Genomic DNA, 226918 nt, shown 5'->3' with positions numbered 1-226918 from the left:
GGTCTCGGCTGGGCCGTGCGCGCCCTCCCCTGGCTGCTCCTCGGCGGGCTGATCGTCGAGCTGCTCGCGCGCTCCCGCCGGGACAACCCTGTCTGGAAGCAGAGCGTTCGGCTCGGCGGCGGCTCACTCGTGGTCGCGGCCATCTCCCTGTGGCTCCGCCCCTGGACCAATATGCAGATGCTCGGGTACCGTCCCGCCGACTCCCGCGACGGCGTGCTCATGCATGTCGTCAACACCGGGCTCTTCCCCATGAGCGCCGGCGACCAGCGGCTCAGCAGCGGGCAGGACGCAGTGACCCAGGTGACGACCACGAACGCCTCGGGCCACTACATCATCAATCCGCTGCCCGCCCTGGAGTGGTGGCAGCAGGCGCTCGTGATCGTCGCGTGTCTCGTGCCGCTGCTGGCAGCGCTCTTGATCCGGCCCGCCACGGCCGGGGACACCCCGGAGGGGGACGAGGACACCCAGGACTCCCGCACGCGGCGTCGCGGGGTGATCCTTCTCGCCGTCATCGCGGCGCTGACCGCACTCGCCGTCGCGCTGGTCAATTCGCTGAGCACGCACGGGACCTTCGCCGCCACGGTGCAGAACAGCACCGACACCTCCGGCACCCGCACCTTCTTCACCTGCAAGCAGGCGGAGTCGAGCCTCGGTGCCGCTTCGACGTACGGGGCATACGCCCTGGCGGCGGGTGCGGCGCGGAGCGAGAGCGATTTCACCGGCCACTCCCGCACGGCCACGTATCTGATCACCCCCACGACGACGACGTCCATCGGCTGCGCGCGGGACACCCCGGCCGTCTCGGCCTCCTTCGCCGGCAATCAGTGTCTGTCGATCCCCGGCCTCAACGCGGGCCCGAACACCTTCTCCCTGGAAGCCTGGTTCCGGACCACCTCGACGAGCAACGGCAAGATCATCGGATTCGGCACCGCCACCAACAGCAGCGCCGACGCCAACAACGACCGCCACCTCTACCTGGACACCGCCGGCCGGATCGTCTTCGGGGTGTATCCCAACGCGGTGCGGACGCTGTCCACGGCGGCGGGCAAGAGCTACGCGGACGGCGCCTGGCACCACACGGTCGCGGTGCTCTCCTCGGCGGGCATGCGACTCTACGTGGACGGCGTGCTCGTCGGCTCGAACACCGCCGTCACCACCGGGGAGGCCTACAACGGGTACTGGAAGGTCGGCTGCGGCACGCTCGCCGGCTGGGCCAACGGCGACGGGACCGGCTACAACGGGCCGTCCTACTTCAACGGGTCGATCCAGTACGCCGCCGTCTACACCACCGCGCTGACCGCCGCCCAGGTCTCCAGCCACTACGACGCCGGCCGGTAGCCGCGCGGAGTCCTGCGTCCTGCACCGCTGCGCGCTCCCCGCGACGCCGCCCGCCCGTACCTCGGTGTGCAGTACGCCACCGGCGGAAAGCCTTGTCCTCGCCCACCGCCGGTGCCAGGGTGGAGGACATGAGCGACACTGCATCTGACGACCAGAACACCGCGACGATGAAGGCCGCCGGCCAGGACCGGTTCGGCGGCCCCGAGGAGATCCACGAGGTCATCCTTCCCCGTCCGGAGCCCGGGATCAGCGAGATCCTGGTACGCGTGCACGCCGCCGGCATCAACCCGACCGACTGGAAGCACCGGGCGGGCCAGTCCTGGTTCCCGGAGCCGTCGGTGCCGCTCGGCTGGGACGTCTCCGGCGTCGTCGAGGCGGTGGGACTCGGGTCGACGCTCTTCGAGCCCGGCGATGAGGTCTTCGGCATGCTGCCCTACCCGCACGGCGTCGGGTCCCACGCCGAATACGTCGTCGGCCCCACTCGCGCGTTCGTGCACAAGCCCGCGGCGATCGACCACGTCCAGGCGGGCGCGCTCCCCCTCGCCGCGCTCACGGCGTGGCAGGCGCTCGTCGACACCGCCGGCGTCGCGCCCGGTGACCGCGTGCTGATCCACGCCGCGGCCGGGGGCGTCGGGCACCTGGCCGTCCAGATCGCGAAGGCGCGTGGCGCGTACGTGATCGGCACGGCGAGCGCTCCCAAGCATGAGTTCCTGCGGGGGCTGGGCGCCGACGAGGTCATCGACTACCGGGAGACCGACTTCGCCGAGGCGGTCCGTGACGTGGACATCGTCCTGGACACGATCGGCGGCGACTACCAGCTCCGGTCGCTCCGCACCTTGCGGCCCGGAGGAATCCTCATCTCGACGCTGCCGCGACCCGCGAAAGGCCTGCGCGAGGAGGCCGAGCGTCTCGGCGTGCGCGTCAAGCTGATCCTGGTGGAGGCGGATCACGCAGGCATGCAGGCGATCGCCGATCTGGCGGCCGACGGCTCGCTGAAGGCCACGATCGCCGGCACCTTCCCTCTCGCGGAGGCCGCCAAGGCCCACGAGGCCGGAGAGACCGACCGCACCACGGGCAAACTGGTCATCGTCATGGACGAGGACACGGCCGCCGGGACCTGACCCGCTCGCTGCGGACCGCCCGCGGAGCCCGGCAGCGTGTCAGCCGAGCGCCCGCGGGTGTGCGGCCGCGTACACCTCACGCAAGGTGTCCGCGGTGACCAGGGTGTAGATCTGCGTGGTGGTGACGGACGCGTGGCCGAGGAGCTCCTGGACCACGCGGACATCCGCGCCGCCCTCAAGCAAGTGGGTGGCGAAGGAGTGCCGGAGCGTGTGGGGCGAGATGTCGCGCTCGATCCCGGCACGTTCCGCAGCGGCCTTCAGGATCGCCCAGGCACTCTGCCTGCTGATCCTGCTCCCCCGGACATTCAGGAACAGGGCGGGAGTTCCCTTGCCTTTCGCCGCGAGAACGGGCCGTCCGCGCACCAGGTACGCCTCGAGCGCACGGGCCGCATAACTGCCCAGCGGCACGACCCGCTCCTTCGAGCCTTTGCCGAAGAGCCGCACCAGAGCGGGTCCGTCCGATTCCTCACCCGCGAGCGCCAGATCATCCACATCCAGTCCGACGGCCTCGCTGATCCGGGCGCCGGTCGAGTACAGGAACTCCAGCAGAGCCGCATCCCGGAGACCTGCCGGAGTGTCGGTGACGGCGGCTTCGAGGATGCGCTCGACCTCCGAGAACGGGATCGCCTTCGGCAGCCGCTTGCCGGGCATGGGCGGGCGGACCTCATGGGCAGGATCGTTCACGGTGAGTCCCTCGAGAGCCCAGAATTTGTGCAAGCCCCGGACCGCGACGATGGTCCGCGCCGCCGACCGCACGCCGAGCGCCGTGCCGCCGTCCGCGCCGTCGTGCAGGGCCTGAGCGAAAGCGCTCACGTGGCCGCGCTCGATGTCCTGTGGCTCGCGGAACCCCTCGGCGGCCAGGAACCGGGCGTAGCGGTTGAGATCGCGCTCGTAGGACTGCAGCGTGTTGCGCGCCAGTCCCCGCTCCACGGAAAGGTGCTGGAGGTACTGCCGGATGGCGCGCTCGACGGCGGTCGGCGGCGTCACCGGCTTCGCGGCGGCCTCGGTGCTGCCCGCCGCGGTGCCCGCCGACGTCTCAGGGCCGGCGCTCGGGGCGCTCACCGGAAGTGGGGATGCGCGGTCCAGGACGCCTCGGCGGGGCGGAGACCGGCCTGACGCAGCGCCGCTCCCGTCAGCTCGCCTCCGCTCCGGGACACGGCGGCCTGCAGCGCCAGCACTCCGACGACGGTGGACACGTTGTGGATGTCCCCCGCCAGGATCGCGGAGACCGCCTCGTCCAGGGAGACCCAGGCGTATTCGAACTCGGATTCCTCATCCGTGCGCACGTGGCGGTCCGCCTCGGGCACCGGACTGAGACCGGTGGCCACGAACACCCGCAGGGCCTCCGAGGAGCCACCCGGGGAGTTGAAGAAGTCCACGAGCACGTGCCACTCGGCGGCGCGGAGGTCTGCTTCCTCGGCCAGTTCGCGGGCGGCGGCGTCGAGCGGCGGTTCGTCCTCGACGTCCAGCAGGCCCGCGGGCACCTCCCAGAGGTCCATGCCGACGGGGTGACGGTACTGCTTCAGGAGCAGAATCCGCCCCTTCTCGTCGACCGGGATGATCGCCACGGCTCCGGTGTGGTCGACGTAGTCGCGCACCATGGTCGGCCCGCCGTCGGTGAGGGAGAAAGTGTCCGAGACGACGTCCCAGATCCGGCCCGAGAACACCGTCTTCCGCTCCGCGAGGGGGCGGGTGTGGACGGCGTCGGCCAGCGGGGCACCAGGGGTTCCGTCGGGCTGTCCGTGCTGTTCAGCGCCGGGTGACTGGGTCATGCTTCTCCTTCGCTCACCGGGGACGGCGAGTGGCGCATCCCCACTATCGACAATAGCCTCGCCGAGGCCCGGCGTCGGTGATTGAGCGGCGGGAAGTCCTCAGCCGGGCCCAGCGGAAGCGCCCTGTGGCCGGCTCAGGCGGCGACGCTGCCCGCGGTCGTCGGTCGGGACGCCTGTGCGCTCCCCCGCGGGACGATCAGCAGAAGCGACGCCGCCGTGCACAGCACCGCGCCGATGGCGAGCGGCAGGTCCAGACCGTAGGCGGAGATGCCGATCGACGGCAGGACGAAGAGCACGACGGCGGCGACGGTCGCGGCTGGACTGACGCGGGTCCCGGCAGGTTCCGGCACCGGGCGCTCAAGCCGTGAGGTCCCGAGGGAGATCACCCAGACCACGGCGAAGACGGCCACCAGGAGGATCGGCCGGGTCAGCCACCAGGCGGTGGAACCCGGAGCCGGCATGGGCAGCGGCAGAAGAAGCTGGATCCCGGTGAGGACGACGATCGCCGTGACGTGCCACAGATAGATCGTCATGAGCCGGGAGCCGGCGGCGAACACCACGGCCTGCAGCCAGCGCTGGCGCATGAGAGCAGTGAGCGGCCGGCGCAGCAGGGTGAAGAGCGCGGCCTGGATGGGCGCCAGGATCGCGATCGGGGTGGTGGGCGGCCACTGATTGCTCAGCATGCTCGTGGAATACGAACCGAAGCCCACCAGGGCGCCGATGGCGAGGAATCCAAGGGCGACCACGCCGAGCAGCTGCCACCAGCTGAGACGGGAGAACCAGCCGTCCTTGAGGCAGAATCCGATCTGCTGAGCGAACAGCCACACGAAGGCGACATTGGGGATGCCGAACAGCTCGTCCCCGGTGCCGTAGCCGTTGAGGTCGATCTTGCCGAGGCCGAGCGCCCAGATGCCGACCACCAGGCGGATGATGTCGACCACCAGGGCGGCCGCGAGAAGCACGATCAGGGTGAGCCAGGGGGCACGCTCGTGCCAGCGGATCATCCACGGAGCCAGCGACTGCACCAGAAGATACGCCCCGAGGAACCAGAGGACAGAGCCGACGGGGACCTCCACCGCGCTCACGAGCGCCGGATCCAGACCGATCAGCTTGACCACCAGGAGTGCGGTGGCGAGGAAGCAGTAGAGCGGGAGCGCAGGGCGGGCCAGGCGGGCCAGGCGGGACCGGACGAAGCGGCCCGGGCTTTCGCCCCGGGCCTGCGCGGAGTCCCATCCCGTCCGTGCGGCGAATCCGCCGACCACGAAGAAGAGGGGCATGATCTCCGCGACCCAGGAGACCGGGGCCACCCACCGCGATCCCGTCACCGGGCTGTCGAGGAGCGGCGAGCCGTCCGGGTTGCGACCCACCCCCACCAGGACGAGGTGCACGAAGACGACCACCAGGACACAGGCCACCCGGGCGAGGTCCAGCGTGAGGTCACGCCCGGCGGGGATCGCGGGCCGGGCTGCGGGGGCGTGAGGCTGACTCATGGACTCAGCCTAATATTCCAGTCGCTGGATTAACAAGTGCCTCAGCCGGACATGACGAAGGGCGGGTGGCCCGGTCGGTCTGACCGGGCCACCCGCCCTTCATGCGGAAACCCTGCTGAGATGGGCGCCCTACTGGGCGGCGGTCTCCAGCGCGCCGGAGTGGACCAGAGCGGCCTGCACCAGACCCGCGAAGAGCGGGTGAGGGCGGGTCGGACGGGAGCTCAGCTCCGGGTGAGCCTGGGTGGCCACGTAGTACGGGTGGACGTCGCGCGGGAGCTCGACGAACTCCACGAGCTTGCCGTCGGGCGACGTGCCGGAGAACACCAGGCCGGCCTCCGCGATCTGCGGACGGAACTTGTTGTTCACCTCGTAGCGGTGACGGTGACGCTCCCCCACCTCGGTGGCGCCGTAGGTCTCCGCGACCACGGAGCCCTCGGTCAGCACGGCCGGGTAAAGGCCCAGGCGCATGGTGCCGCCGAGGTCGCCCTTGCCGTCCACGATGTCGATCTGCTCTTCCATCGTGGCGATGACCGGGTACTTGGAATCCGGCTCGAACTCCGAGGAGGACGCGCCTTCCAAGCCGACCACGTTGCGGGCGTACTCGATGACCATGCACTGCAGGCCCAGGCACAGGCCCAGAGCCGGCAGGCCGGACTCACGGGCGAACTTGAGCGCGCCGAGCTTGCCTTCCAGACCACGGATGCCGAAACCGCCCGGAACGCAGATGGCGTCCACGCCATCCAGCGCCGCCTTGGCGCCGGCCTCCGTCTCACAGGTGTCCGAGGGGACCCAGCGGATCTTGACCTTGGCGTTGTTGGCGAAGCCGCCGGCCCGCAGCGCCTCGGTCACGGACAAGTACGCGTCCGGCAGGTCGATGTACTTGCCCACCAGGGCGATCTCGACGTCGTGGCGCGGGTTGTGGACGGCTTCCAGCAGCTTGTCCCACTTGCTCCAGTCCACGTCCTTGAACGGCAGATCCAGGGCACGCACGATGTAGGAGTCCAGGCCCTGGGCGTGCAGGGTCTTGGGGATGTCGTAAATGCTCGGGGCGTCAGCCGCGTTCACGACGGCGTCGCTGTCCACATCGCACATGCGGCCGATCTTCTCGCGCATGGCCTCCGGCACCTCACGGTCGGAGCGGATCACGATCGCCTCGGGCTGGATGCCGATGGAGCGCAGAGCCGCCACGGAGTGCTGCGTCGGCTTGGTCTTCAGTTCCTGGGATGGGCCGATGTACGGGACCAGGGAGACGTGCAGGAAGAAGACGTTGCCTCGTCCGACGTCCTGGCGCACCTGACGGGCGGCCTCCAGGAACGGCTGGGATTCGATGTCACCGACGGTGCCGCCGATCTCGGTGATGATGACGTCAGGGACCTCATGCCCGGCCGACGGTTCGGCGGGCAGGCGCATACGGCGCTTGATCTCGTCCGTGATGTGCGGGATGACCTGCACCGTGTCACCGAGGTACTCGCCGCGGCGTTCCTTGGCGATGACGGTGGAGTACACCTGGCCGGTGGTCACGTTGGCGGAGCCGTCAAGATTCTCATCCAGGAAGCGCTCGTAGTGGCCGATGTCCAGATCGGTCTCGGCGCCGTCGTCCGTGACGAAGACTTCGCCGTGCTGGAACGGGTTCATCGTTCCAGGATCGACATTCAGATAGGGATCGAGCTTCTGCATGGTGACCGAAAGGCCACGAGCCCGGAGAAGGTGGCCCAGACTTGAAGCAGTCAGGCCCTTGCCGAGGGAGGAAGCCACGCCGCCGGTCACGAAGATCTGTTTGGTGATCTTGCCGGAGTCCTGGAAGCGGGAATTTACACGGGAATTGGATCGCTGCACCACGGAGTTCAAGCCTATCACCCTTTGTCTTTCTCAGGCCATGGTCGATGCTGTGAACTGCCGCGCATCGTCCAGAAGTTCCTGCGCGTGAGCACGCGCGGATTCGGATTCCTCCTGGCCCGCAAGCATGCGGGCCAGTTCCACCACACGGGCGTCATCGTCGAGCACTTCCACATCGCTCGAGGTGAAGCCGCTGTCCAGGCCGCCGTCGGCGCCCCGGACACTGTTCTTGATGACCCGCACATGCTGGTGAGCAAACGCGGCCACCTGGGGCAGATGCGTCACCACCAGCACCTGGACGTGACGGGCGAGCATCGCCAGCCTCCGTCCGATCTCGACGGCGGCACGGCCGCCCACCCCGGCATCCACCTCATCGAAGACGAAGGTGGGCACCGGGTCGACTTCCGCGAGCACCACTTCGATGGCCAGCATCACCCGGGAGAGCTCGCCGCCGGACGCGCCCTTGCCGACGGGCCGCGCCGGAGCCCCGGCGTGGGGCTGCAGAAGGATCGCGATCTGGTCCTGACCGTGGGGGCCCGGTTCGGGCGCCTCCTCGACCTGGACGTGCAGACGGGCGTCCTTCATGGCCAGCGCGGCGAGTTCCGCGCTGACGCGGTCCGCGAGCTCACCGGCGGCCCGGACGCGCAGCTCGTGGAGCTCGGCCGCCAGGCGCGCCAGTTCAGCGCGTCGGCTCTCCACCTGGGCCTGCAGCCCCTCGATGCGTTCGGTGTCGCCCTGGAGCTCCTCCAGCCGCACCCGGGACGTCTCGGCCCACTCCAGGACCTCGTCGATGCTGGGGGCGTACTTCCGCACCAGTTTGGACAGCTCGGCACGCCGCGCTTCCAGCGCCGCCAGATGCTCGGGCCCCTCGGTCTCCAGGCCGGCTGAGTAATGCGCGAGTTCGGAGGCGATGTCCTCCAGCACGACGGCGGACTCGGCGACACGTGACGCGAGGGCTTCCAGCGTGGCGTCGTGCTGGGACACCTGCTCGAGGGTCCGCTGTGCGGCGGTGAGCAGCTGCAGTGCGTCCCCGGTCTCGGAGTAGTCGTCACCGCTGAGGACGCCCTGCGCGGTTCCCGCCGCGATCCGCAGCTGCTCCACGTGGGCGAGCTTGACCGACTCGGCCTTGAGCCGTTCGTCCTCCCCCGGTTCGGGGGCGACGGCGTCGATCTCGGTGAGAGCGGCGTCCAGCGACTCCGCCTCCCGCAGCCGTTCCCGCTCCGCGGCCTGCAGTTCGGCGAGTTCCTTTTCGGCCGCCCGGTACGCGTGATAGCAGTCCTGGTACGCGGTGAGGGCCTTCCCGAGCGCCGGGCCGCCGAACTTGTCGAGTGCCTCGCGTTGCGCGGCGGAGCTCTTCAGCCGGATCTGGTCCGTCTGGCCGTGGATCACGAGCAGCCGCTCCCCCAATTCGGCGAGAGCTCCCACCGGGGCGGAGCGCCCGCCCAGGTAGGCACGCGACCGGCCTTCCATGCTGACGCTGCGCGCCAGCAGCAGCTCGGCGCCCTGGTCGCTGATCTCGACCTCGGCGCCGGCCTCCTCCGCCCGTTCCAGAGCAGCGTGACCTTCCGGCAGCAGAGCCGTGGCCTCGACACTGGCCGCCTTGGCGCCCACCCGCACCGCTCCGGCGTCGGCCCGGGCACCCAGCAGCAGCCCGACGGCGGTGACCACCATGGTCTTGCCGGCGCCGGTCTCGCCGGTCACCACGCTGAGCCCGGGGCCCAGCGGGAGCCTCGCCTCCGTGATGACACCGAGGTCCCTGATGCGGATTTCTTCAATCATGCTGTGCTTTCGTCTCGTCTCCCCTGCGCGGCCGGCCTCTCGGCGCGGTTCACAGGTGTTTCGGGCTGGGCACCGGGGTGCTGTTCTGTGGTTCGTCCTGTCCACCGGGGACGGGACGGTCGAAGACGGACTGATCGACCATCGGGACCTGTCCCGTGGGCGCCGAGTGGACCTGGTGCATGGGGCCGCGCCACCCACTGGTGGGCAGTTCGAACTTGCTCACCAGTCGTGCGGAGAACGGCGTCTGGTGCGTGCGGGCCAGACGGACGGGCGTGTCCGAACGGGTGACCTCGATCCGGGAACCGGGCGGCAGGTCGAGCGACCGCCGGCCGTCACACCAGATGACGCCATGGGCATCGGTGCGGGTGAGCACCTCGACCGCCAGACGCGACCGCGGCGACACCACGAGGGGCTTGGCGAAGAGCGCGTGGGCGCTGATGGGGACCATGAGGAGCGCCTCCACCTCGGGCCAGACCACCGGACCGCCCGCGGAGAACGCGTAGGCCGTGGACCCCGTGGGGGTCGCCATGACCACGCCATCACAGCCGAAGGAGGTCAGCGGACGCTCATCCACCTCCATGACGACTTCGAGCATCCGCTCGCGGTTGCCCTTCTCCAGCGACACCTCGTTCAGCGCCCAAGTGTGCCAGATGCGCTGGCCCTTGACCCAGACCTGCACGTCGATGGTCATCCGTTCCTCGACCACGTAGTCCTTGCGCGCGATCCACCGGACGGTGTCCTTGAGGTCCGCCCGCTCGCTCTCCGCCAGGAAGCCCACGTGGCCCAGGTTGACGCCGAGCAGCGGGATGTTGATCTCCCGCACCATCTCGGCGGCGCGCAGAATGGTGCCATCGCCGCCCAGGACCATGCCGAGCTCGATCCCGTCCAGATCGCAGTCCTGCCCCAGGATCTCCGTAGGGGTGTCGCGGTCCCCGAAGTAATCCTCCATGTCCTGACGCTCCGCAGGATTCATGACCGGGATCAGTCCGCTCGCCGTCAGCTCCAGGCACGCTTCGCGGGCAGCCTTCAGGGACTCTTCGCGCCCCGTGTGGGCGAAGACGAGGATCCGCCGGCTCATACCCGCTCCTAGTGTTTCGGCCCGGCCTGGTGCGCCGGCCAGATGGTCGTGAGGAGTTCCGCCACCGTGTACCCGGGCCTCGCCGGATCGGTGACATCACCTGGGACGATCTTAGGCACGTCGATTCCGGCAAGCACAGCATCCGTCCGGTCCGGGCGCGCCAGCCAGAGGAAGTACTCGTGGTTCCCGTCCTGGCCCGGCAGGGGGCTTTCGGCCAGTCCTCGGAGGACCAGCCCGGCATCGACGGCGCTCTGCGCCACCCGGCCCACCGCTTCGCGGCGCTGTTCCGTGCTGTTCACCACGCCCGTGCGGGACAGGCGCTCCCGGCCGACCTCGAACTGGGGCTTGACCATGAGGACCAGCTCGCCGCCCGGCGAGGTGCACGCGGCGAGGGGTTTCATGACGAGGGTCAGCGAGATGAAAGACAGGTCGGCGACGGTGAGGGCGGCTTCTCCCCCGATGTCGGCGGCCTGGAGGTACCGCACGTTCATGCCTTCGAAGACGTGCACCCGCGGATCCTGCCGCAGTTCGTCGACCAATTGGTCATGTCCGACGTCGACGGCGGCGACCTCCCGCGCGCCCGCCCGCAGGAGGACGTCCGTGAACCCGCCGGTCGAGGCGCCGGCGTCCAGACACCGCTTGCCGGCGGCCGAGACCGCCGGGAACGCGTCCAGGGCGCCCCGCAGTTTGTGACCCGCACGGGAGACGAATTCGGTGATGCCGCTCTCCGCGACCAGCAGCTCCGTCTCCTCCGTCACGCTCACCGAGGCTTTGCGGAGCAACTGCCCCGCGCTGCTGACGAGCCCCGCCGCGATGAGCCGCGCCGCCTCGGTGCGGGAGCGCGCGAGCCCACGGCGGGTGAGTTCCTGGTCGAGACGGGTCATCGCGGCTGGATCCCGGGCACCAGGGGGCCGTCCAGGAGCGAACTGAGCGCATCGTGGATGCGGTCCAGCCCGGCGGGGTGCTCCTCCAAGGGGGCGTCCTCCAGTTCTTCCAGGGTCGACAGCACCTGGGCCACGGCAGGGTCCTGCACAGGGCTCATCCCGTCATCGGCGTGCTCATCCACGGTGGTCTCCTCGGCATCCATCAGTCCCCATCGTAACGAGGACACGGTTCAGGGGGCGTGCCGCAGGGCCCTCACAGGCCCGGCGGCTCAGGGATTCCGCCAGACCACCTCGGGGGCCGTGGCGGTCTCGGTCTCGGGCACGGCGGACCACCAGGCGGCACAGGCGGCACGCCAGCCGTCCAGTGAGTCCTCCTCGGCGGTGACCACCACGCGGTCTCCCTCCACGACGGCGGACGCCTCGCCGACGCGCCAGACGCCGTCGTCGTGCGCCGTCTCGGGATACGGGCGGTACAGCGCGCCCAGCTCCGCGATCAGGTGGGTGGGACGCTCCAGGGTGAGCGCGTTCAGCGCGTCCCGCGCCGTGTTGACCCCGGTCAGCACCTGGATCGTGGCGAAGCCGGCGCGGTTGCCGCCGAGGATGTCCGTGTCGAGGCGATCGCCGACGACGGCGGGCCGCGAGGACGACAGCCGGGCGGCGGCCGCGTGGAACAGCGGGACCTCCGGCTTGCCCGCCACGACCGGCGTCACCCCCGTCGCGGCCTGCACGGCGGCGACGAGGGTTCCGTTCCCCGGAGCGATGCCACGGGCCTGCGGAATGGACAGGTCCGTGTTGGTCGCGACCCAGAGGATGCCCGTGGCGACAGCGTAAGAAGCCTCAGCGAGGTCCTTCCAGCCGAGCCCGGGGTCGAAGCCCTGGACCACGGCGTGAGGCTCGTCCGTGGCCTTCCAGACCGGTTCGAGCCCCGCGGCCGAAACCTCCGCGGCGAGCGCCGTGCTGCCCGTGATGAGAACCCGGGAGCCCGGCGCCAGCCGTTCCGCCAGAAGCCTCGCGGCCGCCTGCGGCGAGGTGACGATCTGCTCCGCCGTGGCCGGCGCCCCGAGCTCCCGCAGGTGTTCAGCGACCTGCTCCGGGGAGCGGGAGGCGTTGTTCGTCACGTAGGCCAGGCCCACCCCCCGGTCCGCGAGACCGGACAGCGCGTCCACGGCGCCCGGAATCGCGGTCGGTCCGGCGTAGACCACACCATCCAGATCCGAGAGGATCGCGTCGAAACGGTCGATCAGCACGGAGGAACTCGGCAGGGTCATGCTCAGCGGTCCTGGGACTCACCCTCGGAGCCGTTGTCCGGCTCCTCGACGGAGTCGTCGCCGGTCTCCGCGGGTGCGGGCTGCTCCACCAGGCCGTCGGCCTCGTCGACGAAGACCTCGGTCTCGTCGTCAGCGGCTGCGTCGTCGTCCTCGGAGCCGGTCTCCGGGGCGTCGTCAGAGTCCGCGTCGTTCTCGGAGTCCGCGTCGTCCTCCTCGGAGGAGGCGTGGCGGCGCTCCTCTTCCTCGTCGTCGCCCACCAGATCGAAGATCTCGGGCTCCGCGAACTGACCGACGCCGAGCGCCTCCTCTGCGACCAGTGCCTGGCGGGCCCAGCGTGCGGCCTCGTCCTCGCGGCCAGCGGCGACGAGAGCGTCGGCGTAGGCGCGGAACAGGCGCGGGCTGTAGGAGAAGGCCCGGTTGATGTCCAGCTGCGGGATCTCGAGCTCGGCCAGGGCGGCCGCGAAGTCGCCCTTGTCGGCCTGGGCGCCCGACGCGACGATCGCGAGCTCGACCTTGCCCGGAGCGTCAAGATCCTGGGCGTCCTCGCTGCGGGCCAGTTCCAGCGCCTTGTCCGGACGGCCGAGGCCACGCTCGGAGTCCGCCATGAGCGGAAGGTGCACATTGGAACCGGAGATGCGGCGGAAGGTGCGGAATTCGCTGAGCGCCTCGGCGTAGTGGCCGGCGGTGTACGCGGTGATGGCGACGGCTTCGCGGACGGACGCCAGACGGCCGGCGCGGCGGCTCGCGGCGAGCGCATGCTGGTAGGCCAGCTCGGCGTCCTCCTCCAGGTAGCGTCCGGCCATCACCAGGTGCTGGGCGACGAACGTGCCGTTGCGGCTTTCGAGGGAGCGGAGTTCACCGAGGGTGCCGCGGTCCAGCTCGCGCCCGGTGACATCCTCGTCGATCTCCGGGGAACGCTCGCGGTCCGGGCGGTTGGACGACCGCAGATCGGCAGGGTTGATCGAGCGGCCGTACGAGTCGCGCGGACCGTTGCCGGCGTCGTCGCGGCGCGAGAAGGAGCGGCGGTCGTCGTCACGGCGGTTCCCGCCGCGGTCCTCCCAGCGGCGCTCTCCCCCACGGTCGTCACGACGGCGGTCATCGCGGCGGTCATCACGGTCCCGGCCATAGCCCTCGCGCTGGGGACGGTCGCCGAAGGGCTTGCGGTCACCGTAGGGACGACGCTCGCCATCACGCTGGGGACGGTCACCATACGAGCGACGCTCACCATCACGCTGCGGACGATCACCGAAGGGCTTGCGGTCACCATAGGAGCGACGCTCACCGTCGCGCTGCGGACGGTCGCCGAAGGAGCGGCGCTCACCGAACGAACCACGGTCATCGCGACGCGGGCCATAGCCATCACGCTGCGGACGGTCACCATACGGACGACGCTCACCATCACGCTGCGGACGATCACCGAAGGGCTTGCGGTCACCATAGGAGCGACGCTCACCGTCGCGCTGCGGACGGTCGCCGAAGGAGCGGCGCTCACCGAACGAACCACGGTCATCGCGACGCGGGCCATAGCCATCGCGCTGCGGACGGTCACCATACGGACGACGCTCACCGTCACGCTGGGGGCGATCACCGAAGGGCTTGCGGTCACCGTACGGGCGACGCTCACCATCACGCTGGGGACGGTCGCCGAAGGAGCGGCGCTCGCCGCGGTCCTCCCAGCGGCGCTCGCCGTCGCGCTGCGGACGGTCACCATACGGGCGGCGCTCGCCGTCGCGCTGCGGACGGTCACCGTAGGGCTTACGGTCGCCGAAGCCACCGCGACGCTCGCCATCCCGCGAATTGCGGTCGCCGAAAGGCTTGCGGTTGCCCTGGGGGCCGAAATTCCGGCCGCTTCGCCGGCCGCCGTCGTGCTCTGCCATGGTGGATTCCTCCTTGTGCGAGCCGACCAGCGCCGCACGCAGTCGATCTCTTCGCTTCTGTGGTTTTTCCCCGGGACTCCGCCCGGCACAATCCCTTCCATTCTAGGCGACGGGAGGGCCGTGAGCCGCGCCACTCCGCGGATGCCCGACGCCGGACACACGACTGCCGGGGCACGCTCCGCAGCATGCCCCGGCAGTCTCTTCGGCACCCCGGGAGGGAACCGGCCGGTGTCGCGAGACGACGTCAGCGAGCCGCCTGGCCGAGCTCCTCGCCCGTGACCTCGGCGATCTCCTCGTCCTCCATGCGGACACTGAGCGGACGGCGGAACACCCGGGTGATGACCAGCAGGACCACGAAGCCCGCGCCGAGCCAGATGGCGCCGTACAGCCGCGCCTCGTCGGACAGGAAGTACCAGAGCACACCGGTCAGGATCATGCCGATCACCGGCAGGACCATGTTGCGGAGAATCGCCGCCGGGCCCTTCCGGTCCTTCTTGATGAACACGAAGTACACCACCACGGTGACGTTCACGAAGGTGAACGCGATCAGCGCGCCGAAGTTGATCATTGAGGCCACGAAGTCCAGGGACAGCGGGATCGCCATCAGCGACACGGCGCCGACGAACAGGATGGCGTTGAACGGCGTGTGCGTCTTCGGGTGGATGAAGGAGAAGAAGCGGGAGACCACGCCCTTGCCGTTGCGGCCCATCACGTAGATCATGCGGGACACGGAGGCGTGGGAGGAAAGGCTGGAGGCGACGGCGGCCGCGAACGATGCGGCGGTGAAGAGGATCTGGAAGAATTGACCGCCCACCTTCAGTGCCATCTGCGGCAGGAGAGACTCATCGGTGTTCTCGAAGCCTTCCACCGTGGGGAACGTCGCCTGGCTGAACCAGGCGGCGACGAAGAACACCAGGCCACCGATGAGCAGCGCGATCACGATCGCCCGGGGCACCGTGTTGGCATCCTTGGCCTCCTCGGAGTACATCGTGATGGCATCGAAGCCGATGAAGGAGAAGCACACCACGGTGGCGCCCGCGATCACGGAACTCGTGTCCACGCCGTCATGGAAGAACGGCTGCGTCGTGAACGGGGTGCCGGTGCCCGCGCCGTTCTGCAGGGCGTTCCACGCCAGCACCAGGAACACCACGATCAGGACGGTGGAGAACACCACCAGAAGTCCGTTGATACGGGACGTGCTCGTCATGCTCCAGAGGTTCAGCAGGGTGATCATCGCGACGTACAGCACCACCCAGATCCATTCCGGCACATCCGGGAAGATCGAGGTCAGGTACGTCCGGACGATCAGCGCGTTCACCAGGGGCAGGAGCAAGTAGTCCATGAGGGACGTCCAGCCGACCAGGAACCCGACGTTCGGGTGGATGGTCTCCGAGGTGTAGGTGAACGCGGAACCGGAGGACGGGAAGACCCGGGTCATGCGGCCATAGCTGATGGCCGTGAAGAGGAGGGCGATGAGGGCGACCAGATAGGCGGTCGGCACGACGCCGTTGGTCTCTTCGGACACGATCCCGAAGGTGTCGAAGACGGTGGTGAGCGTCATGTAGCCGACGCCGAGGCCGACGATTGACCAGAGGCCGAGCGTTCGCCGGAGGCGAGGAGTGTTCTGGGACATCTTGGGGAGACTTTCTTGTGGGGAGGCGGACGGCCCCTTGCGGGAGCCGCCCGGAGTGACCGGAAGGTTCGGCCGGACCGGCGGACCGGTCCGGGATTTCTGCCGGGAGAAGCTCCGGCCACGGGGCGAGATGTGTTCTACGCCACATCGAGACGATAGTCGCCCATCATCTCGAAGGGAAGAGTATTTATGAATGACGTTCAAAAATTTTTTGGAACTGTCACATGACCGAAACACTGGATGATCCGTCCAGCCACCGTCACTTCCGCCCACTGCGCGCCCGGCACGGCCTTCCTTAGGGTGTGTTCCAGACCTCACTCCACCCCGGATGATGCCTCGAGAGGACGGCTTTCATGACCGAACAGAGCGGATCCTTGCCGCTGGAGGGCCTGCTCGTGGCCGACTTCTCCCGCGTCCTGGCCGGCCCCCTGGCCACCATGACCCTCGCCGACCTGGGCGCCACCGTCATCAAGGTCGAACGCCCCGGCACCGGGGACGACACCCGCAGCTGGGGGCCGCCCTTCTCCGCCACCGGTTCCACCTACTTCGAAAGCGTGAACCGGAACAAGCAGTCCCTCTGCCTTGACCTGGGCGACGACGGCGACCTCCGGCTGGCTCGCGAGCTGGCCCGCCGCGCCGATGTCCTGGTGGAGAACTTCAAGCCGGGCGGCATGGCTCGGCTCGGCCTCGGATACGAAGGGCTTTCCGCGGAGAATCCCGGTCTCATCTACGCCTCCATCTCGGGATTCGGCAGTGCGGGCGGCGCAGGACTCATGGGCTACGACTTCGTCGTCCAGGCCCTGGGCGGCCTCATGAGCATCACGGGCGAACAGGACGGCCCGGCCATGAAAGCCGGCGTCGCGCTCGTGGATGTCCTGACCGCGAAAGACGCGACCCTGGGCATCCTGGCGGCTCTCACCGCACGGCACCGGGACGGCCGCGGTGCGCACCTCGAGGTGAACCTGCTCTCGAGCCTGCAAGGCGCGCTCGCCAATCAGGCCCAGGCGTATCTCGGTGCCGGGGTGGTCCCGCGGCGGATGGGGAACGATCACCCGTCCATCGCGCCTTACCAGCTCCTGAACTGCGCCGACGGTCCGCTCGCGGTGGCGTGCGGCAACGACGCGCAATTCGCCCGGCTCGCCTCTCTTCTCGGGCTCGACACCCTCGCCGAGGACGAACGGTTCAGCACCAACTCGGCCCGCGTGGCCCACCGGGAGGAACTGACCCGACACCTGGAAACCGCGCTGGCTTCGGACACCGCGGCGGCGTGGCAGCAGGCCTTCACCGCGGCGGGCATCCCCGCGGGCCGCGTGTCCGGGATCGACGAGGGGATCTCCTACGCCGAAGAACTGGGTCTGCACCCCACCATCGAGGTCCGGGACACGTCGGGCGCCACGGTGGGACGACAGGTCCGGCATCCGATCACCTGGACCCCGGCCTTCCCCGCCCCCGCCCAGGCTCCGCCGGCGCTGGGCGAGCATTCGGACCGGCTGCGGAAGTGGCTGGATTCCTGAGCAGGTTCAGGAAGTCTGGCGTCCGGAAGTCTGGCGTCAAGCGGCTCTGAGTGCGAGCCAGAGGTTCGCCGCCACGTCCGGGTCATCCAGTTCCGCCTGCAGGAGCCGCTGCGCGATCCCGATCCGATGGCGCAGCGAGTTCCGGTGGATGCCCAGCTCCCGCGCCGCCGGCTCCCACTGGCCGCGGTTCCGGAGGTAGCACTGGACCGTGGCGAGCAGATCGCCCCGCTCCTGGGCACGCAGCGTCTCGACCCATCCCGCGGCACGAGGGTCGAGCGGGCTCACCGGAGGCCGGGTCAGCGCGCCGGGTGGGGCCTGCGCCAGAACCTCGCGGAGAGCTTCGAGGCGTCCGGGCACCTGAGCCGGCGTGAGCGGCGCGCTCAGCACCGCCCGGACGACGACGCCGGCGCCCTCCCCCGGCGACCCGTCGGCCGGATGCCGCGCGGCGTCGTCGTCGACCAGGCAGATCTCCGCGCCGCCTTCCGTGCGGCGCAGCCGCAGCGCTCCCGCCTCGATCGACAGCCCGCCGTCCAGCGTCCCGAGCACGGCGGCCAGCTCGCGGTCCGACGCGCCCTCCGGGAGGCCGTCGAGGAGGAGCACGCGGATCCGGCCCGGGGGCAGGCCGACACCGATGTCTCCCGCCAGGAGCCGGGCGGCCTCGAGGTGGCCTCCGATGAGCAGGCGGGCCACCGCCGCGTGGAGCAGGCTCGTGCGGCGCACGGCCTCCTCGTCCTGCTGCGCCTTGAGCGAGAGCAGCACACAGACCGTCTGGATGACCTGACGGTCGGCGCGGGTCAGCGTGCGGCCAGCGCCGATGGCCAGCACGCCCGCGATCCGCTGGCCGACGAGGACGGGGTGCGCCACCACGTCGGCGCCGTGCACCTGGAAGGTGGCGGCCGACCGGAGTCCGCGCAGGTTCAGTCGCGCCGTCTCCTGCTTCAACTGCGGCAGGAGAGGCCGCGTGCTGTCGGGCCAGACGGTGGGCGGAGCCTCCTCCGCCGGAAGATACGCCGCCCAGCCCCCGAGGGCCTGCGCCAGCGCGCGGACCACGGACGCGAGGGCGTCCGGCCGGGCGGCGGCGCGTGCCAGAGCGGTCTGCGTGCCCAGGCTCGCCACCAGATCGGACTGGCCGAGGCGCGCCACGAGGTCCCAGTACGCACGGGAGACATCCATGAACGGCACGCCATCCGGGACGATCAGGAGCTCCACCTGGTGGTCGCGGCAGGCTTCGACGAGCGTCTCCGGAACGTCATTGAGACCCGCCCCGAGTCCCAGGCCGAGAGCGGACACCCCGTGGCGGGCGAGGCGTTCCACGTAGTCGCGCGTCCGGTGAGCCGGCCCGCGGAATGGGATGCCCGTGGTCAGCAGCAATTCCCCGCCTTCGAGATACGGCGTGGGATCGTCGAGTTCCGAGATGTGCACTCCGGAGACGGTGCGTGCCGCCGGCGGCCTGCCATCGAGGGTGGTCAGACGCGCGCCCAGAGTGGTCTGCACGTGGGCCAGGCTGATCATCGTGTCGCTTCCTTGCGCTCCGGGTGACGACTCCTCGGCGGAGTCTGGTCGTTTCAACCACAAGACACTGTAGCCGAGTCGATCCGACCAATGAACGCCGGGTGTGTGCTCAGTACCGTGGAGCCCATGACCGCCGTCACACCCCACGGAGAGACCATGAGCATCTACGACCTCGTCGACATCGACTCCCTCTACACCCCCGCGGAGCTGGCCTTCCGGGACACCGTCCGGGAGTTCGTGGACCGGCGCATCCGTCCCGGCATCGCACGCTGGTACGAGGATGCCGTGTTCCCGACGGAGATCATCCCGGAGATGGCCGAGCTGGGTCTGCTCGGCATGCACCTGAAGGGCTACGGCTGCCCTGGCCGGACCGCGGTCGAGTACGGCCTCGCCGCGCTGGAACTGGAAGCCGGAGACTCGGGGCTGCGCACGTTCGTGAGCGTCCAGGGCTCCCTCGCCATGAGCGCGATCCACAAGCACGGCACCGAGGAACAGAAGAACGAGTACCTCCCCCGCATGGCGGCCGGCGAGATCATCGGCTGTTTCGGGCTGACCGAACCGACCGCCGGCTCCGACCCGGGCAGCATGAAGACCTTTGCCCGCCGAGAGGGCGAGGAATGGGTGATCAACGGGTCCAAGCGCTGGATCGGGCTCGCCACCCTCGCACAGATCGCGATCATCTGGGCCATGACCGACGACGGCGTCCGGGGCTTCATCGTGCCCACCGACACCCCTGGGTTCACTGCCACCCCCATTCAGCCGAAGCTGTCCATGCGGGCCTCCGTCCAGTGCGACCTCGAGCTGAACGAGGTCCGGCTCCCCGCCACGGCGATCCTGCCCGGCGCCAAGGGCCTTCGGGGCCCGTTCGAATGCCTCAATGAGGCCCGGTACGGCATCGCCTGGGGTGCGATGGGCGCCGCCCGGGACAGCTACCTCACCGCGCTGGAGTACTCCCAGCAGCGTCTCCAGTTCGACCGCCCCCTGGCCGGCTATCAGCTGACGCAGGAGAAGCTCGTCAACATGGCGCTCGAGATCAACAAGGGCCTCCTTCTGGCCACCCAGCTGGGCCGCCTCAAGGATGCCGGCAAGCTGGCACCTCACCAGATCTCCGTGGGCAAGCTCAACAACTGCCGCGAAGCCATCGAGATCTGCCGCGAGGCCCGTACCATTCTCGGCGGCAATGGGATCACCCTCGACTACTCGCCGCTGCGCCACGCCAACAACTTGGAATCGGTCCGCACCTATGAAGGGACGGACGAGGTCCACACCCTGGTGCTCGGCAACCACATCACCGGCGTCCCGGCCTTCCGCTGAGCTGCGACGATTCCCGGAGGACTGAGATGAGCATCGACCTGCGACAGTACATCGACGGCGCCTGGATCGAGGGCCGTGGGGCCTCTGTGGAGAGCTGGAATCCGAGCCACCCGGACGAGCTGGTCGCCTCCGGCCGTCAGGCCACCGAAGATCAGGTCCACGACGCCGTCGCCGCGGCCCGCGCTGCGGCCCCGTCCTGGGCGCGCACTCCCGTCGCCGCACGTGGCGCCGTCCTGCTGCGCGCCGCCGTCGTGCTCGAGGACCAGGCCGACGCGTGGGGCGCGGAACTGGCCCGCGAAGAAGGCAAGACCTTCCCCGAGGGCAAGGGCGAGGTGCTCCGGGCCGCGCAGGTCTTCCGCTATCAGGCGGCCGAGGCGGAGCGCGAGGCCGGCACGGTCTTCCACTCCTCGAGGGCGGGTGAGCAGATCCTGGTCACCCGGAAACCGCTGGGCGTGGTGTCGATCGTGACGCCCTTCAACTTCCCGATCGCGATTCCAGCCTGGAAGATCGCTCCCGCGCTGATCCACGGCAACACCGTGGTGTGGAAGCCGGCCAGCACGGTGCCCTTGCTCGCCGTGCGGCTGGCAGAGGCTCTCGACCAGGCAGGGCTTCCCGCCGGGGTGCTCAACCTGGTCCTCGGCTCCGGAGCGCTCGGCGACATCCTGGTCGACCACCCCGACGTGGACGGCCTCAGCTTCACCGGTTCGACCGGGGTGGGCCGTGCCCTGGCAGGACGGGCCGCCGCCCGCGGGGTCCCTGTCCAGGCGGAGATGGGCGGCAAGAACGCCGCGATCGTCCTCGCAGACGCCGATCTGGACCTCGCACTGGAACAGGTCCTGCTCGGAGCCTTCCGCTCGAGCGGACAGAAGTGCACCGCGACCTCGCGGCTGATCGTCGAAGAATCCATCGCGGATGCCTTCCTGGAACGCCTCACCGCCCGGGTCGGCGCGCTGCGTCTCGGCGATCCGCTGAAGGACGACGTCGACCTCGGCCCGGTCATCACCGCTCAGGCCTGTGACTCCATCCAGCAGTCCGTCCGGCAGGCGATCGCCGACGGGGCCCGCCTCCTGGTGGGAGGGCCCGAAGCTCCGCTCCCCGCGGCTGGGCACTTCGTGGCGCCCACGGTCCTGGAACTCACCGGCGACGCGGGCGTGTGGCGGGAGGAGCTCTTCGGCCCCGTTCTCACCGTGCGACGGGCCGCTGATCCGACGGAGGCCTTCGCCTTGGCCGACGACTCGGAGTTCGGCCTTTCGGCTGCCTTGTTCACGCAGGACCTCACCTTGGCGCTGGAAGGATTGGAGACCCTCGACGTCGGCGTGCTCCATGTGAACTCCGAATCAGCCGGCGCCGACCCCCATGTGCCCTTCGGAGGGGCCAAGAAGAGCGGCTACGGACCGAAAGAACAGGGACAGGCCGCACGCGAGTTCTTCACTCACACCACCACGGTCTACCTGCGAGGTGGGCAAGCGCGCGCCTGAGCCGCATCAGGGAGCCTTCCTGCGCGGAAACGCTGCCAGCCCCCGGGGCGCCGCCGTTCTCACGGCGGTGCCCCTTCCCTTTCGGGGAGGGCTCTTTCAGCTAGGGTGGCGCCATGGAGATCAGGAAAGCCACCGACGACGACTGGCCCGCGATTTACGAGTTCTACCGCGACATCATGGCGGAAGGATTCACGTACGCCTTCCCCGCCGGACAGACGCTCGACGAGGCGCGCCCCTGGTGGATGGAGAGCGAACCTGGGCAGACGGTCGTCGCCGTTGAGGACGGGGCCGTCATCGGGTCAGCCAAGATGGGTCCCAACAGGCCGGGCCGAGGCAGCCACATCGCCACAGGATCCTTCCTGGTCAACCCTCGATATCGCAATCGTGGAACAGGCCGGCGCCTCGGCGAGTACGTCATCGAGTGGGCCCGTGCTGAGGGCTACCACGCCATCCAGTTCAACGCCGTTGTGGCCGCCAATCAGCCGGCCGTGCATCTGTGGCAGTCGCTCGGGTTCGAGATCGTCGGAACGGTCCCGGAGGCCTTCGACCACCCGGTGGACGGCCTGGTCGGCCTTCACGTGATGTACCGGCGCGTCTGAGGCCGGTCAGAGCCAGAGAAATAAACAAAATCGACGACGCTGGTCACGCGCCACAGTTGATCAAAGGCCCAGTCCCCTGCCTCGGGAGGGGGTCAGGCTTCAGGTCTAGAGGGCTGAGCGTTCCGATGGAGATGTGCGTGTGCCTTAAACACGAATAGCCCCGTGCTGGTTGGCTGGGGGCTGTGGTGTGGGTTTCGGCGTCATCCCTGGTGGTGGGGGCGTGAGCCGTGGTGGTGGCGCCGGCTGAGGACAGTCGCCATGTACGGGGTGGTTGGTCGCGGCCGGCCCCGTGCTCAGATGTTGGTGAGGGTGGCCGCTGCCGGGATGTGTGGTTAAACGCGAACAGCCCCCTGTGTGTGGGGGCTGTTGGGTTGTTAATGCAGTGATGGCCCGGGCGTCGTTGCCTGGGCCATCTCTGTGTGGTTGTGTCCGGCGGTGTCCTACTCTCCCACACCCTCGCGAGTGCAGTACCATCGGCGCTGTGGGTCTTAGCTTCCGGGTTCGGAATGGGACCGGGCGTTTCCCCCACGCTATGACCGCCGTAACTCTTTCAAACACCCCACCCGTGGTGGGGGTTGGTTTGTAAGGGTCACTGGATCGTTTCCGTGACACGCAACACCGATCCATTGCTTCCCCGTGTGGGGTGGTGGTGTTGCTGTATTTAGTTATGTCTGGTTCCCTCGGAACAAACTGGTGGGTTTGTTGTTTGGGGACCGCATGGTGGACGCGTAGCACAGTTTTTTCACTCCACACCCGTATGGGGTGTGGTGTGTGGTCAGGTTGTCGGCTTATTAGTACCGGTCAGCTTCACAGGTCGTTAGTCCCTGCTTCCACGTCCGGCCTATCAACCCAGTGGTCTGCTGGGAGCCTCTCGACCCCGAAGGGTCATGGAAATCTTATCTTGAAGCGGGCTTCCCGCTTAGATGCTTTCAGCGGTTATCCCATCCGAACGTAGCCAATCAGCGGTGCACTTGGCAGTACAACTGACACACCAGAGGTTCGTCCGTCCCGGTCCTCTCGTACTAAGGACAGCCCTTCTCAAATTTCCTGCGCGCGCAGCGGATAGGGACCGAACTGTCTCACGACGTTCTAAACCCAGCTCGCGTACCGCTTTAATGGGCGAACAGCCCAACCCTTGGGACCTACTCCAGCCCCAGGATGCGACGAGCCGACATCGAGGTGCCAAACCATGCCGTCGATATGGACTCTTGGGCAAGATCAGCCTGTTATCCCCGAGGTACCTTTTATCCGTTGAGCGACGGCCATTCCACAATGTACCGCCGGATCACTAGTCCCGACTTTCGTCCCTGCTCGAGATGTCTCTCTCACAGTCAAGCTCCCTTGTGCACTTACACTCGACACCTGATTGCCAACCAGGCTGAGGGAACCTTTGGGCGCCTCCGTTACTTTTTAGGAGGCAACCGCCCCAGTTAAACTACCCATCAGGCACTGTCCCTGACCCAGATCATGGGCCGAAGTTAGATGTCCAAAGTGACCAGAGTGGTATTTCAACGATGACTCCACGAACACTGGCGTGTCCGCTTCACAGTCTCCCACCTATCCTACACAAGCCACTCCGAACACCAATACCAAACTATAGTAAAGGTCTCGGGGTCTTTCCGTCCTGCTGCGCGTAACGAGCATCTTTACTCGTAGTGCAATTTCGCCGAGTTCATGGTTGAGACAGTAGGGAAGTCGTTACTCCATTCGTGCAGGTCGGAACTTACCCGACAAGGAATTTCGCTACCTTAGGATGGTTATAGTTACCACCGCCGTTTACTGGGGCTTAAATTCCCGGCTTCACACCAAAGGTGTTGACCGGTCCTCTTAACCTTCCAGCACCGGGCAGGAGTCAGTCCGTATACATCGTCTTGCGACTTCGCACGGACCTGTGTTTTTAGTAAACAGTCGCTTCCCCCTGGTCTCTGCGGCCCTTATCCGCTCCGAGGAGCAAGTCCTCTTCACAGTCCGGGCCCCCCTTCTCCCGAAGTTACGGGGGCATTTTGCCGAGTTCCTTAACCATGATTCTCTCGATCGCCTTAGTATTCTCTACCTGATCACCTGTGTCGGTTTCGGGTACGGGCGGCTGGAACCTCGCGTCGATGCTTTTCTCGGCAGCATAGGATCACTGAATCCCCCACAAGGTGGGGTCCCATCACGTCTCAGCCTTATATGCTCCCCGGATTTGCCTAGGGAACGGCCTACCTGCTTAGACCGGGACTACCATCGCCCGGCTCAGCTACCTTCCTGCGTCACACCTGTTAATACGCTTACCTCCCCCGATCAGTTCCCAGCCTCACCACACACCACTTGCCCGAAGGCTCCTGGAGGCGGATTGGGTGGTTAGTATCCCGGGCTCAGTATGGGCGGTTCTTCGCCGGTACGGGAATATCAACCCGTTGTCCATCGACTACGCCTGTCGGCCTCGCCTTAGGTCCCGACTCACCCAGGGCAGATTAGCTTGACCCTGGAACCCTTGATCATCCGGCGGACGGGTTTCTCACCCGTCTTTCGCTACTCATGCCTGCATTCTCACTCGTGTGGTCTCCACCACTGGTTTACACCGCGGCTTCACCGTCCACACGACGCTCCCCTACCACTCCAGACGACTGAACCACGAAGGCTTGTCTACTATCTGAAATCCACGACTTCGGCGGTGTACTTGAGCCCCGCTACATTGTCGGCGCGGAATCACTTGACCAGTGAGCTATTACGCACTCTTTCAAGGGTGGCTGCTTCTAAGCCAACCTCCTGGTTGTCTAAGCAACTCCACATCCTTTCCCACTTAGCACACGCTTAGGGGCCTTAGTCGGTGGTCTGGGCTGTTTCCCTCTCGACCATGAAGCTTATCCCCCACGGTCTCACTGCTGCGCTCTCACTTACCGGCATTCGGAGTTTGGCTGACGTCAGTAACCTTGTAGGGCCCATCGGCCATCCAGTAGCTCTACCTCCGGCAAGAAACACGCAACGCTGCACCTAAATGCATTTCGGGGAGAACCAGCTATCACGAAGTTTGATTGGCCTTTCACCCCTACCCACAGCTCATCCCCTCCATTTTCAACTGAAGTGGGTTCGGTCCTCCACGACGTCTTACCGTCGCTTCAACCTGGCCATGGGTAGATCACTTCGCTTCGGGTCTAGATCACGCCACTCAAACGCCCTATTCAGACTCGCTTTCGCTACGGCTTCCCCACACGGGTTAACCTCGCGACGTAACACTAACTCGCAGGCTCATTCTTCAAAAGGCACGCCATCACAGGTACAAGCCTGCTCTGACGGATTGTAGGCACACGGTTTCAGGTACTATTTCACTCCCCTCCCGGGGTACTTTTCACCTTTCCCTCACGGTACTGGTCCGCTATCGGTCATTAGGTAGTATTTAGGCTTATCAGGTGGTCCTGACAGATTCACACGGGATTTCTCGGGCCCCGTGCTACTCGGGTATCATCCCTCGAGCGGTGCATCAACGCGACAATTACGGGACTCTCACCCTCTATGGTCGACCATCCCAGGCCGTTCATCTACGCCAGCACATTCACACCCGACCAGGTCAGTGACCCTGGTACGGAACAACCCCACAACCCCGACCATGCAACGCCCACTGGCTATCACACATGGACCGGTTTAGCCTGATCCGCTTTCGCTCGCCACTACTCACGGAATCACATGTTGTTTTCTCTTCCTGCGGGTACTGAGATGTTTCACTTCCCCGCGTTCCCTCCACACAGCCTATGCGTTCAGCTGCGGGTGACTACCCATAACAGGCAGCCGGGTTTCCCCATTCGGACATCCTGGGATCAAAGTTCGGTTATCAACTCCCCCAGGCTTTTCGCAGATTCCCACGTCCTTCATCGGCTCCTAATGCCAAGGCATTCACCGTGCGCCCTTAAAAACTTGGCCACACAAAAACCAAGACAAACACCACAACCCACACAACCCCCCAAAAGAAGGGCCACCCAGGCCATGACGCTCGCCTTATAAGATGCTCGCGTCCACTATGCAGTTCTCAAACAACAACCCCACACCCCCATCCAACACACCCAACCGGGCACGCCTTCCAGAAGCAGGGCAACCAAACGAAACAACAACCACCACACACCCCCAAAGGAGACATGCGACGGGCCTGTTGCTTCAGGACCCAACAGTGTGTCAACAACCCCAGCACCACCACAACACCACACCCGTTCCAACCAACCGTCACCGGCCGGCGTACTAAAACGCAGCATCACAGCACCCGTGCAGGAACCGCACCCCCAGCCAACGGGCCCCCTTGTTTCACAGGAACCCACCAACCATCACGAGGATGTGTTTCTTCGATATTCCACCCATGAGCACCACACCCCAGGAACGAACGCCCTGGCAGGCGGGTTCTACACTCAACCACCACCACAACCCATGCAGGAAGCGGCCATGATCTCGTTTGCTCCTTAGAAAGGAGGTGATCCAGCCGCACCTTCCGGTACGGCTACCTTGTTACGACTTAGTCCCAATCGCCAGTCCCACCTTCGACAGCTCCCTCCCACAAGGGGTTAGGCCACCGGCTTCGGGTGTTACCAACTTTCGTGACTTGACGGGCGGTGTGTACAAGGCCCGGGAACGTATTCACCGCAGCGTTGCTGATCTGCGATTACTAGCGACTCCAACTTCATGGGGTCGAGTTGCAGACCCCAATCCGAACTGAGACCGGCTTTTTGGGATTAGCTCCACCTCACAGTATCGCAACCCTTTGTACCGGCCATTGTAGCATGCGTGAAGCCCAAGACATAAGGGGCATGATGATTTGACGTCGTCCCCACCTTCCTCCGAGTTGACCCCGGCAGTCTCCCATGAGTCCCCGCCATTACGCGCTGGCAACATGGAACGAGGGTTGCGCTCGTTGCGGGACTTAACCCAACATCTCACGACACGAGCTGACGACAACCATGCACCACCTGTGAACCAGCCCCGAAGGGAAACACCATCTCTGATGCGATCCAGTCCATGTCAAGCCTTGGTAAGGTTCTTCGCGTTGCATCGAATTAATCCGCATGCTCCGCCGCTTGTGCGGGCCCCCGTCAATTCCTTTGAGTTTTAGCCTTGCGGCCGTACTCCCCAGGCGGGGCACTTAATGCGTTAGCTACGGCGCGGAAAACGTGGAATGTCCCCCACACCTAGTGCCCAACGTTTACGGCATGGACTACCAGGGTATCTAATCCTGTTCGCTCCCCATGCTTTCGCTCCTCAGCGTCAGTTAATGCCCAGAGACCTGCCTTCGCCATCGGTGTTCCTCCTGATATCTGCGCATTTCACCGCTACACCAGGAATTCCAGTCTCCCCTACATCACTCAAGTCTGCCCGTACCCACTGCAGAACCAGGGTTGAGCCCTGGCCTTTCACAGCAGACGCGACAAACCGCCTACGAGCTCTTTACGCCCAATAATTCCGGATAACGCTTGCGCCCTACGTATTACCGCGGCTGCTGGCACGTAGTTAGCCGGCGCTTCTTCTGCAGGTACCGTCACTTTCGCTTCTTCCCTACTGAAAGAGGTTTACAACCCGAAGGCCGTCATCCCTCACGCGGCGTCGCTGCATCAGGCTTTCGCCCATTGTGCAATATTCCCCACTGCTGCCTCCCGTAGGAGTCTGGGCCGTGTCTCAGTCCCAGTGTGGCCGGTCACCCTCTCAGGCCGGCTACCCGTCGTCGCCTTGGTGAGCCATTACCTCACCAACAAGCTGATAGGCCGCGAGTCCATCCAAAACCACAAAAGCTTTCCACCACCAACCCATGCGGGCAATGGTCGTATCCGGTATTAGACCCAGTTTCCCAGGCTTATCCCAGAGTCAAGGGCAGGTTACTCACGTGTTACTCACCCGTTCGCCACTAATCCACCCAGCAAGCTAGGCTTCATCGTTCGACTTGCATGTGTTAAGCACGCCGCCAGCGTTCATCCTGAGCCAGGATCAAACTCTCCAAAAAGAAATTCAAAACCCAGCAAACACCAATCCACCACAGGGGCGGCAAGATCAGTGATTACCAAAAAACATTGGTATCAAAAAAACATGACACACTATTGAGTTCTCAAACAACAGACATCCAACCGTCTATCCCGGACACGAAGGTTCCAGGACGATGAGGAAGGTTGTTTGCCGCCTCCGGGCGGTTCCGGATCCTTCAGGACCCTTTCCGTCTCCGTCGCGGCGACCTGATCAACTATACGCAGGTTCCGGCGTCTGCGCAAATTCAGCACCCTGCGGTGCCTCACCACCTGGAACTTCCGCGGAATTCCGGGGTTTTCGTGGGGTTTCGGACCATGGATCGGACCATTCTCCGCAGCCGGCAATTCTGTGAACCCGGCCACATCGGGGCTTCGGCATCGCTCCCGAACGCTCCCGGTGGCCCCGGGAGGACTGGACTCGGCGTTCCTCCCGACAGATGCTGGAGTGGTCAGTGCCGGAAGAAGCCGGCCCCTCCCCCGGACCAGGAGTTCGCATGCGCATCGCACTCGCCCAGATCCACAGCGGCGCCGATCTCACCGGCAATCTCGAAGCGATCCGTGAGTTCACCGCCCGAGCGGCCGAGGCCGGAGCGCGTCTGATCGTGTTCCCGGAAGCGACGATGCGGGCGTTCGGCAATCCACTCCAGGACATCGCCCAGCCACTGGACGGTCCCTGGGCCCGCGAGGTGGAGGGAATCGCCCACCAGTTCGGCATCACCATCATCGCCGGCATGTTCACCCCGGGCGTCGAGCCCGCAGGCGACGCCCGCGCCAAGGTCCGCAACACCCTGCTGGTGACAGGGCCTGAAGTCTCGACCTCCTATACGAAGATCCACCTCTACGACGCCTTCGGCTTCGCGGAGTCGGACACGGTCGAGCCGGGTGACGTGGCCGTGACGTTCGAACTCGACGGCGTGACCTTCGGCCTGTCCACCTGCTACGACGTGCGGTTCCCTGCCTTGTTCACCGCGAACGCCCTGGCCGGCGCCACCGTGCAGATCGTCTGCGCCTCCTGGGGACCCGGCCCGGGGAAGGTCGAGCAGTGGGAACTCCTCACGCGCGCCCGCGCGCTCGACACCACGAGCTACCTGCTGGCCTGCGGCCAGGCGGATCCCGCGTCGGTCGGCGTGGAGAATCCGAAGGGGCTTCCCACCGGGGTGGGACACTCCGGCGTCGTGAATCCGTTCGGACAGGACGTGGCGCGCGCCGACGGCGCCGTGCAGCTGCTCTTCGCCGAGCTCGACCTCGACGTGGTCCGACGGGCCAGGGAGGTCCTTCCGGTGCTCGCCAATCGCGTCGAGGTCTGAGCCCCTCCGGAAACGACGACGGCCCGCCACTCCCCGGCCCACCGTGAAGGTGAGCCGCCCGGGGAGGGCGGGCCGTCGTCGTGCGTCTCGAAAGGGCGGAAGGTCAGGCGACCGTGACGCTCGCGAGGTTCTTCTTGCCGCGGCGCAGCAGCAGGTACTTGCCGTGCAGCAGATCCTCGGCCGGCACCACGAAGTCCACATCCGTCACCTTGACGTTGTTGACGTAGGCGCCACCCTCGGTGATGGTGCGGCGGGCATCGGACTTGGACTTCACCAGTTCGGTCGCGAGCAGGAGATCCACCACGGCCAGGCCGTCCGCCGGCACGGTCGCGGAGGCAAGCTCCGAGGACACCGCCAGGAGCGTCGCCTCGTCCAGCACCGACAGATCGCCGTTGCCGAACACCGCCGCGGACGCCGCGATGACCTTCTCGGTCGCCTCGACGCCATGCACCAGACCGGTGACCTCCCACGCCAGGCGGCGCTGCGCCTCACGGGCGAACGGGCGCTCGGCCACGGACACGGCCAGTTCCTCGATCTCCGGACGGCTCAGGAAGGTGAAGACCTTCAGGCGGTCGATCACATCGGCGTCGGCGGTGTTCAGCCAGAACTGGTAGAAGGTGTACGGCGAGCACATGTCGCCGTCCAGCCAGATGGCGTTGCCTTCGCTCTTGCCGAACTTGGTGCCGTCCGAGTTCGTGATCAGCGGGGTGCCCAGCGCGTGCACGCTGCGGCCCTCCACCTTGCGGATCAGCTCGGTGCCGCTGGTCAGGTTGCCCCACTGGTCGCTGCCGCCGGTCTGCAGGACGCAGCCGTAGGCGCGGTTCAGTTCGAGGTAGTCCATGCCCTGGAGGATCTGGTAGCTGAACTCGGTGTAGCTGATGCCCTCATCGGAGTTCAGGCGGCTCGCGACGATGTCCTTCTTGATCATCGTGCCCACGCGGAAGTGCTTGCCCACCTCGCGCAGGAAGTCGATCGCGGACAGCGGCGCGGTCCAGTCCAGATTGTTCACCAGGCGCGCGGAGCTCTCCCCCTCGAACGAGAGGAAGCGCGAGACCTGCGCCTGGAGCTTCTCCACCCACTCGGCCACGGTCTCCCGGGTGTTGAGCACCCGTTCGGCCGTCTGGCGCGGATCACCGATCAGACCCGTGGAACCACCGACCAGCGCCAGCGGCTTGTGGCCGGCCAGCTGGAGACGGCGCATCACCAGGAGCTGCACCAGGTTGCCGAGGTGCAGGGACGGCGCCGTGGGATCGAAGCCGCAATAGTAGGTCACAGGCTCGCCGGCGAGGAGTTTCTCCAGTTCCGCCTCATCCGTGGACACGTGGACCAGGCCACGCCACTTCAGCTCCTGCCAGACGTTGGCAAAGGCGGAATCGTTCTTCTGCTTGGCGAGGGCGGAGCCCTCGATGGTTTCGCTCAGCTGTGACACCCCTCCAAATTAGCATTTCCCACGGGTTCAGACCTTCTCGATGCCCTCGGGGATGCGCCCGGAGGCGATCAGGCGGAGTCGCTGGGTGGGGCGGGTCATGGCGACGTACAGATCGCCCACACGCCCGTCGGCCTCGTCCAGGAGTTCCTCGGGCTCGAGGATGACGACACCGTCGAATTCGAGGCCCTTCGCCTCCTGCGGACTGATCACCACGATGTCCTGGTCGTAGCTGCCGGACCCCGTGCCGACGCGGCCGCCGTACTCGGCGCGCAGGGCAGCCTCGGCCGCGGCGCGGTGGCGGGGGCCGCTGATGACGGCGAGCAGGCCGCCGTCGAGCATCTCGAGCTCTTCGGGGACGGCGCGCACCAGGTGGGGCACGACGTCGGACGCGGACACCCGGTCGATCTGCGGCGCCCAGCGGCCTTCGCGGACCGCCTTGGGGGCGGAGACGATCTGACCGGCGGCGTTCGCCATCCGGACCGCGGCCTCGGCGATCTGCGACGGGGTGCGGTAGTTGACCGTAAGTTCCTCGAGACGCCAGTGATCACCGAACTCGGGGGTCAGCGCCGAGGCCCAGGACAGCGCGCCCGCGGCGGAGCTGGTCTGGGCGATGTCACCCACGATCGTGAACGACTTGAGCGGGCAGCGACGGGCCAGCAGGCGCCACTGCATGTGCGAAAGCTCCTGCGCCTCGTCCACCACCACGTGGCCGTAGGCCCAGTTGCGGTCCCCGCGCGCACGGTCCGCGGCGCTCAGCCGGTGGTGCTGCTCGGCGTTCCGCTCGGCGAGTTCCTCGGCGGTGAACAGCGGGTCGATGCCCATGTGCTCCATGTTCCGCAGGGTCGCCTTGGCGTTCTCCACGTCGCGCTGACGTTCCTGCTCCGCGAGGGCGGCGTTGCGGCCGGCGTGGACATCGTAGTCGCCCAGGAGTTCGGCGGCCTCGTCCAGGAGCGGCACGTCCGCCTCCGTCCAGGGGGCGTCGGCCGGGCGGAGCAGGAGCTTGCGCTCCGCCTCGGTGAACCCCGGAGTGCAGGCCTTCAGGATGTCCGGACGGGAGAAGAGCTCGGACAGGAGCTTCTCCGGCGTCATCGGCATCCAGGCGAGGTTGAGCGCCACCCGGACGTCGTGGGACGACCGGACGTCCTCCGCCAGGTACGAACGGTCCGCGCTGTTGCCCGGGTTGGCGGCCAGGACCTTCTCGGTGAGCTGCTCCGTGAGCTCGCGCAGCAGGATCTTGACGAACGTCCCGCGCGCCTCGTTGTGCGGCTTGCCGGTCTGGCGGGCCTTCTCCCGGGCGCGGGAGACCTGCTTGGGGCTCAGGGTCAGGCGGTAGCCTTCCACCTCGAGCGTCCGCGGCGAACGGAAGGTGCGCTGACGCTGCGCCACCGCGTTGGCCACGACGATCGCCATGGCCAGACGCCCCTTGAGGGCCGCCACCTGCGGATCGGCTTCCGGGACGGCGTCGATGCCCGGCATGAGCTTGCCGAGGCTGGCCATGACCACGCCGGTCTCACCCAGGGAGGGCAGCACCCTCTCGATGTACTTCATGAAGGACGTGCTGGGGCCGACCAGCAGCACGCCCGCGGACTTCAGCCGCTCGCGGTGCGTGTACAGCAGGTAGGCGGCGCGGTGCAGGGCCACGGCCGTCTTTCCGGTGCCGGGACCGCCCTGGACCACGAGGGCCCCGGACATCGAGCTGCGGATGATGCGGTCCTGCTCGGCCTGGATGGTGCTGACGATGTCGGACATCTGTCCGGTGCGCTTCGAGTTCAGTGCGGCGAGCAGGGCGCCCTCACCCTGATGGCCGGTCTGCTCCCCCAGCATGCCGGGGTCCAGGACGTCGTCCTCCATGGCCTTGAGCTCGCGGCCGGACAGGATCAGATGACGACGGCGGCGCACACCCTGCCGGTCGAAGGCCGTGGCCTGGTAGAAATGGCCGGCCTCGGGGGCTCGCCAGTCGACCATGAGCCGCTGCAGGTCCTCCGTGGACAGGCCGATGCGCCCGATGTACTGGGCCTCCCCGCCATCCAGGTCCAGACGCCCGAACACGAGCCGGTCCTCGACCGCGTCCAACTGGGCCAGCCGGTCCTCATACAGCGCTGCGAACGCGTCCCGCTCGGACACGTTCTGCATGCTCCCCACGGGTCCGCCCCGGCGCACGCGGGCGAGCTGCCCGCGCTTCTCTTCGCGGAGTTCATCCAGCCGGTGGTACAGGCCGTGGACATAGTCCCGTTCACGCGCCAGCTCAGCCTCGAGCATCAAGCAACTCCTCTTCGCCAAGGTTCCCCGCCATTGTCGATAACGGACCGTCCATTCTACAGCCATTCGGGTGAACGGAAGGGAACGTCCCGGCGGACCGGCGGAGGCGGCTGGCCGAGGGCACCGGATGGGACCCGGCGCGCCCGTCGGAGCGTGCCGCGGGCAGCCCTCTGAGGTGCCCGGTCAGAGCACCCGGGTCAGACCTTCTGGAGCGCGTGCACGAGGTCCAGATCGATGCCGGCCGCGGCCAGTCGTTCCCGGCCCGGGAGGCCGTCGAGCTCCATGACGACGCCGATCCCCGTGACCTCCGCGCCGGCGCGGGAGAAGAGTTCATGCGCAGCGGCGAGCGTGCCGCCGGTGGCGAGGACGTCGTCGAGCAGGAGGACGCGGGTGCCGGGCGCGAGGTCGTCCCGGTGGATCTCCAGCGTGGCCGTGCCGTATTCGAGGGCGTACTCCTGCGCGTAGGTCTCGCGCGGGAGCTTGCCGGCCTTGCGCACGGCGACGACACCCTTGCCGGAGGCGTACGCGGCGGCCGCGGCGAGCAGGAAGCCACGGGCCTCCACGCCTGCCACCACGTCGAAACGGCCCGCGTACGGTTCGACCAGTGCGTCCACCACGGTGCGGAAGCCCTCACCATCGGCGAAGACCGGCGTCAGGTCCCGGAAGACGATCCCGGGCTCCGGGTAATCCGGGATGACGGCGCAGAGCCGGTCGAGAAGGGCGATGGCGGATTCATGGGCTGTTTCAGGCACGCCCTCCATTTTAGGCCCCGGCGCCCGGCCGTGCGGACCGGAGCCGGACGCGGAGCGGGTGTTCCGCGCCACGCTCAGCGCGGCTTCGCCGGGCGGTACACGGAGACGCTCGGCTCGCCGTCGAGCCAGAACCGCCACGGATACTCCAGGCTGCCGCCCGCCCCGGAGACCCCTACCCGCGGCCCCGAGAGCACCGTGCGCTGGTCCGGGCCCTCAGCCGCGAGCGCGCTGCGGGGCACCCGGAGGTCCAGCGGCGGCGCGAGCAGGTCCGCGCCCGTGTCCGCCGTCGTGAGGGCCAGACAGGTCGCCAGCCGGGCCGGGCCGCGGGCGAGTTCGCTCTCCTTGCGGGCGGCCGGCCTGCGGCTCCACGCGAGAGCCGTGCCCTCGACCACGACGCCGGCGCGCAGGAGGATCCCCGAGGCCCGGCCTTCCGGGCCGCACACCAGGTTGGCGCAGTAGTGCATCCCGTAGGTGAAGTAGCAGTAGAGATGCGCGGGCGGGCCGAACATGGCGGCGTTCCGCGCCGTCTTGCCGCGGAAGCTGTGCGCCCCCGGATCAGGGAACTCGGAGTCCCGCTCACCGCGGTACGCCTCCAGCTCGGTCAGCCGGATCGCGACTGTGCCGTCCGATGTGGTGTGGCTGATCACCGAGCCGAGCAGCCGGGGCGCCAGCTCCACGGGATCCCCGCTCAGCAGATCGCGGACCTCGTCGGGGGTCAGGAGGTCCTGGTCGCGTTCCTCGGCAGCCGTCTCCGTCATGGCCCCGACGCTAGCATCCGCCCCTGACACGGGCCGTGCCCCGTCCCTGCACTGCCGTGTCCGAAAACCGCCAGTGAACGTGTCCGGAAACTGCCAGAATTGAAGCCATGGACTTCTGGCAGCGCTATCGGGCGATCGACACGAGGGACGCCCGCTTCGACGGGCAGTTCTACACGGCCGTCAAGAGCACGGGCATCTACTGCCGTCCCTCCTGCCCGGCCCGCACTCCCAAACCGGAGAACGTCGAGTTCTTCGAGACGTCCGCCGCCGCGCACGAATCCGGCTACCGCGCCTGCAAGCGCTGCCTTCCCGAGGCCGTGCCGGGCACCCCGGCGTGGAACGTCCGCTCCGATATCGCCGCGCGGGCCATGCGCCTCATCAACGACGGGCTGGTGGACGACGGCGGCGTCCCCGCCCTGGCGGGCCGGCTCGGCTATTCGACGCGGCAGCTCGGCCGCATCCTGAGCCAGGAACTCGGCGCCGGCCCGCTGGCCCTGGCCCGCGCGGCCCGTGCGCAGACGGCCCGGCAGCTGCTCGTGTCCACGGGGATGAGCCTGGCTGATGTCGCCTTCGCCGCCGGCTTCAACAGCGTCCGGCAGTTCAACGAGACGATCTCCGCCGTGTTCGACAAGACGCCGGGTCAGCTCCGGGCCACCGCGAACGGTCGACGCGACGCGGTCGGCGCACCGGCGGGCACACTGACGCTGCGCCTGCCGTACCGGGAACCGTTCGATCCCGGGGTGTTCCGTTTCCTGGCGATCCGTGCGATCCCCGGGGTGGAGATCGCGGATGAGACGTCGTATGAGCGGGCCCTCGCCCTGCCGCACGGTGTGGCGCATTTCCGGGTGTCGGCCACCGGCCGGGGGTATCTGGAACTGCAGATCCACTCCGTGAACCTGAAGGACCTCCACCGGCTCATCGCCCGGGTCCGCAGGCTCTTCGACCTCGACGCGGACCCCCTGGCCATCGACGCGGCTCTTGCGGAGGACCCTCGCCTGGCGGCGTCCGTGGCGGAGGTCCCCGGGCTCCGGCTGCCGGGCGCTCTCGACCCGCAGGAAATGCTCGTGCGCGCCATGGTCGGTCAGCAGATCACCGTGTCCGCGGCCCGGACGGCCCTCGCGGGACTCTCCGTCTGCGGCGAGCGGTTCGAGACACCTGCGCCCGCGCCTGCCGCGACTGAGGCGAGCCCCCACCCGGAGGGCCGGATCACGCGGCTGTTCCCGGCGCCGTCGTCGCTCGCGGAGCATGTTCCGGACCTGCTGCGCGGACCCGCCCGCCGGACGGCATCGTTGCAGGCGGCTGCCGCGGCCATGGCCTCCGGGGACCTGGAGTTCGGCTTCGGCGACACCCCGGAGACGCTCGCGGCGTCGCTGCTGCCACAGGCGGGCATCGGGCCCTGGACGGTCGGGTATCTCTCCATGAGGATCCTCGGCGCGCCGGACATCTTCCTGACGGGGGATGCCGCGGTCCGCAACGGGATCCGCGCGCTCGGCGGAGACGCCGGGGACCCGACCTTCACCGCCGTCTCCCCCTGGCGTTCGTACGCCACCCTGCACCTCTGGCGCCTGGCGGCCCTGCCGCGCGCCACCACCACGTCAAAGCCCGCGAACCCCGAGAGGAAAGCACCGCATCATGGCTGACTACACCACCCTCACCACGCCCGACGGCCCCTTCACCGTCATCGGCCAGGACGGCGCGGTCCTCGCGTCGGGCTGGACCGCCGACCTCGACGAGCTGCTCCCCCAGGTGCACGCGAGCCTGCGGCCCGCGGAGCTCAACCAGACGGGCCACCTCGGCGCGCTGACGGATGCCGTGCTGGCGTATTACGACGGCGAGCTGACCGCGCCGATGACCGTGCCCGTGCACCAGAAGTCCGGTCCGTTCCGCGAACACGCCTGGGACGTGCTGCGGGAGGTCGCGGCGGGCAGCCCCCTGACCTATGCCGGCTACGCCCTGGCCGCGGGGAATCCCAAAGCCGTGCGGGCCGCTGCCAGCGCCTGCGCGTTCAATGCGGCGGCACTGTTCGTTCCATGCCACCGGATCGTCCGCACCGACGGATCACTGGGCGGCTTCCGCTGGGGTCTTCCGGTCAAGGAGAGCCTGCTGGCCCGCGAGGCCGCGGCGTCCTGACGAATGCGGGGTCAGATGATGTCCCCCGGTCACACCGGAAGGGACATCATCTGACCCCGCAACGCTACTTCGTGGCCGGGACGCCGGATGGCCAGGGCAGCAGCTCCGGCAGATCGACGTCGTCCGCGGCGGCAGAGGCGCGCAGGGACGACAGGCTCGGCTCCCGCCCTGCCAGCCACGCGGCGATGTCCGTGAGCATGCCGCTCACCACCACGCCGTCGCCCCCGTGACCGAGCGTCCGGGGCGGCAGACCGAGGGGCTGGAGCACGAGGTGCCGCCCTTCCGGGACACGGGCCGCGAGGAAGTCCAGCAGGTGCAGGCAGAAGGCCTTGGACCAGGTCTCGGGACCGTAGTCGAGGCCGAGATCGGTGCCGTGGATGGTGAGCTCACGCCAGAGCGCGAAGGCTCCGTCCCGCACCACACCGTCCCGGTAGCTGATGGGGACGTCCCACTGCTGCGGTTCCAGGCTCCCGAGGGCGTCCAGGGCGCGGGCCGTCGCGGCCTGGACGTCGTCCCGGTGCTCCTCGGCGGTGTGACCCGCGGCGAGCTCGATGCGCGCCGTGCGGCCTTCGTAGCCGCCGTCGTACAGATCGATCCGCTCACCGCGCTTCGCGTACTCGACCTGCCGCGCCATCGCCTCGCTGATGCCCATGAGGTGGGCCAGGACGTGGCCCCGGCTCCAGCCGGGAAGGACCGACGGCGCCTTCACGGCCTCATCGTCGAGGGAGGCCGCCAGCTTGTTCACCAGGTCCGCGGCGGACCGGAGATCGCGGAGCAGGGTGTCGTCGGCGGAAGCGTGGTCCGAGGACCCGGAAGTGATCTGGCTCATGCCGCCATCCTAGGCCAGGGACGGCCGTTTCAGTGAGTGCTCATGAACCGGAATCCGTGCCGGACGCGCGAGAGGCCGGGTTCCGCGGGCATGCGGAACCCGGCCTCTCAGGGCACGGCGGCGAGGGCTAGGCCACGAACGACCGCGCCACGCTCAGCTCGGCTTCAAGCGCCTCAAGCTGACGTGCGACGGCGGACGGCGCGGTGCCGCCCTGAGCGCTGCGGCTGGCGAGCGAACCCTCGGTCGAGAGCACGCTGCGGACCTCGGGGGTCAGCTGCGGGGAGATGGCCGCATACTCCTCATCCGTCAGGTCCCACAGCTCCACGCCGCGGCTCTCGGCCTGCTTGACGGCCGCGCCGGAGAGCTCGTGGGCCTCCCGGAACGGGACGCCCTGCCGGACCAGCCACTCGGCCACATCGGTGGCGAGCGCGAAGCCCTGCGGCGCGAGCGACTGCATGCGCTCGGTGTTGAACCCGAGCGTCGCGATCATGCCGGAGACGGCCGGGAGCAGGAGTTCCAGGGTGTCCGCCGCGTCGAAGACGGGTTCCTTGTCCTCCTGCAGATCCCGGTTGTACGCGAGGGGCAGGCCCTTGAGCGTGGCGAGCAGCCCGGTCAGATCGCCGATGAGGCGGCCGGCCTTGCCACGCGCCAGCTCGGCGACGTCGGGGTTCTTCTTCTGCGGCATGATCGACGAGCCCGTGGAGTAGGCGTCATCCAGCGTGACGAAGGAGAACTCCTTGGTGGCCCAGAGGATGACCTCCTCCGAGATGCGGGAGATGTCCACGCCGATCATGGCCGCGACCCAGGCGAACTCCGCGAAGACGTCACGGGAGGCCGTGCCGTCGATCGAGTTGTGCACCGCCGAGAAGAACCCGAGGTCCGCCGCGACGGCCTCAGGGTCCAGGCCCAGCGACGAACCCGCCAGGGCGCCGGAGCCGTACGGCGAGACGCCCGCACGCTTGTCCCAGTCCTGGAGCCGCTGCACATCGCGCAGGAGCGCCCAGGCGTGGGCCAGGAGGTGGTGGCTCAGGAGGACCGGCTGCGCGTGCTGCAGGTGCGTGCGGCCCGGCATGGCGACCTCGGGGTGAGCCTTGGACTGCGCCACGAGGGCGTCCACCACGTCCAGCACGCGCGCGGCGATGATCCGGGCGTGATCCCGCAGGAACATGCGTCCCAGGGTGGCGATCTGGTCGTTGCGGGACCGGCCGGCGCGGAGCTTTCCGCCCAGGTGGGTGCCGGCGCGCTCGAGCAGGCCGCGTTCCAGGGAGCCGTGCACGTCCTCGTCGCTCTCGGCCGCCACGTAGGCACCGCTCGCGACGTCCTCATCCAGCTGCGTGAGGGCGGCCAGCATGCCGTCCAGCTCGGCGTCGTCGAGCAGACCCGCCTTGTGGAGCACGCGGGCGTGCGCCTTGGAGCCGGCGATGTCGTACCGCGCCAGGCGCCAGTCGAAGTGCGTGGACTTGCTCAGCGCGGCGAGTGCGTCCGCCGGGGCGCCGGCGAAGCGCGCACCCCAGAGGGCGCCCTCGTTCGTGCCGTGGGTTTCGGAGCTCATGCTCAGGCTCCCGCGACCCGCTGGTCGCGCGTGGAGGCGACCTTGGAGGACATGCCCCAGAGCTCGATGAAGCCCTTGGCCTGGGACTGGTCGAAGGTGTCACCGGTGTCGTACGTGGCCAGCGAGAAGTCGTAGAGGCCGGTGTCCGAGCGACGGCCGTTCACGATGGCCTGGCCGCCGTGCAGGGTCATGCGGATGTCGCCGGAGACGTACTTCTGGGTGTCCTCGATGAAGGCGTCCAGGGAGCGCTTGAGCGGGGAGAACCACTGGCCGTCGTAGACCAGCTCGGACCAGCGCTGGCCGACCGTGGCCTTGAAGCGGGCCTGCTCGCGCTCGATGGTGACGTCCTCGAGGTGCTGGTGGGCCGTGATGAGCGCCATGGCGCCGGGGGCCTCGTAGATCTCGCGGGACTTGATGCCGACGAGGCGGTCCTCGACGACGTCGATGCGGCCGACGCCCTGGGCGCCGGCACGGCGGTTGAGCTCCTGGATGGCCTGCAGCGGGGTGACGGCCACGCCGTCGATCGCGACCGGGACACCCTGGTGGAAGGTCACGACGACCTCGTCCGGCGCCGGCGGGAACTCCGGGGTGGCGGTGTAGTCGTAGATGTCCTTGGTGGGGGCGTTCCAGATGTCCTCGAGGTAGCCGGTCTCCACGGCGCGGCCCCAGACATTCTGGTCGATCGAGTACGGGTTCTTCTTGGTGGTCTCGATCGGCAGGCCCTTCTCCTCGGCGAAGGCGATGGCCTTGTCACGGGTGAGGGCGAGGTCGCGGACCGGGGCGATGCACTTCAGGTCCGGGCCCAGGGTCTGGATGCCGACCTCGAAGCGAACCTGGTCGTTGCCCTTGCCGGTGCAGCCGTGGGCGACCGTGGTGGCGCCGAACTCACGGGCGGCCTTGACCAGGTGCTTGACGATCACGGGACGGGAGATCGCGGAGACCAGCGGGTAGTGGCCCTGGTAGAGGGCGTTCGCCTTCAGGGTGGGCATGGCGTACTCGTTGGCGAACTCGTCGCGCGCGTCGGCCACGTAGGCCTCCACGGCGCCGCAGCCGAGGGCGCGCTGGCGAATGGTCTCCAGGGACTCGCCGCCCTGCCCGACGTCGACCGCCACGGCGATCACTTCGGCGCCGGTGGCTTCGCCGATCCAGCCGATGGCCACAGACGTGTCAAGGCCGCCGGAGTAGGCCAGGACGATGCGCTCAGTCACGTGAGTATCTCCTTCAGGAAGTGGTTTATGTAAAACTATACATGACTATGAGTAAGTATTCATAGCCTTCTGGATCAATTCGGATTGCTGTCCGCCATGGCCAGGAACCGGGCGGCGAGCGCCTCCCCGCCCTGGGGGTCCCGGGCGACCAGGAGCACGGTGTCGTCCCCCGCGATGGTGCCCAGCACGGACGGCATCACGGAGTGATCGATCGCCAGCGCCAGGAAGTTCGCGGCCCCGGGCGGGGTCCGCAGCACCACGAGGTTGGCCGAGGCCTCCGCCGTGACCAGCAGCTCGCCGCAGAGCTTCTCGAGGCGGGCATCCAGGATCTCCTGCGCGACGGCGCTCGTCGGGCCACGGTCGCCGCCCTCGCCGGGGACGGCGTAGACGAGACCGCCATCGCTCCCCCGGACCCGGACCGCGCCGATCTCCACGAGATCCCGGGAGAGCGTCGCCTGCGTGACCTGCACGCCGTCGTCGGCCAGGAGAGCGGCCAGCTCGGCCTGCGAGCGCACGCTCTCACCCCGCAGGATCGCGCTGATGCGCGCCTGGCGGGCCGTCTTGGTGGCCGGGCTGGTGGCCCCGGCGCCGGCGGCGGTCATCAGTCCAGACCCGGGACCACGGCCAGGCCCGAACGGTGCATGAGCCAGGCCATCACGGCCTTCTGGGCGTGCAGACGGTTCTCGGCCTCGTCCCACACGACCGACTGCGGGCCGTCGATCACGTCAGCGGCGATCTCGTACCCGCGGTACGCGGGCAGGCAGTGCAGCACGATCGCGTCCGGCGCGGCCTGCGCCATGGCCTCCTCGGTGACCGAGTAGTCACGGAAGAGCGTCATGCGGGACTCCTTCTCGGCTTCCTGCCCCATGGACACCCAGGTGTCCGTGGCCACGACATCGGCGCCGGACAGGGCCTCGGCCGCGTCGCTCGTGACGAGGACGCTGCCGCCGGTCTGGGCGGCGCGCTCCTCACCGGCCGCGACGATCTCCGGAGCCGGCAGGTACCCCTCCGGGCCCGCGATGCGCACGTGCATGCCCGCGTTGACCGCGGCCAGCAGGTAGGAGTTCGCCATGTTGTTGGCGGCGTCGCCCAGGTAGGTCAGGGTGAGCCCGGCCAGCGTGCCCTTGTGCTCGCGGATGGTGAGCAGATCGGCCAGCAGCTGGCACGGGTGGTAGTCGTCGCAGAGCGCGTTGATGACGGGCACGCGGGAGTTCTCCGCCATCTCCACCAGGCCCTGGTGCGCGCCGGTCCGCCACACGATCGTGGAGACCATGCGCTCGAGCACGCGGGCGGTGTCGGCCACGGACTCCTTGTGGCCGATCTGCGCCTCCCCGGGGTTGATGATGAGGGGGCTGCCGCCGAGCTCGGACACGCCGGCGCTGAACGACACGCGGGTCCGGGTGGAGGTCTTGTCGAAGATGACCGCGACGGTCTTGCGCGCCCGGCCCTCACCGGCGTACACGGCCAGGGAGTCCGGCTCGGCCTTGAGCCGCACCGCGAGGTCCAGGACCTCCTGCAGTTCGGCGGGGCTGAGGTCGGTGTCTTTGAGGAAGTGACGTACGGAAGTCATGGGAACCTACTCTGCCGCCGAGGCGGCCTTGGCCGTGGACAGGATGCCGGGGAACGCCCCGAGGAAGGCGTCCGCCTGGGCATCGCTGAGGATGAGGGGCGGCGCCAGGCGCAGCGTGTGCGGGCCCGGCGCGTTGAGAATGAAACCGGCGTCGAGCGCCGCAGTCACGAAGGCGGGCGCGACGTCGGCGTCCAGGTCGATCCCGATCAGCAGGCCGCGCTGGCGGACTTCCGTCACGCCAGGCGCCGCGGCCAGGCCACGCGCCAGGCGCTCACCCGTCGCGCGGACCTGAGCCAGGATGCCCTGCTGCTCGATCACGTGCAGAGTGGCCAGGGCCGCCGCCGTCGCCACCGGATTGCCGCCGAAGGTCGTGCCGTGCTGGCCCGGGTTCAGCAGCGCGGAGACCTTCTCGCCGAACGTGACGAGCGCGCCGATGGGGAAACCGCCGCCGAGCCCCTTCGCCAGGGTCATGGCGTCCGGCAGCACGCCGCTCTCCTGGAAGGCGAACCACTGGCCCGTGCGCCCCACACCGGTCTGGACCTCGTCCAGGATGAGGAGTGCGCCGTGCTCGGTGCACAGTTCCCGGGCGAGCCGCAGGTACTCGGGATCGAGCGGACGCACGCCGGCCTCGCCCTGAATGGGCTCCAGGACCACGGCGGCGGTCTGACCGTCGACCGCCGCGCGGAGCGCTTCCTGATCGTTGAACGGAAGGTGCTCCACCCCGCCGGGCAATGGCTCGAACGGCTCGCGGTAGGCCTGCTTGGCGGTGAGGGCCAGGGCTCCCATGGTGCGGCCGTGAAAGGCTCCCTCGAGCGCGATGATCTTCCGACGCGGACCTTCCGGCCCGTCCGCGTTGCGGCGCGCCAGCTTGAACGCCGCCTCGTTGGCCTCGGTGCCGGAGTTGGAGAAGAACACCTTGGAACCCTCGGGGGCGCCCGCGAGCTCCAGGAGCTTCTCCGCGAGCGCGATCTGCGGCGGTGACGCGAAGAAGTTGGAGACGTGGCCGAGGGTGGCCAACTGGCTCGAGATCACCGAGGTGACGAACGGGTGGGCATGGCCCAGCGCGTTCACCGCGATCCCGCCCAGCAGGTCCAGGTACTCCTTGCCGTCGGCGTCCCAGACCACGGCGCCCGCCCCGCGGACCAGCACGCGCTGCGGCGTGCCGAAGACGTTGAGCAGGGCGCCGGAGTAGCGCGAGAGCCACTCGGCGCCGCTGGCCGTGCGGGCGTCGAGGAGGCCTTCCTCCTGCGCGGGGGTGATGTCAGCGTGCTTCGCCATGCGCGTCACAGCCCTTCCGTGGTGAGGTCGGCGTCCGCGTCGCGGACCACCTGGGTGCCGATGCCCGCCGTCGTGAAGACTTCGAGCAGCATGGAGTGCGGGAGGCGGCCGTCGACGATGTGGGACTGCGGCACTCCCCCGTCCACCGCCTTGAGGCAGGCCTCCATCTTGGGGATCATGCCGGACTGCAGGCTGGGCAGCATGGCCCGCAGCTGATCGGCGGTCAGGGACGAGATGAGCGAGTCCTTGTCCGGCCAGTTCGCGTACAGACCCTCGACGTCGGTCAGGATCACGAGCTTGCTGGCGCCCAGCGCTTCAGCCAGGGCCGCCGCGGCGGTGTCCGCGTTGACGTTCAGCACGTCCCCGGTCGGGGAGCCGTCCGGCCCGATCTCGGGGGCGACCGTCGAGATGACCGGGATCCGTCCGGCCTCCAGGAGGTCGTGGATGGCACGGGGGTTCACGCCCACCACTTCACCGACGAGGCCCAGGTCCACGGCCTCGCCGTCCACCTCGGTGCCCGTCCGGATGGCCTGCAGCAGACCGCCGTCCTCACCGGAAAGGCCCACCGCGTACGCGCCGTGGTTGTTGATGAGGCCCACCAGCTCGCGGCCCACCTGGCCCGTCAGGACCATGCGCACGACGTCCATGGCCTCGGGGGTGGTCACGCGCAGCCCGCCCTTGAACTCGCTCTCGATGCCCAGCCGGGCCAGCATGGAGTTGATCTGCGGACCGCCGCCGTGCACGACCACGGGTCGCACGCCCACGTGGTGCAGGAAGACGATGTCTTCCGCGAAAGCCCGTCGCAGTTCCTCGTTGATCATGGCGTTGCCGCCGTACTTGATCACCATGGTGTTCCCGGCGAAGCGCTGGATCCAGGGCAGGGCTTCGATGAGGGTCTCGGCCTTGGACTGAGCCTGGCTGAGATCCCTCGTCATGCTGGAGGTCATGTCTCTCCTAAGGCGTGGGTGGTGCGCTACTCAGCTGGAGTAGGCGCTGTTTTCATGCACGTAGTCGTGGGTGAGGTCGTTGGTCCAGATCGTGGCCTCGTCCTCGCCGGCGTTCAGGTCGATCTCCACGAGGACCTCGCGGTCCTCCAGGCTGACCAGGGATCGGTCCTCGCCGATCCCGCCGTTGCGGCAGATCTGCACCCCGTTGATGGCCACATTGAGCCGGTCCGGGTCGAAGACGGCGTCCGTGGTGCCCACGGCCGAGAGCACGCGGCCCCAGTTCGGGTCCTTGCCGAAGATCGCGGTCTTGAAGAGGTTCGAACGCGCGACGGCGCGGCTCACCGTCTCGGCGTCGAGCTCGCTGGCGGCGTTGAAGGTGCGGATGGCGATGTCGTGCGCGGCTCCCTCGGCGTCCCCGATGAGCTGGCGTGCCAGGTTCTTGCACACTTCTTGGAGGCCCTTGCCGAACTCCTCGCCGGCCGGGTAGGAGCCCGAGGCGCCGGAGGCGAGCAGCAGGACGGTGTCGTTGGTGGACATGCAGCCGTCCGAATCGGCGCGGTTGAAGCTCAGGCGCACCGCCTCCCGCAGTTCCGCGTCCAGGAGTTCCGGGCTGACGATCGCGTCCGTGGTGATGACCACGAGCATGGTGGCCAGGCCGGGGGCGAGCATGCCGGCCCCCTTGGCCATGCCGCCGATCGTGAAGCCGGTGCCGAGCGGATCGAACCCGATGTAGCTGGCTTCCTTGCTCACGGTGTCCGTGGTCATGATGGCCTCGGCCGCGGCGGACCCGGCGTCCGGTCCGGCGTTGTCCACGAGCAGTTCCAGACCCGGCAGGATCTTGTCCATGGGCAGCTGCTCGCCGATCAGCCCCGTGGAACAGACGGCGACGTCCCCGGCGGAGACGCCGAGCAGCGCGGCGAGCCGCTCCGCCGTCGTGTGCGTGTTCTGGAAACCCTGCGGACCGGTGCAGGCGTTCGCGCCACCCGAGTTCAGCACCACCGCGTCCACGCGCCCGTCCGCGAGGACCTGGCGCGACCAGTGCACGGGAGCCGCGGCCACCCTGTTCGAGGTGAACACCCCGGCGGCGTGCTTGGTCGGCCCGTCGTTGATGACCAGGGCCATGTCCGGCTTGCCGCTGGCTTTCAGGCCTGCGGTGATGCCTGCTGCACGGAAACCGAGGGGAAGGGTGACACTCACGGGGCGACTCCTAGCTGGGCGAGCCCCAGGGATTCGTCGAGACCCAGGGCGATGTTCATGGACTGCACGGCACCGCCTGCGGTGCCCTTGGTCAGGTTATCGATTGCCGCACTGACAATCACCCTTCCCGTGTGCGCGTCGTACGCCAGCTGGAGGACGGCGTGGTTGGAACCCTGCACGGACTTGGTGGTCGGCCACTGTCCTTCGGGCAGGAGGTGCACGAACGTCTCGTTCTCGTAGGCGTCCTGCCAGGCCGCACGCAGCTCCTCCGCACCGACGCCCGGCTTGACCCGCGCCGTCGCGGTCGTCAGGATGCCGCGGCTCATGGGGGCGAGCGTCGGCGTGAAGGAGACCGTCACGGGCTCCCCCGCAGCGTTGCCGAGTCCCTGTTCGATCTCCGGGGTGTGGCGGTGCCCGCCGCCCACGCCGTACGGCGACATGGAGCCCATGACCTCCGAACCGAGCAGGTTGACCTTGGCGGCCTTCCCGGCGCCCGACGTGCCGGAGGCGGAGACGATCACGACGTCCTGCGGTTCGAGCAGCCCGGCCGCGAAACCCGGAGTGAGGGCGAGGAGGGCCGACGTCGGGTAACAGCCCGGCACGGCGATGCGCTTGCTGCCGCGGAGCTTCTCCCGCTGGCCGGGGAGCTCGGGGAGGCCGTACGGCCAGGTGCCTGCATGCGGCGAGCCGTAGAACTTCTCCCACGCCGCGGCGTCTTCGAGTCGGTGGTCCGCGCCGGCGTCGATCACCAGGGTGCCTTCGGGCAGCTGCGCGGCGATCTCGGCGGACGCGCCGTGCGGCAGCGCGAGGAACACCACGTCATGCCCGGCCAGATTCTCCACGCTGGTCTCTTCCAGGATGCGGTCACCCAGCGTGTGGAGCTGCGGCTGAACGCTGCCCAGACGGGCCCAGGCGTTGCTGTGGGCGGTGATGGCGCCGATGGTCACTCCGGGGTGGGTGGCGAGCAGGCGCAGCACCTCTCCCCCTGCGTAACCACTGGCTCCGGAAACGGCGACGGATATGCTCATGCGCACACTCTACACCTCGAAGCAAGAATATGCATTGTCGTAAATATTTATGCATCGGCATGGCGCGGTGACCGGTCCGGAGCCACTGCATAAGATGTCCCTGACGGTAATCGAGAGGGACACGGGAGGCACAGACCATGCACGCCATCATCGCCCGGGAGACCGGCGGACCAGAGGTGCTCGAGTACGCCGAGACGGACGTCCCCGGGCCCGGCCCCGGCCAGCTCCGCTTCCGCGTGGCCGCCACCGGGGTCAACTTCATCGAGACCTACCAGCGGGAGGGCATCTACCCCCTGCCGTTCCCCTGGACCCCCGGAGCGGAGGCGTCCGGAGTGGTCGACGCCGTGGGCGAGGGCGTGACGGGCTTCGCGACCGGCGACCGGATCGCCACCGCCGAGGCCTCCGCCTGCTACGCGGAGTACGCGATCGTCGACGCGGACAAGGCCCTGCCCGTCCCGGACGGCCTGGACCTCGAGACCGCGGCGGCGCTTCCTCTGCAGGGCATGACCGCCCACTACCTGGCGACCTCCAGCTTCCCGGCCGGTGAGGGCACCACCGCCCTGGTGCACGCCGGGGCCGGCGGCGTCGGGCTGCTGCTCATCCAGCTCCTCAAGGCCCGCGGCGCACGGGTCATCACCACGGTGTCCACGCCGGAGAAGGCCGACCTCGCGCGCCTCGCAGGCGCCGATCTGGTGGTCGACTACTCGGACTTCGCCACCCAGGCGCGGCAGTTCACGGACGGCCGAGGCGTGGACGTGGTGTACGACGGCGTCGGCAAGGACACCTTCGACTCCTCCTTGCAGAGCCTCCGTATCCGCGGGACGCTCGTGCTCTTCGGCGCGGCCTCCGGTCCGGTCCCGCCCGTCGATCCCCAGCGGCTCAACCAGGGCGGCTCCCTGTTCCTCACCCGGCCGACCCTCGGACACCACCTGCTGGACGCCGAGGAACGGCGCCGGCGCTCGGGCGAGGTCTTCGGCGCGGCGGCCGACGGCGGTCTGTCGGTCCGCGTCGGCGCCCGGTACCCGCTCTCCCGCGCCGCCGACGCCCACCGTGATCTCGCCGCGCGGCGGACCACGGGCAAGGTGCTGCTGATCCCGGATGGCGACTGACCCGTCCGCGGCCCACGACGGGCCAGGATACGGCCTCCCGCGGACCGGACACCGGCGCCTTCAGCGGAACTTCATCATTGGTTCACTCACGACAGAAAGGATGCTGGCGTGACCGAGCATCCCGAATCCTCCCCGCACGCCCCTTCCGCCGCACCGGAGGCCCCCGGCCCCGAGCCGGCGGCGGAGGCCGGCGGCGCGCCGTCGTCGCCCACGGGGACCGTCTACGAACCCCAGATGCCGGGCGGACTTCTCGCGCCCCCGGAACGCACCCTGGTGGACATCTTCCTCGCCACGGTCGAGGCGTACCCCGAGGCCTCGGCCCTGGATGACGGGAAGAAGTCGCTCAGTTACGCCGAGCTGGCCGACGAGGTCCGCGCGTACGCCCGCAAGCTGCACCGCGCCGGACTCGGCGCCGGGGACAAGATCGGCATCCGGATCCCGTCCGGCACCAATGAGCTCTACATCGCCATCCTGGCCATCCTGCTGGTGGGCGCCGCCTACGTGCCGGTGGACGCCGACGACCCGGACGAACGCGCCCGCCTCGTGTTCAGCGAGGCCAAGGTCGCCGGCATCCTCAAGGCCAAGGGCGAGATCGTGGTGGACAAGAAGCGTCCCAAGCCCTTCCCGGCTCCCCGCATGCCGCTGCCCGAGGACGATTCCTGGGTCATCTTCACCTCCGGTTCCACCGGCACTCCCAAGGGCGTCGCCGTGCGGCACCGCAACTCGGCCGCCTTCGTGGACGCCGAGGCGCGGCTCTTCCTCCAGGGTGAGCCCCTCGGCACCGACGACCGCGTGCTCGCCGGACTCTCGGTCGCCTTCGACGCCTCCTGCGAGGAGATGTGGCTCGCCTGGCGCCACGGAGCCTGCCTGGTCCCCGCCCCGCGTGCCCTGGTCCGCACCGGCATGGACCTCGGCCCATGGCTCATCAACCACGGCATCACCGTGGTCTCCACCGTCCCGACGCTCGCCGCGCTCTGGCCCGCCGAGGCGCTGGAGAACGTCCGACTGCTGATCTTCGGCGGCGAAGCGTGCCCGCCCGAGCTGGCCGAGCGCCTCGCCGTGGACGAGCGCGAGGTCTGGAACACCTACGGGCCCACGGAGGCCACGGTCGTGGCCTGCGCCGCTCCCCTCGGCGGACCCGGCCCCGTGCGCATCGGTCTGCCCCTGGACGGCTGGGACCTCGCCGTCGTCGACGCGGCGGGCGTGCCCGTCGCGGAAGGCGAGACCGGCGAGCTGATCATCGGCGGCGTCGGCCTGGCACGCTATCTGGACCCCGCCAAGGACGCCGAGAAGTACGCGCCGATGCCCAGCCTCGGCTGGGAACGCGCCTACCGCTCCGGCGACCTGGTCCGGTACGAGGCCGCGGGCCTCATCTTCCAGGGCCGCGCGGACGAACAGGTCAAACTGGGCGGACGGCGCATCGAACTCGGTGAAGTCGACGCGGCGCTCCAGGCACTTCCGGACATCGCCGGCGCTGCTGCGGCCGTGCAGACGACGGCGGCCGGGAACCAGGTCCTGGTCGGTTACCTCGTGCCGGCCGGCGACGCCGAGCCGGACCTGGGCGCGCTGCGGGAACTGCTCGGCGCGACCCTGCCCGCTCCGCTCATCCCGCTCCTGACCACCACGGACAATCTGCCGACCAAGACGAGCGGCAAGGTGGACCGCAAGGCCCTGCCGTGGCCCCTGACCGGAGGCTCGGCCGACGCCGCGGACGCCGCCCCGCTGAACCTGCCGGAGGATGCCCAGTGGATCGTGGACACCTGGAGCGCCGTGCTCGGCGCCCCGGCCACGAGTCTCGACGCCGACTTCTTCGCTCACGGCGGCGGATCCCTCGCCGCCGCGCAGCTGGTCTCCGCCCTGCGCCGCCGCTACCCGACCGTCACCGTGGCGGACATCTACGCCAACCCCCGCGTCGGTGCCCTCGTGGAGGCCTGCCGCGCCTCCGTTCCGGACGGCGAGGCCGTCGTGGCGAAGGAACGCCTGGTCCGCCGGACCGCCCGGAAGACGCAGGTGTTCCAGACCCTCATGGGTGTGCCGCTGTTCATCCTCGTGGGCATGCGCTGGCTGACCTACCTCATGGCCGTCAACAATCTGCTCTCCGCCTGGGGTGTCCTCCACGCGGCGCCCACCGTCTCCTGGTGGTGGGTGCTGCTGTCCTGGGCCGTCTTCGTCAGCCCACTGGGCCGGATGGGCATCGCCGTGGTGGCGGCCCGGGTGCTCCTGCGTGGGATCGCCCCCGGCGTGTACCCCCGCTCCGGGCGCGTGCACCTCAAGCTGTGGCTCGCGGAACAGATCCAGGACGCCGCGAGCGCGGTCAGTCTGGCCAGCGCTCCGTGGGTCCCGTATTACGCCCGCGCACTGGGCGCCAAGCTGGGCCGCGACGTGATCCTCCATTCGGTGCCTCCCGTCACCGGTCTGCTGAGCGTCGGCCGCGGCGCCAACGTCGAGCCCGAAGTGGATCTCTCCGGCTGGTGGGTCGACGGCGACAAGGTCCACATCGGCTCCGTGTCGATCGGTCCCGGCGCCACCATCGGCGCGCGCAGCACGCTCATGCCCGGCGCGAAGGTGGGCGCCGACGCGATCGTCGAGCCCGGCTCCGCCGTCACCGGCAAGGTCAAGGCCGGCACCACCGTGGCCGGCTCCCCCGCCGGCCGGACCGGCAAGGCCAAGCCGGCCTGGCCGGAACGAGGGAACGCGAGCGAAGGGATCCGCGAATTCAGCTGGTTCACCGCCTTCGCCGCGGCCTCCGGCCTGCTGGCGTGCATCCCGTTCATCTCGGCCGCAGTGGCCGGACTCGTGGTCGTGGGCGCCCTGCACGGCGCGGCCTCCCTCTCCGAGTCCCTCGGCGCACTGGCGTGGTCCGTGCCGTTGGCCTCCGTGGTGTGGTTCCTCTGCAACGCGCTCCTGATCCTCGGGACCACCCGAGCCCTGGCGATCGGCCTCGTGGAAGGGCATCACCGGGTGCGCAGCCGGGTCGGCTGGCAGGTCTGGGCCACCGAGCGCGTCCTGGACATGGCCCGCGATCTCCTCTTCCCGATCTATGCCAGCCTCTTCACCCCGATCTGGCTCCGGTTGCTGGGCGCCACGATCGGGAAGAACGTGGAAGCCTCCACCGTCCTGCTGGTGCCGAGCATGACCACCGTGGGCGACGGCGCGTTCCTGGCCGACGACACGATGGTCGCCTCCTACGAGCTGGGCGGTGGCTGGCTCAAAGTCGCTCCCGCGAAGGTGGGCAAGCGGGCCTTCCTCGGCAACTCCGGGATGACGGCGGCCGGCCGCAGCGTGCCGAAGAACTCCCTCGTGGCGGTCCTCTCGGCCACTCCGCGCAAAGCCAAGTCAGGCAGCTCCTGGCTCGGCAGTCCCCCGGTCCGGCTGCGCCGCGTGGCACAGAGCACCGACGCGAGCCGAACCTTCGAACCGCCCACCCGGCTCAAGGTGGCACGCGCCCTCTGGGAGCTGTGCCGCGTCTTCCCGGTCCTCCTGACGGGCTACCTGGCAGTGGGCGTCATGGCCCTCCTCGACGCCATCGCCCGCGGCGCCGGCTACTGGCTGGCCGCGCTGCTGGGCGGTCTCGTGGTCCTGGCGGCCGGGGCGGTCGCGGCCGCGAGCGCCGTCGTCGCCAAATGGCTCCTGGTGGGGCGGATCCGCGAAGGCGAGCACCCGCTCTGGAGTTCGTTCATCTGGCGGAACGAAGTGGTGGACACCTTCATCGAGATGGCCGCCGCACCCTGGTTCGCGCGGGCCGCGGCGGGCACTCCCGCCCTGGTCTGGTGGCTCCGGGCGCTCGGCGCGAAGATCGGTCACGGCGTCTGGTGCGAGAGTTACTGGCTGCCGGAGGCGGACCTGGTGACCCTGGGCGACGGCTCGACGGTGAACCGCGGCTGCGTGGTGCAGACTCACCTCTTCCACGACCGCATCATGGCGATCGATACCGTAACGTTGGAGGCTGGTTCCACCATGGGGCCGCACGGCGTGATCCTGCCCCAGGCATCCCTGGGCAACGGGGCCACGGTCGGTCCCGCATCCCTCGTGATGCGGGGTGAAGCGGTCCCGGCCGGGAGTTACTGGATGGGCAATCCGGTCAGCCCCTGGCGCGGACCGTAGCAGTTCCCGCCCGTCCCCGTCCCCGACCCTGGATGACCCTCTCCCCCATGTCTGAGCACCACGGCAAGAAGCACTCGGCCTCCATGATCCCGGACCCGTACACCCCCGGGGACGGAAGCGCGGACTACAGCGTCCGGCACTACGACCTGGAGCTCGACTGCCGCCTGGCGAGCAACCGGCTGCAGGGCGTGGCGATCCTCCGGGGGCGCGCGAACGTGAAGCTCTCCCAGATCTCGCTGGATCTCGCCGGTCTCAAGCCGACCAAGATCCAGCTCAACGGCTCTCGCGTGGCGAAGTTCGCCCAGCGCGGGGAGAAGCTCGTCGTCAACGCCCCGCACAGCATCCCCAAGGGCGAGGACTTCCTCCTGGAGGTGCGTTACGAGGGCAATCCGCGGCCGCGCCGAGGCACCTGGGGCGAGGTCGGCTGGGAAGAGCTGCGCGACGGTGTGCTCGTCGCCGGGCAGCCGGACGGGGCGCCGTCGTGGTTCCCGTGCAATGACCACCCGAGCCAGAAGGCCTCCTACCGCTTCACCGTGACGACCGACGCCGGCTACCGCGTGGTGTGCAACGGCCGCCTCGTCGAGCGCCGCCGGAAGTCCAGCCGCGAGACCTGGGTGTTCGAGCAGAAGGAGCCGATGGCCACCTACCTGGCGACGCTCCAGATCGGGCGGTACACCACGTTCGACGTCGACGGCGCCGCCGGCGCTGTCCCGATCCACGTCGCGGTGCCGCCGTCGCTCCGCGGCCAGGCCGAGACGGGGCTGGCCCGGCAGCGCGACATGATGGACCTCTTCGAGGACCGCTTCGGCCCATACCCCTTCGGCGAGTACACCGTCGTGGTCACGGAGGACGAGCTGGAGATCCCCCTCGAGGCGCAGGCGCTGTCGATCATCGGGCGCAACCACCTCGCCACCGAGTGGGAGGCTCAGCGCCTCGTGGCCCACGAGCTGAGCCACCAGTGGTTCGGCAACTCCCTGACCGTTGGCAGCTGGAAGGACATCTGGCTGCACGAAGGGTTCGCCTGCTACGCCGAATGGCTGTGGAGCGAGGCCAGTGGCACGCTCAGCACTCAGTTGCGGGTGCTCGCGGCCTGGCGCAAACTCGCGGACCAGGCCCAGGATCTGGTGATCGGCGATCCCGGCCCCCGGGACATGTTCGATGACCGCGTCTACAAGCGGGGCGCCCTGGCCCTCCACGTGCTGCGGACGGCCATGGGCGACGAGCAGTTCTTCACCCTCCTGCGGGAGTGGACCCGCAAACTCCGCCATGCCACGGTCACGCCTCAGGAACTCTTCACCCTCGCGGATTCACTGGCGCCAGGACTCGACGCGGCCTCACTGCTCAAGCCATGGCTCTACGAAAAGCACCTTCCGCCGCTCCCGGCACCGCTGCCGTGAGCACGTGCGGAGGGAGCCCCTCCGCACGTGTTTTCAGCCGCACCACTCCGGGCGCGGCCAGCACCGGGATGCCGGGCGGGTCCTTCCTCAGACCGTGACCGTCACGCTTGGCCACGGCCTCCTTGGCGGCCCACAGCGCAGCCCGTTCGGCGTTCCTATCCCCGGGCTCCTGCGTCCGGAGCCAGTCCCGTTCCCGTCCGGTGAGGGCGACCTCGTCGAAGCCGTCGAAGATCTCCCGTTCCAGGGTCAGATCCAGACCGATGCGGAAGCCCGGCTTCACCCCCGTCACGACGACGACGGCGCCCCACTCCCCGGCGCGACTGGCGGACAGTGCCACGCCGGACAGGTTCTGTAGGGCTGAATTCTCTAGGGCCGAGCTCTGTGGGGCCGAGTTCTCCGGGTTTCCTTCCGCCAGCAGGTATCCCGGCCGGCCATGTCCCGCGGCCCGGCCGCAATCGGGGCATTCGTAGGCACTGACCAGTCGTCCCGGGCGGACGTCGAGGATCTCCCCCACGAGCTGTCGCTGCACCCGGCGCAAGGCGCCGAAACGTGCTTGCGCGGTGCCCGAGGTGAAGGCGCGGGCCCGGTCCTGTTCGGCGGCGTCGAGGGGCGGAAGGCCGCCGTCGCGCGCGGCATCATCGAGATTGCCCAGCCAGGTGAGAACGCGCATGGTTCCATTGTCCCCGGTGCGGCGGCGCGGCCTCCGCATCCCGTTCAACCGCCGTTCATCGGCCGCGTCTACGGTGACGCCATGAGCATCCTGAACCACTCGCTCACGGGGATCCAGCCGCCGCTCGGCTACTCCGTGCTGGACGATGACGACGACGATCCCGTCCTGCTGGACGCCCACGGCGTGCCGCTCGACACCTGGCGGGAGGGCTATCCGTACAGCGAGCGTCTGGACCGGCCGCGGTATGAGATGGAGAAGCGGCTCCTGCAGATCGAACTCCTGAAGCTGCAGAAGTGGGTCAAGGGGAACGGCCGCCGGCTGCTCCTGGTGTTCGAAGGCCGGGATGCCGCAGGCAAAGGCGGCACCATCAAGCGCTTCACGGAGCACCTGAATCCCCGCGGCGCCCGGGTGGTGGCGCTGGAGAAACCCAGCAGCACCGAACAGAGCCAGTGGTATTTCCAGCGCTATGTGAAGCACCTGCCGGCGGCCGGCGAGATGGTCCTCTTCGACCGCTCCTGGTACAACCGGGCCGGTGTCGAGCGGGTCATGGGATTCTGCACCGACGACCAGTACCAGGTGTTCCTGCGCCAGGTGCCGCTGTTCGAGGAACTCCTGGTCCAGGACGGCATCGATGTGGTGAAGTTCTGGTTCTCGGTGTCCCGCTCGGAGCAGCTGACGCGGTTCACCATCCGCCAGGTCGACCCGGTCCGTCAGTGGAAGCTCTCCCCCATGGATCTGGCGTCCCTCGACAAATGGGATTCCTACACGGAGGCCAAGGAGGCGATGTTCCTGGCGACCGACACCGACCACGCCCCGTGGACCGTCGTCAAGAGCAACGACAAGAAGCGCGCCCGCCTTGAGGCCATGCGCCACGTGCTGAACCTGTTCGACTACGACGGCAAGGACCCCGACCTCGCCACCGCCCCGGACCCGCTGATCGTGGGCCCGGCCTCGCGGATCTTCGAAGACGGAGAGCACCCGTCGTCCTAGGCCCGGGCCCCGCCCCGCCAGCATTCCGTGCCGGATGAGCATCGACTGCTCCGCAGATGTCGTTATGGACGGTCATAACGACATCTACGGAGCAGTCGATGGCTGGGGGCCGGGGCAGGAAGAACGCCACCCTAGACTGGCCGGATGAGTACGATCGACCCTTCCTGGCCCGTTTCCGAGTATGCGTTCCCGGGCCCTCTACGGGATCGGCTCGTGGCAGCCCTTCTCGACGGGACGAAGACGTCCACGTCCTCGCTGCTTCTCGAGTACTCCGCGAACGAGCCGTTGCCGCGCGCGGGCGACCGCGCCGTCGTCGTCGATTCAGCGGGCACGCCGGTCGCCGTGGAGACGGTGAATGCGGTGGAGGTGTGCCGTCTCGCTGCGGTGACCTTGGAGCATGTCCTGTCCGAGGGTGAGGGCTTCGAGTCAGTCGACGAGTGGCGAGCCGCCCATGAAGGGTTCTGGCACTCCGATGAGTTCCGCGATTCCATCGGGGACCCCGGATTCCACGTCACCGACGAGACTGAGGTCGTTTGTGTGCGGATGAGCATCCAAGTGCTTTAAACACATCGACTGCTCCGTACGATGCCGATTTCCCCGGATTTCCGGAGGTTTCGACTTCGCACGGAGCAGTCGATGGTGGTGCGGGGGCGTCAGCGCTGGACGGCTCCGAAGCGCTCCGCCGCGAGCGCGACCGCCGCCGCGCGGGCCTCGGAGGCCTCGTCGGCAGTCAGCGTGCGGTCGTCCGCACGGAACCGCAGGCCGAAGGCCAGCGACTTCTTGCCTTCCGGAATGCCGGTGCCGACGTACACGTCGAACAGCGCGACATCCTCCAGGAGCTCTCCGGCTCCTTCACGCAACGCGTCCTGAACGGCGGCGGCCGGCTGATCGCCGTCGACGATCAACGCCACGTCCTGCGTCGCCACCGGGAAGGTGGAGATCGCCTTCGCCACGACGACGTCAGCCGCCGCGTCGAAGAGGACATCAGCATCGATCTCGAACGCGACCGTACGGACCGGCAGGTCGAGCGACTTCACCAGTTTGGGGTGCAGCTCGCCCGCATAGCCGACGAGTTCGCCGGACCGCAGACGCAGCACAGCGGTGCGGCCGGGGTGGAATGCCTGGTGCGCGCCCTGCTCCACCGCGAGTTCGACGCCGAGGACATCGGCCACGAGCCGTGCGGCATCGACCGCGTCGGCCCAGTCCCAGGCACGCGGGGCATGGCCCGGCGCGGCGGGGCTGTCCTTGCCCGTGAAGACGCCGGCAAGATGCTGCGGCTGTGCAGGGATGCCCTGGTTCAGATCGTCCAGCACCTCGTCGGACGGCTTGGCGCCCAGCGGCGGGATGCCTGCGGAGCCCAGCTCCGCGCCCGGGAGGAACACCAGACCTGCCTCATACAGGGCCAGGTCACGGAAACCACGCGAGATGTTGCGCTTGGCAGTGTCGAGCAGACCCGGAAGAACGGAGGTCCGCAGCCAGCCGAATTCCTCGCTCAGCGGGTTGGCGAGCTTGACGGCAGGCACCGTCGCACCGGCCTCGGGCGTTCCGAACACGTCGTTGGACGCCTTCGTGACGAACGGGTACGCGAGAACCTCCACCAGACCGGAGTCGGCGAGGGCCTGCATCACGCGACGGCGCTGCTTCTGAACGCGGCTCAGGCCCCGTCCGGGAGGCGCCACCGGGAGGGTGGCAGGGATCTTGTCGTAGCCGACCAGGCGGGCGATCTCCTCGGAGAGGTCCTCCTTGGTCTCCAGATCATTGCGCCAGCTCGGAGCGGTGACGGTCCAGCCGCCCTCGGTTTCGGCCACGGTCGCGCCGAGATCCGTCAGGCTGTTCACGATCTGCTCGGGCGTGTACTCCACCCCGATCCGTGCGGAGACGAAACCGGACGGCAGGAAGATGTTCACCGTCTCCGGCGCGGTGCCCACGTCAGTGCCCGCATCGTCGGCGCTCCCACCAGCGAGTTCCACGAGGAGATCCACCACGCGCTGCGCGGCGATGGGTGCCAGGTACCAGTCGACACCGCGCTCGAACCGCTTGGAGGCTTCGCTCGGCAGCTTGTGGCGACGGCGGGCCCTCGCGATGGAGATCGTGTCGAAGTGAGCCGCCTCCACCAGGATGTCCTTGGTACTCGCGGACACTTCGGTGCGGGCACCGCCCATCACGCCGGCGATCCCGATCGCTCCGGAGTCGTCCGCGATGACCAGGTCCTCGGCGTCGAGCGCGCGGTCTTTCTCATCCAGGGTGACGATGCGCTCGCCCGGGAGGGCACGGCGCACCACGATGCTGCCCTCGAGGGTGTCGAGGTCATAGCAGTGGTTCGGCTGTCCGAGTTCCAGCATGACGTAGTTGGAGATGTCCACCGGCAGGCTGATGGACCGGATGCCGGCGAGCCGGAGCCGGGAGACCATCCACTGCGGGGTGGGACGGCTGGCGTCCACGCCGCGGACCACGCGGGCCACGAAGCGGTCGCAGCCCGGCACACCGTAGATCGGAGCATGGTCGGACAGCGTGACCGGGTAGCCCTCGCCCAACGAGGCCGGCACGGAGACTTGAGAAGCCGGATCGGTGAAGGCGGTGCCGGTGGCGTGGGCGTACTCACGGGCCACACCCCGGATGCTGAAGGCGTAGCTGCGGTCCGGGGTCACATTGATCTCGGCCGCCTCGTCTGTCAGACCGAACAGTTCGAGGGCGTCGGTGCCAAGCTCAGGGTCCAGGCCGAGAGTGGACAGCACGATGATCCCGTCGTGCTCATCCCCCAGCCCCAGCTCGCGCGCCGAGGCGATCATGCCGGCGGAGACGTGGCCGTAGGTCTTGCGCGGCGAGATGTGGAAGTCACCCGGCAGGACGGCGCCCGGGAGGGTCACCACCACCTTGTCACCCTCCACGAAGTTGTGGGCGCCGCAGACGATGCCCTGGATGCCGGTAGGCTCGATGCCCTTGCCTTCCAGCGTCTGCTCCTGGCCTTCCGGGACGACGCGGACCTGGCACCAGTTGATGGTCTTGCCGTTGCTCTGCGGTTCCTTGACGAGGGACAGGACCTGTCCCACCACGACGGGGCCGGAGATCGAATCGGCCGGACGGTGCACGTCCTCCTCTTCGAAGCCGACGCGGACCAGGTCCGCCATCAGGTCCTCAGAGGACGCGCCTGCAGGGAGCTCCGTGTACTCACGGAGCCAGGAAAGTGGAATGCGCACGCTTAGATCTCCATCCCGAAGTGCTCGCTGAAACGAATGTCGCCCTCGATCATGTCCCGCATGTCAGGAACTTCATTGCGGAACATGAGGGTGCGCTCGATGCCCATGCCGAACGCGAAACCGGAGTACACCTCCGGGTCGATCCCGGCCGCGCGGAGCACGTTCGGGTTGACCATGCCGCAGCCACCCCACTCGATCCACTGCGGGCCGCCCTTGGCGCCCGGGTGCCAGATGTCGAGTTCGGCGCTCGGCTCGGTGAAGGGGAAGTAGTTCGGACGGAGCCGGATCTTGGCCTCCGCGCCGAACATCTGCCGGGCGAAGTGCTCCAGCGTGCCGCGCAGGTCCGCCATGGACAGGCCCTTGTCCACGGCCAGGCCTTCGAACTGGTGGAACACGGGCGTGTGGGTGGCGTCGACCTCGTCAGTGCGGAAGACCTTGCCCGGGCACAGAACGTAGACCGGCAGTTCGCGTTCCAGCATGGAACGGACCTGGACCGGCGAGGTGTGGGTGCGCAGCAGCAGGTGAGCCTCCGGAGGCTCCACGAAGAAGGTGTCCTGCATCTCGCGGGCCGGGTGGTCCGGCTGGAAATTCAGGGCATCGAAGTTGAACCACTCGGACTCGAGTTCGGGGCCTTCCGCGATCTCCCAGCCCATGCCGACGAAGATGTCGCAGACCTGCTCCTGGAGCACGGAGAGCGGGTGGCGGGCGCCGGCACGGCGACGGCGCGGCGCGGCCGTGACGTCCACGGTCTCTTCGAGGAGGATCCGCGCGTCGTTCTCCTCCTCCAGCACCACGGTGCGGGCGGCGAGCGCCTTGTTCACCTGTCCGCGGGCGCCGCCGATGAGCTTGCCTGCGGCGCTCTTCTGGTCCTTGGGCAGATCGCGGATGGCCGCGTTCGCCTGACTCAGGGGTGATTTCTCACCGGTGTGCGCCAGCCGTGCGGTCTTGAGCTCCTCAAGATCGGCGGCCTCCTCAAAGGCTGCCAGGGCTTCTGCGACAGCGTTCTGGAGAGCGGCCTCATCCAACGGGCTGGGGGCCATGACTTCCTTAGTGGTCTCAGACATGTACCGTGTTTTCGGGTCGAAGGGGTGGTGATGGGCCAATCATGGCCCTGCACAAGTCTAGTACGCAGGCCGTCGTAGGCTGGGCCCATGTCTGGCATGTGGAAAACCCGGGCCGCCCTCAACTGGGTGAATCTGAGCACACTCCTCGGCCTCGCCGTGGCGCGGGCCGCACGCTGCGACGTCGACCGTGGTCCGGAAGGTCTGTGGCTGGCCCGCGACTACCCCTGGGCGTTCCCCGCCGGAGGCGCCTTCACCGTGGGATCCGTGATCCTCGCCCGGCCCGGCCTGTCAGTCGAGAGCAACCCACGCCTGCTCGCCCACGAGGCCCGGCACGCCTGGCAGTACGCCGCCTGTCTGGGTCTGCCTTTCCTGCCGCTCTACGGCCTCTGCGCCGCGTATTCCGTCTGGCGGACCGGAAGCCCGGCGCTGTCGAATCCCTTCGAACGGGACGCGGGCCTTGAGGCGGGTGGCTATATTGGGCCGCAGGACCAGGATCGGTTCTGATCACTCCCTGCGGGGACACGACGAGAGGAACGGCATGGAAACACCGACACGGACCATCTCCGTCACCGGGCATGCGAGCGCCCCGGCGGTGCCGGACATCGCGACGGCACACCTGAGCATCGAAACACTGGCCGGAACGGTGGAGGAGGCGTTCGCGCAGTCCGGGCGCACCATGGACGCCCTGCGGGACGCGCTGCACTCGTCGGGCGTCGAACCGCGCGACGTCGCCACCACCGACCGCTCGCTCCGCGCCGAGCGGAAATGGCGTGACGGGCGCGACGACGGCCTGCTGGGCTACATCGCCCGTGGCACGGTGCGCGTGACACTCCGCTCTCTGCCCGCCGCGGCGGGGATCCTGCAGAGCGCCATCGCGGCCGGAGGGGAAGAGGCCCGGCTCGAGGGGTTCTCCCTCGACGTCTCCGATCCCACCGCGGTCCGGTCGCAGGCGCGTGAGGCCGCCTGGCAGGACGCCCTCGCCCGGGCGTCCCAGCTCGCGGCTTCGTCGGGGGTCACCCTCGACCAGGTCCTCCGGATCGAGGAAGGCTCGGCCGGTGGCGGGCTTCCTCCCATCGCCTTCGCCCGGGTCGCCGCGGCACCGCAGGCGGACGGCGCCATTCAGGCGGGCGAGCAGGACGTCCAGGTGTCGCTCAGCGTCACGTGGTCCCTCGCCTGAGGATTCCGGGCGATGCCGCCCCTCGCTGAGCGCACCCCCTTGAACTCCGTTCGAACATATGTTCGAATACTTGCATGAGATGGGACGCACAGGCACTCCAGCCGGCACTGGTGGACACCGCCACTGCCCCGACGGCCGCCCCGCTGTTGCCGATGGCGGGCCTGCTGCGTTCCATCTCTACGCCCGAGTTCGCGGGGATCACCTTCCATGAGGTCACCGCGAAATCGGTGCTCAACAAGGTCCCGACTCAGTCGACCATGCCGTTCTCCTGGACCATCAACCCCTACCGGGGCTGCAGCCATGCGTGCGTGTACTGCTTCGCGAGGAAGAGCCACACCTACCTGGACTTCGACTCGGGCCTCGACTTCGATTCGCAGGTGGTGGTCAAGGTCAATGCGGCGGAGGTGCTGCGGGCCGAACTGGCCCGCCCGTCCTGGAAGCACGATCACGTGGCCCTCGGCACCAACACGGACCCGTACCAGCGGGCCGAGGGACGCTATCAGCTCATGCCGGGGATCATCGAAGCGCTGGCCGAATCCGGGACCCCGTTCTCGATCCTGACCAAGGGGACGCTCCTGTCCCGGGACATCCCCCTCCTCCGCGAAGCCGCACAGGCGGTGCCGATCGGGCTGGGGATCTCCCTGGCCATGATGAATGAGGAGCTGCAGGCCGCCATCGAACCGGGCACCCCCGGCCCGCGGGCCCGCCTGCGCCTGGTCTCCCGGCTGCGGGAGGCCGGGCTCCCCTGCGGCGTCATGGCCATGCCGATCCTGCCCTATCTGAGCGATTCGGATGATGATCTGGACGCGCTGTTCTCCTCACTCGCGGCGGCCGGGGCGACGGGTGTCACCGCCGGCGCGCTGTATCTGCGACCGGGCACCCGCGAGTGGTTCATGTCCTGGCTGGCCCGCGAACACCCCGCCTTGGTCGGGAAATACCGTCGCCTGTATGCCGGCCCCAAAGGGCAGGGCTCGTACGCCGATCCCGGCTACCGGAAATGGCTCGCACAGCGGGTGGCTTTCTTCAAGAGGAAGCACGGCTTCCCGACGTCGAACGGCTTTGCGCATTCCGAGCTGCAGCAGTCCGAAGGGCAGCAGTCCGCGCTGCACGAGGCTCCCCCTGGTTCGGGCCCTGCCGTGAAACGGGAGGTTCCCGCGGGGCTAGGGGCGGCCCGCAGCAGGGACGGCGCCGTCACGGAGTTCCACCCGGACCCGCGGGTCGAGGAGGCCCGCTATCCCGAAGGCAGCATGGCGTCCCTGAAGAACTGGACTCCGCCATCGCAGGTCAGGCCGTCACACCTCACGCCGTCACAAGCCGGGCCGTCACAGCCCAGCACGGACGGCACCGGCCAGGCCCCCACCGGCGTCACGTCGCGGTTCGCCGGTCCGCCGACGTGGCGCACCCGCTGGAACACCGCGGGGACCGGCACCCAGGAGATGCTCCCGGCCCCCGGCTCGGAAAGCGGTCACCGCCTCCCCGGACGGAGCCTGTCAGGAACCGTTCGCCCGGCGGAGGACGGCGTCCACGATCGGGAAGTCCGCCGGAATCCACGGCAGGGCGTGCAGGGCGCCCTCTTCTAGGGGGACCCAGCGCAACTCGTCGTGGTCCTCGAGCGCCTGCGGGGCGCCCTCACTCACCTCTGCGAGCCACACCCTCATGGTCGCCTTTTCGTTGAGCACCCAGCCGTGGTCGGCACCGGACAGGACTTCGGGTCCCAGCTCCACCGAAATACCGAGCTCTTCCCGGAGTTCGCGGTGCAGAGCCGCCTCCGGTTCCTCACCGGGTTCGACCTTTCCGCCGGGGAACTCCCAGAGCCCTGCCAGGCTTTCGGGGGCGCTGCGCCGGGCGCAGAGCAGCGAACGGGGCTGGGTGAGGGAATCCAGGACGGCGGCGCCGACCACGAGGCGAGGTGCGATAGTCATCGCGGACCAGTCTAGGCCTCTCCTTCGCGACACGTCGCGGCGCGCGGAGGCGGGAGGAAATAGCGCCCAGGGCTCTCGCGTTGCGACAATGGAAACATTGGTCCCGACGTCGTGATCACAGACCAGCCCACCCCTCAGTCAAGGACCCTCCGTGACCACCTCTCCCCCGGCCGGGACCATCGCGCGTCCTCGCCTCACCTCCGCCGCCCTCACCCGGGCGATCGTCGCCCTCGCCCTGGGCGGCTTCGCCATCGGCACCGTGGAATTCGCCATGATGGGCCTGCTCCGGGAAGTCGAGCATGGACTGCACCTGACCACGCCCCAGGCGGGAACGCTCATCTCGGCGTATGCCCTGGGCGTCTGCGTGGGCGCACCCCTCCTGGCCGCCTTCGGCGCTCGGCTTCCGCGCAAGCGCCTCGCCATCGGCCTGATGCTGTTCTACGCTCTCGCCAACGCTTCGAGCATGCTCGCGGACAGCTATGGCGCCATGGCCCTGTCACGCTTCATCTCCGGTCTGCCCCACGGCGCCTATTTCGGCATCGCGGCAGTGATCGCGGCGTCCCTCGTGCCCGCCACCAAGCGCGGCTGGGCCATCTCCATGGTGATGACGGGCCTGACCGTCGCGAACGTGATCGGCGTCCCCTTCGCGACGTGGCTCGGCCAGAACTTCGGATGGCAGCTGCTCTTCGCCCTCGTCTCGGTGATCGCCCTGCTCACGGCCGGCGCCATCGCGCTCTTCGTGCCGTTCGAAGCGAGCATCCCGGGCGCCAGCATCCGCCGGGAGCTCGGCGCCCTCAAGCGCGTCCAGGTGTGGATGGCACTGCTGATCGGCACCATCGGATTCGGCGGGTTCTTCGCCACGTACACGTACATCTCGCACACCATGACCGAGGTGAGCCATCTTCCGGAGAGCCTGATCCCCCTCGTGGTCGCCATCTACGGCCTGGGCATGGTCATCGGCACCATCGTGGGTGGCCGCCTCGCGGACAAGTCCGTGATGGGTTCCATCTACCGTGCGCTCATCGCGATCGCCATCGCGCTCGTCCTGTACACCCTGGCCGCCCCATGGGCGCCCGCTGCCTTGATCATGGTCTTCGTGGTCGGCGGCATCGGTTCGCTCCTCACCACTCCCCTGCAGACCCGTCTGCTGGACGCTTCCCCGGACGCTCCCAGCCTCGCGTCGTCGCTCAATCACGCCGCGCTCAACCTGGCGAACGCGGCCGGCGCCTTCCTGGGCGGTGTCGTGATCGCCCTGGGCTACGGCTACACGGCACCCGCCCTCGTGGGCGCGGTGCTCGCGCTGCTGGGCCTCGGCGTGGCGCTCACAAGCGGACGCCTGGAGCGCCGCTTCCCAGTCCAGTCCGTGCATCACGACATCGAGCACTGAGCACTGAGTTCTGAGCACTACGCTCCAGACACCCGACGCCGGACAAGCTCCCCCGGGCGATCCGGCTACGGAGACGGCGAAGGCCGGGCCATGAGGCCCGGCCTTCGCCGTCTCCGGAGTTCCCCGGCTCCCGTCAGACGGAGGCGCGGTAGATGTCCGGCTCGAGGTAGATCACCCGCGCCGTGGGGACGGCGCTGCGGATCCGGTTCTCGGCGTCGTCGATGGCCTGAGCGATCGCAGCGCCCGTGGCGCCTTCCGGGACGCTGAACTTGGCGGCCACCAGCAGTTCCTCCGGTCCGAGGTGCAAGGTCTTGAGGTGGATGATGCGGGTGCCGTCCTCCTGAATGGCGCGTTCGATCGCGGCGACGTCGTTCGCGGTGGCGGATTCGCCGATCAGCAGCGACTTCGTCTCGAGCGCGAGGACGATGGCGATGGCGACGAGCAGGAGACCGATCATGGCGGTGCCGAAGGCATCCCAGACACCATCACCGGTCACCAGGGTCATGGACACGCCGAAGAGGGCGAACACCAGACCGATGAGCGCGCCGAAGTCCTCCAGCAGGACCACGGGCAGCTCGGGCTGCTTGGCGTTGCGGACGAAGCGCACCCAGCCCTGACGGCCGCGGAGGTGGTTCGCTTCGTGGATCGCGGTGCGGAAGGAGAAGCCTTCGGCGATGATCGCGCCCACCAGGACGGCGAGCGGGACCCACCAGAACGGCCCCTCGATGCCGTGCGGATCGTGGAACTTCTCGTACGCCTCATAGAGGGCGAACAGACCACCCACACTGAACAGGACGATCGAGACGATGAACGCGTAGATGTACCGCTCACGCCCGTACCCGAAGGGATGTTCTGCATCGGCGGCGCGCTTAGCGCGTTTCCCGCCGAGCAGGAGCAGCAACTGGTTCCCGGAATCGGCCACGGAATGGATCGCCTCGGCCAGCATCGAACTGCTGAGAGTGAAGGCATACGCCACGAACTTCATCGCGGCAATGGCGAGATTCGCGGACAGAGCGGCCACCACGGCCTTGTTTCCGCCACTTGCGGACATGATTCCCCTTGAATGATCGGAGTGACAAATCATTCCAAGGCTAGTCGCACGCGACGGATCCCGGGGACGGAAGGGGATCTTTGACGCTCCGTGGCACCGAAGGATTCAGGCCGGAGCAGTGCTCAGCGGCGCTGTGCGCGGGCGCTGGCGTAGAGGCAGACGGTCGCGGCCGTGCCGAGATTCAGGCTTTCCGCCGAGCCGTAGACCGGAACGGCCACGCGGTGATCGCTCAGTGCGAGTTCCTCCGGGGCGAGGCCCTGAGCCTCATTGCCGAAGAACCAGGCGGTGGGTGACGCCAGGTCGTACGACGGCGCCTGCTCACCGTCCGGGGCAGCGGAACCGGACGCTCCGAGGCGGCGAGCCGCACTGGCGTCCTGGAGCTCGTCCAGATCGAGCGTGCCGTACCCGTCTGCTGCGAGGATCCCGATCCCCCGCTCCGCACAGCGCGCCGCGAGGTCCGCGACATCGACGCCGGTCACCACGGGGAGGTGGAAGAGTGAGCCGGCGGTGGAGCGCACGGCCTTGGGGTTGTAGATGTCGACGCTGGAGCCGGAGTAAATCACGGCGTCCGCACCCGCGGCGTCCGCGGCCCGCAGCACGGTGCCGGCATTGCCGGGATCCCGCACCTGGCACAGCACCGCGAGAAGGCGCGGGCCGGCGTCGAGCACTTCGTCCAGGGGGCGGTGCAGAAAGCGGCAGACGGCCACGATGCCCTGGGGATTGACGGTGTCGGCCATGGCGGCCAGCACCTCGTCCGTGGCGATCCTGGTCCGGACCCCTTCGGCGCCGGCGGCGAGTTCCGGGTAGCGGTCGAGACAGGCCTGGCTGGCGTACAGCTCGGTGACCAGCCCCTCCTCCCCCCGGGACAGGCGTTCGCGGTGGGCCACGAGGGCTTCACGCACGGACTGCGGTCCTTCGGCGAGGAACAGACCCTGCCGGGAACGCGCCGAGCGCCCCGCAAGCCGGGCCACGTCTCTCACCCGGTCGGCCCGGGGATTGGACATGATGGCGGCTTGGGGGCGCTCGGAAAAGCTCACGCTGAGAAGGACTTACTAGTTCTTCGGGGCGGAGGTGTCAGCCGGCAGGGCGTCCTTGGCGAGCTTCACCAGAGCGGCGAAGGTGGCGGCGTCGGACACGGCCAGCTCGGCGAGCATACGGCGGTCAACCTCGACCTCGGCGGCCTTGAGGCCCTGGATCAGACGGTTGTAGGTCAGGCCGTTGGCGCGGGACGCAGCGTTGATGCGCTGGATCCACAGGCGACGGAAGTCACCCTTGCGCTTGCGGCGGTCGCCGTAGCTGTAAACGAACGAGTGGAGCAGCTGCTCCTTGGCCTTACGGTACAGGCGGGACCGCTGGCCGCGGTAACCCTTGGCGCGCTCAAGAACAACCCGACGCTTCTTGTGGGCGTTGACCGCCCGCTTCACACGTGCCACGTGCGTACTCCTTCAATCATTGGCCCGCTCGGCTCGCCCTCTCGGGCGGCTCAGGGCCTTAAGTGGTTGGCCATCCGGCCGGGAAATGGAACTTAGAGGCCCAGCATCTTCTTGATGACCTTGGCATCGCCCTTGGCGACGATGCGGTCGCCGGCCAGGCGGCGGGTCAGGGTGCTGGGCTTGTGCTCCAGGTAGTGGCGGCGGTTGGCCTGCTGGCGCTTGAGCTTGCCGCTACCGGTCAGCTTGAAGCGCTTCTTGGCACCACTGTGGGTCTTCATCTTCGGCATGGGGACCGATCTCCTTACGTTGCCACAGGCCCTGGCGGGCCTGCGAATCACATTCCGGCATCCTGACGGACGCCGTTGGGCTTTCCGCCCTGAGTCCTCGTCATCGGAGGGCCGTCGGGCGAAGGACGGGTGTCTAGTTGGCCTTGCGGGCACCGGGCTTGGGAGTGCCCGGCTTCGGCATGGACGGCTTCGGCGCGGCGGCAGGCTTCGCAGCCGGCTTCGGCGCCGCAGCGGGCTTGGCAGCCGCAGGCTTGGCAGCCGGCTTCGGCTCCTCCACCGGGGCTTCCTTCACGGGAGCCTCTTCGACGACGACTTCCTCAGCCGGAGCCTCCTCGACGGGAGCTTCTTCGACCGGAGCCTCTTCGACGACGGCCTCGTCAGCTGCGACATCCTCAAGCGGTGCCTCCACCGCTGCGGACTCGCTGGCCTTCAGAGCCTCGGCGAGCTGCTCACCGAGGTTGTTGCTCAGCGGAGTGGCGTTGTCCGTGTCCACACGGTCCGACTCGGCCTGGGCCTTGGCTTCGTTCTGAGCCTTGGCCTCGGCACGCTGTGCGGCGCGACGGGCTTCGGCCTTCGCTTCGGCCTTGTTCTTGAGCGGACCGATCACCATGACCATGTTGCGGCCGTCGATGCGCGGGGTGGACTCGATGACGCCGACCTCGGCCACGTCTTCGGCGAAGCGCTGGAGAAGGCGGATGCCCATCTCGGGACGCTGCTGCTCACGGCCACGGAACTGGATCATGGCCTTGACCTTGTCACCGGCGCCGAGGAAGCGCAGTGCGTGACCGCGCTTGGTCTCGTAGTCGTGCTTGTCGATCTTCAGGCGGAACCGGATTTCCTTCAGGACCGTGTTGGTCTGGTTCTTCCGGGCCTCGCGTGCCTTCACTGCGGCTTCGTACTTGTACTTGCCGAAGTCCATCAGCTTGCAGACAGGCGGCTTGGCCTGAGGCGCAACCTCAACGAGATCAAGGTCTGCTTCTGCGGCCAGACGGAGGGCGTCCTCGATGCGGACGATACCCACCTGCTCACCGGCTGGGCCGACCAACCGCACCTCGGGGACGCGGATACGCTCATTGATACGTGGATCGCTAATGTGTAGCTCCTGTTGCTCGTTGCCTTGTTCCACTGGCAATGAGAAAGGCCTCCTCTTGCCAGTGCAAGCGGAGGCCTCAGGAAACTGAGTCGGACAAAGATCACAGCGCCGGAACATCACCTGAGTGATGGCCCTGCACAGGACTGCCGTCCTATTCTGACCCGGCGACCTTCAGTGTCCTGTTCCGGGGGCCTGAGCCCCTGGCCGAACGGCGGTCGACGCGGGTGGGAGAAATCTCCACTTGCAAACTAAGAGTAAATCTTACACGACTCCGGCACACGAATGCGAACGGCGCGCCCACACAGTGCTCGCGTCGGGTAACGACTCCCAGTTGGTCTGTGCCAAGCTTATCAAATGAGCACTTTTGAACACGAAGACCACGGCACCGCTGCGGGCGACCCCGCCGCCGGGCACACCCGCGACATCGCCGAAGTCCCCGCGGTCGAGGTCATCTCCACCGCGGCCGTCCACCTCATGAGCGCCGCCGCCGTGAAGCTCGGCCTCGCGGACGATCCGAACGCCGAGGACCTCAAGGACCTCGATGAGGCCCGCAAGCTGATCACCGCACTGGCGGGCTTCATCACGGCGGCCGCCCCCGAGATCGGCTCCCAGCACGCCGGCCCATTGCGTGACGGCCTGCGCACCCTGCAGCTCGCGTTCCGCGAAGCCTCCCTCATCAAGGATGAGCCCGGCAAGGGCCCCGGCGAGAAGTTCACCGGCCCCGTCAACTGACGCGGCACATCCATCACGACGACGGCGGGGCGCCACCTGGAGAAGGTGGCGCCCCGCCGTCGTCGTGTCCGGGAGCGGTGGAGGACAGAGTGCCTCTCGTTCAGACCGAGGCGAGCCGTCGGCGGACGACGCGGGCCACCGTCGCCACGACGACGAGGAGCACCCCGGCCACGCCGATCGCCACGAATCCCGACCATGGCCCGATGCGATCGATGAAGAGACCCGTCATCGGCGAACCCAGGGCGGTGCCGGCGGTGAGGAACGAGCCGTACCAGCCCATGGCCTCGCCGCGCCGGTCCTCGTCCACCAGATCGGCCACGTACTCCGAGGCGGAGGACAGCACCGGGGCGCAGAGCAGGCCGGGCAGGTTGGAGAGCAGCGCCAGGGACCAGGTGTCCTGCGCGAAGCCCATCGGGATGGTCAGCACGGCCATCGCCAGGAGCAGCAGCATGGGCGAGACCTTGCGCTTCATGGCCCCGTAGAGGATGCCGCCCACCATCGAGGACGCGCACCAGAAGAAGAACACGATCCCCAGCTCGGCCTCGTTGCCATGCTGGCGCAGGAGGCCGACGATCGACACGTCGGTGCCGCTCAGTACGAGCCCCGCGCCGGCGGCCGTCAGGAACACGGCCACGAGGGCGCCACTGATCCAGGAGAACGACTTCACCAGTCGGCGCCGCGCGTTCTCTCGCTCCGCCACGGCCGGCCCCGGAGGACGGGTGGCCACTTCCAGCAGTTCGCCCGCCGCGCCCTGAGGATTGCCGGCCGCGGTGTCGGCCACCGCGTGCTCGGCCGCTTCGCACTCCGCGGCGCGCTGCTCCTGCTCCTCGTCCGCCGTCGCCACTCCCTCGCGACGGGTGGGCGGGTTCATCCAGACCAGGAACAGGCCGGCAAGGGCCGTCAGCCAGCCGACCAGGGTCAGACCCCACACGGTGGACCAGGTGGTGGCCAGCACCGCGGCGGCGGCCGGGCCGATCATGAAGACGAGTTCCGTGGCGATCGAGTCGAGCGCATAGGCGGTGCGCATCCGCTCTCCGTGCACCAGGACACCCAGCGACTGACGGATCACGCTGAAGATCGGCAGGCTGAAGGCCCCGCCCACCAGGGCGAGCGGGAGGATCCATTCGTAGGACACATGCGGGATGACGGTCCAGATGACGGCTTCCGAGATGATCGACGGGATCAGGGCGACGCGGAGTCCCGCGACGTCCACCCGGCGGCCGCGCCATGGAGCCCCGACCGCGATGCCGATGGTGAACAGCGCCGCCGCGACCCCCGCCTCGGCGAAACCCTTCCCGAGGGTCAGCACGATGTGCAGGGTGAGCAGGATGCCCGACGCGGAATGCGGAATCCTCGCGATCATCCCCACGAGCAGCAGCCAGCGGACCTCCCGTTCAGCCAGGAGCTCCTTGTAGCGTGCGAAGTTCACGTCTCTGTTCCTTTGCGCGAGTCGTGATCACCCCGCGCTTCCCGGCACGGAGGATCAGGCTTGATGGAGGGTGACTTTGACCTCGATCGAATCAACACCCTCAGCAAGTGTTTCATTTCCCGCCCAGCTCTGCTGTAAAGCGGACACCACTGCACTGACCTGGGCCGATTCCAGTCCGGGCTTCAGCGCGAGGATCACGCACAGCTCCGGTCCGAGGCCGCCGCCGGGGACCTCTTCCCCGCGCGCGTCACGGGCGGCGACGCCGGAGCCCCGGCGCACCTGGATGTCCCCGACCTCCGGATGCCCCACGGCACTGGCGCGGAACGCCTCGGCGACATCAGGGTCCAGGTAGGACGGCATCCACGGCTTCTGCTGAGCCAGCGCCCACAGCGGGGCCCGGCGTACCACGAAGGTGAAGTCGCTGCCGGGGTCGAGCACGAGCAGCTGCGCCTTCTCCGACACCGCCGACAGCGCCGCGCGGGCGGCGTAGGCGGCCACGGGACGGGCCTCGGGGTGCCAGGCCTCGAGCGCGCGCACCGAACTGAAGACGGGCATGGCGATCCGACCGTCCGGGGCCTGCATGGTGACCATGGCCATGTCGGCCTGCTTGTCGGCGTGCAGGCCGTCGTGCCCTTCGCCCTCCTCGGCCAGCTGAGCCACGATCGGGATGAACACCCGGGAGGTCGCCAAGGCGTCGAGGACGCCGTCCTCTCCCCCCGTTCCGGCGCGCAGGGCGTTGAGCGCCGTCGTCAGACCGGGGTTCGCCTCGCCGTCGTCGTTCTCGAAGTTGTGGATGTGGGAGTCCTCACCGGCCAGCGAGCGGCCGGCCCAGGGGCGACCCGCGGAGTCGGTCGGACCGCCCGCCCCGGCGAGAGCCGCGGCGATGTGACCGGGAAGTTCGCGACGTTCCGTCATGCCGGCCTCAGCGGCGTCCGGCCACGTCGAGCGCTTCGGGCAGCGTGAAGGCGCCGGAGTACAGGGCTTTGCCGATGATCGCTCCTTCGACGCCGAGCGGGACCAGCGCACGCAGCGCCTCCAGATCGGCGAGGCTCGAGATGCCGCCCGAAGCGACGACCGGCTTCCCGGTCTTCTCCACCATCTGACGCAGAAGCTCGACGTTCGGGCCCTGGAGCGTGCCGTCCTTCGTCACATCCGTCACGACGTACCGTGCGCAGCCGGCGTCCTCCAGGCGGGCGAGCACCTCCCAGAGGTCACCGCCCTCCTTCGTCCAGCCGCGGCCGGCGAGCGTGGTGCCGCGGACATCCAGGCCGACGGCGATCCGGTCACCGAACCGCTCGATCGCACGGGCGGTCCATTCGGGGTTCTCCAGCGCCGCGGTCCCGAGGTTCACGCGGGCCACGCCGAGGTCGACCAGGGCGCGCTCCAGGCTGGCATCGTCCCGCAGACCTCCGGACAGCTCGACCTTCAGATCGAGCGAGGTCACCACTTCACGGAGGATCTCCGCGTTGTCGCCCCGGTCGAAAGCGGCGTCCAGGTCCACCAGATGCACCCATTCGGCGCCGTTCTGCTGCCAGTTGAGCGCGGCCTCGAGCGGCGTGCCGTAGCTGGTCTCACTGCCGGCCTCGCCCTGGACGAGCCGCACGGCCTGGCCGTCGACGACGTCGACGGCGGGCAGCAGCTCAAGGACGGGAAGCTGGGTCTGGGTCATGATCCCTCCGGGCGGCGCACGGGGCGCCTATTTCGAGTCAAGGGTGAACAGGTAAGCGGCGACCAAGGCCATGGCGGCCAGGACGAAGAACGCGATGCTGAGCCAGCGGGGCTTCTTCTGCTGGATGAAGGAGATCCCCCCACCGATCAGCAGGCCGCCCAGGCCCATGAGCAGAATGGACCACATCAGGAATCCGCACCCGCTTCCGGGGTCGCCACGGACCCCGTGGAGGAAGCGGCGCGACCCTTGCGCAGAGAGCCGACCCAATTGCGGAGCAGCCGTGCCCCGGCCTCCCCGGACTTCTCCGGGTGGAACTGGGTGGCGCTCAGCGGACCGTTCTCCACCGCGGCGATGAACGGAGCGCCGTGCTCGGACCAGGTGACCTTCGGCGGGGCCATGTGCGGCTGCGTGACGTCGAAGTCCCAGGTCTGCACACCGTAGGAGTGCACGAAGTAGAACCGCTCGTCCTCCACACCCTCGAACAGGAGGCTTCCTTCGGGGGCCTTGACGGTGTTCCAGCCCATGTGGGGCACCACGGAGGCCGGCAGCAGTTCCACCGTGCCGGGCCATTCGCCCATGCCCTCGGCTTCCACACCGTGCTCCACGCCCTTCTCGAAGAGCACCTGGAGACCGACGCAGATGGCCAGCACCGGACGTCCACCGGCCACGCGACGGCCGATCAGACGGATCGCATCGACGTCTTTGAGTTCCTTCATGACGGTCGCGAAAGCGCCGACGCCGGGGACGACCAGGCCGTCCGCGTTCAGGACGTCCTCGGGCCGGGCGCTCAGGGTCACCTGGGCGCCGGCGGCCTCGAGGGCGCGCACCGCGGACCGCACATTGCCGGAACCGTAGTCCAGCACGGTGACGGTCGGTTTCCCCTCCGGACTCTCCGGCTTCCGGCCGGTGTGGGCGTCGCGGACCGCGCCGTCCTCGAGGGACTGGGCGGGACCCGTCGTGTTCTCCTGCTCGCTCACAGTGCTCCCTTGGTGGACGGAATGCCCTCGACGCGGGGATCGGGTTCGATCGCCGCACGCAGGGCACGGGCGAAGGCCTTGAACTGGGCCTCGACGATGTGGTGGGGATCGCGGCCGCGCAGCACATCCATGTGGAGGCAGATCCCGGCGTGCAGCGTGATGGCCTCGAAGACGTGACGGGTCAGCGAGCCGGTGAAGTGCCCTCCGATCAGGTGGTACTCCTGACCGGCCGGCTCACCCTCGTGGACCAGGTACGGACGCCCGGAGACGTCGACGACGGCGCGCGCCAGCGCCTCATCAAGCGGCACGGTGGCGTCGCCGAAGCGACGGATGCCGGCCTTGTCGCCGAGCGCCTTCTTCAGCACCTCGCCGAACGTGATGGCCACGTCCTCCACGGTGTGGTGTGCGTCGATGTGGGTGTCACCGGTGGCCCGGACCGTCAGGTCGATCAGGGAGTGCTTGCACAGCGCATTGAGCATGTGGTCGTAGAACGGCACCGTGGTGCTGATCTCGGCGACACCGGTGCCGTCCAGATCGATGCTGACGAATACGCTCGACTCGCTCGTGCTGCGTTCCATGCTGGCGGTGCGGGGCGTGCTCGCTGCGCTCATGCGGGAGACTCCTTCTGATGACGTGCTGTGTGAATGTCGATGGTCTCCGGCCGTTCCGGACCCCGCGAGGGTCCGGCGATCCGGAGGGGCGGCCGCCCGGTCCACAGGTGGATCGCCCTTGGGCGGGATGCCGTTCAGGCGGAATGCCCGAGCAGCTCCCGGAGCCGGGTGAGGAATGCCGTGGTCTCCGCCTCCGTGCCGGCAGTGACCCGGAGATGCCCCGGGATCCCGACGTCGCGGATCAGCACTCCGGCGTCCAGGAGGCCCTGCCAGATGGCCGCGGGGTCCTCCATGCCGCCGAAGAAGACGTAGTTCGAGTCCGAGGACGCGGGCTTCAGACCCATCTCCCGGAGCTCCGTCACGATGCGATCGCGCTGGACCTTGATGTCCTCCACGTCCGCCATGAGCAGTTCCCGGTGAGACAAAGCGGCCAGGGCGGTGGCCTGCGTGATCGCCGAGAGGTGGTACGGGAGACGGACCAGTCGGAGGGCGTCGGTGATCTCAGGGGCGGCGGCCAGATAGCCCAGACGGGCGCCCGCCAGGGCGAAGGCCTTGCTCATCGTGCGGCTGACGATCAGACGCTCGCGGCCGGGCAGCAGCGTGAGGGCGCTCGGAGTCCCTTCATGCGCGAACTCGTGGTACGCCTCGTCGACGATCACGATGGTCCGGCTCGCCTCGCCCGCTTCATACACGGCTTCGACCACGTCGAGGCCGAGCTTGGTGCCGGTGGGATTGTTCGGAGAGCACAGGAAGACGACACTCGGGCCGAGTTCACGCACCTGCCGCGCAGCGGACTCCGCGGAGAGTTCGAAGTCGGCGTCGCGGACGCCCTTCACATATTCGGTGTCGGTGCCGCTGGCCAGCAGGGGGTACATGGAGTACGTCGGGGGAAAGCCGAGTGCGGTGCGGCCCGGTCCACCGAAGGCCTGGAGGATCTGCTGCAGCACTTCATTGGACCCGTTGGCGGCCCAGATGTTCTCGGCGGTGAGGCCGTGGCCCAGGTAGTCGGCCAGCGCGGTGCGAAGTTCCGTGAATTCCCGGTCCGGGTACCGGTTGAGGGTCGTGGCGGCGTGGGTCACGGCTTCCGTGATGGCCTGGACCACCGGAGCGGGAACGCCATGGGTGTTCTCATTGACGTTCAGAAGCACGGGGACGTCGATCTGGGGGGCACCGTAGGGGCTGATCCCCCGGAGATTGTCTCGCAGGGGAAGCTTCGCCAAGCGCTGCATTTGTTCGCTCACCCGTACAGTCTAGTTTGCCCGGCTCCCCCGCCTTGAATTGTTGCTCCACCCAGGCCGGCCCACGAACCGAACGGGGCACGCACGCTGGTGAGTGGCGGATCGCCAGGCGGGATCAGAGGGGCCGGGCCGACGTCGCGCCGACTCAATGGCGAGTTCGATCAGCGCCGACCTGGATCAGTGCCGGAGTTGATCAGTGCCGGACCGGATCAGCGCCGGACTGGATCAGCGCTGGTCCGAATCAACTCCGCTGTGGATCAGCGCAGTTTTGATCAGCGCAGTTTTGATCAGCACTGCCCCGAACAGCACTGGCCCGATCAGCACTGTTTTGATCAGCGCTGTTCTGATCAACGCTGTGCGGGAACGAAGAGGTCCTGCCCCGCAACGATCTCCGACGCCTTCAGATCGTTCAGGCGAGCGATCTCACCGACCACTTCACGGGTGTCCCGCCCGGGAGCGACCCGCTGAGCGATGGCCCAGACCGTGTCTCCGGGCTGAACGACCACGGTCTGAGACGAACCCACGGAGTGCGTGTCGCTCGCGATGGCCGGCGTGAGCAGCATGCCCAGCGCGACGGTGATGATCGCGGCGAGCAGGAGCGCGGCCGGCAGGCCGAAGAAGACGAACCGCCCGCGGCGGGTCAACCGCATCCGCGGAGCAGTCTGCGTTCCGGTGATCGCAACAGCCTGTGCTGACATTTCGATTCCTCGCTTCCATCACGCCGCTTGGCATCTACGTTCGATGGCAATACGCCGTACATCCAGCTCGGTTCGAACATGTATTCGAACCTTGTTACTACTATTTTTAGGACATAGCTACGAACGCTGTCAAGACTCGCTAGAACAAATGTTTGATTCGGGCATCCTCCTGGCCTAGCGTTGGACGCAGGAAGAGTTCCTTCGGTGAACAGCACACCAGGGGGCACTGACAAAAATTTCGAGCCGCCCGGACCAGGGGCTGGCGAGAGCGACCGGGAGGACCCGGCCTCCCCGGAGGTCGGGGAGGCCCCACACGAGATCCAGGGAGTGACAGATGGCCAGGAGTTCATCGAACGAAGCCGGCCCCGGCAGGGCGCCGGCCAATCGCGGCCTCACTCCCCGCCAGAAGAAGATCCTGGAGACCATCCAGCGCTCGGTCGAGGCCAAGGGGTACCCGCCGTCGATGCGGGAGATCGGGGACACGGTGGGGCTCGCGAGCCTCTCCAGCGTCACGCACCAGCTGAGCCAGCTGGAGCGCCTCGGTTACATCCGCCGCGACCCGAAGCGCCCCCGCGCCATGGAGATCCTCATCCCGCTGACGCTGGACTCCCGGGAGTCTCCCCGCGTGGCGTCGCTGCCCGAGCCCCGGTCGATCGTGGCGGAGCTCAGCACATCGTCGGACGCCGCCATGGTCCCCCTGGTCGGGCGCATCGCGGCCGGTGGCCCGATCCTGGCCGACCAGCAGGTGGAGGACGTCATGCCGCTCCCCCGCCAGCTCGTGGGCCACGGCGAACTCTTCATGCTCCAGGTGGCGGGCGATTCGATGATCGACGCGGCCATCTGCGACGGCGACTGGGTGGTGGTCAGGCGCCAGAACAACGCCGAGAACGGGGACATCGTCGCCGCTCTCCTCGACGACGAGGCGACCGTGAAGACGTTCCGCCAGCGTGACGGTCACACCTGGCTGCTCCCCCAGAACACGCGCTATGAGCCGATTCTCGGTGACCATGCCACCGTCATGGGCAAGGTCGTCTCGGTGCTGCGCTCACTCTGAGAAACCCCACCGGCCGGCGCGGCGCGCGCCGGAAGACGAACGACAGACGGCGAGGGCCTGAGCGGAGATCCGCTCAGGCCCTCGCCGTCTGTCGTGGTGGCCGCCCGGCTCAGCTCTTCGCCGCAGCGGGCTCCTCACGTCCGGACAGCCGTTGGAGCGCCGACAGCACCACCTGACGGTCGGTGGTCGGCCAGAACGGCGGCAACGTGGACCGGATGAACCCTCCATAGCGCTCCGTGGCGAGCCGGGAGTCCAGCACGGCGACGACGCCCTTGTCACCCGTGGAGCGGATGAGGCGCCCCGCGCCCTGGGCCATCTTGATCGCGGCGCTACTGGCCGAGATCGCCATGAACCCGTTGCCCCCGTTCTGGGCGACGGCGCGGGACCGAGCGGTGTTGAGCGGATCGTCGGGACGCGGGAACGGGATCCGGTCCATGATGACCAGTCGGCAGGAATCACCGGGCACGTCCACGCCCTGCCACAGGGTGAGCGTGCCGAAGAGACACGTGTCCCGGTCGTCGGAGAACTCCTGGATGAGGGAACTCATCGTCGCCTCCCCCTGGCAGAGGATCGGGACGTCGACCCGTTCGCGGACGTAGTCCGCCGCCTCCTCCGCGGCCCTCCGTGAGGAGAACAGGCCCAGGGCCCCACCGCCCGAGGCCTTGATGAGGTCCACCACCTCGTCCAGCGCCTCCGGCGAGATGCCGCGGCCCGGTTTGGGCAGATGACGCGCGACATACAGCATGCCCTGACGCGGGTAGTCGAACGGGGAGCCGACGTCGACGCCCACCCAGTCGGGGGCGCCCGGACCCTGCAGACCCACATCGCCGGCGGCCTGGTCGAACGCTGCGCCGATGGCGAGGGTCGCCGAGGTGAGGATCGCGGTGTGGCCGTCGAACAGTCCGTCGCGGAGCTTCATGGCCACGCTGAGAGGCGCCACGGTCACGGTGGCGGGCGCGTCGTCGTCGGCTGGGCGATATCCGGTGCCGGGCTCGAAGGTGCCGCTGCGGGTCACCCAGACGACCTCTTTCCGCTCAGCCGCCACGAGGAGACGTTCGCTGACTTCGAGGAGCTGCGTCAGGCGCGAGCGGGCCGCCTGCAGGGCGCCGTCGGCAGGCTGTCCCTGCTCGGGCTTCGAGTCGGACAGCGCCGCACGGCAGGCCTCACGCACGGCGTCGATGGCCCGGCCGAGCGGTTCCTCGGGTCCGCGTGGCAGCAGGCCGGTGGACAGCAGACCCAGTTCGGCTTCCAGAGCGCCGGCCGCCGCGTCGAGCGCTTCGACGGTGATGTGGGCGTGACGGCGGGCGGCCCGTGCCGCGGCGGTCACCATCGCCTCGGACAGCTGACCGGTGACCGCACTCGTGACACGGTCCTGCAATTCATGGGCCTCGTCCACGACCACGACGTCGTATTCGGGCAGCACGGCGACGCCTTCAAAAGCGTTGATGGCCAGCATGGCGTGGTTCGTGACGATGACATCCGACTCGGCGGCCGTGGCCCGGGCCCGCTCACTGAAGCACTCTTCGGACATCGGGCATTTCGCCGGGCCGAGGCATTCCAGCGCCGTGACGGACACCTGCCGCCAGGCCCGTTCGGAGACGCCCGGGGTCAGGTCGTCCCGGTCTCCGGTGTCGGTCTCCTGCGCCCATTCGCGCAGCCTCAGGATCTCGCGGCCGAGCTGGGTGCCCGGACCGTTGCCGAGGCTCGGACCGTTGTTCGAACTGAACAGCGCGCCATCGGCCCCCATGCCGAACAGCTGATCGTCCGACGCGTCCTCCTCCGGGAAGCCGCCGCCCACCTTGTGCAGGCACAGGTAATTCGATCGGCCCTTCACGAGGGCGGTCTTCACCGGACGAGGGAGCTCAGGGGTGACGGTCTCGAGCAGCCGGGGCAGATCCCGGCCCATGATCTGAGCCTGCAGCGCGAGCGTCGCCGTCGAGATGACGGCACGGTGCCCATTGCGCACCGCGTCGTCGATCACAGGCACGAGGTACCCGAGCGACTTGCCGGTGCCGGTGCCCGCCTGGACGAGCAGATGACGCTGCTCCTCCAGGGAGGCGGCGACCTGCCGCACCATCTCGTGCTGGCCGGGGCGGTTCTGGCCTCCGAGACTGCCGACGGCGGTGTCCAGGAGGGACAGCGCCCGCCGGATGGCGGGGCTGTCCCTCCTGGTCTCCTCCTCCGGCTCCTGCGTGGCCGCGGGCGTCTCACTCATGGATGACGAACTGCTCCAGTTCCGCTGCCAGGGATTCCCGGACGACGACGGTGACCCGCGTGCCCTCCCCGGTGTGCTCGAGGTTGAGGATCTCGGACTCCCCTTCGTGCAGCTTGTTCAGCAGGTCGCCGCGCTGGTACGGCACGAGCAGTTCCATCCGCACATCGGGACGCGGGATGGAACGGCTGATCTCCGCCAGCAGCTCCGGAATGCCGGCGCCGGTGCGGGCCGACACCTCCAGGCAGCGAGGCTCCCTCTGCTTCAGGCGTTCCACCACGAACGGATCCGCGGCATCCACCTTGTTCAGCAAGATGATCTCGGGGACCTTGCGCGCATCCACTTCGGTGAACACCTGACGGACCGCCGCGATCTGACCTTCCGGGTCGGGGTGCGAGGCGTCCACCACGTGCAGGATGAGATCCGAATCGGCCACTTCCTCCAGCGTGGAGCGGAACGCCTCCACGAGCTGCGTCGGCAGGGACCGCACGAAACCGACCGTGTCCGCCAGCGTGTAGGTGATGCCGTCCGGCGTCTGGGCACGGCGCACCGTGGGGTCCAGGGTGGCGAACAGCGCGTTCTCCACCAGCACCCCGGCGTCGGTGAGCCGGTTCAGGAGCGAGGACTTACCGGCGTTGGTGTAGCCGGCGATCGCCACCGAGGGGACTTCGTGACGCTTGCGGTTGGCACGCTTGGCCTCACGGGCAGGCTTCATGGCGTCGATCTCACGACGGAGCTTGGCCATGCGGTTGCGGATCTTCCGGCGGTCCAGCTCGATCTTCGTCTCACCGGGACCACGGGAGCCCATGCCGGCGCCCGCGCTGCCCACCTGGCCACCGGCCTGACGGGACATGGATTCACCCCAGCCACGCAGACGCGGCAGCAGGTACTCCAGCTGGGCCAGTTCGACCTGCGCCTTGCCCTCGCGGCTCTTCGCGTGCTGCGCGAAGATGTCCAGGATGAGGCCGGTGCGGTCGATGACCTTCACCTTGACGATGTCCTCCAAGGACCGCCGCTGCGAAGGCGCCAGCTCGGAGTCGACCACCACGGTGTCGGCGCCGGTGGCCATGACGATGTCACGGAGCTCCAGCGCCTTGCCGGAGCCGAGGAACGTCCCGGGGTCCGGCTTGAGGCGCTTCTGGACGAGTCCGTCCAGCACCTCGGAACCGGCGGTCTCGGCCAGTGCGGCGAGCTCCCGCAGGGAGTTCTCCGCATCGGCGAGGGTGCCTTCGGTCCACAGCCCGGCCAGGACCACACGCTCCAGACGGAGCTGCCGGTACTCGACCTCGGTGACGTCCTCGAGTTCGGTGGACAGGCCGGCCACGCGCCGGAGCGCGCGGCGTTCGGCCAGGTCCTGCTGCAAGCCGTCGAACTCGCTGTGTTCCCGGTCCAGCGTGGACAGGGCCTGGGCTTTGGAGCCCAGCACGGTAGCGCGGGGGGTGCCGGAGCCGGCCCCCGCTTCCGGTTCCACCGCGTCGGAATCGGTGGCGAGGATGCGGTCGATGACGGCCTGCATCTCCTCCGGGCTCAGTTCAGAACCAGAATGAGTCTGTTCAGTCATGGTCTCCCTCAAAGCGTTGAATCCCATGCTAGCCGGAGGCTCCGACAACACGGGCAAGTGGTGAAAGGAGGTGCGGAAAGGAAAAACACGTCTTCCGGGATCTCGAATGATCAGTCTGGAAGGAATTCCTGTACTACCGCACCGCTGGGGTCAGGGTCACGGGGTCGACCGGTGCCGCGCGTCGGCAGGCTTCACCTCGGGATCAGCATGAACAGCGGATCGATCAGGGAAGCGGCGCGCGGGTCCGGGACTCATTACAGGAAAGACAGCATTGCATCATTCTACCAGCTCCCGCGCCTGCCCACAGCCCACTAAGGTTGCACGCATGGAGTCCGCACACTACTTCAGCAGCGAGCCCGCAGGCGAGTTCATCCGCAAGCCGCTCAGCGTCGTTCTGGACGGCCGGGAGCGGTCCCTGCACACCTCCGCGGGCATCTTCAGCCCCGACGCCATCGACAAGGGAACCCGGATCCTCCTGGACGAAGTGCCCGCACCGGCTCCGGAGGGGTCATTCCTCGACATCGGCTGCGGCTGGGGACCCATCGCCCTGACCCTGGCGCTCAAGTCCCCGGACGCGCGCGTCACCGCCGTGGACGTCAACCAGCGCTGCATCGCACTGACCACCGAGAATGCGGCCACGCTGGGGCTGGGCAACCTGAGCGCCTCGCTCCCCCAGGACGTCGACCCGGACCTCGGTTTCGACCTCATCTGGTCCAACCCGCCCATCAGGATCGGCAAGGCGGAACTCCACGAGCTGCTGCAGCTCTGGCTCCCCCGGCTCAACCCGGGCGGCGAGGCGTTCCTGGTCGTCCAGAAGAACCTCGGTTCGGACTCGCTGCAGAAATGGCTCGCGGAGACGCTTCCCGCCGGGTTCGGCGTCTCACGGTTCTCGACCGCGAAGTCGTTCCGCGTCCTGCGGGTCGTCCGCGAAGGCTGACGCCCTCCGGCCGAGCAGGCTCCTCGCCGTACGACGACGCCGCCGGAGCCGCCCGCCGTCGTCGACGTCTGGCACGCGCGTCCCCGCTCAGCCGCGGCCCGGTTCTCAGGCCAGGCGGCCGCGTGCCACGATCGTCGCGGGACCACTGAGGACCACGTGCTCCCCGTCGGCAGCGGCCGGCAGGAACTCGACGCCGACCACGCCGCCGGGCACCTGAACGTCCCAGCGTGACGGTGCGCCCGCACCCGCCCAGTACCGGATCGCCGCGGCGGCCGCGCACGCGCCGGTGCCGCACGACTGGGTCTCCCCGACGCCGCGTTCGTGCACGCGCATGGTCACGTGGCCCTTGCCGTCCTGCACGAGCGGCTCCGCGGGCACCACGAACTCGACGTTCGTGCCATTCGGCGGGGTCGGGTGCACCGCGGGGATCTCGGTGAGCGGAAGCGCGGCGAGCTCATCCAGCCCAGCCAGTGCGAGGACGGTGTGGGGGTTGCCCATGGTGATCGACAGCGCCGGACGTTCGCCGTCCAGACCGCGCGTGGTGACGAGTGAATCGACGGCGCGCTCGGCGGCCTCCTCCGGGTGGATGAAAGCCCACGGCCCCATGTCCACCGCGTAACCCTCCGGGACCAGGGTGACGACCTTGACGCCGGCCCGCGTGCCGATCTTGAGGAGGGAGTTGTCATCGAGACGGGCGAGCCCGGAGTCGAGCAGGAAGTGCACGAAGGCACGGACGCCATTGCCGCACATCTCGGCGATGGAGCCGTCGTTGTTGCGGTAGTCCATGAACCACTCGGCATCCGGCTCGGAGGCGAGCAGCTCCTGGCCCTCGGGCAGAAGGCGGGAGGGGATGGCGCGGATGAGCCCGTCACCGCCGATGCCCTGGTGCCGGTCGCACAGCACGGCCACCTGCTCCGCCGTGAGAGGACGCAGGCCGTCGGGGTCCGCGATCAGCACGAAGTCATTGCCCGTGCCGTGGCCCTTGGCGAACTCCAGGCCGCTCAGTCCAGCGAGGACGACGGCGGCGGGAGCGGGAAGCGTCTCAGTCATGGTTCCAGCGTACAGATGTTCACCTAAGAGACAGAACCCGGGAACGCCTCCTCCACCCGGCGCAGAGCCTGGTCCACGAGGTCCGGTGCGGTCCAGTCCAGCCAGTGGATCCGGGGATCCGCCCGGAACCAGGTGAGCTGCCGGCGCGCGAACTTCCGCGTCGCCACGATCGTGTCCTCGACGGCTTCCGCCACGGTGAGGTCGCCGTCCTGGGCCGCCAGGAACTGCGCGTACCCGATCGCCCGGCACGCTGTCTTCCCCTGCCGCAGTCCGCGCGCGTCCAGCGCGCGGACCTCGTCCTGCAGCCCCTGCGCCACCATGCGGTGGACCCGGCGGGCCAGGCGCTCTTTGAGGACCTCGCGGTCTGCTACGAGGCCGAGCTGGAGCGTCGGCTGAACGTACTCCCGCGTCGGCATGAACGAACTGAAGGGCCGCCCCGTGAGCTGGTGCACCTCGAGGGCGCGGATGACCCGTCGTTCGTCCTGCAGACGCTCCGCGCTGACGGGATCGACCGCCCGGAGACGTTCGCGGAGGGGCGCCAGCCCGTGGGACGCCGCTTCGGCCTCCAGCGTGGCGCGCAGCTCAGGATCAGTGCCGGGGAACTCCAGGACGTCGAGAGCTGCGCGGACGTACAGCCCGGAGCCTCCGACCAGGATGGGCACCGCTCCACGGCCCCGGATGTCGTCGATCAGCGCCCGGGCCTGGCCCTGGAAATCACTGACACTGGCCTCCTCGACCACGTCCAGGATGTCCAGGAGGTGGTGGGGCACCCCTTCACGTTCCGCGACACTGAGTTTCGCCGTCCCGATGTCCATGCCCCGGTAGAACTGCAGGGCGTCCGCGTTGATGATCTCCCCGCCCAGCCGCTCAGCGAGACGCAGTCCCAGCTCGGACTTCCCCGTGCCGGTGGCCCCGACGACGGCGAGCAGCGGCATGGGACGGTCAGCCGCGGTCACGCCGTAGGCTTCCAGGCCGGGGACCCCTGCGCCGTCCGGCTCGCCGGCGTGCCGCGCACCTGAGAGGCCACCGACAGGATTCCTGCCGTCATCGGACAGGGGTGGGCAGCTTCGGCATGCCGAGGAGCACGCCCTTACCCGGCACCGTGCCGGCGGTCCCCGCGGACGGGACGCCACAGGAATCGGCCTGGGCGCGATCCCACGCGTCGCCGGAACGGGACCTCCGCAGCCGGTACTCGGAGGCGTCCTTCGGATCGGCGATGAGGTGGAACGGGGCGGTCTCGGTGATGGTCACGGTGACGAGGTCGCCGGGCCGGGGCGTCTCGGCGCCTTCAGGGACACTGAAGTGCACCAGCCGCTGATCCTTGGCACGTCCACTGAGGCGGTGCGTCTGGTCCGACTTCCGGCCGCTCTGAGCCGCGACGAGGATCTCCACTTCGCGGCCCACCTGCTTCGCGTTCTCCTCGGCGGCGATCCGGTCCTGGAGGGCGATCAGCCGCTCGTACCGCTCCTGGACCACGGCCTTGGGGAGCTGGCCTTCGAGTTCCGCGGCAGGCGTGCCGGGACGCTTGGAGTACTGGAAGGTGAAGGCGGTGGCGAAGCGGGACTTCTCCACGACGTCGAGGGTGGCCTGGAAGTCCTCCTCCGTCTCCCCGGGGAAGCCCACGATGATGTCGGTGGAGATGGCCGCGTCCGGCATCTGTTCCCGCACCTTGTCGAGGATGCCGAGGAAGCGGGTGGAACGGTACGAACGGCGCATGTCCTTGAGGACCTTGTCCGAACCGGACTGCAACGGCATGTGCAACTGCGGCATCACATTGGGGGTCTCGGCCATCGCGGCGATGACGTCATCCGTGAACGCCGCGGGATGCGGGCTCGTGAACCGGACGCGTTCGAGTCCTTCGATGTCGCCGCAAGCCCGCAGGAGCTTGCTGAACGCCTGGCGGTCGCCGAACTCCACCCCGTAGGAGTTCACGTTCTGACCGAGCAAGGTCACTTCGATGGCGCCGTCGTCCACGAGGGCCTGGATCTCCGCGAGGATCTCCCCCGGCCGGCGGTCCCGCTCCTTGCCGCGGAGCGAAGGCACGATGCAGAAGGTACAGGTGTTGTTGCAGCCGACGCTGATGGACACCCAGCCCGAGTAGACCGAGTCCCTCTTGGTCGGCAACGTGGAGGGGAAGACCTCCAGAGACTCCAGGATCTCCAGCTCGGCCTTGGCGTTGTGCCGCGCGCGTTCGAGCAGCGCGGGGAGCGCGCTCACATTGTGGGTGCCGAACACCGCATCCACCCAGGGGGCCTTCTGAAGAATCGTCTCGCGGTCCTTCTGGGCCAGACAGCCGCCGACGGCGATCTGCATCCCCGGATTCTTCTCCTTGACGGGACGCAGTTGCCCCAGGTGACCGTAGAGCTTGTTGTCGGCGTTCTCACGGACGGCACAGGTGTTGAAGACGATGACGTCGGCCAGCTCCTCGGTGGCGGGCACCAGCCCCGCGTCCTCCAGCAGGCCCGACATGCGCTCCGAGTCGTGGACGTTCATCTGGCAGCCGAACGTCCGGACCTGATAGGTCCGCGGAGCTGTGGCCTCGGGCACGTCGTGTCCGACGGCGGCAGGAACGGAGGCCGGAGTGCCGGCGGACGTCGAAGAAGGAATGCTCACACTCACCTTTCAAGGGTACCGGGACCGGAGCGGCCTCTTCCCACGGTCGGCAGCCGGGCAAGCAGTCGAACAGATGGCCCAACGAACGGACACCGTCGCAAAGGGCCCGGCGAAAAACCCCGGCCAAGGGGCCGTCTCCAGCGGAACTCGCTCAGGAGAGGCTGCTCACTCCCAGGAGTCGTCCTCGCGGTTCAGCTCCTCCGCGACGATGCCGAAGGCCACGCCCGGCGAGTGCCCCTTGCGCACCAGCATGGCCACGAGACGGCGGGTGTGTTTGTCCTTCTCGCTGCGGTCCAGCGACGCCCGGTCCACGCGCGCCAACTTCTTGGCCACCAGGTAGCGAGCCGATTCGCGCTCGTCAGCGGCGCTGAGCTGCTCCAGGGCAGCCTCGATGAGAACGTCCGACACGCCTTTCTCGCGGAGTTCGCGTCGCAGAGTGGACGAGCCGAGGTGCCGGTGCTCCGCCCGGCTGCGGACCCAGAGCTCGGCGAACTCGGCGTCGTTGATGAGGCGGAGTTCTTCGAAGCGGTCCAGCACCGCCCGCGCGGCCGCTTCGGGGACCTCGCGGTCCTTCAGCTTGGTGGCGAGCTGGTGACGGGTCCTCGGTCCAGCGCTCAGCTGCCGCAGGACGATGGCGCGAGCCACGGACTCCGGGTCGGCGTCGCGATCCAGTTCGGGTTCCGGCGGAACGGCACCCGTGGAATCGGACCGCTTGCGCCTCCGTGGAGGAACGACCTCAGAGCCGCCATCCGGATCACGCTCCGCGCCCCACTCCGCTCCATCCTCCGGAAACCGGCCTGAGACTGTCGATCCCCGGCGGTTCGCACGGGCTCCGGACCCCTCCCGGCCTTCCGGATTCTCCTCGCTCCACGGCAGCTCCTTGGGTGGGCCGGTGGGCTTGGAGAGGGCCGAAGCGGGCTGGAGCCCCGGCACAGACATGCCAGGGCTCCAGGGTTCAGCGCTCGTGTTATCGGCAGAGGGCTGCTCAGAACGCGTCAACTCAGTACCCGTCGACGGCCTTCAGCTTCGGGTTCTCTTCCTCTTCCTGCGCGACCTGGCCCACGCCGAGCTTCTCCTTGATGAGACGCTCGAGCTCGTCGGCGAGATCCGGGTTGTCCCGGAGGAACCGGCGGGAGTTCTCCATGCCCTGGCCGAGCTGGTCACCGTCATAGGTGTACCAGGAGCCGGACTTCTTGATGATGCCGTGCTCCACACCCATGTCGATGATGCCGCCCTCGCGGGAGATGCCCTGTCCGTAGATGATGTCGAACTCGGCGGTCTTGAAGGGCGGAGCCATCTTGTTCTTGACGATCTTGACCTTCGTCCGGTTGCCCACCGAATCCGCCCCCTCCTTGAGGGTCTGGATACGGCGCACGTCCATACGCACCGAGGCGTAGAACTTCAGAGCCTTACCACCGGTGGTCGTCTCCGGAGAGCCGAAGAAGACACCGATCTTCTCACGCAGCTGGTTGATGAAGATGGCGGTGGTCTTGGTCTGGTTCAGCCGACCGGTGATCTTACGGAGTGCCTGGCTCATCAGACGGGCCTGCAGACCCACGTGGCTGTCACCCATCTCACCTTCGATTTCCGCGCGCGGCACCAGGGCGGCCACGGAGTCGATGACGATGATGTCCAGAGCGCCCGAGGAGACCAGCATGTCCATGATCTCCAAGGCCTGCTCACCGGTGTCCGGCTGGGAGACCAGCAGGGCGTCCGTGTCCACGCCCAGCTTGGCCGCGTATTCCGGGTCCAGAGCGTGCTCGGCGTCGATGAAGGCGGCGAGTCCGCCATTGCGCTGCGCATTGGCGACGGCGTGCAGGGCGACCGTGGTCTTACCGGAGGATTCCGGACCATAGATCTCCACCACGCGTCCGCGCGGCAGGCCGCCGATGCCCAGAGCCACGTCCATGGCGATGGAGCCGGTGGGGATCACTTCGATGGGCGCACGGGTGTCATCCCCGAGCCGCATGATGGATCCCTTGCCGAATTGCTTGTCGATCTGGGCCAGTGCCGCTTCAAGAGCTTTGGCGCGGTCCGGTGTTGCTGCCGCCATGACGTACCCCTACCCCTAGGTTGTTTCGCGGACCCGTGCGGCCCGGCGAAGATGATGACGCGAATCGTCGGTTCCCGGGTGGGAACCTTCACTGATGAGCCTAGAAAGCAGGACTGACATTAATTCCTGCGACCTTGCTCATGTGGACAACTCGGCCGTCTTTTTCTCTGGATAACAGCCTAGCCCAATTCGAACAACTATTCGAATGATTTCTCGGCGTGTTGAAGGAACCTGCGGGAAAGTCCCCGCGGTTCAGGCCTTCTTGGAGGCCTTCGGATCCTTGCCCAGACGCCGGCTCTCCGGAACATCCTGAGCCTCGCAGACGGCGATCCAGATGGCCCTCAGATCGAGCCCGTCCCGCAGCGCCTGGTCCGGCGTCCGGCTGCCCAGCTCGCGCAGCGCGAGGTTCGTGGCCAGATGGCGCGCATACGCGGGACCGAACTCGTCATCCATCAACTGCCAGAACTGGGAACGTCGCATCGGACCAGCTTCTCATGCCCGGTCATCGCCATGGTCACAGAGCCGTGACGCATCGGGCGGCGCCGCACGCCAAACTAGAATGGAACCATGATTCCAGCCGAGAGCGCCGGCAGCGCCGCCAGCCCCGCCTCCGGCGACAGGCCCACAGCAGCGGAAGCCCCAGCGCCGGACACCCCCGAAGGCGCGCGTCTCGACGAGGCGATCCACGCCGTCGAGCATCAGCTCAGCCTCCTCTGGCGCCGCGGCCGCGCCGTGTCCCTCCGTCTGTCACGGCAGGTTCATCCGGACATGGACCCCTCCGCGTACGGGCTGCTCTCCATCCTCCGCAGACAGGGCCCCATCCGGCTGACCGAGCTGGCGGGTCTGATCGGAGTCGGCAAGCCCACGGTGAGCCGCCAGGTCACCTTCCTCATGCAGCTCGGGCTGGTCTCCAAGGACGCGGATCCGCTGGACGGCCGGGCTCAGTTGCTGCACCTCACCGAGCACGGCGAGGAGACCATGGCGCGCGTGCAGGACGCCCGGCGCGAGATCTTCCGCCAGCGCCTGGGCGAATGGGACACCCCCGCTCTGGACGCTCTGGCCGAGAACCTGGAACGGCTCAACACCATCTACGAGCGGGACGGCCTGTAGAACCGCAGCCGCCGGCGAACCGGGGAGGACCCGGCGAACTCGGAACGGCCAGCAGACAGGGAAGGGCCCCGGCACACGAGGTGCCGGGGCCCTTCCTTCTCATGTCAACCGCTCTCAGCGGCTCCCGACGAGCTCCAGCTCGTCCCCCAGGCCACGGCCGTAGCGCTGGGTGAAGTCCTGCGGGACGGTGTCCGGGACGGCGACGCCCTCGGCCACGGCCACGCGGTCACTGACTTCACGGAGCATGCTGGACAGCGGAACGTCCAATGCCGAGCAGATCGAGGAGAGCAGCTCAGAGGAGGCTTCCTTCTGGCCACGCTCGACCTCACTCAGATACCCGAGCGAAACCCGCGCACTGTGGGAGACCTCCCGCAGTGTGCGTCCCTGGCGCTGACGGACATCGCGGAGGACGTCACCGATCTCGTGACGTAGGATCACCATCTTGCGCTCCTTCGCTTCGTGCTGTGCCGGATCGAGTAGGCCCACATCCTTCCAGCGGACCACGCCGTTCACGGATACGGGCTGCTTGACCATGTGTATCGCTTGCTCCTTCGTTCAGGCCTCGGCCTGAATTTCATCCTATGACCATCACCCTTGTGATGGCGACACTAAAGTAACTCCCGGCTCTCAGCTTTTGTTCCCCGCAGGCTCTTTTCCAGGGAACTCACGGAGAGCGTCCAGCAAATGGCCGATCGCGCCGCGTAACGCCGCTTCACGGATCTGCTCCCGTCCACCCACGAAGTGGTGGGTGAACGCCCTGGTTCCCTGCCCGTCCGCGATGCCGATGAACACGGTGCCCACGGACTTGCCGTCGTGAGGCTCGGGGCCTGCCACACCCGTCGTGCTCACGGCCAGATCCGCTCCGCACGCACGGAGGGCCCCGGCGGCCATCTGCCGGGCCACGTCGGCGTCCACCGAACCCCGTTCGGCGAGCAGCGCACCGCTGACGCCCAGGACGTGCTCCTTGACCTCGTTGTGGTAGGACACGACTCCCCCGCGCAGGGTCGCCGAGGCGCCCGGCACGTCCGCGAGCCGTGCCGCGACGAGCCCCGCGGTCAGGGACTCGGCCGTGGCGACCGTGACGCCTCGCGAGATCGCGAGTTCCACGGCCTCCCGGACCGTCCCGGCGAAAGCGTCAGGCACGGGTGCCTCCCCGGATGAGCCGCGCCGACAGGAACACGTACTGCAGACCCGTCACGAGCGTGACCGCCACGGTGGCCAGCATCAGGACGAACGCCACCACGCCGAGCCACGGCCACTGCGCCGTGAACGGAAGGAGATAGAGGAAGAGGACCACCGTCTGCAGCACGGTCTTGATCTTGCCGCCGCTGGAGGCCGGGATGACCCCGTACCGGATGACCACCAGGCGCAGCAGGGTGATCCCCCACTCGCGCACCAGGATGATCACCGTGGCCCACCACGGGATCTCGCCGAGGATCGACAGGATCACGAAAGCCGCCCCGGTCAGGAGCTTGTCCGCGATCGGGTCGGCGATCTTCCCGAAGTCCGTGATCAGGCCCCGGGCGCGGGCGATGTCACCGTCCAGCTTGTCCGTGTACATCGCGACGGCGAACACCGCCAGGGCGGCCCAGCGCCACGGGCCGTGCGTGCTCGCGTCCGCGAGCAGGAACCAGGCGAAAAACGGGACCAATGCGATCCGCAGCATGGTCAGGATGTTGGGCAGGTTCCAGACCTGCGACGTCGGGGTTCCGCTCACGTACTCAGGCTACCGTCCGGTCAGCTGCCACGCGTCTTCGCCCTCGTCATCATCGTCGTCCCCGTAGTCACTCGCCTGGGTGCGCGCGTCGAGGTCCTGCTGGACCAGGTCGACACCGTAGTCACCCATCTGGTGATTGGCGTTGGCGTTGTCGGCGAGGGCCTCGGTGGTGGCGTCCGGCGCGGCCGGGACGTCGTCACCGCGGATCGTGGCGAGGACGGCGCCCAGATCATCCGGCTTGACCAGGACGTCACGAGCCTTGGACCCCTCGGACGGCCCGACGACGCCACGCGACTCCATGAGGTCCATCAGACGTCCGGCCTTGGCGAAGCCCACGCGGAGCTTGCGCTGCAGCATGGACGTCGAGCCGAACTGCGTGGTGACCACGAGTTCGGTGGCCTGCAGCAGGAGGTCCAGATCGTCCCCGATGTCGTCGTCGATCTGCTTCTTGGGCGCCTCGGCCGCCACGTCGTCACGGTAGGTGACCTGGAGCTGGCCCTTGACGTGCTCGACGACCTTGTGGATCTCAGACTCGCTGACCCACGCCCCCTGGACACGCATCGGCTTGGACGCGCCCATCGGCAGGAAGAGCGCGTCACCCTGGCCGATCAGCTTCTCGGCGCCCGGCTGGTCCAGGACCACGCGGGAGTCCGTGACGGACGATGTCGCGAACGCCATGCGGGACGGGACGTTGGCCTTGATCAGACCGGTCACCACGTCCACGGACGGCCGCTGGGTCGCGAGCACGAGGTGGATGCCGGCGGCACGGGCCAACTGGGTGATGCGGACGATCGAGTCCTCGACGTCGCGCGGCGCGACCATCATGAGGTCTGCGAGCTCGTCCACGATCACCAGGAGATACGGGTACGGCTTGATGATGCGCTTCGAATCCGGCGGCGGCACGACCTTGCCGGCCCGCACCGCCTTGTTGAAGTCGTCGATGTGCTTGTAGCCGTAGTTCGCCAGATCGTCGTACCGCGCGTCCATCTCCCGCACCACCCACTGGAGGGCCTCGGCGGCCTTCTTCGGATTGGTGATGATCGGAGTGATGAGGTGCGGCACGCCCTCGTACGCGGTGAGTTCCACGCGCTTCGGGTCGACCATGACCATGCGCACCTCGTCCGGCGTCGCGCGCATGAGGATCGAGGTGATCATGGAGTTCACGAACGACGACTTACCGGCGCCCGTGGCGCCGGCCACGAGCATGTGCGGCATCTTGGCCAGGTTGGCCACCACGAAGCCGCCCTCGACATCCTTGCCGACGCCCATCACCATGGGGTGGTCGGTGCGACGGGCGTTCTGACTGCGCAGGACATCGCCCAGGGACACGGTCTCGCGGTCCGTGTTCGGGATCTCGATGCCGATGGCGCTCTTGCCCGGGATGGGGCTCAGGATGCGGACATCCGAGCTCGCCACGGCGTAGGAGATGTTCTTGGACAGCGCGGTGACCCGCTCCACCTTGGTGCCGGGGGCCAGCTCGATCTCGTACCGCGTGACGGTCGGGCCACGGCTGAAGCCGGTCACGGAGGCGTCCACATTGAACTGCTGCAAGGTGTCCGTCAGCGCGGCGACGACGGCGTCATTGGCCTCCGTGCGCTCCTTCGGCACGCTGCCGGCCACGAGGGCGTCGGCATTGGGCAGCGTGTACGTCACGTCGCCGGCGAGCGAGAGCTGCTCGGTCCGCTGCGGGATCGGCGCCGGAATGGGCGGCTTCTGGGGCTCGACATTGAACACCGTGGTGGCGGCGACGGCGGGAAGGGCCTGGGTGGCCGTGTCGTCCTGGCTCGTGGGCTCGGTCTGCGCCTGGCGTTCCTTGATCTTCTCGCGCGCCAGCTCGGACTGGGTGGGCCGGCGGACGCCCGCGGGAACGGCCGGTGCGGCAGGGGCTGCGGCGCCGGACGCCCGCGCCGGGGCGGACGCCGGGCCAGCGGCGTCGTCGTCGATCACTGCGTGTTCGAAGGCCTCATCGCCCACGTACCCGTCCACGGCACGGTCTTCCGGTCCCTTGTCCCGGCCGAAGAGCTTGCGCTTCCTGGCCGGCTTCGCGGGCCGGTCGTGCTCGTAAAGGTAACTGCGGTCGTGGCCGTCAGCCGTGAGGGGGTCCTGCAGATCCATGCCCATGAGGTGCTCGTAGGCCTCGCGGATCCTGCGCGGAATGGCCGTGAACGGCGTCGCCGTCACGATCAGCACCGAGGTGAAGGCCAGGAACGAATACAGGGCGATCGGCAGGGCCGCGTGGACGGCTGCCAGCGGGGATCCCACCAGGAAGCCGACCATGCCGCCGGCTCGGCGGACGCCGTCGAAACCGTCGAACGGGCTCGGCTGGCCGCCGATCACGTGGGCGAGGCCCGATCCGGCGATGGTCATGATGATGAAGCCGATACCGATGCGGTTGTTGCCGCGGGTGTCCTCCGGATGGCGGAACAGCCGGACGCCGCAGACGGCGAGCATGAGCGGCAGCAGGTAGGTCATCCACCCGAAGGTGCCGTTGACCACGGAGGCGACCACGGTGGGCAGCCAGCCGCTCAGTCCCCACCACGCGAACGTGGCGATGAAGACCGCCAGCAGCAGATTGAAGAAGGCGGCGCCGTCACGTCGGGCCTCCGGATCGAGGCCGCTGACGTCCCGGCCGATGCGGCGCACCCCGGCGCCGACGGCGTGCGCCAGGCCGAGGTAGGCGCCCGCCAGGGCGCGGACGATCCACGGCTGTTCGGCGGCTCCGGCATTCTGGTGCCGGGCGGCCGCAGCCTTGGAAGCAGTGGTCCGGCCTGAGCCACCACGAGTGGTGGAGGTGCCGGTTTTGCTTTTCGTGGTGCCTTTTGGCGCGGAGGGGGTGCGGGTCGCCATAGTCCCACCCTAGCCCAGAAGCGCCGTAGAACCCCGGATTTCCGGGGTTCTACGGCGCTTCTGGAATCGGAGTCCGGAGGAATCAGGCCTCCAGGACCACCGGGATGATCATCGGCTTGCGACGGAGACGGCGGTTCACCCAGGTGCCGATCACGCGGCGCACCACCTGCTGGAGCTGATGAGTGGTGTGATCCTTGCGCTCGGCGACGGCCTCTTCGAGGGCGGCGTTGATCTTGGGGATGATCTCGTCGAAGACGGCATCCTCCTCGGCCACACCGCGGGCGTGGATCTCCGGCCCGGAGACCACCTTGCCAGTGCTACGGTTGATCACGGTGACGATCGAGATGAAGCCCTCGTCGCCGAGGATGCGACGGTCCTTCAGGTCCGCGTCGGTGATCTCACCGACACTGGAGCCGTCCACGTAGACGAAGCCGACCTCGACCTGACCGACGATGTTCGCCAGACCGTCATGCAGATCCACCACGGTGCCGTTGTCCGCCAGGATGATGTTCTCGCCCGGCACACCGGACTCCTCGGCGATCTTGCCGTTGGCGATCAGGTGCCGCGTCTCACCGTGCACGGGCATGGCGTTGAGCGGTTCGAGGATGTTGTAGCAGTAGAGGAGCTCACCGGCGGCGGCGTGACCCGAGACGTGGACCTTGGCGTTGCCCTTGTGGATCACGTCCGCGCCCAGCTTGAGCAGGCCGTTGATGATGCGGAAGACGGCGTTCTCGTTGCCCGGGATCAGGCTGGACGCGAGGATCACGGTGTCACCCGTGCCCACCTGGACGCGGTGGTCACCGTTCGCCATGCGGGACAGGGCGGCCATCGGCTCACCCTGCGAACCGGTGGACATGAGGACGACCTTCTCATCGGGAAGCTTGTCCACGTTCTTGAGGTCCACCAGGATGCCGTCCGGCACCTCAAGGTAGCCGAGCTTCGCGGCGATCTGCATGTTGCGCACCATGGAGCGGCCCACGAAGGCCACCTTGCGGCCGTGCTTCGCGGCGGCGTCCAGCACCTGCTGCACACGGTGCACGTGGGAGGAGAAGGACGCGACGATGATGCGCTTCTTGGCCTGGCCGAAGAGGCGGTCCAGGGTGGGGCCGATCTCCTTCTCCGCGGTGGTGAAACCGGGGACATCGGCGTTGGTGGAGTCGGACATGAAGAGGTCCACGCCCTCCTCGCCCAGGCGGGCGAAGTGACGGAGGTCGGTGATGCGGCCGTCCAGCGGAAGCTGGTCCATCTTGAAGTCACCGGTGTGCAGCACGGTGCCGCCCGCGGTGCGGATGAACACGGCCAGGGCGTCCGGGATCGAGTGGTTCACGGCGACGAATTCACAGTTGAACGGGCCGAACTGCTCGACCTGTCCCTCCTCCACGACCATGGTCTTGGGGCGGATGCGGTGCTCCACGAGCTTCGCCTCCACGAGGGCCAGCGTCAGCTGGGAGCCCACCAGGGGGATGTCGCGGCGCAGGCGCAGCAGGTACGGCACGGCGCCGATGTGGTCCTCGTGGCCATGCGTCAGGATGACGGCCAGGATGTCATCGACACGGTCCTCGATGTAGGAGAAGTCCGGGAGGATGAGGTCCACGCCGGGCTGCGTCTCCTCGGGGAAGAGCACGCCGCAGTCGACGATGAGGAGCTTGCCGGCGATCTCGAAGACCGCCATGTTGCGTCCCACCTCCCCGAGGCCACCCAGGGGAACGATGCGGAGCGTGTCCTTCGCCAGCTTGGGAGGCGTGGTGAGGTGGGAAAACGCGAGTTGGGTCATATCTGGCTACTTTCCGGCGGCAGCCGCAGGGGATCCTGGCTGTTTCAGCCCAGGACCCATGCGGCCTCCGCCAAGTCTTCACGGATGATGGCTTGCTCGGCGTCGCTCAGCTCCACGAGGGGCAGGCGGACACGCGAGTTGGGCAGGACGTTCTGCCACTGAAGAATCTGCTTGGCCGCCACGGCGCCCTGGGCGCGGGTCATGGTGGCACGGACCACGGGTTCGAGGTCGAAGTTGAGGGTGCGGGCGGTGGCCAGGTCCCCGGCGTTCACGGCGTCCACGAGAGCGCGGAACTTCGCCGTGGCGACATGGGTGGTCACGCCCACCAGGCCGACGGCCCCGAGGGCCATCCATTCCAGGGTGAGGCCGTCATCGCCCGAGTAGAACACCAGATCCGTCTCCCGCAGGACACGGGTGGCCTTGGCGAAGTCCGCCTTGGCGTCCTTGACGGCGACGATGTTGGGGTGCTCCGCCAGGCGGATCATCGTCTCCGGCGCGATCTCGATCGAGGAGCGGCCAGGGATGTCGTACAGCATGACGGGCAGGCCCGTGGAGTCCGCGACGGCTTCGAAATGCGCCTGCACTCCTGCCTGGCTCGGCTTGTTGTAGTACGGCGTCACGATCAGCAGACCGTCGACGCCGACTTCCTCAGCCCGGCGGGAGAGCTGGATCGAGTGGGCGGTGTCATTGGTGCCGGTGCCCGCGATGATCACGGCGCGGTCCCCCACGGCCTCCTTGACGGCGCGGAACATGCCCACGTTCTCGTCATCGGTCAGTGTGGAGGTCTCCCCCGTGGTGCCGGTGACGACGAGACCGTCGCAGCCGTTGTCCACGAGGTGCTCGGCCAGTTCCGCCGCTTTCCGGTAGTCGACCACTCCATCATCGGTGAACGGTGTGACCATCGCGGTCAGAAGAGTTCCGAGGTGGGGGGTGCGCGAACCAGAAACAGCCATGCATGAAGGTTATCGTGAATCCGTCATCCCTCTGCAACACGGTCCCGTATGGCGGGAATCCGGTGGCGTCCGGCGCGGTGTGCGCCGGCCTGGCGGCGCGGTCAGCCGCGGCGGAAGAGGCTCACCGCGTCACGCATGGCGGAACGGGCGCGACGGCGGTCCCCCGCGGCGTCGTACGCGCAGCTCAGCCGGAACCAGACGCGCCAGTCCTCCGGCGCCGCCTCGGCCTCCCGCTGGTACTTCACGAACTCGGCGTCGGCCGCCTCGCGGACGATCCGGCCGGCGGGCGTGCGGGGCAGATTGTCCGGCGGCAGTCCGCCTTCCTCCTCGAGCACCCGGGCCATCCGCTCGGTGCGTGCCCCGAACATCAGTTCCCGGATCAGCGCCCAGGCGCCCACCACCGGCAGCACGAGGTACGCCAGGCCCATCGCCTTCGCCACGGGCTGAGGATCCACCAGCAGCAGCACGGCCCGGTTGAACGTCACCACCAGGTAGAAGACCAGCAGCAGGGTGATGGCCCCCACCCAGATCTTGGTCTTGTACGCGGCCCAGAACTCCTTCATCTACAGCCCCAGATCCAGGTAGCCGTCGAGCCCATGGGTCAGACCCGGGTGGCCGGCGACCTCGCGCAGGCCCAGGAGCACGCCGGGCATGAAGGACGCGCGGTCGTAGGAATCGTGGCGGATGGTCAGCTGCTCGCCCGGGCCGCCCAGCAGAACCTCCTGGTGGGCCACCAGACCGCGGAGCCGGACACTGTGGACGTGGACCCCGTCAACGACGGCGCCCCGCGCGCCGAGCGGGTCGCTCTGCGTCGCGTCGGGGCTCGCCGGGACCCCTGCCGCCTCCCGCGCGGCGGCGATCAGTTCGGCGGTGCGCGCCGCGGTGCCGGACGGGGCGTCCACCTTGTCCGGGTGGTGCAGTTCGACGATCTCCACGGATTCGAAGTAGCGGGAGGCCTTGGCCGCGAAGGCGCTGGCCAGCACGGACCCGAGGGCGAAGTTCGGGGCGATCAGCACGCCGACCCCGGGACGCGTGGCGAGCAGTTCACGGAGCGACGCGAGCCGCTCCGGAGTCCAGCCGGTGGTGCCGACCACCGCGTGCAGGCCGTGCTCGACCGCGAAACGGACATTGCGCTCCGTGGAGTCCGGCACACTCAGGTCCACCACGTGGGTGGCGCCGGCGTCGAGGATGGTCTCGAGCCCGTCCTGGCGGCGCAGCGCGGCGACCAGCTCCAGGTCAGGAGCCGCCTCCACGGCCTTCACGGCCTCGCCGCCCATGCGCCCGCCCGCGCCGATCACTGCCACTCTAATGCTCATGGTTCAAGCGTATCGGTGCGCCGGGCACGCACTGAAAACGGGGACGTCCCCGTGGGACGAGGGGTCTTGGAGGCAGAGCCTCAGACGCCCACCCATTCGACGGTCCCGTCCGAGAAGAACTGCTCCTTCCAGATGGGCACCTCCGCCTTGACGCGCTCGACGATGTCCGAGCAGAGGGCGAACGCCTCCCGCCGGTGCGGGGTCGCGACCGCGCACACGAGCGCCGCGTCACCGATCGAGAGCGCACCGACACGGTGCGAGACCCAGAGCGTCGCCTCGCCGTGGGCGTCCCCCAGCTCCGCGACGATCCGGTCGAGGGCATCCTGGGCACTGGGGTGGGCCGAGTAGTTGAGACGGTCCACGGACCGGCCGCCGTCGTGGTCGCGGACCACGCCGCAGAAGGTCACGACGGCGCCGGCCCGGTCGTGCGACACGGCCTCCAGGGCCATGTCGGCGGAGATCGGCGCCGAGCTCAGTTCCGCGAACAGGACGCGGGCGTGCTGTTCGTTTGCCGTGGGCTGGGCGGTCTCAGTCGGCCGCGTGTTGTCAGTGGGCTGTGCGTTCTCAGTGGTCATGATGTTCTCCCTGGGCCTGGGCGCAGATGTGGCTGATGAGCGGGTCGAGGACCCCGAGGCCGTCCATGACGCCCTTCGGGGACCCCGGCAGGTTGACCACCAGGCAGTCACCGGACAGGCCGGCGTACCCCCGGCTCAGGGCGGCGAACGGGGTCTTGGCGAGGCCGACCGCGCGGATGGCCTCCATGAGACCGGGCACCTGGCGGTCCAGGAGGGGAAGGGTCTCTTCCGGGGTGAGGTCATCCGGGGTCAGGCCGGTGCCCCCGGTGGTGATCACGACGGCGGAGCCCACCTGCACGAGCGCGCGGAGAGCGGCGCCGACGGCCGCGCCGTCGGGCACCACGACAGGCTCCCCCACCTCGAAGCCGTGTTCCCGCAGCCAGTCCACCAGCACCGGGCCGGTCAGGTCTTCGGCGAGTCCTGCCGCGGCGCTCGTGGAGGCCACCACCACTCCTGCGCGGTTCTTCCTCAGTCCGTGGCTCATCGCGTCCAGTCCCCGCTCTTGCCGCCGCTCTTGGCGAGCACCTGGATGTCCGTGATGACCGCATGCTTGTCCACGGCCTTGATCATGTCGTAGACGCCGAGAGCCGCGACGCTCGCCGCCGTGAGGGCCTCCATCTCCACCCCGGTCACGCCGCGGGTCTTGACCAGCGCTTCGATGCGGACGGCGTCCTCCAGGAGCTCGAAGTCCACCGTGACCTTGGAGATCGGCAGCGGATGACACAGCGGCACGAGTTCCGGTGTCTTCTTCGCGGCCATGATACCGGCGACGCGGGCCACGGCGAGCGCGTCACCCTTGGGCAGACCGCCCTCCCCGAGGAGCCGCAGGACCTCGGGGGTGGTCCGGAGCACCGCCTGGGCCGTGGCCACGCGCGTCGTCTCCTCCTTGGCCGAGACATCGACCATGTGGGCGCTGCCGTCGGCCCGGACATGGGTCAGCTGAGGGCCGTCTCCGGCCTGGGGTTGCGTCATACGATCCATACTTCCACTTCGGCGCCGTCGTCGGCGCGCTCGAGGCCCACGGGGAGGTGGACCAGACAATCAGCCTGCGCCAGGGCGTGCAGGAGGTGCGATCCGGGGCCGCCTTCGAGACGGACCCGCCCGTCCCGCAGGACGCCCCGCCGCACCTGGTGCTTGGCCGCCGGGCTGTCCGCCGCGCCCTCGAGCACGGCCCGGACACTCGGGCGTGAACCCGCCAGGAGGGGCCGGAGGAACATCTCGAACGAGACGAGGGAACTCACGGGGTTGCCCGGGAATCCCAGGAACGGCACGGGCCCGCTCGCGATGGTCACGGATCCGAGGGCCTGGGGTCCGCCCGGCTGCAGAGCGACGGCGACGAAGTCCACGCCGTCCTCCAGGCCCTGCTTGACCACTTCGAAGGCCCCCTGGCTGATGCCGCCCGTGCTCACCACGAGGTCCACCCCGTCGAGCCGGGCGAGCGCAGCCCGCAGCCCGTCCGGGCTGTCCTCCTGCGCCTGCACCAGGCTCACTTTCGCGCCGGCGTCGTCGAGCGCGGCCGCGAGCATGGGACCGTTCGAGTCGTAGATCCGCCCCGGAGGAAGGGTCTCCCCCGGCTGGACGAGTTCGTCCCCGGTGCTGAGCACCGCCACCCGCAGAGCCTCGCGCACCGGGACGTCGACCAGGCCGAGTGCGGCCAGCAGCGCGATCTGCGGCGCGCCGAGCCGCACCCCGGCGTCCAGCACCATGGTCCCGCGGGCCACGTCACTCCCCCGGGCGCGGACGAACTGCCCCGCAGGCGCCTCCGGCAGGGCCACCTCCTCGCCGGTCGTCACGAAGCGCGAAGGCTCGGCGGCTTCCACGGGCACGACGGCGTCGGCCCAGGCCGGCATCATCGCGCCGGTCATGATCGGGGCGGCGGAGCGCGGGCCGGGTTCCGGCGCGAGCGCCGCTTCGGCGTGCCCCGCCGCAATGGTCGCCACGGCGGTCAGGCGCCCCGGCACGTCCGCGGACCGGATCGCGTACCCGTCCATCTGGGAGTTGTCGAACGGCGGAAGGTCCAGCGGCGCGGTCACCGGCCGTGCCAGCACCCGGCCACGGGCCTCCGCGAGCGGCACGGCGACGACCTCCCGGTCCAGGCGGTCCAGCGTCGGACGGAGCAGGTCCCGAACGGCCGCCGCGTGCTCGTCGACGCTCCGGCGGCCTCGGGAGGCGCGCGGAGCGGACGGCTCGGAATGCGAAGTCATGGCCCCATTGTGGCAGGCGTGACGGGTGCCGACGCGACTCGCGGGCCGGGGACGCGGACGAGAGTGCGCCCGTGGTCCGGCATCACCGCATGGTGACCGCGCCGTGGACGCCCCACCGTAGATGTCACGGATCATCCGATCCTGAAGGTGACCGTGTGCAGGCCGCTGGAGCCGTTCGGCGCAGGTGGAGCCACATCCGTGGACTGGGGCTGGCCGTCGCGGCCCGTCATCCGGACCGTGAACCGGTGTTCCCCTGCAGCGGGGGCGCCTCCGCTCAGGCCGGCGAGCGGCAGCGACCACTGCCGCCAGGAGTCCGTGCCGCCGTCGCCGCCCAGGCGCGCGGGCTGCCACGCGCCGTCGTCGAGCCGCACGTCCACGGAGGCCACGCCGACGCCCTGGGCCCAGGCCACTCCGCCGATGACGGCGTCCTGCCCGACCGTCGCGCCCCGGCGGGGCGTGTCGATGCGGCTGGATCGCTTGATGGGACCGTGATCGGACCAGCCGCGGGACGTCCAGTACGCCATGTCCTGGGCGAACGTGGTGACCTTGAGTTCGGTGACCCATTTGGTCGCGGAGACGTAGCCGTACAGGCCCGGCACCACGAGACGCACCGGGAATCCGTGCTCCGGCGGCAGGGGTTCCCCGTTCATGCCGATCGCCAGCAGAGCGCCGCGCGCATCGCTCAGGGCCTCCAGCGGAGTGCTCGCGGTGAAACCGTCCACACTCCGGGAGAGGACCATGTCGGCGCCCGGGCGGACCCCCGCCTGGGCGAGGAGTTCGCGCACGGGCCAGCCGAGCCAGCGGGCATTGCCCACGAGGTCACCGCCCACCTCGTTGGACACGCAGGCGAGGGTGACGTCGAGTTCGCGCAGGGGTTTCGCGAGCAGTTCGTCGAAGGTGAGGGTGATCTCGCGGTCCACCTGGCCCGTGACCTTGAGGGACCAGGTGGCCGGGTCCACGAAAGGCACCACCAGTGCGGTGTCGATCCGGTAGAACTCTCCGTTGGGTGTGGCCCACGGCGAGATGCCGGGCACCGGGAGATCCGCCGGGGCGGGCGGGGCCGGCTTCGCCGGGGCGGGGAGTTTCAGGGCGGCCCGCGCCGTCTGGTAACCGTTCCGGGCGCCGCGCGCCACGGCCGTGCCCGCCGCGAGGACGGCGATCCCCACGGCGCTCGCGCCGATCGCACCGAGGAAGCGCCGCCGGGTGCTCGAAGCCGCCGCGCCGGATCCCTCCGCGGGCCGCGTCTCATTCCCGGCCCACCCGGCGAGCCGCGTGATCAGCAGGGACAGCACGACGCCGGCCACCACCCCGGACAGCAGGCCCAGCAGCGCCGGCACGGCGCCGCCATCGGGCCTCACAGCGCCGGCCCAGGCCGCGACGACGCCGACCGCCGCCGCGAGGACGACACCGACGCGGCGGCGACGGAGTTCCAGGATCCCGGCCAGCGCCGCCAGCACCCCGGCGATCACGCGCATGAGGATGCCGAACACCGTCTTGTCCGAGGTCCCGAAGCTGGCGATCGCCCACTCCTTGACGGGTGCGGGAACGGCGTCGATCACCATGCCGCCCACCGCGTTCAAGGGGGTCAGCGAGGGGCTCAGCCAGGTGCTGAGGAACTCGCCCGCGAGCACTCCGGCTCCCACGGCGAGCAGACCGCACACGGCGGCCAGCACCGTCAGCCGCCATGCCTGGGGCTTGCCGTGCCGTGACGCCGCCATGGCTTCCTGGGAGGGCGAGGCACCGTTCATGGCTCCAGACTAGGCCGGTGACACCGATCAAGAGCCGGTGATCGGCAGTTATGACAAGACTGAAACATCCCGGGGCCGTCCGGCTGGCGTAGGGTGAAAGACATGGAGAACACCGCACACGATGCGGGCGTGCGCGTAGCCCTCGGCATGCCCGGGCTTCCCCCTGCCGTGCGGGAGGGCGACCCGTCGCCGATGCCCGATCACAGCGGACTCCTGGACCGCTTCGGGCGCCTCGCGACCGACCTCCGGGTCTCCCTGATCGACAAGTGCAACCTGCGCTGCACCTACTGCATGCCCGCCAACGGTCTCGACTGGATGGCCAAGGATCGCCTCATGACCCAGGACGAGATCCGCCGTCTGGTGCGTCTGGCCGTGGAGCGGCTGGGCGTCCGCGAGCTGCGCCTCACCGGTGGCGAGCCGCTCGTCCGCGCAGATCTGGTGGAGATCATAGCCGGGCTGCGAGCCGACCATCCGGACCTGCCCATCTCGATGACCACGAACGCCGTCGGGCTGGAGTCACGGGCTCAGGCCCTGCGGGACGCCGGGCTGAGCAGGATCAACGTCTCCCTCGACTCCATTCACCCCGAAACGTTCGCCACGCTGACCCGGCGCAACTTCCTGGACCAGGTGCTGCGTGGCGTCGAAGCCGCAGCCCGGGCCGGGCTGACGCCCCTGAAGCTCAACGCGGTCCTCATGCGTGGCCTCAACGACCACCAGGCGCCGGATCTGCTGGCGTGGGCGCTGGAACACGGCTACGAGCTGCGGTTCATCGAGCAGATGCCGCTGGACGCGGACCACATCTGGCAGCGCGAACAGCTCATCACCGCCGCGCAGACCCGGGAGATCATCGAGGAACGCTTCGAGCTCGGCCCCGATCCGCGGCAGCGCGACGGCGCCCCGGCGGAACGCTTCACGGTGCGGTCGCGGGAGACCGGCGAGGTGCTGGGCACAGTGGGCATCATCGCGTCCGTGACGGAGCCGTTCTGCTCCGATTGCCGGCGCACCCGCCTCACCGCCGAGGGCAAGGTCATGAGCTGCCTCTTCTCCCGCGAGGAGTTCGACCTCCTCGGGCCGCTCCGTTCCGGCGCGGATGACGCTGAACTGGTGCGCCGCTGGCAGGAGGCCATGTGGGTCAAGCCGAAGGCCCACGGCATGGGCCATGTGGGACTGGACGCCCCCGATTTCGTGCAGCCGGACCGCTCCATGAGCGCCATCGGCGGCTGAGTCACGCAGAGTCACCCAGGAGAACAGAACAGATGATCACGGTACGGTACTTCGCCGCGGCCAAGGCCGCCGCCGGGCTGGACGAGGAGCGCATCGACCCCGCTGCGTCCGCTCTCCCTGACGCCGACGGCGCAGCCCCCGCCGCGGCCCCGTTCACCCTGGGCACACTCCTGGAGACGTTGCTGCGGCTCGAGCGCCCCGGCACCGCCTCAGACGCCCCGGAACTCTCCCGGGTGCTCTCCCGGAGCTCGTTCCTCATCAACGGCGTGGCCGCGAAGGACCACGCCAAGCCCCTCTCCCCCGGCGACACGGTGGATGTCCTCCCACCCTTCGCCGGCGGCTGACCACCTCCCGACGCGCCGAAGCCGTCCGGAACAGCAGAAAACTGACGGAGGATCTGCGGCCGACGGCGTCAAGGGGCCCCATGCCCTGACCACGGCGGGAGCCGCGAACAGGGGCATGGGGATAGCCGTCAGAGCAGATCCTCCGTCAGTTTTTCGTTAAAGCCCGAACGTCTCCGACTCGTCGAAGGGTCCGACGACGGTGATGGTGCGAGGACGCCCGGCCATGTCCCGCGCCAGGTCCAGGACCTCGTCCGCGGTCACGGCGTCGATCCGCGCGAGCGTGTCATCGATGCTCTGGAACTCGCCGGACACCAGTTCCGCACGGCCCAGGCGGGACATCCGGGAGCCGGTGTCCTCGAGCGCCAGCACGATCCCGCCGGAGAGCTGGCCCTTGGCCTTGCTCAGTTCCGACTCCGTGATGCCGTGTTCCGCGAGCTTGTCCAGTTCGGCCTGGAGCAGGGTGATGACCTGCCCCACCTTGGCCGGGCTGCAGCCCGCGTACAGGCCGAAGTAGCCCGTGTCCGCGTAGCTCGACGAGAAGGAGTACGTGGAATACACCAGGCCCTTCTTCTCGCGGATCTCCTGGAACAGACGGGAGGACATGCCTCCGCCGAGCACGGAGTTCAGCACGCTCATCACGTAACGGCGGGAGTCGCCGGCCACCAGCCCCGGGCAGCCCAGGATGATGTTGGCCTGCTCCACCTGCCGCTTCACGACGGTGAGGCCCGGCTGTCCGGAGATCTCGGCCGGCACGGAGGACCTGCGGGGTTTCGGCGCGGTGCCCTGCGTCAGGGGCCAGCCGGCGGACCGGAGCGCCTCCTCCACGAGCGAGCACACGACGTCGTGGTCCAGCCCACCGGCGGCGGTGACCACCAGCTCCTGGGGACGGTAGTGCTGCTGGTAGTGCTCCCAGACGGAGTCCCGCGCCACGGCGCGGATGGCTTCGGGGGTGCCCCCGATCGGGCGGCCCAGCGGGTGCTCGCCGAGGACGGCGGAGACGAAGTGCTCGTGCGCCACATCGGTGGGATCGTCCGCGTCCATGGCGATCTCTTCGAGGATGACCTCGCGCTCCTGCTCCAGTTCCTCGGGGTCGAGGACGGCGCCGGTGATCATGTCCGCGATGACGTCGATCGCCATCGGCAGATCACGGTCGAGCACACGGGCGTAGTAGCAGGTGCTCTCTTTCGCGGTGGCCGCGTTGGACTCGCCGCCCACCTCGTCGAAGGCGGAGGCGATCTCCAGGGCGGTCCGGCGTCGGGTGCCCTTGAAGAGCAGATGCTCGAGGAAGTGGGTGGAGCCGTGCTGGCCGCCCACCTCGTCGCGGGAGCCCACGCCGACCCAGAAACCGATGGTCGCGGAGCGCTGACCCGGCATCGATTCGGTGAGGACACGGACGCCACCCGGAAGGATGGTCCGGCGGACTTCTGCCCCATCATGAGCGTGGAGCAGGACCGGACGGCCCTGCTCCACGCTCAGAGGCAGCTCAGTGGCTGCCACGTACTACTCGCCAGCCGGGGCTTCAGCCTCGTCCTCAACCACCGGGGAGAGGGAGAGCTTGCCACGGTCGTCGATCTTGGTGATCTCCACCTGGACCTTCTGGCCCACGGAGACGACGTCCTCGACGTTGTCCACACGCTTGCCACCGGCGAGCTTGCGCAGCTCGGTGACGTGCAGGAGGCCGTCCTTGCCCGGGGTCAGGGAGACGAACGCACCGAAGGTGGTGGTCTTGACCACGGTGCCCAGGTAGCGCTCACCGATCTCAGGGATCTGCGGGTTCGCGATGGCGTTGATCGCGGAACGGGCAGCCTCGGCGGACGGGCCGTTGGTGGCGCCGATGTAGACGGTGCCGTCGTCCTCGATGGAGATGTCCGCGCCGGTGTCCTCCTGGATCTGGTTGATCATCTTGCCCTTCGGGCCGATGACCTCGCCGATCTTGTCCACGGGGATCTTCACGGCGATGACGCGGGGGGCGAACTCGGAGAGCTCGTCCGGGGTGTCGATCGCGGCGTTGAGCACGTCGAGGATGTGGAGGCGGGCCTCACGGGCCTGCTTCAGCGCGGCGGCCAGCACGGAGGCGGGGATGCCGTCGAGCTTGGTGTCGAGCTGGATGGCCGTGACGAACTCGCGGGTACCGGCGACCTTGAAGTCCATGTCACCGAAGGCGTCCTCGGCGCCGAGGATGTCGGTCAGGGCCGCGTAGCGGGTCTGACCGTCGACCTCGTCGGACACCAGGCCCATGGCGATGCCGGCGACGGGGGCCTTCAGCGGCACACCGGCGTTCAGCAGGGACAGGGTGGAGGCGCAGACGGAACCCATCGACGTCGAGCCGTTGGAGCCGAGAGCCTCGGACACCTGACGGATCGCGTACGGGAACTCCTCGCGGCTCGGCAGCACCGGCACCAGGGCGCGCTCGGCGAGAGCACCATGGCCGATTTCGCGGCGCTTCGGGGAACCGACGCGGCCGGTTTCACCGGTGGAGTACGGCGGGAAGTTGTAGTTGTGCATGTAGCGCTTGGTCTTCTCCGGCGACAGGGAGTCGATCTGCTGCTCCATCTTGAGCATGTTCAGCGTGGTGACACCCATGATCTGGGTCTCGCCGCGCTCGAAGATGGCGGAACCGTGCACGCGGGGCAGGACCTCGACCTCGGCGGTGAGCTGACGGATGTCCGTCAGACCACGGCCGTCGATGCGGACCTGGTCCTTGAGGATGCGCTGGCGCACGACCTGCTTGGTGACGGAGCGGAAGGCGGCGGAAAGCTCCTTCTCGCGGCCCTCGAACTGCTCGGAGAGGGAAGCGACGACTTCGTCCTTGAGCGCGTCGGAGGCGGCGTCGCGCTCCTGCTTGTCCGCGATCTGGAAGACCTCGGCCAGGCGGCCGGCAGCAGCGGCCTCGACGGCGGCGAACACGTCGTCCTGGTAGTCCAGGAAGACGGGGAACTCGACCGTGGGCTTGGCGGCACGGGCGGCCAGATCGGCCTGAGCCTCGCACAGGGCCTTGATGAACGGCTTGGCGGCCTCGAGGCCCTCGGCCACGACCTCTTCGGTGGGGGCGGTGGCGCCCTGTTCCTTGATGAGGTTCCAGGAGTTGTCGGTGGCCTCGGCCTCGACCATCATGATCGCGACGTCGTCACCGGCGATGCGGCCGGCCACGACCATGTCGAACACGGCGTTCTCGAGCTGGGAGTGCTTCGGGAAGGCGACCCACTGGGTGCCCTGCTCGTCAGCGATCAGCGCGACGCGGACGCCGCCGATCGGGCCGGAGAACGGCAGACCGGAGAGCTGGGTGGACATGGAGGACGCGTTGATGGCGACCACGTCGTAGAGCTCGTCCGGGTTGATCGCCAGAACGGTGACGACGATCTGGACCTCGTTGCGCAGGCCCTTCACGAAGGCGGGGCGCAGCGGGCGGTCCATCAGGCGGCAGGCCAGGATGGCTTCCGTGGACGGACGGCCTTCGCGGCGGAAGAAGCTGCCGGGGATGCGGCCGGCGGCGTACATGCGCTCTTCCACATCGACGGTGAGCGGGAAGAAGTCGAAGCCCTCACGCGGGTGCTTGCCCGCGGTGGTGGCGGAGAGCAGGGCGGTGTCATCGTCGATGTACACCATGGCCGCACCTGCGGCCTGCTTGGCCAGACGGCCGGTTTCAAAGCGGATCACGCGCTGGCCGAACCGGCCGTTGTCGATGATCGCTTCGGAGAACTGGATCTCGGGACCCTCCAAGGGTCACCTCCGTTTCATGTGTGAAGACCGTCCGCTCCAGCCCAGGGGCGGCGTCGCCGTCCTGTACGTCACCCGGTCTTCGATCGAGACTCTCGGGCCCAGGGCTTCAGGGCCCGTCCCGCGAGTCACTACCGAGGACCGCGAATGCGCGGATCCGGAAGGTCTTCTGCTGATGTGCTTTTCTGTCGAACTCAGTTTTCGCCAGTGCCGCAGGAAGCGGCCCACTCGAGGAGCGGGCCGCTTCCGGACCAACTAGCGGCGCAGGCCGAGACGCTCGATGAGCGAACGGTAGCGGTTGATGTCGGTGTCGTGCAGGTAACGCAGCATGCGCTTGCGGCGACCGACCAGAGCCATGAGGCCACGGCGGGTGTGGTGGTCGTGCTTGTGGAACTTCAGGTGCTCCGTCAGGTCAGAGATGCGCTTGGACAGCACAGCGATCTGAACCTCGGGGGAACCGGTGTCACCCTCGTGGGTGGCGAATTCCTGGATGATCTGCGTCTTTACGGCGGCGTCAAGTGCCACAGTGAACTCCTATGAGTTGTGCCGTGCGGCCCGGACAGAAACTCACTGCCGGGTAGCCACCTGCCGCCGAAGCGGGCAGGCAACAGATTCGGCAACCACGGACTGCAGCCGAATCCACCTGTCATTCTATCGTCATCCGCCGCACCTTGTCGAAAGGCCCGGTGAAGCCGCCGGCTTGGCCGCTTGTCCGGAAGGGCCGCTCCCACCAGACTGTCCTCATGGAGCCCGCACGCGCCACCCTCACGGAACAGCTCACGGCCGGCAAGGCCGCCCGGTCCTCCCATCCGCGCCGGGAACTGGCTCGGCTCACCACGGACGGACGGGAGTCCCTGGAGATCCTGGACCGGCAGAACGCGACGCGCGTCCCGTCCCTGGTCCCGCTGCGCGAGGAGAGGATGGCCGCCTCGCCGTTCGCCTTCTACCGCGGCGCCGCCGCCGTCATGGCGGCGGACCTCGCCCGCGACCCGAACAGCGGGATCCTGGTGGCCTCCTGCGGCGACGCCCACCTCGCCAACTTCGGGTTCTACGCCTCTCCGGAACGGAGCCTGGTGTTCGATCTCAACGACTTCGACGAGGCGGGCTGGGCGCCGTGGGAGTGGGATCTGAAACGCCTGGTCACGAGCCTTGTCATCGCCGGCCGGGACAGCGGGCGCAGTGCCGAGGTCATCGAGAACGCGGTACTGGCCGCCGTCGACGGCTACCGTCTGGGACTGGATGCGGCGCTCCGGCTGAGCCCCGTGGAGCGGTACTACACGAACGTCGATGCCGATCAGACGCTGAGCAGACTGGCCGGACCATCGCGGAAGGCTCTCCAGGACGCGATCACGAAGGCGCGGAAACGGACCACCGGGCAGGCGGCCCGCAAACTGACCCGCAAGGGCGAGGACGGCCGCATCCGGTTCGTGGACGATCCCCCCGTCATGGAGCACGTGGAAGCGGCCCTGACCCGCGACCTCAACGCGCTCTTCAAGGCCTACCAGCGCAATGTCGCGATCGACATCGCATTCCTCGTCCAGCACTACACACTCGCGGACTTCGCGCGCCGCGTGGTGGGCGTGGGAAGTGTCGGCACGCAGTGCTTCGTGCTGGCGCTGCAGGACTCCGCCGACGACGTGCTCATCCTCCAGGCGAAGGAGGCCCGCCGGAGCGTGCTGGCGGAGTTCGGCGGCATCACCCAGCCGCGCCCCTTGCTGGACGGGGTCGCCGAACGCGGTGAAGGCGCCCGTGTGGTGGGACTTCAGAAGATCCTTCAGGCGTGCTCGGACCCGTTCCTGGGCCATCTGCAGGCGCCGGAAGGAGACTTCTACCTGCGCCAGTTCCGCGACATGAAGGGCGGGATCGACGTCTCGACCCTCGAGGACGGCTCGTTCCACGGCTATGCCCAGGCGTGCGCCCTGCTGCTGTCCCGAGCCCACTCCCAGTCGCCGGCCGCCACGCGGATCGCCGGGTACCTCGGCCGGGGCCGGAAGGTGGGGTCGGCCCTGCTGGACTGGTCGCTCGCCTACGAGGAGGTCAATGCCGCGGACCACCGGGCGTTCGTGGACCGCCTCCGGTCCGGCTCCCCCGAGGGCAGGACCGCGGCCCCCTGAGCTCCTGCCGGCCCGGCGCCCGACCGGGCCTTGCGCCGCGCGGACGGCTCTTGACGGTCAGGCCTGCGGCGCGCCGACGCCGAGGATCTCGCGCGTCTGCGCGACGTCGAGGCACATCTGCTCGACGAGCGCTTCGGGACCCCGGTACGCGACCATCCCGCGCAGATGGGAGACGAACTCCACCACGATGCACTGGCCGTACAGGTTGAAGTTCTCCACCGGCTCATCCGGGCGGCCGATCACGTGCGCCTCGACCTGGCGCTGCACGCCTTCGAACGTGGGATTCGAGCCCACGGAGATGGCGGCCGGCCACCGAGTGCCGGCCTCGTCGACCAGCCACCCCGCGTAGATGCCGTCCGCGGGGACGAAACCCGAGGAGTCGTGGGCCAGATTGGCCGTGGGGAATCCGAGTTCGCGGCCGCGGGCGGCGCCATGGACCACCTCCCCGCGCATGCGATGCGGGCGGCCGAGCACCTCGGCGGCCTGCTCGACGTTCCCCGCGGCGAGGGCCTCACGCACCCACGTCGAGGAGCAGCGGCGCGAGAGGCCGCCGTCGTCGTCGCTGCCGAACTCGTCGATGACCTCCACCTGGAAGCCGAGTTCGCCGCCGAGCTCCCGCATGGTGTCCACATCGCCGCTGTTGCCGGCGCCGAAGCGGGTGTCGTGGCCGATCACGGCGCCGGAGGCCCGCAGGCCGTCCACCAGGACGTCCTGCACGAACCCGCGCGCGCTCATGGAAGCCAGCTCCGGCGTGTAGTGCATGACCAGGACGGCGTCGACGCCTTCCGCGCCGAGCGCTTCGATCCGGTCCTGCAGACCCATGATCAGCTCGGGCGCGTGCTCGGGGCGGTGGACCTGGGCGGGATGCGGGTCGAAGGTCACGACGACGGCGCGTGCGCCACCCTCGCGGGCGGCCTCGACCAGGCGGCTCAGGACTCTGCGGTGGCCCCGGTGCACGCCGTCGAAGTTCCCGATCGTCACCACGGTGGGACCGTAAGCTTCCGGGACCTCCGAGAGGTCCCGCCAAATGTCAACCATGAGCCATCCCCTACAAGAGCGGTCTGCCGCGGCTAGCGGCCTGTCAAGAATACCGGGTGCGCGGGCCGTGCGAGTTCCGGGCCGTCAGGCGGCGGCAGGCCGTCGCTTGTACAGCCACCAGAGGCCGAGCAGCGGCAGCAGGAGCGGCACGAAACCGTAGCCCTTGCCGAAACCGGACCAGACGGTGTCCGCCGGGAAGGCCTGGGCGTCGAACACGCTCAGGGCGCCGACCACCAGGACACCGAGGAGCTCCAGGCTGACGGCGACCACCGAGACGCGGAAGGACGCGGTGCCGCGGCGCGCGAGCGAGACCGTCGCGACGATGTACACCACGGCCGCCAGCGCCGACAGGAGGTAGGCCAGCGGAGCGGTGTGGAACTTGGTGGCGATCTGGTACGCGGCGCGGGCGGTGGCCGCGAGGGCGAAGATGCCGTAGACGGCGATCAGCAGACGGCCCGGCCCGGTGTTCCGGGTGTTGCCCTGTTCCGGGCTCGTCTGTTCCGTGTTGCTGGGGGTGGTCATCACCGAGTTCTCCCTTTAGTACCAGATCTGGTTCATGCGAGCGGCCATCACGAGCGCCGTCACGCCCACCACCGCCATGACGAAATTGCTCCAGCGGGTCCGTTCCACCACGGACCAGTAGACGGCGCCCAGCGGCAGGACCAGGGCGGTGAGCATGTAGCCCCAGAACTCCCAGGCCTCGCCCCGGATGCTCTCCCCCAGGCTCACCCGGATGATGGAGCCGACCAGGTAGACCAGCAGTGCGAGCCACACGGCCCCCACGGAGAGGATGGTGACGTCGTTGGGCTTCTTGCCCAGGGCACCGGCGACGGCGCAGATCACCGTGGAGGCGATGCCCACGACGGCGATGATCCAGAAGTAGGCGTCCATCACCGCTCCCCCGCGGCCTGGCCGGCCGGCGCCGACGGGGCGTCCGGCGGGAAGACGAGCACGGGCTTGGCGTGACGGCCGGAGTCGGCCAGGAGCGCGACCAGGGTGCCGTCCGGCGCGAAGGCGGCCACGGGATGCTCGGCGGTGCCCGGCTGCGCCTCGTCCCGGTGGATGCGGCGTCCGTGGGACAGGTCTTCGGCCTCTTCGGCCCTGAGTTCCCGGACCGGCATCAGATCGCGGGCGGCCTGGGCCAGGTCGAGGACCTGGAAGTCCTCCGCGAGCTGCTCGAGCGTCCGGGCGGCGCCGAGCGTGAAAGGCCCGACTTCGTGGCGGCGGAGGACCGTGAGGTGGCCCCCGACGCCGAGCGCGGCGCCCAGGTCGCGGGCGAGGGCACGGATGTAGGTTCCCGAGGAACACTCGACGTCCACGTCCACGTCCACGACGGCGCCGTCGTGGCGGATGTCCAGGACGTCGAAGCGGCGGATGGTCACGGGACGTGCTGCCAGCGCCACGTCCTCACCGGCGCGCACGCGGGCGTAGGAGCGTTCGCCGTTGACCTTGATCGCACTGACACTGCTGGGCACCTGCTGGATGTCGCCAAGGAACGCCAGGACGGCGTCGCGGATCGACTGGTCATCCACGGAGGAGGCGTCCTGTTCGGCGGTGATCTCGCCTTCCGCGTCATCGGTCACGGTGGACTGACCCAGGCGGATGGTGGCGGTGTAGCGCTTGCCGGTGCCCACGATGTAGGTCAGCAGGCGGGTGGCCTTGTTGACGCCGACCACCAGGACGCCGGTGGCCATGGGATCCAGGGTGCCGGCATGACCCACCTTGCGGGTTCCCGCCAGCCGACGCATACGGGCCACGACATCGTGGCTCGTCCAACCCTGTGGTTTATCCACGATCACCAGTCCCGAAAGCACGCCTTCCAGTATAGGAGGTCGCGGGCGGCACTCTTCCCCCGGAGGGCCTGCACCCCACGAGGGACCGGGCTGTCACAGCCGGTTGCAGGGGCCGCCTCCCGCCCTCCACTCCGCACCGCTGAACACCGCGTCATGGGGAGGGGTCCCCATCGCCTTCCCGGCCTGGACCATGCCACAATTGCTCCAATGATTGCACTAAAAGGTGCGGTCTGACGCAGTAGCAAGGATCAGGGAACCATGTCACTCTTCACCACTCGCACGCGCAGCGCGGGCGCCGTCGCAGCCTTGGCCGCACTGGCCCTGGGCCTGAGCGCCTGCTCCATCACCGTGGACACCAAGAAGGACTCCGCGCCGGTCGCGAGCTCCTCGGACACCCCGTCGCAGGCGCCGGAGGAGACTCCGTCCAGCGAGCCGACCCCGTCGGACACCCCCTCGGAGTCGCCGTCGGAGACCAGCTCCGCCCCCGCCGCCGACCCCCAGGGTGGCCCGTCCGTGGAGCAGATGACCCCCGCGGGCACCAAGCTCAAGATCGGCCAGACCGGCAAGATCTTCGTCCAGACCGGCAAGCCGGGCAAGGACTACTACGACAAGCAGCTCTTCGACGTGAAGGTCACCAGCATCGAGAAGGGTTCGTTCGCGGATCTGTCCGGCCTCAAGAACTCGGACAAGTACAAGGGCTACGTGCCCTTCTACATCCACAGTGAGGTCACCCTCAAGCAGACGCTGAATCCGATCAAGACCTCCGTCTCCTGGACGCACACGTCCTTCAAGGGCACCCTCGACGGCGGCTCGCCCGCCGGTAGCCTGATCATCTTCGGCGGCTTCGACAAGTGCCCATACTCCAAGAGCTTCCGGGCCATCGGCGACACCCAGGTGGACTGCCAGATCGCACTCGCCCCGACGGGCACCGCGGTGACCGGAGTGTCCTACACGGGCAACTCCAGCAACTACCTCAGCTACGATCTGAACCCGTACCGCGACAAGCCCCTCGTCTGGACCAAGTAGAGTCCGCCGGACCCTCGTGAGGGTCCGGACGAGAGCACCTACGACTGAGGCCCACCGGGACATCCCGGTGGGCCTCAGTCGTACCCGCAGCCTCGCGGCGGGGTGATGAAACAGTGCCGTGCGACGGCGGGACGAGGATCAGTCCTCCTGGTCCTCGTCGCCCTTCTTGTACGGATCGGACCCGCCGGCGAAGACGGCCCCTTCGGCCAGAGCCGCCACTTCGGCGTCCCGTTCCTTGGCCTTCCGGATCAGCTCCTCGAGATTCGAGGCGTTCTCCGGGATCTCGTCGGCGACGAACTCCAGGGTGGGGGTCAGGCGGATGGTCAGATTGCGTCCGACCTCCCGGCGCAGGATCCCCTTGTTCTGGGCGAGGACCTCATCGGCTCCCGCCCGGGCCTCGGCGTCGCCGAGCACCGTGTAGTAGACGGTGGCGTGCTGGAGATCATTCGTGACGCGTGCGTCGGTCACGGTGATGTCGAGCGCCCGCTCGTCCTTGACGGCCTTCCTGAGCGCCTCGGCCACCAGGACCTTGATGCGCTGCGCCAGCCTGCCGGCGCGTGCTGGATCTGCCATGTTCTCCTCCTCAAACGTCGTGTGACGGTGAACGGAAGGCCGGGCCCACGGTCTCCCCTGGGCCCGGCCTTCCCGACACTCCTAGACGCGCGGCTTCTCGCGCATCTCGAAGGTCTCGATGATGTCGCCCTCGGTGAGGTCGTTGTACGAGCCGAGGCCGATACCGCACTCGAAGCCCTCACGGACCTCGGTGGCGTCGTCCTTGAAGCGCTTGAGCGAATCGATGGACAGGTTCTGCCCGATGACCTTGCCATCGCGCAGCACACGGGCCTTGGCGTTACGGCGGATGAGGCCGGAACGGACGATGGAGCCTGCGATGTTGCCGAACTTGGAGGAACGGAACACTTCGCGGACCTCGGCCGTGCCGAGCTGGACTTCCTCGTACTCGGGCTTGAGCATGCCCTTGAGCGCGAGTTCGATGTCGTCGATCGCCGCGTAGATGACCGAGTAGAAGCGCATGTCGACGCCTTCGCGCTCGGCCAGCTCGGCCACACGCTCGGCGGGCTTCACGTTGAAGCCGATGATGATCGCGCTGTCCACGGTCGCCAGGTTGACGTCGTTCTGCGTGATGGCACCCACACCGCGGTGGATGACGCGCAGCTGGACGTCGTCGCCCACGTCGATCTTGAGCAGGGCGTCCTCGAGGGCTTCCACGGCACCGGACACGTCACCCTTGAGGATGAGGTTGAGGGTGTCGATCTTGCCTTCGGCGACGGCCTGGTCGAAGTCTTCCAGGCTGATGCGCTTGCGGCGCTTCGCCAGGGCGGCATTGCGGTCGGCGGCTTCACGCTTCTCGGCGATCTGACGGGCGGTGCGCTCGTCAGAGGTCACGAAGAAGGTGTCACCGGCGCGCGGGACGTTGGACAGACCCAGCACCTGGACCGGACGCGACGGACCGGCCTCGGTGACGGACTCGCCGTCCTCGTCGAACATGGCGCGGACGCGGCCGTGAGCCGTGCCGGCCACGATCGTGTCACCGATGTGCAGGGTGCCCGACTGCACCAGAACGGTCGCCACGGAACCACGGCCACGGTCAAGGTTCGCTTCGATCGCGATACCGCGAGCGTCCTTGTCCGGGTTGGCACGGAGGTCCAGGGCGGCGTCGGCGGTCAGCAGGACGGCCTCGAGCAGCTCGTTGATGTTCAGGTTCTGACGCGCGGAGACGTCCACGAACATCGTGTCGCCGCCGTACTCTTCCGGAACCAGGCCGTACTCGGTCAGCTGACCACGGATCTTGTCCGGGTTCGCGCCTTCCTTGTCGATCTTGTTCACGGCCACCACGATCGGCACGTTGGCCGCCTGGGCGTGGTTGAGCGCTTCGACAGTCTGCGGCATGACGCCGTCATCGGCCGCGACCACGAGGATCGCGATGTCGGTGACCTTGGCGCCACGGGCACGCATGGCCGTGAAGGCCTCGTGACCCGGGGTGTCGATGAAGGTGACCTTGCGCTCGACGCCCTCGTGCTCGTGGGTGATCTGGTAGGCGCCGATGTGCTGGGTGATGCCACCGTGCTCGCCGGCCACGACGTCCGAGTTGCGGATCGCATCCAGCAGTCGGGTCTTACCGTGATCGACGTGGCCCATGACGGTGACGACCGGCGGGCGGGCCTCGAGCTCGTCGTCGCCTTCGGCCTCAAGCTCGGCCTCGAAGTCGATGTCGAAGCTGCTCAGCAGCTCGCGCTCCTCGTCCTCCGGGGACACGATCTGGAGCTTGTAGCCCAGCTCGGCGCCCAGGAGCTCGAAGGTCTCCTCATCCAGCGACTGCGTGGCCGTAGCCATCTCGCCGAGGTGGAACAGCACCGTGACGAGCGATGCGGGGTTCGCATCGATCTTCTCGGCGAAGTCCGTGATGGAGGAACCACGGCGCAGACGGACGATCGTCTGGCCGTCGCCGCGGGGCACGCTCACGCCGCCCAGCGACGGTGCGCTCATCTGCTCCAGTTCCTGGCGCTTGGCACGCTTCGACTTGCGCTGCTTGCCACGGCCTGCGCCGCCCTTGCCGAAGGCGCCCTGGGTGCCACCGCGGCCGCGGCCGCCCTTGCCGAAGCCACCGCCGGCAGGTGCGCCGCCACCGGTGCCGCCGCCGGGACGGCCGGGGCCGCCACCGGGACGTGCGCCCGGACGTGCTGCCGCACCGGGAGCGGGACGCTCGATGCGGCTGGGCATCATGCCCGGGGTGGGACGGGGCCCACCCGGACGCGGGGCGCCCGGACGGGGAGCACCGGGGCGCGGAGCACCCGGACGGGGGCCACCGGCGCCCGCGGCGGGACGAGGCCCACCGGCACCGGCTGCCGGGCGGGGACCGCCTGCGCCGGCCGCGGGACGGGGTCCACCCGGACGGGGCATGCCCTGGGAGCTGGCGAACGGGTTGTTGCCCGGACGGGGAGCACGCTCGCCGTCGCGCCCACGGGGCATGCCCTGGGAGCTGGCGAACGGGTTGTTGCCCGGACGGGGGCCACCGGCGCGGGCGCCGGACTGTCGCTGCTGGGAAGCAGGCTTAGCCGCACGGGCGGCGGCCACACGGGCCGCTTCCGCTTCAGCGGCCGCGCGGGAACCCGGCTTGGGTGCTCCACCCGGCTTCATGCCACCCGGGCGAGCGGCCGGAGCGGCAGCGGGCGCGGAGGACGCCGACGGGGCGGCAGGAGCCGCGGGAGTCTGGGGTGCGGGGGCGGAAGCCGCCGCAGGTGCTTTCGGGGCGGCCGGAGCGGCTGCCTTCGCTGCGGGTGCAGCGGACGGGGCGGGAGCGGATCCCCCACCCGGGAATGCGTCACGCAGTTTCTTCGCCACCGGGGGTTCGATGGTCGACGATGCGGAACGGACGAACTCTCCGAGGCTCTGCAGCTTTGCAAGCGCATCCTTGGAGGTGATACCGAGCTCCTTGGCGAGCTCGTGTACGCGGACCTTGGCCACATTTCTCCTGTCTCGGTCCGCGCATCAGCCTTGGCACGAACCGTCTAATACTTCTTCCTGCCCTGGGCCATGAAAAGCGGCCCGGGGCGCTGTGCAGCGCGCAACAGATTGGTCATGGTTACGCGCTCATCGCAGGGAACTCATCGGGTTTCCATCAGATTTCTGACCCGCTTTCGGATAGGACGGTCGTCCCCTGAGGCGTCTCCGCCCCGGTGGGGACACTGTGCGGTGCCAGCTTCTCCTCCAGGCCGTCGCTGACGACGGCGCTCCGGAAAGCACGCGCGAACGCACGCTTCCGCTGGGCGAGGGCAAGGCACTCAGTGGTGGGGTGCAGCCATGCACCCCGGCCGCCCACCCGGCGTCGTGCGTCCACCACCACGAGGTTTTCACCTGCGTCGGAGGTCACGGTCGCCAGCCGGATGAGCTGATCCTGGGTTTCCCGGCGGCGGCATCCGACACAGGTCCGCAGAGGTGCACTTGTCGGTGCTGCCACGTGCGCCTGCCTCGCTTGAAGTGCGTGCGCCACCCGAAGGGCGGACACGCAGATGCCATGCCGGGGAACCGGCGTTATCCATTCTACGCCTTCCGCAGGCCCCGCCGTGCGCGACGGCGCGTCGGAGCCCGCGGAGGCCTACTCGCCGGCCGCGTCGGAGACGATGTCGATCCGCCAGCCCGTGAGCTTGGCGGCCAGACGGGCGTTCTGCCCCTCCTTGCCGATGGCCAGCGAAAGCTGGTAATCCGGCACCACGACGCGGGCGGAACGGGTGGCCGGGTCGGCGATCGTGACGCTCGTGACGCTCGACGGCGACAGGGCGTTCGCGATGAACGTCTCCGGGGTGTCGGAGAAGTCGACGATGTCGATCTTCTCGTCGTTGAGCTCGGTCATGACGGCCCGCACGCGGGACCCCATTTCGCCGATGCAGGCGCCCTTGGCGTTGATGCCCGGGCGGTTGGCGCGCACGGCCATCTTGGTCCGGTGGCCGGCTTCACGGGCCAGCGCGACGATCTCCACGGAGCCGTCCGCGATCTCCGGGACCTCGAGTTCAAAGAGCTTGCGGACCAGACCCGGGTGGGTGCGGGACAGCGTGATGCTGGGGCCCTTCTGGCCGCGCTGCACGCTCACGACGAAGGCGCGGATGCGGTTGCCGTGGAGGTACTTCTCGCCGGGCACCTGCTCGGGCGGCGGCATGAGGGCCTCCACGGTGCCCAGGTTGACCTGGACCATGTGCGCGGAGTGGCCCTGCTGGATCTGACCGGCGACGAGTTCACCCTCGCGGCCCTTGAACTCGCCGAGGACGTTGTCATCCTCGACGTCCCGCAGACGCTGCAGGATGATCTGACGGGCGGTGCTCGCGGCGATGCGGCCGAAGCCGTCCGGGGTGTCGTCGAACTCGCCGACGACGTTGCCCTCGTCGTCGATCTCGCTCGCCCAGATGGTCACGTGACCACTCTTGCGGTCCAGTTCCGCCCGCGCCTGGTCGATGGCGCCAGGGGTCTTGTGATAGGCCACCAGCAGTGCCTGCTCGATGGTGGGGATGAGCTTGTCCAGGGGGATCTCGCGTTCCCGCTCCAGGAGTCGCAGCGCGCTCATGTCGATATCCATTTAGGCCTCCTCAGTTGCTTCGGGGTCCAATGCTTCGTCCAGCGCCGCATGGTCCAGATGTGTGAATTCGATCTCCACCTTGGCCTGGCGGATCGTGCTGAAGGCCACCGTGACCGGTGCGCCTTCCTTGGCTTTGACGCCCTTCTTCGCTTCCAGCTGCGGGACCAGGGTCACGCCGTCCTCGTGGACGTCGCGGATCCGGCCCGTGAGCGGCTCACCCTCGCTCAGCTTCACGCGCACCAGGCGACCGAGATTCCTGCGCCAGTGACGTGGCTGCGTGAGCGGGCGGGAGACGCCGGGCGAGGAGACCTCGAGCTCGTAGGCCTGCGGGCCGTCGAGTGGATCCGCATCCAGGGCGGCCGAAATGTCCGTGGAGACCTCCGCGATGCGATCGAGGCTCACTCCGCCCTGCTGGTCCTCGGGGAGGTCCACCAGCACCTGAACGGTGCGCTGGGCTCCGGCCCGGTGGATCTCCACTTCCTCGAGGAAGAGGCCCTGTGCGGCCACCACGGGTTCCAGGAGTCCGTGCAGCCGTGCTGCTTCGGAGTCCTGGCCGCCCTGGTCTGGCGTAGTCGAATGTCCGGCACCGCTCATGGTCCGCAAGGCCTCCCTGATTGAAGTTTTCAGACTATAGAGTATCGACTTTTTGGCTCCTGCGGCTTCCGAGGGCCGCATTCCCGCGCGATCGAGGCGGGCGGAAGCGGCCCCGGCGCCGGGATCCGCGTGGTCGTGGCAAGATCGTGGTGATGAAAAACGCGGGAAGGACGGGACGGACGGGCACGGTCCTCCGACGAGTGGGAGCCTCTGCCGTGGTGCTGGCCACAGTTCTGGGACTGAGCGCGGCCGTGGACCAGGTCCTCTCCCCCGCACCCGTCGACGCGGCGGTTCAGGCGCCGCAGGCCGTCTTCGCCGCGCACACTGCCGACCTCGCCGCACAGGCGCATCGGCTCGCCTCCACCACGGGTCCCACCGTGGCGTCGCTGGGCACGATCCTCGACCGGCAGAGCGCCGCCCTGATGCCACCCTCACCTTCGCCCGCCACGACGATGCCGCAGGTCTCACCGTCCTCGGGGCCCCTGACGCTCGCCCAGTTGCTGGAGGCCGTCCGCACGAGCGCGACGGCTCTGCTCGACCAGGCCCGGCGCGAACCCGACGGCGGTCTGGCCCGCCTCTACACCGCCGCGGCGGAAGGCCGGCTGGAGGCCCTGCGACCACTCCTGCCCTCGGGCGGCGCCACCGGCCCGGATCTCCTCACCTCCGGCACCGCCCCGCTCCCGGCGTCCTGCGCGTCCGGGACGCCCTCCCCTGCCGCCACCGACCCGGCCGGCCCGACGACGGCGGGCGCCACTGCGGCGACCGGCGCGGCGGGCGGTGGGCCGGCGTCGTCCGCGGCCACTCCGGCGACGGTGTCACCGCAAGCGGTCGCCGCCACCCAGGCGGTCCTGCGCGCACAGCGCCATCTGACGTACCTGTACCAGGTGGCCGAAGTCCGTCTGGAGCGCGGAGCCCGCACCGATGCCGACGGCTTCGAGGCGGCGGTCCGGAAGGGCGGTTCCGAGGCGGCCGCGTGGGTGCGGGCCGCCTGCGCCACCCCTTCGATCCCCGAAGCCGGTTACGAACTGCCGGCCACCTTCCTCAAGGAGCCGGCCGCGGGTCTGGGCGCGGTCGAGGACGAACTCCGGAACGCGGCCCTGGATCTGGTGGCGGCCTCCGAAGGGGACCTCCGGACCTGGGCGATGGCGCAGTACTTCGCGGCGGGGACGCGCGCCCGGCACTGGTCGCCGTCCGCCGGCGCCGGGCCGGCGCTGCCCGGCTTCCCGGAGGACATGACGCCCGTGCCGTCGGGGTCGCCGTCCGCCGGACAGCACTGATCCCTGACAGCGCTGATCCCAGCCGGCACCGGTCCCGGATCCCGCCGAGTCCAGAGCGTTCCGTTTTTCCTTATCAGGTGAGCAAAGGCTTACTTCAATAAGCCAAGCCTTCTCTCATTTAGTGAAGGCAAACATTGCTGGAATTGTTTTTCCGGGAGTGCTTTCCTGAAGACATGACGACAATGGAGATCAAAGCCGGAACCGGGAAGAAGAGCCCCCGGGGAAATCTGGCACAGCGCCTCAACTGGCTCCGCGCCGGTGTCCTCGGCGCCAATGACGGCATCGTCTCGGTGGCCGCGATCGTGGTGGGCGTCGCGGGCGCCACCACCCAACAGGGCCCTCTTCTGGCGGCCGGCGCGGCAGGCCTGATCGGCGGCGCGATCTCCATGGCCCTCGGCGAGTACGTCTCGGTCAGCAGCCAGAGCGACAGCCAGCGGGCCATCGTCCGCCAGAAGCGCAAAGCTCTGAGTGACGATCCCGCCGGAGAACTCGCCCGACTGAAACAGGGTTATGTCGATCAGGGGATTTCCCCGGCCACCGCGGCGCTCGTCGCGGAGGAATTGAGCGCCAAAGATGCTCTGGGCGCTCATCTGAAAAGCGAATTCAATATCGACGAGGAAGAAATCGTCAGCCCGTGGCATGCGGCACTCGCCTCGGCGCTGGCCTTCACCGCGGGGGCGATCCTGCCGCTGCTCGCGGTGCTGCTCCTACCCGCAGCGATCCGCATCCCCCTGACCTTCGGTGTCGTGCTCACCGCGCTGGCCGCCACCGGGGCCGTCGGCGCCTGGATCGGCGGGGCGAGCGTGTCCCGGGCCGCCGTGCGGGTGGTGATCGGCGGAGCACTCGCCCTGACCGCGACGTTCCTGGTGGGCAGCCTCCTGGGACAGTCCGGGGTCATCTGAATCCCGGCCGGGTGATCCAGGAGCGGGTCGGGTCCCCGTCCCGCTTCTGAGCGCGACGGCGGAGACCCCACAGCGACCGCTCGGCGGCATTCCGGCGGTCCCCGAGACGCCCGCACGACTAAGCTGGATCCGTGAGCTCCCCCGTGACGTTACCGCCCGGCCTGGTCCGGAGAATGACGCGGAGTGCCGACGGCGCCCGATGGATCGCCGCCCTGCCCCGTCTGATCGAGGAGTGCTTCGACGCCTGGGGACTCCGGCTGGACCTCTCCCCCGGCTTCCCGGTCCTGCACGGCTACAGCGGGATCGTCCTTCCCGTCCGCGGACCTGACGGCTCGGCCGTGCTCAAAGTGTCCCTGCCGGTCGAGGAGACCCTGTCGGAGGGGCCGTCCCTCCGCGTGTGGCAAGGACGAAGTGCGGTGCGTGTGCTGGAGGAGGAACCGGCCCGTTGCGCCCTGCTCCTCGAGCGGCTCGAACCCCACCGGACCCTCATCAGCATGGACCTCCACGACGCCGCCGAAGTCTGGGGCGGAATCGTCCGGGGTCTGAGTGTGCCCGTGGACGAGGTGGGCCGGATTCTCGGCGACACCCCCGCCCTTGCGGCGATCCCACGCCTCTCCGACATGGCGGAACGCTGGTGTGACGAGTTCCCGCAGAGCTGGCAGGAGGCGGGCGAGCCGTTCCCCCGCTGGCTCCTGGAAGCCGCACTGGAGGTGTGCCAGGTGCACGGCACGGTGGGACGCCGCGCATCCCGCGAGGTCCTGGTGCATCAGGACCTCCACTTCCTGAACATCCTGGCCCGGCCCGGCAGTCCGGACTCGGACGGCGCGGGTCGACTGGACACCACCGAGTGGGTGGCGATCGACCCGCAGGCCGTGCTGGGCGACGCCGAGTTCTCGCTCCCTCCCGTGCTGCGGAACCGCCTGGCCGAGTATCCCGTGGTGCGGCCCGCCGAGGGCGTGCTGCGCCGCCTCGAGGAGTACTGCGAACCCGCGGGGCTGGACCCGGAGCTGGCCCGCCAATGGAGTGTCGTGAGCTTCGTGGAGGACGCCCTGTGGTTCGCCACGAAGGGCGGCCACGAGGCGGAGCAGGAGCGGTCCCTCTGGCTGGCCTCCGCGCTGGCCGGGAAGGTCCTGGACGACACCATCGATCCTCAGCGGCTCCACGACCCCGGCCACGTGGACTAGCTCGCTCGAACCACGGCTCTCTAGCGGGTGTTGTCCTGCCAGACGTCGAACCCGAGTTTGACGATCAGCACCGCCACGACACCCAGGAACACCCAGCGGATGAAGGAGTTCCCGCGGGCGACGGCCATGCGCGCCCCGAGGTAGCCGCCCGCGGTGTTCGCCGCGCCGAGGAGCAGACCCACGCCCCAGAGCAGAGAGCCGTGCGGGAGGAAGAACAGCAGCGCCCCGGCGTTGGTGGCCATGTTGACGATCTTCGCCTTGGCACTGGCCTCGGTGAAGGCGTATCCCATGAGCGAGACGAGGGCGATCACCAGGAAGGACCCGGTGCCGGGACCGATCAGCCCGTCGTAGCAGCCGATCACGGCGCCGATCAGGCAGGCCAGGACATAGTGCTTGCGGCCCTGATGCCTCAGGACCGTCTCCCCGCCCACCGCAGGCCGGAACGCGGTGAACAGCAGCACGGCCACGAGGGCCACCACGATGATCGGTTTGAACGCCTTGCCCGGCAATTGCGTGGCGATCACCGCGCCGCCGAAACTGCCGGCCAGCGCGATCAGCGCCATGGGCACGGCCGTCCTCAGATCGGGATGGACGCGCCGGTAGAACGTGATGGAGCTCGTGGTGGTCCCGAAGATGGACCCGAGCTTGTTCGTGGCCAGCGCCTGCACCGGGGTGATCCCGGGCACCAGGAGCAGGGCGGGCAGCTGGATGAGACCACCGCCGCCCACCACCGCGTCGACCCAGCCGGCGCAGAAGCCGGCGAGGACGATCACGGCGAGCGTGCCGCCGTCGAGCAGTTCGAAACCGCTCAGCATGGCATGCCCGCCTGTGATCCCCTCATCCTGTCAGTGCGCGACGGCGGCGCGCACGGCGGCGACCGCCTCGGCCACCGGCACGTTCTGCGCTTCCCCGCTGCGGCGGTCCTTGAGCTCCACCACGCCGTCGGCCAGGCCCTTGCCGACTGCGAGGATCGTGGGGACGCCGAGCAGTTCGGCGTCGCCGAACTTCACACCGGGAGAGACCTTGGGACGGTCATCGTAGATGACGTCCAGGCCGGCGGCGGACAGCTCCTCCGCGAGCTGGGCGGCGGTGGAGAAGATCTCCTCGCCGCGGCCCACGGCCACCACGTGCACATCGGCCGGGGCGACATTGCGCGGCCAGATGAGTCCGCGGTCGTCGTGGTTGGACTCGGCCAGCGCCGCGACAGCACGGGTCACGCCGACGCCGTACGAACCCATCGTCACCACGACCTGCTTGCCGTTCTGGTCCAGGACCTTCAGGTCCAGCGCCTCGGCGTACTTGCGGCCGAGCTGGAAGATGTGGCCCATCTCGATGCCACGGGCCAGCTCCAGCGGACCGCTGCCGTCGGGGGCGAGGTCACCCTCGCGCACCTCGGTGGCCTCGATGACGCCGTCCCAGCCGAAGTCGCGTTCGGCGACCAGGCCGAAGACGTGTTTCCCGTCGACGTTCGCACCGGTGATCCAGCTGGAGCCGGGCACGACGCGGGGATCCACCAGGTACAGGACCTTGGCGGCGCCCTCGGAACCCAGCACGGGCTCCTCGGTGGTCAGGCCGGGGCCGATGTAGCCCTTGACCAGCGCGGTGTTCTTCTTGAGGTCCTCCTCGGACGCGGCCTCGAGGCCGATCTCCCCGCCCACGGGCAGGAACGCCCCGAGGTTCGCCTCGACACGCTTGAGGTCCACCGCACGGTCCCCGGGGACGCCGATGATCACGAGCTGACGCTCGCCCGTGGGCAGCGTGACGGCGAGAACCACGTTCTTGAGGGTGTCGGCGGCGGTCCAGGGACGGTCGGCACGCGGCTCGGTCCGGTTGGCCGCGTCCACGAGCGTGTCGATGGTGGGCGTGTCCGGGGTGTCGCGCACGACGGCGGCCGGCAGCGACGAGTAGTCGATGGGCTCGGGTGCCACGGTGGTCACGGCCTCGACGTTGGCGGCGTACCCGCCCGCCGAGCGCACGAAGGTGTCCTCACCGATCGCCGTGGGGTGCAGGAACTCCTCGCTCCGGGAACCTCCCATGGCGCCGGCGGTGGCCTTCACGGGGACCACTTCGAGGCCGAGGCGCTCGAAGATGCGCAGGTAGGCGCCACGGTGCGCCAGGTAGCTGGCGTCCAGGCCGGCGTCGTCCACATCGAAGGAGTAGGAGTCCTTCATGATGAACTCGCGGCCGCGCAGGAGGCCGGCCCGCGGGCGCGCCTCATCGCGGTACTTGTTCTGGATCTGGTAGATCGACAGGGGCAGGTCCTTGTACGAGGAGTACAGATCCTTCACCAGCAGGGTGAACATCTCCTCGTGGGTCGGAGCCAGGAGGTAGTCGGCGCCCTTGCGGTCCTGCAGGCGGAAGAGGCCCTCGCCGTACTCGGTCCAGCGATTGGTGACCTCGTAGGGCTCCCTGGGCAGCAGGGCCGGGAAGTGGACCTCTTGCGCACCGATGGCCGCCATCTCCTCGCGGATGATCTGCTCCACCTTGCGCAGCACGCTCAGACCGAGCGGCAGCCACGTGTAGATGCCTGGGGCGGCGCGCCGGATGTATCCGGCACGGACCAGGAGCTTGTGGCTGGCGACCTCGGCGTCCACCGGGTCTTCACGCAGGGTTCGCAGGAAGAGCGAGGAAAGGCGTGTGATCACTGAAATTCCGTTTCTGGCGCAATCGGGGCTGAAGCCCGTCCGGACAGGCCGGGGACAGGGCTGCGGTCCGGGATGACCGGACCGTACCCCGAGTTTATCCGGTGTGGGCCGTCACGCGGGCACGGGCCACCCACGGAACTCGAGGAGGCCGGGGACGGCGAAGGGCCCGGAGCGACCGCGCTCCGGGCCCTCACGGCGGATTCCCGAGGGTGTCCGCGGAAGGATCAGCCTTCCTTGCCCTCCAGGGCCACCAGAACACCGGCCAGGGCGAAGTACTTGTTGGAGCCGAGATCACGAACGGTCTTGATCCCGAGTTCCTTGGCCAGGAATTCACCCTTGGCGTCCGTGATGCCCGCCAGCGCGGACACGGGTGCGTCCAGGATCTCCTTCAGGCTCTTGTCCTCGAATTCCTTGTCCAGGCCCTTGCCGAGGTTGACGCTAACTGCCATGTTCCAGCTCCTTTACGTCGGTGACATGCCCTGTTGGCCACTGCGGACAGCGGCGACACATCTGAGCCGAACGTAGTTCACCCCGCTTCCCCGATCAAGGATCTTGACGGACCTTTTCGGTGAACTTACTTTTAATTCATCAGTCGATGAATTACCCGGGAGCCTCGGAAGGGGCCCCGGGAGGCGGGAGCAGCCATGTACGGGCCCCAGCACGTTCGCTCGACGCCGGCCGCCGCGGAAGCCGCCGTCGTCGTCAGGGGACTGCACGTCCGGCGGGGCCGTCTGCACGTGCTGAGGAACCTGGACTTCACGGTCGCCTCCGGCAGCATCACGGGGCTGCTGGGGCCCTCAGGCAGCGGCAAGACCACCCTCATGCGAGCGATCATGGGCCTGCAGCGTTTCGGATCCGGCACCGTGACCGTGCTGGGCTCGCCGGCCGGCGCCGCACCGCTCCGCCGGAAGCTCGGCTACATGACCCAGTCCCCCAGCGTCTACCGCGACCTGACGGTCCTGGACAATGTCCGCTACTTCGCCACCCTGCACGGAAAATCGGCCGCCGAGGCCCGCGACGCCGTCGAGGCCGTGGGGCTGACCGGCGAGTCCCGCCGCCTCACCGCGGACCTGTCCGGCGGGCAGTTCAACCGCGTCTCCCTGGCCTGTGCCCTGGTCGGAGACCCCGAACTCCTCATCATGGACGAGCCCACGGTCGGCCTGGACCCCGTGCTCCGCGCGGAGCTCTGGGCCCACTTCCGCCGCCTTGCAGAGGCCGGCACCACGCTGCTGGTGTCCAGCCACGTCATGGAGGAGGCGCGCCACTGCCAGGACCTCCTGCTGCTGCGGGACGGCAGGCTCCTGGCGCAGCTGACCCCCGAGGGGCTGGCGGCACGCGGCCACAACACGGATCTGGAACTGGCGTTCCTGGCCATGATCCAGGAGTCCGGCGCATCCGGACCGGGACAGGAAGAGGCGGCTTCATGAACCCCCGTCTGCTCGGCGCCACCACGGCGCGAGTGCTCACCCAGATCCGCCACGACCACCGCAGCGTGGCGATGATCCTCGTGGTGCCCTCATTCCTCCTGGCGGCGGTCTACTTCCTCTTCGAGAACGAGACGCTGCCGCCCGGGATGCCGCGCACCTTCGACCGGGTGGGACTGGTCATGCTGGCCATCTTCCCGTTCCTGATCATGTTCCTCATCACCTCGGTGACCATGCTGCGCGAGCGGACCAGCGGCACCCTCGAGCGGCTGCTGACCACTCCCCTGGGCAAGGCCGACCTCCTCTTCGGCTACGCTCTCGCGTTCTCCCTGCTCGCGGCCGTCCAGGCGCTCGTCACCCTGGCCGTCGCCTACTGGGTGTTCCAGCTGGACGTGCAGGGCAGCCCGGTGCTGGTGGGGCTGGTCTGCATCCTGAACTCGGTGCTGGGCGTGGCCCTCGGGCTCCTCTGCTCGGCGTTCGCCCGCACCGAGTTCCAGGCGGTGCAGTTCATGCCCGTCGTGGTGGTCCCCCAGATCCTGCTCTGCGGCCTGTTCGTGGCGCGGGACTCCATGAACTCCGTGCTGGAGGCCATCTCCAATGTGCTGCCCCTGAGCTATTCCGTGGAGGCGCTGCAGGATATCGGCCGCCATAGCGACCCCACGGAGACGCTCCGGAACGACCTCATCGCCCTGGCCGTGATCGCCTTCGGACTCCTCGTGCTCGCTTCCGCCACGCTGCGCCGGCGGACGGCGTGAACGGGCCCTCCCCGTCCGGCGCGCACGACGACGGCGACCCGGACCGCGCCGGCACGGAACCGCACGCGGCTCCCGGCCGCCGTCGTGGTCGCCGTGGCGGGCAGGCGGACAGCCGCGAGCGGATCCTGGCAGCGGCCCGCCGGCTGTTCGCCGACCACGGGTTCGAGGGCACGAGCCTTCGCCAGGTGGGCCGGGAAGCGGGCGTCGATCCGGCCATGGTCCACCACTTCTTCCAGGGCAAGGACGAGCTCTTCGCGCTCAGCGTCGAACTGCCGGCCGACCCCGCGGAGGTGCTCGCGGGGGTCACCTCCCTCGATCCCCGGCAGCGCTCCGAGGAGATCGTGCGCGCGGTCCTCCGGCTCTGGGAGAGCCCGGCCCAGCACAGCCTGGTGGCCTTCATCCGCGGGACCATCGGATCCCGCACCAAGACGGCCATGCTCCGGGAGATGGTCAGCCGGACGATCCTGTCGCGCATCACAGCCGGACTGCCGGGCACCCCTCAGGAGCTCGCCCTCCGCGGCGACCTGGTGGCGTCGCAGATGGTCGGGCTCATGCTGACCCGGTATGTCGTGCGGCTGGAACCCCTGGCGTCGGCGACTCCCGAGGAGGTGGTGCGGCAGGTCGCCCCGACCGTTCAGCGGTACCTCGAGGGCGGGACCGGCGAGTCCGCCGCCCAGGGCGCGAAGTGACCCCGTCCCGCCGTCTGGCCGCGGACAGTGCCTGAACGCGCGAACGGGCCGCGTCCACGGTGGACGCGGCCCGTTCGGAGTGCTGCGGCTTACTTGATCTGATCGGCGACCGCGTCGAGAGCGGCGACGGCCTTCTCGACGTCGGCTGCTCCCGCGCCACCGGCCAGGGAGACGCTGGTGATTGCCACTCCGTTCTTGACAGCCATCACGGTCAACTGCTTCATCTTGGTAGCGCCGCCCGGCAGGGACGTGGTGGTTTCGAACGCCACGGCGCCTGGGGTCTTTGCGGACGCGTCGACCTTTTCCGAGGTCGCTTCGGCCTTCTGGCCCGCAATCTCAATCGTCATGGTCTTGCATTTCTCCAGCTGGTCCTTGGTCTGGGCGATCTTGCCCTCGAGGACGGACGGGTCCGGCCCGGAGATCAGACTCACGGCCTGAGAAGGAATGCCATCGGCGCCCGTGGAGGTGCCAACGGCGGTGGAGGCGCCGTCGAGGCTCTGAAGCGCCGTCGCGATGTCCCCGTTGCCACACTCGGCCGGGGAGATCTTCGTCTTGGCGAGCAGTTCTTTGGACGCCTCAAGGGATTTCTTCAGGTCCGCAGAGGGGAGCACCTTCAGTTCCTTGCCATCGGCGCCCTTGGCGGCCTTGAGCACGCCCTCCAGCTCGGCCTCGCTGTACTTCTTCACGGCCGCGGGCGCGGCGGACTGCCCACCACCGCCGCCGTTGGTCCCACCGGACTGCTGGGCCGGGCCGGAACAGGCCGTGACGGCCAGCAGCGAGGCCGCGGAAAGAGCCAGGAGGGCCCGACGTGCGTTTTTCATGATGTTTTCCCCGATCAGAAAGCGATTCGATTGGTGAGACTGAACTCGTCTGTGATTATTCCATTCGATGCGGAAATCCGCGATGGGCAGTCCTCCCCATGACACGACTGCGACAGGCGGGACTCAGTCCACCAGCGCGGCGGCCTGCTCCACCACCGCGTTGGCCACCGCCGTCGTGTCCGCTCCGCCCTTCTGTCCCGACACGCTGACGAAGATGTTCACCCGGCCCACCGTGACCGTGGACAGGGAGGTCTCGACAGTGCCGCTGGCGCCGACCGTGGTCACCGTCCAGGCGAGTCCGCCCTCGACCTTTGGAGCCTCGGCCTTCGCCACGGACAGGGTGGCCACCGGTACGCTGCGGATCAGTTTCAGGGTGGAACAGCGCTCCAGGGTTTCATTGTCGAATCCCGGGTGAAGGAGTTCCTCCGGGCCGCTGCTCAGGACGACGGACACGATAGCGTCGCGTCCCGACTCATTGTGCCCCAGGGCCACACGGCCGCGGTCGAGCAATCCGGTTGACAGCCGGTTTTCTGAGACGGCAACCTCCTGGCAGGCCGGCGGATCCACCGATGTCCGACCCTGCAGACGCTCACGCACCTCGACGGTCTTGCGCATCGTGTTCGCCGCGACCTGCGTGAAGGCGCCGTCGTTGGGGCCCTTGAGCCGGCCGACCACCTCTTCCAGCTCCGTCTCGCTCCAGGCCTTGCCCGGCGACGGCACCGTGACGGCGCACCCGTTCACGAGCAGAGCGGACAGCACCACGGACAGCGTGGCGAACAGCGGTTTCCTCATGGCGGCTTCCCCCTGGAGACGGTGAACCCAACGCTATGCCGCCGCCCGCCTCGCGACAAGAAGGAAGCGCTGAACGGGCGGGCGCACCGGACCAGGAGAGCACGGCTCAGTAGAGACCAGTACAGATCAGTACAGAACCGTGGCGAACTCGCCGTGCTCGCGGAAGCCGACCTTCTCGTACACCTTCCGCGCGGCGGTGTTGTAGTCGTTCACATACAGGGACGCGACGCCTGCCACCCGTCGCGAATACTCGACGACGGCGGCGACCCGGGCGGCCGCCATCCCGCGGCCGCGCTGGGCCGGGTCCATCCAGACCCCCTGGATCTGGCACACACCGCGGGTGACCACCCCCAGATCCGCCTTGAAAAGCACCTGGCCCGCGGGGCTGAAACGGGCGAGCGTATGGCCCTGCCGGAGCAGGTTGAGCACCCGGCGGCGGTAGTTCTCCTGCCCGCCCAGGAACGGCGAATAGCCCACCTCCTCTTCGAACATCGCCACGGAGGCCGGGAGGATGCGGTCGAACTCGTCCATCGAGGCGGCGCGGACGGACGGGTCGGACTCGACCTCCAGTTCGCCGTCGTGCAAAAGGAACGGCTGGGACCGGCGGACTTCCAGGGGGACGTGCCCGAAGGCCTCCATCGCCGGAAGCAGAGCGAGCACGGCATCGCTCGGACCGAAGATCGAGGCGTAGCGGTGCGAACGGGAGTGCAGCGCGTAGGCGAAGAGCGGCGCGAGGGACGGGTCGAGGGCGATGGGCACCACATTGGCGCCCGCCCAGCAAGCGGCGATCAGCCCGCCGTCGTCGAACACGCCGAAGACCGTGGCGCCCAGGGAGCGCCACGGCCTGACGGTCTGGGCCAGGACGAAGGCGTTGACCGCTTCGTCCCGCAGGGCCAGATCCCGGAGCGCGGGAAGGTCCTCATCCACGAGTTCACGGATCATGGGCCCTCCCGCGACCTTGCTAGGAGACGGTGACCACTGGACTGCCGGAGGGAGCACTCGGATCATCGGACTCCATTTCATCGGCAATGCGCATGGCTTCTTCGATCAGTGTCTCAACGATCTCGTGTTCCGGCACGGTCTTGATGACCTGTCCCTTCACAAAGATCTGGCCCTTGCCGTTGCCCGAGGCGACGCCGAGGTCGGCTTCGCGGGCCTCGCCGGGTCCGTTCACCACGCAGCCCATGACGGCCACGCGCAGCGGGATCTCCATGCCTTCCAGGCCCGCCGTGACCTGCTCGGCCAGCGTGTAGACGTCCACCTGGGCGCGGCCACAGGACGGGCAGGAGACGATCTCGAGCTTGCGGGGGCGCAGGTTCAGGGACTGCAGGATCTGGTTGCCCACCTTGACCTCCTCCACGGGAGGGGCCGAGAGGGAGACGCGGATGGTGTCGCCGATGCCGCGGGACAGCAGGGCGCCGAACGCGGTGGCGGACTTGATGGTGCCCTGGAACGCCGGTCCGGCCTCGGTCACGCCGAGGTGCAGGGGCCAGTCGCCCTTCTCGGCGAGCATCTCGTAGGCGGCGACCATGACCACGGGGTCATTGTGCTTCACCGAGATCTTGAAGTCGTGGAAACCGTGCTCCTCGAAGAGGCTCGCCTCCCAGACGGCCGACTCCACGAGGGCCTCCGGGGTGGCCTTGCCGTACTTCTTCAGCAGGCTGGGCTCCAGGGAACCGGCGTTGACGCCGATGCGGATGCTCGTGCCGTGGTCCTTGGCCGCCTGGGCGATCTCCTTGACCTGGTCATCGAACTTCCGGATGTTGCCCGGGTTCACGCGCACCGCGGCGCACCCGGCCTCGATGGCCGCGAAGACATACTTCGGCTGGAAGTGGATGTCCGCGATCACCGGGATCTGCGACTTCTTGGCGATGATGGGCAGAGCCGCGGCGTCGTCCGCCGACGGACAGGCGACGCGCACGATGTCGCAGCCGGACGCCGTGAGCTCCGCGATCTGCTGCAGGGTCGCGTTGATGTCCGTGGTGGGGGTGGTGGTCATGGACTGCACGCTGATGGGCGAGTCGGACCCGACGCCCACCGACCCCACCTTGATCTGGCGGGTCTTGCGCCGCGGTGCGAGCACGGGCGGCGGGGCGGACGGCATTCCAAGGCTGACCGATGTCACTTCTGATTCCTCAGTTCTGTAGCTCTGGTGGTTCTGGTGAGTCCGGCCCCGGTCAGGAGACGAATTCGCTGAAGCGGCCGATCACGGGACTCCATTCGCGGGCGCTCGTCTGGGCGACGGCGCCGTTGATCTGGAACGGGTCCTCCCGGAGAAGTCCATCCAGCGCGGGCTGGTCCTCGACCACGATGATCAGCAGGGCTCCCGCCCCGGAATCGACGGGTCCGGACGCCAGCACGGTGCCCTCCTCGGCGAGCGATCCGAGCCAGGCACGGTGGGCGGGACGGAACTCGTCGCGCACGGCGGCCGTTGCGGCGTCGTACACGTACTCCACGGCGAAAACAGTCATGGGTTCACTCTATCCCTCAGGCCCGGAACCGCGGGGCGTCGGCACTGTGACACTGAGCGCTCGACGCCGGGCCAGACACTGAGGCGAACAGGAGCCGGCCGGGGATGTTCCGAGAGCGCCGTTGTCGCGCGAGGAACGAGCGCAGGCGCCGAGGGACATCCCCGACCGGCCGACAGGCCGGCGGGCTCAGTGAATGCGACCGCCGTCGTCATCCGAACAGCTTCACGGGCTTGACGATGTCCGCGTAGATCAGCACCACACCCATCACGAGCAGCAGCCCCGCCACCGTGTACGTCACGGGCAGCAGTTTGGCGAGGTCGAAGGGGCCTGGATCGGGACGGCGGAAGATCCGGGCGATGCCGCGCCGGATTCCCTCGTACAGGGCCCCGGCCACGTGACCGCCGTCGAGGGGCGGCAACGGGATCAGGTTGAAGATGGCCAGCGCGAAGTTCAGGCCGGCCAGGATGCCGACCAGGCTGGCGATGCGCGCGTTCAGCGGGATCTCCTCCATGGCCGAGACCTCGCCGGCGACCCGTCCGACGCCCACCACGCTGATGGGGCCGTTCGGATCGCGGGGCTCCGAGCTGAAGGCGGCCTTGGCCACGCCGATCACCCGGGCCGGCAGATCGAGGACGACGTGGCTGACCTGGGTCATCTGCGTCCCCACGGCCGGGAGCACTGACTCCGGGCCCTGCGGAACCAGGGCCTGGCGGGGACCGACGCCGATGAAGCCGACGTCCTGCGTGAGGGCCTTGCCCGCGGAGTCCTTCGCCGGCTGGCCGTCCGCGCCGTAGACCGGGCGAGCGGTCAGGACCGGGGTGACGGTCGTGTCGATCGTCTGGTCGCCGCGCTGGACGACCACCGGCACCTTGCGGCCGGCCGACTGCCGGATCTGTTCCGTCAGGGTGTTCCAGTCCGTGGCGGGCTTGCCGTCGAAACTGACGATCCGGTCACCGGGTTTGAGACCGGCGGCCGCCGCCGGAGCCGGGGTGCACTTCTCCCCCGGGCCGGGCTCCTTGTCCCCCTGCGCCACCTGGCAGGCGGACACGCTGGACAGCGTGGTCGTGGGCTGCGCACTGCCGAAGCCCATCAGGAGGACGGCCGTGAAGAGGATGCCGAGCACGATGTTCATCGCCGGGCCGCCCAGCATGATCACGATCTTCTTCCACACAGGGAGCTTGTAGAAGACGCGGTTCCCGTCCTCGGGCCCCACCTCCTCGCTCGCCTGCTGGCGGGCCTCCCGGGCGAGGTTCTGGAACATGCCCGTGCTGGAGGCGCGCAAGGTGCCGTCCTCGGGATTCGGCGGGTACATGCCGATCATCTGGACGTAGCCGCCCAGGGGCAGTGCCTTGACGCCGTACTCGGTCTCGCCCTTCTTCCGGGAGAAGATCGTGGGGCCGAAGCCGATCATGTACCGCGTGACACGGACCTTGAACAGCTTGGCGGGCAGCAGGTGGCCCACTTCGTGCAGCGCGATGGACACGGCGATGCCGATCGCCACGAACAGCACCCCGCCCAGGAACAGCAGCGGCCCGCTCATGCCCACAGCCTCGTCATCTCAGTGGTCTTTCTCGTCGAAGCATTCATCACGAGGACAAACGTTCGTGGGTGCGCTTTCGTGCCCACTCCTCGGCGGCGAGCACCGATTCCAGGCTGAGCGCGGCGTGGTCGGAGTGCTCGGCGAGCACCGCCTCCACGGTGTCCACGATGTCCGTGAAGCTGATCTCACCGCGGTGGAAGGCCAGCACGGCCTCCTCGTTGGCGGCGTTGAAGACGGCCGGATGGGTGCCTCCCTGCTTGGCCGCGTCCTTGGCGAGGTCGACGGCGGGGAACGCCACGGCGTCGAGCGGCTCGAACGTCCACTGGGTCGCCTGCGTCCAGTCGCAGGGGGTCGCGGCGTGGGCGACCCGCTCGGGCCAGGCCATGCCGAGGGCGATGGGCAGCCGCATGTCCGGCGGGGACGCCTGCGCGATCGAGGAGCCGTCCACGAACTGCACCATCGAGTGGACCACGGACTGCGGGTGGACGACGACGTCGATCCGGTCCAGCGGCACGTCGAACAGCAGGTGCGCCTCGATGACCTCCAGGCCCTTGTTCACGAGACTGGCGGAGTTGGTGGTGACCATGAGGCCCATGTCCCAGGTCGGGTGGGCGAGGGCCTCTGCGGGCGTGACGTGCTGGAGCTCAGCGCGGGTCTTGCCGCGGAACGGCCCCCCGGAGGCCGTGAGGACCAGGCGGTCCACCTCGGTCTCGGTGCCGGAGCGGAGGCACTGGGCGATGGCCGAATGCTCGGAGTCCACGGGCACGATCTGCCCCGGCCGGGCGAGGTCCTTGACGAGGGCGCCGCCCACGATCAGGGATTCCTTGTTGGCCAGCGCCAGGGTCGCCCCGGATTCGAGGGCCGCGAGGGTCGGCGCGAGGCCGATGGAACCCGTGATGCCGTTCAGGACCACGTCGACCGGGATCGAAGCGATGCGGGTGGAGGCGTCGGGGCCGAAGTACAGCTCTGGGGCGTAGTCCCGCAGGTCTGCCCGGGCGGCCTCATCGGCCAGCAGTTCCCGGAACTCGCTTTCGCTCCCCGAAGCCACGCCCACGGCCTGCGCGCGGACGTGGACCGCCTGCCGCGCCAGGAGGGCGAGGTTGCCGCCTCCTGCGCTCAGCGCCGTGACGCTGAAACGGTGAGGGGCGCCGTCGACGACGTCGATCGCCTGGGTGCCGATGGAACCGGTGGAGCCGAGCAGGGTCACAGAACGCATGGTTCCAGTATCCCGGAGAACCTGAGCGCCCGCTGCACGGGACCCGTGCGGCACCCGCGTGGGCCCTGTTCCCTGTGCCTGGTCTCAGCCCCGGCCGGTCACCGACGCACCACGAACGGCACACCACCGCCCGGCCCATCGCCACTCCGCCCCACGAACTCGGCGGATGGCACCGATTGATGCGGACTCAGCCGGACGCGCCCGCCCGGCGGAGCACCGACTCGGCGTGCCGGAGGATCGGCCCGTCGATCATGCGGCCCTCGTGACTGAACACCCCGTTGCCCGCGGAGGCAGCGGCGGCGAGGAGGTCCCGCGCGGCCTGGACCGCGGCGTCGTCGGGCAGATACGCCTCCCGCACCACCGCCACCTGGTTCGGGTGGATGCAGGCCTTCGCCGCGAAACCGGACGCCACCGCGTCGGCGGATTCAGCGGCGAGCCCCTCCAGGTCCGGGATGTTGACGTAGACCGCGTCGATCGCCGCTTTCCCGAACGCCCCGGCGGCGAGCAGCACCTGGGAGCGGGCGTGCAGCGCGACCGCACGGTAGCCGCCGTCGGCGTCCCGGCTGGAGGTCCCGCCGAGCGACGCCAGCAGGTCCTCGGCGCCCCACATGAGTCCCACGACGTTCGGCCGCGCGGCGATCCCGGCGGCGTTCAGCACACCTCGCGCGGTCTCGCACAGGGCGAGGATCTCGTAGTCCGCCAGGGCGTCGAGCTGCTGGCCACTCTCGGCCTTGGCCAGCATGAGCGTCCGGTAGGGCGTCTTCGCCACGGCTTCCAGATCCAGGCGGATCTCGGGGGTGCCCACGGGATTGACCCGGACGATGGTCCGCTCCGGGTCGAGGGCGTTCGCGGGGTCCGCGAGCGCCAGCCGGGCCGCGGCCTTGGCGTCTGCGGACACGGCGTCCTCCAGATCCAGGATGACGGCGTCGGCGCGGTCGGACGCCTTGGCGTAGCGTTCGGGCCGGTCGGCCGGGCAGAACAGGAGGCTGGGTCCCATCGAGAAGCTCATGCCTCCAGTGTCCCCCGTCCGGGGGCTTCGTGGGCCTCGCAGGTCCACATCAACGTGGTCCGCCGGGCCAGGGCCACGACCTCGCCTCGTTGGTTGTAGCCGGTGTGCTGGAAGGTCACGACACCCTGCCCCGGACGCGACGCCGACGGCCTGCGTTCCAGCACGGTGGTCTCCGTGTAGAGGGTGTCGCCGTGGAACATCGGTTTCGGGAAGCTGATCCCGTCGAGTCCGAGCTGGGCGATGATGGTCCCCGCTGTGAGCTGCGGCACCGACTGTCCCACCAGCGTGGCCAGGGTCAGCATCGAGTTCACGAGGCGCTGCCCGAAGGGCTGGGACTCGCTCCATGCGGCGTCGAGGTGCAGGGCTTGCGTGTTCATCGTCAAGGTCGTGAAGAGGACGTTGTCCGCTTCGGTCAGGGTCCGGCCGGGACGGTGGACGTAGACGGCGCCGTCCTCCAATTCGTCGAAGTACAGTCCCCGCTGCACGATCCGGCGGGGTTCGTCCTGCTGGGTCACGGGTTCGTCTCCGGGCTCGCTCATGCGGTTCTCCTGCGTGCTCATACGGTGTCCGGATCGTGCATCTCGACGCGCAGTTCAGCGCCCGTCGCGGCGAGGACTTCCTCCACCGAGACGCCCGGCGCGGTCTCCCGGAGGACCAGTCCGTCATCGGTCACGTCGATGACCGCGAGGTCCGTGATGATCCGGTCCACACAGCCCTTGCCGGTGACCGGAAGGGAACAGCTCTGGACGATCTTGGGGCGCCCGTTCCGGTCCACGTGCTCCATCATCACGATCAGGCGCTTGGCTCCGAACACGAGGTCCATGGCGCCGCCCATCCCCTTGACCATCTTGCCGGGGATCATCCAGTTGGCCAGGTCGCCGTTCTCCGCGACCTCCATGGCGCCGAGGACCGCCACGTCGACGTGCCCTCCGCGGACCATGCCGAAGGACAGTGCCGAGTCGAAGAAGGCGGCGCCGGGGTTGACCGTCACCGTCTCCTTGCCCGCGTTGATGAGGTCCGGATCCACCGCGTCCTCGGTGGGGTACGGCCCCGTGCCCAGGATGCCGTTCTCGGAATGCAGGACCACCTCCACCCCGTCCGGGATGTGGTTGGGGATGAGGGTCGGCATGCCGATCCCGAGGTTGACGTACTGGCCGTTCCGCAGCTCCCGGGCCACCCGCGCCGCCAGCTGGTTGCGGTCGAGCCCGCGCGCCGTGTTGTCCGCGGTGGTCTCCGCGGCGTCCGACGCCGGAGCGCCGGCCCCGCTCGCGGGCGCCGGAGCCTGCTCCTTCCGGACCGTCCGCTTCTCGATCCGCTTCTCCGCCAGAGGGCTTCCCGCGGGCACGTGGACGACGCGCTGCACAAAGATGCCCGGCACGTGGATGTGCTCCGGGTCCAGCTCACCCGGTTCCACGAGTTCCTCGACCTCGGCGATGGTGATCCGCCCTGCCATGGCGCACAGGGAGTTGAAGTTCAGAGCCGTGGCGTGGAACACGAGGTTCCCGTGGCGGTCTCCCTTCGCGGCGTGCACCAGAGCGAAGTCCGGCGTGAGGGACTCCTCCAGCACGTAGTCCGCACCCCCGAAGGTGCGCACCTCCTTCGGCGCGGAGCCGAGCGCGATCCCGCCGGCGTCGTCGTACTTCTGAGGCAACCCGCCCTCGGCCACCTGCGTGCCCACGCCGGCCGCCGTGTAGAAGGCGGGGATGCCCGCGCCGCCGGCACGGAGCTTCTCCGCCAGCGTGCCCTGCGGGGTGAGGACCACTTCGAGCTCGCCGGCCAGATACTGCCGGGCGAACTCCTTGTTCTCCCCCACATAGGAGCTGATCGTGCGGCGGATGCGGCCGTCGGACAGCAGGATGCCGAGACCCCAGTCATCGACCCCGCAGTTGTTGCTGATCGTCTCCAGACCGCCGGTGCCCTGGCGGTGCAGGGCGTCGATCAGGCCGACGGGGATCCCGCACAGCCCGAATCCGCCCACCGCGAGGGAGGCGCCCTCGTGAATGTCTGCCACGGCACGCTCCACGCTGCCGACCACTTTGTCGATCATGCTCCGATCCTCTCCTGTGGCGTCGTCGAATTCCAGAGGCGCGGCTACAGGCCGAGCTCGCGGGCGATCAGCATGAGCTGCACCTCGGTGGTGCCCTCGCCGATCTCCAGGATCTTGGAGTCGCGGTAATGCCGGGCCACGGGGAATTCGTTGATGAAACCGTAGCCGCCGAACACCTGGGTGGCGTCCCGGGCGTTGTCCATGGCCGCCTCACCTGCGACCATCTTGGCGATCGCGGCCTGCGACTTGAACGGCTTGCCCGCCAGCATGCGGGCTGCGGCGTCGTAGTAGGCGAGGCGGGCGGTGTGGGCGCGGGCCTGCATCCGGGCGATCTTGAACTGGATCGCCTGGTACTTGCCGATCATGTTCCCGAAGGCGCTCCGCTCCCGGGCGTAGCGCACGGACGCGTCCACGCAGCCCTGCGCGGCGCCGGTGGCGAGCGCCGCGATGGCGATCCGGCCCTCGTCGAGGATGGAGAGGAAGTTCGCATAGCCACGGCCCTCGACGCCCAGGAGGTTCTCCTCGGGGACGCGGACGTCCTTCAGGGTGAGGGGGTGGGTGTCGGAGGCGTTCCAGCCGACCTTGTTGTACGCCTTCTCCGCGATGAAGCCGGGGGTGTCGGTGGGCACCAGGATCGTGGAGATCTCCTTCTTCACGGTGCCGTCGGGGCGTTCGGTGATGCCGGTGACGGCCGTGACGGTGACCAGACGGGTGATGTCCGTGCCGGAGTTCGTGATGAACTCCTTGCTGCCGTTGATGACCCACTGGCCGTCCTCGCGGCGCGCCTTGGTCTGGGTGCCACCGGCGTCGGAACCGGCCTCCCGCTCCGTCAGGCCGAAGCCGGCGAGAGCCTGACCGGAGGCCAGAGACGGCAGCCACTCCTCCTTCTGGGCATCGGTCCCGAAACGGTACACCGGCATCGCGCCCAGCGAGACGCCTGCTTCCAGCGTGATCGCCACGGACTGGTCCACGCGGCCGAGCTGCTCGAGCGCGAGGGCGAGGGCGAAGTAGTCGCCGCCCATGCCGCCGTACTCCTCCGGGAACGGCAGGCCGAAGAGGCCCAGCTCGGCCATGCCGGCCACCACCTCATAGGGGAAGCTGTGCTCCTCGTCGTGCTTCTGCGCCACCGGCGCCACGACCTCGTCCGCGAACTCGCGGACGGTGTCACTGAGGTCCTGGTACTCGTCGCTGAGTTCAAAATCAGGCATGTGGTGTCCTAGTTCTCGTGTCCCGGATCTTCGGGATGGATGGTGGCCACTGCGGCCTTGGCTTTGACCTGATCGCCGGGTGCGACGTTAAGGTGCACGATGCCCCCGAGGGGTGCGGTGAGCTGGTGCTCCATCTTCATGGCTTCGACGCTGAGCAGGTGCCGGCCGGCCTCCACCCGCTCGCCGTCCTGCACCATGACGGCGACGACGGTGCCCGGCATGGGCGTCACGACGCGCGGATCCGCTTCGCCTTCCAGCCCGTCGAGCCGGGCCAGACGGCGGGTCAGAGCTTCTTCGCGGCCCAGGAGCTCGACCTCGGCGGACCAGCCGTCACGGCCGATCCACGCGGTGATCGATCGTGGCGTGTCCAGATGGCCCCTGCTGGCGCCAGGGACGGCCACCACGTACTCGTAGGGCGTGCCGTCCACCTCGAACACGCCCGCCCCCTGCCCGATCCGCCACGTGACCGCGATGACGGCGTCGCGCCCGGGCAGCGTCACCTGGTACTCGACGGTGACCGGCAGGTCACGTGACTTCTGGCGCCAGATCCCGCCTGACACCTGGGCCGTCAGGTCCGTCCCGGCCACCACGGCATGAATCCTTCGAGGCGAGTGAGCCACGAGGCGCCAGCCGTCGATGGCTCCCCAGCCCGGCCCCAGGCCGGTGGTGGAGTCGCGGGACCGGCTGGAGGCCTCTCCGTGGAGCACCTGGTCGGTCATCACGGCGACCAGGGCCAGATCGACGTCGTTCACCTCGTGGAACGGGAAGCCGTCCAGCTTGCGTTCGATCAGGCCGGTGTCGAGGCGCCCGGCCTGGACGTCCTCGTCCGCGAGGAGCAGACGCAGGTACTCGACGTTCGTGGACAGTCCGAGCAGGCGGTACTTCGCCAGGGCCAGATCGAGCTTTTGAAGGGCGTCCGCACGGTCCTCGCCGTGCACGATGACCTTCGCCAGCATGGGGTCGTAGTCCGATCCGATGACCTGGTCCTGAAAGAGGGACGAGTCGATCCGAGCCCTGGGCTCGGGATTCCACGGCCGATAGGGGGCGAAGCGTCTGCCCGGAAGGGGGGTCTGGGTTCCGTGCTCGTCGAGCAGCAGCACCGTGCCCGTGGCCGGGAGGAAGCCGTTGCGCGGATCCTCCGCGTACACCCGGGCCTCGATCGCGTGCCCGTTCAGCCGGACATCCTCCTGCCGGATGGACAGGGTCTCCCCCGCCGCCACCCGCAGCTGCTGTTCCACCAGGTCGATGCCCGTGACCTCCTCGGTGACAGGGTGTTCCACCTGCAGCCGGGTGTTCATCTCCATGAAGAAGAACTCCTCGGGGCGGTCGTCCGAGACCAGGAACTCCACGGTCCCCGCGCCCACGTAGTCGACGCTCCGGGCGGCGCCGCAGGCCGCCTGCCCCATCCGCTCCCGGATCTCGGCGCCGTTCGGCAGGCCTTCGAGCAATGCCGACGGGGCCTCCTCGATGACCTTCTGGTGTCGGCGCTGCAAGGAGCACTCGCGCTCCCCCAGGTGGATGACGTTCCCATGGGTGTCGGCCAGCACCTGGACCTCGATGTGGCGGGGGTTCCGCACGAGCCGTTCGATGAACAGGGTGTCGTCGCCGAAGGCGCTCGCGGCCACGCGGCGTGCGGTGGCCAGGCCGGCGTCGAGGTCTTCCGGCGCCTCCACCACGACCATGCCCTTGCCGCCGCCGCCCGCGGACGGCTTGATGAGCAGCGGGTAGCCGACGTCGGCGGCGTGCTGCCGCAGCTCGTCGTCGGTGGGCGGCCGGCCCGGCGAGCCGGCATAGCCGGGAACGGTGGGCACGCCGGAGCGGGACACGTGGTTCTTGGCGGTGATCTTGTCGCCCATCACGGCGAGCGCGTCCACGCCGGGTCCGATGAACGTGACGCCTGCGGCGGCGAGCGCTTCGGCGAAGCGCGCGTTCTCGCTGAGGAAGCCGTAGCCCGGGTGCACGGCGTCGGCGCCGCTCTCCACGGCGGCCCGCACGACGGCGTCGATGTTCAGGTAACTCTCGGTGGCGGCCGCCGGACCGATCCGGACCGCTTCATCCGCCAGCTGGACGTGCAGGGCCTCCGCGTCGGCGTCGCTGTAGACGGCGATGGACCGGATGCCCAGGCGCTGGAGAGTGCGGATGATCCGCACCGCGATCTCGCCGCGGTTGGCGATGAGCACCGAGCCGAAGGGCCGTCCCTCGGCGAGGGCAGCCCGGACCCGGCGCTCGTCCGGAGTTCCTGCGATGAATCCGAAATCCATGATCACATCCTGAAAAGGCCGAAGGAGGTCTCGGGCAGAGGAACCCGTGACGCGGCGTCGAGGGCGAGACCGAGCACCCGGCGGGTGTCCATCGGGTCGATGATGCCGTCGTCCCAGAGCCGCGCGGTGGAGTAGTACGGGCTGCCCTGGGTCTCGTACTGTTCGCGGATCGGGGCCTTGAAGGCCTCCTCGTCCTCGGCGCTCCACTCCTGGCCGGCCGCCTCGAGCTGGCCGCGCTTGACGGTCGCGAGCACGCTGGCCGCCTGGGCGCCGCCCATGACGGAGATGCGCGCCGCGGGCCACATCCAGAGGAAGCGCGGGCTGTAGGCCCGGCCGCACATCGAGTAGTTCCCGGCGCCGAACGAGCCGCCGATCACGATGGTGAACTTCGGCACCCGGGCCGTGGCGACGGCCGTGACCATCTTGGCGCCGTCGCGGGCGATGCCCCCGTGCTCGGCGTCCTTGCCCACCATGAAGCCGGTGATGTTCTGCAGGAACAGGAGCGGCACGCCGCGCTGGTCGCAGAGTTCGATGAAGTGGGCGCCCTTGCGGGCCGATTCGGAGAACAGCACACCGTTGTTGGCGACGATGCCCACCGGGTGCCCCATCACGTGTGCGAAGCCGGTGACCAGTGTGTCTCCGTACTCCCGCTTGAACTCGTGGAACTCGCTCCCGTCCACGAGCCGCGCGATGACCTCGCGCACGTCGTAGGAGGCGTTCACATCGACAGGCACTGCGCCGTACAACTCCGCGGGATCCACGACGGGCTCCCGGACCGGCAGCACGTCCCACGCGCGGGCGGGGGTCTCCGGCAGCGTGGCGACGATGTCCCTGACGATCTGCAGGGCGTGTTCGTCGTTCTCGGCCAGATGGTCGGCCACACCGGATATCCTGGCGTGGACCTCTCCCCCGCCCAGCTCCTCGGCGGTCACGACCTCACCGATGGCCGCCTTCACGAGCGGAGGCCCGCCCAGGAAGATCGTGCCCTGGTTCTTCACGATGACGGTCTCGTCGCTCATGGCCGGGACGTACGCGCCGCCGGCGGTGCAGGACCCCATGACGGCCGCGATCTGCGGGATCTTCCGCGCCGAGAGCTGCGCCTGGTTGTAGAAGATCCGTCCGAAGTGGTCTTTCGACGGGAAGACCTCGTCCTGCATCGGGAGGAAAGCACCGCCGGAATCCACGAGATACACGCACGGCAGGCCGTTCTCCAGAGCGATCTCCTGCGCCCGCAGGTGCTTGCGCACCGTCAGGGGATAGTAGGTGCCGCCCTTCACGGTGGCGTCATTGCACACCACCATCACCAGGCGGCCCTCCACGACGCCGATGCCGGCGATCACGCCCGCGGCCGGCGACGCGCCGTCGTACAGATCCTCGGCCGCCAGAGGCGCGACCTCCAGGAACGGGCTGCCCTCGTCCAGGAGGAGGTCCACGCGGTCCCGGGGCAGCAGTTTGCCACGGGCGACATGGCGTTCGCGGGACTTCTCAGGACCGCCGAGCGCGGCGGCGGCCAGCTTCTCCCGGAGCTCCTCCACCAGGGCCCGTTGTGCGGCCTCGTTGGCCTCGAACTGCGGGGAGGCCGGTTCCACTGTGGTGGACAGAATCTCCATTGACCTGCTCTTTCCGAAGCGGGTACGTCACATTTCAGTTAGTGACGTATAACTGAGTTTGAGGTTAGTCTCGAATGAGCGTGATGTCCACCACTCGGGAGGAACAAGTGAGCGAAAGCCCCGCGACGGCGCGATCCGTGGCCAAGGAGGAACGACGGAAGGCCCTGGTGTCTCAGGCGGCCCGGCTCTTCGCCGACTCCGGATTCGCCAAGGTGTCCCTGGAAGCGCTGGGCGCCGCCGTCGGGATGAGCGGCCCTGCCGTCTACCGGCACTTCCCGTCGAAGCAGGCCGTCCTGGAGGAGCTGCTCCTGGGCGTGAGCCGGCGGCTCCTCGACGGCGGCCGTGAGGTGATGGACGCGGCCGCGGATTCCGCGCCGGGCGGCATGGCCCTCCGCGCCCTCGTGCGGTTCCACACCGACTTCGCCCTGTCCCAGCCGGAGGTGATCCGGATCCAGGACCGCGATTTCCAGTCGCTCCCCGAGGCGAGCCGGAAGCAGGTGCGCGAACTCCAGCGCGCCTACGTCGAACTGTGGGTCCAGGCCCTCGGCGCCGAGCTGCCCGGTGCGGGACCCAGCGAACGGCGGCTCCGGGTCCACGCCTGTTTCGGCCTCATCAACTCCACCCCGCACTCGCTCCGCGAACGCGGACGCACCGTGCCTGCGAAGACGGCACGGCCTGTACTGGAAGCCATGGCCTACGCCGCGCTCACGGCGCCCAGCGGGACGGACTGAGGCACGCCCCGTCCGCTCGCCGGGCGCCTGGACGCCGGGTCAGACCGGCGCCTCAGATCATCGTGAGGACCATGCCCGGGTCCGCCAGGATCCGGCCGACATCGGCCAGGAATCGGGAGCCCTGCTCGCCGTCGACCAGCCGGTGATCGAAGGACAGGCTGAGGGTCAGCACCTGACGCAGCGCCACCTCGCCCTGGTACTCCCACGGCTGCCGGCGCACCGCTCCGACGGCCAGGATCCCGGCCTCCCCCGGGTACAGCATCGGGGTGCCCGCGTCGATCCCGAACACGCCGATGTTCGTGATGGTGAATGTCCCTCCACTCAGCTCGGCCGGCGTGGTGCGGGCGGCGCGTGCCTTCTCCGCCAGATCCGAAAGCGCCACCGCCAGGTCCCGCAGGCTGAGCGTCTGGGCGTCCTTGATGTTGGGCACGGTGAGACCGCGGGGCGTGGCCGCCGCGATGCCCAGATTCACGTAGTGATACTGGACGATCTCCTGAGCGGTCTCATCCCAATGGCTGTTGAGCGTCGGATTGTTCGCGAGCGCCACGAGCACTGCCTTGGCCACGAGCGTGAGCGGCGTGAACTTGAGTCCGGCGAAGGCACGGTCCGCCTTGATCCGGGCGAGCAGTTCCATGGTCGGCGTGACATCCACCGTGAGGAATTCGGAGACCTGCGGCGCCGTGAACGCGCTCGCGACCATCGCCGCCGCCGTGTGCTTGCGCACCCCCTTGATGGGACTGCGGGTCTCCCGCCCGACGACGCCGGCCTCCGCCTCGCCCGCCCCCGTCCCGGTGAGTGCGGACTCACCGCCGCCCGAGGCCCGTCCCGCGGCCTCGCCACCTGCCGTCGTGGCAGCCCCGGAGAACGCCAGCACATCCTCCCGGGTGATGAGGCCACGCTCCCCCGTGCCCTGCACGAGTTCCAGATCGACGCCGAGGTCCTTGGCCAGCTTCCGCACGGGAGGCGTGGAGCGCGGCCGTTCCTCGCGGGGCGCCGGGGCGGTCGTCGCGACGGGCGCGGTCACGGCGGGCGCGGCCACGGCAGCTGCCGAGGTGACTTCGGGTGCTGGCGCCGCCGGGGAGACGGCCGCCGCCACCCGCGCGCGGCGGGCCGGACGCCCGCCCTTCTCCACGAGGGCGCCGTAGCCGACCAGGTTCGCCTCGCGCTGAGGCGGCTGCGCGGCGTCGTCGTCCGCGCCGATCACGTCGAAGGAGACGAGCGGATGCCCGACCTCCACGACCGTCCCGGGATCCGCGTGCAGCGCGGAGATGGTGCCGGTGAACGGCGACGGCAGTTCCACGACGGCCTTGGCCGTCTCGACCTCCGCGATGATCTCGTTGAGGGCGACCGATTGACCGGGCGTGACCTTCCAGGCCACGACTTCGGATTCCGTGAGTCCTTCACCCAGGTCCGGCAGGTTGAAAACCTTGATCATGTCAGTCGTCCGCTCCTGGGAGGTTCGAGAGGGAATTGGCACGCCCCATGGCCCGGTCCACGCCGTCCAGGATACGGTCCAGGTCCGGCAGGTGGTGGGATTCGAGCTTGGAGTACGGGTACGGGATGTCGAAGCCCGTGACCCGCACGGGCGCGTGCTCCAGATAGTGGAAGCACCGCTCGGTGATGCTCGCGGCGATCTCCGCGCCGAGCCCGCCGTTCTGTCCCGCTTCATGGGTGATCACCAGGCGGCCGGTCTTCCGGACCGAGGCCTCCACCACGGGGTAGTCCACCGGTGAGAGGGACCGCAGGTCGATGACCTCCACGGAGACGCCCTCGTCCCCGGCCGCCACCGCGACGTCGAGCGCCGTCTTCACGAGCGGACCGTACGTGACCAGCGTGACGTCGCGGCCTTCGGTCAGCACCTGCGCGGACCCCAGGGACAGCGCTGTGGCCGGGTCGACCGACTCGTCCACGTCGCCGCGGTCGTGATAGCGGCGCTTCGGCTCGAAGTAGAGGACCGGGTCGTCACACGCGATGGCCTGTTGGATCATCGTGTAGGCGTCCTGCGGGTTCGACACGGAGATGACCCGCAGCCCGGAGGTGTGGGTGAAGTAGGCCTCGGGCGATTCCGAGTGGTGCTCGGGCGATCCGATGCCGCCGCCGAACGGCACGCGGATGGTCAGCGGCACCTTCACGAGCCCCTGGGTCCGGTAGTGCAGCTTGGCCACCTGGGACACGATCTGGTCGAACGCCGGGTAGATGAACCCGTCGAACTGGATCTCGCAGACCGGCCGGTAGCCTCGGTACGCCAGGCCGACCGCGGTGCCGATGATGCCGGACTCCGCCAGGGGCGTGTCCAGGACGCGGTGGGCGCCGAAGTCCTTCTGCAGGCCGTCCGTGATCCGGAAGACGCCGCCGAGGGACCCGATGTCCTCCCCCATCAGCAGGACTTTGGGGTCCGCTTCCATGGCACGCCGGAGCCCTGCGTTGATCGCGCGGGCGAAGGTCATGGTCGCCATCAGCGCCGCCCTCCCTCGGTGGTCGCGCCGGCGGTGGCGCCGGAGTGGTCGAACTGGTCCAGATACCGCCGGTAGTGGTCCTCCTGGCGGTCGAGCCAGGGATTCGGTTCGGCGTAGACGTGCTTGAACACGTCGAGCGCCTCGGGTTCCGGCATGGAGATGACTCCAGCGCGGACGACGGCGGCCACCTCGTCCGCCTTGTCGGCCACCCGCTGCCGCAGGGCGTCGTCCAGCACGCCGGTCGCCTCGAGGTGACGCTCCAGCCGGGCGATCGGGTCCTTGGCGGCCCAGTCCTCGAGTTCGTTGGCATCCCGGTAACGGGTGGGATCGTCCGCGGTCGTGTGCGGCCCCATGCGATAGGTCACCGCCTCGATGAAGCTGGGACCGCCGCCCTGCCGGGCGCGGTCCAGGGCGATGCGCGTGGCCGCGAGCACGGCCAGCACGTCATTGCCGTCCACCCGCAGATGCGGGATGCCGAAGCCGCCGGCCCGTTCGGCCAGGGTGATGTGGCTCTGAAGGCTCACGGGCTCCGAGATGGCCCAGTGGTTGTTCTGGCAGAAGAAGATGGCGGGCGCCTGGTAGCTCGCGGCGAACACCATCGCCTCGTTGACATCGCCCTCGCTCGTGGCACCGTCGCCGAAGTACGCGACCGCGGCCGCGTCCGCGCCGTCGAACTGGATGCCCATCGCATAGCCGACCGCGTGGAGCGTCTGGGCGCCGATGATGATCTGCGGTGTGGCCATGTTGATGGCGAACGGGTCCCAGCCGGACGAGGCGTTGCCGCGCCAGACCCGGAGGATCTGGCTGAGGTCCACGCCGCGGCAGTAGGCCACGCCGTTCTCGCGGTAGCTGGAGAACACGAAGTCGTCCTGGCGCAGCGCCCGGCCGGAGCCGATCTGCGCGGCCTCCTGCCCGAGGAGCGGCGGCCAGAGGGCCAGCTCACCCTGACGCTGGAGGGCGGTGGCTTCGGCGTCGATCCGCCGGATCACCACCATGTCCTCATACAGTCCGGCCAGCACAGCGGCGCCGTCGGCGCCGTCGAGGTCCTGGAGCCAGGGGTCCAGCTGAGGCTCCGGCAGGCGCTCCCCACTCGGGGCAAGCACCTGGAGCATTTCTTCCCCAGGGTGGTGGGGATTGATGTCGGGCACGATAGTCAACTTCCCTTCGCCGCGGCCGAGTCACTCCAGGGATCGCCCGGAGCCCCTCCGGACGCCATCGTCACATGCAGCTCTTACTTGTGAGGCTACTCACATTGAAATGCGCGAACAAGCACTTCCGGCGCAATTGCGCGGAATGCGGAGTTCGCTCGATCCATACCTGTCCTGAACAGGCTGAATGCCCCGGCGGAACGCGCCGCACTGGGCATTATGCTCAATCTTCGACGTCGATCCTGCCCGCATAGTCGGCGCCCCACCGGGCGAGCTGGTCGATGATCGGCAGGGCGCCACGGCCGAGCTCCGTCAGCGAGTACTCGACCTTCGGGGGCACCTGCGGATAGACGGTCCGCAGGACGAGCCCGTCGTCCTCGAGTTCCCGCAGCTGGCGGGTGAGGACCCGTGGCGGCGGGTCCCCCAGGCGACGTCCCAGCTCGCCGAAGCGGATCGCCTCCTCCTGGTGCAGCAGGCTGAGAATGGCCGGCTTCCAGGCCCCGCCGAGGACCACCACGGCGACCTCGGCCGCGCATTCCGCCGGCCACTCGCGGACCACCTTCTCCGTCCGTTCGCGCATGCGGATCCTCCTTCCGACAACCGCCATACTGACATTTTTGTCAGTACGTGCAGGAAAAGTCAGTACTTGCCCATGGTAGGCATACCCACCAGTCTGAGAACATGTCCCACCTCCACAACGCCCCCACGACGGCGCCTTCCGCCCGCCGCTGGCTCGCCCTCGTCCCCATGCTCCTCGGCGTGCTGATCGGGAGTCTGAGCCTCAGCTCGATCATCACCGCCCTCCCGGCGCTGCTGTCCGAACTCCGGCTGGACCCGGGGGTCGGGGTGTGGATCATCGACATCTATCCGCTCACCCTCGGCGTGACGCTCGTCCTGGCCGCGCGGGCCGGAGACCACTGGGGCCGGAGACGGATCATGGTCCTCGGGCTCAGCGGCTTCGCCGTCTTCAATCTGATCGCCGGACTGCAATCGGCGGGCCCGGGGCTGATCGCCCTCCGGATGCTCCTCGGGATCTCCGAGGCCATGGTCATCTCGAGCGTGGTGTCGACCATCGGCACCCAGTTCCACGCCCGCGAACGGGTGCTCGCCTACGGCTTCTGGACGGCGGCGTTCGGCGCCGGAAGCGCGTTCGGGCCGCTCCTCGGCGGCGTGCTGACCGAAGGTCCGGGATGGCGCTGGATCTTCCTGGGCTGCGTGCCGCTTTCGGTCATCGCGGTCCTGGCAGCCATCCGCTTCGTCCCGGAAGGCCGGGCGCCCGTCCCACCGCACTGGGATCCGCTGAGCATCGCGACGTCGGTGCTCGCGATCGGCGGGATCGTCTATGCTCTCCAGCACGCCCTGGCGGAGCCGGTGCCCGCCGCGGTGCTGGCCGCGGCCGGACTCGCGGCGGGCTACCTCTTCGTGCGCCGGCAGAAGACTCTGGACAATCCGCTCATCGATGTCAGGATTTTCCGCATCCGCGAATTCAGCATCGCGTACAGCCACATCCTCGTGATCACCGGGACCACCGCGGCGACCCTCTACCTCGTCGGCCAGCAGGTCCAGGACGAGCAGGGGCTCAGCCCTGCGGAGGCCGGCCTGGTCCTGCTCCCCCTGGCGGCCCTGACCGGGATCGTCGGCGCCACCGCTCCCCTGGCCCTGCGCTGGGTGAGCCGCAAGACCATCACGACCCTCGCATTGACGGTGGCACTGCTCGGCCAGCTCTGGCTGGCGTCCGGGGTCCCTGGCACCCCGATCGCGCTGGGGCTGATCGGAGCGGGATTCGGCGCGGTGGGAACGCTGGCCGCGGCCGCCCTCTTCGATTACACGACGCCGGCCCAGGCGGGTCAGGTGGGCGCGGTCCAGGAGGTGAGCTTCGCCCTCGGGAACGGCGTCGGCGTGGCGGTCTTCGGCACCGTCGCCCTCGCAGCCGGCCCGGACGGCTACCGGGTCGCCATGCTGGCCGCGGGCGCGGTCCTGGCCGCCGCCGTCGTCGTGTATCCCGTCCAGGCGCTGCGGTCGGCCGTACGCGACCGAGGCCGCCGGCCGGCTGCGGAACGTCCCACGACGGAACGGGTGCAGCGCGAACCGGCGGCCTCGACGAGGGCCTGCGCGGGAACGGATTAGTGGTCCACCGCCTTCTCGGCGCCCACTCCCGTCAGGGACCGCACCTCCATCTCCGCCTGCTTGGCGGGATCCTCCTTCCGCCGGTCCAGGATGGTGCCCAGCCAGCCGAGCACGAAGGCCAGCGGAATCGAGATGATCCCGGGGTTGCTGAGCGGGACCCAGGCGAAATCGGCGTTCTGGATCATCGAGGTCTTGGTTCCGGAGACCACCGGGCTGAAGGTGATCAGCAGCACCGCGGACGCCAGACCGCCGTACATGCTCCACAGCGCGCCCTGCGTGGTGAACCTCTTCCAGAACAGGGAGTAGATGATGGTGGGCAGATTCGCCGAGGCGGCCACCGCGAAGGCGAGCGCCACGAGGAACGCGACGTTCTGCCCGTTCGCGAAGACCCCGCCGATGATCGCCAGCACGCCGATCACCACCACGGTCCGCCGCGCCACCTTGACCTCCTGCGCCGGATCGGACTTCCCCTTCGCGATGACGTTGGCGTAGATGTCGTGCGCGAAGGACGCCGCGGCCGTGATGGTCAGGCCCGCGACCACGGCGAGGATCGTGGCGAAGGCCACCGCGGAGATGAAGCCCAGCAGCAGCGGACCGCCCAGATGGAAGGCGAGCAGCGGGGCCGCCGAGTTCACGCCGCCCGGGGCCTTCTTGATGAGGGCGGCGCCCACCATGGCGCCGGCGCCGTAGCCCAGGATCAGGGTGATGAGGTAGAACGCGCCGATCAGCCAGATCGCCCACACCACCGACTTGCGGGCCTCCTTGGCGGTGGGGACGGTGTAGAACCGCATGAGCACGTGCGGGAGCGCCGCCGTGCCGAGCACCAGGGCCAGGGCCAGGGACACGAAGTCCAGCTTGGTGGTCGGGCTCTTGCCGTACTGGAGGCCAGGATTCAGGACGGCAGGATTCTGCGCGGCATCGACCGCGCCGCCGAGCAGGGCTGAGAGATTGAAGCCGTAGCTCGCCAGGACCCACAGGGTCATGACGGCGGCGCCCGCGATCAGCAGCACGGCCTTGATGATCTGGACCCAGGTGGTGCCCTTCATGCCGCCGATCAGCACGTACACGATCATCAGCACACCGACCACCACGATCACGAGCGCCTGCCCGCCCCAGTCGCTGATGCCGAGCAAGAGGGAGATGAGGCTGCCTGCGCCCGCCATCTGCGCAAGCAGGTAGAAGAAGCAGACGGCCAGCGTGGACAAGGCTGCCGCGATCCGCACCGGGCGCTGCCGGAGCCGGAAGGACAGGACGTCGGCCATGGTGAACTTGCCGGTGTTCCGCAGGAGCTCCGCGACCAGGAGCAGCGCCACGAGCCAGGCCACCAGGAAGCCGATCGAATACAGGAATCCGTCATAGCCGTTGAGGGCGATCGCCCCGGTGATCCCCAGGAACGAGGCCGCGGAGAGGTAGTCGCCCGCGATCGCGGTCCCGTTCTGGGAGCCCGTGAACGAGCGGCCGGCGGCGTAGTAGTCGGCAGCGGTCTTGTTGTTCCGGCTCGCCCGGATCACGATCACGAGGGTCACCAGGACGAAGGCGGCGAAGATCCCCATGTTCAGGAGCGTGGTCTCTTTGAGTGCCGAGAGCTGCACCATCGGAAGGCTCATCGTGCCGCCCCCTCACCCGGCGCGGCGGCCGAGCGGTCATGCTCGTGCCGTTCGATGCCTTCGCGGATGCCGGTCGCGATCGGGTCCAGCGTCTTGTTCGAATACCGCACATACCAGGCCGTGATGCCGAAGGTGGTGACGAACTGCAGGAGTCCGAACACCAGACCGACATTGATGTTCCCCCAGAGCTTCGTCGACATGAACTCGTGTGCGTAATCCGCGAGCAGGACATAGGCGAAGTACCAGAGCAGGAAGAACGCGGCCAGCGGGAAGACGAAGCTCCGATGCTTCCTCCGCAGGTCCTGGAATTCCGGTGTGGCCTGGACCTCCTGAAAGTCCACGGCCGGTGTGCCGTCCTCGGGAGGGATCTCGTGTCCCATGGCTTCCTCCTTGAAGCTGCTGGTGCTGCCTGGTCCGGGCCGGGGCGGCCCGGTGGTCTCCGGCCTTGCGGCCGGATGTGACTGACATCACTATGCGGCCGCGTTCCGCCTCGCGCCGGGCGGACACCGGCCCGGAGCGCCGAACGGAGTGACCCGTGCGGCGAACGGCAGCGAACCGGCCGCTCAGCGGCCGATCTCCGGCGCGCCCGGGCCGTGGCTCGCTACGCTGAGGCCATGCCGGATTCCGCGCTCCTGCTCGCCCTCGCCGTCGGCGTCGTCACCCTGGCCATCGCCGCGGTGGCCGGCGTCGGCGTCCAGATCCTGCGCTCATTCCGCGAACTGGGCAGCGACGCCGAACGGGCCACCTATCAGACCCTCCACAGTGCAGCCCTCGCAGGCGGTCAGCTGCGGGCCGGCCTGACGCCGGACAGCGCGGCCCGCGCCGCGCGGCATCTGCGGGCGCTGCTGGGCTGCGAGGCGATCGCGCTCCTGGACGCCGACGGCGGCCTCCTCACCTGGGACGGCGCGGAACCTCCCGAGCGCCGCGAGATCCTGGACCGCGCCCGGGACGACGGTCGCCGGCACCGGCCGTCGCTGCTCAAGCCGACGCCCCGGGCCCGAGGACGCCGCGGGGATCGCGGCCCGGAGCACGGGAAGGATCGCCGTGGCGACACCTCGCCCGGCGCGGCGACGGCGCCGATCCGGGTGGATGGGGACGTGGTCGGTCTGCTCCTCGCCGTGAGCCCCTCCCCCGGCGCGGGCCTGCTCCGGGCGACCACCGAACTCGCCTCCTGGCTGGGTTCCCAGCTCGAACTGGCCGACCTCGAGCGGTCCCGCACCATGCTCGTCGAGGCCGAGCTCAAGGCCCTCCGAGCCCAGATCAGCCCACATTTCATCTACAACTCGCTCACGGCGATCGCCTCGTTCATCAACACGGACCCCGCGCGGGCCCGCGAACTCGTGCTCGAATTCGCGGATTTCACCCGGTACTCGTTCCGGAGGCACGGAGACTTCACCACCCTGGCCGAGGAGCTCCGGAGCATCGACCGGTACCTCCTCCTCGAACGGGCGCGGTTCGGCGAGCGCCTGCAGCTGTCCCTGACGATCGCGCCCGAGGTGCTGAGCACGATCGTGCCCTTCCTCAGCCTTCAGCCGCTCGTGGAGAACGCCGTCCGTCACGGGCTCGAGTCCCGCGCCGGCACCGGGACCATCACCATCAAGGCCTACGAGGAAGGCGGTGACGCCGTGGTGAGTGTGGAGGACGACGGCGTCGGGATGGATCCCGAACGGCTGCGCGCCCTGCTCGCGGGACAGGACGGCGGTGGGAACCATGTCGGGCTGCGGAACGTCGACCTCCGGCTGAGGCAGGTGTACGGCGAGGGTCACGGGCTGGTGGTCGAGACGGCTCCCGGCGAGGGAACGCTCGTCACGCTCCGGGTCCCGAAGTCCCAGCCGCGCCACGAGGTCTGAGCGGGCCCGCGCTACCCTGGTCGAGTGACAGCAATCACAGCCGCGCTCACGGTCCTGGTGGTGGACGACGAGCTCCCCGCCATCGAAGAACTCGCCTTCCTGCTGGGCAAAGACGCCCTCGTGGGAGACATCCACCGGGCGGATTCCGGGGAGCAGGCGCTGAGGGAAGTGGAGACCACGGCCTTCGACACCGTGTTCCTGGACATCCACATGCCAGGCCTCTCTGGTTTGCAGCTCGCCCGGGCGATCAACGCGAGGCCGTCCCCTCCCGCCGTGGTCTTCGTGACCGCGGACGAGGACTGCGCGCTGGAGGCGTTCGAACTGGCCGCCATCGACTATCTGCTCAAGCCGATGCGGCCCGAGCGCCTGGCCCGTTCCGTGTCCCGGATCAGCGAGCTGGCCGGTGAGACCCCGCGGGCGCAGGAGATGATCCCGGTGGAGCTCGGCGGCGTCACCCGCATGATCCGCCGAGACGAGGTGCTCTACGTTCAAGCCCAAGGTGACTATGCGCGGCTTCACACCGCGGAGGCGAGCTACCTGGTCCGCGTCCCCCTGAGTGAACTGGAACAGCAGTGGGGCACGGCGGGCTTCCTGCGGATCCACCGTTCGTACCTCGTGGCGCTCGGGCACGTCTCCTCGCTGAAACTGGGAGCCGCAGCGCCCAGCGCGACGGTCGCCGGGGCGGAGCTGCCCATCAGCCGGCGTCTGCTCCCGGCCGTGCGGAACGCCCTCACCCCCTCGCGGCTGAGGACCGGCGGATGACGCGCGTCCGGGTCGTCGCGCCCACGGGGCGGGCGCAGACGCCGGGTCCCCTGCGCCCGCCATCCAGTGCCTCCCGGCATGCCACGGATGACGACGCCGCCCACGTCTACCTGCGCTCCCTGCTCCGCACCCAGCTGCGCCTGGCCCTCGTGGTCGCCCTGGGCTTCCTGCTGATCGCCGCGACGTTCTCGGTCCTGTTGGTATGGGTCCCGTGGCTTCGCGATCTCAGCGTGCTGGGCATCCCCTTCGAGTGGATCCTCCTCGGAGCGGGACTCTTCCCGGTGATCCTTCTCAGCGCCATGCTCTACACCCGGCTGGCCCAGCGCAACGAGGAACGGTACCGCGATCTCATCGAGGACCGGTGAACGCCCCGCTCGCCATCGGAGCGATCCTGCTGGTCGCCGCGGCGACCCTCCTGATCGGCATCCACGGGCTGCGGATCTCCCGGACCACGAGTGACTTCTACGTGGCGTCCCGCACGGTCCAGCCCTGGTGGAACGCCTCGGCCATCGGCGGTGAGTACCTGTCCGCCGCGAGCTTCCTGGGCGTGGCGGGGCTGGTCTTCCTGAACGGCCGGGACGCTCTCTGGTACCCGGTGGGCTACACCGCCGGGTACCTCATGCTGCTGCTGTTCGTGGCGGCGCCGCTGCGGCGTTCCGGCGCTTACACGGTGCCGGATTTCGTCCAGGCCCGGTTCGGTTCCCTTCCGGCGCGGCGGCTGACCAGTCTCCTCGTGGTCCTGGTGGGGTGCCTGTACATCATCCCCCAGCTGCACGGGGCGGCGCTGACCGTCTCCACCATGATGGGGCTGCCGTCGTGGGCCGGTTCGGGGACGGTCGCCGTGGTCGTCACCCTCGCCGTCGTCGCGGGTGGCATGCGGTCCATGACCTTCGTCCAGGCGTTCCAGTTCTGGCTGAAGCTCGCTGCTCTCGCGGTGCCGCTTCTGTTCCTGCTGTTCTCGTTGCCCGGACTGCGGCCCGCCGCCGCGCCGCTGACGGTGGGCGGCGCAGCCGTCACGGGCGCGCTCGGGACGTATCAGAACGTCTCACTGTTCCTCGCGCTCCTGCTCGGGACGCTCGGCCTGCCGCATGTGCTGGTGCACTTCTACACCAACCCCGACGGTCCGACGGCCCGGAAGACCACCGTGCTCGTCCTGGGCCTGCTCTCGGCGTTCTATCTTCTGCCGGTCGCCTTCGGGTACCTGGCCCGTGTCTACGCGCCCGCGGCCGTCGGCGGCGCCCAGCCCGACGCCGTCGTGCTGCTGCTGCCGCATGCGCTGATCCCGGGGACGCTCGGCGACCTGCTCACCGCCCTCGTGGTGGCCGGGGCGTTCGCGGCCTTCCTGTCCACGACCTCGGGGCTCGTGGTGTCCGTGGCGGGCGTGCTGTCCCAGGACGCCCTGGGCGGTGGGGTGAAGGGGTTCCGGCGTGCGGCCGTGCTCGCGATGCTCGTGCCGTTCCTGCTCTCGGTGCCCACGCAGAGCCCGGCCCTGGCGGGCAGCGTGGGTCAGGTGTTCGCCTTCACCGCGTCGACCCTGTGCCCCGTGCTCGTGCTGGGGATCTGGTGGCCGCGCCTCAGCACGGCGGGCGCGGTGGCGGGGATGGTCGCCGGAGGCGCCGGCTGCGGGACGGCGATGATCGCCACGGCGGCTCTGGGCACGACGGCGCCGGTCTGGCTGTCGCAGCCGGCGGCCTGGAGCGTGCCACTCGCGTTCGCCGTCATGATCGGCGTCTCCTGGCGGACCCCGCGGAGCGTCCCGGCGGACGCCTGGCGGATCCTCACCCGGCTCCACGCGCCGGAACGCCGCTGACGGCGTCGGCTCGAGGCGAAGGCCGGACGCCGTCGGTCGTGAGGGAAACTCAGTCGATGGCGGCCATCAGCTCGACCACCCGGTCGAGGAAGGCGTCCACCTGAGCCTCTTCGTACGCGTCCTGGCCCTTCGCGGGAGGGAACGACGCCCGGCGGACGTCATCGACGCTCAGCGCGTGATCGTGCTCGAGATAGTCGACGATGTCCTTGCACAGCGCGTCCACTTCGGACACCGCGTAGCCCTGCGTCCGGGACTTGGACGGGTGACGGAACTTCTCGCCGTCGGGCCGGTACAGACGCTGGCGCAGCAGCGCGGACAGGCGGCCCACCTCGCCCAGCCAGGCCTCTTCGCCCTGGGCCGCGATCAGATGATCCCGTTCCCGGTGGGCCAGCGCATCCTCCAGGATGTCCAGGGCGTGATCCACCTGCGCGGCCTCGTAGCCGCCGCGGGCCGGGTCGAAGGCCACCTTGCGCACATCGGTGCTGGTGAGGGGGCGGTCATGGTCGGGGTCCTCGAAGACCGCCCGGCCGCGCTCCATGAAGTCGTCCACCTGCGCCACGCTGTAGCCATAGCTGGAGCGCTCGACACGGCGGAAGGTCGCGGGGATCTTGCCGCTGCTCGCTTCTGTCATGGATTTCCCCTTACGGAAAGTACGTGATGCGGTGTCTTCATCCGGCATCAATGTGCGTTTTCAAAGACATGGAACAGGATAAAGGCCACCGGCGACGCGAAGAGAACCGAGTCCAGCCGGTCCATGACCCCGCCGTGGCCGGGCAGGATCGAGCTCATGTCCTTGACCCCGAGCTCGCGCTTGACCATCGACTCGGCCAGGTCACCCGCCGTGGCGGCGCCGACCATGCCGATCGCCAGCACCACTCCGAGCCACCAGGGCTTGTCCAGGACGAACACGCAGGCCAGGACGCCGATGAGAACGGCGCCGGCCACCGAGCCGGCGAACCCTTCCCAGGACTTCTTGGGACTGATCTTCGGCGCCATGGGGTGCTTGCCGAGGGAGGCGCCCACGAGATAGCCGAAGGTGTCATTCGCCACCACGAGGAGCAGCATGGTCATCAGCTGGTAGACGCCCTGCGGCGCCTCGCCGCCCGGCCAGAGACCGAGACTCGCCTGCCCCACCCCGGTGTGCAGGGACAGGACCGCGAAACTGATGAAGAAGGGCACCCAGGCCAGGATGAAGATGCTCGCATAGATGCTGGGGGCCGCGCCTTCGGCGGATTCGGCGCTCCGCCAGACCAGGATGGCGAAGGCTCCCGCCACGACCCCGTACAGCAGGGCTTCCAGTCCCCCGAAGTAGGACACGAACGGCAGCGCGACCGAGGCCAGCATGAGGGGCGCGATCGTCACCCTGATGCCGTAGCTCTCCAGGGCGCGGGCGACTTCCCAGACGCCGAGACAGGCAAAGCCCGTCACGACGGCCACGAAGCCGAGAGGAAGGAAGAACAGCGTGCCCAGCACCACGACGAGCAGCCCGAGCCCCACGCCGATGGCGGCCGGGAGATCCCGGCCGGCCTTGGGCGTGGGGTTGGGACGCGCGGTTCGCGGGGGACGGCGCCGCCCAGCGTGCTCAGTCATCAGACTTCGAGGAGCTCAGCTTCCTTGCGCTTGAGCAGCTCGTCGATGGCGTCGACGTGCTGCTTGGTCAGAGCGTCGAGCTCCTTCTCGCCACGAGCGCCGTCGTCCTCGCCGGCTTCGCCGTCCTTGACGAGCTTGTCCAGGGTGTCCTTGGCCTTGCGGCGGATGGAACGGACGGAGACCTTGGCGTCTTCGGCCTTGCCCTTGACGATCTTGACGTACTCCTTGCGGCGCTCCTGCGTCAGCTCGGGCAGGACCACGCGGATCACGTTGCCGTCGTTGGACGGGTTGGCGCCCACCTCGGAGTCGCTCAGGGCCTTCTCGATGTCACGCAGCGCCGTCTTGTCGTACGGGGTGATGAGGATGGTGCGGGCTTCCGGAACGGCGAAGGACGCCAGCTGCTGCAGCGGTGTGGGAGTGCCGTAGTACTCCACGATCACCTTGCTGTAGAGAGCCGGGTTCGCGCGACCCGTGCGCACCGAGGCGAAATCTTCCTTGGCCACCTCGATGGCCTTGTCCATCTTTTCGCCCGCTTCGAGCAGGGTCTCTTCGATCACGGTTTCTCCTGTGAACTCATGGGTGAAACGTGCCTGTGATCCAGGCACAACTACAAACATCCTAGCCGCAGCCGCCGTCCCCGGACTGCCGCGGGGTTCGGGACGGCTGCGGCCAGGGCACTACGGGGTGACGCGGGTGCCGAGGTCCTCGCCGAGGATGGCACGGGTGACATTGCCCTCGCCCTCCATGCCGAACACCAGCATCGGGAGCTTGTTGTCCTTGCACATGGTCATGGCCGTCTGATCCATCACGCGGATGTCGCGGCGCAGTGCCTCGTCATAGCTGAGGACGTCGAGCTTCTCGGCATCCGGGTTGGTCTTGGGGTCGGCGGTGTACACGCCGTCCACACCGCTCTTGGCCATCAGGACCTCGTCGGCGTGGATCTCGAGGGCACGCTGCGCCGCCACGGTGTCCGTGGAGAAGTACGGCAGGCCGGCTCCGGCTCCGAAGATCACCACGCGGTTCTTCTCCATGTGGCGGATCGCACGGCGCGGAATGTAGACCTCCGCCACCTGGGCCATCGAGATCGCGGACTGCACGCGGGTGTCGACGCCTGCCTGCTCCAGGAAGTCCTGCAGCGCGAGGCTGTTCATGACCGTGCCGAGCATGCCCATGTAGTCGGCGCGGGAGCGGTCCATGCCGCTCTGCGACAGTTCGGCGCCCCGGAAGAAGTTGCCACCGCCCACCACGACGGCCACTTCCACCTCGTTCTTGACCGCTTCGGCGATCTGGGTGGCGATGCCACGCACCGTCTCAGGGTCCACGCCCAGCTTGCCTCCGCCGAAGACCTCACCGGAGAGCTTCAGCAGCACTCGACGGCGGCGCGGCGACGGATCGTTGGCGATGGTGGTGTTTTCCATGGGGCCTCCCTGGCTCGGTTCTGTCTTCACTATATGTTGCGGAGCCCGGCGTCAGCGGCGCCGCCCGTGTGCACTCCCCGACGGGCGGAAACCGTCCGTCAGGGCGCACACAAAAGGGGCGGCTACCGAAGTAGCCACCCCTTCTGAATGTCTGACTAGGAGCCGACGCGGAAGCGAGCGACAGCCACAGCCTGAACGCCGGCCTCTTCGAGGACGGCGCCCACGGTCTTCTTGGCATCCTTCGCGAACGCCTGGTCCACGAGGACCTCGCCCTTGAAGAAGCCGGTCACGCGGCCTTCGACGATCTTCGGCAGCGCAGCCTCGGGCTTGCCCTCGGCCTTGGCGGTCTCCTCGGCGATGCGGCGCTCGTTGTCGACCAGCTCGGCCGGAACGTCTTCACGGGTCAGGTAGTTCGGGGCCATGGCGGCCACGTGAACGGCGACGTCGTGAGCGGCGGTCTCGGCGGCCTCGCCGGTGCCGGAGACGGCGAACAGCACGCCGACCTGAGCCGGGAGGTCCTTGGAGGTCTTGTGCAGGTAGGCGTCAACGGTGCCACCCTCGACACGGGCCACGCGACGGACGGCGACCTTCTCGCCGAGCACGGCGCCCTCTTCGACGACGACCTCGGACAGCGGCTTGCCGTCGACGTCGGCGGCGAGCAGGGTCTCCAGGTCACCGGTGTTGGCGGCCACGGCGGCGGCGAGCACCTTGTCGGCGATGGAGATGAACTTGTCGCTCTTGGCGACGAAGTCGGTCTCGCAGTTGACCTCGACCATGTAGCCGACGTTGCCCACGACCTTGGCGGCGACGAGGCCCTCGGCGGTGGAGCGGCCTTCGCGCTTGGTGGCGCCCTTCAGGCCCTTGATACGGATGATTTCAATGGCCTTCTCGGCATCACCGTTGGCCTCGTCAAGAGCCTTCTTGACGTCCATCATGCCGGCGCCGGTGCGCTCACGCAGGGCCTTGATGTCAGCAGCAGTGTAGTTCGCCATGGGAACCCCTCAAATGTGTTGTTGCGTCTAAAGATCTGGGTATGACATGCGTGACAGGATGGCCGCCCGGAGGCAGCCATCCTGTCACCAGCCGTTCCGGGTGATACCCGGGACGGTCGCAGTCAGGGACTTACTCGGCGGCCGGAGCCTCAGCAGCGGGAGCCTCAGTAGCTTCAGCAGCGGGAGCCTCAGCAGCCTTCTCGCCTTCCAGGAGCTCGCGCTCCCAGGCGGCCAGGGGCTCTTCAGCAGTCTCGGCGGTGCCGTTTGCGCGGTTGTTACGAGCGATCAAACCCTCGGCGACGGCGTCGGCAACAACGCGGGTCAGCAGGTTCACGGAGCGGATGGCGTCATCGTTGCCCGGGATCGGGAAGTCGACCTCATCCGGATCGCAGTTGGTGTCGAGGATGGCGACGACCGGGATACCCAGCTTCTTGGCCTCGTCGACCGCCAGGTGCTCCTTCTTGGTGTCAACCACCCAGAGGAGGGAAGGGGTCTTCGTGAGGTTGCGGATACCGCCGAGGTTGGCCTCGAGCTTGGTCAGCTCACGCTTGAGGAGCAGGAGCTCCTTCTTGGTGTAGCCGGAGCCGGCGACGTCGTCGAAGTTGAGCTCTTCGAGCTCCTTCATGCGCTGGATGCGCTTGGCGACGGTCTGGAAGTTGGTGAGCATACCGCCCAGCCAGCGCTGGTTCACGTAGGGCTGACCCACGCGGGTGGCCTGCTCGGCGATTGCTTCCTGAGCCTGCTTCTTGGTGCCGACGAAGAGCACGGTGCCGCCGTGGGCGACAGTGGCCTTGACGTGCTCGTAAGCACGGTCGATGTAGGACAGGGCCTGCTGCAGGTCGATGATGTAGATGCCGTTGCGCTCGGTGAGGATGAAGCGCTTCATCTTCGGGTTCCAACGGCGGGTCTGGTGGCCGAAGTGGACACCGCTGTCGAGCAGCTGGCGCATGGTTACGACGGGCATGCCATCGCTCCTTCCGGCAGGTCACGCATTCTCGTGAGAGGGCCTTTCGAGTGGCCGCTCTTGCCCTGCCATAGTGTTTTTGTCGGTTATCAGTCCGGACATCACATCCGGGCTCCTGGTGCCCCAGGAACCACTCGCCGCGGTCCCGGTGAACCCGGAAACGTGGACCGTGAGCAGTCCCAGCCCACAGCGATCACTCCGCGAACGGATTGAGGGGGCTGCGAGGATGGACACGCGAAGTCAGTCGGCGTGACCCGCGCCGGGCAGGCGCAGGACACAGAAGACTGCAGTCCCCAGTGTACTACACGGGCGCTACCCGTCCCGCTTTCCACACGGCGCCTCGCCTCTCCCCTCCACATACGCCATCAGCCCCGTTCCCCCGCCTCCGAAGCCCGGCGAGGGTGGTGTCATGACGAGCACGCAGACCATGGACCGATCACGAAGCTGTCCACCGCCAGGGAGTCCACCACGACGGCGGCGAGGCGCCGCACGCCCTGCCGTCCAGGCGGGCGTTCTGATGGCCTCGATGCTGGCCTCAGCCCCCACGTCCGCCGCGGCGGATCCCCCGGGAGAAGTCCTCGCCTCGCCGCAGCGCTCGACGGCCAGGGCCGCCTCCTCCTGGGCCTGGCCCCTGGACCATCCCGGGCGGCCGCTGCGCCACGAGGTGATCCGGCTGTTCGACCCGCCGGACCAGCCCTGGCTGAGCGGGCACCGGGGGGTCGACCTCCGGGGTTCTGAGGGGAACGGCGCCGCCGTCCTCTCCCCCGCCGACGGCGTGGTCAGCTTCCGTGGCACGGTCGTGGACCGCCCGGTCATCACGATCGACCACGGTCACGATCTGAAGAGCAGCTTCGAACCGGTCGAGAGTGAGCTGAAACCCGGGGACGCGGTGCGCAAGGGTCAACGGATCGGCTTCCTCCGGCCGGGACACTGCGCCGTCTCCGTCTGCGTCCATTGGGGCGTGCGGCAGGAGGACGAGTACGTCGATCCCCTGCGCTTCATTCAGGACCTCCGGCCCTCCATCCTTCTCCCGTGGGGATGAGGCCTTCTCCCGTGAGGATCAGGCCTCCTCACGCCACAGGCCGGCTCCCCCTGGGGAACCGGCCTGGACATGGAGTGGATCGTCGCGGCGACGCACGAGCCGCCACCCGGACGCCCCTGGGCGTGCCGACGTCAGACGATGGCGGAGATGCCCGTGATGGCGCGGCCCGTCACAAGGGTGTTGATCTCGTAAGTGCCCTCATAGGAGTAGATGGCCTCCGCGTCGGAGAAGATCTTGGCGATCTCGTAATCGGTGACGATGCCGTTGCCTCCCAGGAGGCTGCGGCCGATCGCCACCGACTCGCGCATCCGTGCGGTGGTGAAGGCCTTGGCGAGCGCGGACTGCTCGTCCTTCGCGACACCGGCATCCTCGAGCTGCGACAGCCGGACCATCATCCCCATGGAGCTGACAGCGTTGCCGAGGATCTTGACGAGCTGTTCCTGCACGAGCTGGAACGAGGCGAGCGGGCGGCCGAACTGGTGACGCTCCACCGCATAGCGCCGCGCGACGTCGAACGCGGCGAGCTGCTGCCCCACCGCCTGCCAGGCGACCGCCAGACGGGTGACCTTGAGAACCTTGTTGGTGTCCCGGAAGCTGTTGCCGCCCGCGAGCTTGTGACTGTCCGGCACCACGACGTTCTCCAGCACGATGTCCGCGTTCTGCACGGTGCGGAGCGAGATCTTGTTCTCGATCTTCGTGGCGCGGTAACCCGGGAGCGTGGTGTCGACCAGGAAGGCCTTGACCTGGTTGTCCGCGACGTCGCGGGCGTAGATGACCACGTAGTCCGAGAAGGTGGCGTTTCCGATCCACCGCTTGGCGCCGTTGAGGATCCAGGTGTCCCCGTCCTTCTGCGCGGTGGTGCGCGTGCCCCCGGCCACATCGGAACCACCGAGAGGCTCGGTCAGCCCGAAGGCGCCGATCTTCTTCATGGCGTAGATGTCCGGCAGCCAGGCCTCCTTCTGCTCTTCCGAGGCCAGGGCCTCGATCGAGCCGGTGAAGAGACCGTCATGAACTCCCATGAAGGTGGCGATGGAGGTGTCCGCGCGCGTGAACTCAGCGTGCACGATCCCCGCGAACAGGTTCGAATACCCCTGGCGGCGCACCGGGCTCATCACATCCAGTTCCGCGAGCTTCGGGATCAGCTCCATGGGGAACTCGCCGCGGTTCCAGCAATCCACGGCGATGGGCCGGACCTCGCGGTCGAGCCAGGTCCTGATCTCACTCAGGCGGTCGCGCTCCTTGTCGGAGAGCAGTTGTTCGAAGGCGAAGAAGTCGCCATCCGCATACGGCAGATTGTTGATGTCCAGCTCGGCCTTGGCCATGATCCCTCCACAGGAATTGATGTTACTCATGAGTAACTTATCCCACTTTGCGGGCCGGGTAAAGGGTGCGCGAAGCCCCGGCCCGAGCCGCAATAATCCCGGAGCCGCCGACATAAACCGGGGGCGACTGGAACATTCTTGGTGCGACCTGGGTCACATGCCAAGATGACGCTACGTACCCCCGGAGGGAAGGAATCGCCATGGTCCGGAAAGCAGCGTCCAGCGGAGCAGACAGCCAGCAGGACACCACCTCAGGCACCGCGTCGCCACGCGCCAGGAAAGCCGCCGCGACGTCCATTCCGCCCGAACCGACGCCGACTCTCGAACCGGTCGCGCCGACCCTCGAACCCACGGTCGCCGCCGTCGTCGCTCCGGATGTCAAGACCGGCCCCGCCAAGTCGTCCGGTGTCCGGGGCGCCCTCACCAAGCGCATTCCGGCGCCGCGCCGTTCGCGGACCAGCAAGCCGGCTCCCCGTATCCGCAATCGCAGCAAGGGCGGCGGCCGGCACCTGAACAACATGTCGGAGATCCGGCATTTCTTCCGGACGGATGAATCCCCCATCTTCTTCGTAGGCGCCTCGGCGTTCAATCTGCTGGGCCTCGACCGCTGGGTGCGCGGCTTCTCCTACATCACGTACTACGACAGCTGGGAAGGCACGCATCCTCGGGTGTTCACTCCCGCCGACAAGCCGTATATCGAGTTCCAGAGCGGCGAGGAGATCAACAACTGGCTCCTGACCAATCACGAGGTGCGGGCGCACATCGAGCACCGCACCCCCGCGGGCGTCCACCCCAAGATCGTCATGGTCTTCTTCAATGAGGAGACCGAGCACATCTGCCAGGAACTCGGCTACGAGCTGATCCTTCCGCCGGCCGCGCTGCGCGAACGTCTCGACTCCAAGATGGAGACCACTCGCATCGCCACGTCCGCCGGTGTGGACAGTGTGCCGAACGTGATGACGACGGTGGAGAACTGGGCCGACGTCGTGAAGGCGACCAAGGCGGCCAAGCTCGGCACGGACCTGGTCATCCAGACCGCCTACGGCGACTCCGGCAAGACCACCTACTTCGTCACCTCGGAAGAGGAGTTCGAAGCAGTGGCCGAACACCTCCGGGGTGAGGAGGTGAAGATCATGAAGCGGATCAACAACCGCCCGATCGCGGTCGAGGCCGTCATCACCCACCACGGCACCATCGTGGGCCCGTGCATGACCGAGATCACCGGGCACAAGGCGCTCACCCCGTACCGCGGCGGCTGGGCCGGCAACGAGATGTACCCGGACGTCCTGGCCGAGAAGGCCCGGCACGCCACCACGGAACTCGTGCGGAAACTCGGCGACCGTCTCGCCAAGGAGGGCTACCGCGGCTTCTTCGAAGTTGATGTGCTGCTCGACACGGACACCGACGAGGTGTATCTGGGTGAGCTGAACCCCCGCATCAGCGGGGCCTCCGCCATCACCAACGTGACGGCGGGTGCCTACGCCGACGTGCCGCTTTTCGTCTTCCACCTGCTCGAGTACTCCGGCGTGGAGTTCACCCTGGACGTCGATGAGATCAACGCCCGGTGGGAGGAACTCGCGTCCGAGGACGAGTGGAGCCACATGGTCATCAAGCACACGGACAAGACCGTGGAGCACATCGATGCCGCCCCCACCACCGGTCTGTACGTTCTGGATGGGCAGGGCCGCTTCGTCTTCGCGCACCGAGAGCTGGACTGGCACCTGGTCAACAACGAGTCGGAAGCGTTCTACCTGCGGATTTATGGTCCGGGTGATTACCGGTGGAAGGGCGCCGACCTGGGAATCCTGGTCACGAAGGGCCGACTTCAGGGCTCCCATGGCGGCCTGACGATCCATGCGCGCCACCTCATCGAGTCGATCCGGAGCATGTACCGCGCCACTCCGCTCCCGGATTCCGAACCCGTGAAATGGCCCGCTCCCGCGAAAGGGAATTAAATTACCCATGCCATACTTGGTGGAATGTTTGCAGACGAGAGCTACGGCATGAGCACCGGCCAACCGAGCACTCCGGCAGCCCCTCCTCTGGACCAGTGGCAGCTGGCTCCGCACCTCAACTGGTCGATGCAGAACATCGCCACGTTCCTTCCGGTGCGGTCCATCCCGCGGGGCGTTCGCGCCACCGTCCTGCCCCCGGCCCCGGTCGACCTGTCTGCCGTGCCGGTCCCCCACCCGTGGGAGGACCGGACGGCGACGTTCGCCGAGGTCCTGGAGAACACCTTCACCGACGGCTGGGTGGTGACCAAGGACGGCGCCCTCGTGGGCGAGGGCTACTTCAACACCATGACGCCTGCGAGCGTCCACCTCCTCATGTCCGTGAGCAAGTCCCTCACCACCTCGGTGGCGGGATCGCTTCAGGGCAGCGGGGAACTGGATGCCGACGCGCTCGTAACCAGCTACGTTCCGGCTCTGGCCGGGTCCGGTTACGAGGGCGCGACCGTCCGTCACCTCATGGACATGCGGACGGGCGTCCGTTTCTCGGAGAAGTATCTGGACCCCGACGCCGAAGTGCGGCTTCTGGAACAGGCCATCGGCTGGGCTCCACGGCGGCACCCGAACGCCCCGGCCACCTTGCTGGACTTCCTGGCGAGCCTGGGCAAGGACCGCGACCACGGCGGGGCCTTCGACTACAAGTCGTGTGAAACCGACGCTCTCGGTTTCGTGCTCGAAGGCGCCACCGGCCGTCACGCGGCAGACCTCATGTCCGAGCGCCTCTGGCAGCCCATGGGCGCCGAACTCGGCGCGCACGTCGGCGTGGACAGCGCCGGCGAAGGCATGTTCGACGGCGGCGTCTCGGCGGGCCTGCGAGACCTGGCACGTTTCGGCAACCTGTTCCTGCGGGACGGCTTCGCGCTCGACGACACCCCGGTGCTCCCGTCCTGGTGGGTCGCTGACACGTTCGCCGGTGGCCCCGACAGCCGGGACGCCTTCGCGAACGCACCCGAGCCGACGCTCATGCCGGGCGGGATGTACCGGAACGGGTTCTGGTTCCCGCGGGAGGGCTCCAACCCCCTGCTGGCCCTCGGCATCCACGGCCAGATGGTGTACGTGAACCGGTCCGCCGGCGTCGTGGCCGCCAAGCTCTCCAGCTGGCCGACGCCGCAGGACGGCGAGAAGCTGCTCTGGACCGTGAACGCCTTCGACGCGGTGTCCTGGGTCCTGACCCGCTGAACCGCCACAAGTCCAGCCCCTCTCAGGCCGTCCCCCACGTTCAGGGGGACGGCCTGAGTCGTCTCCGGGACGCGCATCCCAGGAACTGGTTCCGCCGGACCGGCTTCCGCCCGGATACGCTGGGATCATGAAGCCATTGATCGCTGTACTCGCTGCTCAGGGACGTTCCGGCCAGGCGTGCGTGGCCGCGCTGCTGGAGGCCGGCTTCCGGGTCCGGGCGGGCGTCAGGTCCGAGTCGACCTTGCAGGAACACCCCGACCTGGAGGTGGTGCGCTGCGACGCCAGGAACAAGGACGAGGTCGCGACGCTCCTGGACGGGGCCGATGTGGCGGTCAGCATGATCGGCCACAACCGTCGCTCCAGCGCCGATGTGCAGTCGGTGGCGATTCAGCACTGCGTGGACATCGTCTCCGAGCGCCAGCCGGAGACCCGCATCATCTCGCTCACCGGGACCGGGGTCCGTCTCCCTGGGGACCGCATCCCCCTGTTCGACCGGGCGGCCAACTTCGCGATCGGCGTCGTGGATCCGAAGCGCATCGCCGACGGCAAGGAGCACGTGCGGATCCTTCAGGAGAGCACGGTGGACTACACGATCCTCCGCGTCTTGAAGCTCACAGGTGGACGTCACCAGGGCACAGTGACCCTCACTCCCCACGGCCCGGCAGAGCTGTTCACCCCGCGCGCCCGGGTCGGAGCCGCCGTCGTGCAGCTGATTGAAACCGGAGCCTTCCAGCGCGCCCTGCCCGTCATCAGCGGCACGTCCGCCTGACTCTCGCTCAGAGGCGTCCGGCCAGCTCCATCAGCCGCTGACGGAAGGCGGCGAACCGTTCGTCCTCGCCTCGGTGCGGGTGCACGCGGTTGGTCAGCAGGACCGCTGTCCGCCGTCCTCCCGGCACGAATCCGAAAGCCGTTCCGGTGTAGCCGCCGTGCCCCGCCGGAATCCTGGTGCTGCCCGGCGCCAGCGCGCGGAGCCACGGCTCGCCCACCCGGAGGCCGACCGCCTGTTCGTACGACCCCGCAACAGGTCCGGCGACGGGCGTCGTGAGGAGAGCGGCGGCCTCCGGACGGAGCACCTCGCGCCCTTCATGGACTCCGCCGTTCCGCAGCATCTCGGCGAAGGTGAGCAGGTCGTCGGCCGTGCTGAACAGACCGGCGTTGCCGCTCACGCCGCCCAGCGCCCAGGCGGTCTCGTCGTGGACCTGTCCGTGGACCAGCCCCCGGCCCGGCTGGATCTCGGTCGCCGCGATCCCGTCCAGGGGCGCCGAAGGCCGATAGCCGGTGTTCATGAGGCCCAACGGACGCAGGATCCGGTCCCTCATGATGTCGTCGAGCGGTCTGCCGGTCATGGCCTCCAGGCACAGGCCCAGCCAGATGAAGCCGACGCACGAGTAGGCATGGACGGCCCCGGCGGGACCGGTGGGCAGCACGGTGCGGAACCGTTCCCAGGCGTCGGGTCCCGGATCATTGTGGTCCCATTCGCTCGGCAAGCCGGCCCGGTGCGTCAGGAGGTCGAGGAGCGTCACGGTCGGCAGCCCGCGGTACTCCGGCAGCCAGGCGCTCACCGGGATCCTCAGGCCGTCCAGCCCGGCCTCCAGCAAGCCTCGGTCCGCGAACTCCGCGAGTGCCGTGGCGCTGACGAACGCCTTGGTGATCGACGCCAGATCGAACAGGGTGTCCGGCGTGACCGGTGCGCCGCATCGGCAAGCGCCGCTCTCATCCTGGCAGTCGACGGTCAGCCCGTGGGCCTCTCTCGCGAGCACCTCCCCCGCATCACTCACCAGGACGACGACGGCGGAGAACAGCGGCGCCGAACCGTCGCCGGGGTGGAGGGCGGCGAGCACGTGGTCGCGGAGGGCTTGCACCGCCGTCGTGCGGGGAGTCGGGTGTTCCGTCATGGTCGCATTCTGCCATTCGACGGCGGCCGCCACGGCCATCCCGCGCGCCCGAGAGCAGTCCGAAACCAGCCCGGAAAACCTGAAAACAAACCACACAGTGTACCGCTGCGGCCGCTGGAACCACAGGGGTACCGTCGAGCGACGCACGCCTGTTTGGCTGGAATCACGGTCGCGGAAAGCGGCCACCGGCACAGTCATTCGAAAGGAGAACAGCATGGCTGACACGAAGAACCCCGGGCAGTCCGGAAACCGCAAGGACACCGAGGAACAGGCCCGTCGCGGCGGAGAGGCCAGCACCGGCAAGTTCGGTTCAGAACACGGTGCCGATCCCCACGAAGCAGGACGCAAGGGTGCCGAAGCACAGCCCCACGAGGCCAAGGTCCGTGGAGGCCGGAACAGCCACCAGGGCGCCCGGACGTCCTGACGGACCCGACGACGGTGTGAGCGTCAGGAGCGGAGGGCTTCGGTGACCGCTTGGAGGAAGTCCTCGACGACGGCGAGTTCGTCGGGGTTGAAGGATCCGGCCGCAGCGAGCAGGGACGACACCTGCCGCTGGAGGCTGGATTCGAGCAGCACCCGCGCCGCTTGCGTGGTGTGGAGCACCAGTCCCCGGCGGTCCTTGGGGTCCGGTTCGCGGCGCAGGTACCCCGCGTGCTCGAGCCGGTTGACGAGGGCCGTGGTGGAGGCGGAGGTGATGCCGAGGTGGTGTCCGAGCGCTCGGGGGCTGACCGCGCCCCCGTCCGAGCCATCCAGGACGAAACGCAAGGCCGAGAGGTCGTTGCTCTTGATCTTCAGGTCTGCCATGAGGTTCGTGCGGGTTTCGGCTTCCACCACCACGAACTCCCTCAGCAGGTGGAGTGCGGACAGGACGCGGTCCTGCTCGCCTCCCTCAAGCCAGCTTCTGTTGATGAGTTCCAGTGCCATAGGACACCATTCCCCTTCCACTCTCTACCTACTAGACGATCTAGTGACATCGCCCCCGGCAGCAAGTCTATGCCCCGGACGGCCCGGTGAGCTGGCGCGCTTTTGCTTTTCGGACCGAAAAATGCGTCCCTGGCGAACCGAGACCCACTTCGTTGTGACACGGCGAACAATCATCCGCACTGCAAACAGCGCAATTGGAGGAAATGAACCATGAGTGATCAGTACACGTTCCGCGACCCCGTCACGCTGTTCCCGGAGGTGACTCCTCCCATCCAGCACCAGGAGCCTCCCGGGCTGGAGATCCTGATGACCCCCGAACCGGATCTCGGGGACGACTACTACCGTGGCCTGGGCCGCCTGGAGGGCCGAATAGCCCTCGTGACCGGCGGCGACTCCGGGATCGGGGCCGCGGTCGCCATCGCCTTCGCCCGGGAGGGGGCGGATGTCGCCATCTCGTACCTTCCCGAAGAAGAGGACGACGCGGCCAGGATCGCCGGGCTCATCGAGAAGGCCGGGCGCAAGGCACTCACGCTGCCCGCCGACCTCACCGACCCGGACGCTCCGGCTGCACTCGTCACCGACGTCGTGGAAGGGCTCGGCGGACTCGACATCCTGGTGAGCAACGCCGGGCGCCAGGTCGCCACCGCGCAGCTCGACGAGATCGAGGAGGCACAGTTCGAGGAGACGTTCCAGATCAACGTCTTCGCGATGATCCGCCTGATCCAGGCCGCGGTGCCGCACATGCCGCCGGGATCGAGCATCGTGGCCAGCACATCGATCCAGGCGTACAAACCGTCCGCGGATCTGCTGGACTACGCCTCCACGAAGGCCGCGATCAACAACCTCACCAAGGGCCTCGCACAACAACTGGCGCCGAAGGGCATCCGAGTCAATGCCGTGGCACCGGGTCCCGTCTGGACGGCGCTGCAGATCAGCGGCGGGCAGCTGAAGGAGAGCCTGCCCGAGTTCGGCAAGGACACCGCGCTCGGCCGTGCCGGTCATCCGGCGGAGATGGCTCCGTGCTACGTCTTCCTGGCATCCTCCGAATCCAGCTACGTGGTGGGCGAGACACTCAACGCGAACGGCGGCATTCCCAGCCCGTAAGAAGACGGCCGCGGGCGCGGCCCACCGGAGGTGAATGATGGAAGACAGCGACGACGACTACCGGCGCCGCGAATCCGAGACACATCGTCTGGACCGGCATTGGAGCGAGCTTCTGCAGGAGCTCCGCGTCACACAGACGGCCGCGCAGATCATCGGCGGCTTTCTGTTCACGTTGCCCTTTCAGCAGCGTTTCGCGTCCCTCGACTCGTTGGACAAGGCGCTGTACCTGGGGCTCGTCCTCCTGGCCGCGGCCACCACGATCATCACGCTCCTGCCGGTGGCCGTCCACCGGCGCGTGTTCCGCCACCATCAGCGCGGGTCGCTGGTGGGCCTGGCGGACCGCGCAAGCAAGACGGTCCTGGTGCTGCTGCCCCTCCTGGTGGCCGGCACGCTGACCTTCACGGTCGGCGTCGTGGCCGGCAGGACGGCGGCCACCGTCTGTGCAGTGGCGGCGATCGGAGTGCTCGCCCTCCTCTTCGTCGCGGTCGCATTCATCGGTCCGCGGGTGCACGCCGCCGTGGAGGACGTGGAGGAAGGCGACAGGGAGAACCGCCACTGACACGTCCTCCTGAGAGCAACGGAGAACGGCCCCGGGATTTTCGTCCCGGGGCGGTTCTCGCTGGTCGGTGTTGTGGTGGATCAGGGAGGCGAAAACCTTTCAGGAGTTACGGAGCGCGTCGATCAGTTCCGACTTGCGCTTATCCGAATACCCTTTCAACCCGATCTCCTTGGCCTTGGATTTGAGCTCCTTGACCGTCCAGTCCTCGTAATCACCGGATTTTCCGCCTTTACGGCCGACTGCGCTGCGGCCTTTCTTGGCTGCGGCATTGGAAATCCTGGCTGCTTTGCCCTTGGAAGCCCCGTCCTCGCGGAGTTCCTCATAAAGCTCGGGGTCCTTCAATGATGGATTCTTCTTGTCAGGCATGATGTCTCCTTCATGAAAGTTCACAGGCCGCGCAAGGTTCCGGAGACGCCCGCTGGCGCTCTTTTCCGGGCCTCGCTTCTCAGCCGGCGTCGAAACGGTCCGACTCCGGCTCGTGGTGCTCGTCGAGGTCGGTCCCGGAGCCGTCCGGCACGTCTTCGGCGCTGCGCTCCGGCTCGGAGCCGCGCTGAACGCGGGTCCTTTCGCGGTCGTCGGATTGGTTCCCCACGTCATGCCCCTCGTCCTGAGGGTGGGGATCTCGGTCAGTTTCCTTCTCGTAGTGTCCCATGTTTCGAGCGTACGCCGATCCCTTGTTTTTTACTAGCTTGTCAAGCTATCGTTATTTCAGTTACGTTACCTTCCAACCGCCAGCCCGCACGTTGATGGAGGGATCAGCGCATGACGGCATCATCCGACCTTGCACGGCATGTGCAGGCAGTACTGGTCGACCTCATCGCCCTGCGAATTCAGGGCAAGGAAGCACAGTGGAATGTGGTGGGCCCGAATTTCCGGGACCTCCATCTGCAACTCGACGAAATCGTCGCCGCCTCCCGGCTCCTCTCCGACCGGCTGGCCGAACGCCTGAGGGCTCTGCACGCTGAACCCGACGGACGGACGCGCACCATCACGGAGACGACCACGCTGAAGGAATTCCCTTCCGGCCTGGTGAGCACCGACGTCGTCGTGACTGACATCGGCGAGCGGCTGCACGCGGCAGCCGCCACCGCTCGTGCCGTGCATGACGCCGTGGACGAGGAGGATCCCACCACGGCGGACCTCCTCCACGACGTCCTCGAAACGCTCGAACAGCTCCATTGGATGCTGACCGCCGAGCATCCGGAGCTGCGCCACAGCAGCGACTGACCCCGCCGGACATCCGGCCACCCGTCAAGACGTTCGAACGGCCATCTCATGGCATCCCGGTTCCGCCGTCCTCGCACCACCCGTCAGGAGAAGAACATGCGTCTTATCAGCAGGAACGAGCACATCGTCGACAACGTCGTCCAGTCCCAATTCGAGATGTACCGCAATGGCACCGTCATCGGGGTCGCCCGCTACCAGATGCGTGGCGACCGGATCGTGTTCATGCTCTGCCAGACCACGCCGGCCTGCTCCCGCCTGGAGAGAAGGTCGTTCTACCTGGCCGCCGTGCGCGATGCGCACCATCGGCACCTGCGGATCGACATCACCTCCCGCTCCATGGCGGAGGAACTGCGTGTTCCGCGCGCCGAGCGCGAGCTGTCGCCGGCAGTCTGACCCGTTCACCTCGAACGCCCCGGCACACCACCGCCGGACACCCGTCGCAAGGGACGGAGCGCAGTTCCACATTCCTCAAGGAGATGATGCAGTTGGCACAGATTCAGGAAGAGATCGACGTCAGAGCCCCGTTATGGCTCAGCTATGAGCAGTGGGCCGAGTTCGAACTCTTTCCCCAGTTCATGAAGCACCTCGTGGCGGTCGAGCGGCAGGAGGATGCGCCGGCCCTCCTCACCGCCGAGATCGGCGGCAGGCACCGCACGATCAAGACGACCATCGAAGAGCAGCGTCCGGACCGCCTCATCCGCTGGGACTGCAGCGACGGCCTCGAGAGCCACGGCCAATTGCTCTTCGATTCCCTGGAGCCTGAACGGACGCGGATCACCGTGGACGTCATCTGGGATCCCCGCGAGCCCTCGGAACACACCGTCTCCTTGTTCCGGCTGGAGCCGACGAGCGTCCGCGAGGATCTCGAACGGTTCCGGGATTTCGTCGAGAAGCGCCACGCGGATCGGAAGAAGGCCCGCGCCCATCAGGATGAAGCGCATCCACTGACCGGTCCACTGCTGCTCAAGGAGACCCGGCGCGAACCAGCACTCGTGGGCGAGGTGTCCACGAGGCTCTCCGGCGACGACCTCCCGAAGGACCCCTCCGGAACGCTGCCGTACGGCGTGGGGTTCGCGTCCCAGGACAATCCCGGAGAAGACCGCCCCCAGATGTCCATCGTGCTCTGAGAACACTGCACTGAGCATACTTCCCCGCCGTGGCCGGACGGCCCTGGGCTCACGGCGGGTCGTCCCGAGGGCGGGGCTGACCAGCCACGGGATACACGGAAGGGTGGCCGCACCTGAGGTGCGGCCACCCTTCTTCCGTGACGCGGAGTGCGCGTCACGTGCGGGACGTCAGCTGCGCGGCGAAGCGAGCTCGGCGTCGTCGTCCTTCTCGTGTTCGTCCTCCACCAGAAGGACCGGGGCGTCCGACGCCGGGGCGCCGCTCAGGCGCTCGGCCTCCAGACGCTCCGCCTCTTCGCCGCCCACAGCCTCGCCGCGGGCGACCATGCCGGCCGTGTCGGACAGCGGGATCTGCTTGAGGGTGATGGCCAGCAGCAGCGCCACCGCGATGAACGGGATGAGGTACCAGAACACCGGGGCCAGGGAGTCGGCGTAGGCGTTCACGATCGCGTCGCGGACGGCGGACGGCAGCTGGGACAGCGTCTGCGGATCCAGCGTCTTGGTGGCCTGGGAAGCCTGCTCGCTCGAGGCGCCGGCACCGGTGAACGCCTTGGTCAGCGAGTCGGCGAGACGGGTCGTGAAGAGAGACCCGAACACGGCGACACCGAGGGAGGCGCCCACTTCGCGGAAGTAGTTGTTGGTGCTGGTGGCGGTGCCGATCTGCTCGGCCGGGACCGCGTTCTGCACCACCAGGACGATCACCTGCATGATCAGGCCGAGGCCTGCGCCGAAGATGAACAGCTGGATGCAGATGACCCAGATGGGAGTGGCGGCCGTCAGGGTGGTGAACCAGAGCATCGCCACGATCGTCAGCCCGGCCCCGAGGATGGGGTACATCTTGTACTTACCGGTCTTGGAGATGCGGATACCGGAGAAGATCGAGGTCCCCATCAGGCCGACCATCATGGGCAGCATCAGCAGGCCGGAGACGGCCGCCGAGGTGCCGGAGGACATCTGAAGGAACGTCGGGACGAAGGCGATGGCCGCGAACATGCCGAGACCGAGCGTGAAGCCGATGGCCGTGGCGTTGATGAAGATGCGGTTCTTGAACAGGCTCAGCGGGATGATCGGGTCCTCGGCCTTGCGCTCCACGAGCACGAACAGGACGGCGGCCACGAGGAGACCCGCGCCGAACAGCCACGTGGTGGGCGAATCCCAGCCCTCGTCCTTCTTGCCGCCGAAGTCGGTGAAGAAGATGAGGCAGGCGGTGGCGGCGGACAGCAGCAGCACGCCGAGGATGTCGATACGCTTCTCGGCCTTCTTGTTCGGCAGGGTCAGCGTGAACCAGGCGATGGCGAAGGCCGCGATGCCGATCGGGATGTTGATGTAGAAGGCCCACTCCCAGGTGAGGTGGTCCACGAAGAAGCCGCCCAGCAGCGGGCCGGCGACGGCGGAGAGTCCGAAGATGGCGCCCAGCGGGCCCATGTACTTGCCGCGTTCCTTGGCGGGCACGATGTCGGCGATGATCGCCTGCGAGAGGATCATGAGGCCACCACCGCCCAGGCCCTGGATGGCGCGGAAGATCACGAACGACCAGAAGTCGGTGGCGAACGCACAGCCGACGGACGCCGCGGTGAACAGGCCGATCGCGACGAGGAAGAGGTTGCGGCGGCCGAGGACGTCACCGAACTTGCCGTAGATCGGCATGACGATGGTGGTCGCCAGAAGGTAGGCCGTGGTGATCCACGCCTGGTGTTCCACGCCGCCGAGCTTGCCGACGATGGTCGGCATCGCGGTGGAGACGATGGTCTGGTCGAGGCTGGACAGCAGCATCCCGGCGATCAGGGCCGAGAAGATGATCCAGATTCTTCGTTGGGTCAGCAGCAGGGGTTGCGCTGCCTTGGTGATGGTGCTCATGGGCGGTCCTCGGTGGTGTCAGAAGAGGGGATGTCGAAGGAGTCGGACGAGTGGTCGAAAAGTGCGCGGGCGGCGCGGAGATTCGTGGCCAGCAGCTCGCGATACGGGGTGGTGTTGTCCTCGGAGAAGAAGGTCTGGTTGGTCTTCTTGCACACGGCACTGAAGACGGCGACGGCCATGACGATCTCCGGGTGATCCACCGGAAGGCCCTCGCGGGAGGCGACGAGCTCCGCGAACTGGCGTTCCCGGGCCTCCCCTTCCGCGGTCAGACGGCCGAGCAGCTGGGGCTCCGCGGCGATGGCCGCGATCAGCTGGCGGACCTCCGTCGGGCTGACGGTGGAACGGGTCACGACGTCGACGGTGAAGCGGAAGAGCGCCTCCAGCAGCGTGCCGGAGATCCTTCCTTCTTCACGCCGGGGGTTCGCGGCGAACGTCTCGAGCGCGTCGTGAGGCAGTTCATCCGAGAAGGCGCCGATCACGGCGTCCTCCTTGGTGTGGAAGTAGTTGAAGAACGTGCGACGGGAGATGCCTGCCTGCTCGCAGACCTCCTCCACGGTGAAACCGCTCAGGCCGTGGGCCGCCGTGAGGGACCGCGCGGCCGCGGTGATCGCCTGACGCGTCGCCGCGCGCTTGCGTTCCCGCAGTCCGCCCTCAATGTTTGCACTATTACTCACATAGTGTATTTTTGCACCATTAGTTGCCTTGTGCAATCTTTTGCCCGTGAGGGGCTCATCACACTCCCCCCACGCTTTCTCTGCGAACGACGACGGCGCCGCTCACCTCTGAGGTGAGCGGCGCCGTCGTCGGTTGTCCGGGATGTGGTGACCGGGCGGATCAGTCAGGTTCGGTCAGTCAGTGCCGGTCATTCCGCTTGCCAGAGTTCAATCTTGTTGCCCTCCGGGTCGATGACCCACGCGAAGCGGCCGACGCCCTCCATCTCCTGGACGTCGTCCACCACGTTCGCGTCCTTGTCCCGGAGCTGAGCGAGCATGGCATCCAGGTCCCGGACCCGGAAGTTGAACATGACCTGCTGAGTCTGGGAGCCGAAATAGTCCGTGTCGGCCGGGAAGGCGGCGAAGACCGTAGGGCCGGCTTCCTGCTGCCAGAGGCCGTGCTCGTCGAGGTCCAGTCCGAGGACGTCCCGGTACCAGGTGGTCAGAGTCTCGGGGTCGGCCGATCGCACGAAGTGCCCGCCGATGCCAGTCACGCGTTCCATGAGGACAGCATCGCATGGTGATCGGGCGGGGTACAGCGTCAGTCGAGTGTCACCGGGACTGGTGGCCGAGGATCGCCTGAATCGCGTCAACACTGACCTGATAGGCCTCCGAGCCAGGCCTGATGATGGCGAGATGATCGCCTTCGACCTGGATCAGCCGAGCGTCGGCTCCGGCCTCCTGCGCTGCCGTGACGTACTCCTTCGACAACGAGAAGGGCACGATCTTGTCCAGGCCCGGGTGCAGTGCGATGAGCGGCACGCTCAAGGGGATGTTCTTCAGCGGGTCCGCCTGCTCGTACACCGCGGGGTTCTCCTCGGGGGTCGCGCCGAGGAAGTTCACGGCGGCCCCATCGCCGATGCCGAGTCGCGCGCTCTCGGTCAGCGCCAAGGGGCCGGCTTGACTGACCACGCCCGCGACTTCGACGTGCCCCGCGGCCCAGGCGGCGAGCTGACCGCCCGCGGAGTGGCCCAGCAGGACGATGGGGAGGCCGCTCACCGCGGTGTCCTGCAGGGCACGGATTCCGGCGACGATGTCCTCTCCCGTCGCGGGCCAGCCGCCGTCGCCCGCTCCGTCGGAGTCACCGACGCGGCGGTACTCCAGATTGAGGACAGCGAAGCCGCGGGCCGCCAGATCCTCGGACTCGTCGACAGTGTCCTCCGCCGTGTATCGCTCCCGCCAGAAACCGCCGTGGATCGCGACCACGACCCCGCGCGCCGTCCCCTCGGGAAGATAGAGGTCGCCCCACTGGTTTTTCCCCGGCCCGTACTGAATTCTCTCCGGCATGTCGGATCCCTCTCGTGGCATTTCAGTGGACCGGAATCCGGCCGGGCCGCACGTGATCGCGACGGCTTGGGATGAGGGTAGTGCGAGGGCTTGTCACGTAGCGAGTCGAACGGGGGCGCCCCGCGCTTGCGCTTCGTCGTTCGAGTGAATGTCTCACTCAGCGCACTGTTTCACTCAGTGCAGTAGGGCGCCGACCTTGGCAATGACAATGCCTGACACAGTGCACGACCAGGCCGCCGCACCCTCATCCACGGTCACGAACAGGGGGTGACTCCCCGGGTGCACGGGACAAGGCGGCCAGTTGGATACTCCGGTGTCCTGGCATTGCTCAAGGGCCCACTCCTGAACCTTCTCGGTGGCGCGCGCGATCAACAGCGCTCGGTCCTCCCAGGGGCCAGCGCGGAATCCCACGCCCGTACCATCCGGGGCGAGGAGCATCACGACCTCGTCCGTCGACCGCGGCGAATGCTCCACATCCACTGCAGGAAGACTCAACCCAGACGACTCGAGGTCGCGCATGGACGGGGCGAGGATCTCACGAGCCAGGTTCTCCACTCACGAACCGTTCCACACTCGACTGAGAAGTGGAAGAGTTCACGGGGCACAAGTGCCACGACGAGACGAGCCGCGAAAAAGGCTGTAGGCGGGTTCGGCGGCAGCGACGCGCTGCCGGTGAGAGTACCCCGTGGACGGAAATCGCCCCCGTCGGAACGACGAGGGCGATTCAGGAACCACACGGTCTTGAACGATCCGGAAGGCGTGGTCAGCACGTATACAACGTGGTAGGGGCACTGGGACTTGAACCCAGGACCAAGGGATTATGAGTCCCCTGCTCTAACCGGCTGAGCTATACCCCCTCGGGGCGCCGCCACGAAGTCCAAGATCCCGAAACGGCACCCGGACAGTCTACCCGGCAGCCGCCGTCGTGCCTGTCATGGAGACGCCCCAAAGGGCGCGAAGTCTCAGACCTGCAGGTCCTCGTAGGCGGCGCCGCGGTAGATGTCCTCGAAGGTCTTCAGCGTGTTCTCCAGGCTGTGCTTCTGGACCATCTCGTGGCTGGCGTCGCCCATGGCCTTGCGGGCCTCCTCCGGCTGGTCCAGGACCAGGCGGATCTTCTCGGTCAGGTCGACCACGTTGTTCGGCTCGAACAGGTAGCCGTTCACGCCGTCCTCGGCCAGGTGCGGCAGCGCCATGGCGTTGGCCAGCACGACCGGCGTGGACGCGCTCATGGCCTCCAGCGTCACCAGGGACTGCAGCTCGGCCGTGCCCGGCATGCAGAACAGATCGGCACGGATGTAGGCGCGGCGCAGCTCATCGTCGGGCGCGAGGCCCAGGAACCGGACGCGGTCCCCCAGACCCAGGGAGGCCACGAGCTGCTCCAGAGCGGGACGGACCTCGCCGCCGCCCACGATCTCCAGGTGGACGTTCAGCTCCTTCGGGAGCCGCGCGATCGCCTTGATCAGGACGTCGATGTTCTTCTCTTCGGCCAGGCGGCCGGCGAACAGGATGGTGGGGTACGGGTTCTTCTCCACCACCTCGCCGGGCTGCAGCTCGTATGCCGGGGTGTCGATGCCGTTGGAGAGCGGCAACACCTGGTGCAGGAAAGCATGCTGGTGCATGGCGCGAGCGGCGAGCGGCGTCGGGGTGGTGACGACGTCGGCCTGACCCATGACCTTGCCCATGTCCTTCCAGGAGATGCGGCCGATCCGGTCCTTGAGCCACTGCGGGAAGGGCAGGAACGGATTCAGGTTCTCCGGCATGAAGTGGTTCGTGGCCACCACGCGGATGCCGCGCTTCACGGCCTCGTACAGCACGTGTTCGCCGATCATGTAGTGGCTCTGGATGTGGACCACGTCCGGCTGCACCTTGTCGAAGAGGAGCGCGATCTCCTTCTTGATCTCCCAGGGGAAGGTGATGCGGAACGAGTCGTGCGTGGGCACCGCGTGGGAGCGGATCCGGTGCACCGTGCCCTCCGGCCGGAATTCGGTGTAGCTCTTGCCCTTGTCCGCGCGGGCCGCCAGGACGTGCACCTGGTGTCCGCGAGCGGTCATGCCCTTGGCCAGACGGTAGCCGAACTGCGCGGCCCCGTTCACATGCGGCGGATACGTGTCCGCGGCGATCAGAATGGTCAGGGGCTTACTGCCGTCGGTGGACGTCATGGGTGAGGTTCTCCTGGCGTTGGTGGGTCGCGGGCTGTGGCCCTAGGCCGATTTACCGGCCGATTTCCGTTCAGCTTCCTTCTTGCGCTTGGTCACCTCGGGATGGTGACGGGACAAGGCGATCACCCCAACGATAGCAAGGCATGCCGCTGCGATCATGGATATCCCGATCACCGGCTGCACATCGGGACGCAGCTCACCGAGGATGGTGACGCCGATCGCAATGCCGACGATCGGGTCGATCACCGTCAGGCCCGCGATGACGAGATCCGGTGGGCCTCCGGAGTACGCGCTCTGCACGAACCACGAGCCGAGACCACCCGCTGCCGCGATCGCCACGACCGTGTACCACGGCACATTGAGCAGGAACTGGCCGTTCGGGTCCAGCAGGTGGCGGCCGATGATGCGGGTCAGGACCGCCACGAAACCGAACAGCACCCCGGCGCCGAGGATGTAGACGAAAGCGTTGAGACGGTGCCGGAAGCCGACGGCCAGGGAGCCGAACACCCCCACCGCCAGGACCAGCAGCAGCACCACGGCCAGTTCATCCGACGCCGCCACATGATGGTTCTCCTGCGTGGCGTTGACCGCCAGCAGCACGAAGAGCGCGGAGCCGGTGACGCAGGCCGAGATGGCTACCACGGTGGCGCGGTTGATCTTGAGGCCCTGGTCCTTGGAGTTCACCACGGTGGTGATCACGAGCGCGATCGCGCCGATCGGCTGGATCACCGTCAGCGGCGCGGAGATCAGCGCGATGCAGTTCATGATCATGCCGCCGGCGAGCAGAGCGAGGCCCAGGAGCCAGCGGGGATTGCGGAGCAGGCGGACGAAGCTGCTGGATCCGAGGGCCAGACCACCGGTGTCCGCCTTGACGGCGCTCCCCTGCCGCTGGGCGCCGATCGCCAGGCAGAACGCGCCGAGGATCGCCAGGATGACTGCGAACCAGATCACCGGTCCTCACCGTCCTTCTCCCCCGTCTCAGGGCGCACGACCACGCCGTTCCGCGCGCCGCCGTCGACGTCGCCCGCCGCGCCGGCCGGGTCCGCTTCCTCCCGGTGCCCGGCGACGCGCGCCTCCCGCACCGGGCGGCCTTTGCGGATGATGGCGGCGAAGTATCCGATGGCCGCGATCCAGTGACCCACGAGGCCCAGGCCGAGCAGCACCCAGGCCGTGATCGCCAGGGGCCGCCCGCCGGCGAACTCGGACAGCACGAGCAGCGGGGTTCCGAGCAGGAGCAGCGCCGTCCGGACCTTGCCGACGACGCTGACAGGAAGATCCGGGTGGCTGCGGAAGTACAGGAGGGAGGCGGTGCCGAGGATCAGATCCGGGACCAGCAGGGCGGCCAGATACCACCACGTCACGACGCCGGCCAGGACCAGGGTCACCGCCACGGCGATCAGCGCGAGGCGGTCGGCGGCGGGGTCGAGGATACGTCCGAGCTTGGAGGTCTGGTCGAAACGACGGGCCACATAGCCGTCCACCCAGTCGGTGGACCCCATGACGGCGAGCACCGCCACGGCCCAGCCGTATTCGTGGACGCCCAGGACCAGCCACATGAACAGCGGGACGCCGAGGAACCGGATCACCGTGAGGACGTTGGGGACCGTGAGGATGCGGTCATGGTCGACTTGCGGCACGCCAGGGCGTGCGCCAGCGCCGATGAGCTTCATCCTCCCCCTTCCTCCGTGCGAATCCGTCGAACCAGCCCGGCTCCAGCCGGGAACGTGTCAGGACTTGATGAGCTTGCGCAAAAGGACCACGAACGCGGTGCCCGCCGCCACGGCCACGGCGATCGGCTTCCAGCGCTGGGCCAGCTCACCGGCGATGCCGCCGTTCTCGCCGGCGGTGGCGCCGGCGAAGCGCTGCTGCGCGGACTCACGGACGGACTCAGCGCGTTCCTTGACCTCGGACACGAAGCCCTGGGCCTGGGTCTTGACGTCGAGCTGGACACCCAGGTCGTCGCGGATGCCGGTGAGGTGGGCGCGGCGCTCATCGAGGCGGGCAATAATCTGCTGCTGCGTGGGTGCGGGGCCTTCTTCGGCGAGCTTCTGCTTGGCCTTGACCTCCGCCTCTTCGCGGGCCTTGGCCTTGGCTGCCGCCTTCGCCTCGGCGGCGGCCTTCGCGGCGGGCGACTCCGGGTCGAGGATGCTCGCGTCGAACGCGCTGCCCTCCTTAACGATCCCCAGATCGTGCTTGAAGCCGCGGATCGCTTCGGCGGGCATCAGGGGCATGGCCGACTTGAGCTTGAGGAACCCGAACAGGCCGCCGATGCCGGCGATGATCAGGAACGCGGCGGAGACGATGAGAGCCGAGAGCCAGGCCGGCATGATGGTGGCCAGACCCATGATGGCGGCGACCACCAGCGCGATCACGAGCAGCCCCACGAAGAGGAGGGCGGCGACGAAACCGGCGGAGGCGATGCCTACCTTGACGCCCTTGTCCTTGAGTTCCAGCTGGGCGAGGGTGATCTCGTCCTGGATCTGGCGGGGCAACAGCTGGGCCGCACTCCGGGCTGTCGCCGGAAGCGCCTTGAGGCTTGTCTGGGGCCGTACGGTGCTCGCATGGCGTCCGCTCATCAGTTTCGCCTCACATCGACTCGACGGATAGAAAAGGCCGTGACCAGGGCCACGGTGGCGGCAGACCGACCCCTGGAGGACAGCCCCGCCTTGGACAAAACTATCATTGCGCCACGGTCGTGGAGGTTCCGCCGTCGCCATGTTCATGTGCGTTCACCTGCATCGAGTGGTCCCCGCGCCCCTTCCCGGGGTGGAGCCGCCGCTTAAGATAGTGGAGGTGACCACCCCCACCCTTTCCCTTGGCTCCGCCATGTCCCGGCGGCAGAAGATCACCTACGTTCTGATCCTCGGCGCTCTCACCGCGCTGGGTCCCTTCACCATCGATCTGTACCTGCCGGCGTTCCCCGCGATCGAACGGGACCTCGGCGTGAGCCAGGCGGCCGTGCAGCTCACCCTGACGGGCACCACCGTCGGCTTCGCTCTGGGTCAGCTGCTGGTGGGCCCACTGAGCGACAAGGTTGGGCGGCGGGTGCCGCTCCTCTGCGCCACCGCGCTCCACATCCTGGCGTCGATCGGCGCGTCCTTCTCGCACGACATCGTGCCGCTGGGCATCTTCCGCGTTCTCATGGGCATCGGCGCGGCCGGCGGCGGCGTGGTCTCCATGGCCATGGTGCGCGACCTCTTCGCAGGGTATTCGATGGTGCGGATGTTCGCGGCCATGTCCCTGGTCAACGGCCTGGCGCCGATCCTCGCGCCGGTGATCGGCTCCCAGCTGCTCCTCATCACGCCGTGGCCCGGCATCTTCCTCTTCCTGGCCGGATACGGCGCGCTCGTCATCCTGGGCTGCCTGTTCCTGGTCCGCGAGACGCTTCCGGTGGAACGCCGCCGCGTGTCCGGCACGAGCGTGCTGAGCCATTACCGGGTGCTGTTCACGGACAGGATCTTCGTGGGGGTGCTCATCATGGCGGGCATGAACTTCGCGGGCCTGTTCTCCTACCTTTCGGCCTCCCCGTTCCTGTTCGAACGGCTCTACGGCTTCACCCCGCAGCAGTACGGCTACCTGTTCGGCATCAATTCGCTGGGCATCGTGGCGGGCGTCCAGATCAGTTCGCGACTGATCAAAAAGGTCGGACCCCAGTGGATCCTGGCCTTCGCGACAGTGGGCCAGATCGTCTCCGCCCTGCTGATCATCGTGGCGGATGCCTCCCACGCAGGCCTCCTCGGCCTGGCGATCCCCCTGTGATTCTACATCATGTGCACAGGCTTCTGCTTCCCGTGCGTCCAGGTGCTCGGACTGGCCAGCCACGGCGACCGCGCAGGCACGGCGGCTTCGCTCCTGGGCGCGAGCACCTTCCTCACGGCGGGCCTCCTCTCCCCCGTGGTCGGGCTGCTCGGCACCGACTCGGCCGTGCCGATGGCCGCGATCATGATCGCCTGCATCGGCGTCGGGATCCTGAGCCTGTGGCTCATCATCCGGCCCCGCTCGGTCCCCGCGATCGCCTAGGCTGACCACGTGACCCACGACGACGCCCCGCGCCCACGCCGCACCTCCCCCTTCCGCGGGGCGAGGGAGCGCGCACGGGCCCTGCGTGCGTCCGGCGCCCGGGTGGCGGCCCCCTGGCGTCGCGACCCGTCGGACCCCCGCTCCGGGAAGAAGGCGCACCGCAACGGTCGCGGCCTCTTCGTCGGAGCGCTCATCGGCGGCGTGCTCGGGTACTTCGCGGGCCGGGCGATCGGGCAGGGCGCCCTCGGGATCGTGTTCGGCGCCCTCATCGGCGCCGCGGTGCTCTACCGGCTCAACCCCGGTCCGTGGGGCCGGAACCGGAAGTAGGCCCAGGCCGGGTCGCGCACACGCGCACACCCGAAGGTCCCAGGCACCGCGGCGGATCGACCGTGGCAGGATGGCTGCATGACTCTTCCCCCTCCCACCCTGGACACCACCCGTCTGCGTCTGCGGCCGTTCACCGAGGCCGACGGCGAGGAGCTCTTCGCCCTGAACAGCGATGCCGAGGTGCTGCGGTACTGGGACTCGCCGCCGTGGACGGAACGCTCCGCCGTCGAGCGCTTCCTGACGGGGAACCGGCGCTTGGCCGAGGAGGGCACCGGCACGCGGCTGGTCATCCAACGGCGGTCCGATCAGGCGTTCCTCGGCTGGATCACCTTCAACAGCTGGAACCCGGATTTCCGGAGCGCGTCCCTCGGATACTGCCTCCGGCAGTCCGCCTGGGGCCAGGGCCACGCGACCGAAGCCGCCGGGGCGCTGCTGCAGTGGGCGTTCGGCACTCTTGACCTCAACCGGGTGCAGGCCGAGGCCGACACCCGCAATGCGCCCTCAGCCCGGGTGCTGGAGAAGCTCGGATTCGTCCTGGAAGGGACGCTGCGCGAGGACTGTGTCGTGAACGGCGTCGTCTCCGACTCGTGGGTCTACGGGCTGCTCCGCCGCGACTGGGAGGCCCTGCACCCGGTACGCTGACCGCCGTCGCGCGCCCGGGCACGGAGTGCGGACACAGCGCCCGGACAGAATCCGGGCAAAGAAAAACCCCGGGTCAGCGGCCGTTTCAGGCCGCCCACCCGGGGTGAAAGCTCCTCCTGCTGGACTTGAACCAGCAACCCTTCGATTAACAGTCGAATGCTCTGCCAATTGAGCTAAGGAGGATCGAAGCGAGTAAGACGTTACCAGAGGCGGGGCCCGAACATGAAATCGGACCCCGCCCGCCGCCCCACTTCAGGGACGCCGGCTCAGACCACGGCCTCTTCCCCGCGTGGCGTCTCGTGGGCGCTGCGCGGCAGTTTCAGCCGGGAGAAGAGCACCGCCGCAGCCACGATGAAGATCACACCCAGCAGGTACGGGGCCAGGTGGGCGATTCCGCTGTACAGGAGACCGGCCACGATCGGCGCGGCCATCTGAATGGCCGACCCTACCGCCTGGAGCGCTCCGGCCACGCGGCCCTGCTCGTCGTCGCCCGCGGAGCTGGAGATGAGGCCGTCCAGCGGCGCCTGCGTGAGGCCCTGTGAGGCTCCGAGCATGAGCACGCCGGCGATGAGCAGCCACGGCTGGGCCAGCACCGAGGCGAGGATGGCCAGCGCCGCGCAGCCGAGGCCCTGGCCCAGGATGCCGATGATGATGGTCTTCTTCTCGCCGATCCTGGGCAGGAGCACGGCCAGCAGGCCGCCCTGCACCGCGATGTCCAGGACGCCGATGACGGCCACCAGGAAGCCGATCTGGGCCGCACTCCAGCCGACGGCGTCGATGGCCAGCACGCTGAAGTTGTTGGTGAAGAACGCGAACGGGATCATCATCAGCGCGAACACGAGCAGCAGACCGCGCAGCCCGGGCCGGCGGAAGGCGTCGGAGAGGACCTTCACCGGATGCAGCTCTTCGAGCGCGAGCTTCGGGGTGCGGTTCTCGGGCGCGAGGGACTCGGGCAGCAGGAAGATCGCGAGGATCGCCACGAGCAAGGCGACGACGGCGGTGGCGAAGACGGGCAGTCGGATGTCGATGGCGGAGAGGAGACCGCCGAGCGCCGGGCCGATCATGAAACCGATGCCGTTGAGCGCGCCGAGGAGACCGAAGCGTTTGGCGCGGTCCTTGGCCGGCGTGATGTCCGCCGTGTAGGCGAAGAGCGCGGGGAGGTCGCCGGCGGTGACGCCCTGGATGACACGGCCGAGCAGGAGGATCCACAAGGATCCGCCGATGCCGAACACCAGGTAGCCGATGACCGCCCCGAACGAGGCGATGATGATGACCGGCCGGCGGCCCACGCGGTCCGAGAGGCCTCCGAGGAAGGGAGCGGCGAGGAAGGCGCAGAGGGCATTGACGCCTTCCAGGACACCGACCCAGATGGCGAGGTTCGGGTCGCCGTGCGGGAGGTACTCCTGGACGATGAACGGCATGACGGGCAGGACCACCGTCATGCCGACGACGGTGAGCATGGTGAGGACGACGAGCATGAACCAGGCGCGGCGCGGAGACGGCGGCGGAGCTGGAGGGGAGGAGTTCAGGGACATGTCGCTAGAGTAACACTAAAACTAGAGTCATTCTAGTTTTAGAGCGACTATCCTGGTGAGCATGGCCGACACCACCACCCCGGGACGCCGGGAACGCAAGAAGGCAGCGACCCGCAAGGCGATCTCAGACGCCGCGCTCGAACTCTTCCAGGACCGCGGCTTCGACGCCGTGACCATCAAGGAGGTGGCCGAGCGGGCCGACGTCTCCCTCGCCACCGTCTACGCCCACTTCCCCCAGAAGGAGGCCCTGGTCTACGACGAGGACGACGAGATCCGGGACGCCCTCCTGGCTGCGGTCAGGAACCGCGAGCCGGGCATGACCATCTGCACCGCCATCCACCAGTGGCTTCGCGCGGTCATGGAAGAGCACGAGCAGTACGGCGCACAGGTGGCGGCCTTCGACGCGATGGTCCAGGCCGCGCCGTCCCTCCGCGAGTACGAGCGGTCCATGTGGATGCGGCATGAGAAGGCCCTGATCCTGACCATCGCCGACGAGCTGGGCCTGCCCGCCACGGACCCGTTCATCCAGGTCTTCTCCCACTACGCGCTGGAGACCTGGGCGTTCCTCGACCGCACGGAGGATCCCCGGGCATCCCTCGAGGCCACGTTCGCCCTCCTGTCCCCGGGGTGGACCGCGTTCGAGGAGCGCGTGACAAGCGGGCGCTGAGCCGGACGGGTAGTCTGGCCGCATGACGCCACAGGAGACGCAGAACACACCAGGACCGGACCGTGCACGGAAGGCCGACGGGACGTTCGGCCCGCTGCTGATCGGCATCGGCCTGCTGCTGGTGGCGATGGACGCGTTCGTGACCGGCGGATTCCGCGTCTCCCTCCTGGGAGGGCTCCTGGTGATCGTAGGGTGCACCGAACGCCTGATCGGCGCCCTGCGGGCCACTCAGGCCTCCGGGAAGCCCGTAGACGCGCCGCGCCGGACGCCGTCGGAGCGCTGACGGAGCGCTGAGCGGCTCCCCAGGTCCTTCCCGGCCCGGAATAGCCCTTCCGGGCAAAGAAAAACCCCGGGTCAGCGGCCGTTTCAGGCCGCCCACCCGGGGCGAAAGCTCCTCCTGCTGGACTTGAACCAGCAACCCTTCGATTAACAGTCGAATGCTCTGCCAATTGAGCTAAGGAGGATCGAAGCGAGTAAGACATTACCAGAGCCGGAGCCCGAACATGAAATCGGGCCACCGCGCCTGCCTGAGGAAGCTCAGGCGTTCTGGCGCAGCGACCGCCGCTGCATCTCCAGGGAGAGCAGCTGCCGGTTCAGATCCTGGACCATGGAGGGATCGGCGTCGGCGCCCATGCGCTGCAACTGACCGAGCAGATCGGCCTTCTGACGCGTGATGTCCAGCTCGAACAGGCGGGCCAGGATGTCCCGGCACGCCCGCATCAGGGCATCCTCATCGGGCGCAGGGATCATCGCGACCGCGAGCTCCGAGACCAGGCCCCGCAGCGGCTCCGGAACCTCTGCTCGGACCGTCTCCACCCAGGTCACGGGGTCTGCACCCCGAGCGGTGCCCACCGCACGGATCGCCGTGTGGACGGCCTGGTACGCGGGCACCACGAAATGGGCCTGGGAGAACATCTGCCAGTGACGCTCGTCGAGGACCTGGGGCTGCTGCAGCGCCACCTCCAGCGACTGCCGTTCCATGGCCGCCGCCGGATCGCGCGGATCCGGCCGGCCGTACAGCGGCGCGCTGTCCGCCGGTTCCTGCACGGCCGCTCCCCCCTGATCGCCCGACGACGACGGCGCCGCGGCGGCCCGGCGCGCGGCCGTCTGCACCGCGCGGGACACCTCCTCCATGGACATGCCCAGCCAGCCGGCCAGTTCGCGGGTGTACGCCGGACGCAACGACCCGTCGCGGATCCGTGCCACGATCGGCGCGGCCTCCCGGAGCGCCTGGACCCGGCCCTCCACGGTGTTCAGATTGTGCTTCTTCAGGCCCACCCGGATGGCGAATTCGAACAGCGGCCTGCGGCTGTCGATGAGATCCTTCACGGCCTGGTCACCCCGGTGCTGCCGGAGTTCACAGGGGTCCGCGCCGGACGGCTCGACCGCTACATACGTCTGCGCCACGAAACGCTGGTCCTCCTCGAAGGCGCGCAGGGCCGCTTTCTGGCCCGCGGCGTCGCCGTCGAAGGTGAAGACCACTTCGCCACCGGTGCCGTCGTCCGAGAGGAGCCGGCGCACGATCTTGATGTGGTCCCCGCCAAAGGCCGTGCCACAGGTCGCGACAGCGGTGGTGACGCCCGCGAGGTGACAGGCCATGACGTCCGTGTAGCCCTCGACCACCACGAGCTGCCGGCCGCGCACGATGTCCCGCTTGGCCTTGTCGATCCCGTACAGGACCTGGGATTTCTTGTAGAGCGGGGTTTCCGGGGTGTTGAGGTACTTCGGGCCCTTGTCGTCCTCGAAGAGCTTGCGCGCGCCGAAGCCGATCACGTCGCCCGTGATGTCCCGGATGGGCCAGATCAGCCGGCCCCGGAAGCGGTCATACAGCCGGCCGGACCCTTCGCGGCCCGTGGAGAACATGCCGGTCTGCACCAGTTCCTCGTCGCGGAAGCCCTTGGTGCGCAGGTGGCCGAGCAGTCCGTCCCAGCCCTGCGGAGCGAACCCCACGCCGAAGGACTCCGCGGCGGCGCGGTCGAAACCGCGTTCGGCCAGGAAGCGGCGGCCCTCGATGGCGCCGGGCGTCAGGAGCTGGGCGGCGAAGAACTCCGCCGCGATCTTGTGAGCGTCCAGGAGCTTCTGGCGCTTGCCGACGTCCTCGCGGCGCGGTCCGGTGCCGCCGTCCTCGTAGCGGAGCTCGATGCCGACCTTGGCCGCGAGCTTCTCCACCGTCTCGCTGAAGGAGAGGTGGTCCATCTTCTGCACGAAGGAGATGACGTCGCCGCTCTCACCGCATCCGAAGCAGTGGTACGTGCCCACTTGCGGGCGGACGTGGAAGCTGGGGCTGCGCTCGTCATGGAAAGGACAGAGTCCCTTGAAAGAGCCGATGCCCGCGCTGCGGAGGGTGACGTACCCGTCCACCACCTCTTTGATATCGGTGCGCTGGCGGACCGCCTCGATGTCTTCCCGTTTGATCAGTCCAGCCACGGTTCCATCCTAGTCCGGCTGGCAAGCCGGGACGGCCGCGGTGGGTGGGGCGGCCCGGGGACGGAGACCGGCGGGATCACCAGAGCGACGGCAGGCTGCCCACGAGGCGTTCGTGCAGGCTCAGCGCCGATCCGTCCGTCAGCGACGCGACCTGGTCGATGATGACCCGGAAGCGGGCGTCGTCGCTGTCCGCGGCGCGCCAATCGGCGGCGAACATGGGCTCCAGGTGCTTGTCCCCCGTGGCGGTCAGCGCGCTCACGAGGGCCCGGAGCACCTCCTGCTGCCGCTCGTAGATCGGCTGACGGTGGTCCGTGGTCATGACGAACGTGGTGGCCAGGCCCTTCATGACGGCGATCTCCATGACCGTCTCCTCCGGCACCATCAGCTGCCCGTTGTACCGCGTCAGGGGGTCCGGGCCGTAGACCGAGCGGGTGGCCTCCAGCGCGCTCTGGCAGAACCGGCCGATCAGCTGGCTGGTCATGTTCTTCAGGGCGGCCATCGATTTCCGGCTGCCGTCGGCCTCCCGCACCCAGACGGCGGTCTTCTCGAGGCGGCTCAGCGCCTCGTCGACTTCGGCCGGGTCGGCATGGGGCAGGTACCACTGCCGCGTGTAACCCACCACGCGGGCGCGGTGATCCGGGTTGTCCATCCAGCGCAGCTGGAAGTGGCCCGCCACGACGGCGTCCTCCACATCGTGCACCGAGTAGGAGATGTCGTCCGCCAGGTCCATGACCTGGGCTTCGATGCACGTCTGGCCCGCCGGGGCGTTGTCGCGGACCCAGTCGAAGATCGGCAGATCGTCCTCGTAGGCGCCGAACTTGCTCGTGCGGCGGCCGTGGATCACGGGGGCGTCGGCGGCCTGCCACGGGTACTTGCACGAGGCGTCCAGGCTGGCGCGGGTGAGGTTCAGCCCGGCGGGCGTGCCGTCCGGGGCGAGCACCTTCGGTTCGAGGCGGGTGAGAAGGCGCAGGGTCTGGGCGTTGCCCTCGAAGCCTCCGATGTCGTGAGCGATGTCGTTCAGCGCGGACTCGCCGTTGTGACCGAACGGCGGATGCCCCAGATCGTGCGACAGGCACGCGGTGTCCACGACGTCCGGATCGCAGCCGAGGGCCCGGCCGAGTTCGCGGCCCACCTGGGCCACCTCGAGGCTGTGGGTCAGCCGCGTGCGGACGAAGTCGTCCGTGTCCGGGGCGACCACCTGGGTCTTGGCTCCGAGCCGGCGGAGCGCGGAGGAATGGAGCACCCGGGCGCGGTCCCGTTCGAAGTCGGAGCGGTAGGTGTTCTTGGCCGGCTCAGCGACCCAGCGTTCGGAAGCGTGGGCCGGGTACTGTGCGTCACTCACGCCCTCAGTCTAGTCAGAGCACCGCCTTCTCCCCCTGCCTATGACGCCGTGACCCACGGATTTTCCGCGGACTTCACCTGAAGGCGGAACCGGCCCGGAGAGCCGGGCCGATTGACTCAGGTCCGGGCGAGCGTCCCGATGTCCTCCAGGAACGCCTCGCGGACCTCCTCGCTGACCGTCGCCCGGGTGTCGGCGATGGTCTCCAGATAGTCGCGAGTCGTCGGGCCGCGGCGTCCGGTTCCGGCGCCGGAGGCAGCGCCGTCCGCAGCGGCGGGAGCCGAGCCGCCGGCGTCGTACACCGCCTTCTCCAGGGCGCGCTGGGAGGCGCTGCGGGCCGCGAACTCGATGTCCGCCGGCGAGAAGCCCTCGCTGCGGTCCACGAGAGCCTGGATGTCGATGTCCGTCAGGACGCTCGCGGGGATGAACCGCTGCCACATGGCGGTCCGCGCCTCCTCGTCCGGCAGGCCGATCGGGATGACGTAATCGAAGCGCCCGTGCCGCAGGAAGGCGGAGTCGAGGGACCGGATGAAGTTCGTGGCGCACACGAGGAGACGGCCGGGCTGATCACGGAAGGCCGGAATGATCTTGAGCAGCTCATTCGTCACCCCCTGCAGAGGCGACGGCGGCTCGCCCGAGCGCTGCGCCGCGATCTCCTCCACTTCGTCGATGAAGACCACCGCATGCTCGAGCTCCGCGATCTCCAGGAACGTCTCGCGCAGGGCTCCGGCCAGTCCCGCGGGATCGGCCGCGAGGCGGGAGGGGAACACCTCCACGAACGGCCATTCCAGCCGGGAGGCGATCGCCTTGGCGAAGGTCGTCTTGCCGGTGCCGGGCGGGCCGAAGAGCACGACGGCGCGCGGCGGCACCACGCCGAACTCCTCCGCCAGCTCGCCTTCCGCCAGCGGCAGCACGAGCCGCCGTTCCAGCAGCTGCTTCTCCTGGGTCATGCCCGCCACTTTCTCCCAGAGATCACGCGGCAGGATGCGGCCACCGAGCTGCTCCAGCGCCCCGAGCTCGGCCCGCTGGACCGGGATCCGCCGCTCGTAGTACCGCAGGTCCGCCTTGACCTGGAAGCCGCGGTTCAGGAACGCCTCCACCCGGGTCTCCTGGGTGGGCATGAGCGCGGACAGCTTGTTCAGACCGAGGGACGCCATGCGCTGTTCGACGCCGGCGAGCAGCGAGGTGCCGATGCCCTGTCCGTGCCAGGACTGGAGCGTGGCCAGGAAGACGATCCAGCCCTGGTCATGCGCCGCGCGGCCGACGGCGGCGCCCACGACCGTGTCGCCGTGCACCGCGACCACGGCGTGGTCCTTCTCGCAGGACGCGAGCACTTCGGCCAGATCGTAGACGGACTCCACGCCGGACGCCTTGAGGGATTCCCAGAGGTGCAGGATCCCCTCCACATCCGAGGCGTGGAAATCGCGGATCTTCCAGGTGGTCATGACATCAGCTCCTTCGCCGGCCCTTCGCCAGGGTGCCGACATCATGCCACGGGCCACACCGGCGCGGCCAGGGTCGTTCGGCTAGAGCAACCAACCGTTCTCCGCGGCGATCCGTGCCGCATCACCGCGGGTCCGGCCGCCCGTCTTCGCCATGGCCGCCGAGAGATGATTGCGAACGGTGCCCTCCGAGAGGAACACCTCGCGCGCGATGTCGGCCACCGTGCCGCCCCGCGCGGACACCCGGAGCACGTCGACCTCCCGCGAGGTGAGCGGGGACTCGCCCGCCACGAGCGACTCGGCGGCCAGCGACGGGTCGATGACCCGCAGGCCGGCGTGCACCTTGCGGACCGCGTCGGCGAGCTGTCGCGCCGGGGTGTCCTTGACCACGAACCCGACGGCCCCGGCCTGCAGCGCGCGCCGCACATAACCGGGCCGGCCGAACGTCGTCACCATGAGCACCCGGCAATCCGGCGACTCCCGGCGCAGCCGCTCCGCCGTCGCCAGTCCGTCGAGTCCAGGCATCTGCACGTCCAGGAGCGCGACGTCGGCCCGCTCCTGGCGCACGGAGGCGAGCGCCGCTTCGCCGTCCCCCGCTTCGGCGACCACCGCGATGTCCGGTTCCAGTCCCAGCAGGGCCGCGAGCGCGCCTCGCACGAGGGCCTGGTCGTCCGCGATCACGAGACGGATCACTCCGTTGTGCGTCATGGGCTACATCACCACTTTCAGGCGGAAACCGCCCAGATCCGAGGGTCCCGTGCTCAGGGTCCCACCCGCTTGCCGGACCCGTTCGGCCAGGCCGTCCAAGCCGGTCCCTTGTCCGCTCCAGTGAGGCACGGCCGGGTCTCCGGGGCCGCCGGAGGAGGCACGGCCGCCCCCGGAGGCAGTTGCGGGGACGGCGAGCGCCGGGCGCCAGACGCCGTCGTCGTCCACCTGCACGCCGTCCGCGGTCAAGGTGATACGGCAGTGGGCCGCGCGGGAGTGCCGGACCACGTTCGTGACGCCTTCCCGCACGACCCAGCCGAAGAGTTCGCGGTGCGCCGCGGGCACCTCGTCCACGGAGCCGGGCAATTCCGCCTCGATCCCCGCCGAGGCGAGGGCGCCTCGGGCCTGGGCCAGCTCCGCGACGACGTTCACGCCGCGGTACCCGGCCACCGTGGCCCGCACATCGGCGAGAGCTCCGCGGGCCAGGTCCTCGATGTCCGCCAGCTCCCGGGCGGCGCGGGCGGGGTCGGCTTCCAACAGCCGGCCCGCGAGTTCGGCTTTCACGGCCACCACGGTCAGGGAGTGACCCAGGATGTCGTGCATGTCGCGGGCCATCCGGTCCCGTTCGGCGGCGACGGCCGCGACCGCGAGGTCCTTCCGGGTGGCTTCGAGCTGCTGCCGGAGCTGGATCTGCCGGGCGAAGGCCATCATCATGAACCCGAGGGACATCACCAGAGAACCCTGGAGCAATCCGGCTTCGGGCTGGCCGCTCAGCATCTGGATCAGGAGCGATGCGACGGCGAGGGCTCCGATCATCAGGAACCTCGGGCGCGCCCGCAGCGGCATCATGGCGATCGCGCAGGCCAGGAAGGTCCAGGTCCATAGCGCGGCCGTCCCGAGGGAGAGCACCACGAGCAGATTGCTGACCAGCAGGGCGGAGATCACCAGCACCACTGCCCGATCGCTGTCCCGGCCTTCCCGACGGCACCACACGTAGGGCGGGCCGAACGCGTAACAGGCGAAGAACACGAGGGTCAGCCCCGTGCTCAGCACCTTGTCGCCCAGAGGCTGCGTGGCATCCGCCCACACCGTGGCATACGTGGGCCAGGTCCACAGCACCAGGGAGAACCCCGCGCCGATGAGCCAACTCCGGGGCCCGGCCCCGGAACGCCAGTTCGCCCACCGGGCGGGTGTCTCCCGCGTCTCTTCCATGGGAACCAATCTAGGGCTCAGAAGCGCTTGGTGTCTTTGCGGAAGGCCAGCGCGGCGCCGGTCACGAAGACGGCGAGCCACACCCCCGCGTTGAGGACCCAGAGCCAGTCCCACTCCTGGGTCAGGGGGCTGCGCGCGATCTGCCCGATCCCGTAGGCCGGGGTCCACTTGGCGATCTCCACGAAGGTGTCCCCCATGATCTGCACCGGCATGAACAGTCCGCCGAGCATGGCGAGGATCGCCAGGACCGGACCGAGGATCTGCATGACGTTCTGGCTCGGCATCAGGTACCCGACCATGAGGCCCAGCGCCGCGAAGACCAGCGACCCCAGCCAGGCGGCCAGGCCGGCCTCCACCATGGTCACCGCATCCGAATGCACGCCGAAGATCGCGCCCACGGTGAACTGGGCCACGACCGCGATGAAGCTCATGACGAGGGCCGCGATCGCCTTGACGGCGATGTACGCCCCCGGCTGCAGGGGCGTCAGCCGCAGCTGCCGGGACCAGCCCTGAGCGCGTTCCACCGCGACCTGCGCCCCGGATCCGGTGGCCGAGGTCATCGCCGCGTAGACGGTGAGGCTGATGAGAATGTACTCCCCATAGCTGTGCTGGCCGCCCGGCAGCATCTGGTTCTTGTTGGCGAGGCCGAAGACCGCGAAGAACACGGCCGGGACCACGAGCGTGAAGATCAGGGTCCGGCGGTTGCGCAGGATCCGTTTGATCTCGATCCAGAGGAAGGTCGGGTTGATCCCGCCGTTCGCGGGCCTGCGGTCGGTCAGGTTGATGGCGGCCCGCTGATCACGGGCGGTGTCGGTGATGGCGCTCATGCCTGAGCCTCGTTTCCGGTGAGGGCCGCTTCGGCGGCGGGTGCGGCGTCGTCGCCGGTGAGGGCCACGAAGGCGTCCTCCAGGTTGTTGGCGCTGACCTCGACGTCATGCGCGTCGGTCTCAGTGAGGAGGAAGCGGAGCACCGCGTCCGAGTCCTGCGAGCGGAGGGTGACCCGGGCGCCGTCGTGCTCCACGGAGTCCACCTCGGGGAGCCTCGCCAGCCGGGGGTCCTCGTGACTCAGCGCGGCGCGGATCGTGCGACCGGCGGCGAGGTTCTTGATCTCCGCAGCGGTGCCGTCCGCCACCACCCGGCCCTGGCGGACCAGGACGATCCGGTCCGCGTAGGCGTCCGCCTCATCCAGGTAGTGGGTGGCGAACACGACCGTGCGGCCCCGCTGCGCGTCCTGGCGGATGGCGTGCCAGAAGTCGCGGCGCCCGGCCACGTCCATGCCGGTGGTGGGTTCGTCCAGGATCATGAGACCCGGGTCCGAGACCAGAGCCATCGCGAAGCGGAGGCGCTGCTGCTGGCCGCCCGAGCACTTCTCCACCCGGCGGTCCCCCAGGTTCGCGATCCCGGCGCGTTCCAGAACCTCCGTCACCGGCCGCGGCGAATCGAACATGGCCGCCGTAAGCTGCACGGTCTCCTTGACGGTGATGTCCCGCAGCAGGCCGCCCGACTGCATCACGGCAGCCACCTGGCCCCGGGCGATCGCCTGACGCGGCGTGCCGCCGTACACCTTCACACTGCCTCTGGTCGGCTCGGAGAGCCCCAGGATCATGTCGATGGTGGTCGTCTTGCCGGCGCCGTTCGGGCCCAGGAAGGCCACCACTTCGCCGGGCTTCACCTGGAGGTCCAGGCCACGGACGGCCTGGACCGTCCCGAAACTCTTGTGGAGGCCCTGGGCGTCCACGGCCAGTAGCTGGCTCATCATGTCCTCGCGTTCCCCGTCTGCCGGATGGATGCGGAAGAGCGTGCGCTCTCCCTCGGTATCCATTCGATCGTGGATGGGGTGCGAGGACCTCCGCCGTGCGTCACGTCCCGGGCATGACATCTGTCATGGCCGGGACGACGCCGGCTGGGGGCGTCCGGGGGTCAGCCGCCCGAGACGTCCAGTTCGGCCGCCTTGATGGTGGCGCGCTGCTCGTCGTTCAGGCTGCGGCTTTCGAGCCAGCGGTCCGGGAGCGCGGTCTTCTTCGGGGTCCCGGCGCGACCGCGGGGGCCTTCGGCGTCGGCTCCCGGGTACGGGGACTCCATGTCCAGCTGGTCGAGCAGGCCGCGCAGGGTCGCCAGATCCGGCACCGTGGCGAGCTGGGCACGCAGATCGCCGCCCACGACGTAGCCCTTGAAGTACCAGGCCATGTGCTTGCGGATGTCCCGCAGGGCCTTGCCTTCATCGCCGAAGGTGTCGATCATGAGCTCGGCGTGACGGTACACCGCGTCCGCGACCTCGCGCAGGCCCGGGCGGATGCGGTCCTCCCGGCCGTCGAACGCGGCCTGCAGATCGCCGAAGAGCCACGGGCGGCCCTGGCAGCCACGGCCCACGACCACGCCGTCGACGCCGGTCTGGCGCACCATGCGCTCGGCGTCCTCGGCGCTCCAGATATCGCCGTTGCCCAGCACGGGGATGTCCGGCAGGGCCTCCCGCAGGCGGGCGATCGAGTCCCAGTCGGCCTTGCCGGAGTAGAACTGGCTCGCCGTGCGGCCGTGCAGCGCGACGGCGGCAACCCCGGCGTCGCGGGCGATGCGGCCGGCCTCGAGGTACGTCAGGTGGTCCTCGTCGATGCCCTTGCGCATCTTGATGGTCAGCGGGATGTCCCCCTTGGACGCCTCACGCACCGCGGTCTGGACGATCGCGGTGAACAGGTCGATCTTCCAGGGCAGCGCCGAACCGCCACCACGGCGGGTGACCTTCGGGACGGGGCAGCCGAAGTTCAGGTCGATGTGGTCGGCCCGGTCCTCCTCCACCAGCAGGCGGACGGCGGCGCCCACCGTGACGGGGTCCACGCCGTAAAGCTGAACGGAGCGGACCTCTTCGTCGTCGTCGTGCTCGATGATCCGCAGCGATTCCGGGGACCGTTCCACGAGCGCCCGGGAGGTGACCATCTCCGCGACATAGAGACCCCCGCCGAACTCGCGGCAGAGGCGGCGGAAGGCCTTGTTGGTGATGCCGGCCATGGGCGCGAGCACCACGGGGGTGTCCACGGTGATGTCGCCGAGCTTCAGGGGCGGCAGCTCGATTCTGGTGGGAAGTGCTTCAAGGGTCACCCCACCATTCTCCCGCAACGGCGCAAATCGTGCGCGCCGCGCGTTCCTCAGAGGCCCGCGGACAGCCTGCGGAAGGCCTCAACGGCGAACGACGACGCCGGGTGGCCGGGCTCGCCGTCGCTGTCCCCGGGGGCGGGGGTCACGTCCGCCGCCCAGGCTTCCAGCCCCACCCGGACGGCCGCGGTGGCCGCGGTGGCATGAAGCCTGAGGAGCAGGCTGTTTGCGGGACCGAAACGATCAACCATCACCGTCAGGAGTTCACGCTCCGACCGGGCATTGACCGCGGCCCACACTCCGGCCAGTTCGTGGTCTTCCTCCGCGGCGATCAGGAGGTTGCGCACGAGCTCCATCCCGTCGGCGGTCTCCCGGTCCTGAGGGGTGAGGGCGTGGCGGATCGCCGCGGTCACGGCCTCCTTGCCGTCCGAGCCGGCGGGCACGGCGCGCAGCGCGTCCTGCCAGCGTTCGGCTCCGATCTCCAGGAGGGGTGCGATCGCCTCTTCCTTGGTGCGGAAGTAGCGGTAGAAGGTGCGCAGGGAGATCGCGGCGCGCGCGGCGATCTCCTCGGCCGTGGTGGCCACGACCCCCTGCGCGGTGAAGAGCTCGGCCGCGGCGGCGGCGAGTTCCCTCCGGGTCTGGGCGCGACGGCGCTCCCTGAGACTGGGCTGTTCTGTTTCCACCCCGTGATCGTAACCCAGCAAACCGAAGGACGGCATGTCATGCCATATTGGCACAATGTGCCAAGACGCGTATGCTGAGAACATCGGCCCGGCCGGACCGCCAGGCCCACCCAGTGGAGACCGGAGCAATCCTCCGGCCACCCGGAACGAAAGGAACATCATGCTTCGCTATGCAGACCGCCGCGCCCTCGTCACGGGTGGCGGTTCCGGAATCGGACAGGCCACCGTGCTGCGCATGCTCTCCGAAGGAGGCACTGTCGTCGCCGCCGATGTGAGCGAGGCCGGTCTGGCCGACACCGTGGCCAAGGCCGGCGACGCCGCGCCGCGCCTGAAGACCGTGGTCATGAACATCGCCGACGAAGCATCCGTCAGGGCCGGCGTCGCGGAAGCCGTCGAGTTCCTGGGCGGCCTGGATGCTCTGGTCAATGCAGCCGGGATCCTGCGCTCGTCCCACACGGAACAGACGACCCTCGAGTCGTTCGAACAGGTCATCCGCGTCAACCTGGTCGGCACGTTCCTGGTGATCCGGGAGGCGCTCCCGGCGCTCAAGGAAGGCACGGGTGCGGCCGTGGTGAACTTCAGCTCCACCTCCGCCGCCTTCGCGCACCCCTACATGGCGGCGTACGCGGCCAGCAAGGGCGGCATCCAGTCCATGACCCACGCCCTCGCGGCGGAATACGCCGCGGCGGGCATCCGCTTCACCGCGGTCCAGCCCGGTTCGATCTCGTCCGGTATGACCGACGGCAGCGGCCAGAGCCGTCAGAGCGTGGGCCCCGGCCTGCCCGAGGACGCCGACATGCGGCTGTTCCTGAAGCTCTCCCCCGCGCTGAGCCAGGGCTTCGCTGGTCCCGAGACCGTGGCCGGAGTGGTCGCGATGCTCGCGAGCGAGGACGGCGCCTTCATCACGGGCACCGAGATCCGCATCGACGGCGGCACGCACTTCTGAGGCCCGCTTCCGGCGTCGTGTGGTCAGGTGCGTTGTGTGCTCAGTAGTTGCGGGTGTTTTCGCCGAACACCCGCAACAACTGAGCACGCAACACTACTGAGCACGCAATCGAGAGGGGGCGTGGCTCAGCCGGCGACGAGACCTAGCCTTCCAGGGCGCGGCGTTCGCGGCGCGTGAGAGGCTGCTCGGCGTCGACGGCGTGGCGGTGCAGATTGGTCGCCTTGACCACGAGCACCGCCACGAGCGTCGTGAGCGGGATCGCGAGCACCAGGCCGATCGAGCCGATCAGGGTCCTCACGACCTCCTCGGCCAGTTCGGCGCTGGTCAGGGTGTCCAGGAACGGCCGTTCGTAGAGCATCACGATGATCAGGACCGGCAGCGCGGCGCCCGCGTAGGCGAAGGCGATCGTGTAGACGGTGGACGCGATGTGGTCACGGCCGATCCGCATGGCCGAGGCGAACAGCTTGGGCGCCGAGGTGCCGGGAGAGAATTCGTAGAGCTCCCAGACGGCGGACGCCTGGGTGATCGTGACGTCGTTGAGAGCGCCGAGGCTGGCCACGATGAGTCCGCACAGGATCACGCTGGAGATCGAGATGGTCCCGCTCGTGTTGACCAGGGTGGACGCCTCGTGGCTGCCGATGCCCAGGAGTTTGGCGGCGTCGGTCGCCCACAGCGCCAGGCCGGCGGTGACCAGCAGCCCGAAGATCGTGCCGAGGAGCGCGGTGGAAGTCCTGGCCGAGAATCCGTGCGCGAAGTACAGTACCGCGATCAGAATGGCCGTCGACGCCGTGAGCGCGAGCGGCATGGCCGGCTTGCCGTCCACGAGACCGGGCAGCAGGAAGAACGCCAGCACCAGGTACGCCACCCCCAGCCCGAGCAGGGCACGGAATCCCCGCCAGCGCGCTACCAGGATCACCACGGCCGCATAGAGCACGGCGAGAATCGCGATGGGCGCGGACCGGACGAAGTCCACGAACACGTACGACGGCGCATGCCCGGCCGAGGCCCCCTGCACCTGCGAGAGGTTCAGGTACCGGATACCGTCACCGGGGTGGACGGAATCCGAGGCGGACACCTCCGGGTTGAACACCACCTGGACCGGCGAACCACCCGCGTCCGGCTGCGTCACCGCCCAGAAGCAGGACGTCAGACGGCTGGCGCCGGGTGTGGAGCCGCCCTGGCCAGAGCCTTGGCCGGTGCCCTGCGAAGGGCTCTGCGAAGGACTCTGACCCGAGCCGCCCTGACCCGAATCCTGCTGCGCCTCGGGGGAACTTCCGGAGCAGGACGCCTTGGTGACGCTCATGACCTTGCCGGTGTCGAAACTGACGCCGGGCGCCGTGGAATACGGTGAGCTCAGGCGCAGGTCCTCGTGCTTGCCCGAAGGCCACAGGAGCGCCATGCCCAGCACCGTGAGCAGGGTGACCGGCACCAGGATGGCGGCCAGGATCCACCCGGCCCGACGCCGTGCCGCCGCCGCTTCCGCAGACGGCGGCGCGCCGTCGTCGTTGTGCGAGTGGCCCCCGCCGTGTGAATGTCCGGCACCCATGGGTCCGCTCCGCTCCTGTCGGTTCCGCCGTTACTTGTCGCTGACCACCAGGACGTCGGCGCCCAGCTGCCGGGCCCCGCCCGTCTCCAGCAGAGGCTCGACGGCGGCGCACAACGCCGTCATCGAATCGTCCACTTCCAGCACCACGGGGTGCTGATAGGCGATGAGGGAGAGCAGGTCACGGACCGCCTCGGCCGCGTCCTCCGGATCCAGTGCGGGATCGTGGCCCAGGAACACGTCGGTGGCGCCCTCCTGGAGCTCCTCCCCCGTGCCCGGCGCCGCGTAACTGATCGCGAACGCGCGGATCCTGCCCTTGCGGGTCGGCGAGACGGTGCTGCCGAACGCCGACTCCGGCTTGGCCCGCAGCACGATCGCGCCGTGAGCCCCGGAGAGGTCGTCGAGGAAGAGCCGCTGGACCGTGCCCAGCGACAGCTCGCCCGGATCGTCCCAGGAGTGCACGTCCCGGTAGTAGCGACCCACCACCTGCGTCAGCTCCACGGATCCCGTGGCGAGGTCCATGATGACGTCGCTGCCCGCGTCCTCGCCCTCACCGTCGAACACGGGGAGCTTCAGGGCGCCCGCGGAGACCTCAACGAGGCGCGAACGCTGGATGGGCTCGAGCCCGGCGGACGCCGCGAAACCGGCGCCGTCAGTGCCCGCGGCCACCTTGGACCGGAGAGCCGTCACGCCCGAGGGCGAGAGTTCGGCTTCACGGCGCAGCATCACCAGGAGGCTCGAGCCGATGCCGTGCCCGCGGTGATCGCGGGACACCTCGATGTAGGACCAGAGCCGCTCGCTATGGAGGGCCGTCTCGTAGACCACGCCCGCGGCGACCGGGATGGCGACTCCGTCCACCACGTCCTCGGCCACGATGCACTGGCGCCACGGCTCACCGTTCGCGGTGTCTCCGTCGATGCTGCCCACGGACGGCGCGAAGGACGCCCGGAACTGCCCCGCCGCGGGGGAATCGGGATCCCCCCACAGCTGGAGCAGTTCCAGGTCGTCGCCTTCCCGCCAGGGACGGTACTGGATGGTCATGCTAGGCGCCCAGCAGCTTTCCGGCCAGGTAGGCCTCCAGCTGGTCCAGGGAGACGCGCTCCTGGCTCATGGTGTCGCGTTCGCGGATGGTCACGGCGTTGTCCTCGAGGGTGTCGAAGTCCACGGTGATGCAGAACGGGGTGCCGATCTCGTCCTGGCGGCGGTAACGGCGGCCGATCGCGCCGGCGTCGTCGAAGTCGATGTTCCAGTGCTTGCGCAGCTTGTCACCGAGTTCGCGGGCCAGCGGGGAGAGCTGCTCGTTGCGGGACAGCGGCAGCACGGCGGCCTTGACCGGCGCCAGGCGCGGGTCCAGCTTCAGGACGGTGCGCTTGTCCACGCCGCCCTTGGAGTTCGGGGCCTCGTCCTCGGTGTAGGCGTCGGCCAGGAAGGCCATCATGGAGCGGGTCAGGCCGAAGGACGGCTCGATGACGTACGGGACGTACCGCTCGCCGGAGGCCTGGTCGAAGTAGGAGAGGTCCTGCTTCGAGTGCTCGATGTGGTTCTTCAGGTCGAAGTCGGTGCGGTTGGCGACACCCATGAGCTCGCCCCAGCCGGAACCGGCGAAGCCGAACTTGTACTCGATGTCGATGGTGCGGTCCGAGTAGTGCGCACGCTCGCCGTCCGGGACGTCGAAGCGGCGCATGTTCTCCGGGTTGATGCCCAGGTCCACGAACCAGTTCCAGCACGCCTCGACCCATTCCTCGAACGCCGCCGGGGCGTCCGCCGGGGCGGTGAAGTACTCGATCTCCATCTGCTCGAACTCGCGAGTGCGGAAGATGAAGTTGCCGGGGGTGATCTCGTTACGGAACGCCTTGCCGACCTGGCCGATGCCGAACGGCGGCTTCTTGCGGGCCGCGGTCACCACATTGGCGAAGTTCACGAAGATGCCCTGGGCCGTCTCCGGGCGCAGGTAGTGCTTGCCGGACTCGTCGTCGATGGGGCCGAGGTAGGTCTTCATGAGGCCCGAGAAGTTCTGGGGCTCGGTCCACTCTCCACGGGTGCCGCAATCGGGGCACACGATGTCCGCCATGCCGTTCTCCGGGGCGCGGCCCTTCTTCTCCTCGTACGCCTCCAGGAGGTGGTCCTGACGGTGGCGCTTGTGGCAGGAGAGGCACTCGACCAGCGGGTCGGTGAAGGTGGCGACGTGGCCGGAGGCCTCCCAGACCTTGGACGGGAGGATCACGGAGGAGTCCAGGCCGACCATGTCGGCGCGGCCGCGGACGAAGGTCTGCCACCACTGGCGCTTGATGTTCTCCTTGAGCTCGGCGCCGAGGGGGCCGTAGTCCCACGCGGAGCGCGATCCACCGTAGATCTCACCGGCCTGGAAAACGAATCCGCGCCGCTTGGCGAGGGAGATGACCGAATCGAGGGTGGACTTTGCTGCCATATGAACAACTCCAGGGAAAGCGGGCCGCTGGGTGCGGTCCGGGTGCGGATACTCGTGCCGGTCCCCCACAGGGGACACACGTCCTAGCCTACCGGCAGCACGTACGTCGGGCTGAATGTCCCCACGCCGCCCACCGGGGTGAGATCACCGTCCGGGCCGGGGACGAACACGCTCAGCCGGTGCCCGCGTTCCGCCGCGACGCAGAGGTGCGGGGCGCCGTCGTCGTCGCACGCCCAGGCCAGGTGACGGGGCCACGCGCCGCCACACGGAAGCGTCCGCAGCAGCCGCGTCTCCTCTTCCCCGCGCCCGACGACGGCGAGCGTGTCGCTCCCGCGAACGCCCACCACGAGTGCCCGCTCACCGGAGCCGGGGTGGCCGGTGATCTCGCTCGGATAGGCCTGCTCATGTCCGGGAGCCAACGCCACGGGTGCTCCGGCCAGGGCCCACGACCCGCCCACGGCGTCCGCTGCGTCCGGGCCGTCCGCGGGACGGATGGCCCGGTGGAGCGCGGCGTCGAGTTCGCCGACGACCCAGAGCACCACCGTGCCGTCGTCGGCGGGCCGGTCCAGCAGCAGATGCCGCGGTCCGGTGCCGAGCGGAAGGTCCAGCCCGCCCACGAGCTCCGGACCGTCCTCACCCAGGAGGTACTCGTCGACCCGGTCCCGGCCCAGGTCCGCCACGAGGAAACGGTCCTCGCCCAGCGCGAGGGTCGAGTGGGCATGGGGGCCTTCCTGGCGGTCGGCCACCGGGCCTGCACCCTCCTGACCCACCGTCCACAGCGGCTCGGCGCCCCACGGCTCATCCAGCGAGAGGCCGGACACCGTCCCGGAACCGTAGTTCGCCACGAGGAGCAGCCCGCCGGCCAGGCCGAGATGACACGGCGACGACCCGCCGCTGCTCACCCGGGCCTTGACCGCGAGGGTCTCCGGGTCCAGTTCGACCACCTGGCCGGCGTCGAGCTCCTCCACGGCGAACAGGCGGCCGCCCGGCCCGCGCAGCAGGAACGACGGGTTGCGCACGCCTGAGCTCGTGGCCAGCACCGTCAGCTCCCCGGCCACCGGGTCGACCGTCACGCGCTGGACCCCCGGGCCGCACCCGAAACCGTCCTCGGTGTAGCTACCGAGGTAGAGCGGGATGTTCATCGTTCCTCCGTGGGGTAGGGCATCATGGGGATATGACTTCTCCTGCACCGGACGGCATCGACACCATCGAGATCCGGGATTCGATGATCCGCCTGGGTCAGCTTCTCAAGCTCGCCTCGCTCGCCGACGACGGCGTGGAGGCGACCGAGCTCATCAAGAACGGGCTGGTCAAGGTCAACGGCGACATCGAGGACCGCCGGGGCCGTCAGCTCACGACGGGAGACGTGGTGACGGTCAACGGTCAGAGCGTCCGCATCACCGCTGCGGGCTGAGCACTTCGAAGCCCAGGAATTCGGCCACGTGGCCCACTTCCTGAGGGCTGATGCCGTGCCACACACCGCTGTACTGCACCTTGGTGGCGCGGGCCTTTCCGAGCAGCCAGGCCGCAGTGAAATCGACCTTCTCGCGTGGGATCACAGGGTCCTGCGGATCGCGGCCCCAGAAGAACGGCGTGCTGCCGTCCAGCTCCGCGTCCCGGAACCAGTCCGTGCCGCCCTCCACGGCGAAACCTGACAGCCCCACGATCGCCGCGAAGTCCTGCGGGCGCCGGCGCCACATGCTGGTGGCCATCGCCATGCCCATGGAGAACCCCAGGAGGCTGACGGAAGTGAACTCCTCGCGCACGCCGTCCAGCCACTCGAGGACGTAGTCGGTGGCGGCTTTGACGGCGTCGAAGGAGTAATCGAGGGACCCGGTGAGCGGGAACCAGGTGAAGCCCGGCCCCATCGTCAGCGGCGCACGCACACTTGCGACCACGAACTCGTCCGGGAGCTGGTCCGCCAGCCCGAACAGATCCGCCTCGTTGGCGCCGTAGCCGTGCAGCAGCACCAGCAGAGGCCGGCCCTCCCGCTGATCTTCGGGGACGGACCAGAGGACGGTGGGTGCGGGGAAGGCGGGGGCGTCAAGACTCATGGCTCGTATTCTGCCATCACGGCCTGATCGGCCCGGCCGAAGATGGCGGCGCGTTCCGGAAGCTACGGTGGCGTAACCGAGCCGCCCGGGGGCATGATGGGAAGAATGAGCGACTCCTCTCAGTTAACGTCAGGGCCGGAATCCTCCACGCCGGCTTCCTCTCCTCAGGCCCAGCAGCAGGGCGCCAGCGGCCACCCGTGGTCCCGGTACGTGGCCCTCGGCGACTCCTTCACGGAGGGCATCGGCGATCCCGAGCCGGCGAGCCCCGGCGGACACCGCGGCTGGGCGGACCGCGTGGCGGAGGAACTGAGCGCCGGACACCCCGACTTCGCCTACGCCAACCTCGCCATCCGCGGGCGACTCCTGCAGCAGATCATTGATGAGCAGGTGGACCCCTGCCTGGACCTCAAGCCGGATCTGATCACCATCTCCGCCGGCGGCAACGACCTCATCCGGCCCGGCGGCGATCCCGACGCCCTCGCCAACACACTGGACGCCGCCGTCGGCCGTCTCGCCTCCGAAGGCGCCACGGTGGTGCTCTTCAACGGCCCGGACACGGTGTCGACCGTGCTGAGCCCCCTCCGCGGCAAGGTGGCCATCTACAACGAGAACCTGCGCACCGTCGCCGCCCGGCACGATGCCGTGATCGCGGACATGTGGTCACTGCGGCAGCTCGCCGGCTCACAGTACTGGGACCAGGACCGCCTGCACTTCTCGCCGCTCGGTCACCACACCATCGCCGCCATGGTCCTGGACGCCCTGAACGTCCAGCACAGTCTGGAACCGCTCTCGCCCAAACCGATGCCGGAGAAGACCTGGCGCACCGCCCGCACGGAGGACTTCCTGTGGGCCCGCGAGCACCTGTTCCCGTGGGTCCTGCGCCGTCTGCGGCACCAGTCCTCGGGCGACGGCATCCAGCCCAAGCGCCCGGTGCCCGGTCCGGTGTTCCTGCCGGGTCAGGAGCTCTGACTCAGGACGCGTCCGGGACCTGGTCGTCCGAGGCCTGATCCAGGTCCTGGTCCCGGGGCGCTCTCGGCTTCCGGAACGCGGTCCTCATGTGATCGCTCGTGAGGAAGTCGGCGATGCCGATCATGATGAGGCTGAACACGATCTGCTCGGTCACCATCCACAGCGGATACAGCCCGGGGATCGCTGCCATGACGAGCGTGACCACGGGGAAGATCTGCGCGAAGAGCCGGAGCCGCTGATACGCCCAGTACCAGCCCTTGGTCGCGCGCCAGGCGAAGTAGAACAGGGTGGCCGTCATCCCGAGCACCACCACGGTGCGCATCCAGACGGCGAACGGCACCGGCTCGCCGCTGCTCGACAGCACCAGCGCGACGACGACGGCCCCCACTCCCAGCACGAGCTCCAGCACCAGGAGCCACAGCACCCACGTGAAGGCGCGCCGCGTCTTCGGATGGAGCCGCTGCCGCTCCCCGATGCGGACGCCGGACTGGCGGCCGCCGGCAATACGGTCGAGACGGAGCAGCAGGTTTTCCAGGGCCATGGTCGGAGCCTACACCGGGAGCCCGGCCCGTCCCGGAAGCGTCTCCGGCCGGGCCCGGGCCTACTCCTATGGACCCAGTCCGTCCGCCGCCGCTGAGTCCGCTATCCAAGGCGCGAGTCCGCTACCTGATGTAGCGAACTCAACACCCCGATAGCGAACTCAGCCAGGCAAGCCACCCCCGATAGCGGACTCAGCCAAGGAGGTACCGGAACAGCGGACCCACCCGAGTTCTGGTTCCGAGGCCGCGAACCCGGCCCCAGGAGAACCCGCGGCCCTAAGACCAGAACCCGGGAGTCAGGCGAACAGCGTCCGGCCGAGCAGCGCGCCGAGCTGGTCGGCCTCGGTCAGGAAGCCGTCGTGGCCGATCTCCGAGGCGATCCGGTGCACCGTGACGTCGCCGGGCAGGGCCGCGGCGAGGGCCTCTGACTGCCGGGGCAGGTAGAGACGGTCGGACTCCACCGCGGCGACGAAGAACTCGACCGGACTGTCCGCCAGCGCCGCCTCGACTCCCCCGCGGCCCCGGCCGACGTCGTGGCTCATGAGCGCTTCCGTCAGGGCGATGTAGCTGTTGGCGTCGAAGCGGCGGACGAGCTTGGTGCCCTGATGATCCAGGTAGCTCTCCACCTGGTACCGCCCCCGTTCGGCGAGGGCGGAGGCGTTGAGCGGCGACTCGCCCTCCTGGGGCTTTCGGCTGAAGCGGGCCTCGAGCTCCGCCTCGCTGCGATAGGAGATGTGCGCGATCCGGCGCGCCAGGGCCAGACCCGCCTCGGGCGCCGGGCCGTCGTAGTAGTCGCCGTCGCGGAAGGCCGGGTCCTGGCGGATGGCGAGAGTCTGCGCCTGAGCGAGCGCGATCTGCTCGGCGGTGCTGTGGGCGCCGATCGCGATCACCGCGCATTTCCGGACCCGCTCGGGGAATCCCGCTGCCCATTCCAGCGCCCGCGCGCCGCCCATGGAGCCACCGACGACCGCGAACCACTGCCGGATGCCCAGCTGATCCGCGAGCCGCGCCTCGGCGACCGCCGCGTCGCGGAGCGTGATGAACGGGAAGCGGGAACCCCACGGCTTGCCATCAGGGGCGGCACTGGACGGGCCCGTGCTGCCGTTGCAGCCGCCGATGATGTTCACGGCCACCACGAAGAACCGGTCCGTGTCGATCGCGCGGCCCGGGCCGACCAGTCCGTCCCACCAGCCCTCCTCGTCCGTGTCACCCTGCGCGACGTGCGCGCTTCCCGTGAGGGCGTGCTGGATCAGGACGGCGTTGCCGGCGTCGGGCGCGAGCGTCCCCCAGGTCTCGTACGCGAGGGTGACGTCCGGCAGCTTCCCGCCGGCCTCGAGCTCCAGCGGCCCGACGACGGCGGTGCGCTGCACGCCGTGGCGGGCGCCGGCGTCGTGCTCCTTGCGGGTGGTGGTGTCCCGCGCAGTGGACAGTGGACGGGATGCAGCGATGGTCATGGGGCCTCTATTCCTGAGCTTGCCCGCGCCGGCCGGCGCTGGGCCGAGTCTTCACCCGGGGCACCCCACCGCAGGAGGAGGGTTGCCGGCCAGCGAACCGGGGTTTGGCGCTGGCACTCGTGACTCTCGGACCAGTGTAAAGGATCGGGAAGGGCCGTTTCTGAAGATGACGCTTCATGAGACGGCATCCCGGGATTTATGTTCGCCCAGGAGGCGTCGAGGGCCGCGCATTCCGAAGAATGCGCGGCCCTGGGATGTCCCGAGGGACTCAGACGGGAGACTCAGACGGCGGCCTTGGCGGCCCGGAAACCGGCGTCCAGATCGGCCAGGATGTCGTCGATGTGCTCGATGCCCACGGCGAGACGGACCAGGCCCGGGGTGACGCCCGCGGCCCGCTGACCTGCTTCGCTGAGCTGGGCGTGCGTGGTGGACGCCGGGTGGATGACGAGGGAGCGGACATCGCCCAGGTTCGCCACATGCGAGTGGAGTTCCAGCGCGTCCACGAACGCCTTGCCGGCTTCGAGTCCGCCGGCGATCTCGAACGCCACCACGGCGCCGATGCCGTTGGGGCCGTACTTGCGTCCCCGCTCGTACCACGGGCTGCTCGGCAGGCCGGCGTACGCGACGCGTTCGACATCGTCGCGCGCCTCCAGGAATTCGGCGACCTTCAGCGCGTTCTCCACGTGGCGCTCGACGCGGAGGCTGAGCGTCTCGAGACCCTGCGCGATGAGGAACGCGTTGAACGGGCTGACGGCGGATCCGAGGTCACGCAGCAGCTGCACGCGGGCCTTCAGGATGTAGCTGAGGTTGGCGCCCAAAGCGCCGTCCGCGCCGAGGTCACGGGCGTAGACGAGTCCGTTGTAGCTCTCATCCGGGGTGTTGAAGCCCGGGAACTTCTCCGGGTCCGCGCCGAAGTCGAACTTGCCGGAGTCCACGATCACGCCGGCGATCGCGCTGCCGTGACCGCCCAGGTACTTGGTGGCCGAGTGCACCACGATGTCCGCGCCCCACTCGAGCGGCCGGATGAGGTACGGGGTGGCTAGGGTGTTGTCCACGATCAGCGGGACGCCGGATTCATGCGCCACGGAGGCCACGCCTTCGATGTCCAGGATGTCCTGCCTCGGGTTGGAGACGACCTCGGCGAAGAAGAGCTTGGTGTTCGGACGGACGGCGGCGCGCCAGTGGTCCAGGTTGTCCGGGTCCTCGACGAAGGTGACCTCGATGCCGAACTTCTTCAGGGTGTTGGCCAGGAGGTTGTAGGTGCCGCCGTACAGGCTCGGGCTGGCCACCACGTGGTCACCCGCCTCGGCCACATTGAGGATGGCGAACGTCTCGGCAGCCTGACCGGAACTGAGCAGCAGGGCCGCCAGACCGCCTTCGAGACTGGCGATGCGCTGCTCGACGGCGTCCTGCGTCGGGTTGCCGATACGGGTGTAGATGGGGGCCAGCTCGGCGAGCGCGAAGCGGTTGGCGGCGCTCTCGGCGCTCGGGAACACGAAGGACGTGGTCTGGTAGATCGGCAGGGCCCGCGCGCCGGTGACGGCGTCCGGCTCCTGTCCGACATGGATCTGGCGGGTTTCGAAGGACCAGTTGTTGGTCATGGCTTTCCTTAGATTTCAAGGGCCAGGAACGGTCTCCCCCACCATCGCGGCGTCAGCCTTCCGGAAGGAAGGAGACGGCGCCCACGGCCCGCGCTTGCGTGCCGGCGTGCATGCCGACCCGCCTGGTCTTCACCCGGGGCACCCCGCCGCGGACGGAGGGTTGCCGGCCAGCAAGCCGGGGCTCGATGCTGGCACTCATGACCTGCAACCCAGGGTAGGGGGCCGGAGGGAGTGCGGAAAAGGGGTGCGTCACAGAACGTCCCAGAGGCTGTCGCGTGACTTAGGTAACCCTAAGCTGAGTGCCTAGTCACAAAGTGCAAGGATGATGCCATGCGCATGGATCACGTTTCTTACGCTTGTGAACGCGATGGCCTGGAGGCCACGGCGGAGCGCATTTCTGCCGCTCTTGGACTGCACGCGGTGCGCGGTGGGGTACACCCCCGTTTCGGCACCCGCAACATGATCTTCCCCTTGGCCGACCACAAATATCTTGAGGTCGTGGAAGTCCTGGACCACCCCGCTTCGGACAAGGCGCCGTTCGGCCAGGCCGTGCGGGCCCGCTCCGCGATGGGCGGTGGGTGGATGGGCTGGTGCGTCGCCGTGGACGACCTGGCCCCCTTCGAATCACGTCTGGGCCGCGAGGCCGTCCCCGGGAACCGCAAGTTCCCCGACGGCCGCGAGCTCATCTGGAAGCAGATCGGCATCCTGGGTCTCATCGCGGACCCGCAGGTGCCGTACATGCTCAAGTGGGAGGGTGACTCCACCCTCCACCCGTCGCTCGTGTACCCGAGCGACGTCCGGGTCTCCAGCCTCACCATCGCCGGTTCCGCGGAACGCGTGACCGAGTGGCTCGGCGAGGAAGTGGAGAACCCGCTGGAGGACGTCGCCGTGGAGTGGATCGCTCCGCACGGCACCCCCGGCATCATGTCCGTGACCTTCGAAACGGCGAACGGCTCCGTGACCCTCTGAGGCTCACCCGCCACGCCGTCTGAAGGCCGCCTGTTCCGCATCGCGCGGAACGGCGGCCTTCGCCGTACCCCAGCGCCACGGCGCCACCCCTCTTCCGGGGCGGCCCGTGTTCAGTACCATGAGTCCACCAGAGAGCGGCGCCACGCACCGAGCAGGTCACCGCCCCGGACGGTCCGCGGAGCCGCTCGCTGATCAGGCCATGCTCGCCGGCGCGGGCGTGGTGTCAGAGCCCAGAGGGAGGGCCCATGAAGAGAACGTCACTCGCAGCCGCACTCGCGTTGCTGGCCGTGCTGGTCACAGCCTGCACCCCCGACGGCGGCCGGCCTGCCCCGACGTCGCCGTCCCCGACGCAGCGGGTCATCCCGGCGGGCAACCCCGACCGCGACCAGGCCGCCGTCCGGCGGCAGCTGGCGGCCGTCGACCCCTGCGCGCTCCTCGACCCCCGCATCACCACTGGTCTCGGACGGAAACCCGGACTCATCAGCGCCACCCCCTTCGACTGCCGGGTCCAGGACGAGGGCGTGCAGGCCGTGAGCTACGCGGACAGCACCGCGTCCCAGCGGCACGGACAGGAGCGGCTCGACCTCGGCGGGGTGGTGGCCTACCGCTCCACCAAGGCGACCGGCCGGTGCACGATCAGCCTCCCGGTCGACTTCGACCACGCCATCACCCTCGCCCAGGATCCGGTGGGCGCCTACGACTGCACGCAGCCCGAGGCGTACGCCAAGACCGTCGCTCCGCGCCTGCGGGACGATCCGGCGTCGTTCGCGCGGAAGGACCCCCGGCCCGGCGTCTCCGTGTGCGATGTCCTGTCCTCGGCGCTCGGGCCACTCCCGGCGGGACAAGTCCTGGCGCCCCGCACGTCCTTCACCGGCAGCCTCGCCGAATGCGGTGTCTGGCGGGACGCGGCGGCCTCGGGCGGCGCGCCCGTCTACACGCGGCAGGCCCTCACGCTCGCCTACCGGAAACCCCTGGCGGAACTGCGCACCGGGGGCGGCTGGCAGGACAGCGAGGTGCGGCCGATCGCGGGGACCGAGGTCCTGTTCTGGAAGGATTCCGGAGCCGGCTGCACGCTCCTCTGGGATGCCTGGCCGAACCAGACGCCCGTGCGCGACCGCGTCGTTCAGGCCCAGGCGGAGGCGGCGACGTGCGCCGACGCCTCCGCCCTCGCGCAGAAGCTCGTCCCCGTCCTCGCCAAGGCCGCGCCGCAGACCCTGGCGAAGACGCCCCTCGTGTACTCGGCGACGGAGCCGGATCTCGCCGCGGTCGGGGCGTGCTCCCACGTCGTGGACCAGGACCTCCGGCAATGCGCGCCGGCCACAGGCGCCGCAGCAGCCTCGGACCCGCGGCAGACGGTCACACTCGGCGCGGCGGATGCAGACACCCTGTGCACGGCCGCGGCCCCGACGGTCCGGAGGATCGCCGGGTCGTCACTGGAAGCGGTCACGGCCGTCCCGCCGGGTGGCGGAGCATTCGACTCCGGCGTCCTCCCGGTGCTGTGCGAGTTCGTGGAGCCGAGTCATAGCGTGGTGGTCCGCATCGGCGCCGTGGCGGATCTGCCGCTGAACAGCAAGCTGCTCCTCACGAAGACCCGCACCGCCCGCGACACCGAGTTCGCGGGGCATTCCGCCAAGGCCAGTGCCGGGGAGGCGGTCCGCGGCGCCCCGGACACGCGGCGCACCGCCCTGATCGCGGACACCACGGCCGAGACGCCGGGGCTGCTGCTGGTCGAGATGTCGGCCCTGCCGGACCGCGGCCAGGGCACCGGCACGGTGTCGCCGGCGGCCCGGGAGCGGTTGAACGGTTTCGACAAGCTGGCCACGGCGCTCAGCGAAGAACTGCTCGGCGCCCGCTGACGGCATGGGTGCCTGGCACCCATGCCCGAGCCGGCCCGGATGCCCGTGCCTAGCCCAGCCCGATCGCCTTGCCGAACAGGTCGTAGCCCACGAACGCCCCCACATCGAGCAGAGCGTGCGCCACCACGAGCGGCATCACGCGCCGCCACTTCAGGTACACCCAGCCGAACACGAGCCCCATCACGACATTGCCGAGGAACGGCCCGAATCCCTGATACAGGTGATAGCTGCCCCGGAGCAGGGCGCTGGCCAGCACGATCCACAGTGGAGAGAAGCGCAGCTGCCCGAGCCGCCGGAACAGGTAGCCGACCACCAGGGTCTCCTCCAGCACGCCGTGCCGGATGCCCGACAGCACCAGGACCGGCACCGTCCACCAGTGGGCGTCCAGCGCGGCCGGGATGATCGCCGTCGTGACGCCGAGCGCCCGGCCTGCCGCGTACAGCGCCAGCGTCCCCGCGCCGATGCCGACGGCGAGCGCCAGGCCGGTCCCGGCGTCGCGCGCCGGCCGTGCCAGGTCGAAGCCCATCCCCCGCCAGGGCTTCCGTCCCGCCTCGCCGCGCCAGGGCAGGAAGGTGGCGAGGAGATGGAAGGCGAGCAGCACCGGCACCAGCGAGAACACGATGTCCAGCAGCTGGTAGAGCAGATCGAAGAACTCCCGCTGATTGCGGGAGGGGTTCAGGGTGGACGTCGCGGAGGAGAGCGGCCCGCGGCTCAGCTTGTCGGCGAGCTGCACCACCGAGTACACCGCCGACTGTCCCAGGGACAGCCCCAGCACGAGCGCGATCTCCCACCAGAGGCGCCGCCGTCGCCCCTCGTCCGCGAGAGGCTCCCAGTCCAGGGACGACGACGGCGGGGACGGCTTCAGGCGCGGCATGTCACCACTGTAGTGACGCGCCGCGGACACGCGCACACTCCGCCGAACCCGCGGCGCCCCGTGGCCCGGCGGTGCGCCTAAGCTGGGCCTATGAGTGCGCCGCAGCAAATCATCATGATCCGGCACGGGCAGTCGGCGGCCAATGTGGACACCGGGATCTACAACCGGGTCCCGGACTACCGGATTCCGCTCACCGAGCTCGGAGTGGAGCAGGCCCGTCAGGCGGGTGAGAAGATCCGCCGGCAGCTGGACGGCCAGCAGGTCTGCGTCTACGTCTCACCGTACCTGAGGGCCTATCAGACCCTGGACGCCCTGGGACTGGGCGATCTGACCGAACGCGTCATCGAGGAGCCGCGTCTCCGGGAGCAGGACTGGGCGAACTTCCAGATCGCCGGGGACATCGCGGATCAGAAGGAGCTCCGGAACGCGTACGGCCACTTCTTCTACCGGTTCCGTGAGGGTGAGTCGGGGTCTGACGTCTACGACCGCATCTCCAGCTTCATGGAGACCCTGTACCGTCACTGGTCCAAGCCGAGCTACGCCCCCAACGCGCTCCTGGTCACGCACGGCCTCACGATGCGGCTGTTCTGCATGCGCTGGTTCCACTGGTCCGTGGAGTACTTCGAGTCGCTCAACAACCCGGGGAACGCCGAGATCCGCACCCTCATCCGCGAGGAGCACGGCAAGTACCGGCTGGACGCGCCGTTCAGCCAGTGGACGCAATGCCGTGAGACGGCGACCGTCCTGGATGCGCCGCCGCTGCACTTCTGAGACGGGCCACGTCTGGGACGTGGCCCGGCCCCGCCGTGAAGGCGGACCGGCCCTGGCCGCCCGGCCCTAGTGCGCCGGTTCCTCCTCGGTCGGGACCGACGACGCGTGCCGGTGATCCGCCACGCCGTCCCGGGCCACGAGCACCTTGGTGCCGCGGTCCTGGAAGGCCTTGAGGTCCTTGGCGGAGATGCCCTCGTCCGTGATGAGGTTGCGCATCTGGAAGCCGTGCATCGTGGCGAAGGCCCGTTTCCCAATCTTCGAGGAGTCGGCCAGGATGTAGCCCTCCAGGGCCCGCTTGGCCATGAGGGAGTTCACCTGGGCTTCGCCCTCGTCGTTGATGGTGGGGCCGAGAACCGGGTCCACTCCGTTGACGCCGATGAACGCGATGTCCAGCGCCACCTTCTGCATGATGGTGTCCGTGAACGGACCCACCAGTTCGTAGGAGCGCGGATTCAGGATGCCGCCGGTGACCATGATCTTGATGTTCGGGCGCACGGCGAGCTGAGAGGCGATGTTGATCGCGTTGGTGACCACGGTCAGCGTGGGCCGGTTGGACGGCGCGTTGAGGTCATCCCGGGTGGCCAGGACCTGCGCCAGGGCCGTGCTCGTGGTGCCTCCGCCCAGGCCCACCACCATGTACGGCTCCACGAGGGAGGACGCGGCGAGGGCGATCTGCTGCTTCGCCTCGGCGTTGTCGTCCCGGTTGTAGCGGCCGGGCAGGTCATAGGAGACGGAGCCCGTCGTGGCGCCGCCGCGGGTGCGGCTCAGCAGCCGCTGCTTGGCCAGCGAATCCAGGTCACGGCGTGCCGTGGCGGGAGAGACGCCCAGCTGGGTGACGATGTCCTCCACCTCGATCTGGCCACGCTCGGCCAGGAGGTCGAGAATGGCCGTCAATCGGTCGGTCCGGTTCATGAAGCACGCTCCGCAGTGTCGAAGAGAGTCAGAAGCCGGGCCACTTCTGGAATCAGTGCAGCCCGCCCCGCCCCCAGGTATTTCCGGGAATCCACAATATCCGGATGAGCTTCAAGGTACTCGCGCACAGCCCGTGTGAAGAAACCGTTAAGGTGTGTCGAGACGTTGATCTTCGTCATGCCCGCACGGATCGCCGCCTGGATGTTCGCGTCGGAGACGCCGGAGGAGCCGTGCAGCACGAGCGGCACGTCCAGCGCGGCGTGCAGGGCGGCGATGCGTTCCAGGTTCAGCTGGGCGTCGCGGCTGGTCATCGCGTGCGAGGAACCGACCGCCACGGCCAGGGCATCGACGCCGGTGGCCGCGACGAAGTCCCGGGCCTCCTGCGGGTCGGTCAGCACGCCGGGCGCGTGAGCCCCGTCCTTGCCTCCCACCTTGCCCAGCTCCGCCTCGACGTAGACGCCCGCGGCGTGCGCGTACTCCCGCACGCGCACTGTCGAGGCGACGTTCTCCTCGTAGTCGAGGTGCGCGCCGTCGTACATGATGGAGCCGAAGCCGAGGTCGACCGCCTGCCGCGCCAGCTCCTCGCTTTCGGCGTGGTCCAGGTGCACGGCGATGTCGACCCCGGCGGCGCGGCCCGCGGACAGCGTCGCGAGCGCGATGGGCTCCAGTCCGCCGTGGTACTTGGCGCAGTTCTCCGAGATCTGGAGGATGAGCGGCAGGCCCGCCTGCTCAGCACCCGCGATGAGCCCTTCGACGGTCTCCAGGTGGATGACGTTGAACGCCCCCTGACCGCTCCCCCGTCCTGTGGCGCGGTCCATGATGGTGCGGGTGCTGACCAGGCTCATGCAAGTTCCTCCAGGGTGATGATCAGGTGTTGTTCCAGTTCGGTGTGCCGGGGCGAGATCTCGCCGGCTCCCCGCATCAGGACCGCGGCCGCCGACCAGGAGGTGGCACGCCGCAGCAGATCTTCCGGGTCGTCCAGGCCTTCGGCGAGCGCCGTCGCCAGGGCGGAGACCGCGGCGTCGCCCGCGCCGGTCGGGTTTCCGCGCAGGGGTTCGGGGAGCCGGGCCCGCCAGCAATGCCGGGGATGGTCCGCGGAGAAGAGCCGCATCCCCTCGCTTCCGGAGCTCACCACCACCGTGCGGGCGCCCAGGTCCAGGAGCCGACGCGCCGCCGTGGGGAGGTCGTCGCCGTCGAACGCCTCGAGCAGTTCGTGGTGATTGGGCTTCAGCACGTCGGCGCCCGCACGTGCCGCGGCCAGGATGCCGGGACCCGAGGTGTCGATGATGGCCGGGACGCCGTGCTGGTGCGCGAGCGTCACCAGGGCCGGGTAGAAGTCGCCGGGCGCCCCGGGCGGCAGGCTGCCGGAGCCCACCAGGACCGCGGCGTCCTGCAGTGAGTCGACGACGGCGGCAGCGAGCCGCTGCCAGTCGGCGGCGGCCAGGGCGTGCCCGCTTTCGTTGAAGATGGTCGTGTCGCCGAGGGCCTCTTCGACGAAGGCCATGCTGCGACGGGTCTCGGCCTCGACCGGGACCAGCCGGTGCGGGACCCCGCTGGCTTCCAGCTCCGCGGCGAAGACCTCCCCTGTGGCGCCGCCGACCGGGGCGATGGCCAGCGTCGAGCGGCCCTGCTGATGGGCGACCCGGGAGACGTTGAGCCCCTTGCCTCCTGCGCGGGCCAAGGGAGGCGCCACACGGTGACTGGCCCCGTGCTCGATGCGTTCCAGGAAGTAACTGGTGTCGAGCGCCGGGTTCGGGGTGACGGTGACGACGCGGCCCGGCGAGGGCTGCGGCTCCGGGGCGTCCGGCGTCAGGGTCGTGTCGCTCACGGCAGCCGCACCTCCAGGAGACGGGCGCGTGCTTTCAGCGCCGAGCCGAGCATCCCGGCGTCCTGACCGAGGGACGCGGCGCGGATGACCGGGCGGCGCTGGAAGTCGAGCGCGTGATCCACGGCGTGGCGCAGCGGATCCAGCAGGGCCTCCCCGGCGGCGGAGAGCCCGCCGCCGATCACGACGGCCTCCGTCCCCAGGATCGAAACGCATTGGCAGATGCTGAACGCGAGCGCCTCCACGGCCTCATTCCAGATCTTGAGGGCTTCAGGCTCACCCGTGAGCGCCCGTTCCAGGACTTCGCGGGCCCCGTCCACCGGGGTGCCGGTGAGGCGGACGTAGCGCTTGGCGATGGCCCCGGCGCTGCCGACGGATTCCAGGATGACGCTGCCCTGGCCCTCGGGGTCCGGCACCATGGAGTGGCCGATCTCCCCCGCGAAGCCGCCGGCCGAGACGGCACGGCCACCCGTGAAGATCGCGGCGGCGATCCCGGTCCCGACCACCATGACCATGGCGTCCTGGAATTCGCGGGCGGCGCCCAGTTCCATCTCGGCCGCACCCGCGCTGGAGACATCGTGGCCGAAGGCGACCGGCATGCCGAGCATCTCCTCCGCGCGCTCACGGAACGGGAAGTTCCGCCAGCCCAGATTGGCCGAATAGATGCCGATCCCGTGGGCCTCGTCCACGAGTCCGGGCACGGTGATGCCGACCGCCTCGAACGTCCCGACCGGGTACTGCCGGCTGTACTCGGCGAAGAGTTCGGCGATCCGTTCCAGGATCGCCTCCCCCGGACGGTCCGGGTCCAGCGGCGTCTTGTGCCGTCGCAGGGCGAGCACCGAGCCCGCGGCGTTGACGACCCCGGACTTCATGTCCGTGCCGCCCACGTCGAAGGCGAGTACCCCTGCGTCCGCGAATCCCAGTGCCATGCTTCCTGCCCGTCCGTCTTCCGACCGTACTGTCCTGCTGATGGTGCGTGGCGGCCCGTGAGGGGCGCCGTCCCACGGCCCGCGCGCCGAGGTGCGCGGGCCGTGGGTTCAGGCCTCAGGCCTCGTCGAGGATGACCGAGCGCGTGAGGTTGCGCGGCAGGTCCGGGTTCAGGCCGCGGACGCGGGCGCGTTCCAGCGTCACGCGATGCACCCGGGCCAGATCGGCGAGGGGGTGCAGGCCCGAGGTGATGTACAGCGCGCCGGTCTTGGCGACGTCGGCGGACAGGCCTTCCGGCTCCTCGCCGAAGAGCCAAGTGACGCGGTTCGGAGCCGCGATGGAGATCGGGCCGTGGCGGTACTCCATGGCCGGGTAGGACTCGGTCCAGCCCTGCACGGCCTCGCGCATCTTCAGGCCGGCCTCATGTGCCAGGCCCACGGTCCAGCCGCGGCCGAGGAAGGTGAACTGCTCGGCGTCCAGGAGTTCCTGGGACACCGGGGCGCTCACGGCGTCCTTCGCCTGTTCGATCGCCACGTCGAAGCTCTCCCCCAGGCTCGTCAGCAGGTACACGAGGGCGGTGGTGGCGAAGCGGGTCTGCACCACGGACTGCTCGTCCGCGTACGGAAGGCCGATGACGACGTCGGCGAGGTCCACAATCGGCGAGTTGATGTCACCGATGAGCGCGATCGTCCGGACCTTGCCCTTGAGCTGCGCCAGGACTTCCAGCACCTCGGTGGTGGTGCCGGAGCGGGTGATCGCGACGACGGCGTCATAGCCGCGCTCCGGGCTATTGCTGTTCAGGAAGGCCTCCGACGCGGCGAACGCATCCGTGACACCGTGGCCTGCCGCTTCGCGAGCGGTGGCGTAGCTCTGCGCCATGAACCAGGAGGTGCCGCAGCCGATGACGGCGATCTTCTGGCCCTTGGCCGGCAGCAGTCCTTCCTCCCGGCTCTGCGCCTGCGCCTGCGCCCAGACCTGGGGCTGCGAGCTGAGTTCCTCGTCCATGTAGGCGCCGAGCACGGGCTCCGTCATCGTTGACTCCTTCTCTGTGGTGTCTCTGGGGTGATCGTCGGTCGGGACAAACCCCGGCATGAGTGGTAATCACCCCACTCATGATCAAACATGCGTGGACCGGGGTTCAATCAATCAGTTTTACGCTACTGCATCGCCGCCCAAACGTCCACAGAACGCGCATAACGTTTCATTCCTCGGTCATGGAATTCCCGGCCCGATCCCGCGGATCCGCGCGGCGGGAGGGCACTCCGGGCACCCACCCCCACCTCCCCGGAGCGGCGGCCCGAGTGGCGCCCGGCGTCGGTCCACGCCTCCACGACCCCGATGATCACTCTGCAAGCGCCCCGCCGAGAGGTGCGCGAAGGTAAGCATCCGGTGTGCAAATCGATCAGAACATGTCACAAACCCCTTGTGATCTGTCGCACATTGAACAATAGTTACCATTACCGCACTTTTTCGCTCAGAGAGGAGCATCCCTTGAGGATTCACAGACCCACGCGGCGGGGCATGGCCTGGTGCATGGCAGGGGCACTGGCACTCCCCCTCACCGGGCTGGCCGGGAGCCTGCCCGCCTGGGGTGACGCGCCGTCGTCCGCCCCCGCGCAGCCGGCCGTCGCCCCCTCCGCCAAGACCCGACCGCCCACCGCGGGCAAGGATCAGGAAGTCCTGGTCACCGGGAAGCTCGCGGCGGTGGTGTCCACCACGTTCCCGCAGGTCATCAGCTATCTGGACCGCGACGGCGGCGGCACCCTCGCCGGCACGCGGCAGCCGCTCAGCACGGTGAAGATCAACGGCACGGAGCAGAGCGTCACGGTCACCTCGCGCAAGACCGACGACTCCACCATGACCTACACGCTCACCGTGCCGGGGCTGCCCGGCGTCGCGCTGGACGCGTCCCTCGCGCTCCAGGGCAACGCCCTCACCTTCCGCATCACGGCCATCCGGGACACGGCGGACAACAGGGTCTCCACCGTCGAGATCCCGGGTCTCAAGCTCGTCACCGTGACTTCGGCGGAACCCGGGGCGCAGCTCGCCACCACGCGTCTCTCCACCAACCGCAACGCCACCGGCGACACCTTCACCCCCGTCACGGCCGCCACGCCGGTCGACGCGAAGCCCAAGGGCTCCGCCTACGCTCTGGCGGGCACGGCGGAACTGGCGGCCGCCGTCGAGAGCAACTCGCTCTATGACGCGTCTTCCGGGGCGGCCAACCTCGATGGCAGCCGCTTCTTCAGCCAGGTCACCACGGCGCCGGACGGTGGCCGCGAGGCCTCGATCGCAAGTGGCGCCTGGCTCTACCGCGCCGCCGGCTCCAGCACCACCGAAGAGCTCCCGTGGGCCAAGATCGCGATCACCGCGGACGCCAACGCGGACCATCAGGTCGACTGGCAGGACGCCGCCATCGCGCTGCGCTCCATCGCCGTCCGCCCGAACAAGGGCGACCAGACCGCGGACAACGTCATCACGCACATCCCCTTCAACTTCGCCTCGCAGGCCACGCACCCGTTCCTGCGCACCCTCGACGACGTCAAGCGCATCTCCCTCGCCACCGACGGCCTGGGCCAGGTCGCCATGCTCAAGGGCTACACCTCCGAAGGCCACGACTCCGCCAACACGGACTACGGGAACAACTTCAACGAGCGGGCCGGCGGGCTGAAGGACCTCAACACGCTCGCCTCGGAGAGCGCCCGGTGGAACGCCAGGATCGGCGTCCACGTCAACGCCACCGAGATCTACCCCGAGGCCAAGTCCTTCAGCGAGGACCTGCTCAACCCCGACAAGAGCAAGGGCTGGAACTGGCTCGACCAGTCCTACGGCATCAACCAGCGCGCGGACATCAACACCGGCAAGCTCGCCACCCGCATCAAGGAGCTCCGCGACGCCACGGACAAGAACCTGGACTTCGTCTACGTGGACGTCTACTACTCCTACGGCTGGGTCGCTCAGAAGATCCAGGACGAACTCGTGAAGAACGGGTTCCGCGTGGGCTCCGAGTGGGCGTACTCCCTGAACCGCAACAACACCTGGTCCCACTGGGCGAATGACGAGAAGTACGGCGGCACGGACAACAAGGGCATCAACTCCCAGATCCTGCGCTTCGTGAACAACAGCCAGGCCGACGTCTGGAACCCGGACGTCCGCCTCGGCGGCAGCCACATCGTCGAGTTCGAGGGCTGGACCGGCCAGAACGACTACAACGCGTTCACCAAGAACGTGTGGGAATCCAATCTGCCCACCAAGTTCCTGCAGCACCACGAGATCATGCGCTGGACTCCTGAGAGCGTCGACCTCAGCGACGGCGTCTCCGTCACCGGCGCCACGTCCGCTGACCGCACGATCACGGCGGACGGCGTCACCGTGCTGAAGGGCCGCGACTATCTGCTGCCCTGGTCCTCCAAGGACAACGGCAAGGCGGACAAGCTGTACCACTACAGCGCCACGGGCGGCTCCACCACCTGGGCGCTCGGCAAGGGCTTCGCGAACGCCCGCGAGCTGAGCGTTTACAAGCTCGGTGACAACGGACGGACGCTCGTCACCACCGTGCCCGTGGTGAATGGCCAGGTCACGCTCACCGCCGACGCCGGTCAGCCCTACGTGCTCGTGCCGCGCGGCAAGGCGTCGCAGCTGCCCGCCACGGCGCGGTTCGGCTCCGGAACTCCGTTCCAGGACCCCGGGTTCAACGGCTCGGATCTCGCGGCCTGGAACCCGCAGGGCTCCGTCCAGCAGATCCGGGACGCCAAGGGCCGCCGGTACGCCGAGCTCGGCTCCGGCGCGTCCTCTGTCTCCCAGAGGCTCGGACAGCTCGAGCCCGGGACCTATTCCGTGAGCGCCTGGGTGGAGATCGAACCCGGCAAGACCCGGGACACCCGCCTCACCGTCGACACCGGTCAGGGCAAGCCCCAGGAGTACTCCCTGGACCGCTCCACCGCCCGCAACTACGTGGCGGGCGATGAGAAGAACGGCACCTACTTCCAGCGCGTCCGCGTCCTGGTGGACGTGCCGCAAGGCGGCCGGCCCACCGTCCGGCTCTCCGCGGGCGACGGCGACGCGAAGGTCAGGGTGGACGACTTCCGGGCGGTGAAGACCGCCCCGGCACAGACAGGGTCGCCCCAGACCGGCGCCGTGCTCACGGAAGACTTCGAGAACGTCGACCAGGGCTGGTGGCCCTTCGTGAAGGGCGACGCCGGCGGCACCACCGACCCGCGTACCCACCTGAGCATCCGCAACGCGCCCTTCACCCAGCAGGGCTGGTACCGCAACACCGTGGACAAGACCCTGAACGGGAACTTCTCCCTGGTGGCGCACGAGGAGAACAGCGGCCTGGTCTACCGGACCTCCGACTCCACCGTGAAGCTCACCCCCGGCCACCAGTACCGGGTCTCCTTCGACTACCAGAATTCCCTCACGGACCAGTACAGCTGGGTCTGGGGCTACGACGCGAAGGCTCCGGTCACGGTCGAGAGCAAGCCTCTTCCCGCCCAGACCACGACCACCCGCTTCGCGCAGGAGTTCACCGCCGGCAACTGCGGACGGTACTTCACCGGTCTGAGCCGCACGGGTTCCTCGGACGGAGCGGACTTCGTCCTGGATGACTTCCGGCTGGAGGACCTCGGCCCTGCCTCCGAGGAGCCCGCATGCGCCACGGTGTCCGGCAAACTCGGCGCCGATGTGATCCAGCAGGGCAAGGCCACCGAGTTCACCACGGTGCTGGAGAACAACGAACCCGCACCGGTGAGCGACGTGGCCGTCAGCCTCCAGCTTCCCGAGGGCTGGACGGCCGAGGCGAAGACCCCGGCCACGACGGCCACTCTCGCCGCAGGCGCGAAGTTCACCACCACGTGGGCCGTCACGGCGCCGGCCAGCGCGGATGGCGGCTACTCGATCGGCGTCAAGGGGACCTACCGGACCACCGCGGATCCGCAGGGGCCGCGGACGGCGAGCGCCGCCGTCGCGGTCAAGACGCTGCCGAAACCGCCGCAGCAGGACGTGTACGCGAGCGATCACGACTGGGTCAGCTCCAGCAACGGCTGGGGACCCGTGGAGAAGGACCGGTCCAACGGGGAGCAGGGCGCCGGCGACGGCACGCCGATCACGCTCAACGGCGTCATCTACCCGAAGGGCCTCGGCGCGCACGCCCCGTCCACGGTGAAGTACTTCCTCGGCGGGTACTGCACCCGCTTCACGGCGGACGTCGGGATCGACGATGTGCAGAAGAGCCGCGGCTCCGTGGTCTTCAGCGTCGTGGCGGACGGCAAGGTCAATGCCGTCACCCCGGTGATGCGGCCCGACTCGGCCACCGCGAAGCTGGACGTCGACCTCACGGGCGCCCAGTACGTCGAACTCGTGGCGGATCCCACCGCGGACGGCAACGGCAACGATCACGCGGACTGGGGCGCCGCCCGCTTCAACTGCTCCGATCAGCGACACGACGCGCCCGCCGCCGAGCTCTCCGGCACGGTCTATGCCTCGGACCTCCCCTGGATCAGCGAGGAGAACGGCTGGGGACCGGCCGAACGGGACACCGCCAACGGCGAGGAGAACCCCGGCGACGGCCCGGCTCTCACCCTGGACGGCACCCGGTATGCCAAGGGAATCGGCGTCCACGCGGACTCGTCCGTGGTGATCGACGTGCAGAAGAAGTGCACGGCCTTCACCGCCCTCGTCGGTGTGGACGACAAGAAGCTCGGCAAGGGCCTGCAGGGCTCCGTCGTGTTCGTGGTGCTGGTGGACGGCGCGGAGAAGTTCCGCAGCGCGGTCCTCAGCGCTCCGGACGCGGCGGTCACCGTGAAGGTCGACGTCACGGGCGCCTCACGCGTCGAGTTGAAGGCCCTGACCAATGGGGACGACGGCGGCGACGACTGGGGTGACTGGGCGGACGCCCGCTTCACCTGCTGAGCCGTTTCCACCCTTACGGCACCCGAGCCGCCAGTAGATGCCCTTATCCCTCGTGGATTCGGGCATCTACTGGCGGCTCGCGTCGTAAGGAGCGGCTTCTCCGGGACGTCAGACGACCTGCACGCCGGCCTGCCACACGGCGTGGGTGAGCGGCATGCCCGGACGGTAGGCCAGGTGCGTCGCGCTGGGAGCGTTCAGGAGGTGCAGATCGGCACGGTGCCCGACGGCGATCGACCCGACCGCACGCCGCCCGTCGACGTCCTCGCCCACCTCGCGGTGCAGGGCCAGGGCGCCACCGAACGTCGCGGCGCGCACGGCTTCGTGGACGCTGAGGCCCATCTGCAGCACCGCGGTGGTCACGCAGTAGTTCATGGCGCTCGTGTAGCTCGTCCCGGGATTGAGATTGGAGGCGATCGCCACCTGGACACCCGCGTCCAGCAGACGGCGGGCCGGGGCGAGAGGCTCTCGCGTGGACAGGTCGCAGGCGGGCAGGCACGTGGCGACCGTGCCGCGGGGGCCGCGCCCGCCGTCGTAGGCCGCCCAGCTGTCCGCGAGTGCTGCGACGTCAGCGTCTTCAAGGTGATTCACGTGGTCGACGCTCGCGGCGCCGAGCTCGACGGCGAGGCGCACGCCGGCGCCCGGGCCGAGCTGGTTGCCGTGCACGCGCAGTCCCAGGCCGGCGGCGGCGCAGGCCTCGAGCACGCGACGGGACTGGGCCTCGTCGAACGCCCCGCGCTCACAGAACACATCGGCCCAGCGGGCGTGCGGCGCGACGGCAGTGAGCATCGGCCCGACCACTTCCTCCACATAGGCGTCCGGCTCGGCGCCCTTCGGGACGAGATGTGCTCCGAGGAACGTGACCTCATCGGCCACCTGCGCGGTCACCCGGGCCAGCGCCTCTTCGTGCTCGGTGCTCAGCCCGTACCCGGTCTTCGCCTCGAGATACGTGGTGCCGCCGCGCAGGGCCTCGGCACGACGGGCGCGGGCGAGATCCAGGAGTTCCTCATCGGAGGCGGCGCGCGTGGCGTTCATGGTGACGCCGATGCCGCCCGCGCTGTAGCTCTCCCCCGCCATGCGCGCCTCGAACTCGGCGGTCCGGTCCCCGGCGAACACGAGGTGCGTGTGCGAATCCACCCAGCCCGGCAGCAGCGCGCGGCCCTCGGCGTCGTACACCTCGTCCGTGGCCGGGGCGTCGGCGGCCTGGCCGATCCAGGCGATGCGCTCGCCGTCGACGACGACGGCCGCGTCCTTGAGGACCCGGTGCTCGCCGTCCTGGGTCATGAGTTCGGCGATGTTGGTGATCAGGAGGCTCATGGTTCCCATTCTTCCGGGACACACCCGCCTCGTCCCGGACTCACCCTCACCCGTGTCCGGTATCCCGGACCAGCCACGGCCCGTTAACGATCGACTGCTCCGTAGATGTCGTTCTGAGGGTTCAAAACGACATTCACGGAGCAGTCGATGGAAGAGGCACGGAAGAGGCGTGGGTCAGGAAGCCTCGGACCGGGCCGCCACGAACGCCTGGACGCACGCTTCGACGTCCTCAGCGCTGTGCCGTGCGGAGAGCTGCACGCGGATGCGGGCCGCGCCGCGGGGCACCACGGGGAAGCTGAAGGCGGTCACGAACACGCCGTGCTCCAGCATCGCCGAGGCGACCTTCGCGGCGAGGACGGCGTCGTGGAACATGACGGGGATGATCGCGTGCTCGCCGTCGAGCAGTTCGAAGCCCTCCTCCTGCATACGACGGCGGAACAGGGCGGCGTTCTCGAAGAGCTTCTCGCGGAGCTCCCCGGAGTCGCGCACGAGTTCCAGCGCCTTGAGCGTCGCGGCGACGATGGCCGGGGCGAGCGAGTTGGAGAACAGGTACGGACGGGCCTTCTGGCGCAGCATCGCGACGATCTCGGACCGGCCGGAGACGTAGCCGCCGGACGCGCCGCCCAGCGCCTTGCCGAAGGTGCCCGTGTAGAGGTCCACCCGGTCGCTGACGCCGGCATGCTCGGGGGTGCCGGCGCCGGTCGGACCCATGAAGCCGACGGCGTGTGAATCGTCCACCATGACGAGCGCGCCGTACTTGTCCGCCAGATCGCAGATCTCGCGGAGCGGGGCGAGGTAGCCGTCCATCGAGAAGACGCCGTCCGTCACGATGACCACGCGGCGCGCGGCCGACTGACCGGGCGCGTCCGACGTCGCCTCACGGAGCTTGGCCTCCAGGTCCGCCATGTCCTGGTTGGCGTAGCGGAAGCGGCGGGCCTTGGAGAGGCGGATGCCGTCGATGATCGAGGCGTGGTTCAGGGCGTCGGAGACGATCGCGTCCTCCGGGCCGAAGAGCGATTCGAACACGCCGCCGTTGGCGTCGAAGCAGCTCGAGAACAGGATCGTGTCCTCGGTGCCGAGGAAGCGGGACACCTGGCGTTCGAGTTCCAGGTGCAGGTCCTGGGTGCCGCAGATGAAGCGGACGCTCGCCATGCCGAAGCCGTGGCTGTCCATGGCGTCCTTGGCCGCGGCGATGATCTCCGGGTGGTCCGCGAGGCCCAGGTAGTTGTTCGCGCAGAAGTTGAGCACCTCGCGGGTGGGCTGGCCGAGCGGGCCGGCGGTGATCCGGTTGGACTGCGCCGAGGTGATGTTGCGCTCTTCCTTGAAGAGGCCGGCGGTGCGGAGGTCGTCGAGCTCCGTGGCGAGCTGGTCCTTGATGAGGCCGTACATGGTGGTCCTTTCGGCGGCGCCTGCGGGGTGGGCGCCCCTTGCGAGCTTACGAGGGTGAGGTGCGTGCGGGAAGGCCCGGTCCGCGGTGGACGACGACGCGCGGAGGCCGCCGCGCGCCGTCGTCGTCGATCAGCGGTGGGCTGTCAGAGGGTGCGCCAGTCGAGCACGACCTTGCCGCCGTGCCCGCCGCGCGCCGCCTCGAAGCCCTTCTCCCACTCCATGGCGGGCAGGACGTCGGTGATGACGGCGGAGATGTTCCGGTGAAGCACCGGGTTGGAGGAGAGCATGGCGCTCATGGCGTACCAGGTCTCGAACATCTCGCGCCCGTAGATGCCCTTGAGGGTCAGCATGTGGGTGACGACCTTGCCCCAGTCGATGTCGATCGACTGGCTCGGCAGGCCGAGCATGGCGATCCGGCCGCCGTGGTTCATGTTCTCGATCATCTCGGGCAGCGCCGTCGGGTGGCCCGACATCTCGAGGCCGATGTCGAAGCCCTCGCGCATGCCGAGTTCGCGCTGCGCGTCACTGATGCGGGTGGTGGAGACGTCGACGGCGAGGTCGACGCCCAGGGAGCGGGCCAGTTCGAGGCGGCTCGGCGAGACGTCGGTGATGGCGATCTTGCGGGCCCCGGCATGCCGGGCGACCGCGATGGCCATGAGGCCGATGGGGCCGGCGCCGGTGATGAGCACGTCCTCGCCGACGAGCGGGAAGCTCAGGGCGGTGTGCACGGCGTTGCCGAAGGGGTCGAAGATGGCGCCGAGTTCCGGGGTGACGCTGGGGTCGTGGTGGACCCAGACGTTCTCCTCCGGGATGACGACGTACTCGGCGAAGGCGCCGTCCCGCTGCACACCCACGCTCGAGGTGCGGATGCACATCTGGCGGCGGCCGGCGCGGCAATTGCGGCAGATGCCGCAGACCACGTGGCCCTCGCCGGAGACGCGGTCCCCCACCTTGACGTCCCGGACGTCCTCGCCGATCTCCACGACCTCGCCGTAGAACTCGTGGCCCGCGATCAGCGGAGCGTTGATGGTGCTCGCGGCCCAGGCGTCCCAGGACTGGATATGCAGGTCGGTGCCGCAGATGCCGGTGGTGTGCACGCGGATCTTCACGTCGCCGGCGCCGGTGCCGGGTTCGGGGCGGTCCACGAGTTCGAAGCCGGGCTGTGCCGCGGACTTGTACAGAGCCTTCATGAGTCCCATTACAAGCCGTCGAAAGGCTTAGAACAAGCTCAAGTATCTCATTCTTGAGTTAAGTAAATACTTAACTGTTTCCCAGAGGGCTGGCGAGACCCGTTCGCCATGACGTAACTTTGGTATTCCAAACTTCGTGAGCGGCACCACACTCACGCCCTTTCCCCGAGGAGACTCCCCCATGTGCACCCATGATCACGACAGCGTCGTCCAGCCGCCCAGCAACCTCACCCGGCGCGGCATCCTCGCCGGGGCCGCGGCCCTCGCGGGCATCACCGCGGCGGGCATCGCAGCACAGCTGGCGTCGGCGCCCGCGGCCCAGGCTTCCGACCGCCCCGTTGCTCCGGCCCACCGGGGACGTCATGCGACGCCGGGCGCCGTGATCATCGAGGGCGGCACCGTCGTCGATCCGCTCACCGGCGCCGCGATCGAGGACGGCGTCCTGGTGCTCGACGGCGGCAAGGTCGCCGCCGTCGGAAATCGGGATACCACTCGGCGAGCCGTGGCCGCCGTCGCCCGCCGCGCTCAGCGCCTCCAGGCTCACGGGCGCTGGGTGGTCCCCGGACTGGTCGACGCGCACGTCCACGCCAACGGCCTGGAGGACGTCCGGCTCCACCTGCACAACGGCACCACGAGCGTCCGGAGCGGCAGCAGCAGCTTCTACCAGGACGTCGCTCTCGCCGCCCTGCCGGAATGGGCCCCGGGGCTGTCCCCGCGCATGCTCGCCGCCGGTCTGTTCGTCTCCCCGGACCAGGGCGATTCCATCCTGGCCGACCCGGATCTGGCGCCGCTGGCCCGACTGAAGAACGGCATCAGGGACGTGCAGGATCTGGCCTACTTCACGAGGGTCAACCTCGCCCGCGGCGCCCGGGTGATCAAGACCCGCGCCAATCCCCGGGCGGGCATCCCCGAGCAGGATCCCCGGGAGCTCGTGTACGGGCGCGAGCAGATCGCCGCGATCGTCAAGGCCGCCCGGGGCGCCGGCGTGCTGTGCCACGCCTACAGCACCGAGGGCATCGACGGGGCCGTGCGGGGCGGTGTGAAGAGCATCGAGCACGGCGTGTACCTGACGGAGGCCACCATCGCGGAGATGGTGCGCCGCGGCACGTACTTCACACCCACGCTCCAGGCCGTGGACAGCATGGCGACCGACCCGAACCCGATCCTGGCCGCCCGCGGCAAGGAGTACACGCCGATCCACCAGGCCGCCGTCCGCGCGGCCCACGAGGCGGGCGTGACGATCGTGGCCGGCACCGACTCCTTCGGCACCGACGTGACACCGCTGGGCACCGAGGTGCGGCGCCTTCACGAGGCGGGCCTCTCCACCCTGGAGTCCCTCCGCGCCGCGACCACCTACTCCGCCCGTCTCCTGGGCCTGGACGGCAAGGCCGGAAGGTTCACCGTGGGCGGCTTCGCCGATGCGGTCATCGTGGACGCCGACCCGCTCAGCGACGGCACGGCCCTGGAGAAGGTCAACACCGTGGTGGCCCAGGGGGTCGTGGTCCGGAACGGCCTCTGACGCGGTACGGGCGGGGTTGAACGGGACGAGGCTGGTAGCCGGCGCCGCCCCGCAGACCTCGCTATCGGGCGCAGGAATCCCGGTGAACTCGCTATCCAGGGGCCGACCTCGCTTCCGACGGTCGCGATCTCAGACCCGGAATAGCGAGTTCGGCCCCGTCAATCCTCGGATCGCCCGGAGGTCCGCCCCTTCGGCCGGTCCTGGGCCGACCTCGCTATCGGGCGCAGGAATCCCGGCGAACTCGCTATCCAGGGGCCGACCTCGCTTCCGACGGTCGCGATCTCAGACCCGAAATAGCGAGTTCGGCCCCGACAAAGCGCCGGAATGCTGCCGACCCCGCCTGGAAGTCCCACCCGCACCGACCTCGCTATCGGGCGCAGGAATCCCGGCGAACTCGCTATCCAGGGGCCGACCTCGCTTCCGACGGTCGCGATCTCAGACCCGGAATAGCGAGCTCAGCACCGGAATGCTGCAGGCCCCGCCCCTTGAGTCGCTGAGTCCGCTATCCGGGGCGTGAGTTCGCTACAT

Annotated in this window: 203 protein-coding genes, 3 tRNA genes, 3 rRNA genes, 3 pseudogenes and 2 riboswitches (1 of these 214 only partly in view); of the genes and pseudogenes, 62 read left to right on the top strand and 150 right to left on the bottom strand. The window is 68.7% G+C overall.

What is annotated here, in order from left to right; translation table 11 throughout:
* Positions 1-1338, top strand: partial view of a LamG-like jellyroll fold domain-containing protein gene (locus P9849_RS06020; protein WP_278268740.1) — the 3' portion only. Its footprint begins 354 nt before the window's first position; only the last 1338 of its 1692 coding nucleotides appear in the window; its start codon lies off the left edge, out of view; its stop codon occupies positions 1336-1338.
* A 128-nt stretch (positions 1339-1466) separates the two neighbouring features.
* Positions 1467-2459, top strand: a complete 993-nt coding sequence (locus P9849_RS06015; RefSeq protein ID WP_278268739.1) for an NADP-dependent oxidoreductase — start codon at positions 1467-1469, stop codon at positions 2457-2459.
* Positions 2460-2498: 39 nt separating this feature from the next.
* Here P9849_RS06015 and xerD read toward each other — a convergent pair whose 3' ends face one another.
* From xerD to P9849_RS05965, 10 genes are all read right to left on the bottom strand, one after another.
* A complete protein-coding gene (gene xerD, locus P9849_RS06010; protein ID WP_278269114.1) occupies positions 2499-3446 on the bottom strand; it encodes a site-specific tyrosine recombinase XerD in 948 nt (315 codons plus the stop codon).
* Positions 3447-3517: 71 nt separating this feature from the next.
* Entirely contained in the window at positions 3518-4231 is a 714-nt protein-coding gene (locus tag P9849_RS06005; RefSeq protein ID WP_278268738.1) for an NUDIX hydrolase, read from the bottom strand.
* A 134-nt stretch (positions 4232-4365) separates the two neighbouring features.
* Positions 4366-5721: an acyltransferase gene (locus tag P9849_RS06000; RefSeq protein WP_278268737.1), complete on the bottom strand. Its 1356-nt coding sequence runs from the start codon at positions 5719-5721 to the stop codon at positions 4366-4368.
* A 129-nt stretch (positions 5722-5850) separates the two neighbouring features.
* Entirely contained in the window at positions 5851-7578 is a 1728-nt protein-coding gene (locus tag P9849_RS05995) for a CTP synthase (protein WP_278268736.1), read from the bottom strand.
* Between the two features lie 12 nt (positions 7579-7590).
* On the bottom strand, positions 7591-9336 hold the full coding sequence (gene recN, locus P9849_RS05990) for a DNA repair protein RecN (RefSeq protein WP_278268735.1): 1746 nt from the start codon (positions 9334-9336) through the stop codon (positions 7591-7593).
* A 49-nt stretch (positions 9337-9385) separates the two neighbouring features.
* Positions 9386-10414: an NAD kinase gene (locus P9849_RS05985; RefSeq protein WP_278268734.1), complete on the bottom strand. Its 1029-nt coding sequence runs from the start codon at positions 10412-10414 to the stop codon at positions 9386-9388.
* An 8-nt stretch (positions 10415-10422) separates the two neighbouring features.
* On the bottom strand, positions 10423-11298 hold the full coding sequence (locus P9849_RS05980) for a TlyA family RNA methyltransferase (protein WP_278268733.1): 876 nt from the start codon (positions 11296-11298) through the stop codon (positions 10423-10425).
* Entirely contained in the window at positions 11295-11501 is a 207-nt protein-coding gene (locus P9849_RS05975; protein ID WP_278268732.1) for a hypothetical protein, read from the bottom strand. The genes P9849_RS05980 and P9849_RS05975 overlap by 4 nt, the downstream gene beginning before the upstream one ends.
* 66 nt (positions 11502-11567) lie before the next feature.
* Entirely contained in the window at positions 11568-12566 is a 999-nt protein-coding gene (locus P9849_RS05970) for an HAD-IIA family hydrolase (RefSeq protein ID WP_278268731.1), read from the bottom strand.
* 2 nt (positions 12567-12568) lie between these two features.
* On the bottom strand, positions 12569-13369 hold the full coding sequence (locus P9849_RS05965; RefSeq protein ID WP_278268730.1) for a hypothetical protein: 801 nt from the start codon (positions 13367-13369) through the stop codon (positions 12569-12571).
* Positions 13370-13375: 6 nt separating this feature from the next.
* On the opposite strand from P9849_RS05965, the gene P9849_RS05960 reads away from it, so the two are divergent.
* On the top strand, positions 13376-14722 hold the full coding sequence (locus P9849_RS05960) for a hypothetical protein (protein ID WP_278268729.1): 1347 nt from the start codon (positions 13376-13378) through the stop codon (positions 14720-14722).
* Here P9849_RS05960 and P9849_RS05955 read toward each other — a convergent pair.
* Complete coding sequence (locus tag P9849_RS05955) at positions 14688-16076, bottom strand: APC family permease (protein WP_278268728.1); 1389 nt, start codon at positions 16074-16076, stop codon at positions 14688-14690. The two genes, P9849_RS05960 and P9849_RS05955, sit on opposite strands and share 35 nt — an antisense overlap.
* Before the next feature lie 353 nt (positions 16077-16429).
* On the opposite strand from P9849_RS05955, the gene P9849_RS05950 reads away from it, so the two are divergent.
* The gene (locus P9849_RS05950) at positions 16430-17590 is read left to right on the top strand and encodes a CoA transferase (protein ID WP_278268727.1); all 1161 of its coding nucleotides are present in this window, start codon (positions 16430-16432) and stop codon (positions 17588-17590) included.
* Positions 17591-17626: 36 nt separating this feature from the next.
* Here P9849_RS05950 and P9849_RS05945 read toward each other — a convergent pair whose 3' ends face one another.
* Positions 17627-19102: a PucR family transcriptional regulator gene (locus P9849_RS05945; protein WP_278268726.1), complete on the bottom strand. Its 1476-nt coding sequence runs from the start codon at positions 19100-19102 to the stop codon at positions 17627-17629.
* A 126-nt stretch (positions 19103-19228) separates the two neighbouring features.
* Here P9849_RS05945 and P9849_RS05940 point away from each other — a divergent pair, with 126 nt between their 5' ends.
* The 3 genes from P9849_RS05940 to P9849_RS05930 all read left to right on the top strand — a co-directional run bounded on the left by P9849_RS05940 (position 19229) and on the right by P9849_RS05930 (position 22493).
* Positions 19229-20416 carry an acyl-CoA dehydrogenase family protein gene (locus P9849_RS05940; RefSeq protein ID WP_278268724.1) on the top strand — a complete coding sequence of 396 codons (1188 nt, stop codon included), beginning with the start codon at positions 19229-19231 and terminating at the stop codon, positions 20414-20416.
* 26 nt (positions 20417-20442) lie between these two features.
* Positions 20443-21894 (top strand): aldehyde dehydrogenase family protein, encoded by a 1452-nt coding sequence (locus P9849_RS05935; RefSeq protein WP_278268723.1) that lies wholly within the window; start codon positions 20443-20445, stop codon positions 21892-21894.
* Positions 21895-22007: 113 nt separating this feature from the next.
* The gene (locus P9849_RS05930; RefSeq protein WP_278268722.1) at positions 22008-22493 is read left to right on the top strand and encodes a GNAT family N-acetyltransferase; all 486 of its coding nucleotides are present in this window, start codon (positions 22008-22010) and stop codon (positions 22491-22493) included.
* Between the two features lie 427 nt (positions 22494-22920).
* On the opposite strand, the gene rrf is transcribed toward P9849_RS05930, so the two are convergent.
* The 3 genes from rrf to P9849_RS05915 form a co-directional block, all read right to left on the bottom strand.
* Positions 22921-23037 (bottom strand): 5S ribosomal RNA (gene rrf, locus P9849_RS05925).
* 227 nt (positions 23038-23264) lie between these two features.
* Positions 23265-26393, bottom strand: a 23S ribosomal RNA gene (locus tag P9849_RS05920).
* 531 nt (positions 26394-26924) lie between these two features.
* Positions 26925-28449: ribosomal RNA gene (locus tag P9849_RS05915) — 16S ribosomal RNA — on the bottom strand.
* Together the 16S, 23S and 5S rRNA genes form the textbook arrangement of a ribosomal RNA operon.
* A gap of 513 nt (positions 28450-28962) precedes the next feature.
* Here P9849_RS05915 and P9849_RS05910 point away from each other — a divergent pair.
* A complete protein-coding gene (locus P9849_RS05910; RefSeq protein WP_278268721.1) occupies positions 28963-29775 on the top strand; it encodes a carbon-nitrogen hydrolase family protein in 813 nt (270 codons plus the stop codon).
* 103 nt (positions 29776-29878) lie between these two features.
* On the opposite strand, the gene tyrS is transcribed toward P9849_RS05910, so the two are convergent.
* The 4 genes from tyrS to P9849_RS05890 all read right to left on the bottom strand — a co-directional run bounded on the left by tyrS (position 29879) and on the right by P9849_RS05890 (position 34973).
* Positions 29879-31195 carry a tyrosine--tRNA ligase gene (gene tyrS / locus P9849_RS05905; protein ID WP_278269113.1) on the bottom strand — a complete coding sequence of 439 codons (1317 nt, stop codon included), beginning with the start codon at positions 31193-31195 and terminating at the stop codon, positions 29879-29881.
* A gap of 36 nt (positions 31196-31231) precedes the next feature.
* Positions 31232-33463, bottom strand: a complete 2232-nt coding sequence (locus P9849_RS05900) for an AAA family ATPase (RefSeq protein WP_278268720.1) — start codon at positions 33461-33463, stop codon at positions 31232-31234.
* A 197-nt stretch (positions 33464-33660) separates the two neighbouring features.
* Complete coding sequence (locus P9849_RS05895; protein WP_278268719.1) at positions 33661-34215, bottom strand: adenine phosphoribosyltransferase; 555 nt, start codon at positions 34213-34215, stop codon at positions 33661-33663.
* A 74-nt stretch (positions 34216-34289) separates the two neighbouring features.
* Entirely contained in the window at positions 34290-34973 is a 684-nt protein-coding gene (locus P9849_RS05890; protein WP_278268718.1) for a DNA-3-methyladenine glycosylase, read from the bottom strand.
* A 107-nt stretch (positions 34974-35080) separates the two neighbouring features.
* On the opposite strand from P9849_RS05890, the gene P9849_RS05885 reads away from it, so the two are divergent.
* Both P9849_RS05885 and P9849_RS05880 read left to right on the top strand, forming a co-directional pair.
* Complete coding sequence (locus P9849_RS05885) at positions 35081-36613, top strand: AlkA N-terminal domain-containing protein (RefSeq protein ID WP_278268717.1); 1533 nt, start codon at positions 35081-35083, stop codon at positions 36611-36613.
* Positions 36606-37103: a methylated-DNA--[protein]-cysteine S-methyltransferase gene (locus tag P9849_RS05880; protein WP_278268716.1), complete on the top strand. Its 498-nt coding sequence runs from the start codon at positions 36606-36608 to the stop codon at positions 37101-37103. Before P9849_RS05885 ends, P9849_RS05880 begins: the two co-directional genes overlap by 8 nt.
* Before the next feature lie 64 nt (positions 37104-37167).
* Here the strand turns inward: P9849_RS05880 and P9849_RS05875 are convergent, their stop codons facing one another.
* The 9 genes from P9849_RS05875 to argC form a co-directional block, all read right to left on the bottom strand.
* A complete protein-coding gene (locus P9849_RS05875) occupies positions 37168-37932 on the bottom strand; it encodes a maleylpyruvate isomerase family mycothiol-dependent enzyme (RefSeq protein ID WP_278268715.1) in 765 nt (254 codons plus the stop codon).
* A gap of 127 nt (positions 37933-38059) precedes the next feature.
* Entirely contained in the window at positions 38060-39484 is a 1425-nt protein-coding gene (argH, locus tag P9849_RS05870; RefSeq protein WP_278268714.1) for an argininosuccinate lyase, read from the bottom strand.
* 2 nt (positions 39485-39486) lie between these two features.
* The gene (locus P9849_RS05865) at positions 39487-40692 is read right to left on the bottom strand and encodes an argininosuccinate synthase (protein WP_278268713.1); all 1206 of its coding nucleotides are present in this window, start codon (positions 40690-40692) and stop codon (positions 39487-39489) included.
* A gap of 74 nt (positions 40693-40766) precedes the next feature.
* Entirely contained in the window at positions 40767-41294 is a 528-nt protein-coding gene (locus P9849_RS05860; protein WP_066217342.1) for an arginine repressor, read from the bottom strand.
* On the bottom strand, positions 41294-42262 hold the full coding sequence (gene argF / locus P9849_RS05855) for an ornithine carbamoyltransferase (protein WP_278268712.1): 969 nt from the start codon (positions 42260-42262) through the stop codon (positions 41294-41296). Before argF ends, P9849_RS05860 begins: the two co-directional genes overlap by 1 nt.
* A 6-nt stretch (positions 42263-42268) precedes the next feature.
* Entirely contained in the window at positions 42269-43540 is a 1272-nt protein-coding gene (locus P9849_RS05850; protein WP_278268711.1) for an acetylornithine transaminase, read from the bottom strand.
* Between the two features lie 5 nt (positions 43541-43545).
* Positions 43546-44487, bottom strand: a complete 942-nt coding sequence (gene argB / locus P9849_RS05845; protein ID WP_278268710.1) for an acetylglutamate kinase — start codon at positions 44485-44487, stop codon at positions 43546-43548.
* Positions 44488-44517: 30 nt separating this feature from the next.
* Positions 44518-45684: a bifunctional glutamate N-acetyltransferase/amino-acid acetyltransferase ArgJ gene (gene argJ / locus P9849_RS05840; RefSeq protein ID WP_278268709.1), complete on the bottom strand. Its 1167-nt coding sequence runs from the start codon at positions 45682-45684 to the stop codon at positions 44518-44520.
* Entirely contained in the window at positions 45681-46712 is a 1032-nt protein-coding gene (argC, locus tag P9849_RS05835; RefSeq protein WP_278268708.1) for an N-acetyl-gamma-glutamyl-phosphate reductase, read from the bottom strand. Before argC ends, argJ begins: the two co-directional genes overlap by 4 nt.
* A 137-nt stretch (positions 46713-46849) precedes the next feature.
* Here argC and P9849_RS05830 point away from each other — a divergent pair, with 137 nt between their 5' ends.
* The 3 genes from P9849_RS05830 to P9849_RS05820 all read left to right on the top strand — a co-directional run bounded on the left by P9849_RS05830 (position 46850) and on the right by P9849_RS05820 (position 53322).
* Positions 46850-47821 (top strand): quinone oxidoreductase, encoded by a 972-nt coding sequence (locus P9849_RS05830; protein WP_278268707.1) that lies wholly within the window; start codon positions 46850-46852, stop codon positions 47819-47821.
* 234 nt (positions 47822-48055) lie between these two features.
* Positions 48056-51925 (top strand): Pls/PosA family non-ribosomal peptide synthetase, encoded by a 3870-nt coding sequence (locus P9849_RS05825; protein ID WP_278269112.1) that lies wholly within the window; start codon positions 48056-48058, stop codon positions 51923-51925.
* 47 nt (positions 51926-51972) lie between these two features.
* Positions 51973-53322: a M1 family metallopeptidase gene (locus tag P9849_RS05820; RefSeq protein WP_278268706.1), complete on the top strand. Its 1350-nt coding sequence runs from the start codon at positions 51973-51975 to the stop codon at positions 53320-53322.
* Here the strand turns inward: P9849_RS05820 and P9849_RS05815 are convergent.
* Positions 53267-53992 carry a 4'-phosphopantetheinyl transferase family protein gene (locus tag P9849_RS05815; protein WP_278268705.1) on the bottom strand — a complete coding sequence of 242 codons (726 nt, stop codon included), beginning with the start codon at positions 53990-53992 and terminating at the stop codon, positions 53267-53269. The genes P9849_RS05820 and P9849_RS05815 overlap by 56 nt on opposite strands.
* Before the next feature lie 81 nt (positions 53993-54073).
* On the opposite strand from P9849_RS05815, the gene ppk2 reads away from it, so the two are divergent.
* Positions 54074-54982, top strand: a complete 909-nt coding sequence (ppk2, locus tag P9849_RS05810; protein WP_278268704.1) for a polyphosphate kinase 2 — start codon at positions 54074-54076, stop codon at positions 54980-54982.
* Positions 54983-55126: 144 nt separating this feature from the next.
* On the top strand, positions 55127-55546 hold the full coding sequence (locus P9849_RS05805) for an ASCH domain-containing protein (protein WP_278268703.1): 420 nt from the start codon (positions 55127-55129) through the stop codon (positions 55544-55546).
* Positions 55547-55635: 89 nt separating this feature from the next.
* Here the strand turns inward: P9849_RS05805 and pheT are convergent, their stop codons facing one another.
* Positions 55636-58179, bottom strand: a complete 2544-nt coding sequence (gene pheT, locus P9849_RS05800) for a phenylalanine--tRNA ligase subunit beta (protein WP_278268702.1) — start codon at positions 58177-58179, stop codon at positions 55636-55638.
* Positions 58180-58181: 2 nt separating this feature from the next.
* Positions 58182-59243: a phenylalanine--tRNA ligase subunit alpha gene (pheS, locus tag P9849_RS05795; protein WP_278268701.1), complete on the bottom strand. Its 1062-nt coding sequence runs from the start codon at positions 59241-59243 to the stop codon at positions 58182-58184.
* A gap of 87 nt (positions 59244-59330) precedes the next feature.
* Between pheS and P9849_RS05790 the strand changes: the two genes are divergently transcribed.
* The 3 genes and pseudogenes from P9849_RS05790 to P9849_RS05780 form a co-directional block, all read left to right on the top strand.
* Positions 59331-59747: a hypothetical protein gene (locus P9849_RS05790; protein WP_278268700.1), complete on the top strand. Its 417-nt coding sequence runs from the start codon at positions 59331-59333 to the stop codon at positions 59745-59747.
* Between the two features lie 34 nt (positions 59748-59781).
* Positions 59782-60420: an SIMPL domain-containing protein gene (locus tag P9849_RS05785; protein WP_278268699.1), complete on the top strand. Its 639-nt coding sequence runs from the start codon at positions 59782-59784 to the stop codon at positions 60418-60420.
* 74 nt (positions 60421-60494) lie between these two features.
* Positions 60495-61487: pseudogene (locus tag P9849_RS05780) on the top strand (Rv2578c family radical SAM protein); the annotation flags it as partial.
* 423 nt (positions 61488-61910) lie between these two features.
* On the opposite strand, the gene P9849_RS05775 reads toward P9849_RS05780, so the two are convergent.
* On the bottom strand, positions 61911-62342 hold the full coding sequence (locus P9849_RS05775; protein WP_278268698.1) for a (deoxy)nucleoside triphosphate pyrophosphohydrolase: 432 nt from the start codon (positions 62340-62342) through the stop codon (positions 61911-61913).
* Positions 62343-62520: 178 nt separating this feature from the next.
* Between P9849_RS05775 and P9849_RS05770 the strand changes: the two genes are divergently transcribed.
* Positions 62521-63729, top strand: a complete 1209-nt coding sequence (locus P9849_RS05770) for an MFS transporter (RefSeq protein ID WP_278269111.1) — start codon at positions 62521-62523, stop codon at positions 63727-63729.
* Between the two features lie 133 nt (positions 63730-63862).
* On the opposite strand, the gene P9849_RS05765 is transcribed toward P9849_RS05770, so the two are convergent.
* From P9849_RS05765 to infC, 5 genes are all read right to left on the bottom strand, one after another.
* Positions 63863-64780, bottom strand: coding sequence for a cation diffusion facilitator family transporter (locus tag P9849_RS05765; RefSeq protein ID WP_278268697.1), 918 nt, complete (start codon positions 64778-64780; stop codon positions 63863-63865).
* Between the two features lie 122 nt (positions 64781-64902).
* Positions 64903-65817 carry an RNA methyltransferase gene (locus P9849_RS05760; protein ID WP_278268696.1) on the bottom strand — a complete coding sequence of 305 codons (915 nt, stop codon included), beginning with the start codon at positions 65815-65817 and terminating at the stop codon, positions 64903-64905.
* Positions 65818-65832: 15 nt separating this feature from the next.
* Positions 65833-66213: a 50S ribosomal protein L20 gene (rplT, locus tag P9849_RS05755; protein WP_066217310.1), complete on the bottom strand. Its 381-nt coding sequence runs from the start codon at positions 66211-66213 to the stop codon at positions 65833-65835.
* A gap of 92 nt (positions 66214-66305) precedes the next feature.
* Positions 66306-66500 carry a 50S ribosomal protein L35 gene (gene rpmI, locus P9849_RS05750; RefSeq protein WP_066217308.1) on the bottom strand — a complete coding sequence of 65 codons (195 nt, stop codon included), beginning with the start codon at positions 66498-66500 and terminating at the stop codon, positions 66306-66308.
* A 133-nt stretch (positions 66501-66633) separates the two neighbouring features.
* Complete coding sequence (gene infC / locus P9849_RS05745; RefSeq protein WP_278268695.1) at positions 66634-67551, bottom strand: translation initiation factor IF-3; 918 nt, start codon at positions 67549-67551, stop codon at positions 66634-66636.
* A gap of 396 nt (positions 67552-67947) precedes the next feature.
* Between infC and P9849_RS05740 the strand changes: the two genes are divergently transcribed.
* Positions 67948-68325 carry a DUF1844 domain-containing protein gene (locus P9849_RS05740; protein WP_066217307.1) on the top strand — a complete coding sequence of 126 codons (378 nt, stop codon included), beginning with the start codon at positions 67948-67950 and terminating at the stop codon, positions 68323-68325.
* A gap of 100 nt (positions 68326-68425) precedes the next feature.
* Here the strand turns inward: P9849_RS05740 and P9849_RS05735 are convergent, their stop codons facing one another.
* The 8 genes from P9849_RS05735 to P9849_RS05700 form a co-directional block, all read right to left on the bottom strand.
* Positions 68426-69754: an MFS transporter gene (locus tag P9849_RS05735; RefSeq protein WP_278268694.1), complete on the bottom strand. Its 1329-nt coding sequence runs from the start codon at positions 69752-69754 to the stop codon at positions 68426-68428.
* 54 nt (positions 69755-69808) lie between these two features.
* A complete protein-coding gene (locus P9849_RS05730; protein ID WP_278268693.1) occupies positions 69809-70669 on the bottom strand; it encodes an SseB family protein in 861 nt (286 codons plus the stop codon).
* A 7-nt stretch (positions 70670-70676) separates the two neighbouring features.
* Entirely contained in the window at positions 70677-71423 is a 747-nt protein-coding gene (gene priA / locus P9849_RS05725; protein ID WP_278268692.1) for a bifunctional 1-(5-phosphoribosyl)-5-((5-phosphoribosylamino)methylideneamino)imidazole-4-carboxamide isomerase/phosphoribosylanthranilate isomerase PriA, read from the bottom strand.
* Between the two features lie 27 nt (positions 71424-71450).
* On the bottom strand, positions 71451-71609 hold the full coding sequence (locus P9849_RS05720) for a hypothetical protein (RefSeq protein WP_278268691.1): 159 nt from the start codon (positions 71607-71609) through the stop codon (positions 71451-71453).
* Positions 71609-72400 (bottom strand): imidazole glycerol phosphate synthase subunit HisH, encoded by a 792-nt coding sequence (hisH, locus tag P9849_RS05715; protein ID WP_278268690.1) that lies wholly within the window; start codon positions 72398-72400, stop codon positions 71609-71611. The genes P9849_RS05720 and hisH overlap by 1 nt, the downstream gene beginning before the upstream one ends.
* Positions 72397-73011 (bottom strand): imidazoleglycerol-phosphate dehydratase HisB, encoded by a 615-nt coding sequence (gene hisB, locus P9849_RS05710; RefSeq protein WP_066215348.1) that lies wholly within the window; start codon positions 73009-73011, stop codon positions 72397-72399. The genes hisH and hisB overlap by 4 nt, the downstream gene beginning before the upstream one ends.
* A gap of 134 nt (positions 73012-73145) precedes the next feature.
* Entirely contained in the window at positions 73146-74252 is a 1107-nt protein-coding gene (locus tag P9849_RS05705) for a histidinol-phosphate transaminase (protein ID WP_278268689.1), read from the bottom strand.
* A 344-nt stretch (positions 74253-74596) separates the two neighbouring features.
* Entirely contained in the window at positions 74597-74947 is a 351-nt protein-coding gene (locus tag P9849_RS05700; protein WP_278268688.1) for a LysM peptidoglycan-binding domain-containing protein, read from the bottom strand.
* 334 nt (positions 74948-75281) lie between these two features.
* Between P9849_RS05700 and lexA the strand changes: the two genes are divergently transcribed.
* Positions 75282-76001 carry a transcriptional repressor LexA gene (gene lexA, locus P9849_RS05695; protein ID WP_278268687.1) on the top strand — a complete coding sequence of 240 codons (720 nt, stop codon included), beginning with the start codon at positions 75282-75284 and terminating at the stop codon, positions 75999-76001.
* A gap of 109 nt (positions 76002-76110) precedes the next feature.
* On the opposite strand, the gene P9849_RS05690 is transcribed toward lexA, so the two are convergent.
* Positions 76111-78216: an ATP-dependent DNA helicase gene (locus P9849_RS05690; RefSeq protein ID WP_278268686.1), complete on the bottom strand. Its 2106-nt coding sequence runs from the start codon at positions 78214-78216 to the stop codon at positions 76111-76113.
* The gene (hflX, locus tag P9849_RS05685) at positions 78209-79774 is read right to left on the bottom strand and encodes a GTPase HflX (RefSeq protein ID WP_278268685.1); all 1566 of its coding nucleotides are present in this window, start codon (positions 79772-79774) and stop codon (positions 78209-78211) included. The genes P9849_RS05690 and hflX overlap by 8 nt, the downstream gene beginning before the upstream one ends.
* Before the next feature lie 325 nt (positions 79775-80099).
* On the opposite strand from hflX, the gene P9849_RS05680 reads away from it, so the two are divergent.
* Positions 80100-80711, top strand: coding sequence for a methyltransferase (locus tag P9849_RS05680; RefSeq protein WP_278268684.1), 612 nt, complete (start codon positions 80100-80102; stop codon positions 80709-80711).
* Positions 80712-80816: 105 nt separating this feature from the next.
* Here the strand turns inward: P9849_RS05680 and dapF are convergent, their stop codons facing one another.
* The 6 genes from dapF to P9849_RS05650 all read right to left on the bottom strand — a co-directional run bounded on the left by dapF (position 80817) and on the right by P9849_RS05650 (position 86907).
* Positions 80817-81761 carry a diaminopimelate epimerase gene (gene dapF / locus P9849_RS05675; RefSeq protein WP_278268683.1) on the bottom strand — a complete coding sequence of 315 codons (945 nt, stop codon included), beginning with the start codon at positions 81759-81761 and terminating at the stop codon, positions 80817-80819.
* Between the two features lie 23 nt (positions 81762-81784).
* Complete coding sequence (gene miaA / locus P9849_RS05670; protein WP_278269110.1) at positions 81785-82696, bottom strand: tRNA (adenosine(37)-N6)-dimethylallyltransferase MiaA; 912 nt, start codon at positions 82694-82696, stop codon at positions 81785-81787.
* Between the two features lie 109 nt (positions 82697-82805).
* Positions 82806-84308 (bottom strand): tRNA (N6-isopentenyl adenosine(37)-C2)-methylthiotransferase MiaB, encoded by a 1503-nt coding sequence (miaB, locus tag P9849_RS05665; RefSeq protein WP_278269109.1) that lies wholly within the window; start codon positions 84306-84308, stop codon positions 82806-82808.
* 231 nt (positions 84309-84539) lie between these two features.
* Positions 84540-85019 (bottom strand): regulatory protein RecX, encoded by a 480-nt coding sequence (locus tag P9849_RS05660; RefSeq protein ID WP_278268682.1) that lies wholly within the window; start codon positions 85017-85019, stop codon positions 84540-84542.
* A gap of 355 nt (positions 85020-85374) precedes the next feature.
* On the bottom strand, positions 85375-86427 hold the full coding sequence (recA, locus tag P9849_RS05655; protein ID WP_066215330.1) for a recombinase RecA: 1053 nt from the start codon (positions 86425-86427) through the stop codon (positions 85375-85377).
* 252 nt (positions 86428-86679) lie between these two features.
* Positions 86680-86907, bottom strand: a complete 228-nt coding sequence (locus tag P9849_RS05650) for a DUF3046 domain-containing protein (protein WP_278268681.1) — start codon at positions 86905-86907, stop codon at positions 86680-86682.
* A gap of 87 nt (positions 86908-86994) precedes the next feature.
* On the opposite strand from P9849_RS05650, the gene P9849_RS05645 reads away from it, so the two are divergent.
* Positions 86995-87537, top strand: a complete 543-nt coding sequence (locus P9849_RS05645) for a MarR family transcriptional regulator (protein WP_278268680.1) — start codon at positions 86995-86997, stop codon at positions 87535-87537.
* A gap of 114 nt (positions 87538-87651) precedes the next feature.
* On the opposite strand, the gene P9849_RS05640 is transcribed toward P9849_RS05645, so the two are convergent.
* The 13 genes from P9849_RS05640 to P9849_RS05580 form a co-directional block, all read right to left on the bottom strand.
* Positions 87652-88071 (bottom strand): helix-turn-helix transcriptional regulator, encoded by a 420-nt coding sequence (locus P9849_RS05640; protein ID WP_066215327.1) that lies wholly within the window; start codon positions 88069-88071, stop codon positions 87652-87654.
* A 93-nt stretch (positions 88072-88164) separates the two neighbouring features.
* Positions 88165-88680, bottom strand: coding sequence for a CinA family protein (locus P9849_RS05635; RefSeq protein WP_278268679.1), 516 nt, complete (start codon positions 88678-88680; stop codon positions 88165-88167).
* Positions 88673-89203: a CDP-alcohol phosphatidyltransferase family protein gene (locus tag P9849_RS05630; RefSeq protein WP_278269108.1), complete on the bottom strand. Its 531-nt coding sequence runs from the start codon at positions 89201-89203 to the stop codon at positions 88673-88675. The genes P9849_RS05635 and P9849_RS05630 overlap by 8 nt, the downstream gene beginning before the upstream one ends.
* Positions 89204-89263: 60 nt before the next feature.
* The gene (locus P9849_RS05625; RefSeq protein ID WP_278268678.1) at positions 89264-92101 is read right to left on the bottom strand and encodes a DNA translocase FtsK; all 2838 of its coding nucleotides are present in this window, start codon (positions 92099-92101) and stop codon (positions 89264-89266) included.
* Positions 92102-92183: 82 nt separating this feature from the next.
* Complete coding sequence (locus P9849_RS05620; protein WP_066215319.1) at positions 92184-93875, bottom strand: ribonuclease J; 1692 nt, start codon at positions 93873-93875, stop codon at positions 92184-92186.
* A gap of 44 nt (positions 93876-93919) precedes the next feature.
* Positions 93920-94828, bottom strand: a complete 909-nt coding sequence (gene dapA / locus P9849_RS05615) for a 4-hydroxy-tetrahydrodipicolinate synthase (protein ID WP_278268677.1) — start codon at positions 94826-94828, stop codon at positions 93920-93922.
* A gap of 101 nt (positions 94829-94929) precedes the next feature.
* Positions 94930-95391, bottom strand: a complete 462-nt coding sequence (locus tag P9849_RS05610; protein WP_278268676.1) for a hypothetical protein — start codon at positions 95389-95391, stop codon at positions 94930-94932.
* Positions 95392-96144: a 4-hydroxy-tetrahydrodipicolinate reductase gene (gene dapB, locus P9849_RS05605; protein ID WP_278268674.1), complete on the bottom strand. Its 753-nt coding sequence runs from the start codon at positions 96142-96144 to the stop codon at positions 95392-95394.
* Positions 96145-96224: 80 nt separating this feature from the next.
* Positions 96225-96593 (bottom strand): molybdenum cofactor biosynthesis protein MoaE, encoded by a 369-nt coding sequence (locus tag P9849_RS05600; RefSeq protein WP_278269107.1) that lies wholly within the window; start codon positions 96591-96593, stop codon positions 96225-96227.
* 115 nt (positions 96594-96708) lie between these two features.
* Positions 96709-97203: a MogA/MoaB family molybdenum cofactor biosynthesis protein gene (locus P9849_RS05595; protein ID WP_278268673.1), complete on the bottom strand. Its 495-nt coding sequence runs from the start codon at positions 97201-97203 to the stop codon at positions 96709-96711.
* Positions 97200-97700 (bottom strand): cyclic pyranopterin monophosphate synthase MoaC, encoded by a 501-nt coding sequence (gene moaC / locus P9849_RS05590; protein WP_066215307.1) that lies wholly within the window; start codon positions 97698-97700, stop codon positions 97200-97202. Before moaC ends, P9849_RS05595 begins: the two co-directional genes overlap by 4 nt.
* Positions 97688-98923, bottom strand: a complete 1236-nt coding sequence (glp, locus tag P9849_RS05585) for a gephyrin-like molybdotransferase Glp (RefSeq protein WP_278268672.1) — start codon at positions 98921-98923, stop codon at positions 97688-97690. The genes moaC and glp overlap by 13 nt, the downstream gene beginning before the upstream one ends.
* A gap of 131 nt (positions 98924-99054) precedes the next feature.
* The gene (locus tag P9849_RS05580) at positions 99055-100671 is read right to left on the bottom strand and encodes a molybdopterin-dependent oxidoreductase (RefSeq protein ID WP_278268671.1); all 1617 of its coding nucleotides are present in this window, start codon (positions 100669-100671) and stop codon (positions 99055-99057) included.
* A gap of 192 nt (positions 100672-100863) precedes the next feature.
* Here P9849_RS05580 and moaA point away from each other — a divergent pair, with 192 nt between their 5' ends.
* The gene (moaA, locus tag P9849_RS05575) at positions 100864-101895 is read left to right on the top strand and encodes a GTP 3',8-cyclase MoaA (RefSeq protein WP_278269106.1); all 1032 of its coding nucleotides are present in this window, start codon (positions 100864-100866) and stop codon (positions 101893-101895) included.
* Between the two features lie 35 nt (positions 101896-101930).
* The gene (locus P9849_RS05570) at positions 101931-102239 is read left to right on the top strand and encodes a MoaD/ThiS family protein (protein ID WP_278269105.1); all 309 of its coding nucleotides are present in this window, start codon (positions 101931-101933) and stop codon (positions 102237-102239) included.
* 156 nt (positions 102240-102395) lie between these two features.
* On the opposite strand, the gene P9849_RS05565 is transcribed toward P9849_RS05570, so the two are convergent.
* The 3 genes from P9849_RS05565 to rpsO form a co-directional block, all read right to left on the bottom strand.
* Positions 102396-103721 carry a pitrilysin family protein gene (locus tag P9849_RS05565; protein ID WP_278269104.1) on the bottom strand — a complete coding sequence of 442 codons (1326 nt, stop codon included), beginning with the start codon at positions 103719-103721 and terminating at the stop codon, positions 102396-102398.
* Between the two features lie 18 nt (positions 103722-103739).
* Positions 103740-105959, bottom strand: coding sequence for a polyribonucleotide nucleotidyltransferase (locus tag P9849_RS05560; RefSeq protein WP_278268670.1), 2220 nt, complete (start codon positions 105957-105959; stop codon positions 103740-103742).
* Positions 105960-106211: 252 nt separating this feature from the next.
* Complete coding sequence (rpsO, locus tag P9849_RS05555; protein WP_066215295.1) at positions 106212-106481, bottom strand: 30S ribosomal protein S15; 270 nt, start codon at positions 106479-106481, stop codon at positions 106212-106214.
* 218 nt (positions 106482-106699) lie between these two features.
* Between rpsO and P9849_RS05550 the strand changes: the two genes are divergently transcribed.
* Complete coding sequence (locus tag P9849_RS05550; protein ID WP_278268669.1) at positions 106700-108070, top strand: DUF2252 domain-containing protein; 1371 nt, start codon at positions 106700-106702, stop codon at positions 108068-108070.
* Positions 108071-108127: 57 nt separating this feature from the next.
* Here P9849_RS05550 and P9849_RS05545 read toward each other — a convergent pair whose 3' ends face one another.
* From P9849_RS05545 to truB, 4 genes are all read right to left on the bottom strand, one after another.
* Positions 108128-109108, bottom strand: a complete 981-nt coding sequence (locus P9849_RS05545; protein ID WP_278268668.1) for a bifunctional riboflavin kinase/FAD synthetase — start codon at positions 109106-109108, stop codon at positions 108128-108130.
* A gap of 84 nt (positions 109109-109192) precedes the next feature.
* The gene (locus P9849_RS05540) at positions 109193-109630 is read right to left on the bottom strand and encodes a hypothetical protein (RefSeq protein ID WP_278268667.1); all 438 of its coding nucleotides are present in this window, start codon (positions 109628-109630) and stop codon (positions 109193-109195) included.
* 15 nt (positions 109631-109645) lie between these two features.
* On the bottom strand, positions 109646-109999 hold the full coding sequence (locus P9849_RS05535) for a hypothetical protein (RefSeq protein ID WP_278268666.1): 354 nt from the start codon (positions 109997-109999) through the stop codon (positions 109646-109648).
* Entirely contained in the window at positions 109999-110922 is a 924-nt protein-coding gene (gene truB / locus P9849_RS05530; RefSeq protein ID WP_278268665.1) for a tRNA pseudouridine(55) synthase TruB, read from the bottom strand. Before truB ends, P9849_RS05535 begins: the two co-directional genes overlap by 1 nt.
* Positions 110923-111159: 237 nt before the next feature.
* Here truB and P9849_RS05525 point away from each other — a divergent pair, with 237 nt between their 5' ends.
* Positions 111160-111927 (top strand): hypothetical protein, encoded by a 768-nt coding sequence (locus P9849_RS05525; RefSeq protein ID WP_278268664.1) that lies wholly within the window; start codon positions 111160-111162, stop codon positions 111925-111927.
* Positions 111928-112065: 138 nt separating this feature from the next.
* Here the strand turns inward: P9849_RS05525 and rbfA are convergent, their stop codons facing one another.
* The 5 genes from rbfA to rimP all read right to left on the bottom strand — a co-directional run bounded on the left by rbfA (position 112066) and on the right by rimP (position 117607).
* Positions 112066-112500 carry a 30S ribosome-binding factor RbfA gene (gene rbfA / locus P9849_RS05520; RefSeq protein WP_278268663.1) on the bottom strand — a complete coding sequence of 145 codons (435 nt, stop codon included), beginning with the start codon at positions 112498-112500 and terminating at the stop codon, positions 112066-112068.
* 81 nt (positions 112501-112581) lie between these two features.
* Positions 112582-115410: a translation initiation factor IF-2 gene (infB, locus tag P9849_RS05515; RefSeq protein WP_278268662.1), complete on the bottom strand. Its 2829-nt coding sequence runs from the start codon at positions 115408-115410 to the stop codon at positions 112582-112584.
* A gap of 154 nt (positions 115411-115564) precedes the next feature.
* The gene (locus P9849_RS05510) at positions 115565-115816 is read right to left on the bottom strand and encodes a YlxR family protein (protein WP_243874767.1); all 252 of its coding nucleotides are present in this window, start codon (positions 115814-115816) and stop codon (positions 115565-115567) included.
* A gap of 225 nt (positions 115817-116041) precedes the next feature.
* A complete protein-coding gene (gene nusA, locus P9849_RS05505; RefSeq protein ID WP_278268661.1) occupies positions 116042-117013 on the bottom strand; it encodes a transcription termination factor NusA in 972 nt (323 codons plus the stop codon).
* Positions 117014-117607, bottom strand: coding sequence for a ribosome maturation factor RimP (gene rimP, locus P9849_RS05500; RefSeq protein WP_278268660.1), 594 nt, complete (start codon positions 117605-117607; stop codon positions 117014-117016).
* A 218-nt stretch (positions 117608-117825) separates the two neighbouring features.
* On the opposite strand from rimP, the gene P9849_RS05495 reads away from it, so the two are divergent.
* The 3 genes from P9849_RS05495 to P9849_RS05485 all read left to right on the top strand — a co-directional run bounded on the left by P9849_RS05495 (position 117826) and on the right by P9849_RS05485 (position 120970).
* Positions 117826-118884 carry a DUF4439 domain-containing protein gene (locus tag P9849_RS05495; protein WP_278268659.1) on the top strand — a complete coding sequence of 353 codons (1059 nt, stop codon included), beginning with the start codon at positions 117826-117828 and terminating at the stop codon, positions 118882-118884.
* Positions 118885-119066: 182 nt separating this feature from the next.
* On the top strand, positions 119067-119786 hold the full coding sequence (locus P9849_RS05490) for a VIT1/CCC1 transporter family protein (RefSeq protein ID WP_278269103.1): 720 nt from the start codon (positions 119067-119069) through the stop codon (positions 119784-119786).
* 173 nt (positions 119787-119959) lie between these two features.
* On the top strand, positions 119960-120970 hold the full coding sequence (locus P9849_RS05485) for an aminoglycoside phosphotransferase family protein (RefSeq protein WP_278268658.1): 1011 nt from the start codon (positions 119960-119962) through the stop codon (positions 120968-120970).
* A 20-nt stretch (positions 120971-120990) separates the two neighbouring features.
* On the opposite strand, the gene P9849_RS05480 is transcribed toward P9849_RS05485, so the two are convergent.
* The 3 genes from P9849_RS05480 to P9849_RS05470 form a co-directional block, all read right to left on the bottom strand.
* Positions 120991-121785: a TSUP family transporter gene (locus P9849_RS05480; protein ID WP_278268657.1), complete on the bottom strand. Its 795-nt coding sequence runs from the start codon at positions 121783-121785 to the stop codon at positions 120991-120993.
* A 30-nt stretch (positions 121786-121815) separates the two neighbouring features.
* The gene (locus P9849_RS05475; protein ID WP_278268656.1) at positions 121816-123615 is read right to left on the bottom strand and encodes a proline--tRNA ligase; all 1800 of its coding nucleotides are present in this window, start codon (positions 123613-123615) and stop codon (positions 121816-121818) included.
* Between the two features lie 224 nt (positions 123616-123839).
* Positions 123840-124064 carry a hypothetical protein gene (locus P9849_RS05470; RefSeq protein WP_208188442.1) on the bottom strand — a complete coding sequence of 75 codons (225 nt, stop codon included), beginning with the start codon at positions 124062-124064 and terminating at the stop codon, positions 123840-123842.
* 195 nt (positions 124065-124259) lie between these two features.
* Here P9849_RS05470 and P9849_RS05465 point away from each other — a divergent pair, with 195 nt between their 5' ends.
* The 3 genes from P9849_RS05465 to P9849_RS05455 all read left to right on the top strand — a co-directional run bounded on the left by P9849_RS05465 (position 124260) and on the right by P9849_RS05455 (position 126483).
* The gene (locus P9849_RS05465) at positions 124260-125042 is read left to right on the top strand and encodes an ABC transporter ATP-binding protein (protein ID WP_278268655.1); all 783 of its coding nucleotides are present in this window, start codon (positions 124260-124262) and stop codon (positions 125040-125042) included.
* On the top strand, positions 125039-125794 hold the full coding sequence (locus P9849_RS05460; protein WP_278268654.1) for an ABC transporter permease: 756 nt from the start codon (positions 125039-125041) through the stop codon (positions 125792-125794). Before P9849_RS05465 ends, P9849_RS05460 begins: the two co-directional genes overlap by 4 nt.
* Before the next feature lie 122 nt (positions 125795-125916).
* The gene (locus P9849_RS05455; protein WP_278269102.1) at positions 125917-126483 is read left to right on the top strand and encodes a TetR family transcriptional regulator; all 567 of its coding nucleotides are present in this window, start codon (positions 125917-125919) and stop codon (positions 126481-126483) included.
* Between the two features lie 89 nt (positions 126484-126572).
* On the opposite strand, the gene P9849_RS05450 is transcribed toward P9849_RS05455, so the two are convergent.
* From P9849_RS05450 to P9849_RS05385, 14 genes and pseudogenes are all read right to left on the bottom strand, one after another.
* A complete protein-coding gene (locus tag P9849_RS05450; RefSeq protein ID WP_278268653.1) occupies positions 126573-127304 on the bottom strand; it encodes a hypothetical protein in 732 nt (243 codons plus the stop codon).
* 123 nt (positions 127305-127427) lie between these two features.
* A complete protein-coding gene (locus P9849_RS05445; RefSeq protein WP_278268652.1) occupies positions 127428-128096 on the bottom strand; it encodes a hypothetical protein in 669 nt (222 codons plus the stop codon).
* A gap of 126 nt (positions 128097-128222) precedes the next feature.
* Positions 128223-129038 (bottom strand): GNAT family N-acetyltransferase, encoded by an 816-nt coding sequence (locus tag P9849_RS05440; RefSeq protein WP_278268651.1) that lies wholly within the window; start codon positions 129036-129038, stop codon positions 128223-128225.
* Between the two features lie 19 nt (positions 129039-129057).
* Complete coding sequence (gene ispG, locus P9849_RS05435) at positions 129058-130221, bottom strand: flavodoxin-dependent (E)-4-hydroxy-3-methylbut-2-enyl-diphosphate synthase (RefSeq protein ID WP_066215257.1); 1164 nt, start codon at positions 130219-130221, stop codon at positions 129058-129060.
* Between the two features lie 52 nt (positions 130222-130273).
* Positions 130274-130567, bottom strand: coding sequence for a YciI family protein (locus P9849_RS05430; protein ID WP_278268650.1), 294 nt, complete (start codon positions 130565-130567; stop codon positions 130274-130276).
* Positions 130568-130775: 208 nt separating this feature from the next.
* A complete protein-coding gene (locus tag P9849_RS05425) occupies positions 130776-132107 on the bottom strand; it encodes a site-2 protease family protein (RefSeq protein WP_278268649.1) in 1332 nt (443 codons plus the stop codon).
* Positions 132108-132153: 46 nt separating this feature from the next.
* On the bottom strand, positions 132154-133323 hold the full coding sequence (dxr, locus tag P9849_RS05420) for a 1-deoxy-D-xylulose-5-phosphate reductoisomerase (protein ID WP_278268648.1): 1170 nt from the start codon (positions 133321-133323) through the stop codon (positions 132154-132156).
* A 187-nt stretch (positions 133324-133510) separates the two neighbouring features.
* The gene (locus tag P9849_RS05415) at positions 133511-134332 is read right to left on the bottom strand and encodes a CoA ester lyase (RefSeq protein ID WP_278268647.1); all 822 of its coding nucleotides are present in this window, start codon (positions 134330-134332) and stop codon (positions 133511-133513) included.
* Positions 134329-134871: a MaoC family dehydratase gene (locus P9849_RS05410; RefSeq protein WP_278268646.1), complete on the bottom strand. Its 543-nt coding sequence runs from the start codon at positions 134869-134871 to the stop codon at positions 134329-134331. Before P9849_RS05410 ends, P9849_RS05415 begins: the two co-directional genes overlap by 4 nt.
* 17 nt (positions 134872-134888) lie before the next feature.
* Complete coding sequence (locus P9849_RS05405; protein WP_219906416.1) at positions 134889-135521, bottom strand: CoA transferase subunit B; 633 nt, start codon at positions 135519-135521, stop codon at positions 134889-134891.
* 105 nt (positions 135522-135626) lie between these two features.
* Positions 135627-136379, bottom strand: a pseudogene (locus P9849_RS05400) (CoA transferase subunit A); the annotation flags it as partial.
* A gap of 44 nt (positions 136380-136423) precedes the next feature.
* The gene (locus P9849_RS05395; RefSeq protein WP_278268645.1) at positions 136424-137587 is read right to left on the bottom strand and encodes an acyl-CoA dehydrogenase family protein; all 1164 of its coding nucleotides are present in this window, start codon (positions 137585-137587) and stop codon (positions 136424-136426) included.
* Between the two features lie 8 nt (positions 137588-137595).
* On the bottom strand, positions 137596-139848 hold the full coding sequence (locus tag P9849_RS05390; protein ID WP_278268644.1) for a biotin carboxylase N-terminal domain-containing protein: 2253 nt from the start codon (positions 139846-139848) through the stop codon (positions 137596-137598).
* Between the two features lie 2 nt (positions 139849-139850).
* Complete coding sequence (locus P9849_RS05385) at positions 139851-141458, bottom strand: carboxyl transferase domain-containing protein (RefSeq protein WP_278268643.1); 1608 nt, start codon at positions 141456-141458, stop codon at positions 139851-139853.
* An 83-nt stretch (positions 141459-141541) separates the two neighbouring features.
* Here P9849_RS05385 and P9849_RS05380 point away from each other — a divergent pair, with 83 nt between their 5' ends.
* The gene (locus P9849_RS05380; protein ID WP_278268642.1) at positions 141542-142189 is read left to right on the top strand and encodes a TetR/AcrR family transcriptional regulator; all 648 of its coding nucleotides are present in this window, start codon (positions 141542-141544) and stop codon (positions 142187-142189) included.
* Between the two features lie 52 nt (positions 142190-142241).
* On the opposite strand, the gene P9849_RS05375 is transcribed toward P9849_RS05380, so the two are convergent.
* From P9849_RS05375 to P9849_RS05360, 4 genes are all read right to left on the bottom strand, one after another.
* Positions 142242-143624, bottom strand: coding sequence for a dihydrolipoamide acetyltransferase family protein (locus tag P9849_RS05375; protein WP_278268641.1), 1383 nt, complete (start codon positions 143622-143624; stop codon positions 142242-142244).
* Between the two features lies 1 nt (position 143625).
* The gene (locus P9849_RS05370) at positions 143626-144645 is read right to left on the bottom strand and encodes an alpha-ketoacid dehydrogenase subunit beta (protein WP_278268640.1); all 1020 of its coding nucleotides are present in this window, start codon (positions 144643-144645) and stop codon (positions 143626-143628) included.
* Positions 144645-145757 (bottom strand): pyruvate dehydrogenase (acetyl-transferring) E1 component subunit alpha, encoded by a 1113-nt coding sequence (gene pdhA / locus P9849_RS05365; RefSeq protein ID WP_278268639.1) that lies wholly within the window; start codon positions 145755-145757, stop codon positions 144645-144647. Before pdhA ends, P9849_RS05370 begins: the two co-directional genes overlap by 1 nt.
* Before the next feature lie 259 nt (positions 145758-146016).
* The gene (locus P9849_RS05360) at positions 146017-146373 is read right to left on the bottom strand and encodes a helix-turn-helix domain-containing protein (RefSeq protein WP_278268638.1); all 357 of its coding nucleotides are present in this window, start codon (positions 146371-146373) and stop codon (positions 146017-146019) included.
* A 101-nt stretch (positions 146374-146474) separates the two neighbouring features.
* Here P9849_RS05360 and P9849_RS05355 point away from each other — a divergent pair, with 101 nt between their 5' ends.
* Positions 146475-147920 carry an MFS transporter gene (locus tag P9849_RS05355; RefSeq protein ID WP_278268637.1) on the top strand — a complete coding sequence of 482 codons (1446 nt, stop codon included), beginning with the start codon at positions 146475-146477 and terminating at the stop codon, positions 147918-147920.
* Here the strand turns inward: P9849_RS05355 and P9849_RS05350 are convergent.
* Entirely contained in the window at positions 147917-149527 is a 1611-nt protein-coding gene (locus P9849_RS05350; RefSeq protein WP_278268636.1) for a sodium/solute symporter, read from the bottom strand. The genes P9849_RS05355 and P9849_RS05350 overlap by 4 nt on opposite strands.
* Positions 149524-149907 (bottom strand): DUF485 domain-containing protein, encoded by a 384-nt coding sequence (locus P9849_RS05345; RefSeq protein WP_278268635.1) that lies wholly within the window; start codon positions 149905-149907, stop codon positions 149524-149526. Before P9849_RS05345 ends, P9849_RS05350 begins: the two co-directional genes overlap by 4 nt.
* Before the next feature lie 234 nt (positions 149908-150141).
* Between P9849_RS05345 and P9849_RS05340 the strand changes: the two genes are divergently transcribed.
* From P9849_RS05340 to P9849_RS05325, 4 genes are read left to right on the top strand one after another with little or no spacing between them, the layout of a single operon-like run.
* Positions 150142-151377 (top strand): histidine kinase, encoded by a 1236-nt coding sequence (locus tag P9849_RS05340; protein WP_278268634.1) that lies wholly within the window; start codon positions 150142-150144, stop codon positions 151375-151377.
* 24 nt (positions 151378-151401) lie between these two features.
* A complete protein-coding gene (locus P9849_RS05335; RefSeq protein ID WP_278268633.1) occupies positions 151402-152139 on the top strand; it encodes a LytTR family DNA-binding domain-containing protein in 738 nt (245 codons plus the stop codon).
* A complete protein-coding gene (locus tag P9849_RS05330; protein WP_278268632.1) occupies positions 152136-152504 on the top strand; it encodes a hypothetical protein in 369 nt (122 codons plus the stop codon). Before P9849_RS05335 ends, P9849_RS05330 begins: the two co-directional genes overlap by 4 nt.
* Positions 152501-153949 (top strand): cation acetate symporter, encoded by a 1449-nt coding sequence (locus P9849_RS05325; RefSeq protein ID WP_278268631.1) that lies wholly within the window; start codon positions 152501-152503, stop codon positions 153947-153949. The genes P9849_RS05330 and P9849_RS05325 overlap by 4 nt, the downstream gene beginning before the upstream one ends.
* A 49-nt stretch (positions 153950-153998) precedes the next feature.
* Here the strand turns inward: P9849_RS05325 and P9849_RS05320 are convergent, their stop codons facing one another.
* The 6 genes from P9849_RS05320 to rpsB form a co-directional block, all read right to left on the bottom strand.
* Positions 153999-154580, bottom strand: a complete 582-nt coding sequence (locus P9849_RS05320; RefSeq protein ID WP_278268630.1) for a DivIVA domain-containing protein — start codon at positions 154578-154580, stop codon at positions 153999-154001.
* A 47-nt stretch (positions 154581-154627) separates the two neighbouring features.
* A complete protein-coding gene (locus tag P9849_RS05315) occupies positions 154628-155539 on the bottom strand; it encodes a phosphatidate cytidylyltransferase (RefSeq protein WP_278268629.1) in 912 nt (303 codons plus the stop codon).
* Positions 155539-156096, bottom strand: a complete 558-nt coding sequence (gene frr, locus P9849_RS05310; RefSeq protein ID WP_066215217.1) for a ribosome recycling factor — start codon at positions 156094-156096, stop codon at positions 155539-155541. The genes P9849_RS05315 and frr overlap by 1 nt, the downstream gene beginning before the upstream one ends.
* 120 nt (positions 156097-156216) lie before the next feature.
* Positions 156217-156957, bottom strand: coding sequence for a UMP kinase (gene pyrH / locus P9849_RS05305; protein WP_278268628.1), 741 nt, complete (start codon positions 156955-156957; stop codon positions 156217-156219).
* 155 nt (positions 156958-157112) lie between these two features.
* Complete coding sequence (gene tsf, locus P9849_RS05300) at positions 157113-157949, bottom strand: translation elongation factor Ts (protein ID WP_066215211.1); 837 nt, start codon at positions 157947-157949, stop codon at positions 157113-157115.
* 130 nt (positions 157950-158079) lie between these two features.
* Positions 158080-158913, bottom strand: a complete 834-nt coding sequence (gene rpsB / locus P9849_RS05295; protein WP_066215209.1) for a 30S ribosomal protein S2 — start codon at positions 158911-158913, stop codon at positions 158080-158082.
* A 526-nt stretch (positions 158914-159439) separates the two neighbouring features.
* On the opposite strand from rpsB, the gene P9849_RS05290 reads away from it, so the two are divergent.
* Positions 159440-159955, top strand: coding sequence for a M23 family metallopeptidase (locus tag P9849_RS05290; protein ID WP_278268627.1), 516 nt, complete (start codon positions 159440-159442; stop codon positions 159953-159955).
* 131 nt (positions 159956-160086) lie between these two features.
* Here P9849_RS05290 and P9849_RS05285 read toward each other — a convergent pair whose 3' ends face one another.
* Entirely contained in the window at positions 160087-161277 is a 1191-nt protein-coding gene (locus tag P9849_RS05285; RefSeq protein ID WP_278269101.1) for an acyl-CoA dehydrogenase family protein, read from the bottom strand.
* 200 nt (positions 161278-161477) lie between these two features.
* Here P9849_RS05285 and P9849_RS05280 point away from each other — a divergent pair, with 200 nt between their 5' ends.
* From P9849_RS05280 to P9849_RS05270, 3 genes are all read left to right on the top strand, one after another.
* Entirely contained in the window at positions 161478-163232 is a 1755-nt protein-coding gene (locus P9849_RS05280) for a biotin carboxylase (protein WP_278268626.1), read from the top strand.
* Positions 163233-163256: 24 nt separating this feature from the next.
* The gene (locus P9849_RS05275) at positions 163257-164465 is read left to right on the top strand and encodes a serine hydrolase (RefSeq protein ID WP_208188407.1); all 1209 of its coding nucleotides are present in this window, start codon (positions 163257-163259) and stop codon (positions 164463-164465) included.
* Between the two features lie 127 nt (positions 164466-164592).
* Positions 164593-165234, top strand: coding sequence for an NAD(P)H-binding protein (locus P9849_RS05270; protein WP_278268625.1), 642 nt, complete (start codon positions 164593-164595; stop codon positions 165232-165234).
* A gap of 7 nt (positions 165235-165241) precedes the next feature.
* Here P9849_RS05270 and P9849_RS05265 read toward each other — a convergent pair whose 3' ends face one another.
* Positions 165242-166360, bottom strand: coding sequence for a serine hydrolase domain-containing protein (locus tag P9849_RS05265; protein ID WP_278268624.1), 1119 nt, complete (start codon positions 166358-166360; stop codon positions 165242-165244).
* Positions 166361-166574: 214 nt separating this feature from the next.
* On the opposite strand from P9849_RS05265, the gene P9849_RS05260 reads away from it, so the two are divergent.
* Positions 166575-166784 (top strand): stress protein, encoded by a 210-nt coding sequence (locus P9849_RS05260; protein WP_278268623.1) that lies wholly within the window; start codon positions 166575-166577, stop codon positions 166782-166784.
* A gap of 23 nt (positions 166785-166807) precedes the next feature.
* Here P9849_RS05260 and P9849_RS05255 read toward each other — a convergent pair whose 3' ends face one another.
* Positions 166808-167284 carry a MarR family transcriptional regulator gene (locus P9849_RS05255; protein ID WP_278268622.1) on the bottom strand — a complete coding sequence of 159 codons (477 nt, stop codon included), beginning with the start codon at positions 167282-167284 and terminating at the stop codon, positions 166808-166810.
* Between the two features lie 210 nt (positions 167285-167494).
* Between P9849_RS05255 and P9849_RS05250 the strand changes: the two genes are divergently transcribed.
* Both P9849_RS05250 and P9849_RS05245 read left to right on the top strand, forming a co-directional pair.
* Complete coding sequence (locus P9849_RS05250; protein ID WP_278268621.1) at positions 167495-168388, top strand: SDR family oxidoreductase; 894 nt, start codon at positions 167495-167497, stop codon at positions 168386-168388.
* Positions 168389-168422: 34 nt separating this feature from the next.
* Complete coding sequence (locus P9849_RS05245) at positions 168423-168947, top strand: DUF6328 family protein (protein WP_278268620.1); 525 nt, start codon at positions 168423-168425, stop codon at positions 168945-168947.
* 99 nt (positions 168948-169046) lie between these two features.
* Here P9849_RS05245 and P9849_RS05240 read toward each other — a convergent pair whose 3' ends face one another.
* Positions 169047-169313, bottom strand: a complete 267-nt coding sequence (locus P9849_RS05240; protein ID WP_278268619.1) for a Rho termination factor N-terminal domain-containing protein — start codon at positions 169311-169313, stop codon at positions 169047-169049.
* A gap of 79 nt (positions 169314-169392) precedes the next feature.
* Positions 169393-169539 carry a hypothetical protein gene (locus tag P9849_RS05235; RefSeq protein ID WP_278268618.1) on the bottom strand — a complete coding sequence of 49 codons (147 nt, stop codon included), beginning with the start codon at positions 169537-169539 and terminating at the stop codon, positions 169393-169395.
* A gap of 170 nt (positions 169540-169709) precedes the next feature.
* Here P9849_RS05235 and P9849_RS05230 point away from each other — a divergent pair, with 170 nt between their 5' ends.
* The 3 genes from P9849_RS05230 (at position 169710) to P9849_RS05220 (ending at position 171301) form a co-directional block, all read left to right on the top strand.
* Positions 169710-170174: a DNA starvation/stationary phase protection protein gene (locus P9849_RS05230; protein WP_278268617.1), complete on the top strand. Its 465-nt coding sequence runs from the start codon at positions 169710-169712 to the stop codon at positions 170172-170174.
* A gap of 96 nt (positions 170175-170270) precedes the next feature.
* Positions 170271-170567: a hypothetical protein gene (locus P9849_RS05225; protein WP_278268616.1), complete on the top strand. Its 297-nt coding sequence runs from the start codon at positions 170271-170273 to the stop codon at positions 170565-170567.
* A gap of 92 nt (positions 170568-170659) precedes the next feature.
* Positions 170660-171301: an SRPBCC family protein gene (locus tag P9849_RS05220; protein WP_278268615.1), complete on the top strand. Its 642-nt coding sequence runs from the start codon at positions 170660-170662 to the stop codon at positions 171299-171301.
* A 168-nt stretch (positions 171302-171469) separates the two neighbouring features.
* Here P9849_RS05220 and P9849_RS05215 read toward each other — a convergent pair whose 3' ends face one another.
* From P9849_RS05215 to P9849_RS05175, 9 genes are all read right to left on the bottom strand, one after another.
* Complete coding sequence (locus P9849_RS05215) at positions 171470-173155, bottom strand: MDR family MFS transporter (protein WP_278268614.1); 1686 nt, start codon at positions 173153-173155, stop codon at positions 171470-171472.
* Entirely contained in the window at positions 173152-173829 is a 678-nt protein-coding gene (locus P9849_RS05210; RefSeq protein WP_278268613.1) for a TetR/AcrR family transcriptional regulator, read from the bottom strand. The genes P9849_RS05215 and P9849_RS05210 overlap by 4 nt, the downstream gene beginning before the upstream one ends.
* 188 nt (positions 173830-174017) lie before the next feature.
* Positions 174018-174371, bottom strand: coding sequence for a VOC family protein (locus tag P9849_RS05205; RefSeq protein WP_278268612.1), 354 nt, complete (start codon positions 174369-174371; stop codon positions 174018-174020).
* Positions 174372-174420: 49 nt separating this feature from the next.
* Positions 174421-175155, bottom strand: a complete 735-nt coding sequence (locus tag P9849_RS05200) for an alpha/beta fold hydrolase (RefSeq protein WP_278268611.1) — start codon at positions 175153-175155, stop codon at positions 174421-174423.
* A 780-nt stretch (positions 175156-175935) separates the two neighbouring features.
* Positions 175936-176012, bottom strand: a tRNA-Ile gene (locus P9849_RS05195).
* Positions 176013-176117: 105 nt separating this feature from the next.
* Positions 176118-177314, bottom strand: coding sequence for a glycosyltransferase (locus P9849_RS05190; protein WP_278268610.1), 1197 nt, complete (start codon positions 177312-177314; stop codon positions 176118-176120).
* 42 nt (positions 177315-177356) lie between these two features.
* The gene (locus P9849_RS05185) at positions 177357-178265 is read right to left on the bottom strand and encodes a DMT family transporter (protein WP_278268609.1); all 909 of its coding nucleotides are present in this window, start codon (positions 178263-178265) and stop codon (positions 177357-177359) included.
* A complete protein-coding gene (locus tag P9849_RS05180) occupies positions 178262-178984 on the bottom strand; it encodes a CDP-alcohol phosphatidyltransferase family protein (RefSeq protein ID WP_278268608.1) in 723 nt (240 codons plus the stop codon). The genes P9849_RS05185 and P9849_RS05180 overlap by 4 nt, the downstream gene beginning before the upstream one ends.
* A gap of 57 nt (positions 178985-179041) precedes the next feature.
* A complete protein-coding gene (locus P9849_RS05175; RefSeq protein ID WP_278268607.1) occupies positions 179042-179890 on the bottom strand; it encodes a phage holin family protein in 849 nt (282 codons plus the stop codon).
* Between the two features lie 250 nt (positions 179891-180140).
* On the opposite strand from P9849_RS05175, the pseudogene P9849_RS05170 reads away from it, so the two are divergent.
* The 3 genes and pseudogenes from P9849_RS05170 (at position 180141) to P9849_RS05160 (ending at position 182303) form a co-directional block, all read left to right on the top strand.
* Positions 180141-181334, top strand: a pseudogene (locus tag P9849_RS05170) (multidrug effflux MFS transporter).
* A gap of 9 nt (positions 181335-181343) precedes the next feature.
* Positions 181344-181661, top strand: coding sequence for a hypothetical protein (locus tag P9849_RS05165; protein ID WP_347567917.1), 318 nt, complete (start codon positions 181344-181346; stop codon positions 181659-181661).
* 78 nt (positions 181662-181739) lie between these two features.
* On the top strand, positions 181740-182303 hold the full coding sequence (locus tag P9849_RS05160) for a GNAT family N-acetyltransferase (protein ID WP_278268606.1): 564 nt from the start codon (positions 181740-181742) through the stop codon (positions 182301-182303).
* Positions 182304-182413: 110 nt separating this feature from the next.
* Here the strand turns inward: P9849_RS05160 and P9849_RS05155 are convergent.
* Positions 182414-182486: transfer RNA gene (locus P9849_RS05155), tRNA-Asn, on the bottom strand.
* A gap of 83 nt (positions 182487-182569) precedes the next feature.
* Entirely contained in the window at positions 182570-183838 is a 1269-nt protein-coding gene (locus P9849_RS05150; protein WP_278268604.1) for an MFS transporter, read from the bottom strand.
* Positions 183839-183899: 61 nt separating this feature from the next.
* Between P9849_RS05150 and P9849_RS05145 the strand changes: the two genes are divergently transcribed.
* Together P9849_RS05145 and P9849_RS05140 are read left to right on the top strand one after the other, a co-directional pair.
* Entirely contained in the window at positions 183900-184505 is a 606-nt protein-coding gene (locus P9849_RS05145; protein WP_278268603.1) for a TetR/AcrR family transcriptional regulator, read from the top strand.
* A 22-nt stretch (positions 184506-184527) separates the two neighbouring features.
* Positions 184528-184788, top strand: a complete 261-nt coding sequence (locus P9849_RS05140) for a hypothetical protein (protein WP_278268602.1) — start codon at positions 184528-184530, stop codon at positions 184786-184788.
* A 108-nt stretch (positions 184789-184896) separates the two neighbouring features.
* Here P9849_RS05140 and P9849_RS05135 read toward each other — a convergent pair.
* The 10 genes from P9849_RS05135 to P9849_RS05090 all read right to left on the bottom strand — a co-directional run bounded on the left by P9849_RS05135 (position 184897) and on the right by P9849_RS05090 (position 195400).
* Positions 184897-184969: transfer RNA gene (locus tag P9849_RS05135), tRNA-Asn, on the bottom strand.
* A gap of 73 nt (positions 184970-185042) precedes the next feature.
* The gene (gene dnaG, locus P9849_RS05130; RefSeq protein WP_278268601.1) at positions 185043-186932 is read right to left on the bottom strand and encodes a DNA primase; all 1890 of its coding nucleotides are present in this window, start codon (positions 186930-186932) and stop codon (positions 185043-185045) included.
* Between the two features lie 76 nt (positions 186933-187008).
* On the bottom strand, positions 187009-188274 hold the full coding sequence (locus P9849_RS05125) for a deoxyguanosinetriphosphate triphosphohydrolase (RefSeq protein WP_278268600.1): 1266 nt from the start codon (positions 188272-188274) through the stop codon (positions 187009-187011).
* A 116-nt stretch (positions 188275-188390) separates the two neighbouring features.
* Positions 188391-189716: a bifunctional GNAT family N-acetyltransferase/ATP-binding protein gene (locus P9849_RS05120; protein ID WP_278268599.1), complete on the bottom strand. Its 1326-nt coding sequence runs from the start codon at positions 189714-189716 to the stop codon at positions 188391-188393.
* A gap of 81 nt (positions 189717-189797) precedes the next feature.
* Positions 189798-190421, bottom strand: a complete 624-nt coding sequence (locus P9849_RS05115) for a response regulator transcription factor (protein WP_278268598.1) — start codon at positions 190419-190421, stop codon at positions 189798-189800.
* 3 nt (positions 190422-190424) lie between these two features.
* Positions 190425-191630 carry a histidine kinase gene (locus tag P9849_RS05110; protein WP_278268597.1) on the bottom strand — a complete coding sequence of 402 codons (1206 nt, stop codon included), beginning with the start codon at positions 191628-191630 and terminating at the stop codon, positions 190425-190427.
* A 17-nt stretch (positions 191631-191647) separates the two neighbouring features.
* A complete protein-coding gene (locus tag P9849_RS05105) occupies positions 191648-192457 on the bottom strand; it encodes an ABC transporter permease (protein WP_278268596.1) in 810 nt (269 codons plus the stop codon).
* On the bottom strand, positions 192454-193389 hold the full coding sequence (locus tag P9849_RS05100) for an ABC transporter ATP-binding protein (protein WP_278269099.1): 936 nt from the start codon (positions 193387-193389) through the stop codon (positions 192454-192456). Before P9849_RS05100 ends, P9849_RS05105 begins: the two co-directional genes overlap by 4 nt.
* A gap of 161 nt (positions 193390-193550) precedes the next feature.
* Positions 193551-194723, bottom strand: a complete 1173-nt coding sequence (gene dusB, locus P9849_RS05095) for a tRNA dihydrouridine synthase DusB (RefSeq protein WP_278268594.1) — start codon at positions 194721-194723, stop codon at positions 193551-193553.
* A 47-nt stretch (positions 194724-194770) separates the two neighbouring features.
* Positions 194771-195400, bottom strand: a complete 630-nt coding sequence (locus tag P9849_RS05090) for a TetR family transcriptional regulator (protein WP_278268593.1) — start codon at positions 195398-195400, stop codon at positions 194771-194773.
* Positions 195401-195560: 160 nt separating this feature from the next.
* On the opposite strand from P9849_RS05090, the gene P9849_RS05085 reads away from it, so the two are divergent.
* The gene (locus P9849_RS05085; RefSeq protein WP_278268592.1) at positions 195561-196346 is read left to right on the top strand and encodes an SDR family oxidoreductase; all 786 of its coding nucleotides are present in this window, start codon (positions 195561-195563) and stop codon (positions 196344-196346) included.
* A 142-nt stretch (positions 196347-196488) separates the two neighbouring features.
* Here P9849_RS05085 and P9849_RS05080 read toward each other — a convergent pair whose 3' ends face one another.
* From P9849_RS05080 to P9849_RS05065, 4 genes are all read right to left on the bottom strand, one after another.
* A complete protein-coding gene (locus P9849_RS05080) occupies positions 196489-197892 on the bottom strand; it encodes a YibE/F family protein (protein WP_278268591.1) in 1404 nt (467 codons plus the stop codon).
* A 30-nt stretch (positions 197893-197922) separates the two neighbouring features.
* Entirely contained in the window at positions 197923-198930 is a 1008-nt protein-coding gene (locus P9849_RS05075) for a GNAT family N-acetyltransferase (RefSeq protein ID WP_278268590.1), read from the bottom strand.
* Between the two features lies 1 nt (position 198931).
* Positions 198932-200317, bottom strand: a complete 1386-nt coding sequence (locus P9849_RS05070) for a glycine--tRNA ligase (RefSeq protein WP_278268589.1) — start codon at positions 200315-200317, stop codon at positions 198932-198934.
* Between the two features lie 83 nt (positions 200318-200400).
* Positions 200401-201459: a beta-propeller fold lactonase family protein gene (locus P9849_RS05065; RefSeq protein ID WP_278268588.1), complete on the bottom strand. Its 1059-nt coding sequence runs from the start codon at positions 201457-201459 to the stop codon at positions 200401-200403.
* Positions 201460-201491: 32 nt separating this feature from the next.
* Here P9849_RS05065 and P9849_RS05060 point away from each other — a divergent pair, with 32 nt between their 5' ends.
* Positions 201492-201731 (top strand): RNA-binding S4 domain-containing protein, encoded by a 240-nt coding sequence (locus P9849_RS05060; protein ID WP_278268587.1) that lies wholly within the window; start codon positions 201492-201494, stop codon positions 201729-201731.
* On the opposite strand, the gene P9849_RS05055 is transcribed toward P9849_RS05060, so the two are convergent.
* The gene (locus P9849_RS05055) at positions 201715-202371 is read right to left on the bottom strand and encodes a phospholipase (RefSeq protein ID WP_278268586.1); all 657 of its coding nucleotides are present in this window, start codon (positions 202369-202371) and stop codon (positions 201715-201717) included. The two genes, P9849_RS05060 and P9849_RS05055, sit on opposite strands and share 17 nt — an antisense overlap.
* A gap of 105 nt (positions 202372-202476) precedes the next feature.
* On the opposite strand from P9849_RS05055, the gene P9849_RS05050 reads away from it, so the two are divergent.
* Complete coding sequence (locus P9849_RS05050) at positions 202477-203340, top strand: SGNH/GDSL hydrolase family protein (protein ID WP_278268585.1); 864 nt, start codon at positions 202477-202479, stop codon at positions 203338-203340.
* A 1-nt stretch (position 203341) separates the two neighbouring features.
* Here the strand turns inward: P9849_RS05050 and P9849_RS05045 are convergent, their stop codons facing one another.
* The 3 genes from P9849_RS05045 to P9849_RS05035 all read right to left on the bottom strand — a co-directional run bounded on the left by P9849_RS05045 (position 203342) and on the right by P9849_RS05035 (position 206934).
* Entirely contained in the window at positions 203342-203881 is a 540-nt protein-coding gene (locus P9849_RS05045; RefSeq protein WP_278268584.1) for a hypothetical protein, read from the bottom strand.
* Between the two features lie 294 nt (positions 203882-204175).
* Positions 204176-205333, bottom strand: a complete 1158-nt coding sequence (locus P9849_RS05040; RefSeq protein ID WP_278268583.1) for a homoserine O-acetyltransferase — start codon at positions 205331-205333, stop codon at positions 204176-204178.
* A 10-nt stretch (positions 205334-205343) separates the two neighbouring features.
* A riboswitch (SAM riboswitch) is annotated at positions 205344-205458 on the bottom strand.
* Positions 205459-205614: 156 nt separating this feature from the next.
* On the bottom strand, positions 205615-206934 hold the full coding sequence (locus P9849_RS05035) for a bifunctional o-acetylhomoserine/o-acetylserine sulfhydrylase (protein WP_066215128.1): 1320 nt from the start codon (positions 206932-206934) through the stop codon (positions 205615-205617).
* An 85-nt stretch (positions 206935-207019) separates the two neighbouring features.
* Positions 207020-207137: riboswitch (SAM riboswitch) on the bottom strand.
* A gap of 127 nt (positions 207138-207264) precedes the next feature.
* Between P9849_RS05035 and P9849_RS05030 the strand changes: the two genes are divergently transcribed.
* Positions 207265-207903, top strand: coding sequence for a VOC family protein (locus tag P9849_RS05030; RefSeq protein ID WP_066215123.1), 639 nt, complete (start codon positions 207265-207267; stop codon positions 207901-207903).
* A gap of 245 nt (positions 207904-208148) precedes the next feature.
* Positions 208149-209759 (top strand): hypothetical protein, encoded by a 1611-nt coding sequence (locus tag P9849_RS05025; RefSeq protein WP_278268582.1) that lies wholly within the window; start codon positions 208149-208151, stop codon positions 209757-209759.
* 49 nt (positions 209760-209808) lie between these two features.
* Here the strand turns inward: P9849_RS05025 and P9849_RS05020 are convergent, their stop codons facing one another.
* Entirely contained in the window at positions 209809-210633 is an 825-nt protein-coding gene (locus tag P9849_RS05020; protein WP_278268581.1) for a type II CAAX endopeptidase family protein, read from the bottom strand.
* Positions 210634-210723: 90 nt separating this feature from the next.
* On the opposite strand from P9849_RS05020, the gene P9849_RS05015 reads away from it, so the two are divergent.
* Entirely contained in the window at positions 210724-211404 is a 681-nt protein-coding gene (locus tag P9849_RS05015; protein WP_278268580.1) for a histidine phosphatase family protein, read from the top strand.
* A gap of 66 nt (positions 211405-211470) precedes the next feature.
* Here P9849_RS05015 and P9849_RS05010 read toward each other — a convergent pair whose 3' ends face one another.
* The 5 genes from P9849_RS05010 to P9849_RS04990 all read right to left on the bottom strand — a co-directional run bounded on the left by P9849_RS05010 (position 211471) and on the right by P9849_RS04990 (position 216100).
* On the bottom strand, positions 211471-212316 hold the full coding sequence (locus tag P9849_RS05010) for a DeoR/GlpR family DNA-binding transcription regulator (RefSeq protein ID WP_278268579.1): 846 nt from the start codon (positions 212314-212316) through the stop codon (positions 211471-211473).
* Positions 212313-213161 (bottom strand): class II fructose-bisphosphate aldolase, encoded by an 849-nt coding sequence (locus P9849_RS05005; RefSeq protein WP_278268578.1) that lies wholly within the window; start codon positions 213159-213161, stop codon positions 212313-212315. The genes P9849_RS05010 and P9849_RS05005 overlap by 4 nt, the downstream gene beginning before the upstream one ends.
* Complete coding sequence (locus P9849_RS05000; protein ID WP_278268577.1) at positions 213158-214144, bottom strand: 1-phosphofructokinase family hexose kinase; 987 nt, start codon at positions 214142-214144, stop codon at positions 213158-213160. The genes P9849_RS05005 and P9849_RS05000 overlap by 4 nt, the downstream gene beginning before the upstream one ends.
* Positions 214141-215070 carry an ROK family protein gene (locus tag P9849_RS04995; RefSeq protein ID WP_278268576.1) on the bottom strand — a complete coding sequence of 310 codons (930 nt, stop codon included), beginning with the start codon at positions 215068-215070 and terminating at the stop codon, positions 214141-214143. The genes P9849_RS05000 and P9849_RS04995 overlap by 4 nt, the downstream gene beginning before the upstream one ends.
* A gap of 115 nt (positions 215071-215185) precedes the next feature.
* Positions 215186-216100 (bottom strand): SIS domain-containing protein, encoded by a 915-nt coding sequence (locus P9849_RS04990; protein WP_278268575.1) that lies wholly within the window; start codon positions 216098-216100, stop codon positions 215186-215188.
* A gap of 501 nt (positions 216101-216601) precedes the next feature.
* Here P9849_RS04990 and P9849_RS04985 point away from each other — a divergent pair.
* Complete coding sequence (locus tag P9849_RS04985; RefSeq protein ID WP_278268574.1) at positions 216602-220978, top strand: endo-alpha-N-acetylgalactosaminidase family protein; 4377 nt, start codon at positions 216602-216604, stop codon at positions 220976-220978.
* Between the two features lie 108 nt (positions 220979-221086).
* Here the strand turns inward: P9849_RS04985 and hutI are convergent, their stop codons facing one another.
* The 3 genes from hutI to tdh all read right to left on the bottom strand — a co-directional run bounded on the left by hutI (position 221087) and on the right by tdh (position 224871).
* Entirely contained in the window at positions 221087-222292 is a 1206-nt protein-coding gene (hutI, locus tag P9849_RS04980; protein WP_278268573.1) for an imidazolonepropionase, read from the bottom strand.
* 174 nt (positions 222293-222466) lie between these two features.
* On the bottom strand, positions 222467-223681 hold the full coding sequence (locus tag P9849_RS04975; protein WP_278268572.1) for a glycine C-acetyltransferase: 1215 nt from the start codon (positions 223679-223681) through the stop codon (positions 222467-222469).
* Between the two features lie 143 nt (positions 223682-223824).
* Positions 223825-224871 carry an L-threonine 3-dehydrogenase gene (gene tdh, locus P9849_RS04970; RefSeq protein WP_278268571.1) on the bottom strand — a complete coding sequence of 349 codons (1047 nt, stop codon included), beginning with the start codon at positions 224869-224871 and terminating at the stop codon, positions 223825-223827.
* A 181-nt stretch (positions 224872-225052) separates the two neighbouring features.
* Here tdh and P9849_RS04965 point away from each other — a divergent pair, with 181 nt between their 5' ends.
* Positions 225053-226390 (top strand): amidohydrolase family protein, encoded by a 1338-nt coding sequence (locus P9849_RS04965; protein ID WP_278268570.1) that lies wholly within the window; start codon positions 225053-225055, stop codon positions 226388-226390.
* The last annotated feature ends 528 nt before the right edge of the window (positions 226391-226918 follow it).

This window comes from Arthrobacter sp. Y-9 (assembly GCF_029690065.1).
Lineage (GTDB): Bacteria > Actinomycetota > Actinomycetes > Actinomycetales > Micrococcaceae > Arthrobacter_E.
Note: the sequence above shows the minus strand (reverse complement) of the source record. Positions and strands in the feature narration are given on the sequence as shown.

Excerpts from the sequence above, each read along its gene's own strand:
- P9849_RS06015 (WP_278268739.1), top strand. The coding sequence starts at position 1,467 with ATGAGCGACACTGCATCTGACGACCAGAACACCGCGACGATGAAGGCC.
- P9849_RS06005 (WP_278268738.1), bottom strand. The coding sequence starts at position 4,231 with ATGACCCAGTCACCCGGCGCTGAACAGCACGGACAGCCCGACGGAACC.
- P9849_RS06000 (WP_278268737.1), bottom strand. The coding sequence starts at position 5,721 with ATGAGTCAGCCTCACGCCCCCGCAGCCCGGCCCGCGATCCCCGCCGGG.
- recN (WP_278268735.1), bottom strand. The coding sequence starts at position 9,336 with ATGATTGAAGAAATCCGCATCAGGGACCTCGGTGTCATCACGGAGGCG.
- P9849_RS05985 (WP_278268734.1), bottom strand. The coding sequence starts at position 10,414 with ATGAGCCGGCGGATCCTCGTCTTCGCCCACACGGGGCGCGAAGAGTCC.
- P9849_RS05980 (WP_278268733.1), bottom strand. The coding sequence starts at position 11,298 with ATGACCCGTCTCGACCAGGAACTCACCCGCCGTGGGCTCGCGCGCTCC.
- P9849_RS05975 (WP_278268732.1), bottom strand. The coding sequence starts at position 11,501 with ATGGATGCCGAGGAGACCACCGTGGATGAGCACGCCGATGACGGGATG.
- P9849_RS05970 (WP_278268731.1), bottom strand. The coding sequence starts at position 12,566 with ATGACCCTGCCGAGTTCCTCCGTGCTGATCGACCGTTTCGACGCGATC.
- P9849_RS05965 (WP_278268730.1), bottom strand. The coding sequence starts at position 13,369 with ATGGCCGGACGCTACCTGGAGGAGGACGCCGAGCTGGCCTACCAGCAT.
- P9849_RS05955 (WP_278268728.1), bottom strand. The coding sequence starts at position 16,076 with ATGTCCCAGAACACTCCTCGCCTCCGGCGAACGCTCGGCCTCTGGTCA.
- P9849_RS05950 (WP_278268727.1), top strand. The coding sequence starts at position 16,430 with ATGACCGAACAGAGCGGATCCTTGCCGCTGGAGGGCCTGCTCGTGGCC.
- P9849_RS05945 (WP_278268726.1), bottom strand. The coding sequence starts at position 19,102 with ATGATCAGCCTGGCCCACGTGCAGACCACTCTGGGCGCGCGTCTGACC.
- P9849_RS05940 (WP_278268724.1), top strand. The coding sequence starts at position 19,229 with ATGACCGCCGTCACACCCCACGGAGAGACCATGAGCATCTACGACCTC.
- P9849_RS05935 (WP_278268723.1), top strand. The coding sequence starts at position 20,443 with ATGAGCATCGACCTGCGACAGTACATCGACGGCGCCTGGATCGAGGGC.
- P9849_RS05930 (WP_278268722.1), top strand. The coding sequence starts at position 22,008 with ATGGAGATCAGGAAAGCCACCGACGACGACTGGCCCGCGATTTACGAG.
- P9849_RS05910 (WP_278268721.1), top strand. The coding sequence starts at position 28,963 with ATGCGCATCGCACTCGCCCAGATCCACAGCGGCGCCGATCTCACCGGC.
- P9849_RS05900 (WP_278268720.1), bottom strand. The coding sequence starts at position 33,463 with ATGCTCGAGGCTGAGCTGGCGCGTGAACGGGACTATGTCCACGGCCTG.
- P9849_RS05890 (WP_278268718.1), bottom strand. The coding sequence starts at position 34,973 with ATGACGGAGACGGCTGCCGAGGAACGCGACCAGGACCTCCTGACCCCC.
- P9849_RS05885 (WP_278268717.1), top strand. The coding sequence starts at position 35,081 with ATGGACTTCTGGCAGCGCTATCGGGCGATCGACACGAGGGACGCCCGC.
- P9849_RS05880 (WP_278268716.1), top strand. The coding sequence starts at position 36,606 with ATGGCTGACTACACCACCCTCACCACGCCCGACGGCCCCTTCACCGTC.
- P9849_RS05875 (WP_278268715.1), bottom strand. The coding sequence starts at position 37,932 with ATGAGCCAGATCACTTCCGGGTCCTCGGACCACGCTTCCGCCGACGAC.
- argH (WP_278268714.1), bottom strand. The coding sequence starts at position 39,484 with ATGAGCTCCGAAACCCACGGCACGAACGAGGGCGCCCTCTGGGGTGCG.
- P9849_RS05860 (WP_066217342.1), bottom strand. The coding sequence starts at position 41,294 with ATGACCGCCGCCGGCGCCGGGGCCACCAGCCCGGCCACCAAGACGGCC.
- argF (WP_278268712.1), bottom strand. The coding sequence starts at position 42,262 with ATGACTTCCGTACGTCACTTCCTCAAAGACACCGACCTCAGCCCCGCC.
- P9849_RS05850 (WP_278268711.1), bottom strand. The coding sequence starts at position 43,540 with ATGGCGAAGCACGCTGACATCACCCCCGCGCAGGAGGAAGGCCTCCTC.
- argB (WP_278268710.1), bottom strand. The coding sequence starts at position 44,487 with ATGACCTCCAGCATGACGAGGGATCTCAGCCAGGCTCAGTCCAAGGCC.
- argC (WP_278268708.1), bottom strand. The coding sequence starts at position 46,712 with ATGAGCATATCCGTCGCCGTTTCCGGAGCCAGTGGTTACGCAGGGGGA.
- P9849_RS05830 (WP_278268707.1), top strand. The coding sequence starts at position 46,850 with ATGCACGCCATCATCGCCCGGGAGACCGGCGGACCAGAGGTGCTCGAG.
- P9849_RS05825 (WP_278269112.1), top strand. The coding sequence starts at position 48,056 with ATGCCGGGCGGACTTCTCGCGCCCCCGGAACGCACCCTGGTGGACATC.
- P9849_RS05820 (WP_278268706.1), top strand. The coding sequence starts at position 51,973 with ATGTCTGAGCACCACGGCAAGAAGCACTCGGCCTCCATGATCCCGGAC.
- P9849_RS05815 (WP_278268705.1), bottom strand. The coding sequence starts at position 53,992 with ATGCGCGTTCTCACCTGGCTGGGCAATCTCGATGATGCCGCGCGCGAC.
- ppk2 (WP_278268704.1), top strand. The coding sequence starts at position 54,074 with ATGAGCATCCTGAACCACTCGCTCACGGGGATCCAGCCGCCGCTCGGC.
- P9849_RS05805 (WP_278268703.1), top strand. The coding sequence starts at position 55,127 with ATGAGTACGATCGACCCTTCCTGGCCCGTTTCCGAGTATGCGTTCCCG.
- pheS (WP_278268701.1), bottom strand. The coding sequence starts at position 59,243 with ATGTCTGAGACCACTAAGGAAGTCATGGCCCCCAGCCCGTTGGATGAG.
- P9849_RS05790 (WP_278268700.1), top strand. The coding sequence starts at position 59,331 with ATGTCTGGCATGTGGAAAACCCGGGCCGCCCTCAACTGGGTGAATCTG.
- P9849_RS05785 (WP_278268699.1), top strand. The coding sequence starts at position 59,782 with ATGGAAACACCGACACGGACCATCTCCGTCACCGGGCATGCGAGCGCC.
- P9849_RS05775 (WP_278268698.1), bottom strand. The coding sequence starts at position 62,342 with ATGACTATCGCACCTCGCCTCGTGGTCGGCGCCGCCGTCCTGGATTCC.
- P9849_RS05765 (WP_278268697.1), bottom strand. The coding sequence starts at position 64,780 with ATGTCCGCAAGTGGCGGAAACAAGGCCGTGGTGGCCGCTCTGTCCGCG.
- rpmI (WP_066217308.1), bottom strand. The coding sequence starts at position 66,500 with ATGCCGAAGATGAAGACCCACAGTGGTGCCAAGAAGCGCTTCAAGCTG.
- P9849_RS05740 (WP_066217307.1), top strand. The coding sequence starts at position 67,948 with ATGAGCACTTTTGAACACGAAGACCACGGCACCGCTGCGGGCGACCCC.
- P9849_RS05730 (WP_278268693.1), bottom strand. The coding sequence starts at position 70,669 with ATGACGGAACGTCGCGAACTTCCCGGTCACATCGCCGCGGCTCTCGCC.
- priA (WP_278268692.1), bottom strand. The coding sequence starts at position 71,423 with ATGACCCAGACCCAGCTTCCCGTCCTTGAGCTGCTGCCCGCCGTCGAC.
- P9849_RS05720 (WP_278268691.1), bottom strand. The coding sequence starts at position 71,609 with ATGTGGTCCATTCTGCTCATGGGCCTGGGCGGCCTGCTGATCGGTGGG.
- hisB (WP_066215348.1), bottom strand. The coding sequence starts at position 73,011 with ATGAGCGCAGCGAGCACGCCCCGCACCGCCAGCATGGAACGCAGCACG.
- P9849_RS05700 (WP_278268688.1), bottom strand. The coding sequence starts at position 74,947 with ATGTCAGCACAGGCTGTTGCGATCACCGGAACGCAGACTGCTCCGCGG.
- lexA (WP_278268687.1), top strand. The coding sequence starts at position 75,282 with ATGGCCAGGAGTTCATCGAACGAAGCCGGCCCCGGCAGGGCGCCGGCC.
- P9849_RS05690 (WP_278268686.1), bottom strand. The coding sequence starts at position 78,216 with ATGAGTGAGACGCCCGCGGCCACGCAGGAGCCGGAGGAGGAGACCAGG.
- hflX (WP_278268685.1), bottom strand. The coding sequence starts at position 79,774 with ATGACTGAACAGACTCATTCTGGTTCTGAACTGAGCCCGGAGGAGATG.
- P9849_RS05680 (WP_278268684.1), top strand. The coding sequence starts at position 80,100 with ATGGAGTCCGCACACTACTTCAGCAGCGAGCCCGCAGGCGAGTTCATC.
- dapF (WP_278268683.1), bottom strand. The coding sequence starts at position 81,761 with ATGACTGAGACGCTTCCCGCTCCCGCCGCCGTCGTCCTCGCTGGACTG.
- miaA (WP_278269110.1), bottom strand. The coding sequence starts at position 82,696 with ATGCCGCTGCTCGCCGTCGTCGGGGCCACCGGCACGGGGAAGTCCGAG.
- recA (WP_066215330.1), bottom strand. The coding sequence starts at position 86,427 with ATGGCGGCAGCAACACCGGACCGCGCCAAAGCTCTTGAAGCGGCACTG.
- P9849_RS05650 (WP_278268681.1), bottom strand. The coding sequence starts at position 86,907 with ATGCGACGTTCCCAGTTCTGGCAGTTGATGGATGACGAGTTCGGTCCC.
- P9849_RS05645 (WP_278268680.1), top strand. The coding sequence starts at position 86,995 with ATGATTCCAGCCGAGAGCGCCGGCAGCGCCGCCAGCCCCGCCTCCGGC.
- P9849_RS05640 (WP_066215327.1), bottom strand. The coding sequence starts at position 88,071 with ATGGTCAAGCAGCCCGTATCCGTGAACGGCGTGGTCCGCTGGAAGGAT.
- P9849_RS05630 (WP_278269108.1), bottom strand. The coding sequence starts at position 89,203 with ATGCTGCGGATCGCATTGGTCCCGTTTTTCGCCTGGTTCCTGCTCGCG.
- P9849_RS05625 (WP_278268678.1), bottom strand. The coding sequence starts at position 92,101 with ATGGCGACCCGCACCCCCTCCGCGCCAAAAGGCACCACGAAAAGCAAA.
- P9849_RS05620 (WP_066215319.1), bottom strand. The coding sequence starts at position 93,875 with ATGACCCAACTCGCGTTTTCCCACCTCACCACGCCTCCCAAGCTGGCG.
- dapA (WP_278268677.1), bottom strand. The coding sequence starts at position 94,828 with ATGGCTGTTTCTGGTTCGCGCACCCCCCACCTCGGAACTCTTCTGACC.
- P9849_RS05610 (WP_278268676.1), bottom strand. The coding sequence starts at position 95,391 with ATGAAGGAGTTCTGGGCCGCGTACAAGACCAAGATCTGGGTGGGGGCC.
- dapB (WP_278268674.1), bottom strand. The coding sequence starts at position 96,144 with ATGAGCATTAGAGTGGCAGTGATCGGCGCGGGCGGGCGCATGGGCGGC.
- P9849_RS05600 (WP_278269107.1), bottom strand. The coding sequence starts at position 96,593 with ATGGCCCTGGAGGCCGTGTCGCACGACCGGGCCGGCGCCGTCGTGACC.
- P9849_RS05595 (WP_278268673.1), bottom strand. The coding sequence starts at position 97,203 with ATGAGCCACGGACTGAGGAAGAACCGCGCAGGAGTGGTGGTGGCCTCC.
- moaC (WP_066215307.1), bottom strand. The coding sequence starts at position 97,700 with ATGGATCGTATGACGCAACCCCAGGCCGGAGACGGCCCTCAGCTGACC.
- glp (WP_278268672.1), bottom strand. The coding sequence starts at position 98,923 with ATGACTTCGCATTCCGAGCCGTCCGCTCCGCGCGCCTCCCGAGGCCGC.
- P9849_RS05580 (WP_278268671.1), bottom strand. The coding sequence starts at position 100,671 with ATGAACGGTGCCTCGCCCTCCCAGGAAGCCATGGCGGCGTCACGGCAC.
- moaA (WP_278269106.1), top strand. The coding sequence starts at position 100,864 with ATGCCCGATCACAGCGGACTCCTGGACCGCTTCGGGCGCCTCGCGACC.
- P9849_RS05550 (WP_278268669.1), top strand. The coding sequence starts at position 106,700 with ATGGAGCCCGCACGCGCCACCCTCACGGAACAGCTCACGGCCGGCAAG.
- P9849_RS05545 (WP_278268668.1), bottom strand. The coding sequence starts at position 109,108 with ATGGTTGACATTTGGCGGGACCTCTCGGAGGTCCCGGAAGCTTACGGT.
- P9849_RS05540 (WP_278268667.1), bottom strand. The coding sequence starts at position 109,630 with ATGACCACCCCCAGCAACACGGAACAGACGAGCCCGGAACAGGGCAAC.
- P9849_RS05535 (WP_278268666.1), bottom strand. The coding sequence starts at position 109,999 with ATGGACGCCTACTTCTGGATCATCGCCGTCGTGGGCATCGCCTCCACG.
- P9849_RS05525 (WP_278268664.1), top strand. The coding sequence starts at position 111,160 with ATGTCACTCTTCACCACTCGCACGCGCAGCGCGGGCGCCGTCGCAGCC.
- rbfA (WP_278268663.1), bottom strand. The coding sequence starts at position 112,500 with ATGGCAGATCCAGCACGCGCCGGCAGGCTGGCGCAGCGCATCAAGGTC.
- nusA (WP_278268661.1), bottom strand. The coding sequence starts at position 117,013 with ATGGATATCGACATGAGCGCGCTGCGACTCCTGGAGCGGGAACGCGAG.
- rimP (WP_278268660.1), bottom strand. The coding sequence starts at position 117,607 with ATGAGCGGTGCCGGACATTCGACTACGCCAGACCAGGGCGGCCAGGAC.
- P9849_RS05490 (WP_278269103.1), top strand. The coding sequence starts at position 119,067 with ATGGAGATCAAAGCCGGAACCGGGAAGAAGAGCCCCCGGGGAAATCTG.
- P9849_RS05485 (WP_278268658.1), top strand. The coding sequence starts at position 119,960 with ATGACGCGGAGTGCCGACGGCGCCCGATGGATCGCCGCCCTGCCCCGT.
- P9849_RS05480 (WP_278268657.1), bottom strand. The coding sequence starts at position 121,785 with ATGCTGAGCGGTTTCGAACTGCTCGACGGCGGCACGCTCGCCGTGATC.
- P9849_RS05470 (WP_208188442.1), bottom strand. The coding sequence starts at position 124,064 with ATGGCAGTTAGCGTCAACCTCGGCAAGGGCCTGGACAAGGAATTCGAG.
- P9849_RS05465 (WP_278268655.1), top strand. The coding sequence starts at position 124,260 with ATGTACGGGCCCCAGCACGTTCGCTCGACGCCGGCCGCCGCGGAAGCC.
- P9849_RS05460 (WP_278268654.1), top strand. The coding sequence starts at position 125,039 with ATGAACCCCCGTCTGCTCGGCGCCACCACGGCGCGAGTGCTCACCCAG.
- P9849_RS05450 (WP_278268653.1), bottom strand. The coding sequence starts at position 127,304 with ATGAAAAACGCACGTCGGGCCCTCCTGGCTCTTTCCGCGGCCTCGCTG.
- P9849_RS05445 (WP_278268652.1), bottom strand. The coding sequence starts at position 128,096 with ATGAGGAAACCGCTGTTCGCCACGCTGTCCGTGGTGCTGTCCGCTCTG.
- P9849_RS05440 (WP_278268651.1), bottom strand. The coding sequence starts at position 129,038 with ATGATCCGTGAACTCGTGGATGAGGACCTTCCCGCGCTCCGGGATCTG.
- P9849_RS05430 (WP_278268650.1), bottom strand. The coding sequence starts at position 130,567 with ATGACTGTTTTCGCCGTGGAGTACGTGTACGACGCCGCAACGGCCGCC.
- P9849_RS05425 (WP_278268649.1), bottom strand. The coding sequence starts at position 132,107 with ATGAGCGGGCCGCTGCTGTTCCTGGGCGGGGTGCTGTTCGTGGCGATC.
- dxr (WP_278268648.1), bottom strand. The coding sequence starts at position 133,323 with ATGCGTTCTGTGACCCTGCTCGGCTCCACCGGTTCCATCGGCACCCAG.
- P9849_RS05415 (WP_278268647.1), bottom strand. The coding sequence starts at position 134,332 with ATGAGCTTCTCGATGGGACCCAGCCTCCTGTTCTGCCCGGCCGACCGG.
- P9849_RS05410 (WP_278268646.1), bottom strand. The coding sequence starts at position 134,871 with ATGAGCGAGCCCGGAGACGAACCCGTGACCCAGCAGGACGAACCCCGC.
- P9849_RS05395 (WP_278268645.1), bottom strand. The coding sequence starts at position 137,587 with ATGCCTGATTTTGAACTCAGCGACGAGTACCAGGACCTCAGTGACACC.
- P9849_RS05390 (WP_278268644.1), bottom strand. The coding sequence starts at position 139,848 with ATGGATTTCGGATTCATCGCAGGAACTCCGGACGAGCGCCGGGTCCGG.
- P9849_RS05385 (WP_278268643.1), bottom strand. The coding sequence starts at position 141,458 with ATGGAGATTCTGTCCACCACAGTGGAACCGGCCTCCCCGCAGTTCGAG.
- P9849_RS05380 (WP_278268642.1), top strand. The coding sequence starts at position 141,542 with ATGTCCACCACTCGGGAGGAACAAGTGAGCGAAAGCCCCGCGACGGCG.
- P9849_RS05375 (WP_278268641.1), bottom strand. The coding sequence starts at position 143,624 with ATGATCAAGGTTTTCAACCTGCCGGACCTGGGTGAAGGACTCACGGAA.
- P9849_RS05370 (WP_278268640.1), bottom strand. The coding sequence starts at position 144,645 with ATGGCGACCATGACCTTCGCCCGCGCGATCAACGCAGGGCTCCGGCGT.
- pdhA (WP_278268639.1), bottom strand. The coding sequence starts at position 145,757 with ATGCTCCAGGTGCTTGCCCCGAGTGGGGAGCGCCTGCCGGAGCCTCAG.
- P9849_RS05360 (WP_278268638.1), bottom strand. The coding sequence starts at position 146,373 with ATGCGCGAACGGACGGAGAAGGTGGTCCGCGAGTGGCCGGCGGAATGC.
- P9849_RS05355 (WP_278268637.1), top strand. The coding sequence starts at position 146,475 with ATGTCCCACCTCCACAACGCCCCCACGACGGCGCCTTCCGCCCGCCGC.
- P9849_RS05350 (WP_278268636.1), bottom strand. The coding sequence starts at position 149,527 with ATGAGCCTTCCGATGGTGCAGCTCTCGGCACTCAAAGAGACCACGCTC.
- P9849_RS05345 (WP_278268635.1), bottom strand. The coding sequence starts at position 149,907 with ATGGGACACGAGATCCCTCCCGAGGACGGCACACCGGCCGTGGACTTT.
- P9849_RS05340 (WP_278268634.1), top strand. The coding sequence starts at position 150,142 with ATGCCGGATTCCGCGCTCCTGCTCGCCCTCGCCGTCGGCGTCGTCACC.
- P9849_RS05330 (WP_278268632.1), top strand. The coding sequence starts at position 152,136 with ATGACGCGCGTCCGGGTCGTCGCGCCCACGGGGCGGGCGCAGACGCCG.
- P9849_RS05320 (WP_278268630.1), bottom strand. The coding sequence starts at position 154,580 with ATGACAGAAGCGAGCAGCGGCAAGATCCCCGCGACCTTCCGCCGTGTC.
- P9849_RS05315 (WP_278268629.1), bottom strand. The coding sequence starts at position 155,539 with ATGACTGAGCACGCTGGGCGGCGCCGTCCCCCGCGAACCGCGCGTCCC.
- pyrH (WP_278268628.1), bottom strand. The coding sequence starts at position 156,957 with ATGGAAAACACCACCATCGCCAACGATCCGTCGCCGCGCCGCCGTCGA.
- tsf (WP_066215211.1), bottom strand. The coding sequence starts at position 157,949 with ATGGCGAACTACACTGCTGCTGACATCAAGGCCCTGCGTGAGCGCACC.
- rpsB (WP_066215209.1), bottom strand. The coding sequence starts at position 158,913 with ATGCCCGTCGTAACCATGCGCCAGCTGCTCGACAGCGGTGTCCACTTC.
- P9849_RS05290 (WP_278268627.1), top strand. The coding sequence starts at position 159,440 with ATGCTGGCCTCAGCCCCCACGTCCGCCGCGGCGGATCCCCCGGGAGAA.
- P9849_RS05285 (WP_278269101.1), bottom strand. The coding sequence starts at position 161,277 with ATGGCCAAGGCCGAGCTGGACATCAACAATCTGCCGTATGCGGATGGC.
- P9849_RS05280 (WP_278268626.1), top strand. The coding sequence starts at position 161,478 with ATGGTCCGGAAAGCAGCGTCCAGCGGAGCAGACAGCCAGCAGGACACC.
- P9849_RS05275 (WP_208188407.1), top strand. The coding sequence starts at position 163,257 with ATGTTTGCAGACGAGAGCTACGGCATGAGCACCGGCCAACCGAGCACT.
- P9849_RS05270 (WP_278268625.1), top strand. The coding sequence starts at position 164,593 with ATGAAGCCATTGATCGCTGTACTCGCTGCTCAGGGACGTTCCGGCCAG.
- P9849_RS05265 (WP_278268624.1), bottom strand. The coding sequence starts at position 166,360 with ATGACGGAACACCCGACTCCCCGCACGACGGCGGTGCAAGCCCTCCGC.
- P9849_RS05260 (WP_278268623.1), top strand. The coding sequence starts at position 166,575 with ATGGCTGACACGAAGAACCCCGGGCAGTCCGGAAACCGCAAGGACACC.
- P9849_RS05255 (WP_278268622.1), bottom strand. The coding sequence starts at position 167,284 with ATGGCACTGGAACTCATCAACAGAAGCTGGCTTGAGGGAGGCGAGCAG.
- P9849_RS05250 (WP_278268621.1), top strand. The coding sequence starts at position 167,495 with ATGAGTGATCAGTACACGTTCCGCGACCCCGTCACGCTGTTCCCGGAG.
- P9849_RS05245 (WP_278268620.1), top strand. The coding sequence starts at position 168,423 with ATGATGGAAGACAGCGACGACGACTACCGGCGCCGCGAATCCGAGACA.
- P9849_RS05240 (WP_278268619.1), bottom strand. The coding sequence starts at position 169,313 with ATGCCTGACAAGAAGAATCCATCATTGAAGGACCCCGAGCTTTATGAG.
- P9849_RS05230 (WP_278268617.1), top strand. The coding sequence starts at position 169,710 with ATGACGGCATCATCCGACCTTGCACGGCATGTGCAGGCAGTACTGGTC.
- P9849_RS05225 (WP_278268616.1), top strand. The coding sequence starts at position 170,271 with ATGCGTCTTATCAGCAGGAACGAGCACATCGTCGACAACGTCGTCCAG.
- P9849_RS05215 (WP_278268614.1), bottom strand. The coding sequence starts at position 173,155 with ATGAGCACCATCACCAAGGCAGCGCAACCCCTGCTGCTGACCCAACGA.
- P9849_RS05205 (WP_278268612.1), bottom strand. The coding sequence starts at position 174,371 with ATGGAACGCGTGACTGGCATCGGCGGGCACTTCGTGCGATCGGCCGAC.
- P9849_RS05200 (WP_278268611.1), bottom strand. The coding sequence starts at position 175,155 with ATGCCGGAGAGAATTCAGTACGGGCCGGGGAAAAACCAGTGGGGCGAC.
- P9849_RS05190 (WP_278268610.1), bottom strand. The coding sequence starts at position 177,314 with ATGACGTCCACCGACGGCAGTAAGCCCCTGACCATTCTGATCGCCGCG.
- P9849_RS05180 (WP_278268608.1), bottom strand. The coding sequence starts at position 178,984 with ATGAAGCTCATCGGCGCTGGCGCACGCCCTGGCGTGCCGCAAGTCGAC.
- P9849_RS05175 (WP_278268607.1), bottom strand. The coding sequence starts at position 179,890 with ATGAGCGGACGCCATGCGAGCACCGTACGGCCCCAGACAAGCCTCAAG.
- P9849_RS05160 (WP_278268606.1), top strand. The coding sequence starts at position 181,740 with ATGACTCTTCCCCCTCCCACCCTGGACACCACCCGTCTGCGTCTGCGG.
- P9849_RS05150 (WP_278268604.1), bottom strand. The coding sequence starts at position 183,838 with ATGTCCCTGAACTCCTCCCCTCCAGCTCCGCCGCCGTCTCCGCGCCGC.
- P9849_RS05145 (WP_278268603.1), top strand. The coding sequence starts at position 183,900 with ATGGCCGACACCACCACCCCGGGACGCCGGGAACGCAAGAAGGCAGCG.
- P9849_RS05140 (WP_278268602.1), top strand. The coding sequence starts at position 184,528 with ATGACGCCACAGGAGACGCAGAACACACCAGGACCGGACCGTGCACGG.
- P9849_RS05120 (WP_278268599.1), bottom strand. The coding sequence starts at position 189,716 with ATGACCACCTGGAAGATCCGCGATTTCCACGCCTCGGATGTGGAGGGG.
- P9849_RS05115 (WP_278268598.1), bottom strand. The coding sequence starts at position 190,421 with ATGACGCACAACGGAGTGATCCGTCTCGTGATCGCGGACGACCAGGCC.
- P9849_RS05110 (WP_278268597.1), bottom strand. The coding sequence starts at position 191,630 with ATGGAAGAGACGCGGGAGACACCCGCCCGGTGGGCGAACTGGCGTTCC.
- P9849_RS05105 (WP_278268596.1), bottom strand. The coding sequence starts at position 192,457 with ATGAGCGCCATCACCGACACCGCCCGTGATCAGCGGGCCGCCATCAAC.
- P9849_RS05100 (WP_278269099.1), bottom strand. The coding sequence starts at position 193,389 with ATGATGAGCCAGCTACTGGCCGTGGACGCCCAGGGCCTCCACAAGAGT.
- P9849_RS05085 (WP_278268592.1), top strand. The coding sequence starts at position 195,561 with ATGCTTCGCTATGCAGACCGCCGCGCCCTCGTCACGGGTGGCGGTTCC.
- P9849_RS05080 (WP_278268591.1), bottom strand. The coding sequence starts at position 197,892 with ATGGGTGCCGGACATTCACACGGCGGGGGCCACTCGCACAACGACGAC.
- P9849_RS05075 (WP_278268590.1), bottom strand. The coding sequence starts at position 198,930 with ATGACCATCCAGTACCGTCCCTGGCGGGAAGGCGACGACCTGGAACTG.
- P9849_RS05070 (WP_278268589.1), bottom strand. The coding sequence starts at position 200,317 with ATGGCAGCAAAGTCCACCCTCGATTCGGTCATCTCCCTCGCCAAGCGG.
- P9849_RS05065 (WP_278268588.1), bottom strand. The coding sequence starts at position 201,459 with ATGAACATCCCGCTCTACCTCGGTAGCTACACCGAGGACGGTTTCGGG.
- P9849_RS05060 (WP_278268587.1), top strand. The coding sequence starts at position 201,492 with ATGACTTCTCCTGCACCGGACGGCATCGACACCATCGAGATCCGGGAT.
- P9849_RS05055 (WP_278268586.1), bottom strand. The coding sequence starts at position 202,371 with ATGAGTCTTGACGCCCCCGCCTTCCCCGCACCCACCGTCCTCTGGTCC.
- P9849_RS05050 (WP_278268585.1), top strand. The coding sequence starts at position 202,477 with ATGAGCGACTCCTCTCAGTTAACGTCAGGGCCGGAATCCTCCACGCCG.
- P9849_RS05045 (WP_278268584.1), bottom strand. The coding sequence starts at position 203,881 with ATGGCCCTGGAAAACCTGCTGCTCCGTCTCGACCGTATTGCCGGCGGC.
- P9849_RS05040 (WP_278268583.1), bottom strand. The coding sequence starts at position 205,333 with ATGACCATCGCTGCATCCCGTCCACTGTCCACTGCGCGGGACACCACC.
- P9849_RS05035 (WP_066215128.1), bottom strand. The coding sequence starts at position 206,934 with ATGACCAACAACTGGTCCTTCGAAACCCGCCAGATCCATGTCGGACAG.
- P9849_RS05030 (WP_066215123.1), top strand. The coding sequence starts at position 207,265 with ATGCGCATGGATCACGTTTCTTACGCTTGTGAACGCGATGGCCTGGAG.
- P9849_RS05025 (WP_278268582.1), top strand. The coding sequence starts at position 208,149 with ATGAAGAGAACGTCACTCGCAGCCGCACTCGCGTTGCTGGCCGTGCTG.
- P9849_RS05020 (WP_278268581.1), bottom strand. The coding sequence starts at position 210,633 with ATGCCGCGCCTGAAGCCGTCCCCGCCGTCGTCGTCCCTGGACTGGGAG.
- P9849_RS05015 (WP_278268580.1), top strand. The coding sequence starts at position 210,724 with ATGAGTGCGCCGCAGCAAATCATCATGATCCGGCACGGGCAGTCGGCG.
- P9849_RS05010 (WP_278268579.1), bottom strand. The coding sequence starts at position 212,316 with ATGAACCGGACCGACCGATTGACGGCCATTCTCGACCTCCTGGCCGAG.
- P9849_RS05005 (WP_278268578.1), bottom strand. The coding sequence starts at position 213,161 with ATGAGCCTGGTCAGCACCCGCACCATCATGGACCGCGCCACAGGACGG.
- P9849_RS04995 (WP_278268576.1), bottom strand. The coding sequence starts at position 215,070 with ATGGCACTGGGATTCGCGGACGCAGGGGTACTCGCCTTCGACGTGGGC.
- P9849_RS04990 (WP_278268575.1), bottom strand. The coding sequence starts at position 216,100 with ATGACGGAGCCCGTGCTCGGCGCCTACATGGACGAGGAACTCAGCTCG.
- P9849_RS04985 (WP_278268574.1), top strand. The coding sequence starts at position 216,602 with ATGGCAGGGGCACTGGCACTCCCCCTCACCGGGCTGGCCGGGAGCCTG.
- hutI (WP_278268573.1), bottom strand. The coding sequence starts at position 222,292 with ATGAGCCTCCTGATCACCAACATCGCCGAACTCATGACCCAGGACGGC.
- P9849_RS04975 (WP_278268572.1), bottom strand. The coding sequence starts at position 223,681 with ATGTACGGCCTCATCAAGGACCAGCTCGCCACGGAGCTCGACGACCTC.
- tdh (WP_278268571.1), bottom strand. The coding sequence starts at position 224,871 with ATGAAGGCTCTGTACAAGTCCGCGGCACAGCCCGGCTTCGAACTCGTG.
- P9849_RS04965 (WP_278268570.1), top strand. The coding sequence starts at position 225,053 with ATGTGCACCCATGATCACGACAGCGTCGTCCAGCCGCCCAGCAACCTC.